This is a genomic window from Thalassospira mesophila (assembly GCF_002115755.1).
In the GTDB taxonomy this organism is placed as follows: domain Bacteria; phylum Pseudomonadota; class Alphaproteobacteria; order Rhodospirillales; family Thalassospiraceae; genus Thalassospira; species Thalassospira mesophila.
Map to the genome: position 1 here is coordinate 115,343 of NZ_JFKA01000005.1, position 230,686 is coordinate 346,028.

General features: G+C 53.0%; 212 protein-coding genes and 4 tRNA genes (2 of these 216 cut by a window edge). 60 read left to right on the forward strand and 156 right to left on the reverse strand.

Annotated elements, in window-relative coordinates:
- The 10 genes from hfq to TMES_RS12750 form a co-directional block, all read right to left on the reverse strand.
- Positions 1 to 243, reverse strand: partial view of an RNA chaperone Hfq gene (gene hfq / locus TMES_RS12705; RefSeq protein ID WP_007089557.1) — the 5' portion only. It extends 15 nt beyond the left edge of the window; 243 of the gene's 258 nt are visible here — the first part of the coding sequence; the start codon lies at positions 241 to 243; the stop codon falls past the left edge of the window.
- A gap of 123 nt (positions 244 to 366) precedes the next feature.
- Positions 367 to 1,050 (reverse strand): HAD family hydrolase, encoded by a 684-nt coding sequence (locus TMES_RS12710; RefSeq protein WP_085583086.1) that lies wholly within the window; start codon positions 1,048 to 1,050, stop codon positions 367 to 369.
- A 109-nt stretch (positions 1,051 to 1,159) separates the two neighbouring features.
- The gene (locus TMES_RS12715) at positions 1,160 to 2,035 is read right to left on the reverse strand and encodes a D-amino-acid transaminase (protein WP_085583088.1); all 876 of its coding nucleotides are present in this window, start codon (positions 2,033 to 2,035) and stop codon (positions 1,160 to 1,162) included.
- An 84-nt stretch (positions 2,036 to 2,119) separates the two neighbouring features.
- On the reverse strand, positions 2,120 to 3,499 hold the full coding sequence (gene trkA / locus TMES_RS12720) for a Trk system potassium transporter TrkA (RefSeq protein ID WP_085583090.1): 1,380 nt from the start codon (positions 3,497 to 3,499) through the stop codon (positions 2,120 to 2,122).
- 45 nt (positions 3,500 to 3,544) lie between these two features.
- Positions 3,545 to 4,930: a nitrogen assimilation response regulator NtrX gene (gene ntrX / locus TMES_RS12725; protein ID WP_085583092.1), complete on the reverse strand. Its 1,386-nt coding sequence runs from the start codon at positions 4,928 to 4,930 to the stop codon at positions 3,545 to 3,547.
- A gap of 55 nt (positions 4,931 to 4,985) precedes the next feature.
- Positions 4,986 to 7,265: a sensor histidine kinase NtrY-like gene (locus tag TMES_RS12730; RefSeq protein ID WP_085583094.1), complete on the reverse strand. Its 2,280-nt coding sequence runs from the start codon at positions 7,263 to 7,265 to the stop codon at positions 4,986 to 4,988.
- Entirely contained in the window at positions 7,262 to 8,710 is a 1,449-nt protein-coding gene (gene ntrC / locus TMES_RS12735) for a nitrogen regulation protein NR(I) (RefSeq protein ID WP_085583096.1), read from the reverse strand. The genes TMES_RS12730 and ntrC overlap by 4 nt, the downstream gene beginning before the upstream one ends.
- Positions 8,707 to 9,855 carry a two-component system sensor histidine kinase NtrB gene (locus TMES_RS12740; protein WP_085583098.1) on the reverse strand — a complete coding sequence of 383 codons (1,149 nt, stop codon included), beginning with the start codon at positions 9,853 to 9,855 and terminating at the stop codon, positions 8,707 to 8,709. The genes ntrC and TMES_RS12740 overlap by 4 nt, the downstream gene beginning before the upstream one ends.
- A gap of 50 nt (positions 9,856 to 9,905) precedes the next feature.
- Positions 9,906 to 10,913 carry a tRNA dihydrouridine synthase DusB gene (gene dusB, locus TMES_RS12745; protein WP_085583100.1) on the reverse strand — a complete coding sequence of 336 codons (1,008 nt, stop codon included), beginning with the start codon at positions 10,911 to 10,913 and terminating at the stop codon, positions 9,906 to 9,908.
- Positions 10,914 to 11,027: 114 nt separating this feature from the next.
- Positions 11,028 to 11,834, reverse strand: coding sequence for a cytochrome C assembly family protein (locus tag TMES_RS12750; RefSeq protein WP_085583573.1), 807 nt, complete (start codon positions 11,832 to 11,834; stop codon positions 11,028 to 11,030).
- Positions 11,835 to 11,948: 114 nt separating this feature from the next.
- Between TMES_RS12750 and TMES_RS12755 the strand changes: the two genes are divergently transcribed.
- Positions 11,949 to 13,190 (forward strand): bifunctional 2-C-methyl-D-erythritol 4-phosphate cytidylyltransferase/2-C-methyl-D-erythritol 2,4-cyclodiphosphate synthase, encoded by a 1,242-nt coding sequence (locus TMES_RS12755; RefSeq protein ID WP_085583102.1) that lies wholly within the window; start codon positions 11,949 to 11,951, stop codon positions 13,188 to 13,190.
- A gap of 85 nt (positions 13,191 to 13,275) precedes the next feature.
- Here TMES_RS12755 and TMES_RS12760 read toward each other — a convergent pair whose 3' ends face one another.
- Positions 13,276 to 13,836: a septation protein A gene (locus TMES_RS12760; protein WP_085583104.1), complete on the reverse strand. Its 561-nt coding sequence runs from the start codon at positions 13,834 to 13,836 to the stop codon at positions 13,276 to 13,278.
- Positions 13,837 to 13,969: 133 nt separating this feature from the next.
- Positions 13,970 to 14,308, reverse strand: a complete 339-nt coding sequence (gene cutA / locus TMES_RS12765; RefSeq protein WP_085583106.1) for a divalent-cation tolerance protein CutA — start codon at positions 14,306 to 14,308, stop codon at positions 13,970 to 13,972.
- Between the two features lie 109 nt (positions 14,309 to 14,417).
- Between cutA and TMES_RS12770 the strand changes: the two genes are divergently transcribed.
- Complete coding sequence (locus TMES_RS12770) at positions 14,418 to 14,666, forward strand: hypothetical protein (RefSeq protein WP_085583575.1); 249 nt, start codon at positions 14,418 to 14,420, stop codon at positions 14,664 to 14,666.
- A 125-nt stretch (positions 14,667 to 14,791) separates the two neighbouring features.
- On the opposite strand, the gene TMES_RS12775 is transcribed toward TMES_RS12770, so the two are convergent.
- From TMES_RS12775 to TMES_RS12805, 7 genes are all read right to left on the reverse strand, one after another.
- Positions 14,792 to 14,868, reverse strand: a tRNA-Pro gene (locus TMES_RS12775).
- Positions 14,869 to 14,933: 65 nt separating this feature from the next.
- Entirely contained in the window at positions 14,934 to 15,455 is a 522-nt protein-coding gene (locus TMES_RS12780; protein WP_085583108.1) for a MerR family transcriptional regulator, read from the reverse strand.
- A gap of 19 nt (positions 15,456 to 15,474) precedes the next feature.
- Complete coding sequence (locus tag TMES_RS12785; RefSeq protein ID WP_085583110.1) at positions 15,475 to 15,765, reverse strand: integration host factor subunit alpha; 291 nt, start codon at positions 15,763 to 15,765, stop codon at positions 15,475 to 15,477.
- 178 nt (positions 15,766 to 15,943) lie between these two features.
- Positions 15,944 to 16,915, reverse strand: coding sequence for a beta-ketoacyl-ACP synthase III (locus TMES_RS12790; RefSeq protein ID WP_085583112.1), 972 nt, complete (start codon positions 16,913 to 16,915; stop codon positions 15,944 to 15,946).
- A gap of 40 nt (positions 16,916 to 16,955) precedes the next feature.
- Positions 16,956 to 18,029, reverse strand: a complete 1,074-nt coding sequence (gene plsX, locus TMES_RS12795; protein WP_085583114.1) for a phosphate acyltransferase PlsX — start codon at positions 18,027 to 18,029, stop codon at positions 16,956 to 16,958.
- A 138-nt stretch (positions 18,030 to 18,167) separates the two neighbouring features.
- Entirely contained in the window at positions 18,168 to 18,749 is a 582-nt protein-coding gene (locus tag TMES_RS12800) for a YceD family protein (RefSeq protein WP_085583116.1), read from the reverse strand.
- A gap of 24 nt (positions 18,750 to 18,773) precedes the next feature.
- Positions 18,774 to 19,319 (reverse strand): ubiquinol-cytochrome C chaperone family protein, encoded by a 546-nt coding sequence (locus tag TMES_RS12805; protein ID WP_085583118.1) that lies wholly within the window; start codon positions 19,317 to 19,319, stop codon positions 18,774 to 18,776.
- Positions 19,320 to 19,482: 163 nt separating this feature from the next.
- Between TMES_RS12805 and TMES_RS12810 the strand changes: the two genes are divergently transcribed.
- On the forward strand, positions 19,483 to 19,935 hold the full coding sequence (locus TMES_RS12810) for an outer membrane protein assembly factor BamE (protein ID WP_085583120.1): 453 nt from the start codon (positions 19,483 to 19,485) through the stop codon (positions 19,933 to 19,935).
- Positions 19,936 to 19,974: 39 nt separating this feature from the next.
- Here TMES_RS12810 and thiL read toward each other — a convergent pair whose 3' ends face one another.
- From thiL to rpiB, 9 genes are all read right to left on the reverse strand, one after another.
- Positions 19,975 to 20,952: a thiamine-phosphate kinase gene (gene thiL, locus TMES_RS12815; RefSeq protein WP_085583122.1), complete on the reverse strand. Its 978-nt coding sequence runs from the start codon at positions 20,950 to 20,952 to the stop codon at positions 19,975 to 19,977.
- A gap of 1 nt (position 20,953) precedes the next feature.
- Positions 20,954 to 21,451, reverse strand: coding sequence for a transcription antitermination factor NusB (gene nusB, locus TMES_RS12820; RefSeq protein WP_085583124.1), 498 nt, complete (start codon positions 21,449 to 21,451; stop codon positions 20,954 to 20,956).
- A complete protein-coding gene (gene ribH / locus TMES_RS12825; protein ID WP_085583126.1) occupies positions 21,451 to 21,921 on the reverse strand; it encodes a 6,7-dimethyl-8-ribityllumazine synthase in 471 nt (156 codons plus the stop codon). The genes nusB and ribH overlap by 1 nt, the downstream gene beginning before the upstream one ends.
- Positions 21,918 to 23,078: a 3,4-dihydroxy-2-butanone-4-phosphate synthase gene (gene ribB, locus TMES_RS12830; protein ID WP_085583128.1), complete on the reverse strand. Its 1,161-nt coding sequence runs from the start codon at positions 23,076 to 23,078 to the stop codon at positions 21,918 to 21,920. Before ribB ends, ribH begins: the two co-directional genes overlap by 4 nt.
- 4 nt (positions 23,079 to 23,082) lie before the next feature.
- Positions 23,083 to 23,670 carry a riboflavin synthase gene (locus TMES_RS12835; protein ID WP_085583130.1) on the reverse strand — a complete coding sequence of 196 codons (588 nt, stop codon included), beginning with the start codon at positions 23,668 to 23,670 and terminating at the stop codon, positions 23,083 to 23,085.
- Between the two features lie 5 nt (positions 23,671 to 23,675).
- Positions 23,676 to 24,794: a bifunctional diaminohydroxyphosphoribosylaminopyrimidine deaminase/5-amino-6-(5-phosphoribosylamino)uracil reductase RibD gene (ribD, locus tag TMES_RS12840; protein WP_085583132.1), complete on the reverse strand. Its 1,119-nt coding sequence runs from the start codon at positions 24,792 to 24,794 to the stop codon at positions 23,676 to 23,678.
- A complete protein-coding gene (gene nrdR / locus TMES_RS12845) occupies positions 24,794 to 25,267 on the reverse strand; it encodes a transcriptional regulator NrdR (RefSeq protein ID WP_085583134.1) in 474 nt (157 codons plus the stop codon). The genes ribD and nrdR overlap by 1 nt, the downstream gene beginning before the upstream one ends.
- Positions 25,268 to 25,295: 28 nt before the next feature.
- On the reverse strand, positions 25,296 to 26,570 hold the full coding sequence (gene glyA / locus TMES_RS12850; RefSeq protein WP_085583136.1) for a serine hydroxymethyltransferase: 1,275 nt from the start codon (positions 26,568 to 26,570) through the stop codon (positions 25,296 to 25,298).
- Between the two features lie 71 nt (positions 26,571 to 26,641).
- Positions 26,642 to 27,085, reverse strand: a complete 444-nt coding sequence (rpiB, locus tag TMES_RS12855; protein ID WP_085583138.1) for a ribose 5-phosphate isomerase B — start codon at positions 27,083 to 27,085, stop codon at positions 26,642 to 26,644.
- A 453-nt stretch (positions 27,086 to 27,538) separates the two neighbouring features.
- Between rpiB and TMES_RS12860 the strand changes: the two genes are divergently transcribed.
- Positions 27,539 to 27,958, forward strand: coding sequence for a Ros/MucR family transcriptional regulator (locus tag TMES_RS12860; RefSeq protein ID WP_085583140.1), 420 nt, complete (start codon positions 27,539 to 27,541; stop codon positions 27,956 to 27,958).
- A gap of 275 nt (positions 27,959 to 28,233) precedes the next feature.
- On the opposite strand, the gene TMES_RS12865 is transcribed toward TMES_RS12860, so the two are convergent.
- From TMES_RS12865 to TMES_RS12910, 10 genes are all read right to left on the reverse strand, one after another.
- A complete protein-coding gene (locus tag TMES_RS12865) occupies positions 28,234 to 29,343 on the reverse strand; it encodes a branched-chain amino acid ABC transporter substrate-binding protein (protein ID WP_085583142.1) in 1,110 nt (369 codons plus the stop codon).
- A gap of 200 nt (positions 29,344 to 29,543) precedes the next feature.
- The gene (locus TMES_RS12870) at positions 29,544 to 29,894 is read right to left on the reverse strand and encodes a DUF6867 family protein (protein WP_085583144.1); all 351 of its coding nucleotides are present in this window, start codon (positions 29,892 to 29,894) and stop codon (positions 29,544 to 29,546) included.
- Positions 29,895 to 29,905: 11 nt separating this feature from the next.
- Positions 29,906 to 30,616, reverse strand: coding sequence for an ABC transporter ATP-binding protein (locus TMES_RS12875; RefSeq protein ID WP_085583577.1), 711 nt, complete (start codon positions 30,614 to 30,616; stop codon positions 29,906 to 29,908).
- A gap of 19 nt (positions 30,617 to 30,635) precedes the next feature.
- On the reverse strand, positions 30,636 to 31,490 hold the full coding sequence (locus TMES_RS12880) for an ABC transporter ATP-binding protein (protein WP_085583146.1): 855 nt from the start codon (positions 31,488 to 31,490) through the stop codon (positions 30,636 to 30,638).
- Complete coding sequence (gene livM / locus TMES_RS12885; RefSeq protein ID WP_245835391.1) at positions 31,487 to 33,010, reverse strand: high-affinity branched-chain amino acid ABC transporter permease LivM; 1,524 nt, start codon at positions 33,008 to 33,010, stop codon at positions 31,487 to 31,489. The genes TMES_RS12880 and livM overlap by 4 nt, the downstream gene beginning before the upstream one ends.
- A complete protein-coding gene (locus TMES_RS12890) occupies positions 33,010 to 33,933 on the reverse strand; it encodes an ABC transporter permease subunit (RefSeq protein ID WP_085583148.1) in 924 nt (307 codons plus the stop codon). Before TMES_RS12890 ends, livM begins: the two co-directional genes overlap by 1 nt.
- 356 nt (positions 33,934 to 34,289) lie before the next feature.
- The gene (locus TMES_RS12895; protein ID WP_085583150.1) at positions 34,290 to 34,481 is read right to left on the reverse strand and encodes a DUF6898 family protein; all 192 of its coding nucleotides are present in this window, start codon (positions 34,479 to 34,481) and stop codon (positions 34,290 to 34,292) included.
- A 181-nt stretch (positions 34,482 to 34,662) separates the two neighbouring features.
- Complete coding sequence (mmsB, locus tag TMES_RS12900; RefSeq protein ID WP_085583152.1) at positions 34,663 to 35,550, reverse strand: 3-hydroxyisobutyrate dehydrogenase; 888 nt, start codon at positions 35,548 to 35,550, stop codon at positions 34,663 to 34,665.
- Between the two features lie 83 nt (positions 35,551 to 35,633).
- Positions 35,634 to 36,713, reverse strand: coding sequence for an enoyl-CoA hydratase/isomerase family protein (locus TMES_RS12905; protein WP_085583154.1), 1,080 nt, complete (start codon positions 36,711 to 36,713; stop codon positions 35,634 to 35,636).
- Between the two features lie 39 nt (positions 36,714 to 36,752).
- A complete protein-coding gene (locus TMES_RS12910) occupies positions 36,753 to 37,892 on the reverse strand; it encodes an acyl-CoA dehydrogenase family protein (protein WP_085583156.1) in 1,140 nt (379 codons plus the stop codon).
- A 219-nt stretch (positions 37,893 to 38,111) separates the two neighbouring features.
- On the opposite strand from TMES_RS12910, the gene TMES_RS12915 reads away from it, so the two are divergent.
- The 4 genes from TMES_RS12915 to hemB all read left to right on the forward strand — a co-directional run bounded on the left by TMES_RS12915 (position 38,112) and on the right by hemB (position 42,615).
- Positions 38,112 to 39,401 carry an O-acetylhomoserine aminocarboxypropyltransferase/cysteine synthase family protein gene (locus tag TMES_RS12915; protein ID WP_245835392.1) on the forward strand — a complete coding sequence of 430 codons (1,290 nt, stop codon included), beginning with the start codon at positions 38,112 to 38,114 and terminating at the stop codon, positions 39,399 to 39,401.
- 140 nt (positions 39,402 to 39,541) lie between these two features.
- Positions 39,542 to 40,303 carry a DeoR/GlpR family DNA-binding transcription regulator gene (locus tag TMES_RS12920; RefSeq protein WP_085583160.1) on the forward strand — a complete coding sequence of 254 codons (762 nt, stop codon included), beginning with the start codon at positions 39,542 to 39,544 and terminating at the stop codon, positions 40,301 to 40,303.
- Between the two features lie 20 nt (positions 40,304 to 40,323).
- Entirely contained in the window at positions 40,324 to 41,538 is a 1,215-nt protein-coding gene (locus tag TMES_RS12925; protein ID WP_085583162.1) for an MFS transporter, read from the forward strand.
- Between the two features lie 72 nt (positions 41,539 to 41,610).
- Positions 41,611 to 42,615: a porphobilinogen synthase gene (gene hemB / locus TMES_RS12930; RefSeq protein ID WP_085583164.1), complete on the forward strand. Its 1,005-nt coding sequence runs from the start codon at positions 41,611 to 41,613 to the stop codon at positions 42,613 to 42,615.
- A 101-nt stretch (positions 42,616 to 42,716) separates the two neighbouring features.
- Here the strand turns inward: hemB and TMES_RS12935 are convergent, their stop codons facing one another.
- Positions 42,717 to 43,658, reverse strand: coding sequence for an HAD-IIA family hydrolase (locus TMES_RS12935; protein ID WP_085583166.1), 942 nt, complete (start codon positions 43,656 to 43,658; stop codon positions 42,717 to 42,719).
- Between the two features lie 574 nt (positions 43,659 to 44,232).
- Here TMES_RS12935 and TMES_RS12940 point away from each other — a divergent pair.
- Entirely contained in the window at positions 44,233 to 44,391 is a 159-nt protein-coding gene (locus tag TMES_RS12940) for a DUF1127 domain-containing protein (RefSeq protein WP_085593631.1), read from the forward strand.
- A gap of 95 nt (positions 44,392 to 44,486) precedes the next feature.
- Here the strand turns inward: TMES_RS12940 and TMES_RS12945 are convergent, their stop codons facing one another.
- Both TMES_RS12945 and TMES_RS12950 read right to left on the reverse strand, forming a co-directional pair.
- Entirely contained in the window at positions 44,487 to 45,998 is a 1,512-nt protein-coding gene (locus TMES_RS12945; RefSeq protein ID WP_245835394.1) for a malonate--CoA ligase, read from the reverse strand.
- A 154-nt stretch (positions 45,999 to 46,152) separates the two neighbouring features.
- A complete protein-coding gene (locus TMES_RS12950) occupies positions 46,153 to 47,319 on the reverse strand; it encodes a type III PLP-dependent enzyme (RefSeq protein WP_085583170.1) in 1,167 nt (388 codons plus the stop codon).
- A gap of 255 nt (positions 47,320 to 47,574) precedes the next feature.
- Between TMES_RS12950 and TMES_RS12955 the strand changes: the two genes are divergently transcribed.
- Positions 47,575 to 49,050 (forward strand): aldehyde dehydrogenase family protein, encoded by a 1,476-nt coding sequence (locus tag TMES_RS12955; protein ID WP_425444057.1) that lies wholly within the window; start codon positions 47,575 to 47,577, stop codon positions 49,048 to 49,050.
- Positions 49,051 to 49,411: 361 nt separating this feature from the next.
- Positions 49,412 to 50,632, forward strand: a complete 1,221-nt coding sequence (locus TMES_RS12965; RefSeq protein WP_085583176.1) for a threonine ammonia-lyase — start codon at positions 49,412 to 49,414, stop codon at positions 50,630 to 50,632.
- A gap of 86 nt (positions 50,633 to 50,718) precedes the next feature.
- Here the strand turns inward: TMES_RS12965 and TMES_RS12970 are convergent, their stop codons facing one another.
- Positions 50,719 to 51,204, reverse strand: a complete 486-nt coding sequence (locus tag TMES_RS12970) for a flavin reductase family protein (RefSeq protein WP_085583178.1) — start codon at positions 51,202 to 51,204, stop codon at positions 50,719 to 50,721.
- A gap of 251 nt (positions 51,205 to 51,455) precedes the next feature.
- Between TMES_RS12970 and motA the strand changes: the two genes are divergently transcribed.
- The 4 genes from motA to TMES_RS12990 all read left to right on the forward strand — a co-directional run bounded on the left by motA (position 51,456) and on the right by TMES_RS12990 (position 55,703).
- Entirely contained in the window at positions 51,456 to 52,310 is an 855-nt protein-coding gene (motA, locus tag TMES_RS12975) for a flagellar motor stator protein MotA (protein WP_085583180.1), read from the forward strand.
- A 72-nt stretch (positions 52,311 to 52,382) separates the two neighbouring features.
- A complete protein-coding gene (motB, locus tag TMES_RS12980; protein ID WP_085583182.1) occupies positions 52,383 to 53,438 on the forward strand; it encodes a flagellar motor protein MotB in 1,056 nt (351 codons plus the stop codon).
- Between the two features lie 204 nt (positions 53,439 to 53,642).
- On the forward strand, positions 53,643 to 54,371 hold the full coding sequence (locus tag TMES_RS12985) for an arginyltransferase (RefSeq protein ID WP_085583184.1): 729 nt from the start codon (positions 53,643 to 53,645) through the stop codon (positions 54,369 to 54,371).
- Between the two features lie 237 nt (positions 54,372 to 54,608).
- Positions 54,609 to 55,703: a TRAP transporter substrate-binding protein gene (locus tag TMES_RS12990; protein ID WP_085583186.1), complete on the forward strand. Its 1,095-nt coding sequence runs from the start codon at positions 54,609 to 54,611 to the stop codon at positions 55,701 to 55,703.
- 147 nt (positions 55,704 to 55,850) lie between these two features.
- Here TMES_RS12990 and TMES_RS12995 read toward each other — a convergent pair whose 3' ends face one another.
- The 15 genes from TMES_RS12995 to folK all read right to left on the reverse strand — a co-directional run bounded on the left by TMES_RS12995 (position 55,851) and on the right by folK (position 69,455).
- Complete coding sequence (locus tag TMES_RS12995) at positions 55,851 to 57,227, reverse strand: TRAP transporter large permease (protein WP_085583188.1); 1,377 nt, start codon at positions 57,225 to 57,227, stop codon at positions 55,851 to 55,853.
- On the reverse strand, positions 57,227 to 57,772 hold the full coding sequence (locus tag TMES_RS13000) for a TRAP transporter small permease subunit (protein WP_085583190.1): 546 nt from the start codon (positions 57,770 to 57,772) through the stop codon (positions 57,227 to 57,229). Before TMES_RS13000 ends, TMES_RS12995 begins: the two co-directional genes overlap by 1 nt.
- 337 nt (positions 57,773 to 58,109) lie before the next feature.
- Positions 58,110 to 60,353 carry a DNA topoisomerase IV subunit A gene (gene parC, locus TMES_RS13010; protein ID WP_085583194.1) on the reverse strand — a complete coding sequence of 748 codons (2,244 nt, stop codon included), beginning with the start codon at positions 60,351 to 60,353 and terminating at the stop codon, positions 58,110 to 58,112.
- A gap of 237 nt (positions 60,354 to 60,590) precedes the next feature.
- Positions 60,591 to 61,340: a DNA repair protein RecO gene (gene recO / locus TMES_RS13015; RefSeq protein WP_085583196.1), complete on the reverse strand. Its 750-nt coding sequence runs from the start codon at positions 61,338 to 61,340 to the stop codon at positions 60,591 to 60,593.
- Between the two features lie 15 nt (positions 61,341 to 61,355).
- Complete coding sequence (locus TMES_RS22795) at positions 61,356 to 61,526, reverse strand: hypothetical protein (protein WP_158091236.1); 171 nt, start codon at positions 61,524 to 61,526, stop codon at positions 61,356 to 61,358.
- A 1-nt stretch (position 61,527) separates the two neighbouring features.
- Positions 61,528 to 61,758, reverse strand: coding sequence for a hypothetical protein (locus TMES_RS13020; protein WP_085583198.1), 231 nt, complete (start codon positions 61,756 to 61,758; stop codon positions 61,528 to 61,530).
- A 30-nt stretch (positions 61,759 to 61,788) separates the two neighbouring features.
- Positions 61,789 to 62,724: a GTPase Era gene (era, locus tag TMES_RS13025; protein ID WP_085583200.1), complete on the reverse strand. Its 936-nt coding sequence runs from the start codon at positions 62,722 to 62,724 to the stop codon at positions 61,789 to 61,791.
- Positions 62,717 to 63,400: a ribonuclease III gene (gene rnc / locus TMES_RS13030; protein ID WP_085583202.1), complete on the reverse strand. Its 684-nt coding sequence runs from the start codon at positions 63,398 to 63,400 to the stop codon at positions 62,717 to 62,719. The genes era and rnc overlap by 8 nt, the downstream gene beginning before the upstream one ends.
- Complete coding sequence (gene lepB, locus TMES_RS13035) at positions 63,400 to 64,146, reverse strand: signal peptidase I (protein ID WP_085583204.1); 747 nt, start codon at positions 64,144 to 64,146, stop codon at positions 63,400 to 63,402. The genes rnc and lepB overlap by 1 nt, the downstream gene beginning before the upstream one ends.
- Positions 64,147 to 64,176: 30 nt before the next feature.
- Positions 64,177 to 64,572, reverse strand: coding sequence for a holo-ACP synthase (gene acpS / locus TMES_RS13040; RefSeq protein ID WP_085583206.1), 396 nt, complete (start codon positions 64,570 to 64,572; stop codon positions 64,177 to 64,179).
- The gene (locus TMES_RS13045) at positions 64,569 to 65,318 is read right to left on the reverse strand and encodes a pyridoxine 5'-phosphate synthase (protein WP_085583208.1); all 750 of its coding nucleotides are present in this window, start codon (positions 65,316 to 65,318) and stop codon (positions 64,569 to 64,571) included. The genes acpS and TMES_RS13045 overlap by 4 nt, the downstream gene beginning before the upstream one ends.
- Positions 65,315 to 66,016, reverse strand: coding sequence for a DUF2062 domain-containing protein (locus TMES_RS13050; RefSeq protein WP_085583210.1), 702 nt, complete (start codon positions 66,014 to 66,016; stop codon positions 65,315 to 65,317). The genes TMES_RS13045 and TMES_RS13050 overlap by 4 nt, the downstream gene beginning before the upstream one ends.
- A gap of 115 nt (positions 66,017 to 66,131) precedes the next feature.
- On the reverse strand, positions 66,132 to 68,267 hold the full coding sequence (locus tag TMES_RS13055; protein ID WP_085583212.1) for a RelA/SpoT family protein: 2,136 nt from the start codon (positions 68,265 to 68,267) through the stop codon (positions 66,132 to 66,134).
- Positions 68,268 to 68,409: 142 nt separating this feature from the next.
- Positions 68,410 to 68,748 (reverse strand): DNA-directed RNA polymerase subunit omega, encoded by a 339-nt coding sequence (gene rpoZ / locus TMES_RS13060; protein ID WP_085583214.1) that lies wholly within the window; start codon positions 68,746 to 68,748, stop codon positions 68,410 to 68,412.
- 158 nt (positions 68,749 to 68,906) lie between these two features.
- Positions 68,907 to 69,455, reverse strand: a complete 549-nt coding sequence (folK, locus tag TMES_RS13065; protein WP_245835396.1) for a 2-amino-4-hydroxy-6-hydroxymethyldihydropteridine diphosphokinase — start codon at positions 69,453 to 69,455, stop codon at positions 68,907 to 68,909.
- 174 nt (positions 69,456 to 69,629) lie between these two features.
- On the opposite strand from folK, the gene TMES_RS13070 reads away from it, so the two are divergent.
- The 3 genes from TMES_RS13070 to recQ all read left to right on the forward strand — a co-directional run bounded on the left by TMES_RS13070 (position 69,630) and on the right by recQ (position 72,798).
- On the forward strand, positions 69,630 to 70,247 hold the full coding sequence (locus tag TMES_RS13070) for a LabA-like NYN domain-containing protein (protein ID WP_085583216.1): 618 nt from the start codon (positions 69,630 to 69,632) through the stop codon (positions 70,245 to 70,247).
- A gap of 41 nt (positions 70,248 to 70,288) precedes the next feature.
- A complete protein-coding gene (locus TMES_RS13075; protein ID WP_085583218.1) occupies positions 70,289 to 70,930 on the forward strand; it encodes a uracil-DNA glycosylase in 642 nt (213 codons plus the stop codon).
- A gap of 62 nt (positions 70,931 to 70,992) precedes the next feature.
- Positions 70,993 to 72,798, forward strand: a complete 1,806-nt coding sequence (recQ, locus tag TMES_RS13080; RefSeq protein WP_085583585.1) for a DNA helicase RecQ — start codon at positions 70,993 to 70,995, stop codon at positions 72,796 to 72,798.
- A 49-nt stretch (positions 72,799 to 72,847) separates the two neighbouring features.
- Here the strand turns inward: recQ and TMES_RS13085 are convergent, their stop codons facing one another.
- The 4 genes from TMES_RS13085 to dapA form a co-directional block, all read right to left on the reverse strand.
- Positions 72,848 to 73,330, reverse strand: coding sequence for a glutathione peroxidase (locus tag TMES_RS13085; RefSeq protein ID WP_245835398.1), 483 nt, complete (start codon positions 73,328 to 73,330; stop codon positions 72,848 to 72,850).
- Positions 73,331 to 73,437: 107 nt separating this feature from the next.
- A complete protein-coding gene (locus tag TMES_RS13090; protein ID WP_085583222.1) occupies positions 73,438 to 74,097 on the reverse strand; it encodes a sulfite oxidase-like oxidoreductase in 660 nt (219 codons plus the stop codon).
- A 160-nt stretch (positions 74,098 to 74,257) separates the two neighbouring features.
- Positions 74,258 to 74,731, reverse strand: coding sequence for an SsrA-binding protein SmpB (smpB, locus tag TMES_RS13095; RefSeq protein WP_085583224.1), 474 nt, complete (start codon positions 74,729 to 74,731; stop codon positions 74,258 to 74,260).
- 31 nt (positions 74,732 to 74,762) lie between these two features.
- On the reverse strand, positions 74,763 to 75,641 hold the full coding sequence (dapA, locus tag TMES_RS13100; RefSeq protein ID WP_085583226.1) for a 4-hydroxy-tetrahydrodipicolinate synthase: 879 nt from the start codon (positions 75,639 to 75,641) through the stop codon (positions 74,763 to 74,765).
- A 240-nt stretch (positions 75,642 to 75,881) separates the two neighbouring features.
- Between dapA and TMES_RS13105 the strand changes: the two genes are divergently transcribed.
- Both TMES_RS13105 and TMES_RS13110 read left to right on the forward strand, forming a co-directional pair.
- The gene (locus tag TMES_RS13105; protein ID WP_245835402.1) at positions 75,882 to 77,885 is read left to right on the forward strand and encodes a lytic transglycosylase domain-containing protein; all 2,004 of its coding nucleotides are present in this window, start codon (positions 75,882 to 75,884) and stop codon (positions 77,883 to 77,885) included.
- An 85-nt stretch (positions 77,886 to 77,970) separates the two neighbouring features.
- Positions 77,971 to 78,669, forward strand: a complete 699-nt coding sequence (locus TMES_RS13110) for a haloacid dehalogenase type II (RefSeq protein WP_085583230.1) — start codon at positions 77,971 to 77,973, stop codon at positions 78,667 to 78,669.
- A 431-nt stretch (positions 78,670 to 79,100) separates the two neighbouring features.
- Here TMES_RS13110 and TMES_RS13115 read toward each other — a convergent pair whose 3' ends face one another.
- Complete coding sequence (locus TMES_RS13115; protein WP_085583232.1) at positions 79,101 to 79,553, reverse strand: bactofilin family protein; 453 nt, start codon at positions 79,551 to 79,553, stop codon at positions 79,101 to 79,103.
- The gene (locus TMES_RS13120) at positions 79,513 to 80,853 is read right to left on the reverse strand and encodes a peptidoglycan DD-metalloendopeptidase family protein (RefSeq protein WP_085583234.1); all 1,341 of its coding nucleotides are present in this window, start codon (positions 80,851 to 80,853) and stop codon (positions 79,513 to 79,515) included. Before TMES_RS13120 ends, TMES_RS13115 begins: the two co-directional genes overlap by 41 nt.
- A 229-nt stretch (positions 80,854 to 81,082) precedes the next feature.
- Here TMES_RS13120 and TMES_RS13125 point away from each other — a divergent pair, with 229 nt between their 5' ends.
- On the forward strand, positions 81,083 to 81,574 hold the full coding sequence (locus TMES_RS13125) for a phosphatidylglycerophosphatase A family protein (protein ID WP_085583236.1): 492 nt from the start codon (positions 81,083 to 81,085) through the stop codon (positions 81,572 to 81,574).
- Positions 81,571 to 82,092: a CinA family protein gene (locus TMES_RS13130; protein ID WP_143589649.1), complete on the forward strand. Its 522-nt coding sequence runs from the start codon at positions 81,571 to 81,573 to the stop codon at positions 82,090 to 82,092. Before TMES_RS13125 ends, TMES_RS13130 begins: the two co-directional genes overlap by 4 nt.
- 121 nt (positions 82,093 to 82,213) lie before the next feature.
- Here TMES_RS13130 and TMES_RS13135 read toward each other — a convergent pair whose 3' ends face one another.
- The 12 genes from TMES_RS13135 to tpiA form a co-directional block, all read right to left on the reverse strand.
- Positions 82,214 to 82,672 (reverse strand): type II toxin-antitoxin system RatA family toxin, encoded by a 459-nt coding sequence (locus TMES_RS13135; protein ID WP_085583240.1) that lies wholly within the window; start codon positions 82,670 to 82,672, stop codon positions 82,214 to 82,216.
- Positions 82,673 to 82,722: 50 nt separating this feature from the next.
- Positions 82,723 to 83,697 (reverse strand): lipoyl synthase, encoded by a 975-nt coding sequence (gene lipA / locus TMES_RS13140; RefSeq protein ID WP_085583242.1) that lies wholly within the window; start codon positions 83,695 to 83,697, stop codon positions 82,723 to 82,725.
- Positions 83,698 to 83,822: 125 nt separating this feature from the next.
- Positions 83,823 to 85,220: a dihydrolipoyl dehydrogenase gene (gene lpdA, locus TMES_RS13145; RefSeq protein WP_085583244.1), complete on the reverse strand. Its 1,398-nt coding sequence runs from the start codon at positions 85,218 to 85,220 to the stop codon at positions 83,823 to 83,825.
- A 91-nt stretch (positions 85,221 to 85,311) separates the two neighbouring features.
- Complete coding sequence (locus tag TMES_RS13150) at positions 85,312 to 86,631, reverse strand: pyruvate dehydrogenase complex dihydrolipoamide acetyltransferase (RefSeq protein WP_085583587.1); 1,320 nt, start codon at positions 86,629 to 86,631, stop codon at positions 85,312 to 85,314.
- A gap of 65 nt (positions 86,632 to 86,696) precedes the next feature.
- Positions 86,697 to 88,142 carry a pyruvate dehydrogenase complex E1 component subunit beta gene (locus TMES_RS13155; protein ID WP_085583245.1) on the reverse strand — a complete coding sequence of 482 codons (1,446 nt, stop codon included), beginning with the start codon at positions 88,140 to 88,142 and terminating at the stop codon, positions 86,697 to 86,699.
- Between the two features lie 57 nt (positions 88,143 to 88,199).
- Complete coding sequence (gene pdhA / locus TMES_RS13160; RefSeq protein ID WP_085583247.1) at positions 88,200 to 89,210, reverse strand: pyruvate dehydrogenase (acetyl-transferring) E1 component subunit alpha; 1,011 nt, start codon at positions 89,208 to 89,210, stop codon at positions 88,200 to 88,202.
- Positions 89,211 to 89,600: 390 nt separating this feature from the next.
- Positions 89,601 to 89,930: an FtsB family cell division protein gene (locus tag TMES_RS13165; RefSeq protein WP_245835403.1), complete on the reverse strand. Its 330-nt coding sequence runs from the start codon at positions 89,928 to 89,930 to the stop codon at positions 89,601 to 89,603.
- A 289-nt stretch (positions 89,931 to 90,219) separates the two neighbouring features.
- Positions 90,220 to 91,494: a phosphopyruvate hydratase gene (gene eno, locus TMES_RS13170; protein ID WP_085583249.1), complete on the reverse strand. Its 1,275-nt coding sequence runs from the start codon at positions 91,492 to 91,494 to the stop codon at positions 90,220 to 90,222.
- 104 nt (positions 91,495 to 91,598) lie between these two features.
- Positions 91,599 to 92,456: a 3-deoxy-8-phosphooctulonate synthase gene (gene kdsA / locus TMES_RS13175; protein WP_085583251.1), complete on the reverse strand. Its 858-nt coding sequence runs from the start codon at positions 92,454 to 92,456 to the stop codon at positions 91,599 to 91,601.
- Positions 92,457 to 92,485: 29 nt separating this feature from the next.
- Positions 92,486 to 94,114: a CTP synthase gene (locus tag TMES_RS13180; protein ID WP_085583253.1), complete on the reverse strand. Its 1,629-nt coding sequence runs from the start codon at positions 94,112 to 94,114 to the stop codon at positions 92,486 to 92,488.
- A gap of 116 nt (positions 94,115 to 94,230) precedes the next feature.
- A complete protein-coding gene (gene secG, locus TMES_RS13185; RefSeq protein WP_085583255.1) occupies positions 94,231 to 94,575 on the reverse strand; it encodes a preprotein translocase subunit SecG in 345 nt (114 codons plus the stop codon).
- Positions 94,576 to 95,007: 432 nt separating this feature from the next.
- A complete protein-coding gene (gene tpiA / locus TMES_RS13190) occupies positions 95,008 to 95,766 on the reverse strand; it encodes a triose-phosphate isomerase (RefSeq protein WP_085583257.1) in 759 nt (252 codons plus the stop codon).
- Between the two features lie 327 nt (positions 95,767 to 96,093).
- Here tpiA and TMES_RS13195 point away from each other — a divergent pair, with 327 nt between their 5' ends.
- Both TMES_RS13195 and trpE read left to right on the forward strand, forming a co-directional pair.
- Positions 96,094 to 97,989, forward strand: coding sequence for a SurA N-terminal domain-containing protein (locus TMES_RS13195; RefSeq protein WP_085583259.1), 1,896 nt, complete (start codon positions 96,094 to 96,096; stop codon positions 97,987 to 97,989).
- Positions 97,990 to 98,079: 90 nt separating this feature from the next.
- Positions 98,080 to 99,594: an anthranilate synthase component I gene (gene trpE, locus TMES_RS13200; RefSeq protein WP_085583261.1), complete on the forward strand. Its 1,515-nt coding sequence runs from the start codon at positions 98,080 to 98,082 to the stop codon at positions 99,592 to 99,594.
- Positions 99,595 to 99,691: 97 nt separating this feature from the next.
- Here trpE and TMES_RS13205 read toward each other — a convergent pair whose 3' ends face one another.
- The gene (locus TMES_RS13205) at positions 99,692 to 100,861 is read right to left on the reverse strand and encodes a divergent polysaccharide deacetylase family protein (RefSeq protein ID WP_085583590.1); all 1,170 of its coding nucleotides are present in this window, start codon (positions 100,859 to 100,861) and stop codon (positions 99,692 to 99,694) included.
- Between the two features lie 231 nt (positions 100,862 to 101,092).
- Here TMES_RS13205 and TMES_RS13210 point away from each other — a divergent pair, with 231 nt between their 5' ends.
- The 5 genes from TMES_RS13210 (at position 101,093) to lexA (ending at position 104,916) form a co-directional block, all read left to right on the forward strand.
- A complete protein-coding gene (locus TMES_RS13210) occupies positions 101,093 to 101,665 on the forward strand; it encodes an anthranilate synthase component II (protein WP_085583263.1) in 573 nt (190 codons plus the stop codon).
- 33 nt (positions 101,666 to 101,698) lie between these two features.
- On the forward strand, positions 101,699 to 102,733 hold the full coding sequence (trpD, locus tag TMES_RS13215) for an anthranilate phosphoribosyltransferase (RefSeq protein WP_085583265.1): 1,035 nt from the start codon (positions 101,699 to 101,701) through the stop codon (positions 102,731 to 102,733).
- A complete protein-coding gene (gene trpC, locus TMES_RS13220; protein WP_085583267.1) occupies positions 102,730 to 103,527 on the forward strand; it encodes an indole-3-glycerol phosphate synthase TrpC in 798 nt (265 codons plus the stop codon). The genes trpD and trpC overlap by 4 nt, the downstream gene beginning before the upstream one ends.
- A complete protein-coding gene (gene moaC, locus TMES_RS13225) occupies positions 103,524 to 104,003 on the forward strand; it encodes a cyclic pyranopterin monophosphate synthase MoaC (protein WP_085583269.1) in 480 nt (159 codons plus the stop codon). Before trpC ends, moaC begins: the two co-directional genes overlap by 4 nt.
- A gap of 199 nt (positions 104,004 to 104,202) precedes the next feature.
- Positions 104,203 to 104,916: a transcriptional repressor LexA gene (lexA, locus tag TMES_RS13230; RefSeq protein WP_085583271.1), complete on the forward strand. Its 714-nt coding sequence runs from the start codon at positions 104,203 to 104,205 to the stop codon at positions 104,914 to 104,916.
- A gap of 43 nt (positions 104,917 to 104,959) precedes the next feature.
- Here lexA and TMES_RS13235 read toward each other — a convergent pair whose 3' ends face one another.
- Positions 104,960 to 106,960, reverse strand: coding sequence for a ComEC/Rec2 family competence protein (locus TMES_RS13235; protein ID WP_158091237.1), 2,001 nt, complete (start codon positions 106,958 to 106,960; stop codon positions 104,960 to 104,962).
- A 247-nt stretch (positions 106,961 to 107,207) separates the two neighbouring features.
- Here TMES_RS13235 and gltX point away from each other — a divergent pair, with 247 nt between their 5' ends.
- Together gltX and TMES_RS13245 are read left to right on the forward strand one after the other, a co-directional pair.
- Positions 107,208 to 108,617, forward strand: coding sequence for a glutamate--tRNA ligase (gene gltX, locus TMES_RS13240; protein ID WP_085583275.1), 1,410 nt, complete (start codon positions 107,208 to 107,210; stop codon positions 108,615 to 108,617).
- A gap of 111 nt (positions 108,618 to 108,728) precedes the next feature.
- Positions 108,729 to 110,036: a citrate synthase gene (locus TMES_RS13245; protein WP_085583277.1), complete on the forward strand. Its 1,308-nt coding sequence runs from the start codon at positions 108,729 to 108,731 to the stop codon at positions 110,034 to 110,036.
- A 73-nt stretch (positions 110,037 to 110,109) separates the two neighbouring features.
- On the opposite strand, the gene TMES_RS13250 is transcribed toward TMES_RS13245, so the two are convergent.
- The 41 genes from TMES_RS13250 to TMES_RS13450 form a co-directional block, all read right to left on the reverse strand.
- Positions 110,110 to 110,550, reverse strand: coding sequence for a VOC family protein (locus tag TMES_RS13250; protein WP_085583279.1), 441 nt, complete (start codon positions 110,548 to 110,550; stop codon positions 110,110 to 110,112).
- A 128-nt stretch (positions 110,551 to 110,678) separates the two neighbouring features.
- Positions 110,679 to 111,911, reverse strand: a complete 1,233-nt coding sequence (gene lpxB, locus TMES_RS13255) for a lipid-A-disaccharide synthase (RefSeq protein WP_245835405.1) — start codon at positions 111,909 to 111,911, stop codon at positions 110,679 to 110,681.
- Positions 111,901 to 112,749, reverse strand: a complete 849-nt coding sequence (locus TMES_RS13260; RefSeq protein ID WP_085583282.1) for an LpxI family protein — start codon at positions 112,747 to 112,749, stop codon at positions 111,901 to 111,903. The genes lpxB and TMES_RS13260 overlap by 11 nt, the downstream gene beginning before the upstream one ends.
- Positions 112,730 to 113,533 carry an acyl-ACP--UDP-N-acetylglucosamine O-acyltransferase gene (gene lpxA, locus TMES_RS13265; RefSeq protein WP_085583592.1) on the reverse strand — a complete coding sequence of 268 codons (804 nt, stop codon included), beginning with the start codon at positions 113,531 to 113,533 and terminating at the stop codon, positions 112,730 to 112,732. The genes TMES_RS13260 and lpxA overlap by 20 nt, the downstream gene beginning before the upstream one ends.
- Before the next feature lie 2 nt (positions 113,534 to 113,535).
- Positions 113,536 to 113,985, reverse strand: coding sequence for a 3-hydroxyacyl-ACP dehydratase FabZ (gene fabZ, locus TMES_RS13270; RefSeq protein ID WP_085583284.1), 450 nt, complete (start codon positions 113,983 to 113,985; stop codon positions 113,536 to 113,538).
- An 11-nt stretch (positions 113,986 to 113,996) separates the two neighbouring features.
- On the reverse strand, positions 113,997 to 115,016 hold the full coding sequence (lpxD, locus tag TMES_RS13275; RefSeq protein ID WP_085583286.1) for a UDP-3-O-(3-hydroxymyristoyl)glucosamine N-acyltransferase: 1,020 nt from the start codon (positions 115,014 to 115,016) through the stop codon (positions 113,997 to 113,999).
- On the reverse strand, positions 115,016 to 115,594 hold the full coding sequence (locus tag TMES_RS13280) for an OmpH/Skp family outer membrane protein (protein WP_085583288.1): 579 nt from the start codon (positions 115,592 to 115,594) through the stop codon (positions 115,016 to 115,018). Before TMES_RS13280 ends, lpxD begins: the two co-directional genes overlap by 1 nt.
- Positions 115,594 to 117,888 (reverse strand): outer membrane protein assembly factor BamA, encoded by a 2,295-nt coding sequence (bamA, locus tag TMES_RS13285; RefSeq protein ID WP_245835407.1) that lies wholly within the window; start codon positions 117,886 to 117,888, stop codon positions 115,594 to 115,596. The genes TMES_RS13280 and bamA overlap by 1 nt, the downstream gene beginning before the upstream one ends.
- Before the next feature lie 23 nt (positions 117,889 to 117,911).
- Complete coding sequence (gene rseP, locus TMES_RS13290; protein WP_342746313.1) at positions 117,912 to 119,069, reverse strand: RIP metalloprotease RseP; 1,158 nt, start codon at positions 119,067 to 119,069, stop codon at positions 117,912 to 117,914.
- Positions 119,050 to 120,216, reverse strand: a complete 1,167-nt coding sequence (locus tag TMES_RS13295; protein ID WP_085583292.1) for a 1-deoxy-D-xylulose-5-phosphate reductoisomerase — start codon at positions 120,214 to 120,216, stop codon at positions 119,050 to 119,052. The genes rseP and TMES_RS13295 overlap by 20 nt, the downstream gene beginning before the upstream one ends.
- A 37-nt stretch (positions 120,217 to 120,253) precedes the next feature.
- Positions 120,254 to 121,069, reverse strand: coding sequence for a phosphatidate cytidylyltransferase (locus TMES_RS13300; RefSeq protein ID WP_245835409.1), 816 nt, complete (start codon positions 121,067 to 121,069; stop codon positions 120,254 to 120,256).
- The gene (locus TMES_RS13305; protein WP_085583294.1) at positions 121,053 to 121,793 is read right to left on the reverse strand and encodes an isoprenyl transferase; all 741 of its coding nucleotides are present in this window, start codon (positions 121,791 to 121,793) and stop codon (positions 121,053 to 121,055) included. Before TMES_RS13305 ends, TMES_RS13300 begins: the two co-directional genes overlap by 17 nt.
- Positions 121,794 to 121,795: 2 nt before the next feature.
- Entirely contained in the window at positions 121,796 to 122,359 is a 564-nt protein-coding gene (gene frr, locus TMES_RS13310; protein ID WP_085583296.1) for a ribosome recycling factor, read from the reverse strand.
- A gap of 2 nt (positions 122,360 to 122,361) precedes the next feature.
- Positions 122,362 to 123,093 carry a UMP kinase gene (gene pyrH, locus TMES_RS13315; protein ID WP_085583298.1) on the reverse strand — a complete coding sequence of 244 codons (732 nt, stop codon included), beginning with the start codon at positions 123,091 to 123,093 and terminating at the stop codon, positions 122,362 to 122,364.
- Between the two features lie 161 nt (positions 123,094 to 123,254).
- Positions 123,255 to 124,178, reverse strand: coding sequence for a translation elongation factor Ts (tsf, locus tag TMES_RS13320; RefSeq protein WP_085583300.1), 924 nt, complete (start codon positions 124,176 to 124,178; stop codon positions 123,255 to 123,257).
- 89 nt (positions 124,179 to 124,267) lie between these two features.
- The gene (rpsB, locus tag TMES_RS13325; RefSeq protein WP_085583302.1) at positions 124,268 to 125,050 is read right to left on the reverse strand and encodes a 30S ribosomal protein S2; all 783 of its coding nucleotides are present in this window, start codon (positions 125,048 to 125,050) and stop codon (positions 124,268 to 124,270) included.
- 199 nt (positions 125,051 to 125,249) lie between these two features.
- Positions 125,250 to 128,735, reverse strand: a complete 3,486-nt coding sequence (gene dnaE, locus TMES_RS13330) for a DNA polymerase III subunit alpha (protein ID WP_085583303.1) — start codon at positions 128,733 to 128,735, stop codon at positions 125,250 to 125,252.
- 97 nt (positions 128,736 to 128,832) lie between these two features.
- Positions 128,833 to 129,567, reverse strand: a complete 735-nt coding sequence (locus TMES_RS13335) for an ABC transporter ATP-binding protein (RefSeq protein ID WP_085583305.1) — start codon at positions 129,565 to 129,567, stop codon at positions 128,833 to 128,835.
- Positions 129,560 to 130,810 carry a lipoprotein-releasing ABC transporter permease subunit gene (locus TMES_RS13340; RefSeq protein ID WP_085583307.1) on the reverse strand — a complete coding sequence of 417 codons (1,251 nt, stop codon included), beginning with the start codon at positions 130,808 to 130,810 and terminating at the stop codon, positions 129,560 to 129,562. Before TMES_RS13340 ends, TMES_RS13335 begins: the two co-directional genes overlap by 8 nt.
- Positions 130,811 to 130,919: 109 nt before the next feature.
- Positions 130,920 to 132,239, reverse strand: coding sequence for a proline--tRNA ligase (gene proS / locus TMES_RS13345; protein ID WP_085583309.1), 1,320 nt, complete (start codon positions 132,237 to 132,239; stop codon positions 130,920 to 130,922).
- 185 nt (positions 132,240 to 132,424) lie between these two features.
- Entirely contained in the window at positions 132,425 to 132,868 is a 444-nt protein-coding gene (locus tag TMES_RS13350) for a hypothetical protein (protein ID WP_143589650.1), read from the reverse strand.
- A 464-nt stretch (positions 132,869 to 133,332) separates the two neighbouring features.
- On the reverse strand, positions 133,333 to 133,584 hold the full coding sequence (locus tag TMES_RS13355; RefSeq protein ID WP_085583313.1) for a DUF1467 family protein: 252 nt from the start codon (positions 133,582 to 133,584) through the stop codon (positions 133,333 to 133,335).
- A gap of 94 nt (positions 133,585 to 133,678) precedes the next feature.
- Positions 133,679 to 134,083: a methylmalonyl-CoA epimerase gene (gene mce / locus TMES_RS13360; RefSeq protein WP_085583315.1), complete on the reverse strand. Its 405-nt coding sequence runs from the start codon at positions 134,081 to 134,083 to the stop codon at positions 133,679 to 133,681.
- A 74-nt stretch (positions 134,084 to 134,157) separates the two neighbouring features.
- Positions 134,158 to 135,831, reverse strand: a complete 1,674-nt coding sequence (locus TMES_RS13365; RefSeq protein ID WP_211275919.1) for a ribonuclease J — start codon at positions 135,829 to 135,831, stop codon at positions 134,158 to 134,160.
- 74 nt (positions 135,832 to 135,905) lie between these two features.
- A complete protein-coding gene (locus tag TMES_RS13370) occupies positions 135,906 to 136,703 on the reverse strand; it encodes a type III pantothenate kinase (RefSeq protein ID WP_085583317.1) in 798 nt (265 codons plus the stop codon).
- A 74-nt stretch (positions 136,704 to 136,777) separates the two neighbouring features.
- On the reverse strand, positions 136,778 to 137,536 hold the full coding sequence (locus TMES_RS13375; protein WP_085583319.1) for a biotin--[acetyl-CoA-carboxylase] ligase: 759 nt from the start codon (positions 137,534 to 137,536) through the stop codon (positions 136,778 to 136,780).
- Between the two features lies 1 nt (position 137,537).
- Positions 137,538 to 138,977 (reverse strand): NADH-quinone oxidoreductase subunit NuoN, encoded by a 1,440-nt coding sequence (gene nuoN, locus TMES_RS13380; RefSeq protein ID WP_425444056.1) that lies wholly within the window; start codon positions 138,975 to 138,977, stop codon positions 137,538 to 137,540.
- Positions 138,978 to 138,988: 11 nt separating this feature from the next.
- Complete coding sequence (locus TMES_RS13385; RefSeq protein ID WP_085583323.1) at positions 138,989 to 140,506, reverse strand: NADH-quinone oxidoreductase subunit M; 1,518 nt, start codon at positions 140,504 to 140,506, stop codon at positions 138,989 to 138,991.
- A gap of 6 nt (positions 140,507 to 140,512) precedes the next feature.
- Positions 140,513 to 142,507, reverse strand: a complete 1,995-nt coding sequence (gene nuoL / locus TMES_RS13390; protein ID WP_085583325.1) for an NADH-quinone oxidoreductase subunit L — start codon at positions 142,505 to 142,507, stop codon at positions 140,513 to 140,515.
- A 9-nt stretch (positions 142,508 to 142,516) separates the two neighbouring features.
- Complete coding sequence (gene nuoK / locus TMES_RS13395) at positions 142,517 to 142,825, reverse strand: NADH-quinone oxidoreductase subunit NuoK (protein ID WP_022732390.1); 309 nt, start codon at positions 142,823 to 142,825, stop codon at positions 142,517 to 142,519.
- Positions 142,825 to 143,433 (reverse strand): NADH-quinone oxidoreductase subunit J, encoded by a 609-nt coding sequence (locus TMES_RS13400; RefSeq protein ID WP_085583327.1) that lies wholly within the window; start codon positions 143,431 to 143,433, stop codon positions 142,825 to 142,827. Before TMES_RS13400 ends, nuoK begins: the two co-directional genes overlap by 1 nt.
- 80 nt (positions 143,434 to 143,513) lie before the next feature.
- On the reverse strand, positions 143,514 to 144,002 hold the full coding sequence (gene nuoI, locus TMES_RS13405; protein WP_085583329.1) for an NADH-quinone oxidoreductase subunit NuoI: 489 nt from the start codon (positions 144,000 to 144,002) through the stop codon (positions 143,514 to 143,516).
- A 31-nt stretch (positions 144,003 to 144,033) separates the two neighbouring features.
- Positions 144,034 to 145,047: an NADH-quinone oxidoreductase subunit NuoH gene (nuoH, locus tag TMES_RS13410; protein WP_085583331.1), complete on the reverse strand. Its 1,014-nt coding sequence runs from the start codon at positions 145,045 to 145,047 to the stop codon at positions 144,034 to 144,036.
- Positions 145,048 to 145,137: 90 nt separating this feature from the next.
- Positions 145,138 to 147,198, reverse strand: coding sequence for an NADH-quinone oxidoreductase subunit NuoG (gene nuoG / locus TMES_RS13415; RefSeq protein WP_085583333.1), 2,061 nt, complete (start codon positions 147,196 to 147,198; stop codon positions 145,138 to 145,140).
- Between the two features lie 27 nt (positions 147,199 to 147,225).
- A complete protein-coding gene (gene nuoF, locus TMES_RS13420) occupies positions 147,226 to 148,506 on the reverse strand; it encodes an NADH-quinone oxidoreductase subunit NuoF (RefSeq protein WP_085583335.1) in 1,281 nt (426 codons plus the stop codon).
- A 1-nt stretch (position 148,507) separates the two neighbouring features.
- Positions 148,508 to 149,170 (reverse strand): NADH-quinone oxidoreductase subunit NuoE, encoded by a 663-nt coding sequence (gene nuoE, locus TMES_RS13425; protein WP_085583337.1) that lies wholly within the window; start codon positions 149,168 to 149,170, stop codon positions 148,508 to 148,510.
- On the reverse strand, positions 149,167 to 150,345 hold the full coding sequence (locus tag TMES_RS13430; RefSeq protein WP_085583339.1) for an NADH-quinone oxidoreductase subunit D: 1,179 nt from the start codon (positions 150,343 to 150,345) through the stop codon (positions 149,167 to 149,169). The genes nuoE and TMES_RS13430 overlap by 4 nt, the downstream gene beginning before the upstream one ends.
- The gene (locus TMES_RS13435; protein WP_085583341.1) at positions 150,345 to 150,974 is read right to left on the reverse strand and encodes an NADH-quinone oxidoreductase subunit C; all 630 of its coding nucleotides are present in this window, start codon (positions 150,972 to 150,974) and stop codon (positions 150,345 to 150,347) included. Before TMES_RS13435 ends, TMES_RS13430 begins: the two co-directional genes overlap by 1 nt.
- A 20-nt stretch (positions 150,975 to 150,994) precedes the next feature.
- Complete coding sequence (locus TMES_RS13440; protein WP_085583343.1) at positions 150,995 to 151,537, reverse strand: NuoB/complex I 20 kDa subunit family protein; 543 nt, start codon at positions 151,535 to 151,537, stop codon at positions 150,995 to 150,997.
- Positions 151,528 to 151,893: an NADH-quinone oxidoreductase subunit A gene (locus TMES_RS13445; protein WP_085583345.1), complete on the reverse strand. Its 366-nt coding sequence runs from the start codon at positions 151,891 to 151,893 to the stop codon at positions 151,528 to 151,530. Before TMES_RS13445 ends, TMES_RS13440 begins: the two co-directional genes overlap by 10 nt.
- Positions 151,894 to 152,169: 276 nt before the next feature.
- A tRNA-Asp gene (locus TMES_RS13450) sits at positions 152,170 to 152,246 on the reverse strand.
- A gap of 299 nt (positions 152,247 to 152,545) precedes the next feature.
- On the opposite strand from TMES_RS13450, the gene fliG reads away from it, so the two are divergent.
- Entirely contained in the window at positions 152,546 to 153,565 is a 1,020-nt protein-coding gene (gene fliG, locus TMES_RS13455) for a flagellar motor switch protein FliG (protein WP_085583347.1), read from the forward strand.
- A gap of 172 nt (positions 153,566 to 153,737) precedes the next feature.
- Here the strand turns inward: fliG and TMES_RS13460 are convergent, their stop codons facing one another.
- From TMES_RS13460 to TMES_RS13505, 10 genes are all read right to left on the reverse strand, one after another.
- Positions 153,738 to 154,409, reverse strand: coding sequence for a hypothetical protein (locus tag TMES_RS13460; protein WP_085583349.1), 672 nt, complete (start codon positions 154,407 to 154,409; stop codon positions 153,738 to 153,740).
- Positions 154,410 to 154,610: 201 nt separating this feature from the next.
- Positions 154,611 to 154,687 (reverse strand) — tRNA-Val (locus tag TMES_RS13465).
- A gap of 109 nt (positions 154,688 to 154,796) precedes the next feature.
- Positions 154,797 to 155,069 carry an HU family DNA-binding protein gene (locus TMES_RS13470; RefSeq protein WP_008891813.1) on the reverse strand — a complete coding sequence of 91 codons (273 nt, stop codon included), beginning with the start codon at positions 155,067 to 155,069 and terminating at the stop codon, positions 154,797 to 154,799.
- Positions 155,070 to 155,332: 263 nt separating this feature from the next.
- Complete coding sequence (gene lon / locus TMES_RS13475) at positions 155,333 to 157,744, reverse strand: endopeptidase La (protein WP_085583351.1); 2,412 nt, start codon at positions 157,742 to 157,744, stop codon at positions 155,333 to 155,335.
- A 129-nt stretch (positions 157,745 to 157,873) separates the two neighbouring features.
- Positions 157,874 to 159,139 (reverse strand): ATP-dependent Clp protease ATP-binding subunit ClpX, encoded by a 1,266-nt coding sequence (clpX, locus tag TMES_RS13480; RefSeq protein ID WP_085583353.1) that lies wholly within the window; start codon positions 159,137 to 159,139, stop codon positions 157,874 to 157,876.
- Between the two features lie 302 nt (positions 159,140 to 159,441).
- Positions 159,442 to 160,068 carry an ATP-dependent Clp endopeptidase proteolytic subunit ClpP gene (gene clpP, locus TMES_RS13485; protein ID WP_085583355.1) on the reverse strand — a complete coding sequence of 209 codons (627 nt, stop codon included), beginning with the start codon at positions 160,066 to 160,068 and terminating at the stop codon, positions 159,442 to 159,444.
- 44 nt (positions 160,069 to 160,112) lie between these two features.
- Positions 160,113 to 161,537: a trigger factor gene (gene tig, locus TMES_RS13490; RefSeq protein ID WP_085583357.1), complete on the reverse strand. Its 1,425-nt coding sequence runs from the start codon at positions 161,535 to 161,537 to the stop codon at positions 160,113 to 160,115.
- Between the two features lie 108 nt (positions 161,538 to 161,645).
- Positions 161,646 to 161,730 (reverse strand) — tRNA-Leu (locus TMES_RS13495).
- A 152-nt stretch (positions 161,731 to 161,882) separates the two neighbouring features.
- Positions 161,883 to 163,376 carry a malonyl-CoA decarboxylase gene (locus TMES_RS13500; protein ID WP_085583359.1) on the reverse strand — a complete coding sequence of 498 codons (1,494 nt, stop codon included), beginning with the start codon at positions 163,374 to 163,376 and terminating at the stop codon, positions 161,883 to 161,885.
- A gap of 122 nt (positions 163,377 to 163,498) precedes the next feature.
- On the reverse strand, positions 163,499 to 164,974 hold the full coding sequence (locus tag TMES_RS13505; protein ID WP_085583361.1) for an NAD(P)H-hydrate dehydratase: 1,476 nt from the start codon (positions 164,972 to 164,974) through the stop codon (positions 163,499 to 163,501).
- A 173-nt stretch (positions 164,975 to 165,147) separates the two neighbouring features.
- On the opposite strand from TMES_RS13505, the gene TMES_RS13510 reads away from it, so the two are divergent.
- Both TMES_RS13510 and TMES_RS13515 read left to right on the forward strand, forming a co-directional pair.
- Positions 165,148 to 166,401 (forward strand): D-amino acid dehydrogenase, encoded by a 1,254-nt coding sequence (locus TMES_RS13510; protein ID WP_085583363.1) that lies wholly within the window; start codon positions 165,148 to 165,150, stop codon positions 166,399 to 166,401.
- A 33-nt stretch (positions 166,402 to 166,434) separates the two neighbouring features.
- On the forward strand, positions 166,435 to 167,577 hold the full coding sequence (locus TMES_RS13515; protein WP_245835411.1) for a sensor histidine kinase: 1,143 nt from the start codon (positions 166,435 to 166,437) through the stop codon (positions 167,575 to 167,577).
- A 61-nt stretch (positions 167,578 to 167,638) separates the two neighbouring features.
- On the opposite strand, the gene TMES_RS13520 is transcribed toward TMES_RS13515, so the two are convergent.
- The 6 genes from TMES_RS13520 to TMES_RS13550 all read right to left on the reverse strand — a co-directional run bounded on the left by TMES_RS13520 (position 167,639) and on the right by TMES_RS13550 (position 173,345).
- Positions 167,639 to 168,124 (reverse strand): c-type cytochrome, encoded by a 486-nt coding sequence (locus tag TMES_RS13520; RefSeq protein ID WP_245835413.1) that lies wholly within the window; start codon positions 168,122 to 168,124, stop codon positions 167,639 to 167,641.
- Positions 168,125 to 168,194: 70 nt separating this feature from the next.
- The gene (gene cueR, locus TMES_RS13525) at positions 168,195 to 168,587 is read right to left on the reverse strand and encodes a Cu(I)-responsive transcriptional regulator (RefSeq protein ID WP_085583368.1); all 393 of its coding nucleotides are present in this window, start codon (positions 168,585 to 168,587) and stop codon (positions 168,195 to 168,197) included.
- Positions 168,584 to 171,094: a heavy metal translocating P-type ATPase gene (locus TMES_RS13530; protein WP_085583370.1), complete on the reverse strand. Its 2,511-nt coding sequence runs from the start codon at positions 171,092 to 171,094 to the stop codon at positions 168,584 to 168,586. The genes cueR and TMES_RS13530 overlap by 4 nt, the downstream gene beginning before the upstream one ends.
- A 197-nt stretch (positions 171,095 to 171,291) precedes the next feature.
- Positions 171,292 to 171,786, reverse strand: coding sequence for a bacterioferritin (gene bfr, locus TMES_RS13535; protein WP_085583372.1), 495 nt, complete (start codon positions 171,784 to 171,786; stop codon positions 171,292 to 171,294).
- Between the two features lie 21 nt (positions 171,787 to 171,807).
- Entirely contained in the window at positions 171,808 to 172,284 is a 477-nt protein-coding gene (bfr, locus tag TMES_RS13540; protein WP_085583374.1) for a bacterioferritin, read from the reverse strand.
- An 896-nt stretch (positions 172,285 to 173,180) separates the two neighbouring features.
- Positions 173,181 to 173,345 carry a DUF1127 domain-containing protein gene (locus TMES_RS13550; protein ID WP_085583378.1) on the reverse strand — a complete coding sequence of 55 codons (165 nt, stop codon included), beginning with the start codon at positions 173,343 to 173,345 and terminating at the stop codon, positions 173,181 to 173,183.
- A 512-nt stretch (positions 173,346 to 173,857) separates the two neighbouring features.
- Here TMES_RS13550 and TMES_RS13555 point away from each other — a divergent pair.
- From TMES_RS13555 to TMES_RS13580, 6 genes are all read left to right on the forward strand, one after another.
- Entirely contained in the window at positions 173,858 to 175,141 is a 1,284-nt protein-coding gene (locus TMES_RS13555; RefSeq protein ID WP_085583380.1) for an ABC transporter substrate-binding protein, read from the forward strand.
- A 370-nt stretch (positions 175,142 to 175,511) separates the two neighbouring features.
- Positions 175,512 to 176,780 carry an ABC transporter substrate-binding protein gene (locus TMES_RS13560; RefSeq protein WP_085583382.1) on the forward strand — a complete coding sequence of 423 codons (1,269 nt, stop codon included), beginning with the start codon at positions 175,512 to 175,514 and terminating at the stop codon, positions 176,778 to 176,780.
- Positions 176,781 to 176,885: 105 nt separating this feature from the next.
- Complete coding sequence (locus TMES_RS13565; RefSeq protein ID WP_085583384.1) at positions 176,886 to 177,794, forward strand: carbohydrate ABC transporter permease; 909 nt, start codon at positions 176,886 to 176,888, stop codon at positions 177,792 to 177,794.
- Complete coding sequence (locus tag TMES_RS13570) at positions 177,787 to 178,674, forward strand: carbohydrate ABC transporter permease (RefSeq protein WP_085583386.1); 888 nt, start codon at positions 177,787 to 177,789, stop codon at positions 178,672 to 178,674. The genes TMES_RS13565 and TMES_RS13570 overlap by 8 nt, the downstream gene beginning before the upstream one ends.
- Positions 178,675 to 178,678: 4 nt before the next feature.
- The gene (locus TMES_RS13575) at positions 178,679 to 179,794 is read left to right on the forward strand and encodes an ABC transporter ATP-binding protein (RefSeq protein ID WP_085583388.1); all 1,116 of its coding nucleotides are present in this window, start codon (positions 178,679 to 178,681) and stop codon (positions 179,792 to 179,794) included.
- A gap of 147 nt (positions 179,795 to 179,941) precedes the next feature.
- Complete coding sequence (locus tag TMES_RS13580; protein ID WP_085583390.1) at positions 179,942 to 182,803, forward strand: methyl-accepting chemotaxis protein; 2,862 nt, start codon at positions 179,942 to 179,944, stop codon at positions 182,801 to 182,803.
- A gap of 21 nt (positions 182,804 to 182,824) precedes the next feature.
- Here the strand turns inward: TMES_RS13580 and TMES_RS13585 are convergent, their stop codons facing one another.
- The 3 genes from TMES_RS13585 to TMES_RS13595 form a co-directional block, all read right to left on the reverse strand.
- Positions 182,825 to 184,330, reverse strand: a complete 1,506-nt coding sequence (locus tag TMES_RS13585; protein WP_245835414.1) for a sensor histidine kinase — start codon at positions 184,328 to 184,330, stop codon at positions 182,825 to 182,827.
- A gap of 24 nt (positions 184,331 to 184,354) precedes the next feature.
- Entirely contained in the window at positions 184,355 to 185,080 is a 726-nt protein-coding gene (locus TMES_RS13590; protein WP_085583392.1) for a response regulator, read from the reverse strand.
- Positions 185,081 to 185,273: 193 nt separating this feature from the next.
- On the reverse strand, positions 185,274 to 186,875 hold the full coding sequence (locus TMES_RS13595; RefSeq protein WP_245835416.1) for a choice-of-anchor I family protein: 1,602 nt from the start codon (positions 186,873 to 186,875) through the stop codon (positions 185,274 to 185,276).
- A gap of 175 nt (positions 186,876 to 187,050) precedes the next feature.
- Here TMES_RS13595 and TMES_RS13600 point away from each other — a divergent pair, with 175 nt between their 5' ends.
- Positions 187,051 to 188,136, forward strand: a complete 1,086-nt coding sequence (locus TMES_RS13600) for an NAD(P)/FAD-dependent oxidoreductase (protein ID WP_085583394.1) — start codon at positions 187,051 to 187,053, stop codon at positions 188,134 to 188,136.
- Between the two features lie 87 nt (positions 188,137 to 188,223).
- On the opposite strand, the gene pgi is transcribed toward TMES_RS13600, so the two are convergent.
- From pgi to TMES_RS13635, 7 genes are all read right to left on the reverse strand, one after another.
- Complete coding sequence (gene pgi, locus TMES_RS13605; protein ID WP_085583395.1) at positions 188,224 to 189,870, reverse strand: glucose-6-phosphate isomerase; 1,647 nt, start codon at positions 189,868 to 189,870, stop codon at positions 188,224 to 188,226.
- A gap of 131 nt (positions 189,871 to 190,001) precedes the next feature.
- Positions 190,002 to 190,961 (reverse strand): PfkB family carbohydrate kinase, encoded by a 960-nt coding sequence (locus TMES_RS13610; protein ID WP_085583397.1) that lies wholly within the window; start codon positions 190,959 to 190,961, stop codon positions 190,002 to 190,004.
- Between the two features lie 142 nt (positions 190,962 to 191,103).
- Positions 191,104 to 191,685 (reverse strand): tyrosine phosphatase family protein, encoded by a 582-nt coding sequence (locus TMES_RS13615; protein ID WP_085583398.1) that lies wholly within the window; start codon positions 191,683 to 191,685, stop codon positions 191,104 to 191,106.
- Between the two features lie 91 nt (positions 191,686 to 191,776).
- On the reverse strand, positions 191,777 to 192,742 hold the full coding sequence (gene speB / locus TMES_RS13620) for an agmatinase (protein WP_085583400.1): 966 nt from the start codon (positions 192,740 to 192,742) through the stop codon (positions 191,777 to 191,779).
- 21 nt (positions 192,743 to 192,763) lie between these two features.
- Positions 192,764 to 194,269 (reverse strand): aldehyde dehydrogenase, encoded by a 1,506-nt coding sequence (locus TMES_RS13625; RefSeq protein ID WP_085583402.1) that lies wholly within the window; start codon positions 194,267 to 194,269, stop codon positions 192,764 to 192,766.
- A 65-nt stretch (positions 194,270 to 194,334) separates the two neighbouring features.
- Positions 194,335 to 194,883, reverse strand: a complete 549-nt coding sequence (locus TMES_RS13630) for a cupin domain-containing protein (RefSeq protein WP_085583404.1) — start codon at positions 194,881 to 194,883, stop codon at positions 194,335 to 194,337.
- A 32-nt stretch (positions 194,884 to 194,915) separates the two neighbouring features.
- Positions 194,916 to 196,295 (reverse strand): glutamine synthetase family protein, encoded by a 1,380-nt coding sequence (locus TMES_RS13635; protein WP_085583406.1) that lies wholly within the window; start codon positions 196,293 to 196,295, stop codon positions 194,916 to 194,918.
- Between the two features lie 305 nt (positions 196,296 to 196,600).
- Here TMES_RS13635 and TMES_RS13640 point away from each other — a divergent pair, with 305 nt between their 5' ends.
- The 3 genes from TMES_RS13640 to TMES_RS13650 all read left to right on the forward strand — a co-directional run bounded on the left by TMES_RS13640 (position 196,601) and on the right by TMES_RS13650 (position 200,070).
- Positions 196,601 to 197,971: an aspartate aminotransferase family protein gene (locus TMES_RS13640; RefSeq protein WP_085583408.1), complete on the forward strand. Its 1,371-nt coding sequence runs from the start codon at positions 196,601 to 196,603 to the stop codon at positions 197,969 to 197,971.
- A 120-nt stretch (positions 197,972 to 198,091) separates the two neighbouring features.
- Positions 198,092 to 199,459 carry an NAD(P)/FAD-dependent oxidoreductase gene (locus tag TMES_RS13645; RefSeq protein WP_085583410.1) on the forward strand — a complete coding sequence of 456 codons (1,368 nt, stop codon included), beginning with the start codon at positions 198,092 to 198,094 and terminating at the stop codon, positions 199,457 to 199,459.
- Positions 199,460 to 199,569: 110 nt separating this feature from the next.
- Positions 199,570 to 200,070, forward strand: coding sequence for a group III truncated hemoglobin (locus tag TMES_RS13650; RefSeq protein ID WP_085583606.1), 501 nt, complete (start codon positions 199,570 to 199,572; stop codon positions 200,068 to 200,070).
- Positions 200,071 to 200,358: 288 nt separating this feature from the next.
- Here TMES_RS13650 and TMES_RS13655 read toward each other — a convergent pair whose 3' ends face one another.
- The 5 genes from TMES_RS13655 to betI form a co-directional block, all read right to left on the reverse strand.
- On the reverse strand, positions 200,359 to 201,672 hold the full coding sequence (locus TMES_RS13655; protein ID WP_211275920.1) for an NAD(P)/FAD-dependent oxidoreductase: 1,314 nt from the start codon (positions 201,670 to 201,672) through the stop codon (positions 200,359 to 200,361).
- 84 nt (positions 201,673 to 201,756) lie between these two features.
- Positions 201,757 to 203,367: an L-serine ammonia-lyase, iron-sulfur-dependent, subunit alpha gene (locus TMES_RS13660; RefSeq protein WP_085583414.1), complete on the reverse strand. Its 1,611-nt coding sequence runs from the start codon at positions 203,365 to 203,367 to the stop codon at positions 201,757 to 201,759.
- A 172-nt stretch (positions 203,368 to 203,539) separates the two neighbouring features.
- Positions 203,540 to 205,219, reverse strand: a complete 1,680-nt coding sequence (gene betA / locus TMES_RS13665; protein ID WP_085583416.1) for a choline dehydrogenase — start codon at positions 205,217 to 205,219, stop codon at positions 203,540 to 203,542.
- Positions 205,220 to 205,274: 55 nt separating this feature from the next.
- The gene (gene betB / locus TMES_RS13670; RefSeq protein WP_143589651.1) at positions 205,275 to 206,732 is read right to left on the reverse strand and encodes a betaine-aldehyde dehydrogenase; all 1,458 of its coding nucleotides are present in this window, start codon (positions 206,730 to 206,732) and stop codon (positions 205,275 to 205,277) included.
- Between the two features lie 57 nt (positions 206,733 to 206,789).
- Positions 206,790 to 207,380, reverse strand: a complete 591-nt coding sequence (gene betI, locus TMES_RS23335; RefSeq protein ID WP_139835601.1) for a choline-binding transcriptional repressor BetI — start codon at positions 207,378 to 207,380, stop codon at positions 206,790 to 206,792.
- Between the two features lie 344 nt (positions 207,381 to 207,724).
- Between betI and TMES_RS13680 the strand changes: the two genes are divergently transcribed.
- The 3 genes from TMES_RS13680 (at position 207,725) to choV (ending at position 210,865) form a co-directional block, all read left to right on the forward strand.
- Positions 207,725 to 208,687, forward strand: a complete 963-nt coding sequence (locus tag TMES_RS13680) for a choline ABC transporter substrate-binding protein (RefSeq protein ID WP_085583420.1) — start codon at positions 207,725 to 207,727, stop codon at positions 208,685 to 208,687.
- Between the two features lie 146 nt (positions 208,688 to 208,833).
- Positions 208,834 to 209,682: a choline ABC transporter permease subunit gene (gene choW / locus TMES_RS13685; RefSeq protein WP_085583422.1), complete on the forward strand. Its 849-nt coding sequence runs from the start codon at positions 208,834 to 208,836 to the stop codon at positions 209,680 to 209,682.
- 1 nt (position 209,683) lies between these two features.
- Entirely contained in the window at positions 209,684 to 210,865 is a 1,182-nt protein-coding gene (choV, locus tag TMES_RS13690) for a choline ABC transporter ATP-binding protein (protein ID WP_085583424.1), read from the forward strand.
- Between the two features lie 77 nt (positions 210,866 to 210,942).
- Here choV and moaD read toward each other — a convergent pair whose 3' ends face one another.
- Together moaD and TMES_RS13700 are read right to left on the reverse strand one after the other, a co-directional pair.
- Positions 210,943 to 211,194: a molybdopterin converting factor subunit 1 gene (moaD, locus tag TMES_RS13695; protein ID WP_085583426.1), complete on the reverse strand. Its 252-nt coding sequence runs from the start codon at positions 211,192 to 211,194 to the stop codon at positions 210,943 to 210,945.
- Positions 211,195 to 211,265: 71 nt separating this feature from the next.
- Positions 211,266 to 212,210, reverse strand: coding sequence for a LysR family transcriptional regulator (locus TMES_RS13700; RefSeq protein ID WP_085583428.1), 945 nt, complete (start codon positions 212,208 to 212,210; stop codon positions 211,266 to 211,268).
- A gap of 173 nt (positions 212,211 to 212,383) precedes the next feature.
- On the opposite strand from TMES_RS13700, the gene TMES_RS13705 reads away from it, so the two are divergent.
- The 12 genes from TMES_RS13705 (at position 212,384) to TMES_RS13760 (ending at position 225,687) form a co-directional block, all read left to right on the forward strand.
- Positions 212,384 to 213,259, forward strand: coding sequence for an ABC transporter permease (locus tag TMES_RS13705; RefSeq protein ID WP_085583430.1), 876 nt, complete (start codon positions 212,384 to 212,386; stop codon positions 213,257 to 213,259).
- A 13-nt stretch (positions 213,260 to 213,272) separates the two neighbouring features.
- Positions 213,273 to 214,079 (forward strand): ABC transporter permease, encoded by an 807-nt coding sequence (locus TMES_RS13710; RefSeq protein ID WP_085583432.1) that lies wholly within the window; start codon positions 213,273 to 213,275, stop codon positions 214,077 to 214,079.
- Between the two features lie 75 nt (positions 214,080 to 214,154).
- Complete coding sequence (locus TMES_RS13715) at positions 214,155 to 215,309, forward strand: extracellular solute-binding protein (RefSeq protein WP_085583434.1); 1,155 nt, start codon at positions 214,155 to 214,157, stop codon at positions 215,307 to 215,309.
- A gap of 96 nt (positions 215,310 to 215,405) precedes the next feature.
- Positions 215,406 to 216,503: an ABC transporter ATP-binding protein gene (locus TMES_RS13720; RefSeq protein WP_085583436.1), complete on the forward strand. Its 1,098-nt coding sequence runs from the start codon at positions 215,406 to 215,408 to the stop codon at positions 216,501 to 216,503.
- Positions 216,504 to 216,530: 27 nt separating this feature from the next.
- Complete coding sequence (locus tag TMES_RS13725) at positions 216,531 to 217,925, forward strand: aminotransferase family protein (protein ID WP_245835418.1); 1,395 nt, start codon at positions 216,531 to 216,533, stop codon at positions 217,923 to 217,925.
- The gene (gene kce, locus TMES_RS13730; RefSeq protein ID WP_085583438.1) at positions 217,915 to 218,844 is read left to right on the forward strand and encodes a 3,5-dioxohexanoate:acetyl-CoA acetone transferase; all 930 of its coding nucleotides are present in this window, start codon (positions 217,915 to 217,917) and stop codon (positions 218,842 to 218,844) included. Before TMES_RS13725 ends, kce begins: the two co-directional genes overlap by 11 nt.
- 74 nt (positions 218,845 to 218,918) lie before the next feature.
- A complete protein-coding gene (locus tag TMES_RS13735) occupies positions 218,919 to 219,953 on the forward strand; it encodes a histone deacetylase family protein (protein ID WP_143589652.1) in 1,035 nt (344 codons plus the stop codon).
- The gene (locus tag TMES_RS13740; protein ID WP_085583442.1) at positions 219,950 to 221,086 is read left to right on the forward strand and encodes an NAD(P)/FAD-dependent oxidoreductase; all 1,137 of its coding nucleotides are present in this window, start codon (positions 219,950 to 219,952) and stop codon (positions 221,084 to 221,086) included. Before TMES_RS13735 ends, TMES_RS13740 begins: the two co-directional genes overlap by 4 nt.
- Before the next feature lie 17 nt (positions 221,087 to 221,103).
- Positions 221,104 to 222,393: a M20 family metallopeptidase gene (locus tag TMES_RS13745; protein ID WP_085583444.1), complete on the forward strand. Its 1,290-nt coding sequence runs from the start codon at positions 221,104 to 221,106 to the stop codon at positions 222,391 to 222,393.
- 43 nt (positions 222,394 to 222,436) lie between these two features.
- Positions 222,437 to 222,781: a RidA family protein gene (locus TMES_RS13750; protein ID WP_085583446.1), complete on the forward strand. Its 345-nt coding sequence runs from the start codon at positions 222,437 to 222,439 to the stop codon at positions 222,779 to 222,781.
- A 339-nt stretch (positions 222,782 to 223,120) separates the two neighbouring features.
- Positions 223,121 to 223,609 (forward strand): MarR family winged helix-turn-helix transcriptional regulator, encoded by a 489-nt coding sequence (locus TMES_RS13755; protein WP_085583448.1) that lies wholly within the window; start codon positions 223,121 to 223,123, stop codon positions 223,607 to 223,609.
- Between the two features lie 2 nt (positions 223,610 to 223,611).
- Complete coding sequence (locus TMES_RS13760; protein WP_085583450.1) at positions 223,612 to 225,687, forward strand: FUSC family protein; 2,076 nt, start codon at positions 223,612 to 223,614, stop codon at positions 225,685 to 225,687.
- A 47-nt stretch (positions 225,688 to 225,734) separates the two neighbouring features.
- On the opposite strand, the gene TMES_RS13765 is transcribed toward TMES_RS13760, so the two are convergent.
- Positions 225,735 to 226,988 carry a bifunctional alpha/beta hydrolase/OsmC family protein gene (locus tag TMES_RS13765; protein ID WP_085583452.1) on the reverse strand — a complete coding sequence of 418 codons (1,254 nt, stop codon included), beginning with the start codon at positions 226,986 to 226,988 and terminating at the stop codon, positions 225,735 to 225,737.
- Positions 226,989 to 227,098: 110 nt separating this feature from the next.
- Here TMES_RS13765 and TMES_RS13770 point away from each other — a divergent pair, with 110 nt between their 5' ends.
- A complete protein-coding gene (locus TMES_RS13770; protein WP_158091238.1) occupies positions 227,099 to 227,626 on the forward strand; it encodes a GNAT family N-acetyltransferase in 528 nt (175 codons plus the stop codon).
- Positions 227,627 to 227,641: 15 nt separating this feature from the next.
- Here the strand turns inward: TMES_RS13770 and TMES_RS13775 are convergent, their stop codons facing one another.
- The 4 genes from TMES_RS13775 to TMES_RS13790 form a co-directional block, all read right to left on the reverse strand.
- Complete coding sequence (locus TMES_RS13775) at positions 227,642 to 228,139, reverse strand: thioesterase family protein (protein WP_085583456.1); 498 nt, start codon at positions 228,137 to 228,139, stop codon at positions 227,642 to 227,644.
- On the reverse strand, positions 228,136 to 229,077 hold the full coding sequence (gene lhpI, locus TMES_RS13780) for a bifunctional Delta(1)-pyrroline-2-carboxylate/Delta(1)-piperideine-2-carboxylate reductase (RefSeq protein ID WP_085583458.1): 942 nt from the start codon (positions 229,075 to 229,077) through the stop codon (positions 228,136 to 228,138). Before lhpI ends, TMES_RS13775 begins: the two co-directional genes overlap by 4 nt.
- A gap of 137 nt (positions 229,078 to 229,214) precedes the next feature.
- Positions 229,215 to 230,105: an alpha/beta hydrolase gene (locus TMES_RS13785; protein WP_245835419.1), complete on the reverse strand. Its 891-nt coding sequence runs from the start codon at positions 230,103 to 230,105 to the stop codon at positions 229,215 to 229,217.
- Positions 230,095 to 230,686: the 3' portion of an ABC transporter ATP-binding protein gene (locus tag TMES_RS13790; RefSeq protein WP_085583462.1), read on the reverse strand. The gene runs 95 nt beyond the window's last position; only the last 592 of its 687 coding nucleotides appear in the window; its start codon lies beyond the right edge, outside the window — the gene reads right to left on this strand; the stop codon is at positions 230,095 to 230,097. The genes TMES_RS13785 and TMES_RS13790 overlap by 11 nt, the downstream gene beginning before the upstream one ends.

Sequence of the window (230,686 nt, forward strand, 5' to 3'; positions counted from 1 at the left end):
GTCCGTTGCAGGCTGGCTTGGATCAAACAATTTAATTGGCGTCGTCGGCATTACCGTCGAAATCGCGTGTTTGTAAACAAGCTGTGTGTGGGCATCGCGCCGCAGCAAAACAGAAAAATTGTCAAACCAGGTGATAATACCCTGTAATTTGACTCCGTTGACCAGAAATACGGTAACCGGCGTTTTGTTTTTACGGCAATAATTCAGGAATACGTCCTGAACATTTTGTGATTTTTCCGCCATTGGTTAGACCTAGCCTTCTTTTATGAGCGTTTTTTTGGTTTTGGGCAGTCAAGGAAAATACCGAACCGCTAGTCCTTTATGAAATTTACGGTTCGCGTCCCACCTTCTTATGACCTGATGAAACTATAAGGCTTTCCTTAAGTGTTTTACAACCCCTGCAAGCTCTTCGCAATCAGTGAAATGCCAATCCGGGCAAAAAGCGCTGGTTTCTGCGGCGTCCGCACCTCCGGTTACTTCACTGCCGACAATGATTGCCACGGCCCCGGCATTGCGCGCACACTGAATGTCAACCACGCTATCACCGACAAACCACAGAGTCCCACCTTGCATTGCAGCATTTTCGCCCAGCGCCATATGAACCGGGTCAAGTGCCGGTTTGTCATTGGGGGCATCGGTCGCCCCGACCTGCTGGCCAAAAAAGTGCCCCCATTCGAGATGAGCCACCTCGGCACGTAAAAAATCACCATGCTTGTTGCTGACAATTGCCGTGTAAATCCCGGCATCTTTTAACGCCAGCAACAAATTATGCGCCCCGTTTAGCGGGCTTAATTTCTCAAGATGGATCTGGTGGAAATGCTCGTAAAAACGATCTTTGGCTTTTCCCCAGTCATCGCCAAACAAAGCGGGGAAGCTGTCGCGCAAGGACCGGGCAACGCGCACATGGGCTTCTTCCATGGTCCAGCGTTCCAGACCGTAATCATCGAATGTCAAATTAAGAGCCACCAGAATAGGGCCCCAACTATCGACAAGGGTGTTGTCCCAGTCAAACAGGACGGCGTCGGGAAGCGGCAATATGATTTCTGACATAGTAGCATTTTCAGTTCGTTATAATAAAAAGGTAACTGTTTACATAAATATGGCGCATGATCACGTCGCGATATTTCGCACGGCGTAGCGTAGCATGCCCTATCGGAAATCAGCTTTTCGATTTGCTTTTGGCATCATTTGCCAACTGGTCCATTGCGTCAAAATAGGCATCGCGCAAGGTTTTTGCGACCGGTCCCATTTCGCCATTGCTAATTGCAACGTTATCAATTTTCCAGATGGGCATCACAAAGGTGCTGGCACTGGAAACAAAGGCTTCGCGGGCATTTTGGGCTTCTTCAACGCTAAAAGCTCGTTCTTCGTATTTGAAGCCGTTTTCCCGGGCAAAATCCAAAATCGCCATCCGGGTAATTCCCCGCAAAATATTATGGTCGGCCGCGCGGGTAACAATGACGTTTTCTTTGGTTACAATCCACGCATTCGAAGATGCCCCTTCGGTCACAAAGCCATCTCCATCAACCTGCCAGGCTTCAAAGGCACCAGCTTCGCGGGCTTTTTGTTTGGCCAAGGCCGCCGGTAACAGCGCCACCGATTTAATATCCCGCCGCGCCCAACGCTGATCTGGCGTGGTAATGACGGTGGCCGCCTTTACCTCGCGTCCCGGAAACGCCTTGTTGCGTGCTGTAACAACAATTGTTGGCATGGCCGCATAGGGAAACGGAAAATCACGCGGCGACACACCGCGTGTCACCTGCATATAAACCAGCCCTTCGCGCACCAGATTAAGCCGGACCATCCGGCGTAAAATCTGGGCAAGGGCCGTGCGGGCCAACGGCATGGCAATGCGCAGTTCTGCCAGGGATCGTTCAAGGCGGTCAAGATGGCCTTTCTCGTCAATCAACTGGTCTTTATATACCGCAATAACTTCATAAACGCCGTCGGCAAACTGAAACCCGCGATCCTCGACATGAACCGATGCATCCGCATGGGGAAGGTACCGACCGTTGACATAAGCAATACGCGACATTGTCCAACCTTTGAATTGTCGAAGATGAAAAATCAGATCACGCTGGCGACACGCAACCTGATCTGCTTGTTGGTGCGCGAAAGATTAAAAATACTCCAACCGCACGGCAAACATCTTTTCAACTTTCTTGATCTGTTCCGAACCGGAAAAAACAACAATGCGGTCATTGGCTTCGATCACGGTATTGGCACGCGGCATGACAACCTTGTCATTGCGCAAAATTGCGCCAAACACCACACCGGGCGGCATTGCAATATCCTTGATCGCCTTGCCAACAATCGGGGCGGTTTCGAGTGCTTCTGCTTCCAGAACCTCGCCAAAACCTTCCGACAGGCTGTGAACAGCGCGGATGCGGCCCCGACGTACATGTTGCAAAATAGTCGAAACCGTTGTCATGCGCGGGCTGATCACCACATCAACACCCAGTTCGGAAACCAGGGACGTATAGGTGCTTTTGTTCACCAGTGTCAGGGCGCGCGGGCAGCCATAGCGTTTGGCCAGCAAGGACGACAAAATATTGGTTTCGTCATCATTGGTCAGGGCCACCACGGCTTCGGCATTGGCAACGTTGGCTTCTTCAAGCAATTCCGGGTCCAGAACGTCACCACACAGAACGACACTTTTCTTGGGCAGTTTCTGGGCGACAAACCGTGCGCGTTCGGGGTCTGATTCGATCAGGCGCGTGGTCACACCGGGAAAGTTATTGTTGATTTCCTCGGCCAGAAACAGCGCGATATTGCCGCCGCCAAAAATAACGATCCGGCGGGCTTCAGGGTCTTCATGGCCAAAGGCCGACATGGCCCGATCAACCTGATCGCTTGATACTGCCAGATAAACCAGATCGCCTGCCAGCATCTGGTCTTCCCCCTTGGGGTAAACCGGCTTGTCGTTACGGATCATGCCCATGATCGAAATATTCAGGTCGGGGAACAGCTGATGCAATTGACGCAATGGCGTGTTGATCACCGGGCAATCTTCGTTGCAGCGCAAACCAAGGATTTTAACCTTGTCATCGGCAAACGGGATCATGTCGAAGGCGCCCGGTGCGCGCAAACGCCGGGCAATCGCGCGGGCCACTTCCATTTCTGGTGAAATCACCACATCGATTGGCAATTTGTCGCGGCCAAACAACCCGGCCCATTCCGGCTGCAAATAGGTTTGGCTGCGGATACGGGCAATTTTCGTTGGCACATTAAACAAAGAATGCGCCACCTGACACGCGGTCATATTCACTTCATCAGCAAATGTGACCGCAATCAGCATATCGGCTTCTTCTGCGCCGGCCTGCTGCAATACATCGGGGTGCGAGCCAAAACCGATGATGCCCTTAACCTCCAGCGTATCGGAGATTTTGCGGATCAGTTCTTCAGACTGGTCGATAACCGTTACATCGTTTTGTTCGGCAGCAAGATATTTGGCAATGTGGAAACCCACCTGCCCCGCGCCACAAATGATGACTTTCATTTAGATTTTTCTCCTGATCAAAAACCTGCTGGCAGCGTTCGCGTATCAATCGGTAACGCGATCACCATAAATACCAAGGCTTTTGAGCTTTCTGTGCAGGGCGGAACGTTCCATCCCGATAAAATTAGCCGTTTTGGAAATGTTTCCGCCAAACCGGTCGACCTGGGTTTGAAGATATTCTTTTTCAAATAGTTCCCGTGCCTCGCGCAGAGGTAACGCCATGATCTCGCTGGTTTTATCAAATACCAGCGATTCCGGCATATCGGAAAAAAGCTCGCTGGGCAGCATTTTACCACTGATCATCTGGCCATTTTCACCCGGCGACATAATCATCAACCGTTCGATCACGTTTTTAAGCTGACGCACATTTCCCGGCCAGTCATAGGCATGCAGGGCGGCAATTGCTTCGGGCGACAGCTTGCGCCGTGGCAGGCCGGTTGCATCGGCATAGCGTGACAGGAAATAGTCTGCCAGTTCAGGTATGTCGTCGCGGCGCGCAAACAAGGGCGGCACTTCCAGCGGCACAACATTTAACCGGTAATAAAGGTCCTGGCGGAATTTCTGTTCTTCGATTTTTTCTTCAAGATCGCGCGATGTAGTGGCAATCACCCGCACATCAACACTCACCGGGGTTGATCCACCGACACGCACAAAGGTCTGGTCCTGCAAAACCCGAACAATTTTGCCCTGGGTTTCGAGCGGCATATCGGCCACTTCATCAAGCAGCAAGGTGCCTCCATGGGCAATTTCCATCATGCCGGTGCGGGCATCACGCGCGGCGTTGCCCACGGCACCAAACAAGGATTCTTCCATTGTTTCTGGCGAAATATTCGCACAGTTCAACACCACAAACGGGCCATTGGCCCGGGCCGAACTGCGGTGAACCAGCCGGGCAACCACTTCCTTGCCCGTGCCTGCCGGGCCGGAAATCAGAATACGGCTTCCGGTACGTGCCACCCGTTCAATCGACTGGCGCAAATTGGAAATAACCGGTGTTGTCCCCACCAGTTCAACATCGCCACCGGCGCGCATGATAAGTTCGCGGTTTTCGCGCCGCAACCTTGCATCTTCGATGGCGCGCTCAACAACAAGCAACAAGCGCTCGGTATTAAACGGTTTTTCGATAAAGTCGTAGGCCCCGTTACGCGATGCTTCAAGGGCGGTTTCAATGTTGCCATGCCCCGAAATCATCACAACCGGCACTTCTGGATGTTCGCGCTGGATCAGCTTTAAGGTTTCAATACCATCATGCTGGCTGGCTTCCATCCAGATATCAAGAATGACAAGGGTTGGCCTGCGTGCGGCCACCTCCGACAATGCCTGCTGGCTGGAGCCCGCAGCACGCGTCGTATAGCCTTCATCTTCCAGAATGCCCGCAATGAGCGACCGGATGTCTTCTTCATCGTCGACGATTAATATATCGTGCGCCATGTTTCGACAGTAACCTTGGTGTTTCTAGTTTGTTGTCGTACGGGATTGGATTGATTTATGCCGTGGGCGGCACAGTATCATTTCCCAAAGAATTTTCCGTTAACTGTGCCGAGCTTTGGGGAAAGGACAACGTTATCCTGGCCCCGACCTCGGCTCCATCGGCGAGTATAAGCTCTCCACCGTGGTCTTCCATGATTTTCTTAACAATTGCCAAGCCAAGCCCGGTTCCCTTGCTTCTGGTCGTCACATAGGGTTCGGTCAAACGTTCGCGATGTTCGGTTGGCAACCCACGGCCATTGTCTTCAATCACAATGTCTATACGCTGCCCCGGATCATCGCGCTGCGAGATCTGCACACGAATATGGCCCGGCGCAAGATCGTCTTCTGTGGAATTTCGCCCGGCAATTGCCTCGGCAGCATTTTTTAACGTATTGATCAAACACTGATTTACCTGTCGTGCGTCGCACTGGATTCTGGTTTTGATGTTTTCATCAATCGCAAAATCATAGGTAATCGAGGCATGCGCCTGTTGCTGTAAAAACAGCGCATTTCTAGTCAATTCGGCCAAATCTTCTTCGCGCATTTTCGGGCTGGGCATCCGGGCAAAGGACGAAAATTCGTCAACCATCCGTCCAATATCGCCAACCTGACGAATAATAGTTTCAATGCAGGTTTTAAATACCTCGGTATCGCTTTTAATTTCCTTCAGGTATTTCCGGCGTAGCCGCTCTGCCGAAAGCTGGATCGGGGTTAGCGGATTTTTAATTTCGTGGGCAATCCGCCGCGCCACATCGGCCCAGGCGGCCATACGTTGCGCATTTTGCAATTCGGTCACGTCATCAAACGTCACGACATAGCCAAAAATAGACCGGTCACCGGCCCGTTCCACCGTCACCCGTGCCAGCAGCATCAAATTAAGCCCATCCCGGCGAATTTCAATTTGCCGGGGTTTGGACCGGTCACCTTCCTTGATCGCTTCGTCAAACAGAACCGTAAATTCCGGGATCACTTCACAAATGGCATGGCCAACCTTTTCGTCAAGGTCCAGCCCCAGCAATTCCGAGGCGCTTCGATTTGGCAAATTGATCCGGCAATCGGCATCCAGGCCCATCACACCGGCGGTAACCCCGCCCAGAATAGCCTCGGTAAAGCGCCGACGCTCGTCATTCAGGCGGTTTGCCGCAATTAATTCGGCGCGCTGGGTATCAAGCTGTGCGGTCATACGGTTAAAGGCGCGACTTAACGCTTCAAGTTCGTCGCCCTGCCCGGCCAATGGCACGCGAAAGGACAAATCACCATCGCGAACTTTTTCGGCACCGTGGATAAGTTGCGAAATAGGTTCGACAATACCGGTTGCCACCGTCAGACCCAGCATCACTGCGGCTAACAACAGCACCACGGCGATAATCACGAAAATCATCACGAATGTAATGACAATGCCCGATCGTTCGCCTTCAAGGTTTTCATAGGCCTTGACCGCGCGTCGCGCCTGCTCGATACGATCAAGCACATTACTGTCAACAAAGCGACCGACCAGCAAAAAACCGTCAATAAAATTATCCAGCCGAACAACGGCACGAATACGGTCTTCGGTATCGCCCAGCATCAAAACAACATCATTGACCCGTGCGCGATCAAACACTTCGGGCGGGACTGGCGCACCATCGGGATCATAGGAAAAACTGTAATCAGACTGGGCAATAATCTTGCCACTGCCATCAATGATCAGGGCCTCGGGCAAGCCGCGTGCGTCGGCCTGTGCGGTTAAAATGCGTGCCAAACGGCTGGGATCGGTGGCAAAGGACACGCCAAGGCGCTGCAAATCGCTGGCGGTTGCCAGAGCGTCGGCCCGGATCAGTTCCTGGTGTTCTTGCAAATAGGCCTGGGCAATGACCATGCTTTCTTCGACAGCGGTGCGAATGCGGTCGCTAAACCAGCCCTGAATACCAAAATGCAGAAAAAGGGCCGAAAACACCGCCACGACAATTGCCGGCGTCACCGCCACCAGACTGAACATCAACACCATGCGGGTGTGCAGTTTGGCCCCGGCGGTGCCCTTGCGTCGCTCAACCCAGATTTGCACCAGCTTGCGCGCCACCAGCGTTGCCAGTGCCAGCAGCAAAACCAGATCGACATTAAGCAAAATGATAATCGTGCGCGGATCGGGCCGAAGCGGCGCTGTGCCGGTCATTGCCAGATAGGTAACAATGGCCGAAAGCAATGCCGAAATAACCAGCCCAATGGCCAGTTTGCGTGACTGCCCAATGCGGCCCAGAGCTTTAATAAAAGCCGATTGCTGCCAGGCCTTGCGACGTTGGCGCGCCGGGACGCTCATTTTGCGCCCCGCACAACTTCCAGCCCCAGATCACGAATTTTCTTGCGCAGGGTATTACGGTTCAGCCCCAAAACCTCGGCTGCTTTCACCTGATTGCCCCGTGTGGCTTCCAGCGTAACCGTCAATAACGGGCGCTCCATTTCGCGCAAGATGCGATCATAAAGCCCGCTAGACGGTAAATCATCGTCATGGGCATCGTAATATTCGCGAACATGGCGCTCGATTGACTCGGCCAATGATTGCGGTTCGCCCATTGGGGCGGCGTCGGCAACGCTGTTTTCCGCAAATTCGGTCTCGATCACGTCAACGCCAATCACGTCCTGTGAATACAGGGCGGTTAAGCGGCGGACCATATTTTCAAGTTCGCGGATATTGCCAGGCCAGCGATGCGCCTTTAGCCGTGCCATCGCATCGGATGACAGGTTTTTGCGCGGCAAGCCCTGCTCGCTCGCCTGTGTCAGAAAATGGTTCACCAGTTCGGGAATGTCTTCTAACCGTTCGCGCAGGCTCGGCAACCGAATTGGCACGACGTTCAACCGATAGAACAAATCTTCGCGGAAGCTGCCCTCGCGAATAAGTTTGCGTAAATCCCGGTGGGTAGCGGCAACAATGCGCACATTGACGCGAATGGGGGTTCGCCCACCGACACGGGTATATTCGCCTTCCTGCAACACACGCAAAAGCCGGGTTTGGGCTTCGAGCGGCATATCGCCAATTTCATCTAAAAATAACGTTCCGCCCTCGGCCTGTTCAAACCGGCCAACCTTGCGTTCATTGGCCCCGGTAAAGGCCCCCTTTTCATGACCAAACAGCTCGCTTTCGATCAATTCACGCGGTATAGCAGCCATGTTGATGGCAACAAACGGGCCATGGCGCCGCGATCCGTATTCGTGCAAGGCCCGGGCAACCAGTTCTTTGCCGGTTCCGCTTTCGCCCGTCACCATCACGGTCAGGTCGGTATTCATCAGGCGGGCCAGCGAGCGATAAATTTCCTGCATCGCCGACGAACGGCCAATCAAAGGCAGGCGATCATCGCCTTCATCATTGGGCGATTTGGTATTTTCCAAATGAATCGGCGTCTCAAGCGCACGATCAACAATGCTTATCAACTCGTTTAAATCAAACGGTTTTGGCAAATATTCAAACGCCCCGCGCTGGGCGGCCTTTACCGCCGTTAACAGGGTGTTTTGCGCACTCATTACAATCACGCGCAGATCGGGGCGCAATTTGCGAATGCGCGGCACCATGTCGAGGCCGTTTTCATCGGGCATCATCACATCGGTAATCACAAGATCGCCTTCGCCATCGGCGATCCAGTCCCACAGGGTTTTACCATGGCCGGTACTACGCACTTCGTGGCCCTGGCGCGACAGGGCCTGGGTCAAAACAGTGCGAATGGCGCGATCATCATCGGCGACAAGAATACGGGCTGGTTGCGCGCTCATAATGTGTGTTCCTTGATCCAGCTATCTTTTTGATTATCCTGCACATTCTCGGCCAAGGTGCGATGATAGATCGGCAACATAATTTGAAATTCAGCCCCGCCGGTGGGCACATCTTTTACCTCGATCACACCGCCATGGTCGCTGATGATTTTTGCGACCAAAGCCAGCCCCAACCCGGTGCCGGTTGGTTTGGTGGTGACAAACGGGTCAAACAGGCTTTCGCGCATGTCGGGCGGTATGCCCGACCCGTTATCACGGACAGAAACCACCAGCGGCAAATGCACACGGGTATCACCCCCCGCAACAGCAAGGCGTATTCCGTGCTGATAGCGGGTTGAAATAGTGATCAGGCCATCGTCGGAATTTACGGCTTCGGCGGCATTCTTGATCAGGTTTAAAAACACCTGAATAAGCTGGTCGCGGTTACCATAAACCGGTGGCAAGGAGGGATCGTAAATTTCTTCAAAATGCAGGTTTTGGCCAAAGCCGTTTTCCGCCAGACGGCGCACATGCTCCAGCACGGTATGGATATTAACCGCACCGCGTTCCAGCGGTTTATCGGAAAAAATCTCCATCCGGTCGACCAGGTTCACAATACGGTCGGCTTCATCGCAAATCAGGCGGGTTAAAACCCGGTCATCTTCATTCGCCGTTTGCTCAAGCAACTGGGCCGCGCCACGAATGCCAGATAGCGGATTTTTAATTTCGTGGGCCAAAATGGCCGCCATCGCACTGACAGAACGGGCCGAATTACGACTAAGCAACTGATTGTCAATTTTTTGCGCAATCGAGCGCGGCTCGAAGGTTAAAACGGCAGACCCGTTTTCATCAGGCATCGAGCCAACGGTCAGGTTAACGGCATGACGGCCGATTTTGGGGCTTTCAATCAGCAAATCATGATCGGCAACCAGCGTTGCTTCGTCAATCGCTTGGGCGATTAACGAAAAAACGGGGCTGTCACCGGGAATGAAATCCTTAAGGTTGCTGCGGCACAATACGCCCGCACTTGCATTAAACAGCTGTTCGGTCGCCTGGTTTACAAACCGGATTTTCCCATCACGGTCGGCGACCACCACTGCGCTGGCAATTGCGTTCAAAACGCCGGCGGGATCCACATTGTGTCCCTTGCCAAAGCCAAGCCTCATCTTCCGTCCCCCGATGGTCAATTTGTGTTCAGGTGAATGCGTGTCGCGGCTCACGCCGCGAATTCCCGTAATTCGGTTTCAATTTTTGGGTCGTAAAAGGCGCGAATGGCATCTTTTACCAGTGCTGGATCATCCAACACATTAACAGTGCGCCGAAACTCGGTCGCATCACGCAAGCCATTGCAATACCACCCCAAATGCTTGCGTGCGATCCGGTATCCCGGCACATGCCCGTGATGATCTATAATCGCATCATAATGGGTCAAAATGGTTTCAAGCTGTTGCTCTAGCGACGGTGCCGCCAGCTTGTTTCCGGTTTTTAAATAATGCGATACCTGCTTTAAAAACCATGGCCGCCCCTGTGCGCCTCGGCCAATCATAACCCCATTTGCCCCGGACCGATGCAGCAGCTCGGCGGCGTCTTCCTCGCTGTGAATATCGCCATTACCAATAACCGGAATGCTTACCGCGGCTTTGACATCCGCAATAGCATCCCAGTCGGCATCGCCCTTATAGAACTGGCACCGCGTGCGCCCATGCACGGTTAGCATACGAATGCCCAAATCCTCGGCAATGCGGCCAAGGCGCGGGGCGTTACGGTCATTATCATCCCAGCCCAGGCGCATTTTAAGCGTCACGGGCACCTTTACGGCATTCACCGTGGCTTCCATAATCTCGGCAGCCAGTTTTTCCTGGCGCATCAAGGCTGAGCCGGCATAGCCCTTGGTCACCTTTTTGGCCGGACACCCCATATTGATGTCAATGATCATGGCACCGCGGGCTTCGTTCATCCGGGCGGCCTCGGCCATTTCATCGGGGTCGGTTCCGGCAAGCTGCACGGAAAGCGGGCTTTCGGCTGCACAATCGCCGTGCATTTTTCGGACTTCTTTTTGATGGTGCTGAATGCGGGTCATGGCGTCAGACGCAATCATTTCCGACACAACAAGATGGTCGCCAAACCGGCGGACCTGTTGACGAAATGGAAGGTCGGTAACACCCGACATCGGTGCCAGAATAACATTTTCCGACACACTGACAGACCCGATCTGCAACGACATGAAAATATTCCGATTGCCTAAAACTTGGGCAGATTAATGAAACTGAACGCAGAGTGCAACAACTCTAAGCGACACAGCCTGAGGAATGCGGGTTAACACCGACACAGATGGGGATTATCCCAGCAGATAAACCGTGACAAAGCGCACGCCGGGGAAGGCAAGCGTCAAGAGAAGCCACGCGCCAAGCACAAAACGAACCGCCATCCGACCGCGCAAGCTGGATCGTTCATGAATCCAGATCAAGGTGCAAATAACGGCAAAGCCCAGCAGGGTTAGCAACATTTTGTGGTCGACCGTCCATAACGACGTGCCTTCCACCTGGCGCAAGGCAAACCCGGTGACAATACCGACCACCAAAACCCATGCCGACCATTTAAGATAACTGACCAGCATTTGCTCGCTATCGCGAAGCGGGGGCAAACGACGGCTCCAGCGGGTTGGCCGCCGGGTTTTGAGGGCATTTTCCTGCACGACATAGGCCATTGCCGCAATCGCCGCAATTGTCACCAGTGCGTAGGTGACCAGCGACGTTCCGATATGCACCCAAAGCCACGCCGAATATAAAACCTGTTCTTCCACCTGCCCCGGTGCGGCCCCATTAACGGATTCAAACACCCCGGCCACACCACCAAACAGCAGCAAATACGCCCCGACATACCCCGCCAGTCGCCAAACCTGCTGGCGGGTATCGCAACCTGCCATACCGCCAAAGGCAAACAGCACCGTCAGTTCAGACCAGTGCAATGCTGATGAAAATCCGCGCGATTGTACGGCTTCACCGGTCAGGCTTAAAACCGCGATGGTCCCGACAATACCCAGTGCGATAGACCCATACAGCCAAAGATCACGCTGCGGTTCGCGGCGTAATATTTGTGCTGTTAACGGCAGCAGCGAAAGGATGTGGATGGCAGTGGCGATCATACACAGACGTCCAGAATGGTTGCGGGCAACAAAACAGCCAATTTGCCGACTTGGCAAACCCGGCCCGGAAAGATAGCTTGTGGCCCACATTATTCATATGAGCGCATATCGTTTATGAACAAAAAAATCTCGGTTGTCATCGTTGCTGCCGGTAGCGGTAGCAGATTTGGCGACCCGCTTCCAAAACAATATCATCAAATAGGTGACAAAACCCTTTTACGCCATTGCGTTAAAGCGTTTATGCACTTTTGCCCGCCCGCGCATATTCAGGTTGTCTATAATGAAGATCATCAAGCATGGCTTGATGCTGCGATTGGCGATCTGGTCGGTTCTGGCGGCTTGCGCCCTGCTGTTGCCGGGGGGCTAACGCGTCAGCAATCGGTTCTTAACGGCCTGCGCGCGCTTAAAGACGCCGCGCCGGATCATGTCCTGATCCACGACGCCGCCCGACCCGGCATTGATCCCGATGTGATTAAGCGCGTGCTGGCGGCCCTTGCTGATTGCGACGGCGCAATTCCGGGCATTACGGTGAACGACACGATCAAGCAGTGCGACGGGCACAGCATGATCACCCGAACCATCCCGCGCGAAACCCTGATGCGGGCGCAAACGCCGCAAGGCTTTCATTTCAAAACCATTCTGGGTGCCCACGAAAAATTCGCTGGTCAGGAAATGACTGACGATGCCAGCTTGCTAGAACAGCTTGGCATCGCGATTAAATGTGTTGCTGGCAGCGAGGGGAACGACAAAATCACTCGCCGGGACGATTTATCGCGCATTGGCGAGCATTTCCCGAATAAACAGGCTGCAACAGTTCGCCCCCGCCCCGATCAGGAGACCCCGACCATGCCCGGCATGACGACCGAAGAATTTCGCAGTGGTACCGGCTTTGACGTTCACCGCTTTGCGCCCGGCGATGCCTGCATGTTATGTGGCGTCTCCGTGCCTCATCACGCCCGCCTGGAGGGACACTCGGATGCCGATGTGGGGTTACACGCGCTGACAGATGCCATTCTGGGTGCCATTGCAGCAGGCGATATCGGCCAGCATTTCCCGCCCAGCGACCCGCAATGGAAAGGCGCTGCGTCCGATCAGTTTTTAAAACATGCTGCCGGGCTGGTCGCCAAACGCGGCGGCAGAATTGTGAATGTTGATGTGACACTGATTTGCGAACGCCCGAAAATCGGCCCGCATACCGCGGCCATGCGCCAGGCCGTTGCCGATATTCTGGCAATTGACATCGATCGGGTTAACGTCAAAGCAACCACGTCGGAACGGCTGGGTTTTACCGGCCGCGAAGAAGGCATTGCCGCACAGGCCAGCGCCAGCATTGCCGTGCCCGTCACGTTATCCTGATCGCCGTTTCACCAAAACAAGAACCAAAACAAAAGGCGGGCCCGAAGGTCCGCCTTTGTCGGATGCACTTAAAATATCAATAGTATCAGGCTTCTGCACCGTCTTCTTCAGGTAACTGGTATTTCAGGATCACAGGCACCTGGGCAAAACCGAACAGCAGCGTAATCGGTGTAACGCCCCACACCTTGAAGGCCACCCAGAAATCGGTGCTAAAATTACGCCATACAATTTCGTTGGCAATGGCCAGAACAATAAAAAACAGCCCCCAGCGCCACGTCAAAATCCGCCATCCTTCATCCGCCGCGCGAAACGCACTTTCCAGCACCAGTTTCAAAAACAGCCTTCCGGTTGCCAGCCCGCCAAACAAAATGGCAGCGAACATCAGGTTCACAATTGTCGGCTTGATCTTGATAAACAGGTCGTCCTGCAAATACAGGGTTAACCCGCCAAACACGATCACAAAGACCCCGCCGATCAGCGGCATAACCGGAACGGTACGATTAATCAAAAAGGACACCGATAAAGCAACGATCGTGGCGACAACAAAGACCAGTGTCGCGCTCATCAGATCGTGGGTGATTGCGTTTACCGCAAAAAACAGGACCAGCGGGCCCATTTCCAGGACCAGTTTGGTTAAATGGTTCATCGTGTCACTTCTTTTGTCAAATGGGCCCCCATCCTAGGGGGACACCCGGTTTAGCGCAACATCAGTGTTCATGTTTCCCCGGTTCACAGGTGCTTAAAGCTGCTCACAACCGTTCACGTCATTGTCAGCACGCTCATTGTAGCTGCGCCGTCAACCATGTTGCGTACCCGCCATTTATGCGCCCCAAAGGCAGTTCCATAATGCAGGGCGTATCATAGGGGTGCTGGTTGACCACATGTTCCATCAAGGCCACCACCAGCGTTTGACGGGTCTTTAACAGCAACACGGCCTCGTTGCCTTCTTCAAGCACGCCTTGCCATTGGTAAATCGCGGTCATGACCGGTAAAATATTGGCACAGGCGGCCAGCTTGTGGCTTACCGCAGAACGGGCAATAGCCTTGCCACAGGCCATATCGGGGACCGTCACGTATAACATGACAAGTTTGGCCTCATCATCTGGTGAATGCGTCATGCCGGTTGCTCCTGTTTTAAATATCGGCGAAACTTTGCATCGCTTTGCCTTAACCATGCCTGCACCAGATCGTATTCGTTACCATCATGCGGAACAGGGAAAGTTTACCATGCCCTCCTCCAAGGCTGCAAAACCAACCGCCATCCAATATAACTGGCTCCGGCGCGGCTTAACCCAGCCCGGCGGCAAATTGCCACTATTTGATACAAACGGTCGTCAGGTTCCGGCAAAAACCGTGCAGGCATGTATCAAACATGGCTGGGCGGAGCCGTGGTTCGCCAATCCGTTAAAACCGGACTGGCTGGTCTGCAAGCTGACCGCGCGCGGGCGCAAGATGGCCAAGGATGGCGCTGAATAATGTAACCTGACCGGTCAAGTGCGCCGTTTGGTTTTGCACGCCTGTGTGGCGGATTTAAACAACAAAAAACCCGCACCAAAATTTTGGGCAGGTCATTGAAGGCATTTTAAATTTCAGGAAGATATTGGTCGGAGCGAGAGGATTCGAACCTCCGACCCCCTGCACCCCATGCAGGTGCGCTACCAGGCTGCGCCACGCTCCGACCGATGTGCGCCTTGCGGCGCGGACAGATACATAGCCCCGCCACGCCCAAGACGCAAATAGTTTTTACGGATTTTTTTGCACTTTCTCAAGGGCAGTCCGCAAAAGCGATTGAAGCCCTTCCAATTCACCCAGAAGGTTTGCCAACGCATGCCGATCAACACCGGAATTGCCAGAATCCAAAGTAACATCAACGCCATCGGCCAAGGGCGATGGTTCCGCACCGGGCAGCCCCTGAAAACTGGCGGCGCCATCGGTTTGGCGATCGACACCCTGCGGCGACGACGCCATACCATCGGGCAAGCTGCCACCGTTCTGCGCGATCAGTTTTTGCACACCTTTGATGGTGTAGCCCTGATCATGCAAAAGCGCGCGAATACCTTGCAGAAACTCGATATCGTCGGGCCGGTAATAGCGACGGCCCCCCGCCCGCTTCATAGGCTTGATTTGCGGAAACTTCTGCTCCCAAAAACGCAAAACATGTTGCTGCAACCCAAGCTCGGTTGCGGCCTCACTGATTGTGCGAAAAGCAGAGTCAGATTTAACGGTACGGCGATTTTTCGCCGTCTCCCCCGGTTCATTTTTCATTGATCGCGTTTATTCGTAATTATGCGTTGATGCGCGATTTGAGCACCTGTGACGGCCTGAAAACCAGCACTTTTCGCGGTAAAATCGGAACTTCTTCGCCCGTCTTGGGGTTGCGTCCGATACGCTCACCCTTGCTGCGGACAGAAAAACTGCCGAACGATGATATTTTAACAACTTCATCCCGAATCAACGCCCCGGAAATTTCATCCAGAACCGTTTCAAGCAACTGCGCAGATTCGTTACGCGAAAGGCCGACTTCCTGATAAACCGCTTCGGCTAGATCGGCGCGGGTAACCGTTGTTTCCGACATGCAGACCGCCTCCTCATAACTGGGCAATGAACACAAGGTTATAATTGGTGGTTAAACCAGTCAATATCAATAGGATACACTTGATTGTGGCGGAAAGTTGTACTTTTTACGCCAAAGCATTGATTTTTAATATATTTTTCAAAAATCGTAGCTTTAACCGCCAAAATTCAACTATACGTTACCACCGAACCAGCGATGCACCCCAGGTAAAACCGCCCCCCATCGCTTCCAGAATGACAATATCACCGCGTTTGATGCGTCCATCATGGACAGCTTCGCTTAATGCCAACGGAATGGATGCCGCCGAGGTATTGGCATGGCGATCAACGGTCATGACAACGCGCTCCGCCGAGATGCCAAACTTGCGCGCAGTTCCGTCCAGAATGCGCTGATTGGCCTGATGGGGGACTAACCAGTCAATCTGATCGGCAGTAATGCCGGTATCGTCGAGAACTTCCCGAATAACAGCGGCCAGATTGGTCACAGCGTGGCGGAAGACCTCGCGCCCTTCCATTCGTAAATGCCCAACCGTTTGGGTTGAAGACGGGCCACCATCCACATGGAGCAATTCGTATTTGCTGCCATCGGAATGAAGCCTTGATGCCAAAATACCCTGATCGTTAATTGTGCCGACGCCTTCATGCGCCTGAACAATAACCGCCCCGGCCCCATCGCCAAACAAAACACAGGTGCTGCGGTCTTCCCAATCGAGAATACGCGAAAATGTTTCCGCACCGATCACCAGCACCGTTTTGGCCTGGCCGTTGCGGATATACATATCCGCTGTGGTCAGGGCATAAATAAAGCCCGAACATACCGCCTGAATATCAAAGGCAAAGCCAACCACACCTAATCTGTTCTGGACCTTGGTGGCCGTTGCCGGAAAGGTGTTATCGGGTGTAGCTGTTGCAACAATGATCATGTCAACATCGGCGGCGGTCACATTTGCATGTTCCATCGCCTTGATTGCGGCATTATAGGCCAGATCACTGGTCATTTCGCCTTCGGCAGCAATGTGGCGCTGACGGATCCCCGTCCGTGCCACGATCCATTCATCAGTTGTATCTACGCGCCGCGATAGCTCTTCATTGGTCAGGATTGTCGAGGGAAGATAGGAACCGCAACCGATGATGCGTGAACGAACTGTCATGATAGGGAACTGCCAATATACGAAAATTTAAACGAAGGGATTATTGTGCGGTATCCTGGAGGGCAACCGCCGCCTTGGCTGCTTCGGCTTTTGACATTTCTGCCTCAAACGATGCAATTTCGGCCTTGATCGTGTCATTCAGGCGATTGGCAATAAGATCATGGCAGACGCCGATGGCATTTGAAAAACCAAGGGCATCCGTCCCGCCATGACTTTTAACGGCAATACCGTTCAGGCCAAGCAACATTGCACCATTATAGCGACGCGGGTCCATCCGCTCGCGAAAACGCTGCAACGACCGGCGGGCCAGAAGATAGCCAACTTTCGCCCAGAACGAGCTGCGAAATGTCTCGCGCAGGAAATGCACCAGCAATCTTGCGGTACCCTCGGCAGTTTTCAGGGCAACATTGCCGGTAAAACCGTCGGTCACGATGACATCAACAGTCCCCTTTGCAAGGTCGTCGCCTTCAACAAAACCGGCAAACTGGATCGGCAGGTTGATTTCGCGTAAAATAGACGCCGCCTTTTTTACCGATTCATTGCCTTTAAGTTCCTCGATACCGACATTGAGCAACCCGACAGACGGCTTTTCAATACCAAACAAAACCCGGGCAAAGACTTCGCCAAGCAGGGCAAATTGCACCAGGTTATTTTCATTGCATTCAATATTGGCACCGAGATCAAGCATGATGGTCTCACCACGCTGGGTCGGCATATAGGTTGCAATGGCCGGGCGATCAATTCCTGGCAATGTTTTTAAAACAAACTTGGCCATTGCCATCAACGCCCCGGTATTTCCGGCAGACACAACACCTTGCGCCTCGCCTTCCTTAACCGCATTGATGGCCAGCCGCATGCTGGAGTCCCGACGCTGGCGCAAAGCCACGGACGGTTTATCGTCCATTGTGACTTCCTGCGATGCATGGCGAATTTCGGTTACAGCCGCCAGTTCCGGACAAGTGTCCAGAAGCGGCTTGATCCGCGCTTCATCGCCATACATTAAAAATTTAAGATGCGGCATACGTTTAAGCGCGATTTCTGCCCCCGCGACGACCATGTCGGGCGCGTGGTCTCCCCCCATCGCGTCAAGTGAAATGCGAACCTGTTCAGGCAATGTATTCTCTTGTCGTTGTTTTAAACATTAATGCAGGAAAACGTAACCGCCGCAAAACCGGTCTGCGCGACGGTTTAGCGAGATACGCCCGGAACGCCCGTAATTACCGGAAATTCCAGTGCGGCACAAGGTAAAGCGTCAGAACCCCTCGTTCTTGTTCTCAAGTTTATCCTTGAGGCCAGCCAGCTTTGCAAACGGATTCGGTTTTTCTTCGGCTTCTTCATTCTCGACAAATTCCTCGATATCAACCCCTTCCTTGCGCGGATACGGGTCCATCGAAATGGCCAGGAATTGTGCGGCAACTTCACCAAGATCAATAATACCGTCGGTCAGCGGTTCAGGCTGGTCTAACAACGCCATCAATTCGTCTTCGGTCAGCCCCTCAAGATCATCTGCCGTGGACGGCATATTTTCTTCACTGACATGCGGAGAATAAAGAACTTCAATTTCATCATCGACAATTTCAGGCACCGGCTCGAGCGTCACAACACAGCGCTGTGTGATTTCGGCATGAAGTGTGCCCCGCACGGTAACTTCGCCATTACCGGCAAGTTGCAGTGTCAGTTTGGCAGCCATTTTTTCAATGCCGGCCAGATCAAACCGGTCTGCAAGGGCGGCCCGTTCTGCGGCACTGGCTTCAATTTCAAAGGTGGTTTTTTTTGCAACCAGTTCCGCGACTTTAACAATGTGCGAAAATTCGGGTGTCAGTTTATCAGACATGCGTAAGCTCTTTTGTTTTCGGTTTTAAAATCCGGACGGCTCGTATGGCGGCGCCGGAAATGATACTTCACCGCGCATCAACGCACTGTCTTCCTGTGTCGAAAGATGGTCGATGGCGGCATATACATATTTGGACATCATCGTAATTTGTGCCTCGGAAACAGAGGTATCTGCAAACAAATTGCGATTAAGGGCTGCGCCCAGTGTTTCCTCGCCAGCAGCAACGCCCTCTTCGTAGGCAACGATGCGGCCATGATAGGATTCCGACATTTTGCGAATACGCTTGAGGATTCCAACGTCCCCAATACCCATTTCCCGCATATTCTGGTCCATATCCGCAAACATCACGTCAAAGACCTGCTGAGCAAGTTCTTTTTGTGCAGGGCTGGTCTTCAATCGCCGGAAGACAATAAACGCATGCACCAAAATCAGGTCGAAACGGCCCTCTTTGGTATCGGCAACGCCGCCCTGCTGGTAAAATTCAGGCTGGCGCGCCTGGGTTACCAAAGCCGTATATAACCCAAAGGCAGCATCGTGAATTTTGCCTTTTTTTGTCAGCCAGCCAAACAACTTACCACTCCTTCGTTGACATTCCCGCCATGGCACGCAGAATGCCTTGAAATTCCGGGGACGCAATGTCCCATCCTGTTGCCCGGCAATATCATGCGCCTCGCGCTGAAACTCAAGGCAATTCATTTACGACGTCAACAAGCGGATCGTTCCGGTGGGTTCAATGCATTCAAGATTAAAGCGCTTCACCTTTATCGTCATTGCCGGTTTTACCGCCGCATACCTTGCTGCCTGCAGCCCGCAAATTGCCAATCGCGGCAACTTGCCAGAGCCAGAAGACCTTAGTCAAATCACAGTTGGCCAGTCTACCAAAGGCGATGTGACCGATATTCTCGGCACACCCTCAACCATTGCGACATTTGATCCCAATGTCTGGCTTTATATCTCGCGGCAGGTTGAAACGCTGGCTTTTTTTAAACCTGAAGTCATCAAACAGGAAGTTGTTGTCATCAGCTTTGACACAGCCAACCGGGTCGATCTGGTTAAACAGTATCATCTTGAAGATGGCAAGCCGGTGGAACCCACCGACCGCGTCACCCCGACAGCCGGGCGCGAACTTACAATTTTGCAACAGCTGTTTGGCAATCTGGGACGTTTTTCCGACACGGACAAGTAACCGCTTATTCGTGATAAACACAATTAAGAATATCTGATATCACATTGAAAAATGGTCGAAACCACCTTTGGTGAGTTCGGCCATTTTTCCGTTATGGTCCACAATCAGCACCTCGCTAGGTTTATCTGTAACGGTACCGATCACGGTGACATCCGGCCCCAAACGGGCAATATCGGCAGCGTGCCCGCACAGCAATAATTCATAATCATCCCCGCCGGCCAAAATGCTTTGCCAGTGAACGGGATCAAGATTAATGGCGGCCTGCGCACTGTCCGAAAGCGGGATCAGGTTTTGTTGTAAAACAAAACCCACATTTGATGCCGTTGCAATCTTGCGAATGTCGCCTGCCAAACCGTCGGAAATATCCATTGCCGCCACCCGACGCGCAAGAGATGCGGCCGTCATTCCGGTATCCAGTCGGGGTTGGGGCAACCAGTAACGATTACACAGATAATCGTGATGCTGTGCATCGTGCAGGTCAAGACGGCCTTGCAACACAGCCAGGCCCAAGGTCGCGTCGCCCAGGGTCCCGGTGACGGCCACAACATCGCCGGGTCGGGCAGCATTGCGGCGCAAGGCGCGCCCACAGGGAATTTCGCCAAAGGCCGTCAGGCTGAAAAAGCTGGGGCCAGGTGTGCTAACCGTATCGCCGCCAAACAGACCGACATCAAAATCGGCACAGTCTTCGCCAAATGCTTTGGCAAAGGCAACAATCCAGTCTTCGGGCAGGTCGCGGTTATAACCGGCAGCCAACACCACCCCGACCGGTTTTGCCCCCATAGCGGCAATATCGGAAAGGTTCACGCGTAACACCTTGCGCGCAATCATTTCCGGGCTGTCTTCGGCCCGAAAATGCACATCGGCAACCAGCGCATCGCAGGTCACAACGGTTTCATGATTTTGGCGTTGGGAAAAAATGGCGGCATCATCACTTAAGGCCAGTGACGCCGCCGAACGCCGGGAAATGGGCGCAAAATAGCGCGCGATCAGTTCAAATTCACCAGACCGCGCCACCATTTTAATCCTTGTTTGCTTCCAGCGGACGCAACGATTTGCCAATACGGTCCAGCACGGCATTGACCAGACGCGGTTCATTTTCATCAAAAAACGAATGAGCCGCATCAACATATTCGGTAATGACAACCCGCATCGGTACGTCTTCGCGCATCATCAATTCATATGTGCCCGCGCGCATAATACTGCGCAAAACAGATTCCAGGCGTTTCACCGTCCAGCCTTTTTCAAGGGCACCGTTAATCAGGTCATCAATGTCGTCAAGGCGGTTTTCAACGCCCTGCACCAGATCGGCGAAAAATCCGCGATCCGGATCAATCAGGTTTTCATTGGGTTCGTCAGCATCGCGCTGACCAAGACCATCAAGCCGAAATTCGGAATATTCCTGGACAACACGCCCAGCTGCAACCTGCGACACATCAGCCTGATACAGCGCCTGAATGGCAGCAAAACGGGCGGCACTACGCCGTTGGGCGATTGAGGGTTTGGATTTGTCGGTCATTACTTGTGATGGATTCCAAAATGGTTTTGTACTTCAATCATGCGTAAAACAGCAGTAGCAGCTTCGCCACCCTTGTTTTTCTCATCGGCACGGCAGCGTGCCAGCGCCTGGGCTTCGTTTTCAACAGTCAAAATGCCATTGCCAATCGCCATGCAATTGTCGAGGCAAAGCTGCATCAGCGCACGATTGGCTTCGTTGCAGATATGTTCATAATGGGTCGTTTCACCCCGAATAACACATCCCAGCGCCAAATAACCATCATAGCGTGGCCCGGTCGCCAGTTCGCTCATGGATTGAACAGCATAACGAATGGCAATCGGCACTTCAAAAGCACCGCTGACCGATAAACGATCCCAGGTTGCCCCGCTCGCTTCAAGCGTAGCCGCGGCACCTTTCACAAGATCTTCAACGATATGAGTATAATATGGCGCATCAACAATCAGGATGTGCGGAGAACTGCTGCTTTTCATTTTACCTCCGGGACGCAAAGCGGACGCTGATCAACCAGATTCAGACCAAATCCGTCAAGCCCTACTATGTGACGTTTGGTGTTTGACAGCAAAATCATGTCGCGCACCCCCAATTCATGCAGAATTTGCGCACCGACACCATAGTCGCGCAAGTCCGGCTCGATCATTTCCGACCCGTTCATCTCGCCGCGCAAATGCGCCCCGTCACCGCCATGATGATCAATCAGACCAGCAACGGCATTGGAAAGGCTGTTCGCACGTGCTTCGCGAATAAGAACAATAACACCCCTGCCCTCGGCGGCAATGGCATTCATCGCGGTTTGCAATTCGCCACCTCGCCCGGTTTGCCGGTCACCTAGAACATCATCAAGCACATTCAAGGCATGAACACGGGTCAATACCGGTTCACCACTGGTAATATCGCCTTTGGTCAGGGCGATATGCTCGGCATAGTTCAACGTGTTTACAAACAGGTGCAGGTCAAATGCGCCGCCGTGAATGCTGTCGATTTTAGTGACCGCCTTGCGCTGAACCACCTTTTCGTGCTTGCGGCGATACCGAATCAAATCGGCGATTTGCGCAATTTTGAGGCCATGTTTTTGGGCAAATTCAACCAGTTCAGGCAGCCGGGCCATTTCGCCCTGATCGTTCATAATTTCACAAATAACGCCAGACGGGTTCAACCCGGCCAACCGCGCGATATCCACCGATGCTTCGGTATGCCCGGCCCGCACCAAAACTCCGCCATCGCGCGCGCGCAACGGAAACACATGCCCTGGCGTAACAATGTCGTGGCGATCTGTGGTCGGGTCGGTGGCAACCGCAATGGTCCGGGCCCGGTCCGGTGCGGAAATGCCCGTCGTCACGCCGGTTTTGGCCTCGATAGACACGGTGAAAGCAGTTTCATGGCGGGTGCCATTGCTGGCCGTCATTAAAGACAGGCCCAAATGGTCACAGCGTGCAGAATCCAGCGCCAGACAAATCAGGCCGCGCCCATGTGTGGCCATAAAATTAATGGCATCGGGCGTTGCCATTTGCGCCGGAATAACCAGATCGCCCTCGTTTTCACGGTCTTCGTCATCAACCAGAATGAACATCCGGCCATTACGCGCCTCTTCGATCACATCTTCGATCGGCGACAAATAACGGTGCGGCATAAAATCAGTCCTTTCCAACCATGCGCGCAACATAGCGGGCCAGCATGTCTATTTCGAAATTGAACCGGTCGCCAATTTTGCGGCCACCCAGCGTGGTATTGTTCTGCGTATGCGAAATGACATTAATGCCGAACCGGTTATCGTCAACTTCGTTCACCGTTAACGACACCCCGTCAAGCGTTATGGACCCTTTACGTGCCACATAGCGGGTAAAGGCCTCTGGCAATTCAAACGTCATACGCATGGAATCGCCTTCGGGATGCATGCTTGCCAGTGTTGCAACACCATCAACATGGCCCGAAACAATATGCCCGCCAAGCTCGTCGCCCATCCGCAGGGACTGTTCAAGATTAAGCTTCGATCCAACCTCAAAATCACCCAGCGTTGTCAGCGACAGGCTTTCGGCCGATGCCTCGATTGCGAACCAGTTAGCACCTTTTCCAACAACGGTCATGCACGCACCGCTGCAGGCAATTGAGGCCCCCAGATCGATTTTAGACGTGTCAAAAGCGGTATTGAATTCGAACCGGGTATCACCACGTTTTTCAATTTTTCGAACCGTGCCGATATCGGTAATGATCCCTGTGAACATTGCATTCAATCCGTTATTTTTTCGTAGGTTACCATCATGTCCTGACCTGCGCTGGCAAATCCGGACCGTTTGAAACGGTACATGCCAGCCAGATCGGCCAAATTCAGATTATCAATAATTGCCCGTCCGTCGGCGCCAATAATGCCTGGTGCCTGAAAATGGACAAGCCGCTCAACCATCCCGGTTTTCAGCAAACTGGCTGCCAACCGGCCACCACTTTCAACCAGAACACGGGTAAGCCCTTTGTGGCCCAGCACATGCAACACATCATGTAAGTTCAAATGGCCGTCGGCGCATCGGGCAGGAAGCAATTTTATTGCTGTTTTTTCAAAAACTTGCTGTGCAGTTTGCAAATATTCCTCGCCAACCACCAGCCATGTCGGCGTTTGCCCCGCCGTTGCCACCAAAGCACATTGTGGAGAAATTTTTGCTGTGCGGTCCAGCACCACCCGAACCGGCGAATTTTTCTCGCGCCCGGCAATGCGACAGCGCAAATCGGGGTTGTCGGCGATAACGGTATCCGCCCCCACCACAATGGCATCGTGGTTTGCGCGCAAGGTATGCCCCCATGCGCGGGCTGTTGCACCGGTAATCCATTGGCTTTTCCCGTTGGCAAGGCTGGATCGGCCATCAAGGCTGCCCGCCAGCTTCAGGGTGACAAGCGGTGTATTATGCATAACACGGGATAAAAAACCGGCATTTAACTGCTGCGCCATATCGGCCATTAACCCGGTATCAACAATAATACCCGCATCGCGCAACATAGTATGGCCCCGGCCACACACCCGTGGGTCGGGGTCTTCCAGTGCGCTAACTACACGGGTTACACCCGAAGCAATCAACCCGCTGGCACAGGGCGGTGATTTTCCAAAATGGCTGCAAGGCTCAAGGGTGACATAGGCGGTAGCCCCAAGGGCATGGGCCCCGGCCTGATCAAGGGCAATACGTTCGGCATGCGGTCGCCCGCCGGGTTTTGTCCAGCCGCGACCAACAATGTCGCCGTTTCGCACCAGCACACAACCAACCGCAGGATTGGGCCAGACATTGCCAAGCCCCCGTTTGGACAGGCTTAACGCGACCCGCATAAAATGGCGGTCACTGTCATCAAACCTGAAATCAGGCATTACGGTTTGCCTGTCTCGTCATCGCTGTCCTGCATATTTTCTACAAATTCTTCAAAATCGCGCGCCTCGCGAAAGTCCTTGTAGACAGATGCGTAGCGGACATAAGCGACCTGATCGAGGGCATGAAGGGCTTCCATGACAATTTCACCGACCGTATCGGTGCTGATGTCGCTTTCGCCACTGCTTTCCAGCCGCCGCTGAATACCATTAAGAGCTTTTTCAACCCGTTCGTCTTCGATCGGGCGTTTGCGGCACGCCAGAAAAATCGACCGCGCCAGTTTATCGCGGTCAAATAATTCGCGCTGCCCGTCCTTTTTTACCACCATTAATTCACGCAATTGAACACGTTCAAAGGTCGTAAATCGCGATCCACAGGCCGGGCAAAACCGACGCCGGCGAATGGCGTGGTTTTCCTCGGTCGGACGGGAGTCCTTTACCTGGGTATCGTCGTGGCTACAAAACGGGCAGCGCATTGTCAGTTCTCGCTATATTTTAACGAAATCAGCTATAGATCGGGAATTTGTTGCACAGATCAAGAACCTGTGCCCGAACTGCCGCTTCAATTTCGTCATTGCCTTCGGGCTGATCGACCAGGGCGTCAAGCACATCGGCAATCAGTTTGCCAATCAGCTTGAATTCTTCGACGCCAAAGCCACGGGTCGTTCCTGCCGGCGTTCCCAGGCGAATACCCGACGTCACGGTCGGTTTTTCGGTATCGAACGGAATGCCATTTTTATTGCAGGTAATGCCCGCGCGTTCCAATGCCACGTCGGCCACATTGCCTTTCAGGCCTTTGGGGCGCAAATCAACCAGCATCAGGTGGGTGTCGGTACCATTGGTCACGATATCAAAACCGCGTGACTGCAAAACATCGGCCAAAGCCCGGGCATTATCAACAACCTGCCGGGCATAAACCTTAAACTCGGGACGCAATGCTTCGCCAAAGGCAACGGCCTTGGCTGCAATAACGTGCATCAACGGGCCACCCTGCAAACCAGGGAAAACCGCCGAATTGATTTTTTTGCCGATTTCAAGATTGTTCGACAAGATCATGCCGCCCCGCGGACCGCGCAGGGTTTTGTGCGTTGTTGTGGTAACAACATCGGCATAAGGCAGCGGGCTCGGATGCACACCACCGGCAACCAGACCGGCAAAATGCGCCATATCAACCATCAGATAGGCACCGACCTTGTCGGCGATTTCGCGAAAACGCTTGAAATCGATCTGGCGCGGAATGGCCGAACCACCGGCAATGATCAGCTTGGGATTATGTTCGACAGCAAGGGCTTCGACCACGTCATAATCGATCAGGAAATCCTGTTCGCGCACACCATATTGAATGGCATTGAACCATTTGCCCGACAATGCCGGGCGTGCGCCGTGCGTTAAATGCCCACCGGCATCCAGCGACATGCCCAAAACGGTATCGCCCGGCTGCAACAGTGCCAGCATAACGGCCCCATTTGCCTGCGCACCTGAATGGGGCTGAACATTGACAAATTCACAGCCAAAAAGTTCCTTGGCGCGACTGATGGCAAGGTCTTCAGCAACGTCAACAAATTCGCACCCGCCATAATAACGGCGTGAAGGATAACCTTCGGCATATTTGTTGGTTAAAACGGAACCCTGCGCTTCCATGACTGCTTTGGAAACGATATTTTCCGATGCAATCAGCTCGATCTGGGTTTTCTGACGGTGAAGTTCGTCGGAAATGGACTTGAACAGATCGGGGTCAGCATCCGCCAGACCGGTTGTAAAAAAGCCGTTAAAAGACATTCGAAAGCCTTTCGATAAGACGGGAAATAAAAGAGCCCGAAAGCCCGGTTCGTGCCATGCGGCAAATAGGATTATTCAGGCGCCGAGAGCTTGTCGATGCGGCCCTGATGGCGGCCACCTTCAAATTTTGTCGAAACGAACGCTTCCACACAATCTTGTGCCGTCGCAACGCCGAGCAGGCGTGCGCCAAGGCAAAGAACATTGGCATTATTGTGCTGGCGGCTAAGTTCTGTCGACAGGCGATCATGGACCAAAGCCGCGCGAATTTCGGGATAACGGTTGGCCGCAATGCTCATGCCAATACCGGACCCGCAAACCAGAATGCCACTTTGGGCTTTGCCCTCAATAATCGTCTTGCATACCGCATAGGCGAAATCGGGATAATCGACAGAAGAAGAGCCATCCGTCCCAAGGTCGAGAACATCAAATCCCTGTTTGGCAAGCTGATCAACAATTGTTGACTTAAGCTCAACCCCGCCATGATCGGCAGCAATTGCGATGGTTTTGGCCGACATTTTTTGCGCCCTTTTCAAACTGCAAGGAAATTTGAGCGCCTTTTAGCACATCACTATCGCTGTGCCAACGCGCAGTCGCATTAATCAAGGTGTGAGCTGGCATGCAAGATGCGATGGCATCGGATTTTCTTGCGCAAAACAAATTGACGCCTTGATACCTAAAATAGTTAACCCTCATGCCCGCCAGACGCGTAATGAACTTTCTGTAATATGAGTAAAGCCTCAACCGCTATCCTCAAGATTACTATTTGCGATTCCATGACAAACGATAGGCTTTGCTTCACAACTATACTACTGACTATTTGTTTGATATCATGTTGTTTGTTAAACATAAAAAACAGCGTTTGAATCAAATTAAAATTAGATTGTTGAACAAGCGCGAATGTTGATTATATTCCTTGCTGGCTACATTTGTTGTGGCTGTTGGGAACAGGTTCAAGGACACAAGAAAAAATGAACGACGTTAGTGATGACGCCTTTGATCGTGACGAATTGCTGCAGATGACGGTTGATATCGTTTCTGCTTATGTCAGCAATAATGCGCTTGCGGCAACTCAGCTTCCAGAATTGATCACCTCGACATTCAAATCGCTTGATGAATTACGTGGTGTGGAAGAAGTGGAAGAAGAAGAACCACTTAAGCCAGCCGTTCCGATCAAAAAATCGATTGGTGATGATTATATTATTTGTCTTGAAGATGGCAAAAAGCTGAAAATGCTCAAACGTCATCTTCGTACCACTTATGGTATGACGCCGGAAGAATACCGCGCCAAATGGGGTCTTGCTGCTGACTATCCCATGGTCGCGCCGAACTATGCCAAACAACGTTCGCAATTTGCCAAAAAAATTGGCCTCGGCCGCAAAGCCGAGTAAACGACGCGCCCCGCGCTGCGTCAGTTCCAAATAAAAAAGGTGCCCCTATAATTGGAGGCACCTTTTTATTTTGATTATCATCAACATGCTCATCAATTTTCCACCACGTTTGCGAGCATAGGGATGCTTACTTTATTTCACATCCCGGTATTACTTCAACACATGACAAAGATGCCTTCGTAACGTTGCCTCGCGTGCTGTGATGGTTTACCAGAGTGCGACAAAAAAAGGCCCGGCACATTGCTGCACCGGGCCACTCGATAAAAAGTCAGGACTTATTTGTCAGCGTAATCGTAGCTGCCATTTTCCCATTTGTAGAAAACGTAACCAGGTGCGGCAACATCGCCCTTGGAGTCGAACGAGATCGAGCCCAGAACGGTGTCAAAGCTGTCGCCACTTTTGAGTTCTTTGGTGACGGCATCAAAGTCGGTTGAACCGGCTTTGGTAACAGCCTGCGCCCAAGCCTGGATCGCGCCATAGGTGTAAAGGGTGTAACCTTCCGGCTTGTAACCTTTACCTTCAAAGTATTTAACCAGGTCTGCGTTGCGCGGATCTTTTTCAAGGGCCGGACCGGCGGTGAACAAGGTGCCTGCACCGGCATCGCCCGTGATCGACCAATATTCAAGCGAGTTCAGCGCATCGCCGGAAATTGCCTGGGTTTCGAGGCCCTGGCCGCGCATCTGACGCACGATCAGGCCGAGTTCGGTGTGATACCCACCGTAATACAGCACATCGATGTTTTCAGACTTCATCTTGGTAACCAGGGCGGAATAATCTTTTTCGCCCGGGGTGATGGCTTCATACATCACTTCCTTAACGCCGGCAGCGTTGAGGTTTTTCTTGGTTTCGTCAGCGAGGCCTTTTGAATAGGCCTGTTTGTCGTGAACGATGGCAATACGCTTGTCGCCATAATGTTCAGCAAGATATTTACCGGCAACTTCACCCTGCTGGTCATCACGGCCGCAAACGCGGAACACGTTGTCCAGGCCACGGTCGGTCAATTGCGGGTTGGTCGAAGCCGGGGAAATCTGAATGATGCCTTCTTCGTTGTACACTTCAGAAGCCGGGATCGAAGAACCCGAACAGAAGTGACCGGCAACAAGAGCAACATCCTTGCTGACCAACTGGTTGGCAACCGCAACGGCCTGCTTGGGATCACAAGCATCATCGCCAATTTCCAGAACCAGCTTTTCACCGTTCACACCACCAGCAGCGTTGAGGTCTTCAACCGCTTTGGAGGCACCCTGACGCATCTGCTCACCAAAAGCAGCATAAGGACCGGTCATCGGACCAACAGTCGCAATGGTAATGTCAGCCTTTGCTGCCCCCATCGACAGGACAAGCGCCGATACAGTTGCCAGAAGGCCAAGCTTGGTTTTCGACATAAGAGAAGTCTCCCTGTTCCAAAGGTTGGTTCCGACACCATGCCAGAACCATCTTTTAGGACCCGAAACCGGCCTGGTTTTTTCCCCATTTACCGGTTTCCGCTCCTCGTACTCTAGCATCCCGTTTCGGGTGTGCAATAGTACAAATCCGTGCTTCGCCAACAAATTAGCTGCAACGCAGCATTGGCAAAGCAATACCGTTATTCCACCCCTTCGCGCGAACGATAGGCAAACGGGCCCACACGCTCATACAACCACGGATACTGTGACAGCATCTTGTTCACCCGGACAATCCGGAATGAAACCATGGCGATTGCGAACAAAATAACCGTATCAAAAATGAATCCCGACAAAGAAAGAAGCTCGCCGTTAAACAGGGCAAACCCCAAGAACCGGTCCGTTAACCCTAGCAAAATGGCATAGGGTAACATCTGGCTCATCGGGCGCCAGGTATTGGCGACCGCCTGCCCGGTCATCATTGCGCAAAACCCCATCAAAATGATGGTAATGCCAATGGTCACACTGATGCTGGTGCCTGTAATTGCTTCCATAACGCGATCTCCTAATGTCCGCCTTCAAGATACGCAGCGCGCACTTCAGGGTTTGCCAGCAATTCAGCCCCGCCGCCCGACATGGTAATGTTACCATTGACCATAACGTAACCACGGTGTGCCAGCTTCAACGCATGGAATGCATTTTGCTCAACCAGGAACACAGTAACCTTGTTTTCCTTGTTGATTTTCTTGATGGTTTCAAAAATCTGCTTCACCACCAACGGTGCCAGCCCAAGGGATGGTTCATCAAGCAGCAACAGGCGCGGACGGCCCATAAGGGCACGGCCAATCGCCAGCATTTGTTGTTCCCCGCCTGACATGGTACCGGCCCGCTGGGTGATGCGTTCTTTCAGGCGCGGAAACAAATCGAAAACCATTTCCAGGTCTGAATCGAAATGTTTGGGATCCTGGGTACAGGCCCCCATCTGCAGATTTTCAAAAACTGACATCCGCGGAAAAATACGCCGCCCTTCCGGGGATTGCTGAATGCCCAACCGGCAAATATCGTGGGTTGGCATTCGGCTGATGTCCGTGCCTTCAAACAAAATACGGCCTTTGGATACCTGCGGTGCCCCGCAACACGTCATCAAAAGGGTCGTTTTACCGGCACCGTTGGCGCCGATCAGGGTAACAATTTCCCCTTCATTAACTTCCATATCAATGCCCTTGAGGGCTTCGATATTACCGTAGAAGGTATGAACACCTTCAATCTTCAACATGGCCATATCGACGTCTCCCTCACTGTGCCTTTGGGTCAAGATGAAGATCCTGGGCAACTTCCGGCGGAAGTTCATCGTCTTCTTCTTCACCCAGATAGGCACGGATCACCGCGGGGTCGTTTTTGACCGCCTCGGGGTTGCCATCGGCAATTTTCTTGCCGTAATCAAGCACAATGACATGATCGGAAATTTGCATTACCACGCTCATATCATGCTCGATCAGCAACAGACCAATGCCCTGCTCGTCCCGAATACTTTGCAACAACAAGTTCAATTCCGCAGATTCACGCGGGTTCAAACCAGCTGCCGGTTCATCAAGGCACAAAAGCGAAGGTTCGACGCACATGGCCCGGGCAATTTCCAAACGCCGCTGGTTGCCATAGGCAAGATTGCCCGCGTCCCAGTCGGCAAATTCGTAAAGCCCGGTCTTGTTCAGCCAGAATTTCGCCCGTTCCAGTGCTTCTTTTTCCGCATTGGCGTAACGTTTCAGGTTGAAAAGACCTGCCAGTGAAAACAGCGATGCGTCCATCAGGCGGTTATGCTGGGCCACCACAAGGTTTTCCAGAACCGTCATGCCGGTAAACAGTCGAATATTCTGGAAAGTCCGGGCGACACCATTGTTTCGCGAAATGCGAAAACCTTCGGTGCGTTCAAGCAAACGCGGACCATCATTGGCATTTAACGTTAACCGGCCCTCTGTCGGGACGTAAAACCCGGTCAGGCAGTTAAACACCGTGGTTTTACCAGCCCCGTTCGGGCCGATAATTGCCGTGATTTCGCGCTTTCTGGCCGTAAAGGACAAATCGTCAATTGCGACCAGCCCGCCAAAACGCATTGTCAGATGTTCGACTTCAAGCAATTTGTTGTCGGTCATGGTTTTTCTCCGGCAACTTTTTCTTTCTTGCTCATCCCCAGCAAGATTGTCGGATCACGGAAAGACAAAAGACCACGCGGACGCCACAACATGATGGCAACCATCCCTGCCCCGAAAATCAGCATGCGATATTCAGCCAGTTCGCGGAACATTTCCGGGAAACCGATCATGACAATCGCCGCCAGAACCACACCGATCTGGCTCCCCATACCGCCCATAACGACGATGGCCAGAATTACAGCCGATTCAAGAAAGGTAAAGCTTTCCGGGCTGATAAAACCCTGACGGGTGGCAAAAAATGCCCCGGCAAACCCGCCAAACATTGCGCCGATGGCAAACGCCGACAGCTTGGTGTTGGTCGGGTTGATCCCCAGCGAGCGGCAGGCGATTTCGTCTTCGCGCAAGGCTTCCCATGCCCGCCCGATCGGCAGTTTCCGCAAACGCATGGTGACAAAGTTGGTGACCAGCGCCAGAATCAGGATCAGGTAATACAGGAAGATCAAACGGTGCATTGACGAATATTCAATGCCAAACAAATCGGAAAACCGCGTAACGCCTTCCGGTACCCGGCGCGAAAAATCGGCCAGTCCAAAAAACGAAGGCCGTTCGATCGAGGCAATACCGTCAGGACCACCGGTAAGATTGTACCAGTTGATCAGAATTACCCGAACGATTTCGCCAAAGCCCAGCGTCACGATGGCAAGATAATCGCCGCGCAAGCGCAAAACCGGAAAACCAAGCATGATGCCAAAACTGGCCGAGAACAAACCGGCCATCGGCAGGCACAGCCAGAAGCTGAGACCGAAATGCTGGGACAATAACGCATAGGAATAGGCACCAACCGCATAGAAGGCGACATATCCAAGGTCGAGCAAGCCTGCAAGACCCACCACGATATTAAGGCCCCAGCCCAGCATGATGTAAATCATCACCAAAGTTGCAAGGTCGATCGCAGAGCGGTTTTCACCAAAAATCAGCGGGAAAATAATGAAGAACGCAATCCCGAACATACCGATTTTTTTGGTGTTGGTCCGGTAAACAACCTGCAATTTGGCCGAGATTTTTTTGGTGTCGTCTTCTTCACCGGTCGGGCGGCCTTTGGATGCCGAAAAATAGGCAATGGCAAAGACAACCGCGATCAGACAGATGAAAAAGATCGCCCGGCCAACGCTTTGTGTTGCCATATCAAAGGTAACAGGCGACACCCAGCGATCATCAAGATCACGGAAGCGAACGAACATTTCGAACACCATCAGGGCCGAAATGACGATCAAAATGGCTTGCAGCAACCGGGACAAATGTTCACGGCGCACAATCAGGGCAAGGCGACCCACAACCGTGGCGCAAATCGCAATCAGGACCAGATCCCAGCGCAGCGCCAGTTCAAGGCCGGTCGGGCGGTCAACGGTTTCGACACCCAGGATCATGACAGACATCATGACGGCCAGCACCGCAAAGAACGCCAGTTCCTTAACGATTTCGCCCGGTGTCAGGCGTGAAGATGTAAGTAAAGACGACATCAGACTTTCTCCACCTCCGGCTTGCCCAGAAGGCCCCACGGGCGGAAGATAAGCACCAGAACCAGAATGCCGAATGTTGCGACATCCTTGTATTCAATGGTGAGGTATCCCGACCAGAAGGATTCAATCAGGCCAATAAGCAACCCGCCAAGCATGGCACCTGGCAGCGACCCGATACCGCCAAGAACAGCAGCGGTGAAGGCTTTCACCCCGGCCAGAAAGCCGATATAAAAGTCAATAACGCCGTAATACAATGTCACCATCATCCCGGCGACAGAGGCAAGGGCAGCACCCATGACAAAGGTCGTCGAAATGGTGCGGTCCACATTAATGCCGAGCAAGCCGGCCATCGTGCGGTCCTGTTCGCAGGCGCGCTGGGCGCGACCAAGGGATGTTTTGGCGATCAATGTCGAAAACACCACCATCAGAACAAATGTCAGAACAATGATAACGATCTGCATATAGCTAAGCTGAACGTCAAAGTTCGCACTTTCCATCAGCGTGATGCCACCCTTGATCAGCGGTTGCATCGGTTTGACGCGCGCACCCTGTGCAATTTGCACAAAATTTTGCAAAAACACTGACATGCCAATGGCCGAAATCAGCGCCGCCAAACGAAACGACCCGCGCAAGGGACGATAGGCAATGCGTTCAACGCCCCAGCCATAAACCGACGTCATGACCATTGAGACGACCAGCATCAAAAGAAGTGTTAACGGCAGAATGCCGCTAATTCCCGCCGCCTGACAAATCAGGAACGTAATCAGGGAATGAAAGGCGCCCAGCATGTAAATTTCGCCGTGCGCGAAGTTGATCATGCCAATGATGCCATAGACCATTGTGTAACCGATCGCGATGAGGCCATAAATGGCGCCAAGCGTCAGTCCATTGATCAATTGTTGTAAAAAATAAGCCCAATCCATTGCTCAACCTTAGATTTGGCACAGACAAACGCCGTCCTCGACAGCAAGGCTGAAGGCAAAGAACAAGGATATACAAATGTTGTTGGGTATAAACCCATCTCCCCATTGCCCCCTCGCAAACCTCCGCAGCCTCCGTCTTTTTGTTATCGGGGTATCCCCGCTTTTAAGTTTCCGAACGCGATCATTCTTATGTGATTCTATGTTCGAAAACGCGATTTACGGTTGGAACCTTAGACACATGTGGTCAAAGGCTGCAAGCGTGTTTGAAAAATTGGTTGAATCTCCCGTTTTCCCACCCTTGGATAGAATTTTTTACCATAATGGGCAAACAACCAACCGCTTCAATATTGTATATTTTATCCCTTATTCAGAACGTATTCAAGTTTTTGTACCGCAACGCGCTTTAACTGCTCTGGATTGCGCGAAACAGGCCCGGCAACGGTAACCTCCTGCCCGGTAGCAGAATCGATGGCCGTGCAGCGCAGATATTGCCCTACCTGCTTGAATTCTATATAAATTTCACGTCCCTTGGATGAAGCAGGTGCCATGTTTGATCCCGGATCTTATTTTAGACTGCAGCACAAAGCATAAGTATAACTTGGTATAAGGACAAGAATACTACCAAATGGTCCGAATCTGGACATAAAAAATGCGGAGGATCGAAATCCCCCGCATTGTCCCAGTGAATTATGCTGTCAAACAGCAAAACCGGCCTGAGTGCCGATCATTTCACTCGCCATCCAGCATTTTCACAATGGCCGAAAAATCGCGTCCGCCATTGCCGCCTGCGCTATACATCGCATACAGGCTTTCGGCCAGCGCGCCCATCGGCGTGGTGGCATTGGCCCCGGCGGCGGCCTGCTGGGCCAGCTTCAAATCCTTCAACATCATATCAACCGCAAAGCCTGCCTGATAATCACGATTGGCCGGGGATGCCGGCACCGGGCCAGGAACCGGGCAATAACTGGTCAGCGACCAGCACTGGCCAGATGCTTTCGACGAAATATCGAACAGTTTCTGGGCATCCACCCCCAGGCGCTTTGCCAGCATAAAGGCCTCGGAAACCGCAATCATGCTGACACCCAGGATCATGTTGTTGCAAATCTTGGCCGCCTGCCCGGCACCGTTATCCCCGGCATGAATAATATTGCTGCCCATTGCTTGCAAAATCGGTTCGGCCGATGCAAAGGCATCTTCGCTGCCGCCCACCATAAAGGTCAGGGTTCCCGCGGTTGCCCCGCCAACACCGCCCGAAATCGGCGCATCCACCGGGCGCATGCCCCGTGCCTTTGCCAGTTCGGCGGCCTTGCGCGCGGCATCAACATCAATGGTGGAACTGTCAATCACCAGGGTATTGGGCGCAGCATGGGCCAAAATGCCGTCTGGCCCGTCATACACGGCCAAAACATGTTTGCCTGCGGGCAACACCGTCACAATCGCATCGACACCAGTCGCGGCCTCGGCCAGCGAACCTGCCGCTATCCCGCCGATTTCCACCGCCGCTTTTACTGCCTCGGCGGAAAGGTCGAATACCGTAACTTCATGTCCTGCACGAATAAGGTTGGCCGCCATGGGTCCCCCCATATTGCCCAGTCCGACAAAACCGATCTTTGCCATTTTTAACGTCTCCTCTGATGGTCCGGTCACTACCGGTTTTCATTGTGTGATAATTGGCTGTTATTATTGCGGTTGTACCCCCGCTAGATGGTCAGTTCCCTGTCATCTGGCAATGGTGCAAAAAAGGCATCGACATCGCGCGGGTCCACCTGCCCGACATCCCCCTGCGTCCAGCGCGGGTTTTGGTCCTTATCGACGATCACGGCGCGCACACCTTCGAACAGGTCCGGTTTTTCAACCATGCGCTGGCTCAGCCGAAATTCCATAACCAGATCAGCCGCCAGGTCCAGCATCGCCCCTTCACGTATCTGTTTAAAGGTAACGGCGAGTGCCAGTGGCGATTTTGTTTTGATCATTTTCAATGTCTTAACCGAAAAATCCGAAAGTGATTTCTCAAGTGCAATCATTACCTCGCCAATATTGTCTGCCCCGAAAATGGCATCAATTTCGTTGCGGTGCCCCGCAACGGGGGCTGGCCCGTGATCGTGCGCATAAGACTTCAGGATATTTTCAACCTGATCACACACCGATCGCCGATCATTCCCTGCCGCGCCGAAACCGGTATTGGCCAAGACCTGCTTGATATTTACGATATCACTGCTTTGCGCGCCATGCGTTGCGATACCGGCATAAAGACAATCAGCCGCGCCCAACCGTGCGCCGGTCAAACCCAGATACATGCCAATTTCACCGGGGCAGCGTGGCAAAAAATAGCCCCCGCCAACATCGGGAAAAAAGCCAATACCTGTTTCAGGCATGGCAAACATGGTTTTTTCCGTCACCACCCGATAGCGGCCATGAACAGAAACACCAACGCCACCGCCCATCGTGATGCCATCTAGCAACGCAATGCAGGGCTTGGGGTATTGCGACATATAGTGGTTAAGCAAATATTCGCGGCGGTAAAACGCATCCAGCAATTCGGGTTCGTTATTATTATGCGCGTCATAAAGCCCGCGAATATCCCCCCCGGCGCAAAATGCCTTGCCGCCCGTTCCCTCAATGGTCAGAACAGAAATGGCGTCGTCTTGCTCCCACAGGCGCATCTGATGATGAATGGCATCGACCATTGGCAATGTCAGGGCGTTCAGGGCTTTGGGCCGATCCAGATAAATTTCGCCCACCGCACCGTTCACAGCAAATTTAACACCGACATCACTCATATTATTGTTCCTGACTTTCGCATCGTGGTTATCACCGGCCTAATCGCGCAACGCGGCGCGGGCGATAATAACCCGCATGATTTCGTTGGTACCTTCAAGGATTTGATGCACACGCAGATCGCGCAGCAACCGTTCGACCGGATATTCACGAATATAACCATAACCCCCATGCAATTGCAGGGCATCATTGCAAACATCAAATGCCGTATCGGTGGCAAAGCGTTTTGCCATCGCGCAAAATTGTGTGGCATCGGGGGCGGTTTCGTCAAGTTTGCAGGCTGCCTTGTGCAGCAACAACCGGGCGGCTTCAAGTTCGGTTACCATATCGGCATATTTGAATTGCAGCGCCTGAAAGGCTTCCAGCGGTTTGCCAAACTGTTTGCGCACTTTCATATGCTCACGCGCAAGCGCCATGGCCGCCCGCGCCCCGCCAATGGAACAGGCCGCAATGTTTAAACGCCCCCCATCAAGGCCCTTCATGGCAAATTTAAAGCCATCGCCTTCGGCCCCCAGCAAATTATCAGCCGGAATAATACAGTCACTGAAAATGACGGCCGATGTCGGCTGGCTGTTCCAGCCCATTTTTTCTTCCAGTTTGCCAAACGACAGCCCCGGCGCATCCTTTGGTACCAGAAAGGTTGAAATTCCGCCGGTGGTTTCATCGCCGGTGCGCGCCATCACCACATAAATGTCGCTGCGCGATCCGCCCGATATAAAAGCTTTCTCGCCGTTCAACACATATGTGTCCCCGGTGCGCACAGCGCGCGTGCGCAACGACCCGGCATCCGATCCCGCCCCTGGCTCGGTCAGGCAATAGCTGGCGAAATGCTCCATAGAGGTCAGCTTGGGCAAAAAAGCCTGGCGCTGGGCTTCATTGCCAAAACGGTCAATCATCCAGCACGCCATATTATGAATAGACAAATACGCCGCGGTCGAGGGGCACGCCGTTGCCAGTTCTTCAAATATCACGGCAGCATCCAGTCGACCCAACCCGGAGCCGCCAACATCATCGCGGGTATAAATGGCGGCAAAGCCCATTTCGGCTGCTTTGCGCAAGGTTTCCACCGGAAAGATGTGCTCTGCATCCCACTTGGCGGCATAGGGCACCATGTCACCAGCAGCAAAATCGCGCGCGGCCTGCTGAAACGCCAGCTGGTCTTCTGAAAGGGCGAACTCCATCGGATATTTCCTCATCGGGGCTGTTATTTCCCTTTACGTAAACGTGAAAAAGCCGCGCTGTCAAATAATTCGGCATAATCTTACCGAAATACCTTAATAAGCCCGGCCGCAAAAACATCCCCCAACCGGAACGTGCGCCCGCGCACGTCTTGCCCGTGGGGAATTAATGTGGCTTACTGCGTGCAAATTTCGTTAAAAAACACCAACAGGGAAATGGAAATGACCGATAGCAAACACCCGGAAACCATTGTTCTTCATGCCGGTTATCGTGCTGACCCGACAACAGGTTCTGTCGCGGTCCCGATCTATCAGACCACCAGTTACCAGTTTCGCGATACCGAGCACGCGGCCAACCTTTTTGCCCTTAAAGAACTGGGCAATATCTATACCCGGCTGACAAACCCGACCAACGATGTGCTTGAACAACGCATTACCGCCCTTGAAGGCGGTGCGGCGGCGGTGGCCGTGGCATCGGGCCAGGCGGCAACAACCTTTTCGCTGCTTAATATTGCCCAGGCAGGCGATAATATTGTCAGCTCGACCGACCTTTATGGCGGCACATGGAATCTGTTTGCCAATACCTTCCGGCAAATGGGAATCGAGGTACGCTTTGCCGACCCGTCCGACCCGGAAAATTTTCGTAAACTGGCCGACGACAAAACCCGCGCCTTTTATGCCGAAACCCTGCCCAATCCCAAATTGCAGGTTTTCCCGCTGCGCGAAGTTGCCGATATTGGCGATGCACTGGGCATTCCGCTGGTTGTCGACAACACCGCCGCCCCGGTCCTGTGCCGCCCGATTGAACATGGTGCCAGCGTGGTAATGTATTCCACCACCAAATTCATTGCCGGTCATGGCACATCGGTTGGCGGTATTGTGGTTGATTCAGGCAAGTTTGATTGGGAAAAACACGCCAAACGTTTCCCGCTGCTGACCCAGCCCGACCCCAGCTATCACGGCGCGATCTGGACCGAGGCGGTGAAACCGATTGGTCCCGTCGCCTATGCGATCAAACTGCGTTGCACCTTGCTGCGCGATGTGGGTGCCGCCGCCTCGCCGCTAAGTTCGTTTCAGATCATTCAGGGGATGGAAACATTGCCCCTGCGCATGGAACGCCATTGTGAAAATGCCAACAAGGTTGCCGCCTTTTTGCAAAAGCACCCCAAAGTCGCCAAGGTTATTCATCCCAGCTTGCAAGAAGGCGAAACCCGCCGTCGGGCTGATCAGTATCTGAAGGGTGGATATGGCTCGCTGATGGGGTTTGAGCTAAAAGACGGTCGGGCTGCGGGCGAAAAGTTTATCAATAGCCTGCAACTGTTTTACCACGTCGCCAATATTGGAGATACGCGATCATTGGCCATTCACCCTGCCACCACCACACATTCACAAATGTCAGAATCCGAACTGACAGCCGCCGGGGTTAGCGAAAGCTATGTGCGCCTGTCGATTGGTATCGAACATATTGACGATATCCTTGCCGATCTGGAACAGGCGTTAAATCTCGCCTGAAACCCGCATCTGCCTGATATGAACCCGCGATATTCCCGGCCACGGTTTTCCGTGGCCGGTTTTTATTGACGTTCCTGTTGCCGCCGCTTAAAACAAAAACAGGCAAAATGTGCAATATAGTCAAAACAGGCAACACACCCATGTCCAGCGTCGAAAACCGGCAGCGCGAGATTTCGGTTCTTCTAAAACGGTTTGGCACCGTTCATATCCATGATCTGGCGGAACGGCTGCAAACATCGCTTGATACCATTCGTCGCGATTTGCGACAGATGGAAGGCTCTGGTCATTTACGGCGTATTCACGGCGGCGCTGTACTTCCCGCCACCAATGATGGAACCTATCAGGAACGCAGCCTGGAAGTACGCCCCGAACGTGCCGCCATTGCCCGCCATGTTGCCCACCACATGATCCCCGACGATGCCGTGGTGTTTTTTGACAGTGGCACCACAGTGCTAGACGTTGCCCGCCACCTTAAACCAGCCTTTTATGGCACCGCGATTGTGGTTAACCCGGCGGTGGCGGTGGTGCTGGCCGATCATGCAAATGCCAATGTCATCATGATTGGCGGCAAAATCATCAAGGGCGATATGGTGGTATCGGGGGCGGCAACAATTGCCGAAATCTGCCATTATCACGCCGATATTTGCATTTTGGGCACCTGCGCCATTCACCCTGATTTAGGGGTCAGCACACGCCACATTGAAGAACGTGCCAGCAAGGCCGCCATGATCGCGCAATCTGGCGACGTTATTGCCATTGCCACAGCCGATAAACTGGAAACCCGGATGCCTTTCAAGGTTTGTGACGTCGATGCGGTCAGCACGCTGGTAACAGGGCGCAAACTTTCAGAAAGTTATCTGGCCAATTACCAAACCCACGGCATTGACGTTGTGCTGGTATGAGCAACCCAAAGGTATCCTCGATGAATTCCCACCCCGCCCGCACCCTTGCCCATAACCGCTGTCGCGGTATATTTTTTCTGCATGGTGCCGGGTTTGCCAGTTGGGTGCCGCATATTCCGCTGGTTCAGGAACAGCTTGGGCTTAATCACGAAGATTTAGGATTGGCATTATTAGCAGCGGCAATTGGCGTTGTTGCCGCCATGCCGCTGGCAGCACGGTGTTCAGACCTTTTCGGGTCCAACATTGTTGTCAAATTTTCGGGTTTGCTATTTTTCCCGGCCCTTGTTGTGCCGTTATTCATGGCTTCACTGCCAACATTGGCAATTGCCCTTTTTGTCATGGGCTTTTGTGCCGCGATGATGGATATCGCCATGAATGCAAATGGCGTCAGCCTTGAACGCGTTCGCGGCAAAAGCATTTTATCAGGGCTGCACGGGTTCTGGAGCCTGGGCGGTTTTTGCGGTGCCGGCTTTGCAACATTGTGGTTCGCCCTGCCCCTGTCAAAATCCGTGCATCTTCCAATTAGTGCGATCATCTTGCTGGCCGCCCACTGGTATTTGCAACGCGGGCTTCTTGCCGATCACGTCAAACCAGCCCCCAAAAACAGCAATATCACCAACAAAACGAACCCGCCGGGTGACAGTGCCGCCCCTGATGGCGAAGTCCCGCTTTTCTGGCTGTTGCTGCCATTTGGCATTTGTGCCTTTATCGGGCAATTTGGCGAAGGCGTTATTACCGACTGGGTTACCGTTTTGATGATCAAAACGCTGGATAGCACCGCCAGCATTGCCGCCGCCGGATTTGCACTTTATTCGGCGGCAATGGCGATGACACGGCTGAGTGGCGATTGGCTGGTGTTGCGTCTGGGAAGGGCACCGGTGCTGATCGCCAGTTGCGGGTTGGCCACTACCGGATATGTGATGATTGCCCTGTCGCCGCATTATAGTGTGTCGTGGATCGGGTGTTTCATTGCGGGAACCGGTTTGGCCGTTATCCTGCCGCTATTGATATCAGCCGCAGCGGCCAGCACGGGCAAAAGTGGTGGCACCGTGGTTGCCACCATTGCCGCCACTGGCTACTCCGCCCTTATGGCCGGCCCGCCTTTCATTGGCGCAGTGGCGGAACAGTATGGCCTGGTCAACGCGTTTTTATTAACCTCGGGATTTTTAAGCCTGATCATTCCGGTATATCTGACCAGCATGCGCCAGCGGTTAAAAACTGTCCGCAATAGTTGATCAATGACGCGATCTGCCGCATAAAACTATTTCCAACGCCACCACCTTCCATCCGCGCGAAAGAGATTGATCATGGCCCATCCTGTCAGTTATGGCACTTTCCCCCGCACACGCCTGCGTCGCCCCCGCATGACCGATTGGTCCCGGCGGATGGTGGCAGAAACCCGCCTGAGTGTTGATGACCTGATTTTGCCGGTCTTCGTGATCGCAGGGCGCAATCAGCGCGTCGCCATTTCATCCATGCCCGGCGTTGAACGCCAAAGCATCGATATTTTGGTTGAAACCGCCCGCCACGCCGAAAAACTTGGTATTCCGGCACTAGCCCTGTTTCCCTATATCGACCCGGCGCTTAAAACCGAAGATGCGCGCGAAGCCTACAACCCCGACAATGTTGTGTGCGAAGCCACCAAAGCCATCAAGGATGCCTGCCCCAACCTTGGTATCATCACCGATGTCGCCCTTGACCCGTTTAATTCCAACGGTCAGGACGGGGTCGTGATTGATGGTGAAATCCTGAATGACGAAACAACCGAGGCCCTGGTGCGCCAGGCGCTGGTTCAGGCGCAAGCCGGGTGCGATATTGTTGCCCCATCTGACATGATGGATGGGCGCATTGCCGCCATTCGCGATGTTTTGGAAACTGAAAATCTGAAAAAAGTGCAGATCATGGCCTATGCCGCCAAATATGCATCTTCTTTTTATGGCCCGTTCCGCGATGCCATTGGTTCGGCCAGTGCGCTGGGCAAGGCCGACAAAAAAACCTATCAACTTAACCCCGCCAACAGCGACGAAGCCCTGCGTGAAGTGGCCTATGACCTTGATGAAGGGGCCGATTCCGTCATCGTCAAACCCGGCCTGCCCTATCTTGATATTGTGCGCCGCGTGCGGGACAGCTTTGGCGTACCGGTATTTGCTTATCAGGTATCGGGCGAATACGCGATGTTGCGCGCCGCCGGTGACAATGGCTGGCTGGATTATACCGCCTGTGCCGTGGAAACACTGGCTTGCTTTAAACGTGCGGGCGCATCGGGCATTTTAACCTATAGCGCCATCGACGTTGCCGAATATCTTGACTGACCAGCCAAGGCGGACCATCGAACATAAATAATGCCAATATAAATAAAGGGTGCCGGATATGACGTTCCGGCCCCCTTTATTTTGCAGTTCAGGCGTGAATTTTATTCCAGTCCGTGGCCAATTGCCGGGGCAATAAAATGCGGATGAATGCCTGAACGCTGATACAGCCCTGTCAGGTCTTCATATCCGTCCAAAAACCCGCCCCGGGTTACCAGCAATGTTTTAATACCGGCGGCAAGCCCGCCCAGCACATCCGTATGCAGGGTATCGCCCACCATCAGAATGCGGCTGCGATCTACGGTTGGATGGCGGTTCAAAATATCGTCGAACACTTCGCGGTACGGTTTGCCAACACATTGCGGCATAACACCGCACGCATCGGCCGCCAGATGGGCAAAATAGCCCGATTCAACCGATAAAAAATCGCCCATTGGCGCACAAATATCGGGGTTTCCCACCAATATTGGGCGCGGTTTTTTGGCAAGGCTGGCTTCAAGCAGTTGCTGCCGCGCGCCGTGCCATTCATCGGAATCAATCAAAACAAATCCCTCGGCCGCATCATAAATGCCCGGATCATCGGCCAGAAACCGGGCCTGTCCCGGTAATCCGTCAATCGGCCAGTGCTGTGGCGCCATGATGCCCCATTGCGTCACATCAAAATGACGGTCCATCATCGGGACAATATATTTGGCACTGCTGACCAGTGACTCGACAGTAAAATCAAAACCACGATTTCTGTGCCGCGTAATGATGGCTTCAGCTGTGTTCGAGGCATCGTTGGTCACAACCGCCAGATCCACACCGCGTTTCCGTAAGGCCGATACCGCCGACAACGCGCCGGGGATCGCATGAACACCGGAATTAAGCACACCGAATGCGTCAAAGATAATGACATCAAACTGATCGGCGATTTCCAGAATATTGTGAACAACCTGCGTTTGCGCGGGCAAATCGCCATCGGCAAGCTGCGGCATCCTGTCTGCATATTTCAAATAAGCCGCGATAGCACTTTCCCGGTCAAGGGCAGGTCTGGCACCTGTCATTATATATAGGCCTTTCACGATTAGAATTTGGTCTGGCCGCACCGTTTGGCCGCGCGAGTCTTTTGCTACTTTTCGCAAATATGCGCGCCGACACGATCAACCTGTCCATTGCGGCTGTCATCTGTGCCTGTAAAACCACATAAAATCAATACAGCGAAAAAGTCGCAGCCCGCACAATTTGCACGCATGAGTGGGAACCACCAATACACTAAAAAATTGGGTAATTTTATTAGCCATGCACTCAGCGCATGGGCGAAAAAGGATCATTATTTCAATACCGTCTCTTTTGGTGGTTATTTTTTATGCATTTGATTAAAATCTGCGCTTTATCCGGCCCTGCTCTGCAAAAAACGCAATGGTTAAATGGCCCGGCCAAGCCTATCTTCTGCCTCAAGAGATAACGCGATCATGACTGGCACGGTTACACACAAAGATGACTTTGCCGCTGTGGTTGCACATAGCAGACCGACACGTCGAGCCATTCAGCATGCCATTCGGGCATGACACGGATCACTTGCCGGTTCCCTGAATGTCCTTACCGGCGCTGTCCGGACGGTTTGAAATAGGTGATAAAATGATCCTTACCAAAATTTTCGCTTACCTGCGTGCCCTGCGGATCCAATACCAGACCCAGAATGCACTGGCCCGCCTTGATCATCGCGAACTAGCTGACATCGGCCTGAACCGCGACCAGATTGACGATGTTGCACATCGTGTTGCCTTTGGTCACTAAGATCAGGTTACCGATCGTCCAGATCCAAACGAAAAAGCCCCGTGCGATCAATGCGCCGGGGCTTTTTTGCTGTTCATATCAAACAGCGCACCGCTTTAAAAAACACCCCCAAATTGATCCCGCAAGGCGTTTTTCTGGACTTTTCCCATCGCATTGCGGGGCAATTCATCCACAAAGAATACCTGTTTCGGTACTTTGAAGTTCGCCATTAACGATTTGATATGGCTGATAATTTCTGGTCCAGTTAATGTTAATCCATCTTGCAGCACAACAATTGCAAGCACCGCCTCACCAAAATCGGGGTGCGGCACGCCGATAACGGCACTTTCCAAAACTCCGGCCATTTTGTCGATCTCGGTTTCAATTTCCTTGGGATAAATATTAAACCCGCCCGAAATCACCAGATCCTTGGCCCGGCCCACAATATGCACATAGCCCTTGTCATCAATAAGGGCGATATCACCGGTGATGAAAAAACCATCCTCGCGAAATTCTTCGCGGGTTTTTTCGGGCATTTTCCAGTATCCGGCAAAGACATTTGGCCCCCGCGCCTCAAGAACACCAACCTCGCCTTGCGGTAAAACCTGCCCCTTGTCATCACAAACCCGCACTTCGACATCGGGCAATGCCGGGCCGACAGTGTGAATAACACGGTCACCATCCAGCGGGTTTGAGGTTGCCATGCCCATTTCGGTCATGCCGTAACGTTCCAGCAAATAATGCCCGGTGCGGGCATGAAAGGCCGAAAAAGTTTCGGGCAATAACGGTGCCGACCCTGAAATAAACAGCCGCATGTTCGATACCAGGGCGGCATTAAAATCCTCGCCCGCCAGCAAGCGAACATAAAAGGTGGGAACCCCCATCATCACCGTAGCACCCGGCAAAGCCGCAATGACCTGTGCGCGGTCAAACTTGGGCAGGAAAAGCATGCTCGCCCCTGACATCATGACGCAATGGCAGGCAATGAACAGGCCGTGGGTATGGAATATCGGCAAGGCATGCAGCAAGGTGTCGGCCGCAGTAAAGCCCCATAAATCAACCAGCGTACGCCCGTTTGACCACAAATTCATTTGGGTCATCATCGCACCTTTGGGCTTACCGGTGGTGCCCGATGTATAAAGAATTGCGGCCAGATCATCATCAGCACACGGGATGGCGGCAAAATCGGTTATTTGCGCGCTGGCGGCATCCTGTATGGTGCCCTGCCCGTCATCACCCAGCGTAAATACTACCGAGCCAGATTTTTCACGGGCGATTTCCTCCATCTCGGACTTGCGGTCCGGCTGGCACACAATCACAACCGGCGCTGCGTCTTGCATGAAATAGGCAAGTTCTTGCGCCTGATAGGCCGTGTTCAATGGCAAATAAACCAGCCCGGCCCGAATGCAGCCCAGATATAAAAACAATGCCGCAGGCGATTTGTCGACCTGAACGGCAACCCGGTCGCCCTTGCGCGCGCCAGACGCGTGCAGCACGGCAGCATAACGTGACGACCATTCATCGGCATCGCGATAACTAAACCACGCCCCGTCAGGTGTTTCTAGCAATGTCTTGTTCATATCGGCGGGAAAACAATCCCGAAGGCGCATGAAAAGGCTGGTGGTCACTTTGTTTTACCCTGCACAATAGTGTTACGGACCACACCAGAGGTGCAGCCCGTTTTCACCAACCTAATACAGGAAAATTTTATTTGCAATTCGGTACCGCTTTACCGTGTTGGCAAAAATACCCTAAATTTAGCGGCCTGACCCCACAACCAGGCTAACCAACCTGCGGAAATTCGCCGTCAATAAACGGGAATGTTTCGCCCACCGTCACCAGTAATTCGGGGAAGAACCCGTTAAAATGGGTTGCTAACGCATTGCTATAAGCCCCGATATGGCCAAATTCGATCCAGTCGCCTTCGCGAATATCGGCTGGCAGGTTAACCGTTGCCGGTAGCACATCCATGTTATCGCAGGTTGGCCCGTAAATGGTGAATTCGAGGGTTTCTTCTGGGTCAAAATCACCATCAATGCGCATGGGACGCACCGGGAACCGCAAATTGCCAGTTACGGCTTCGGAAAGGCTGCCATAAATACCGTCATTGATAAAAAGCTGGTCTTCCTTGCGCAACTGAATTTGCGTTACCAGCGACACACCGCTTGAAACCAGTGCACGGCCCGGTTCACACATAAAGGTAATGTCAGGCATATCAAGCCAGCGAATGCAGTCCTTGATTTCATCCATAAACACATCAAGGTTTGGTCCGCGCTGGTTCATATACTGGCCAGGGAAGCCGCCACCAACATCGATGGAATGCAGTTTGACACCCGAAAAATCAATCACCTGACGGATCAGTTCTATCGCAATCCGATATCCGTTCGGGCTGGTACATTGCGAGCCAACATGGAAACACAAACCGGCTTTGTAGCCATAACTGTCAACTTTTTTAAGCAGTTCCGCTGCGGTCATCGGGCGAGCGCCAAACTTGGCCGACAAATTATAGGCCGCCCCTGCCGGGGGGGTCGCCAGACGCACATGGATGATGATGTCCGGGTCTTCATCGGTTTCGGCCCGAATTTTATGCAGCTCATCCTCGGTATCGATCACGAAATGGCGAATGCCAAACACCCGATGCGCACTGCGAATGGCATCGCGGCTTTTGACCGGATGCATAAAATAGGCGTCCATGCCGGGAAACTGCCGCCGCACCAGCGCGATTTCTTCGGGTGATGCTGTGTCAAAATGGCGCACGCCACCTTCATGTAAATACCGCATAATTTCGGGATGCGGGTTACATTTCACCGCATATAGGACTTTGCCAGGAAAAATGTCGACAAACCGCCGCGCTGCATCGCGCAAAATGTCAGGGCGCAAACAATAAACCGGATAAGACGGCTTAAGTTCCTTAACGACATCATAGGTCGTATCAAAATGGCGTGGCATGGCTGGCTCCGAACATTCCAGAAAGTGAATAACATAAACGCCCGCGCGGGCGGGCTGTTCCGGGGAAAGTTCCGGCGCGGCCCACCCTAACAAGCATCGTTCTAAAAGTCATGAACGATCACGCGCAAAGGGCTTGCATTAGAACGACCGCCTCGCTAATTTGGTAAAACAATACCGAATAACCACTTAACCCGCTGCGCGACAAATGCGCGCACAAGACGGGTAAAAATCAGGGAGGCTTTCGTGCCTGTTGAAATGGAACTCGATCCGTTCGTTTTGGCCAAATCATTGTCTGGCGTTCACTTGATTGACGGCGAATTTGTCGCCCCGATTAATGGTAAAACATTTGACGTTTTAAACCCGGCAACCAACAAATCGATTGGTCACGCCGCCGAAGGCGATGCCGATGATGTTGAACGCGCTGTTGCGGTCGCCAAGGCGGCGCAAAAAGACTGGGCCCAGCGCCCGGCGCGCGAACGCGGCAAACTTGTTGCCGAATGTGGTCGCATTCTGAACCAGCATGTCGATGAACTAGGCAAGCTGATTGCCCTTGAATCGGGCAAGGCGCTCCGCACCGAAAGCCGGGTTGAAGCATCGGTTCTGGCCGACATGTTTGTGTTTTTCGGCGGGCTTGCATCGGAACTTAAGGGCGAGACCATCCCCTTTAACCCCAACATGATGACCCTGACTACCCGTGAGCCTGTTGGCGTGGTCGGTGCTATCATTCCGTGGAATGTGCCGTTGCTGCTTATGGCGATCAAGGTGGCACCCGCCCTTGTGGCGGGTAACAGTGTTGTCGTCAAATCGGCCGAAGACACCCCGTTTACCGTTTTGCGTGTTTGCCAGATCATGCAACAGATTTTGCCCAAGGGTGTTTTAAACATTCTTTCGGGCTTTGGCCCGGGTTGCGGCGGGCCGCTGGTGGCGCATAAGGATGTTAAAAAGGTATCGTTTACCGGGTCTGTTGAAACCGGGCGTATTGTTTACCGTGCGGCGGCGGAAAAACTGATCCCGGTCACACTGGAACTGGGCGGCAAATCGCCAATGATCGTGATGGGCGATGCCGACATTGAAAAGGCCGTTGCCGGTGCCATTGGTGGCATGCGCTTTACCCGTCAGGGGCAAAGCTGCACCGCATCGTCGCGCATCCTTGTTCATGAAGACCTGCATGACGATTTCGTCGCCCGCCTGAAGGACAAGGTCAACAGCCTTAAAATGGGCAACCCACTGGATGAAGCAACCGACATTGGCACCATTATCAATGCCAAACAACGCGCCAAAGTGTGCAATTACATTGAAATTGGCAGCAGCGAAGGGGCGCAAAAACACGAATTAAGTGCCCTGCCCGACGACCCGGAACTGGCCGACGGACAGTTTGTCCGCCCGGTTATTTTTACCGATGTCAAACACGATGCCCGCATTGCCCGCGAAGAAATTTTTGGCCCGGTCGCCTGCGTGTTCAAGTTTAAAACATTCGATGAAGCCATTGAACTTGCAAACGATAGCGACTTTGGCCTTGCTGCCACAGTCTGGACGACCGACCTTAAAACAGCGCTTGTTGCGACCAAACGGCTTGAAGCCGGTTTTGTGCAGGTAAACCAGAATTTGGTGGTTCAACCGAACCTGTCTTATGGCGGGGTTAAACTTTCGGGGCTGGGGCGTGAAGCATCGCTTGAAAGCATGCTGGAGCATTTTACCCACAAGAAAACCATCATCCTCAACATGGAATAAGGGAATAACCGCCAGTTATTTTCCCGCCGGGTTGCATTGCAAAATGTGCAACCCGGTTTTTTTGTTGTTTGCTTGACCTTGACGGCGTGATCCGTAAAAGTGCCTGTGTATCGCTGAAAGTATCTGAAAGTATCTGGCACATGTCTAACGACGCCGACACCCTTTTGCCGCCCTGTTCCCAACCTTGTTTTACAGGTGCGGCTGCCATGATGCTTATTATGATTACACGCACCATTTGTGCGCTGCGAATGTGAACCCTGTCATCTGCGGATGACAGGTCTGGTTTATCCCCGATTAACTCCCCACATTCACACATGCTGTTTTTGCCTTGTTTGAAGGCAGAGCGCACAGGAGTCTGCAAATGGCTGTTTCCTATCACGATATCGTTCGCGCATCCCGCCTGCTTGAGGGCATTGTTAATAAAACACCATTGGTAAAATCCCTGACCCTGTCAAAGATTTGCCAAGCCGATGTTTATTTGAAACTTGAAAACCTGCAATATACCGCATCGTTCAAGGAACGTGGCGCCTATGTCAAACTGGCCAGCCTGACACCAGAAGAACGTGCCTGCGGGGTTATCGCGGTATCGGCAGGCAACCATGCCCAGGGCGTTGCCTATAATGCCAAACGGCTGGGTATTCCCGCCACCATCGTCATGCCTGAAAACACGCCCTATACCAAGGTTCGCCACACCCGGTCACACGGGGCAGAAGTGGTGTTAAAAGGCACGGTATTGGCTGAATCGATGCAGGCCGCCCACGCATTACAGCAAGAACGCGGACTGACATTCGTTCATCCGTTTGATGACGACCATATCATTGCCGGTCAGGGCACCGTCGGGCTGGAAATATTAAATGAAGGTGCCGATTTTGATACCGTGATTGTGCCGATTGGCGGCGGAGGCCTGGCATCGGGTATTGCGACCGCCATCAAGGCGCGGCGCCCCGATATTGATGTGATCGGTGTTGAAACCAAACTATATCCGTCGATGTATGAAGGTATTCACCAAAAAGAATTTACTGGCGGTGGTGTCACGATTGCAGAAGGCATTGCTGTTAAGCAGCCCGGCGGCAAAACGCTCGAAATCTGCAAGGAACTTCTCGACGACATTGTTCTGGTTGAAGAATCCGCCATTGAACGCGCGATCCAGATGCTGATTGAAATTGAAAAGACAGTCGTCGAGGGTGCGGGCGCAGCGCCGTTAGCTGCCCTGCTCGATCATCCCGAACGATTTACAGGCAAAAAAGTTTGCCTGATCATTAGTGGCGGCAACATCGATAGCCGGTTATTGGCCCAGGTTTTAATGCGCGGCATGGCCCGTGAAGGGCGCCTGGTCCGTATCCGTATTGAAATTCCCGATGTGCCCGGCGCACTGGCCCGGATCAGCACCCTGATCGGCAATGCCGATGCCAACATTATTGAAGTTTACCATCAGCGCTATTTTTACGACATTCCGGCCAAACAGACCGATGTCGATATGGTTTTAGAAGTGCGTGACACGGCACATGCCCAGCAGGTAACCGATTATCTCAAGGAAAACGGTTATGGCGGGCGATTGCTCGGCAACACGTCGCTGGATTAACTTCTGATCCAAAACGCTGTTTGCAAATATCAAAGCAATTTTCAGACAGCGTTCCTGATCATCTATGCGCTCAAACGGTTATCAGGTTAAAACCGAACCAGTTGGGCATAGGCACCGCCGTAATATAACAAGGGATCGCCCGTTTCGCCCATTTCAACGGCGTTCACCTGCCCGACAATAATACTGTGATCGCCGCCATCATGGACGGCATGGCGAACACAGGAAAAAGTCGAAATATTACCAATCAGTGCCGGCATGCCGTGGCCATTATCGACAAAACCGGTTTCTTCCCAGCGATCTTCGATCGGGGAGGAAAACCTTTCGGCCAGATCTTTTTGCGAACTGCGCAGAACGTTAATACAAAAATGCTGAACATCGCCGGTAAAGACATCATGTGTCGCGGCATTGCGGGCAACAGAAAAAAGCACCAGTGGCGGTTCCAGTGATACGGACGAAAATGAATTAATTGTAATCCCGACCTTCTGTCCAACCGTATTACGTGTGGTAACAACGGCAACACCAGTTGCAAACTGGCCTAGGCAATCCCGGAAATGTCGTGACGAGAAGGACATGTTCAAATTACAGCTTTCATTGTTGTTTAAGATCGGCGAAACCCGGAATAAAGCCACAGGAACATGGCGACAAATTCAAAAACTGTCAAATACTGACATAAATTGATTTGTAAACATGATGTTAACAACAATTTGAACTAATTGTATCATAGCGAGTGGGACTTTTGTTAAAAGGCACCACATAAACAATTGGGCGGAGCATTCCACCCAAACGGACAGGGCGGCCAGATCGTCGGCACAAGGGGTAGTAGATGTTTCTGATCATTGGTTATGTGATTGTGATCGGTGCGGTTCTCGGGGGCTATTTGCCACATGGCAAATTTAGCGTCCTGATTCAGCCCTTTGAAATATTGATCATTTTCGGTGCTGCCTTTGGCACGTTCCTGATCGCAAACCCGATGAGCGTTCTGAAACGCAGCATTTCATACACCATACGTGCCATGAAAGGTGCGAAGAAAAAACCAGCCTATCTGGAATTACTGGTTTGTCTGTATGCTGTGTTTCGTCTGGCGAAATCAAAGGGTGACCTTGCCCTTGAAAGTCATGTTGAAAACCCCGAAAGCTCGTCCCTGTTCAACAACTTTCCCGGCGTCACGGCCGACCACCATGTCCTTGAATTCCTGTGCGATTATTTGCGCCTGCTAACATTAGGCACCACCAATTCCTATGAGTTGGAAGCCGTGATTGATCAGGAACTTGAAGCCCATCACGAAGAAGATAATGTCGTCCCCGATGCCATTCAGGCCGTTGGCGATGCCCTGCCCGGCCTTGGTATCGTCGCCGCTGTGCTTGGTGTGATCAACACCATGGGCTCGGTCACCGAACCGCCTGAAATTTTGGGCGAAATGATCGGTGCGGCCCTTGTCGGTACGTTTTTGGGTATTCTGGCATCGTATGGTTTTGTCGGTCCGACTTCAGCCATTATCAAGAAAACGCTGGATCAGGATGCGAAATTCTATGTTTGCATGAAAGCCGCCCTGATTGGCCATATGCAAGGCTATGCCCCGCAGGTATCCGTAGAATTTGCCCGTAAAATCTTGCCTCCTGAAGTCCGTCCAAGCTTCAAGGAACTTGACGACGCCATTCAAAATGCTCCAACGGTTTAAGAGATAAAGCGTTGGAAAAGCTCCGCCATATTTATGGCAATGCGTTTGTGTGCCGGGAAATGACAGTCTGACATGCCTGATATTGTAATCAAAAAAGTCAAAAAAGGCGGACATGGCGGCCATCATGGCGGGTCATGGAAAGTTGCATATGCCGACTTTGTAACCGCAATGATGGCGTTCTTTTTGCTGTTATGGCTGCTGAGCAGTTCGACAGATGAACAGTTGCACGGCATTTCCAATTATTTCGCACCGGAATCAATTTCACAAAGCGAATCGGGTGCGGGTGGCTTGCTTGCAGGCACCAAACTTGCCGATTCAGGCGCAATGCGATCTGAAAACGGTGCGCCGGTTATTCAAATGGATATTCCGCCAAGCCCCGATGCCACAACCGTTGCAACCGAGACCAAAACAGAAACTGCCGAAGAAAAAGCCGCTAAAAAAGCCGAAGCCCAGGAAAAGAAAGAATTTGATGAAGCGGCAGATGATTTGAAAAAGGCGATGGAAAAATCGCCCGAACTTCAGGAATTGTCAAAAAACCTGCTGGTTGAACAAACAGACGAAGGGCTGCGAATTCAAATCATCGATAAAGACGGCACATCGATGTTTCCCAGCGGCAGTGCGGATTTGCGCGACCATACAAAACTGCTGTTAAAGCAGGTTGCCCAGGCCATCACCGATATGCCGCAGGATATTTCCATTGAAGGTCATACCGATGCCGTGCCCTATTCGCTTGGCAACGGAACCTATACAAACTGGGAACTGTCGGCGGATCGCGCCCTTGCAACACGCCGCGAATTGCAAATTGACGGCCTGCCGACAAAACGTTTCGGCAAGGTTTCGGGCGTTGCCGATACGGCACCCTTCATCAAGGATAACCCGAAAGATGAACGTAACCGGCGCATTAGCATAACCTTGCTGCGCGGCACCGGCAAGCTGACCCCGCTTGATGCCCCGGCCAGCGACGACGCGGCACCTGGTACAGATGCTGATACAGGCACGGGCGGCATGAGCTATGGTTTCGAGCCCAAGGATACCGGGCGCACCGCGGGTACCAACAGCAGTTCGGGCAATATCGACCCTGATGCCCCCATTGAACGACCCACATTTTCAGTTCCGTCACGCAATTAACGCAGGAACGTCATAACGTTATTTTGTCACAAGGCCCGGTCATACCCATGATCGGGCCTTGTGACCATTTGGCGTATCGCCACAAAACACATTATAAATGACCGATTGGCGCGAATGAACGCGACAGCCACTTTAAAGTTTGCGTCGCGATGCCTACACTAGTTAAATAACAACATCACTTCAGGCACGGAAACCCAAATTCACATGACGGTCAATCAGCGGCGCCAGACACAGCATTATTTCATTACCGCCCCCATGCCCTGCCCTTATTTGCCCGGGCGGTTTGAACGCAAGCTGGTCACAGAACTGCGTGGCCCCGAAGCCAACAGCATTCATGACCTTTTGTCGCGTGCGGGTTTTCGACGCAGCCATTCGATTGCTTATTTACCCGCCTGTGGGGATTGCGATGCCTGTATCCCGGTGCGGGTCTGCGCGCAGGAATTTCAGGATCACCGGTCTTTTCGCCGGAACCGTGCCGCCAATGCCGACCTGACGCGTAAAATATTTGCCGCATCGGCCACCCAGGAACAATACCGGCTGTTTTCCGATTATCAGGATGCCCGCCACGGTGATGGTGACATGGCGCGCATGGATACCCGCGATTACCGTGCGATGATGGAAGATACCACTGTTGATACGTCTATTTTTGAATACCGCACGACAGATGGCAAACTGATTGCCGTGGCTCTGGTTGACGCCCTGTCTGACGGACTTTCGGCTGTTTACAGCTTTTTTGACCCCAAAGAAGACCGGCGAAGCCTTGGCACCTTTATCATTCTCGATCTGATCGAAGAAACAGCCCGTTTGGGCTTGCCGTTTGTTTATCTGGGTTACTGGGTTCGCGATTGTCGCAAAATGGCATATAAAACCCGGTTCAAACCAATAGAATCGTTTCGCAACGGGCAATGGACCGTTCACAGCGCCGAGGATTAAACGTTCCCGTCTTTCCATGATGGGTCATTTCCCCGCCAAAGCCCGCCTCAACCCTGAATACGCACATCATGCTGCGTAAAAACACTCAGGGCACTCAAAAAATATCCAAAAGTTTAGGTTTCAGGAACGATCGGCGGTTGCCTCCTATCCGCAACGACGATAATCTTTGAAGACGAAGTCGAAACAAGGCTTTGTAAAAAAATAAATTATCGATTGTTTGCTGGGAGGCTACAAACAATGAAACGTCGTCAATTCCTGAGCGGCGCCGCTTTGGCGGGCGCTACCGCTGCTGTTGCATCCACATTTCCAAAACCTGCCCTTGCCCAGGACGTTCGCGAATGGCGCATGGTTACGACCTGGCCCAAAAACTTCCCGGGCCTTGGCACCGGCGCAAATTTGCTGGCTGAATATATCAACAAGGCATCTGATGGCCGCATGAAAGTGTCGGTTTATGGCGCGGGTGAAATTGTTCCGGCCTTTGAAGCCATTGATGCTGTGGGCAACGGGACCGTCGAAATGGGCCACGGTGCGCCCTATTACTGGAAAGGCAAGGTTGCTGCGACCCAGTATCTTGCTGCCATGCCATTTGGTTTGACCGCACAGGAACAAAATTCGTGGTTCCAGTATGGCGGCGGTCAGGAAATTGCTGACAAGATTTATGCCAAATTAAATTGCAAATTTTTCCCGTCAGGCAATACCGGCACCCAGATGGGCGGCTGGTTTAACAAGGAAATGAACACCATTGACGACTTTAAAGGTCTGAAAATGCGCATTCCCGGCCTTGGCGGCGAAGTTATTCAGGCCGCAGGTGGCAACGTTGTTAACCTGCCGGGCGGCGAAATTCCGCCTGCCCTGCAATCGGGTGCCATTGACGCAACCGAATGGGTTGGCCCTTATAACGATCTGGCATTTGGTCTCTATAAATCGGCGAAATATTACTACTATCCGGGTTGGCACGAGCCGGCAACCACACTGGAAAACTTCATTAATCTGGAAGCATGGAACGACCTTCCCGACGACTTGAAAGCCATTGTCGAACAGGCAAACCGTGCCACCAACCAGATGGTGCTGTCTGAATTTGTGGCGCGCAACAATCAGGCGCTGAAAACCCTGCGTGAAAAACACAATGTCGATGTGCGGCCGTTCTCCGATGAAATCCTCACCAACCTTGGCACGCTGGCGGGCAAGGTTCTGCGAGAACTTGTTGCAGCCGACCCGCTGTCTCAGGAAGTTTTCGACAGTCTGGTTGCCTTTCGCGCGCAATCCATCACCTGGGCGAAATATTCCGAAAGCGCATTTATGCAAGCCCGCGTCCTACCCTTCAAATACTGATGGGCACACCGGGTTAATATCCAAAATCGCGACAAGGGCTGGCAAATTTGCCAGCCCTTTTTCATGATGAGATGATAAAACCCATGCAGCAAAAAGGGCCGGTAAAACCGACCCTTTTTGTTTCAATATTATGAACTGTAGTACCTGTTATTTCAGCAGGACCGACGGCAACCAGGTTGCCAGTTCCGGGAATGCCGCAAGCAGAATCAGCGCAAAAATCTGAATTAATACAAACGGGATAATCCCGCGATAGATATCCCATGTTTTCATCGAGGGCGGCGCAACCCCGCGCAGATAGAACAGCGCAAAACCGAATGGCGGTGTCAGGAAGCTGGTCTGAAGATTAATCGCAATCATGATGCCAAGCCAGATCGGGCTGATATCCATTTTCAGCAAGACCGGACCAACGATAGGCACCACAACAAAGACAATCTCGATGAAGTCCAAAAAGAACCCCATCACGAACATCAATGTCATAACAACCAGCATGGCCCCAAACAGGCCACCGGGCATGTTGTGCAGCAATTGTTCAACCAGATGATCGCCGCCAAGGCCACGGAACACCAGCGAGAAAATTGACGCCCCCAGCAAAATGATAAACACCATCGAGCTGATCTGAACGGTCTGGCGGGTCACATGGCGCAAAACAGCCAGATCCAGCCGCCCGTAACAGGCTGCCAGAATGGTTGCACCGACACTGCCAAACGCCGCAGATTCCGTCGGGGTGGCAATACCAGTCAGAATCGAGCCCAAAACCGCAACGATCAGCAAGGCTGGCGGTACAAGGGCACGCAGCACTTCGCCAAACAAACCTTCCGGTCGTTTTCCTTCAACCAATGCCGGTGCCGATTTGGGATCGATAAAGGATTGAATGACCACCCAGCTGATATAAAGGGCAACCAATAACATGCCGGGAATGAACGCCCCGACAAACAGGTCAATCACCGATACCGGCTCGGGTGCCCAGTTGCCCAGCGAGCGTTGTGCCTCGGCATAAGCACCCTGAAGGATATCGCCCAACAAAACCAGAACGATTGAGGGCGGAATAATTTGCCCCAATGTCCCCGATGCGCAAATAACCCCGGCAGAAAGACGCGGGCTATACCCGGCCTTTTGCATTGCAGGCAGGCTTAGCAGGCCCATGGTAACCACTGTTGCGCCGACAATACCGGTTGAGGCCGCTAGCAACATGCCAACGATTACCACCGAAATGCCAAGGCCCGCGCGATGCTTGCCAAACAGCATACCCATTGTCAGCAGCAATTTTTCGGCAATGCGTGCCCGTTCCAGCATCACGCCCATAAAGACAAACAAGGGAATGGCCACATAAAGTTCGTTGGTCATCACACCGAAATAGCGCGACGGCAGCGAGCCCAGCAATGGCATGTCGAACACGCCCATGGCATGGCCCAGCAAGGCAAAGGCCAAGCCGGTACCGCCCAGCGAAAAAGCGACCGGAAAACCAAAAAGCAGCACCACACAGGCAACTGCAAACATAAGCAGACTTAATACTTCCCCCGACATCAGACGCCCTCGTGCTCTTCTTCGTTGATTTCGAATTCACGATGGCCTGCCAGTACCAGAATACTGCGTGCCGCCAGCGAAAGCCCCTGTAACCCCATCAGAATACAAAATACCAGGATCACTGATTTAAGCAGAAAAAGCCCCGGCAAACCGCCGGTTTCCTGCGATCCTTCAAGGCGTTTCCAACTGGTTATGACATAGGGATAGCTGTAAATGAATACCAGCGTCAGAACCGGTAGCAGCAAAAACAGGGTGCCAATCAGGTCAACCCATGCCTTATAGCGCGCCGATGCGGGACGATAAAAAACGTCAACCCGGACATGGCCGCCGTGAAGCAGCGTATAGCCCGCGCCAACCATGAAAATGATGCCATAAAGCCACATATAGCTTTCCTGCATCGATACCCAGCCAACCGAAAAACCGTATCGCAGTGTGGCAACCAGAAAGGTTACCAACACCAACGGAATGGTCAGCCACGCCACGCCACGGCCGACTGCGTCATTAAGACTGTCAATCAGCCGCACAAAACGTGCCAAAAAAAGCATTTTTCCTCCCACACCCGGAACTCTTTTAGCAGGCTTGCGGTCTCCCCCGCTCGCCTGCGGAGCAAAGTTACAAATATATGATCCAAAACACCAGTTTTTTGCGCCCTGGCGCGGTGCTATCTTTTGCAAATCAGGCTTTAAAAGCCCCGCAAAAAAAGATCAGCCATCGCACACAAAATATCCCCGCGATTTCTTGCCAGGTCCGCTTGATGTTTCTCGATCAGATATGCATCCAGGCTATTGTTATTAAAATAAAAATTTGAACTGCATCTAGCAAAAAACCTGAAGCCCCCTCTTCGGCGCTTCAGGTTTAAAATTTCAGGCGGTATCGATTACATTATTCGAAACGGTTCGAGCGTGGAAAACCGTTTGGCGGCAAGCGCCCGGAACCGGCCCGTTTGCCAATCCATTCGTCAAGTTCGGTGACGGTGCGTTTGCGTCCTTCGCTTCCGCCCATGGTCCAGGTCAGGCCATCTTCAATGTTAAACAGGGTCACATCGGCAAGCCCGCCCTGTTTGTATTTTTGCAAGATCACACCCCGACCGCGCGTCATTTCCGGCACTTCTTCCACCGGAAAAATCAGCAGCTTGCGGTTTTCACCCAAAACAGCAACATGGTTTTTATCAACCTGTTCAAAAATCAGCGCCGTTTCGCCCTTGCCCAAATTCAGAATTTGCTTGCCGTTTTTGGTTTGTGCAACCACGTCGCTTTCAGCCACCTGGAATCCGCGCCCGGCCGACGATGCCACCAGCAACCGGCCATTCGGGCGGTGAATGGTCATCGAAACAATTTCATGTTCCTGCGGCAGATCAATCGACAAACGAATGGGCTCGCCGTGACCCCGCCCACCGGGCAGCTTGTCACAGCCCATTGTGTAGCACCGGCCAGCCGAACTCATGATCAGCAATTTATCGGTGGTAAAAGCCTTGATGGCAAAGCGGCTTTCATCACCATCCTTGAATTTAAGGTCGGCGATTTCGGTGGTATGGCCCTTAAGCGCACGGATCCAGCCCATACGCGAACAAATCACCATAATCGGTTCACGTTCAATCAGGGCTTCAAGCGGCACGTCAATTTCCTGCGGCGCATCGCCAATTTCCGTGCGACGTTTGCCCAGTTCAGTCTTTTTACCAAACTTCTCGCGTGTCTGTTCGATCTCTTCGCGAATACGGGTCCAGCGCATTTCATCGCTGGCCAGCAAGGCTTCAAGCCCGGCTTTTTCTTCGCTGAGTTTTGAATGCTCGTTCTTGATTTCCATTTCTTCGAGTTTGCGCAAAGACCGCAAACGCATATTCAAAATGGCGTCAGCCTGCACTTCCGAAAGTTCGAAAACGCGCATCATTTCTTTGCGCGGTTCGTCTTCAAACCGGATAATGCGGATGACTTCGTCAAGGTTAAGATAGGCAATCAGGTACCCGGCCAGCACTTCAAGGCGATGGTTGATTTTTTCCAGCCGGTGCTGCGTGCGTCGAACCAGAACCACCTGCCGGTGGGCCAAAAATGCGCGCAGAACCTCGCGCAAATTCATCACCCGCGGCGTATTGTCGCCATCAAGAACGTTCATATTCAAACCAAACCGTGTCTCAAGTTCGGTATTTTTGAACAACATTTCCATCAAATGTTCGGGTTCGACAGCGCGCGAACGCGGCTCGAACACCAAACGGATCAAATCGGTTGATTCATCTCGCACATCAGCAAGAAGCGGTAACTTCTTGGCAAACATCAAATCTGCGATGCGTTCAACCAGTTTGGCTTTTTGGACCTGATAGGGAATTTCAGTGATCACGATCTGATACAGACCGTGGGTCATCTTTTCGACTTCCCACTTTGCCCGCAGGCGGAACGACCCGCGACCCGTCGCGTAAGATTCGAGAATATTTTCGCGCGGTTCTACCAAAACCCCGCCGGTCGGAAAATCCGGCCCCGGCACACATCGCACCAGTTCGGCAATCGAGGTATCGGGATTGTCAATCAGCTTGATCAACCCGTCGCACAGTTCGTCGGCATTATGCGGGGGAATGTTGGTTGCCATGCCCACGGCAATACCGGCCGCACCATTTGCCAGCAAATTTGGAAATGCGGCAGGCATAACAATCGGTTCGTGATCTTCACCGTCATAGGTCGGGCGAAAATCAATCGCGTCTTCGTCCAGCCCTTCCATCAGGGCGGCGCCGACCGCTGTCATCCGCGCTTCGGTATACCGCATGGCAGCGGCATTATCGCCGTCGATATTGCCAAAGTTCCCCTGCCCGTCCACCAGCGGATAGCGAACAGCAAAATCCTGTGCCAGTCGCACCAGCGCATCGTAAACGGACTGATCACCATGCGGGTGATATTTACCAATCACGTCACCAACAACACGGGCGCATTTTTTAAAACCCTGTTCAGGATTCAGTTTTAATTGCCGCATCGCATAAAGCAACCGGCGATGAACCGGTTTAAGGCCGTCACGCACGTCAGGCAGAGAACGCGACATAATGGTCGACATTGCATAAGCCAGATAACGTTCGCTCAGCGCGTCAGCGAGGCGGGTTTCCCTGATCTGCCCGGCTGTGCCCGGGTCGGAGGATTTCGTGCTCATGAACTGTTTTTCTTAATCCGGAACAGGTTGAATTAATAAAGTCGGCGGCAGTTGCCAGTAACCCCGGCATCGCACCGTGCCGCACCATACTACTTTCAGGGCGGGTGTGGTCAACAGATGACAACACCAAATTTGCGCATTTAATTTTTTATCTTTCCCAGGCCCCCCGGCAATCGTGCCAAAGACGCCTCGATGAACCAGGCTATTAGGGGCCTGATAGCACCATATCACACCACGTCAATCAACCCGGCCATCCTGCCATATCATGGATGCCAGCCGGTCACGGGCAGCCACCGGGCGAATGCCCTTGGCCACGAACAGGTCGCGGTGAATAAAAAAGCCAGCCAGTTTGACCGCTTGGTTATATTGATCGTCCATCGGGGTTTCGCGCGCCGCCAACGATGCCGCCGCCCCGCTTAAAAATGCAGGCAATGGCAATAACCGTTCGCGGTACGGTATTCCTTCCGCCAGGGAAACGGCCCGCCCGCTTTTGGGCGAGACAAAATGCAAATCCTGCGATTTTCCGGTCACCGCACAACAAGATAAATCCAGCCCATAACCCAGTTCTTGCAACAACCCGATTTCCCAGCGCAGATAGGCTGGCTTCCAATATTCGGATTTCAGGGCGTCTATCAGGCCAAGGGTGCCGGTATAAAGCGTTTTTTGGGGAACCCGTTCGGGCAGGGATACCTCAAGGAGTGCGCAGGCGGAACTTAGCGCTAATAGCGGCCCGGGCAGCAACAAAAGGTCCACCACATGCGAGCGCAGCAGCTCGCATTTAAATTGCCCCAGATGTTCCGATAACCGCGCCGACCAGCTAGTGCGGATTAAATTGCCACTTTCAAGCGTTCCGCGCAGTGCCTTGCCCGATGCCCCCCGAACCATGCCCGCATAGCGACCATAATCACGCGTTAAAACTGTCAAGCGGGCGGAATTTTCGCCCAGTTTGCGGGTGGACAATACAATCGCATCATCACGCCAATCCATGGCTGCCCCTGATTTTCAGTAGCCAGAAGCCGAAACAAGGCGGATGACATGAACAATCAAACCAAAAGCCGCTGATCCCAAAACAATAACAGCGACACTCAGCAGCAAATAACGCCGCCAGCCCGTCAGTTCCGACAGGCTTTTCATGGGTTCATCTTTGTCGGTATCGTGATTAAACTGTGTCATATCAAAAGGGCCGGTTTGCGGGATTGCGCCACAGCAACCCCAGAATAAAGATCACAACGGCAATCACCAGCATCAGCATGTTAAGCGGTTTACCTAAAAACCGCTCTTCACGTTTAAGATCACTGCCGTCATGGCGATAACGAAATGGACGGCGTGAAATCATGGCGACGACCAGTGCCGTGGCGGCACCAACGACGATCAGGACCATGCCCCAGAATTGTCTGGTTTCCATTTCGCATTCCTATCAGGCCAAATTCACAAATCAGGCGTTGTGGTCCAGTCCCCAGATTGCCAGGCGATTGGGGTCATCGCCCCAGTTTTCACGCACTTTGACAAACAGATACAAATGAACCCGGCGTTCAAAAATGGCTTCAAGGTCACGGCGTGCATCGGTGCCCAGCATTTTGATGCGCTTGCCGCTTTTACCCAGAATGATTGCCTTCTGCCCTTCGCGCTCGACAAAAATTGTTTGCTCCAGCTTGACCGAGCCATCCTTGCGTTCTTCCCACAATTCGGTCTCGACAGTGGCGGAATAGGGCAATTCCTGTTGCAACTGATAATACAGCTTTTCGCGGGTGATTTCAGCGGCCAGCAAACGTAACGGCATATCCGATACATCATCTTCCGGGAACATCCACGGCCCGGCAGGCATTTTGTCGGCAAGGAAATCTACAAAATCCTGGGTGCCTGCCCCTTTGCGTGCCGAAATCATGAAGACATCGGTAAAAATGCCCTCGTCAAACAATTCACCAGAAAGATGCAGCAATTTTTCCTTGTCCTGCACCTTGTCGACTTTGTTGAGCAGCAAGATCGCCTTGCGTTCCTGTTTTTTCAAATTGGCGATGATCAGTTTTACATCAGCGTTGATGCCCTGAAGCGCATCAACCACCACAACAATCAAATCAGCATCGTTGGCACCACCCCATGCAGCCTTGACCATGGCGCGGTCTAAACGGCGCTTGGGCTCAAAAATACCGGGCGTATCAATAAAAACGATTTGTGCGTCGTCCGCCATCACAATACCACGGACGCGCGCCCGTGTTGTTTGCACCTTAGGCGAAACAATCGACACTTTGGTCCCGACCAACTTGTTTAGCAAGGTGGATTTACCCGCATTCGGGGCGCCAACAAGGGCGACAAATCCACAACGATGCTGATCATTAGTTTGCTCGGGGCTCGAGGCAGGAACCTCATTCATGGTTCAACTCATCCAACATTCGTTTTGCGGCTATCTGTTCGGCTTCACGTTTCGATTTGCCTTCGGCGCGAACACAATGACCGTCGCTGGTTGTCAGCTCAATTGTAAAAACAGGTGCATGGGCTGGGCCTTCGCGGCCAGCCATCTGATAAACAGGTAATGGCTTACCCTGCCCTTGCAAGGATTCCTGTAACTGTGTTTTGGCATCCTGGGGCGGTTTGGGTGCTTCATCAAGCAACGGGCGCCATAATCTTTCGATAAAAATGCGCGCCGGTTCCAAACCACCATCAAGATAGAGTGCGGCAATCACCGCCTCCACGCAATCTGATAAAATTGCCGGGTTGGTATCGGCCCCGGCAGCCCGTTCGCCTTTTGCCATCGCAATATGATTGCCAAGGTCAATATCCACAGCAATACGGGCAAGGGTTTCGCGGCGAACCAGAGCCACAAACCGCTTTGCCATCGCCCCTTCGCGCTCGCGACCGAACCGGGTATAAAGCATTTCTGCAATGACCAGGCCGAGGACCCGGTCACCGAGAAATTCCAGCCGTTCATTCCCGCCGCTAAGCGCGTCTTTGCCCTTGGCCGCACTGCGATGCGTCAACGCAATCCGCAGCAAGTCCGGTTTGGCAAATTCATGATCGATATGTCGCAACAATGGCGCCATGTCGGTCATCAGTTAACTCCCTTAAACAGTCTGTCAAAACGAATGCTGCCCAAGTCATAAATCGGATGGCTGCTGTCTTTTGAATAAAACAGGAACTCGGCCCGACCGACCAGGTTTTCAAACGGGACAAAACGGAAGCGTGCCGGAAATGCACGGCTGTCAGCCGAATTATCGCGGTTATCACCCATCATAAAATAATGGCCTTCTGGCACGGTAAACGGGTCGGTATTATCCGCCGGTCCCTGATCACCAAAGATTTCCAGAATACGATGAACCTTGCCGCCCGGCAATGTTTCAAGATATTGCGGTACGGCAATGGCCTGGCCGGTGCCATCGGTCAGGATGTAATCCTCGATCCGTTCGCGTTGCACCATCTCGTTATTGATATAAAGACGGCCCTGTTTGACCTGAACCGTATCGCCGGGCAAGCCAATCACGCGCTTGATGTAATCCTGTGTGGTGTCTGCGGGCAGTTTGAAAACGATCACATCACCGCGCTTGGGTTCGCTTGACAGAATGCGCCCCGGAATGAGCGGCAGGCTGAAAGGCAAACTGTGTTTGGAATATCCGTAAGAATATTTGGAAACAAACAGGTAATCGCCAACCAGCAAGGTCGGAATCATGGACCCGGACGGAATATTGAAAGGCTCATACGCAAAGGTTCGCACCAAAAGAGCAATGACAATCGCCCAGAAAACGGTCTTGAGGGTATCAAAAAGGCCACCCGGTTTCTTCTTTTGCACTAACTTTTCCATCCAGGGTTCAACCCTTTTTCAAATCAAAATTTAATCGGCAGAAATAACAACAACAGCATTTGCCATTGGATATTCATCTGTCAGGGTGACATGCACAGAGGCAATTTTCCCCGCGGGCGTCAATTCATCAAGGCGGCGTTGGGCCCCCTCAATCAGTATCATGTCTGGCTTGCCACTTGGCTGATGGGCAACTCCCATCGTCCTGTGATGCACACCACGCCGAAACCCCGTTCCCAATGCCTTGGAACAGGCCTCTTTCGCGGCAAACGCCATTGCCAGTGAGGATGCCATGCGTTCTGGCCGCCGAACCGCCCGTGCAATCTCAACATCGGTGAAAACACGACGCAAAAACCGGTCCCCGAAACGGCTCAGGGTTTTCTCAATACGCCGGATATCGCATAAATCCGTGCCAATGCCAATAATCATTGACCAGACCCTGAAATTCCTCGCGCGATATTCATCAATTTCCGCATTTCACGAATGCTGGCATCAAGCCCGATGAAAATAGCCTCGCCAATCAGGAAATGGCCGATATTAAGTTCGCGAATTTCGGGCAATTGCGCAATCGGCGACACGGTATCAAACGCCAGCCCATGCCCGGCATGAATTTCAAGGCCCAGCCCTGCGCCGTATTTAACCGCCTCGGCAATACGGGCCAGCTCAAATTCGCGCTGTTCGCCAACCGCATCGCAATAGGCACCGGTATGAATTTCAACCACTGGCGCGCCTAACGACGCTGCGGCATCAAGCTGGGTTTTGGATGCTTCGATAAACAGCGACACCCGCACCCCGGCATTGCCCAGTTCAGACACAAACCGTTTTAAATGATTGTGCCCGCCTGCGGCATCCAGCCCGCCTTCGGTGGTCCGTTCTTCGCGTTTTTCGGGTACAATGCACGCGGCGTGCGGTTTGGCTTTTACGGCAATGGCCAGCATTTCGTCGGTCGCGGCCATTTCAAAATTCAACGGCAAGTCAATTTCGGCACGCAGGCGTGCAATATCGCGGTCCGATATATGCCGTCGGTCTTCGCGTAAATGGGCGGTAATGCCATCGGCCCCGGCAGCAGCCGCAATTTGTGCTGCGCGCAGCGGATCAGGATGCGCGCAGCCCCGTGCATTACGGATGGTCGCAACATGGTCGATATTCACACCCAGACGTAAATCAACGCTCATTTCAATTTGTCCTGCTGCTGTGCATTGTCGCGCAGTAAAGTGCGTTTTGCCGTTTCCAAAACGGGCTTTAAAGCCCGTTTTTCATGAACTTTCATACGACGCAGAATACGTTTATGACGATACATAACAACCGCACGATACACAGGAAAGTAAAACAGCAACCAGATTGTAATGATTGTGGGCACACAGCCGACAATCATGGGCCAAATGATATCGACAATACTGGCCCAAAGACGCGACAGATCGGCTTGCTTGGCCCCGTTCCAGATACCAAAGATCAAACCCCGACCGACATAGCTAATGCCTTCGACGGTAAAATCCCACAGCACGGCCATGTTGAAATGAACACCCTGTGCCGACGGATCACTTCCCAAAATCCACAGGCCACTGTGATACAGCCACAGCCATATAAACGGAAATGTCCAGGGATTGCCGACAATGGTGCCCAGCAACGACGCCACAAGATTGGCGCGCAAGACAAAGCTGAGCAATGCCGAAAGAACAAAATGAAACCCGATAAACGGGGTGAACGATACCGCAGCCCCGATGGCAAAACCGGACGCGATGCTATAGGGCGTGCCGGGCAACCGGGCGACTCGATGGGCAAAATAGCGCGATGCGCGCCGCCAACCGGCCCGTGGCCACAAAAAGCCGCGAATTCGTTCAAAGGAGCTTGGTTTTATGCGACGCTGGAACATACGGTGTCAGACAAACGACATGATAGGAGGGAACGGGAGAAATCCCGCGCCGCTATGGGTAAGTGCTGAAAGCTGCCTTGGCAAGAAAATAGCGTATGCCCCCCTGAATTTCCCATTATCCGCGTGCCCGCTCAACGGTATTAACCACCGGATTTGCCCGCAAGGCGGCAATGATATTAGTCAGATGTTTGACATCAACCACATCAATATCAATCAGCATTTCAAAAAAGTCCTGGGTCCGGCTGACAAACCGCAAATTGGTGATGTTGCCGTGATTCTTGGCAATAACACTGGTAATGGCCGAAAGTGCGCCCGATTCATGGGCCACCGTCAGCCCCAGACGGCCAACGAAATGTTCCGGCTCGCCGTCATTGTCCCAGCCGACATCCAGCCAGCGTTCAGGCTGATCGGCGAAGGTTTCAAGGGTGTCGCAATCAATTGTGTGAATGGTCACGCCCTTGCCCGTGGTGACAATGCCGACAATACGGTCGCCGGGCAACGGGTGACAACAACCGGCATAATGCACCGCCATCCCGGGGATAAGCCCCTTGAGCGGAATAGCATGGTCGCGTTTGCGGTTTTTTCCATCTTGCGGAACGAATTTGCGGGCTGTCTGGGCGTCCTTGGTGCCGGGGAAAACCGCGTTAATTACTTCGCGACCGGTAATGTGCCCTGCCCCGACAGCGGTTACCAAAGCAACCACATTTGGCTGCTTGAAGATTTTTAAAACACCCTCAAGACCCTTTTCCGAATAGTCATAACCCGCCTGACGGAAGGCCTTTTGCACAATGGCTTTGCCCAGATCGCGATACTGGTCTTCCTGCTGCTGGCGGATAAACCGCCGAATACGCGCCCGCGCCTTGCCGGTAACAACGAACCGTTCCCAGGTCGGGTTTGGCGTTTGCGCCTTCGAGGTCACAATCTCGACCTGATCGCCATTATTAAGCTGGGTGCGTAACGGCACCATCGCCCCGTTAACCTTGGCACCGACACAGGTATCGCCAATATGGGTATGAATCATATAGGCGAAATCAACCGGTGTGCCGCCAGCTGGCAGTGCAATCACATCGCCCTTGGGCGAGAAACAAAACACCTGGTCCTGAAACATTGCCAGTTTGGTATGTTCCAGAAATTCCTCGGGCTCGGTCGCGTGTTCCATAATATCAAGAAGATCACGCAGCCAGCGATACTGCGTGCCTTCTTTATCACGCCCGCCGCCCTGTTTATAGGCCCAGTGCGCGGCAACACCGTTTTCATTCACTTCGTGCATTTCGTGGGTTCGAATTTGCACTTCAATACGATGATTTTCCGGGCCGATGACGGTGGTATGGATCGACCGGTATCCGTTGGGCTTGGGCGTTGAAATATAGTCCTTGAACCGGCCGGGAACGACTTTGTAGGCCGCATGCAGATAGCCCAGCACCTCGTAGCATTGCGGCATGGTATCGACCATGGCCCGAAACGCCATAATATCGGACAGTTCGCCAAAGGTGATGTTTTTGCGCTGCATTTTCTGCCAGATCGAATAGGGCCGCTTTTCGCGCCCGTAAATTTCGACCTTCGGGCCATCGGTGCTGATGACCCTTTCAAGTTCCTTGACGATCCGCTCGACGATATTATCGTCTTTTTTACGCAAGAATTCGAGCCGAGCGGTAATTGAATTGCGCGCATCGGCATTCAAATGCTGAAACGCCAGATCTTCCAATTCTTCCTTGATATCATGCATACCGATGCGCTCGGCCAAAGGTGCATATATTTCAAGGGTTTCGGCCGCTATTCTCACGCGCTTTTCGGGTTTCGAGATATAATGCAGGGTGCGCATATTGTGCAGGCGGTCGGCCAACTTGACCAACAAAACCCGAATATCTTCCGACATTGCCAACAGCAATTTGCGGAAGTTTTCGGCCTGCTTTGAATCGGCCGATTTAAGTTCGATCTGGGTCAGCTTGGTAACGCCATCGACCAGCTTTAAAATCTTTGGCCCGAACAGCTTGTTGATTTCTTCAGGCGTGGCGTCGGTATCTTCGATCGTGTCATGCAACAGGGCGGTAATGATGGTGTCGCAATCAAGCTTGTAGTTGGTCAGAATGCCAGCCACTTCGATAGGATGCGAAAAATACGGGTCACCATTGGCCCGTTTTTGTGAACCATGTTTCTGGGTCGCATACACATAGGCCTTGTTGAGCAATGCCTCGCGGGCATCTGCATCATAGGCCTTAACCCGTTCCACAAGTTCATATTGACGCATCATTCAGGAGCGGCTCCCATTCCAGTTTGCGATTTTAAAAAAGCACATACATAGAAGATAGTACAAATGGCACAAAAAAAAGCCACGGAATAAAAATCCGCAGCCCTTTTTTATTAATTTATTTCTATCAACACACTAGCGAAGATTATTCGTCTTCTTCCACCGGTGCTGCTGCCACAATCGGGGCAAATTCTTCGATCGCTTCTGCCATCAGCTTGGGACCGAATTCGTCTTCGATATCTTCGGGCTCTTCGGTTTCAACGTGGCGTTGCAGCCCCTGAATCATACCGTTCCGAAGATCATCGAAATTAACGCTGACTTCGGCAATCTCGCGCAGGGCAACGACAGGATTTTTGTCATTGTCGCGGTCAATGGTCAGTTCTGCCCCTGCCGAAATGTTGCGTGCACGCTGAGCTGCCAGCATCACGAGCTCAAAGCGATTGGGAATCTTGTCAACGCAATCTTCGACGGTAACGCGCGCCATAAATTTCTCCAGCAAAAGAAGTAAGTATCCAGACCGCTCTTTATAAAGCCGTCATCGTTGCGTTGCAACACTAAACCGCGAAAATATGCAGCAAATGGCGGCATAGCGTGCCAGGCAGCGGGCAACAAACAGGGAAGCGCCCCTATAGCCGGATCAAATCAAACCGACATTTGCCGAATTTCCTGATCTGCTGGCAACGCATCAATCATGTCAGAAACCGGTTGATGCAAAACAGGATGCACCCACCTCGCTGCCACATCGCGCAATGGTAACAATACAAAGGCACGTTCATGCAAGCGCGGATGAGGGACAATCAACCCGCCGTCATCCCGAATGGTTTGCCGCCCATAGGCAATCAAATCCAGATCAAGAACCCGGGCTTCGTTACGCGCCACCCGAACCCGGCCGAAATCGGCCTCGATTTCGTGAAGGCGCGCCAGTAATTCCTGTGGCGACATCGATGTCTTTATTTGGACAATCGCATTTACATACCATGGCTGATCCGAAACCGGCACCGGTGCGGTTTCATAAAATGCCGAGGTTTTTTCAATACTGACCCCGTCCAAAGTCGCCAGTGCTGCAATAGCAGCACGAACGGCATCTGCGGGTGCCCCAAACCGCACAGTTGGCAAATTAGCCCCAAGGGCAATCAGGATTGCCTCATCAGATGCGCAACAATCATTTTCCGGCAAAAACTGGTCAGCCACAGGGAAAGAACCTTATATGCAATATGGATCAATAAAGAGCGCAATATTTAGGGAAGGCAGTTCTGCCTGTCCATGACAATTTGGCTCTTTCTTTGCCGCCATTGGCGATGTAAAACAGGGCATTGCTTTTTTGCAACGTACTAATTTTTAAACGCTATTTAAGGATATTTAAGAATGATTTTTTACCCGCAAGAACGGATCGGGTTGTTTATTGATGGGTCCAATCTTTATGCTGCGGCACGTGCCCTTGGTTTTGACATAGATTACAAACGCTTGCTGGATCTTTTTGCTCAAAAAGGTCAGCTTATTCGCGCGTTTTATTATACCGCCCTGATTGAAGATCAGGAATACTCCCCCATACGCCCGCTTGTGGACTGGCTTGATTATAACGGTTATACCATGGTCACCAAACCGACCAAGGAATTTACCGATGCTGCCGGTCGCCGCAAGATCAAGGGCAACATGGATATCGAACTGGCCATTGACGTTATGGAAATGGCGCAGCACCTTGATCATGTTGTGATTTTTTCCGGTGATGGCGATTTCCGTCGTCTGGTGGATGCGGTTCAGCGCAAAGGTGTCCGTGTCACCGTTGTCTCGACGGTAAAATCAAACCCGCCGATGGTCGCCGACGAATTGCGCCGCCAGGCCGACAATTTCATCGAGCTGACCGACCTTGAAGGCACCATTGCCCGGCGCGTTGCGCAACGCCGCGACGATGATCATCCTGATCTTGGCGATATCGACGATCATCCGGTTCATCCCAATCTTGACGACATCGATTTCGTCTAAGCCCCGCTCCGGCACAATCTTGATCCAATGTCAGGTCCGTTATGACTGAACTGATTGAACCGGCAAAAGATTGCCCGTTATGCCCGCGCCTTGTGGAATTTCGCCATGCAAACCAGGCGAAATTCCCCGAATTTTATAATGGCCCGGTGCGTCCTTTTGGCCCGCTGTCGGCCCGGCTGCTTATTGTCGGGCTGGCACCGGGGCTTAAAGGAGCGAACGCCACAGGCCGCCCCTTTACCGGCGACTATGCCGGTGATTTGCTCTATGCGACGCTGCAAAAATTTGATTTCGCCATCGGCACCTATGATAAACGGCCCGATGACGGGCTGGAACTTGTTGATTGCCGCATTACCAATGCGGTCAAATGTGTGCCGCCTGAAAACAAACCGACCGGCCCCGAAGCCAACACCTGCCGTCCGTTTCTGATCAATGAAATTGCGGCGATGAAAAATCTCAAGGGTATTTTGTGCCTGGGGCAAATCGCCCATCAGGCGATGCTGAAAACCTTTGGTCTCAAGCTGTCGGCATACAAATTTGCACACCGGGCCCAGCATCCTCTCGAAAATGGTCTGACATTGTTTGATAGCTATCACTGTTCGCGTTACAACACCCAAACCTACCGCCTGACGACAGAGATGTTTGAAAACGTCTTTGCCGATATCTGCACATATCTGGAACGTTAAAATTGTCTGACCCCTCATTCTTTGCCGATAGCGATTTTAAAACATCCTCAACCCCGCCTGCCATGCGCCCGCCGCTGGAGGTTTTGAAGGATGTGTTTGGCTATGACAGCTTCCGGGAGCCACAGGCAGAAATTATCGACCATGTTATTGCCGGTAACGACGCCATGGTCCTTATGCCAACAGGTGGCGGCAAGTCACTATGCTATCAAATTCCGGCATTATGTCGCCCGGGGACGGCCATTGTCGTATCGCCGCTGATTGCCCTGATGAAAGACCAGGTTGATGCCCTGACCCAACTTGGCATCAAGGCAGCCTTTATCAATTCCACCCTTGCACCCGATCATGCCCGAGAAATTGAAATGCGCGTGATTGAGGGGGATATTGATCTGCTCTATGTTGCGCCGGAGCGCTTTGCCTCCGACCGGTTTTTAAACCTGCTTGATCGTATTCGCATTTCGCTTTTTGCCATCGACGAAGCTCATTGTGTGTCACAATGGGGCCATGATTTTCGCCCGGAATATCGCCGGCTGGACCTGCTGCCAACGCGTTTCCCCCATGTTCCGCGCATAGCGCTTACGGCCACGGCCGACGCGCCAACGCGCAAAGACATTGCCGAAAACCTGCACCTGACCAATGCCCGCTGCTTTTTAACCGGGTTTGATCGCCCCAACATCACCTATCGCATCGAAACCAAAGGCAACAGCAAACAACGCCTGCTATCGTTTTTAAACCGCGAACATGCCGAAGATGCCGGGATTGTCTATTGCCTGTCGCGGCGCAAAACCGAAGAAATTGCCCAGTGGCTGACCGAAAACGGGCGTCCGGCCCTGCCCTATCATGCCAGATTATCCCAGGAAACACGGCAACTGCATCAAGACCGGTTCTTGCGCGAAGACGGCCTGATCATTTGTGCAACCGTGGCCTTTGGCATGGGTATCGACAAACCAAATGTGCGTTTTGTCGCCCATTTGAACCTGCCCAAAAGCATGGAAGCCTACTATCAGGAAACCGGTCGTGCGGGCCGTGACGGCCTGCCCGCCAATGCATGGATGAATTATGATTTATCCGATATCGTTTCCATTCGGGGCATGCTGGCATCGTCTGATGCACCAGATGCGCAAAAACGGATTGAACAACGCAAACTTGATGCGCTGATCGGCCTTGCCGAAACCACCAAATGCCGCCGGCAGGTTATTTTATCGTATTTTGGCGAAGCCGATACCAAACCCTGCGGCAATTGCGACACCTGCCTGGAACCGGTGGATACGTGGGATGCGACCGATGCCTCGCGCAAGGCGCTATCTGCGGTTTTTCGCACCGGGCAGCGTTTTGGCCCCGCCCATGTGATTGAAGTTTTGATGGGCCGCAATACCGAAAAAATCCGCCAGACCGGGCACGACAAAACAACCGTTTATGCGCTAGGCAAAGACATTGCCCAGCCGCAATGGCGATCTGTATTTCGGCAATTGCTGGCAATGGGGTATTTGCAGGTCGACGAGGAAGGGCATGGCGGCGTTTACCTGACCGAGGCCTCGCGCCCGGTGCTGCGCGGGGAAAAGGTCGTTGAGATGCGCCTTGATACCAGCGAACGCAAACGTGCCACTACCCAGCGATTGCGCGATTTTGATACGTTTTTTGAAGATGAAGACGACCGCAAAATGTGGGAAGCCCTGCGTGCCCTGCGTCGCGAGCTTGCCACCAGCCAGAATGTCCCGCCCTATGTCATTTTTAATGACCGGACATTGTCGGAAATGGTCCGTTTCAAACCACGCAATTTAAACGATATGGCTGCTATTAACGGCGTTGGTGCCAAAAAACTCGACCAGTACGGGTTGGCATTTCTCGATATTACCGACGGGCGCAGTTAAAAGACGCAGTTAAAAACAGGCGTGTCCCTGCCCGGCCTTGCGCGAATATTTAGCGCGCAAGCGCCTCTGTAATGGCCTTTTGCAGCTTTTCATCATCGGGTTTAACCGCACTGGCGAAGCTGGCCAAAAGATGACCATCCGGACCGATCAGATATTTGTGGAAATTCCATTTCGGTGCCTGATCCGGGCCAAGTTCGTCGCGTGCCCATTTATAAAACGGATGGGCGTTTTCGCCCCGTACCGATTGCCGGGCTGTCAGTGGAAAATCAATATTGAAACTGGTGGTGCAAAAATCGCGGATGTCGTTATTTTCGGCATATTCCTGATCGCCGAAATCTCCCGACGGCACGCCTAGCACAACCAGACCTTCGTCCTGGCGTTGCTGCCATAAGGCCTCCAACCCGTCATATTGCGGGGTAAAACCGCAAAATGATGCGGTATTAACAATTAAAACGGCCTTGCCTGCAAACGATTGTAACGGCAAAGCCTTGCCATCGATTGTTTCAAATTCAAAATCATATGCGCTTGTCATTTCGCCTCCAGCGGCGGTAAAAAAGCCCAGAACAGTAAAACCTGCTGCAACGATCATTGTTTTTGCCAATGAGAACATCTTCGTTACTCCTGATGGCGCCGACAGCATTAATCGTATCGCTGCTCTGTCCATGGATCGGCGTTATTGTGATAGCCACGCACTTCCCAAAACCCCGGTTTATCGGTTTTTGAAAAGGTAATTTCACGCACCCATTTTGCACTTTTCCATAAATACAGTTTGGGGATAACCACACGAACAGGACCACCATGTTCGTCACTGATCGGCTGATCCTGCCAGTGGTGGGCTAACAAAACATCGTCATCAAGAAACTGTTCGATCGTCACGTTGGTCGTGTAGCCATCATGTGCGGTAAACAGCACATGGCGCGCCGCATCCGTTGGCCGCACCAGTCGCGCAAGCTCACGTGCCGACACACCTTGCCAGTGATTTTCATATCGCGACCAGGAGGTGACGCAATGCATATCACTGCAATCATAAAAGGCCGGTAATTCAAGCAACTGGTTCATGGAGAGCGCAACCGGGTTTTCAACCTCGCCCTTAATGCTCAATTGCCATTCGGCTTGGCTGACATGCGGTGTAATACCCAGGTCCAGAACCGGCCAATCCTTTACTTCACGCTGGCCCGGCGGCAGGCGGTTTTCGTGACTTTCATCATGAGCACCGGTTAACAGACGTCCTTTTTGCGCCCATTGCTGCTTGGCTGCAATCAGCTTGTCGCGAATACTACCGGTAAATGCACTGGTCACGTCTGCCTCCCTGGTCACGCCCTTTGTACGAAAAATGGCACAGACATGTTCACCATGTCTGCACCATTTTTACATTTTTCAACTGCGCGCCAGTATGCCACATCAACATGTGCCCAAAAGGCGTATGCCAATTTCACAACAACAAAACCCGGACCGGCGATTAATGCTCGCGCAAAATGCGGGCCTTGTCGCGCTGCCAGTCGCGTTCCTTGATGGCATCGCGTTTGTCGGATTTACGCTTGCCCTCGCCAATCGCCAGTTCAAGTTTGGCTATGCCGCGGTCGTTAAAATAGACCTTAACCGGCACCAGCGTGGTGCCTTTTCGGTTCACGGCATCCGACATTTTGGAAATTTCACGCTTGTGCAGCAGCAGTTTACGTGGTCGGCGCTCTTCATGCCCAAAAGGCATCTTGCTTTGATATTCGGGGATATAGGCGTTGATCAGCCAAATTTCCCCGTTCTTCGGCTCGGCATAGGATTCCTGGATGTTCCCCTTGCCTTCTCGAAGTGATTTCACCTCGGTGCCGCGCAAAGCCAGCCCCGCCTCGAATGTTTCCGTCAGGAAAAAGTCAAAACGGGCCCGGCGGTTTTGCGCCACCAACTTGCTATTGCTGTGTTCTTTTTTTGCAGCCATCTCAAAAACTTGTTGGCCGGTTCCTGGATGATCAGGAAAGAAGACCGGCGGATTTCAGCGCTGCTTCAACACGCTGTTTGGAGTCGTCGGCAATTTCGACCATCGGCAGGCGCATTTGCGCCGTGCACAGGCCAAGAAGCGATGCCGCATATTTAACGGGGCCAGGATTTGCTTCGCAGAACATGGCCTTGTGAATGGGCATCAAACGATAATTCAACTCCTGAACCTTCGTAATGTTCCCGTCTCGCCATGCCGTTTGCAAATCCGCACACAGGCGCGGGGCGATATTTGCGGTTACAGAAATGCACCCGTGACCACCCTGTGCCAGGAACGGAACGATGGTACCATCTTCGCCAGAAAGCTGGCAAAAATCGGGCCCTGCGGCGATACGCATCAATGCCGGGCGCTCAAGATCACTGGTGGCATCCTTGACCCCCACAATACGTGGCAATTTCGCCAGTTCGGCCATTGTGGCCACCGTCATGTCAATCACGGAACGACCGGGAATATTATAAATAATAATCGGAATATCGGTCGAATCGTGAATGGCCTTGTAATGCGCCAGCAAACCAGCCTGGGTTGGTTTATTGTAATAAGGTGTCACCACCAAGGCGGCATCAGCACCGGCATTTTGTGCATGGCGCGTCAGTGAAACAGCCTCGACCGTTGAATTGGACCCTGTCCCGGCAATAACAGGCACACGTCCCTTGGCCACTTCAAGGGCCAGTTCGACCACGCGATGATGTTCCGCGTGGCTAAGGGTCGGTGATTCACCTGTCGTTCCGACCGGCACCACACCGGTCGAGCCCTGTTTTATCTGCCAATCCACAAAAGACTGGAACGCTTTTTCGTCGATCACCCCGTCCGTGGTGAACGGCGTAATCAAAGCGGGAATCGAACCCTTAAACATGGTTATCTCCAAATCATAATGCGGATTAAAAAGCGTCGCGAAAATAGCCGCAGTTTACGCCTACCGCAAGCACCAGAACGAATTGTTTCGGGACTGTTTGGCTTTTGTTCGTTTCACTGCCATAATAGGACCTGTCTTTAGTGCAATTTTCGCCCTGAGGCATAAGGGGTTTTTTCGATGGCGAACGTTAATTTCCGCCGGTTTTCTGCGTATGCAGCGACAATGGGCACAGCATGTTTTATGGCTGCAGCCAGTTATTCCACCTCGGCCAGCGCTGCGATGCCTGATCCGTCGCCGCTGGTTATCGCACCGCCCTCGCCCGCATTTTCCAGCATCAGCCGGGCGCGGTTGAACGTTTTTCTCGACGCCCTTGAAAAAGGCGACAGCAAAAGCGTGGCACAACTTCTGCCAACCTTTGACGACCCGCTGTTGCAAAAGGCCGTCGAATGGATGTGGCTGATCGGCCCGAATTCCAATCGATCCTTCGCTGAAATTACCCGGTTTATTGACGCCAACCCAAATTGGCCCAGTCAGGCTTTGTTACGCCAGCGTGCCGAAGAAGCCATGACCGATGCCGTGCCGGATTTTGAAATTCTGGCATGGTTCAAACGCTCGGCCCCGGTCACGGCCGACGGCGCAACCCGACAAATTTCAGCCCTGCTGTCAGTGGGTGAAAACGATGCCGCCATCACCCTTATTCGCAACAGCTGGATCAATGCGAATTTTGGCACCGGCCAGGCCAAGCGGTTTATTGACCGCTATGGAAAATATATCGACGAAACAACCCATGAAGCCCGGCTGGACCGGCTGTTATGGGAAGGCCGCACCCACCCCGCCACCCGCATGATGGCGCATGTCAGCGCCGATTACCGCAAGCTGGCCGAAGCGCGGCTGACATTGCGGGAACGCAAGGGCAATGTGGACGCGGCAATCAACAATGTTCCGGCAAAATATCAGAAAAACCCGGGCCTGTTATACGAGCGTGTGCGCTGGCTGCGTATTAATGACCAGGACAAGAAAGCCCGCGACCTTTTGCTGCATCAGGCAAATGACCTGGCTTATATTTCGATTCGCCCCGAATACTGGTGGACCGAAAAAGCCATTCTCGCACGCCGCGCCTTGCAAGAAGGTTATATCACCGACGCCTACCGGCTGGTTGCCAACCATGGGCAGACCGAACCCGCCGACATTGCCGGGGCCGAATGGCTGGCAGGCTGGATCGCGCTGGAGTTTCTGGGCGATTCGCAAATTGCCCTGCAGCATTTCCAGAACCTGTATGATGTTGTGCAATATCCGGTCAGCCAGTCGCGCGGAGCCTATTGGGCCGGACGCGCCTGCAAAGCCATGGGCGACAAGGTTCGGGCCAAAAAATGGTTCCTGCTGGCCGCCGACCACGCCCATACATTTTATGGCCAACTGGCAAATGACGAGCTTGGCGGCACCGTTCATTATCAGGTTGAACAAGCTCACCCCAGTGCGGCACAGCGCAAACAGTTTGAAAACAACGAACTGACAAAAGTTTCTCGTGAACTGGGCGACATGGGGCTTGGCAATATCATCCGGCCCTTTGTCATGGCGCTAGTCGATCAGTCTGACAGCCCCGAAATGCTGGCAATGGCAACGGGACTGGCGTCTGAATACGGGCGCACCGACCTTGCCGTGATTGCGGCGAAACGGGGGATCCGCTCTGGCGGGGGGTATCTTGATGCCGCCTACCCAGTTTACGACCTGGTTCCCAGCGGGCAAAACCCCGATCCGGGGCTGGTTCACGCGATCATGCGTCAGGAAAGCCTGTTTAACCCGGCCGCCGTTTCCTATGCTGGGGCGCGCGGCCTGATGCAATTAATGCCTGCAACGGCAGAACGCATGGCCCATCATCTGGATTTACCTTTTAGCGTGGCCCGGCTTACCGAAGACCCCGGTTTTAACATCCTGCTGGGTCGACAATATCTGGCGAAGTTGCTTAATCGCTGGAACGGTGCCGAAATTTTGACGATTGCGTCCTATAATGCAGGCCCGTCGCGGGTAAATGAGTGGATATCGGAATATGGCGATCCCCGCGATCCCGATGTTGACCCGATCGACTGGATCGAGATGATTCCGTACAAAGAGACGCGCAATTATGTCCAGCGGGTTATGGAAGGCACCTATGTCTATCGGCGGCGTTTCGCCCGTGATGAAATCGCAATGAGCCAGGATAGCCAGGAAAGCGCCCAACCCGCCCCTGGCGTTGCGCATAAATAGCTGTAACCTTTAGCCCTGTTTCGCAGGGATTTGTAAAACGGCACCAGAACCGGGTTTCCGGTGACAGAAAACGAGGCCACACCCAATGACTGAAACTGCAATTTCTTCCTGTCGCGCATTTGTTTTTGACGCCTATGGAACGTTGTTTGACGTCGGATCGGCGATCAAACGCTGTCAGGAAAGCCTGGGGGATGAAGCTGAAAAACTGTCAGAGCTGTGGCGCAGAAAACAGCTTGAATATAGCTGGCTGCGCAGCCTTATGGGCGACTTTACCGATTTCTGGACAGTGACAGGCGATGCGCTGGACTATTCGATGGCGGCAATTGGTAAAAATGACCCTGTTTTACGCTCGCGCCTGATGGAAACCTATCTCTCGCTCGACACCTTCCCCGAAGTTGTCGAAACGCTGCAAACCTTAAAAAACAACGGCCATAAGCTGGCTATCCTGTCAAATGGTGCGCGCCATATGCTAATTTCGGCGGCCAAGTCGTCGGGCATCCTGTCGCTTTTTGACGAGATCCTGTGCGTTGATGAATTACGTACCTATAAACCGCATCCCAGTGTTTATAAAATGGCCGCCGACAAGCTTGAACTTGACGCCAGTGAAATTTCATTTCAGTCATCGAATGGTTGGGACATTGCGGGTGCCGGGCATTTTGGTTTTAAAACAGCCTGGATAAACCGCGCGGCCCAGCCGGTGGAACGCCTGTCGCACCGCGCCGATGTTATTTTGGCGCGCCTTGACGAAATTCTGCCCCTCACCATCAAACCACAGACTGCCTAAAATCTTGTATCGGGCCTGTTTGTCTCGGCATTCAGGCAATGATATCAGGCCGAATTCATGCCACAAAACCAAACAGCCAGCCCACAAAGTGGCCTGGCTGTTTTACTGCGCTTTGTCTTTAACAAGACCCGCCTTTTAAACTTTACCGCGCCCTTGTTTTTGGCAGGAAGCTTGCCTCCCGCACAAAAATAGACGACACCACCCTGAAAACATTGCAAAATTCGTCATTCCCGTGCAAATCGTATGACCTGCCCGCTGCTTGGGGAACGCCGAAATTCGCACCATCACGCTTTGGCGTATTTTTCCTGCCCGAAAACCTTTCGGTCACAGGAAAACGGATCTTGTAAAAGGCAAAGCGCGCCAGATACGCATCTTGACCATGTAACTTCCGTATAGAGGTGCCCAATACCGGAATTGCATGAAAGCAGGTTTTACTGCTCTTTCTTGACGTTGGAAGCCACGATTTTTCCAGCCTGAATGACTGTCAAACCACCTTCTTCGACACTTTCAATGCGCCGACAATGGCCTTCCAGATGGGCTCCGGGCTCGATCGCCAGGGTTTCGTGCAAAATATCACCAATCATTTTTGCACTGTCGGCCAAAGAAACATCCTTGGCGCGAATTTGGCCGGTGACTTTGCCGCAAACCCGAACCCGGTCTGCAATAATTTCACCGCGAACTTCCCCTCCCTGACCGATGGTCAGGTTGCGCGTACGGATATCCCCGTCGACGAAACCGTCAACCTGAACGTCTGATTCAGAAACCAGATCTCCGCAAATGCGCAGATCGGAATTAATAACAGACAGCCCGCCTGCTTTGGAATGTGCAACGTTAGAATGGGCGTTATTTGTGCTCGTCTGTGTTTTGTTTGACTTTGAAAACATAATGTCCCGCCTTTATGAACTTGATGGGATCGATTTGCTTGCCGTTCAGCAATACTTCGTAATGAACGTGACTTCCGGTACTGCGGCCCGTGCTTCCCATCAGTGCAACCATGTCTCGATATTTCACCTTTTGGCCCTTCTTGACGAGGACCTTCATCAGATGTCCATAGCGGGTTTTCAGTCCGTTTCCATGGTCAATTTCGACCATTTTTCCGTATCCGCCGGTCCATCCTGCATGCGACACCACACCAGGTGCAGTGGCATAGATTGGCGTTTTCATCGGGGCCGCCAGATCGGCGCCAGAATGAAAAGACCATTTTCCGTTAAACGGGTCCTTACGTTTGCCAAACTTGCTGGAAACGTAATAATTCTCTGTTGGTTCGCCCAAAGGAAGCCGGTTGATGACCTTTTGCAAATTTGCCAGCTGGTCCATCCGGTTTCCGACCGCCAGGGCGGCATTCATAAACAATTCGTCTTCAGGCGTTTCGGGCTCAAACTGCACAAACGGCCCGCCAACACCGGCATCAAGAACGCGTTTGACGTCACTTCCCGCACCGTCATCGGTCAATTCCTTGATCGGAACGCCAGTCATTTTCAAAACCGATTTCAGATCGTCAATCGATGATCCGGCATGTTCGGCAACCCGTTCAAGCGCCTGTTTTTGAATGGTATGCAAATCAGAAATACGCTGATTTGCCACAGCGAGTTCGCCCTGCAACGATTTTGACCGCGAATTAGCCTGGTCGCGTTCACGCATCACCCGTGTCATCACGGTCTCAACGGTTTCAAGCTCGTCTCGCAGGGCAAGATTGCGATTGGTAATCCCGTCTATCTGCTGCCCTAACGCGTTCATCTGGCTATCCATCGATGAACGTAGCGCTGATATCCGTGATTTTTCTTTTTCGCTGTCTGCCAGCTTCAGGCTGAAATCCTGCACCCTGGCCTGAAGCTTCAGATTTTTTTCCGCCATATTTAGCAAGTTATGGTGGGTATCTTCCATTTGCGAGGTGATCTCGCTGAACTTTTGCTGGCTTTCGGTGACCCGGTTGATCAGTTCACTATAGGCCATCTCGCTGCGAAAAAGCTGTTCTTCGCGTAACTCAAGACGATGGCTGAAATAGTACCCGACCCCGGTCGAACCGACAGTCCAGACAATCAGAAAAACAGAGACTGCACCGAATATCAATTGCCGTCGACGACCAAGACGAACTTGTGTGACGGAATCATTAGAACGAACAAGAACTTCCCGATCCGGAAACCACTTTTCTATTATATGGTTAATGCGTCCCACCAACGACATCTGTCCGGCTATGCCCTTTTTTACCCGTGTTCAATTTTCAGCATCGAAGCCGGAACCCCCCGATTGATGCCACGTTCTATCCCAAGACCAGTTTCAATTTCACGCTACCTGCAAGATCGCAGCGTGGCAAGCGCGTTAACACTCCCTTAACCCCAAAAAACCTCGCGCCACAGCCTTTTGGCTATGTTAAGTCAGGTACCTCTACCCATCAGCCATATGCGAAAGTGTTATGCGCCTTAACCAAATTATTATAACAGCCTCTGCCACCTGGTTTTACAGTGGCAAGTTTCCCAAGGCCCCTGGCACCGCAGGATCATTTGCGGCCTTGCCTTTGGGATGGCTTCTTGTGATCACCGGTGGCAATACCACCTTGCTGATTGCAACCGCAATTGTATTTCTATACGGGATTTTTGCATCCGACCTGTATAGCAAAATGATCGGCATCCACGACCCGGGCGAAATTGTGATCGATGAGGTAGCAGGTCAATGGCTTTGCCTGCTTCCCCTGCCCCTGACCATGTCATGGATGGATATTGTCTGGCTTATGCTGGCCTTTATTATGTTCCGGTTTTTTGACATTCTGAAACCATGGCCCATCAGCTGGATTGATCGTCGTGTTGGTGGCGGCTTCGGAATTATGCTTGACGATATTTTTGCCGGTGCCTTTGGCATGGCAGTCCTCATGCTGATCCTTTACCTGACAGAAGGATGGTTAATATGATTCCCGATCCCGAAGTTCTGGCTGCTGCTGGCGATATTATTGATCTTTGCCGCCGCAATGGCGACCGCCTTGCAACAGCAGAAAGTTGTACCGGTGGCTTGATCGCAGGCTGCCTGACCGCGATTGACGGCAGCTCAATGGTGGTTGATGGCGGCTTCATTACCTATTCGAACGAAGCCAAGATGGCCATGCTGGGTGTATCAGGCGATTTGCTGGCCTTGCATGGGGCTGTTTCAAAGCCCGTGGCCTGTGCCATGGCCGAAGGCGCCTTGCGCCACAGCCCCCTTGCCACCCTTAGCGTGGCCGTAACCGGCATTGCCGGGCCCGGTGGTGGCAGTGCAGAAAAACCGGTAGGGCTGGTTCATTTTGCCTGCGCTGGCGGGAATCGCCCGACCCTGCATCAATCACATATTTTCAAGGGCGATCGCCATCAGGTGCGCCGCCAAACCGTATTGGCCGCTTTTGATCTGATCCGGGAAATGATTGAACAATACCCGGCCCCGCAACCCGCACCATAAAACCGCAGCAGCGCACAACGTCAAATGCCGGAAGGTTACAGCGCTAACCACCCGGCATCTCGTATCAGCACAAAAAATCGAATGATAAACAGGCAGAAAGGCGCGCGCTCACGCTATGCGTTTACAAACGCGAGGATGCAATTCCGTTATCGCCATACACCTGACGGGCGCGATTTTCGAATGAGCCGACCATCAGTTTAACAGCCTCGTTAAAAACCATGCCGATCATCTTCTGCAAAATTGCGGACTTGAATTCGAAATCGACATAAAAATCCAGAAAGGTGCCGCCATCGTCGGCAGGTTGAAATTCCCAGTGGTTATTCAAATATTTGAACGGCCCTTGCAAATATTCAACATCAACCCGGTTCGGGCGATCCAGCGTAACTTTGGATGTGTATTTTTCACGAAACATCTTAAACCCGATCACCAGATCGGCGTGAAGTTCGTTCCCGTCGCGCTTACGCACCCGCGATGCTGCACACCACGGCAAAAATTCCGAATAGGAATCGATATCTGCAACGAGATCGAATAACTGTTCCGGCGTATAGGGTAGCTTTCTGCGCTCCGCATGCGTCGGCAAAGGGATCTCCTACTGGTCTTTTCAAAAATGCCGGGTCAAATGAGTACGGTTTATTCTGCAGCACTTGCCTTTGCAGTCGCAGCCAGCTTTTTCTCACGGGCTTCGCGCATTTCGGCAAAGTCGCGATCCGCATGATAGCTTGAACGCGTCAGCGGCGTTGATGCAACCATCAAAAATCCCTTGGCACGCGCCATCGACGCATATTCCTTGAACTCGTCAGGTGTTACAAAACGCTCCACCGGGGCATGTTTAAGGGTTGGCTGCAAATACTGGCCGATTGTCAAAAAATCAACATCGGCAACGCGCAGATCATCCATCACCTGGCTAAGTTCATGGCGCTCTTCGCCAAACCCTACCATCAGGCCCGATTTGGTGAAAATCGTTGGATCGATCTGTTTAACGCGGTCCAGAATACGCAACGACTGATAAAACCGTGCGCCCGGCCGAATGGACGGATACAGGCGCGGAACGGTTTCCAGATTGTGGTTAAACACATCCGGGCGCGCCTTGGCCACGATTTCAACAGCACCTGGCTTGTCGCGAAAATCGGGCGTCAGAATTTCAATGGTGGTTTCGGGCGATTTGTGGCGAATGGCCTCGATCACGCGGGCAAAGTGCATGGCACCGCCATCGGCAAGGTCATCACGGTCAACCGAGGTGATCACAACATGCTTCAGGCCCATCTCGGCAACGGCCATTGCCAGATTTTCCGGCTCGAACGGATCAAGCGCGTTTGGCATCCCGGTTTTGACATTACAAAACGCACAGGCACGGGTGCAGGTATCACCCATGATCATGAAGGATGCGTGCTTTTTCTGCCAGCATTCACCAATATTGGGACATGCGGCTTCTTCGCACACCGTATGCAGTTTCAGGCCGCGCGCCAGATCCCGCGTTTCCTGATAGCCTTTGGAAGTCGGTGCCTTAACGCGAATCCATTCTGGCTTACGACCAGAAGGACGGTCCGGGTTCTTTTGCTTTTCCGGGTGACGAAGAGCTCGTACCTCGTTGCGCGTCGTGGACATTTAAACCTCCGAAGGATGGAACGGGCGGCAATGTGCCGTCTTGCTGCCAAATTGTCAAACTGACATTCGACATAGCCGATACGACAGATCCACAAGGGAACCTGTCATATCAACCATGTAATGATTTAGAAGTGGATCGCACGCCCATAGGCGTCAAGAACCGATTCATGCATCATTTCAGACAAGGTCGGATGCGGGAAGACCGTATGCATCAGGTCTTCCTCGGTGGTTTCCAGCCCCATCGCAATCACAAAGCCCTGGATCAGCTCGGTTACTTCGGTACCCACCATATGTGCGCCCAGCAATTCGCCGGTTTTGGCATCAAATACGGTTTTAACCAAACCTTCCGCCTCGCCCAGGGCCACAGCCTTGCCATTGCCAATAAACGGGAATTTGCCAACCTTGACATCATAACCCGCATCCTTGGCCTTGGCTTCGGTCAGGCCAACGCTGGCGACCTGGGGATGGCAATAGGTGCACCCCGGAATTTTGCGCGGATCAAGCGGGTGAACGTTTTTTTCACCTGCAATTTTCTCGACACAAATCACACCTTCATGCTCGGCCTTGTGAGCCAGCATCGGCGGCCCGGCAACGTCGCCGATGGCATAAATGCCCGGCTCGGCGGTCCGTGAAAATTCATCGGTGCCAATCACATTGCGATCAACTTTAACCTTGGTGCTTTCAAGGCCGAGATTTTCGGTATTGCCAATAACGCCAACAGCCGAAATCACCCGGTCAACCGTCAATTCCTGCTTCTTGCCGTCTTTGGTTTCAATGGTAACAACAACATTATCTGCATTGCGCTTCAGATTGGCAACCTTGGCTTCGGTCAGGATTTTCATCCCGTCCTTGGTCATCATCTTTTGCGCCAGGGTCGCAACTTCCTTGTCTTCAACCGGCATGATTTGCGTCATGATCTCGACCACGGTCACGTCGGTGCCCATGGTGTGATAGAAGCTGGCAAATTCAATGCCGATGGCACCAGAACCAACAACAACAAGGCTTTTGGGCATTTTATCAGGCGTCATCGCCTTTTTGTAATCCCACACAACCTTGCCATCTGCCTCAAGCCCCGGCAGCGAACGCGCGCGCGCGCCAGTGGCAATGATGTAATGCCTGGCGGTATAGGTGCCTTTGTCCTTGCCTTCGACATTGATCTTTTTCGGACCGTCGAATTTGGCCTCACCGTTAATCACGGTAACCTTGTTCTTTTTAAGCAAATGACCAACGCCGCCGGTAAGCTGTTTTGAAACACCGCGCGACCGCTGAATAACGGCTTCAAAATCAAAGGACGGGTTATCGCACGACAAGCCATAATTTTTGGCATGTTTCATGTTGCGATAAACTTCGGCTGAACGCAGCAATGCCTTGGTCGGGATACAGCCCCAGTTAAGGCAGATGCCGCCCAGATGTTCACGTTCAACAACAGCCGTCTTCAAGCCCAGCTGGGCCGCACGAATGGCGGTAACATAACCACCAGGACCGGCACCAATAATGATAACGTCGAAATTGTTTTCCGCCATTTTGCATCTCCTTTACCTGTCCGGCTTTTGCCAGAAGGTATATCATTCAAAAGCTTGCGGGGACTTGTTAAAGCCCCCGCTTAACCAGATCTTAAAGCAGCATGCTTATCGGATCTTCAATCAGCTTCTTGAATTCAGCCATGAACTGGGCACCAATCGCCCCGTCAACCACACGGTGGTCAACAGAGAGGGTGCAGCTCATGACGGTTGCAATTGCCAATGCACCATCCTTGACCACCGGGCGCTGTTCACCAGCCCCCACAGCCAGGATACAACCCTGCGGCGGATTGATAATGGCGGCAAAGTCCTTGATGCCAAACATGCCAAGGTTGGAAACCGAGAAAGTCCCGCCCTGGAATTCCTGCGGCTGCAATTTGCCATCCCGTGCCTTGGCAGCCAATGCTTTCATCTCGGTCGAGATTTCGGCAAGCCCCTTGCCACCCGCATTGCGAATGACCGGCGTGATCAGGCCACCATCAATGGCGACCGCAACAGAAATATCCTGCTGCTTACATTGCAAAATGGCTGCATCGGTCCAGATGGCATTGGCAGCCGGAACGCGTTTAAGCGCAATCGAGGACGCCCGGATAACCATATCGTTAACCGAAACCTTCACACCCTCAGCTGCTTTTTCGTTCAGCTGTTTGCGAACCGACAACAGGTTGTCGATCTGGCAATCAATGGTCAGGTAGAAATGCGGAACCTGCTGTTTGGATTCCGTCAGGCGGCGCGCAATAATTTTGCGCATCGAAGTATTTGGAATTTCTTCGTATTCGGGCAGACCGGTAAGATCCGGGTTCCAGCCCGATGCGGCAGGTGCTTTGGCCGCCGGGGCAATGGTCGCATCGGCTTTGGTTGCTGCCGGAGCATCGGCCTTGGCTGCCGGTTTGTTGGTCAGTGCGGCTTCGATATCGCGCTTGACGATACGGCCACGCGGGCCTGACCCGTCAACACCGGACAATTCAACCCCTTCCTGCGACGCAATACGGCGTGCAAGCGGGCTTGCCTTGACGCGGTCGCCATCTTTGCTGGTGGCAGGTGCGCTGGACGTAGCCGGGGCAACATCCTTGCTTTCGGTTTTTTCGTCTTCTTTGGGGGTCGATGATTTTGCATCACCGCCCACATTCGGACCCGACGTATCCGCCCCTTCAAGAGCAGACGCATCTTCGTCTTCTTCCAAAAGCAGGGCAATTACCGCATTAACGGCAACACCTTCGGTGCCTGCTTCAACAAGAATTTTACCGATTTTACCTTCTTCGACAGCTTCGACTTCCATCGTCGCCTTGTCGGTTTCGATTTCGGCCAGGACATCGCCAGATTCGACGGTGTCCCCTTCCTTGACAAGCCATTTGGCCAAGGTGCCTTCTGTCATGGTCGGCGAAAGCGCCGGCATCAGAATTTTAACTGGCATGGATGCAATCTCCCGGTAACGGGGTGGCAGCACCATTGGTGCGCCAACCCCCTGTCCGTTTTTGTTTAACGATAGCAAACGGCCTTGGCCGCATCGACGATGTGCTGCTCTTGCGGCAACGCCAGAACTTCCAGATTGGCCGCGTAAGGCATCGGAACATCTTCGCCGGAAACACGGGCAACCGGTGCATCAAGATAGTCAAACGCATGTTCCATGATCACCGACGCAATTTCTGCGCCGATACCGGCAAAATGCCAGCCTTCTTCACATGTCACCAGACGATTGGTTTTCATCACCGAACGCACAATGGTGTTCACATCGAGCGGACGAATGGTGCGAAGGTTGATGACCTCGGCTGAAATGCCTTCTTCTGCCAGCTTTTCCGCCGCCTTCAAAGCCTTGCCAACCATGATCGAGAACGCAACGATGGTAACATCGGTGCCTTCACGTTCAATTTTGGCCTGGCCAATCGGCAGAACAAAATCGTCATCGTCAGGGACTTCAAAGCTTTGGCCGTACAGAATTTCGTTTTCCAGAAACACAACCGGGTTCGGATCACGAATAGCGGCTTTTAGCAAACCTTTGGCATCCGCTGCCGAGTAAGGTGCAACCACCTTAAGCCCCGGGCAGTGTGCATACCACGACGCGTAACACTGTGAGTGCTGGGCACCCACACGGGCTGCTGCACCGTTGGGACCACGAAACACAATCGGGCAACCAAGCTGGCCACCAGACATATAAAGCGTTTTCGAGGCCGAGTTGATGATGTGGTCAATGGCCTGCATGGCGAAGTTGAATGTCATAAATTCAACAATCGGACGCAGCCCCATGAACGCGGCACCCGTACCAAGACCGGTAAAGCCGTATTCCGTAATCGGGGTATCGACAACGCGACGATCACCAAATTCGTCAAGCAGGCCCTGGGTGACTTTATAAGCCCCCTGATACTGCGCAACTTCTTCACCCATGACGAAAACATTTTCATCGGACCGCATTTCTTCAGCCATGGCATCGCGCAAGGCTTCACGAACGGTCAGGGTTTTGAATTTGGTATAGGATTTTTCGTCGCGGGTTTTGTTCATTTCGCTCATCGCGCGCGGCTCTTTATCGGTGCGCTCAATTGCGCCCGAAGCCTTCACCGGTGCCGCAGATGCGGCCGGTGCTGATGATGCGTTGTCCGAAGACGAGGATTTATCTTCGCTGGCCGCCGCTGCCGGTGCAGATTTCGCTTCACCGGGATTAACGTTATCGAGCGCAGATGCGTCTTCGTCTTCTTCAAGGATATAGGCAATAACGGCATTGACGGCGACATTTTCAGTCCCGGCATCAACAACGATCTTGCCAATTTTACCTTCATCAACGGCTTCGACTTCCATCGTCGCCTTGTCGGTTTCAATTTCAGCAAGGACATCACCGGACTGAACCGTGTCGCCTTCTTTCACGTTCCATTTGGCAAGGGTGCCTTCAGTCATTGTCGGTGACAATGCAGGCATCAAAACTTCAATCGGCATGGTTCCCCCTTTTTGCGGGAAAATTTCTGGTCAAAAGCGGATTTTGCAAAATCTGGATCAGACTTCGATCAAAATGTCGGTAAACAGTTCCGACGGATCTGGCTCGGGGCTGTTCTGTGCAAATTCCGCAGATTTGGCGACCTCTGCCTTCACTTCCTTGTCGATCTCTTTGAGACCGTCTTCATCAAGGATGCTTGCATCGATCAACAGTTTTTTGACCATGTCGATCGGGTCATGTTCCTTGCGCATCTTGTCCAGCTCGTCTTTGGTCCGGTATTTCGCCGGATCCGACATCGAGTGGCCACGATAACGGTAGGTTTTAAGTTCGAGAATATAGGGCCCATTGCCTTCACGGCAATGCTTGACCGCACGTTCACCGGCTTCTTTCACCGCCAGAACGTCCATGCCATCAACCTGTTCGCCGGGGATGCCATAGGCTTCGCCGCGCAAATACAGATCCGGGCTGGCCGAGTGACGCTGGGTCGATGTGCCCATGGCGTACTGATTGTTTTCGATACAGTAAACAACCGGCAACTTCCAAAGGGCAGCCATGTTGAAAGATTCGTAAACCTGCCCCTGGTTGACAGCACCGTCACCAAGGTAGGTCAGACAAACCTTGTCTTCGCCACGATATTTGTAATTAAAGGCAATACCGGTACCGAGCGGAACCTGTCCGCCGACAATGCCGTGACCGCCGTAAAAGTTCTTTTCCTTCGAGAACATATGCATCGAACCGCCCTTGCCATGAGAGTATCCACCCTCACGGCCGGTCAGTTCAGCCATGACGCCTGCGGAATCCATCCCGCATGCCAACATATGCCCATGATCACGATAGCTGGTGACCACACCGTCACCGCCGGTTGTAGCAGCCTGCATACCAACAACGACAGCTTCCTGGCCGATATAAAGGTGGCAAAAACCACCGATCAGACCCATGCCATAAAGCTGGCCGGCCTTTTCTTCGAAACGGCGGATCAGAAGCATATCGCGGTAATATTTGAGGAGATCGTCACTGCTCGCCTGATTATCGGCGCGCGTCGTGGCGCGTTTGCGTTTTGGGGTCGCCATGGTTCCTCCCGGTGGATGGCTCGCTTAAGCTTCTTTGAAAAGCAGCTTAATTCGGTATTGGACCACCGAAATAACTACCCAAAACAACACACATAAGCAAGCTATCTTGGGGGCGTTAAAGCATTGTTTTGCAATGCACAATCACAAATAAACTCAATATTGGTTAATTGAAGTTTTAACGGTTAAAATGATATTTTGTGAATTATCAGACGTTTGAACGGGTCTCTTCCGGCTCGTTCATTCCTTAACGTCACAAATGCTATGATTTTATGACCGCAATTTTGATCAATGAAAATTCATCTTCGCATCTGCCAGATAAACCGCAGAAAACCGGGCTTAATCTAGTGTGCACCGCACCCTGCACCATTATGCGACCGACCAGGCCATATGTTACGGGTGATCATATCCGTTGTGATGAAAGATAATAACGTCGTCGCGATTGGCCATATCAAGCATGGTGCGGGCCCGTTCATCTAGCAAATCGGGGTCGAGGCTGCCGGGGCGCAGCGCCTTCACACGCTGCTCGAGCAATTCGCGCCGGGACTTGATGTCATCGCGCAGTTTGACAATTTCGCCGACCCGATCCTGCATCGACCAGTAAGCCAGAAGCCCCCGATCCCCTTCGATACTGTGGAAGATAAAATAGACCATTACAGTAAAGGCAAAAACAGGGGCAATGGCCTGCCGAAATCGACGGATTACCGGTGCAGATGACGACATTTGATCGAAGGCCCCAAAGCGTTAGACGCGTTTTAAAGCGAAATATTAAGCAACCGCAACGATAAAACAACCAATGTTATTTTACCGCCAGATCAAGATGTTATTCCTTTTGGCGAGCCCAAGGCCCTATCCTGAATGGTAAGTTGACCACAACAAGGTAAAAAGAGTTTTAAAAACAGGCATCTTTTTTGGACCGCCTTACGATCAATTAACAAATCGTAAACGAAAAAAGCCGCCCTGTTTAAAGGCGGCTTTTTATCATCTCGTTGCAGCAACGAAAATGAATATTCTACTTTTTCATGATCGACCGGCCCGGGAAACGGGCACTCACCCCAAGCTGTTCTTCAATACGGATCAACTGGTTGTATTTTGCCAGACGATCTGAACGTGACAGCGAACCGGTTTTGATCTGACCACAATTGGTGGCAACGGCCAAATCGGCAATGGTCGAATCTTCTGTTTCGCCCGAGCGATGCGACATCACAGCGGTGTACCCGGCACGATGCGCCATCTCGACAGCTTCAAGCGTTTCGCTCAGCGTGCCGATCTGGTTGACTTTGACCAGGATAGAGTTTGCGACACCCTGGGCAATACCGTCTGCCAAACGCAGCGGATTGGTCACAAACACATCATCGCCAACCAGCTGGATCTTGTCGCCAAGTTCGCGGGTCATCGCAGCCCAGCCGTCCCAGTCATCTTCCGACATGCCATCTTCGATCGAGAAGATCGGGTATTTGGCAGCAAGATCGGCCCAGTATTTAACCATTTCGTCGGAATCAAAGGTCTTGCCTTCGCCCGACAGCACGTATTTGCCATCTTTATAAAATTCGGTCGATGCCGCATCAAGGGCCAGCATAACGTCTTCGCCCGGGCGATACCCGGCAGCTTCGATCGACTTCATCACATAGCTGATAGCAGCTTCGGTAGAGGCGATATTAGGCGCAAAACCGCCCTCATCCCCAACCGAGGTGCTAAGGCCATCGGCCGCGAGTGACTTTTTGAGATTATGAAAAACCTCGGCACCCATGCGGATCGCGTCGGTCGCGCTATCGGCCGAAACAGGAACAATCATGAATTCCTGAACATCGATGGCGTTATCGGCATGTTCGCCGCCATTGATGATGTTCATCATCGGCACCGGCAATGTGCGTGCATAGGAACCGCCGATATAGCGATAAAGCGGCAAACCGGATTCCTGGGCAGCGGCCTTGGCAACAGCCAGCGACACACCCAAAATGGAATTGGCACCCAACCGGCTTTTATTCGCAGTCCCGTCCAGATCGATCATCGTGGTATCGATGTCGATCTGTTCTTCTGCGTCCATACCGGCAAGGGCTTCAAAGATTTCGCCATTCACGGCAGAAACAGCTTTGGTAACGCCCTTACCCAGATAACGTTCTTCCTTGTCACGCAGTTCGACGGCTTCGTGTGCGCCTGTTGACGCACCTGAGGGAACGGCAGCCCGACCAAAGGCGCCACTTTCCAGGGTAACATCAACCTCGACCGTCGGGTTGCCCCGGCTGTCCAGAATTTCGCGCCCGCGGATATCAATGATAGCGGTCATGACGAAACAACTCTCCTTACTGACATATGGAACGGCCAACATGTTTGACCGCGTCGGTTACGGCATAAAAGAAATGCCGCCACAAAATGTGGCGACACCTTATATCAAGCGTTGAACATATCCAGACGAACCGGATTTGCCTTCGCTACAGCGTCAAGCTCCTTAAGCACCGAAAGCACTTCAGGAAGCTTGCCAAGGGGAATTTGATTGGGGCCGTCGCTGATAGCTGCATCAGGGTTGTCGTGGGTTTCGATAAACAAAGCCGCAACACCCACCGCAACAGCCGCACGGGCCAGAACAGGCGCAAATTCGCGCTGCCCGCCCGATGTGCCACCCTGCCCGCCCGGTTGCTGGACGGAATGGGTGGCATCAAACACAATCGGATAGCCCTGACGGGCCATGATGGGAAGACCGCGAAAATCGGTGACCAGCGTATTATAGCCAAAGCTGGTGCCACGATCACAAACCATGATGTTTTCATTGCCGGCTTCGGCAATTTTATCAACAACGTTGGCCATGTCCCAAGGGGCCAGAAACTGGCCCTTCTTAACATTGATCGCCTTGCCGGTTGCCGCTGCCGCCATCAGCAAATCTGTTTGCCGGCACAAAAACGCCGGGATTTGCAAAATATCGGCAACCTTGGCAACGGCCGCACATTGATCGGGCAAGTGAACATCGGTGACAATCGGCAAACCGGTGACATCCTTGACTTCGCCCAGAATATCAATTCCTTCGTGTAAACCAACGCCCCGATTAGATTTGTTACTGGTGCGATTAGCTTTATCGAACGAACTTTTATAAACCAGACCAATGCCCATCGCACTGGCCAGTTCCTTAAGGGCGGTCGCCATTTCCAATGCGTGCTGACGACTTTCGATGGCACAAGGGCCAGCCAGCAACGCAAAGGGTTTGTCATTGGCAAATTCAATATTGCCGACTTTAACGGTTTTAATGACGGTCATTTCAACATCCTTGCACGTTCCAGGCAGTATTAAACCAAACGGCTACGTTCTTTGGCAGCCTTGATATAAGACACAAACAACGGATGCGGGTCCAGCGGGCGTGAGCGCAATTCCGGATGGAACTGCACGCCAATGAACCACGGATGATCCGGATATTCGACAATTTCCGGCAAACGGCCATCGGGCGAAAGACCAGAAAATTTCAGACCTTTTTGCTCAAGCTGCTCAAGGAAGTTGATGTTGACTTCATAACGGTGACGATGACGTTCAAGAACGGTTTCGCTACCATAAATTTCACGGGCATGCGTACCAGGTACCAGTTTGCATTCGTAATTACCCAAACGCATGGTGCCACCAAGGTCATCTTCGCCGCTGCGGCGCTCAACACGCCCGCCATCCTTCGACCATTCCGTCATCAGGCCGACCAGCGGCACCTCGGTCGGGCCAAATTCGGACGAGGACGCATTGGTAATGCCGGCAAGGTTACGGGCCGCTTCAAGAACCGCCATTTGCATGCCAAAACAAATCCCGAAATACGGCACCTTGTTTTCGCGGGCATAACGGGCAGCGGCAATTTTGCCTTCGGCACCGCGTTCCCCAAAGCCGCCAGGAACCATGATCGCATCAAGCTTGCTCAGGCGTTCGCTGACATTCTCGGTTTTTTCAAGATCGTCAGACGCGATCCATTCAATTTTAACCCGCACCTTGTTGGCAATACCGCCATGAACCAGGGCTTCGGTCAGTGATTTATAAGCATCGGGCAACTGAATGTATTTTCCAACAATGCCGATGGTCACTTCACCTTCCGGATTACGGATGATATCGCAAATATCTTCCCATGGGCCCATATCCGGGTCCTGGGCCTGCAAGCCGAAATGATGCAAAACTTCATTATCAAGGCCGTATTTATGATAGCTGATCGGCACCTGATAAATATTGTCGACATCATAAGCCGGAATAACCGATGCTTCGCGCACGTTACAGAAACGTGCAATCTTGCGGCGTTCATTAACCGGGATTTCGCGATCGCAACGGCACAGCAAAATATCTGGCTGAATACCAAGCGACTGCAATTCCTTGACGGAATGCTGGGTCGGTTTGGTTTTCAACTCGCCCGCCGACGAAATATAGGGAACCAGGGTAAGATGCAGGAACATTGTCCTTCCGTCACCCAGTTCGTTGCCCATCTGGCGAATGGATTCAAGAAATGGCAGGCTTTCGATATCGCCAACCGTACCGCCGATTTCAACAAGGATAAAATCCTCGGTCGCATCGCTTTGGACAAATTCCTTGATGGCATCGGTGATGTGCGGAATGACCTGCACGGTCCCGCCCAGATAATCGCCACGGCGTTCGCGCGCAATCACCGATGAATAGATACGTCCGGTGGTAACGTTATCGGACCGGCGCGAGGATACCCCGGTAAAACGTTCATAGTGACCAAGGTCAAGGTCGGTTTCGGCACCGTCTTCGGTAACGTAAACTTCACCATGCTGATACGGGCTCATCGTGCCCGGGTCGACATTGATATAGGGATCCAGCTTGCGCAAACGAACGGTAAAACCACGCGCCTGAAGCGAGGCACCCAATGCAGCAGACGCCAAGCCTTTGCCTAGCGAAGAAACCACGCCACCAGTAATGAAAATATAACGGGTCATGTCTATGCCTCATCTCAAAGCACAAAGCCACGGTTACGCAGATTGCGAACCGGGGGAGCAAACAATTCAAAAAATTGAGGCGGCAATTTTGCCGCCTCTGATAATCGGTATATGTGTTAGCGGGTCGGCGCCGCCGGACCACTATCCTGTGCCGGGGCCGTTTTTTCCATATCGGACGTCGCGGCCGGAGCAGGCACCTGATCAAGGATCGATGTCGGTGCGGTACGGGTATTGGTCAACAGGGCCAGACCGAGGCTTGTGATCATGAAGGCCGCAGCAAGAATTGCAGTTGTCCGGGTCAGAAGGTTTGCGGCACTGCGCGAACTCATGACACCAAAATTTCCGCCGCCGCTATTGCCGCCGCCAATACCAAGCCCGCCGCCTTCACTGCGCTGAACCAGAATAACGGCAATCAAGCCGATCGCAAGAAGCAGGTGGATAACCAGAATGACAGTCTGCATGGCCTCAAAACTCTTGTCTTGTAAATCCGTCGGCAACGATTTTGCTGCCTTACCGGGCAAAATTTGATGCGTGTTTAACGCGTTTTGAAACGGTTGGCTAGTCCGTATTTCGCACGTTTATATCCATAAACAGCCAGCCGGTCACAATAACGGCACCCCTGCAACCTGCAGGTAAACATCATTGTTAATTTGTACGGGAAAAATCCCGGCTTCAGGCAAAATCCAACATCTTGCGCCGGGAAGGCATTTTCGCCGATAGAAGACAAAATTGCAACATCGCTGCCCCGGTATTTACCGATTTAACGAAAATAAAATCGCCAGCGTCTCTCGTCTTATATAATGACAGCGCCCGCGGACACATTAAACACCTGCAATCGCGCTGCCATCCCTATCCCGTTCAGCCCGGAACAAACCGCCCAAACGCAGCTGCGTTTAATCGCAACTATCAATAATGCCCCAGAAATCTTCGACCTTCAGGCTGGCACCGCCCACCAGCGCGCCATCAACATTATCAACGCCCAAAAGCTCAACCGCATTGGCGGGCTTCACCGACCCCCCGTAAAGAATACGAAACCCATCGGCATCGCCAAACCGTTCTTTAAGCTTGCGACGGATAGCCGCATGCATTTCGGCAACATCCTCGACCGCGGCGGTGCGCCCGGTGCCAATCGCCCATACCGGCTCATAGGCAATAACGGTGTTTTCGGCGGTAGCACCTTCGGGCAAGGAAACATCCATTTGCCCACACACCACCGAAATTGCAGCACCCAGATCGCGTTCCTGTTCGGTTTCCCCGACACAAACAACCGCGATCAACCCGGCATCATGCGCGGCGATGGCTTTTTGCCGGATAACCGTTGAACTTTCACCATGATCGGCGCGGCGTTCCGAATGACCAACAATAACGTGGCTGGCACCAATATCGGCCAGCATCGAGGCCGCAATATCGCCGGTATGTGCCCCGTTTTGATCAAAATGGCAATCCTGCCCGCCAGCATGAATATCGCAATGGCCTAAAACGCCCACCACATCGGCCAGCAAGGTTGCGGGCGGACACAACAATATATCGCATGCCGGTTTATCTGGCGCGGCGGACAATTTTGCCGCAAGGCCACTGGCCAACGCCAAACCATCTGCCCGCAGGCAGTTCATTTTCCAGTTACCGGCAATTAACGGGCGACGACCTGACATTGAATATTTCCTTTTTTTTAACGGGTGATGCCACAAAGCCCGACAGGCTGGTATGGGGCCATTATTTACAGCATCGGGACCAACGAATTATAAACCGTTTCCTGCCCGCGTTTTAGCATGTGAGACCGATTGGGCCAAGTCCAGTTGGTGGCCCTTGCCACAGCAATTGAAACGGCTTATGCAATCGGGTGTTGCCGCCCTATCCTCTCCCCATTAAGATGCGCGACCGATCCGCACGGTTTTTCCGGTTTCCGGGACCGTTTTGGCATGAAAAGTTGCCGGCCACCTGGCGCCGGTCCGACGCAACGAATTGTTAGGCTACTGAATATGCTATCTGGCATTCGCACATTTTCAAAATCCATCTTTGCCAAAATTCTGTTTGGCATCATCGCGATCAGCTTTGTCGCATGGGGGCTTAAGGCCTCGATGTTAAGCCTTGGCAATTCCCGCGAAGTCGCCGAAGTCGGCAGCCAGTCTATCAGTCCTGCCGAACTGGACCGCGCCTTCAAACGCAACATTGATAAAATGCGCCGGGTCTTTGGTCCCAGCTTTGATCAACAGCAAGCCATCCAGATGGGTCTTCTGAACAACACCGTTCAGGGTCTGATCTCGCAAAAGCTGCTGGAAGAAAATGCAAGTGACATGGGCATCGGCATTAGCGATGAAAAAGTCCGTGACAACATTTTCAACAATAAAAGCTTTAAGGACGAAACGACCGGGCAGTTTGACCGTCAGAAATTCCTGCAGATCCTGTATCAAAACGGATATAGCGAACCGGAATTTATTGAAGGCATGCGCAGCGATCTGATGAGCCAGCAGGTTGTCGGTAGCCTGGGCGCCGCAAGCACCCCGCCCTCGCCGCTGGTCAAAGCCATTGCAGCCTATCGCAATGAAGATCGCAGTGGCCGTTTCATCACCCTGGGTGATGATGATATTGCCCCGATCGAAACGCCGTCTGACGACGTTTTAAAGAAATTCCACGATGATCACGGGGCGCAATTTACCGCACCCGAAACCCGCAACGCGACGTTGGCGTTGCTGACGGTTGATCATTTGGCACAGACAATGGACGTCACAGACGACGAAGTGCTGGATGCCTATAACCAGCGCATTGGCGAGTTTCAGACTCCTGAAAAACGGGCGGTCGAACAAATTTTGTTCGCACCGAATGCCAAGGAAAGTGCCGCAGAAGCCTATAAGGCCCTGCAGGGCGGCGAAGATTTCATGAAAGTGGCAACAGAACAGGCCAACATGAAAGAATCGGTTGTCAAACTGGGCGAGTTCACCAAAGACACCATGCTGCCTGATCTGCGCGACACCGTGTTTAACCTGCCTGAGGGTGGTTATTCCGAACCGGTTGAAACCGCCCTTGGCTGGCACATCATGCGCGTTACTGCGGTCACCCCGGCCCACGAACAAAGCCTGGATGAAGTCCGCGAACAGGTTGAAAACGGTGTTAAACGTCAAAAAGCAGAAGACCAGATTTTTGACGTTGCCGCCCAGCTTGATGATGAACTGGGTGCTGGCACATCCCTTAAAGACGCCGCTGCAAAAGTGAATGCACAGCTTTTCACCCTGACCGACATTAAAAAGGGCCAGGACCTGGAACAGGGCATTGCCGATAGCAAGGAAATCAATTCGAAGATTTACGAGTTGAACGAAGGTGACGAAAGCTTTCTGGAAGAAACCCAGAGCGGCAATCGTTATGTTGTCAGCGTAACCAAGGTTACCCCGTCTGCCGTGCAGCCGTTTGAAGACGTGCGTGATGCCGTTGAAACCGCCTGGAAGGCAGATGAAAAACAGCGCCTTCTGGGTGAAAAAGCCGATGCTCTTGCCACCCGGATCAATGATCAGGGCGCAAAAATTGACGCCATCGCTGCTGAACTTGATAACAGCATTGATGATACCGGCATGACCAAACGTGATGGTCGCGGTCTGTCGGCCGATGCCAACCCCGCCATTGCCGGTGCCCTGTTTGACCTTGCCAAAGGTAAAGCCAAATCGGTCATTGGTGAAAACGGGGTATCGGTTGTCGTGCTTGACGATATCAAAGCTGCAAGCGACACAACGGGCAAAGACGACCCGATTGTTTCCGAGCTGCAAGACAGCCTCGATCAGGATATCGTTTCGCAATATCTTGACTATTTACGCGACGATATTTCGATCAGCCTGAACAATGATGTGGTGAACGGGCTTTATGCCCAGAACGCCCCTGCCAACTAGGCAGGCACAGCCATGCAGGGCGATCCGGATGCCGGATCGCCCTTTTTTAATTCCTGTTACCTTTATGTTTGGTTTTGATCGGATTGCGCCATGGACATCGAACCGGATTTCGCAAGCTTTGCCCGCAACCATGAAAATGGCATTGCGCAGGTTGTTTACACATCCCTTACCGCCGATCTTGATACGCCGGTATCCGCGTTCCTAAAGCTGGCCGAGGGCCTTCCCATGGCCGAGGGCCTTCCCAATACCTATTTGCTGGAATCGGTTGAAGGCGGAGCCAGCCGGGGGCGCTATTCGTTTATCGGGTTCAAACCCGATCTGATCTGGCGATGCTTTGGCGACAAAGCCGAAATCAACCGCCGTGTCATGGCCGATGCCGATGCGTTTGTTGATCAGGATGAAAAACCGCTTGATGCCCTTAAATCGCTGATCGCCGAAAGCCATATTGACCTGCCCGACCATTTACCCCCCATGAGTGCGGGTCTGGTCGGTTATATGGGCTATGATACCGTTCGGTTGATGGAAAAACTGCCCGACAACAACCCTGATCAACTTGATGTTCCTGACGGAATTTTCATTCGCCCAACGGTGACTGCCGGTTTTGACACCATCGCCGATACCGTGACAGTGGTAACACCTGTGCGCCCCGAGCCCGGCATTGATGCAGCAGCGGCCTATGATCTTGCATGCGCGCGCCTGAACGATGTGGTGCAGCACTTTCAGCGCAACCTGTTTATCGATCGCCGGTCCCGTACCGTGCCCGACGACCTGCCAGAACCGCAAGTTAGTGTCGACGAAGCGGGGTATTATGACATGGTCGAAAAAGCCAAGGAATATATCCGGGCGGGTGATATTTTTCAGGTGGTTTTGTCACAACGTTATTCCCTGCCCTATCAGTTGCCGCCATTTGCCTTTTACCGCGCACTGCGCCGCATTAACCCGTCGCCTTTCATGTTCTATCTTGATATCGGCGGTTTCCAGGTGGTCGGTGCCAGCCCGGAAATTCTGGTGCGGCTGCGCGATGGCGAAGTCACCATTCGCCCCATCGCCGGAACCCGCAAACGCGGTAAAAATTCCGAAGAAGACAAAGCCTTGGCCAAGGACCTGATGGATGACCCGAAAGAACGGTCAGAACATTTGATGTTGCTCGATCTGGGGCGCAACGATGTTGGTCGTGTGTCGCAGCCCGGCACCGTGCGCGTGACCGACCGCGAAACCATCGAATATTATTCGCACGTCATGCATATTGTGTCGAACGTGGTCGGGCAGATCGACCCGCAATATGATGCGATGGATGCCTTGAAAGCAGGCTTCCCGGCGGGCACAGTTTCGGGCGCACCCAAAGTTCGGGCGATGGAAATTATCGATGAACTTGAACCGGTACGGCGCGGCATTTATGCGGGATGTATCGGCTATATCTCGGCCGATGGCTCGATGGATACCTGCATTGCCCTGCGCACCGCTGTGATCAAAGACGAAATGATCCATATTCAGGCTGGTGCGGGCATTGTGGTTGATAGCAAACCCGACATGGAACATCAGGAATGCCGGAACAAAGCCGGTGCCTTGATGGCGGCTTGCCGTGAAGCCCATCGTTTTACCTGACCGCCCTGAAAACAACAGTTAATAACCAAAACGGGAGCCACTTCACGGGCTCCCGTTTTTTGTTCGATACTGTTTTAACCACCAACCGGTCTTGTTGTTATCCGGTCACTTTAATACCATTGCGATGCACGATATCGGTTGCGGGCACAAATATAAAACCGGCGGCCTGCATTTTGGGGATCCATTTATTCAATGCTTCCAGCGTCAAATCACGCGGATGGCCAATGGCAACGGCATAACCGCGCTTGGTTGCCACATGCTCAACCCGGTCAAGCATATTGGCAATTTTGGTTGCGTCGTCGGCATCATCGATAAACACGTCACGTTCAATCGCCGGAACGCTGTATTTTTCAGCTTCCTGATACCCGACCGACTTTGCGCTGGTGCGCGAGTCTAAAAACATCAAACCGCGCGATTTCATCACCTGCATCACAACGGCCATGCGTTCCGGGTCCGATGTGAATTTACTGCCCATATGATTATTAACCCCGACATAGCCGGAAAAACGATCCAGCATCCAGGTCATTTCATTTAAAATGGCCACCTTGTCATAGCTGGTTAACAGCGCGTGGGGCCCCGGATCAACTGTTCTTGATGTTGGTTCCATTGGCATGTGAAGCATAATTTCATGGCCGCGTTTGCGCGCACTCGCCACCTGTTCAGGCAAATGTGTCGCATAAGGCAAATATGAAATCGTGATCGGGCCTGGCAATTCTGCCGCGCGTTCGGTTCTGGGTTTATCAATTCCGGCATCGTCAATGATAATCGCGATCACCGGGGCTGTTCCGGTATCGGGCACACGGGTGGCGAATTTTTGCCATGCCAGTTGCATATTCGCCGGTGCCTGGGCCTCGGGCAAAGGGGCCGGGTTAACATTTGGTACCGGGCTGATACGGGGTTCTGGCAAGGAATCGGGTTCAGACTTGTCGATGTCTTCCGGGGTTCGTTCCACCATATATCCCGGCCTGTTTGGCGCGTCATAACCCTTGGAAAAATCCATTTTCGGCGGCTTTGATGTGTTGCGCGGGGCCGGGGCACGGGGTGCCGGTGAACTTGCCGATAAATCGCTGACGGCCTTATGTGCGGCCCGGTCCAGCTCCAGCATACTGCCGGCGGCAATAATGGCCGAAACGGCCCCTGCCACCATCGCAGCCCCTAACATTAACCGCCGGAAACCACCGGGCTTTTTACCCGGTTTTTTACGCGCAGTTGTTTTGCCACGTGTCGCTGGCTTTTTCTTTTTTGCCGGTGTTGAGCGCCGTGCCACGCCGTATCTCCAATCCATGAAATTTCGGGTCTTGATGCCCATAAAAACGCAAAACCAGCCTGCCCTGTGAGGGGGCAAACAAGCTACCAGATCGATCCTGGCGGAGTATTCTTAGCCGATCTGTGGTTAGCAGCCTGTTAAAGCCCAAAAATCACAACCGCTATCGCTTGACGTAGCGGCAAGGCCGTTTATTCTCGCCCCGTCTGAAACACAGGAAGTCCCGGGATCGCGATGTATCTGCTCATCGATAATTATGACAGCTTCACATTTAATTTGTGGCATTTTTTACGTGAACTTGGGCCCGAGGTCAAAGTTGTCCGCAATGACGAGATCACCGTTGCCGATGCACTGGCGATGCAGCCTGAAGGAATTGTGATTTCGCCGGGCCCCTGTGATCCACAACAGGCTGGTATTTGTGTCGACCTGATCAAACAGGCTGCCGGGACCATAAAACTGTTGGGTGTCTGCCTTGGTCATCAGGCCATTGGGGCTGCATTTGGCGGCGACGTTATCCGTGCGCCCCAATGCATGCATGGCAAAACCGATGGCATGATCCATACCGGAACCAGTGTTTTCAAAGGCTTGCCATCACCTGTTATCGCAACACGCTATCATTCACTGGTGGTTGACCGGGCAACATTACCTGATTGCCTGGAAATCACAGCGGAAAGTGCTGACGGGCTGATTATGGGCATGCGCCATCGAGAATATGAAATTCACGGTGTGCAGTTTCATCCCGAAAGCATCGCGTCCGAACATGGTCACGAACTTTTAAAAAACTTTATCGATTTCTCCGCCGCCTGAAGTGTCCGGAGCCAACAAAAAAGGGAACATTCCATGTCCACGGAACATGATCTCAAACCGACACTGGCCAAAGTTGCCACTGGCGCGACGTTAAGCGAGCGTGAAGCAGAACAAGCCTTTGACGTTTTAATGTCCGGTCAGGCAACCCAGTCGCAGATGGGCGCGTTTTTAATGGCATTGCGGCTACGCGGTGAAACCATTGATGAAATCACCGGTGCCGCCCGGGTGATGCGCGCCAAGGCAACCGGGTTAACTGCTGCGCCTGACGCGGTTGATACCTGTGGTACCGGCGGGGATGGCAGCGGCACTTATAATATCTCAACCGCAGCGGCGATTGTCGCGGCAGCCTGTGGGGCAAAAGTCGCCAAGCATGGCAACCGGGCGGCTTCATCCAAATCCGGCTCGGCCGATGTGCTGGCCGCATTGGGCGTTAATCTTGATGCCGATATGAGCCTTCTGGAAAAATCGCTTCAGCAGATTAATCTGTGTTTCATGATGGCACCGCGTCATCATTCGGCTGTGCGCCATGTGATGCCCACCCGGGTTGAAATGGGCACACGCACCATTTTTAACCTGCTGGGCCCGCTGGCCAACCCGGCCAAAACCAAACATCAGGTGATTGGCGTTTTCGCGCGCGACTGGGTAGAGCCGATTGCCCATGTGCTGAACCGTCTGGGGTCGGAACATGCATGGGTGGTGCATGGTCATAGCGGACTTGACGAAATTTCCGTCACCGGACCAACCTTTGTTGCCGAGGTCAAAGACGGCAAAGTCACAACCTTTGACATTGATCCGGCTGATTATGGCATTGCCCTTGCCTCGCTGGACGACCTTAAAGGCGGGGATGCCGAAACCAATGCGACCGCCATTCGCAATTTGCTGGCCGGGCAAAAAAATGCCTATCGCGACATTGTCCTGTTAAACGCGGCGGCGGCCCTTGTTGTGACCAACAACGCCAAAGACCTTGCCGATGGCATTTCACAGGCCCGCGCAGCAATTGATAACGGCAAGGCTGCACAAACGCTGGACCAGCTTGTGAAAATATCGAACGAAGGAAACGCAGCATGAGCGACGTTCTCGACCGGATCTGTAGCGACAAACGCGATCATGTTGCCGCCTGCAAAGCCAAAACGCCGCTTTCCGAGCTTCAAGCCGCCGCCGCTGCGCAATCAGCGCCGCGCGGCTTTATTGCCTCGCTTGAGGCTTCAATTGCCGCAGGTCGTTATGGCTTGATTGCCGAGATTAAAAAAGCCTCCCCGTCAAAGGGCCTGATCCGCGAAGACTTTAATCCCCCGGCACTGGCGCAGGCCTATCAGGCTGGCGGGGCCAGTTGCCTGTCTGTCCTGACCGATATTCCCTATTTCCAAGGCAGTGATGCCTATCTGGTGGCAGCACGCGCTGCAGTTACCCTGCCGGTTCTGCGCAAGGATTTCATGATTGATCCCTATCAGGTAACAGAAGCCCGGGCGCTGGGTGCTGATTGCATTTTATTGATCATGGCGGCCCTTGATGATGCGCAAGCAGCCGAGCTTGAAGCGCAGGCTCATCAGTTGGGCATGGATGTTTTGATCGAGGTTCATAACGCGCCGGAACTGGCGCGCGCGCTTAAACTCAAATCAAAGCTTATCGGTATAAACAACCGTAATTTAAAGACATTGGAAGTATCTCTAACCACGACCGAGCAATTGGCCGCGATGGTCGATGATGACCGGTTACTGGTTGCAGAAAGTGGCATTTTCACCCCAGATGATCTGGCACGGATGGGAAAAGTCGGCGCGAAATGCTTCCTGATTGGGGAAAGCCTGATGAGACAGAAAGATGTCAAACTGGCGACCCAAACCCTGTTGGCAAAACCGGCATGAATAACAAACTGACGCATTTTGACGAAGGCGGTAACGCCGTGATGGTCGATGTTTCGGCAAAAGCCGTCACAACACGCACGGCGACCGCCAAGGGCCGCGTGACCATGCACCCGGCCACAGCGGCCCTGATTGCAAATCACGGCCACAAAAAAGGCGATGTGCTGGCCATTTCGCAACTTGCCGGGATTATGGGAGCCAAACGCACGGCCGATCTGATTCCGCTGTGCCACCCCCTGCCCCTGGACTCGGTTTCTGTGACCCTGCAACTGGTCGAGGGCGAAAGTGCTGTCGATATTACCGCGACCTGCAAAACATCCGGGCGCACCGGCGTTGAAATGGAAGCGCTGACCGCTGTTTCCATCACCGCGCTGACCGTTTTTGACATGTGCAAAGCGGTTGATAAAACCATGCAACTAACCAACATTCGCGTGGTTTACAAAGAAGGTGGCAAATCGGGCACCTTTGTTGCCGATTAAACAGTTCGGGACCACCCGCGTTGCATTTGCCCCTCAATAAAAGAACAGAATGCGACCCGCCATTGGGGCTGTTAAGCCCCATAACCAACAAAACGCCCGGAAAACGCGAAGTTTGACGTTACAGGCTTGACCACAAACCGGAACCAAAGTAGAACATTAGCGTATTCGATTTGTTCTTATTTGGGTTTGGGAAAATGCCATGCTGACGCGCAAGCAATATGAATTGCTGGTCTATATCGACAGTCATCTTCGCGATCATGGTATTTCGCCATCTTTTGACGAAATGAAAGAAGCGCTGAGCCTTAAATCAAAATCCGGTATTCACCGTTTGATCACCGGCCTTGAAGAACGCGGCTTCATCCGTCGCCTTGCCCACCGGGCGCGGGCGCTCGAAGTATTGCGGTTGCCCGACAATAATGAAGACGACACCCCGGCATCGTCGGGTACGGCACGGGTAACGCCGATCAGTGCGGCCCGCAAAACAACCCATCGCCCTGCTACCGTTCCTTCTGCTTTTTCCGAAATACGCGAAAGCGTATCGCTGCCCTTATATGGGCGGATTGCCGCTGGCACGCCGATTGAAGCCCTGCGTGACCAAAGCACGCATGTGCAGGTTCCCGCCGCACTTTTGGGCACCGGCGAGCATTACGCACTGGAAGTCTCTGGCGATTCGATGGTTGATGCCGGCATTCTTGATGGCGATACCGTGTTGATCCAGCGCTGTGAACAGGCCAATGACGGCACCATCGTTGTCGCCCTGGTAGATGATAACGAAGCCACGCTAAAGCGGTTAAAACGCGGTTTGGGCCAGGTATTGCTTGAAGCAGCCAACCCGCGCTATGAAACACGCACGCTATCGCCTGACCGCGTTCAAATTCAGGGGCGGCTGGTCGGCCTTTTGCGGCAATATTAAACAATCGCGAACAATGGTTTTAAACCCATAACACCGGCGGCACCTATCTGCCGCCAAGGGTGATCCACGGCCAGTTACCGCTGCTGTTTCGAACGGTCTCATACCATGCCCGATCATTGTTTTTGGGCACATATAACGCCGTCCCACCCTGCCACCATAAAACATCGTCATCAATGATGACGGATGACTTTTTGCAGGCATTGGCAGGAACATCGCGTTGCAAATCAATCACAATATCGGCATGGCGGCAGATATAAAACGGGTCATCAAGCTTTCGCGCCAGAACAATATGGCGTCCATTTATAACAAACCAGCACACATCTGCCGCGCATTGCCCGGTCTGCACATCTGACCTTTCCGGGCTGATGCCATAACGCGACATCCAGATGGCGCGGTGAAATTTGCTGACTTTATGATTGAAAAACAGCTTTTGCAGACTCGGGTCATAAACAGCCCAGTCCTTCCGTCCCCCGCCAACAAGAACATCAGGCCGCTGAAAGGTGACACCGGCAAAAATTGCACAACAAACCGGCACAATAACAAACATTCTGATCGACCATTGTCGCCAGATCACCATCCATAACAGCGCCATCATGGCCGGTATAATGACCAATGCGGCAGGTTGGGCCAAATACCAAAGGCCCCAATCTTGCTGTGCCACCCCTCGGGCCAGCCAGATCAAAATTTTTAGCCCCGGCGACAAAACCGTTAGCGGCAAAAATTCAAGCCCGAATGGTGCCATAGCCAGTACTGCAACAATGCAAGGCATGATCCAGAACGCCATCAGAGGAATTGCCAGTAAATTGGCGACAACACCCAGCAACGACACCCGGCCAAAATGAAACCCGATGATCGGTGCCGTTAAAGCAGTTACCATAATGCCTGTAATCAGCAACAACCCCAGATAGCGTGCGCTTTTTTGCCATATGCCAATGTCCCGTGCCGGGCCAAGCCATTGGCCGCCCGCCCCCTGATAAAACGCAACAAGGCCGGTGACAGCAGCGAATGACAGTTGAAAACTGGCCCCCATCACAGCATCGGGCTGTAACACCATAATAATCAGCGCGGCGATGGCCACCAGACGCAATGAAATCGCCTGACGGTCGACCAAAACCGCAAACAGGACAATCGCCGTCATGACAAAGGCGCGCTGGGTTGGCACGGTTGCCCCCGACAACAGCAAATATAACAAGCCCACAATCATTGCCGCGATTGCCGCCCATTTTTTCACCGGGTAGCGCAACGCCAAGGCCGGAATCAGGGCCAGCCCCAGCCGAACCGCAAAAAAAACCGCCCCGCATAAAAGCCCCATATGCAGCCCGGAAATAGCCAGCAAATGTGCTAGCCCCGATTTGCGCAAATCTTCTGCCAGCCCTGCGGGCACACCGCCGCGCTCTCCAACCAGTATGGCATTGGCAAGCCCGGCCTCAACGGGGGCTAAAACACGGTTGATCCGCGCCATCATTGCCAACCGAACCTGCCCGTTCAGAGCAAAAACATCGCCTTCAAAACTGTCCGATGGTGTAATTTTGTATTTGCGCCCCATTACAAAGCCGGTCGCGCCGATACCGTCAAAATACAGACTGCGGGAAAAATCAGGGTCACCCGGCGCTTCGGGAGCACCCAAAGGAAAAAGTTTTGCTGGCCCGTCAAACATATCACCGGGGGCCACACCTAAGGCACCCGTCATTGAAATGCGTATGTTGGGCGGCATTTGCGCGCGCTTCAGGCCGTCTATATGTGTGGGGGCGATAACCAGGCGGGTCCGACCGCCTCTGGGTTCCACCGACAGGATTTTCCCTGAAATCGCAGGGCTATACACCGTCTTTTTAAGGGTTGGTGTTTGTAAAAAATACAGATGCCCAACAACCAGAACCGCCCCGATTAACGACGCCAGTGCCATTAACAGAACGAAAAAAGCAATAATCCGGTGCCGACTCACCCATAAACCGATGGTCACAAAAGCCAGCGCCGTTGCCAAAACAATGCCCGGTGGTGGCGACAAAAGCGAAAAAGAGGCCGCCTGACCCAACCCAAGGAACATGGCAAATGACAAAATCCATTTTTCACGGTCATTTGCCAACGCAGTTGCAACATGGTCACAAACGGCGTTAAAGCCTTGAAAAAAGGTGATTTGTCGCCATCTTATTCGACGAATGTTTAATAGTATAACGGGCCTCGGGCTTTTATCTATCATCCGCTGTGGTGCAACAGCATTCCGAATATGATATAGCGTGCACGCCAAAAGTCTTAACGACAAGCGACAACATCCAGAAAAACGGATAAAGCGAATGACGGTTGTTACCCGTTTTGCCCCGTCTCCGACCGGGTTCCTTCATATTGGCGGCGCACGTACCGCCCTTTATAACTGGCTTTATGCCAAGCATACCGGCGGCAAATTTTTGCTGCGGATCGAAGATACCGACCGCGAACGCTCGACGCCAGAAGCCGTCGAAGCGATTTTTGCCGGTCTTGACTGGCTTGGGCTGAACGCTGACGAAGAACCTGTCATGCAGTTTGCCCGCCGTGATCGTCATGCCGAAGTGGCACACAGTCTGGTTGCGGCTGGCAAAGCCTATTTTTGCTATAGCTCGCCGGCTGAACTGACCGAAATGCGAGAAAAGGCCCGCGCCGAAGGCCGACCGATGAAATATGACGGCCGCTGGCGTGATCGCGATGCGAGCGAAGCCCCCGAGGGCATTAAACCTGTCGTACGCCTTAAATCACCGCTGGAAGGTGATTCTATCATCACCGATCAGGTTCAGGGTGAAGTAAGGGTGGCGAACGACCAACTCGACGACTATATCATCCTGCGTGCCGATGGCACCCCCACCTATATGCTGTCTGTTGTGGTCGATGACTATGACATGGGCATTACCCACGTTATTCGCGGTGATGATCACTTGACCAATGCCTTTCGCCAAAAAGCGCTGTATGACGCTATGGGCTGGAATGTGCCGACATTCGCCCATATTCCGCTGATTCACGGCCCTGACGGTGCCAAACTGTCCAAACGGCATGGTGCCCTCGGGATCGAGGCATACCGCGATGAAATGGGATTCCTGCCCGAAGCCATCAACAATTATCTGCTGCGTCTGGGCTGGGGGCATGGCGATGACGAAGTCATTTCCACTGACCAGGCCATTGAATGGTTTGACATTACCGACGTTGGCAAAGGTGCATCGCGCTTTGACTTCGCAAAACTGACCAATCTGAACGGTATTTATATACGTCAGGCTGATAATGCTCGCCTTGCAGATCTGATCGAACCTGCCATTGCAGCTAATCTGGATGTTCGCAATTTAGATGCAGTGCAGAAAGAAACCTTGATCAAGGGCATGTCAGGCCTTAAAGAAAGAGCCAAGATCCTTACCGACTTGGCTCAATCAGCCACTTTCTATGTCACCAAAGGCGTATTGTCCTTCAATGATAAGGCACAATCATTGATCGACGAGGCTCCCGCCGGACTGTTTGCCGCACTGGCAAATGAACTGGCCGGGCTCGATACATGGCACGAAGAAGCCATCGAGACTGTTGTCAAACAGATCGCAGAAAGCAAGGAATTGAAACTGGGCAAGGTTGCTCAGCCCTTGCGCGCTGTTTTAACGGGCTCCAATTCTTCACCGGGCATTTTTGAAGTAATGCAGGTGCTCGGAAAACCCGAAACGCTGGACCGCATCAAACAATTTGAGGCGGCATAACAGCACTAAAAAAAGCACCGGGAAACTTTAGTCTGTTTGCGCTTTGTGCGCTGCGGCATTATGCTGCACCCAATCGAAAACCATGTTCGTTAACAGGGAAGGAAAAAAGTCATGGCTCAAAATTCCAAGACTTCCCATACCGTGACGCTAACCGACAATTCCAACGGCAAGTCGTATGAGCTTCCGGTTCTTGAGGGAAATATTGGACCGTCGGTTATTGATATCCGCAAACTGTATGCTGATACCGGTTACTTCACCTATGATCCCGGCTTCACGTCCACAGGCAGCTGTGAATCGACCATCACCTATATTGACGGTGACAAGGGCATTCTGCGCCATCGTGGTTACGCCATTGATGATCTGGCTGAAAAGGCAGACTTCCTGGAAGTTTGCTATTTGCTGATCTACGGCGAACTGCCCAACAAGGCAGAACGTGACAAATTCAGTGCCGACATCACCATGCACACCATGGTGCATGAGCAAATGCGCAATTTCTATAACGGTTTCCGCCGCGATGCCCATCCGATGGCCATCATGTGTGGTTCTGTTGGCGCAATGTCAGCTTTTTATCATGACAGCACCGACATCAGCGACCCGAACCAGCGTTTGATTTCGGCTTATCGCCTGATTGCCAAAATGCCGACCATTGCGGCAATGGCCTATAAATACTCGATCGGTCAGCCGTTCCAGTATCCGAACAACGCGCTGTCATATTCAGAAAACTTTCTGGCAATGATGTTTGGCGTCCCGTGCGAAAAGTACAACGTCAATCCGGTTCTGGCCAAAGCAATGGATCGTATCTTGATCCTGCACGCTGACCACGAACAAAACGCGTCAACCTCGACCGTGCGCCTCGCAGGCTCTTCGGGTGCGAACCCGTTTGCTTGTATTGCTGCCGGTATTGCGTCGTTGTGGGGCCCTGCCCATGGTGGTGCAAACGAAGCCGTTCTTAAAATGCTAAAGCAGATCGGTGATGTGAAAAACATCCCTGATTTTGTCAATAAAGCCAAAGACAAGAACGATCCGTTCCGTCTGATGGGCTTTGGTCACCGGGTTTATAAAAACTATGACCCGCGCGCCAAAGTCATGCAACAGACCTGCCACGAAGTTCTTAAAGAACTTAACGTTCAGGATCCACTTCTTGACGTTGCACAGGAACTTGAGCGTATTGCACGCGAAGACGAATATTTCGTCGAAAAGAAACTGTACCCGAATGTGGATTTCTATTCGGGCATCATTTTCAAAGCGATGGGTATTCCCGAAAGCATGTTCACTGTTTTGTTCGCAGTCGCCCGTACGGTTGGCTGGATCGCACAGTGGAAGGAAATGATCGAAGATCCTTCGCAGAAAATCGGTCGCCCGCGTCAGCTGTTTACCGGCGATGTCGAACGCGAATTCAAAGAAGTTCAAAACCGCTAATAACGGCGTTTCGAACACAAAAAGGCCCGGAGAAATCCGGGCCTTTTTTCGTTATCGGGTTTGCGTAATATGTTTACCAGCTTCCGGTATTTTCCATGCTGGCCCAGGGTTCTGCCGCTGCAAGAGCATCGCCTTGTTGCAGCAACTCAATTGAAATGCCATCGGGGGACAGAACAAAGGCCATACGCCCGTCACGCGGCGGACGATTAATGACAACGCCCGCATCCATCAGTTTTTGGCACAGCGCGTAAATGTCTTCGACCTCATAGGCGAGATGGCCAAAATTGCGGCCACCGGTATATTCTTCCGGGTCCCAGTTATAGGTCAGCTCCAGTTCCGGCATTTTGGTGGCTTTGGCACTGGGAACATCATGGGGCGGAGCCAGATAGATCAGGGTAAAACGCCCCTTCTCACTTTCGGACCGGCGTGTTTCTTCCATGCCCAGCAAGTTGCAATAGAAATTCATCGATGCATCCACGTCTGTGACACGCACCATTGTATGCAAATAACGCATTAAATTCGTCTCCGGGTTTGAACCTGTGAATGACCGAAAGCTAAAACAATTGCGCAGTCTTGAGAACCGCGAAATTGTAAAACTTTTTCAGCCATCACAGCAAACACCCGAGAACCCCGGCTTAAAGATCAGCCGCGCCCGGCCAGTGCCAGTTCCAAAACGACAGATGCCGCTTTATCACTGGGCGGGGTTTGCCCAAATCCAAGCAACGTTGTTGCTTCGTCAAAACCGGCTTTTTGGGCATCGCGTTGTGCGCCATCCGCAATAATTGCTGTCATTGCCTGATAAAGCCTGTCCGGGCGACATTCTTCTTGCAGATATTCCGGCACCAGCTTGCGGCCCAGCACAAGGTTTATAATCGTTACTGTGTCGACTTTTAACAATCGCCGTGCGATCCAGGCGCTGGCTGCACTCAGTCGATAGCCAATGATATGAGGCACCCCGACAATTCCCAATTCCAGCGACACCGTACCAGAGGCCGCCAATGCGGCGTGGGACGCGCTAAAGGCATCGTGCCTGTCCTGGTCGCTCGTCACGACAATTGCTTTTGCCGGCCATGTGGCAACGGCCTGCTGCACGGCCTGTTCGACCTTGCTAACTGTGGGAACAACAAAAACGTAATCTGGATGATTCTGGTGCAGCCGGGATACGACATCAGCAAATACCGGTAATAATCTTGTCACCTCGGAGTGGCGGCTGCCTGGCAAAATTGAAATTACTTTTTGCGTCGCCTGCAATCCATGCCGGGCGCGAAAGCGCACCGCGTCGCCGCCATGGCGTTCTTCAACAGCCGAATGGCCGATAAAGGTCGTCGATAGCCCTTCTTTTTCAAAATAAGGCGGCTCGAACGGCAACAAAGCCAAAAGGTGGTCTAGGAATTTTGCAATTTTGCGGGCCCGGCCCGGTCGCCATGCCCAGACCGACGGGGCGACATAATGCACCAGAGGAATCCCATGACCGGCCAGTTTTTTACCCACCCGAAAACTGAAATCAGGCGCATCAATTGTTACAACCACGTCCGGCCTTTCGCGCAAGGCCAAGGCGGCGGTTTCACCAATACGGCGTAACAAACGCGGGATATGGGGCACAATCTCGGCCAGGCCCATCACCGACATTTCATTCATGGAAAAAAGGCTGGTCATGCCCTCGCCCGTCATGCGCGGGCCGCCAACGCCGATAAAGCGAACATTATCCGCCTTGCGCTTGATGGCTGCCATTAAACGCCCGCCCAACTGATCGCCCGAGGCCTCCCCCGCGACCAGCATAATGGTAAGCGGCCGTTGTACCGGCAGTACCGGCGATAAAGAACCGTCTAACGGCTTATCGGCGGGGGGCACGGATGAGGACATATCATTTCTCATGATCGTCCCCGCCTGTCGGTTTAAGCCCAACAACAAACATGCCAAGTTCCTCGGCACGGGCAAGAACAGCTTCGCGGTCAATAATCATGGTGCCGCCTGCCAAAAGAGCAATTCCGCGCAAACCTGCTTTGTGGGCTTCTTCAACGGTGGTCACACCAATGGCGGGCAAATCCAGCCGTTTATCTTGCTGGGGTTTGCTGGCCTTCACCAGCACCCCGCCAACACCCGGCCGCGCATAAAGGGCCGAGCGCCGTATCATTTCATCGGTCCCCTCGATGGCTTCAAGTCCCAGAACCAGCCCCTGTTGCACAATACAGCCCTGCCCGACATCGGCCTGGCCCAAAATGCGGGCAACGGCCAACCCGTGACGGGCATCGGCCCACGCCTGATCATCGGGCGATATTTTGCCCAGCACACCTTCGCTCGCCACTAGGTCTGTCATAATTTCGTGCGCCCCTGTCAGCTTGAAACCATCCTGTTCAAATTCGCGCGCGAGCAACCGCAACAGGCCATCATCGCCCAGCGACCTGATGCCGATTTTCAGCAGGATTTTTGCCCCGCGCCAATCAGGGCGGATCGATCCGAAGGAAGGACGTTGTACCTTTCCCGCCAGAACAACATCGGTGCATCCCTGCACCTTGAGGTGATGCAGAATTTTTGCAACCGCCCCTAATCGAATGGTTTGATAAGGTACCCCGAATGTTTCCGGTGCGGTGCAGTAACCCTGCAGGGCAATAACGAACACCGCCCGCCCCGACGCTTTGGCAGCGTCGACAAGGCGGGCGGGTAAATCACCACCACCAGCAATAAGGCCAATTTTACCCTGCTGAACTGTCATATTTCGGCGTACAGACCGAGCGCGTGCTCTCGGCTTTCAAAAAGCTGATAATTTCCATGACCGGGCCGACATCGGCAAAATCCTTTGCCACTTCTTCTACCCGCTCGGCCAGTGTGCCTTCATGCGCGAACACCAGTCGATAGGCCTTGCGCAAGGAATGAATGGTTTCACGATCAAACCCGCGACGTTTCAAACCGACAATATTCAAGCCCGAAAGATACGCCCGGTTCCCGATAACGGAACCATAAGGGATAACGTCGCTTTCAACACCGGTCATCCCGCCAATCATGGCATGGCGACCAATGCGCACAAACTGGTGAACCGCCGACAAACCACCGACAATGGCAAACTCGTCAACATTGACATGCCCGGCAAGGGTCGCATTGTTGACCAGAATACAATGATTGCCAATTTCGCAATCATGCCCGACATGGGCCCCGGCCATAAACAGGCAGTCCTCGCCGACAGAAGTCAGCATACCGCCCCCTTCCGTGCCGGGGTTCATGGTGACCCCTTCACGAATTTTGGTCCGGGCGCCCACCACCAGGCGCGAGGCCTCGCCCTTGAATTTCAAATCTTGCGGTGCATGACCGATCGAGGCAAACGGGAAGATAGCGCAATCCGCCCCGACCGTCGTATTTCCAGCGACGACAACATGCGAATGCAGCTTAACCCTGTCGCCCAGAACAACCGACGCACCGACCATACAATAAGGGCCGATTTCGACGTCCAGACCGATCTGCGCACCGTCTTCGACAATCGCTGTCGGATGCACGTTTGCCATCATCAATTATCCCGGATCATCGCAGAAATCGTTGCTTGGGCAACAACCACGCCGTCAACACGCACTTCGCTTTCAAACTTCCAGACCGGGCCGCGGCTTTGTTTTTTGCGCACATGAATATGCATCACATCGCCCGGTACAACCGGTTTGCGAAAACGTGCGCTATCAATGCTCATGAAATAAACCAGCTTGCCTTCGGCGTCCGCACCCAGCGTATGAACAACCAGAATTGCGGCCGTCTGCGCCATGCTTTCAATAATCAGCACACCTGGCATAATCGGCTGTTGCGGAAAATGACCGGTAAATTGCGGTTCATTCATCGTAACATTTTTAATGCCAACAGCGGATTCATCGGCTGCAATATCGATGACCTTATCGATCAGCAAGAATGGATAGCGATGCGGAATCATTTCCAGAATGCGCTGGATATCAACATTTACCAATTCGGTCATGAAAAGTGCCCTTATTTCTTTTTTCGTATCAGCCGCGACAAGGCGATGGTCTGCTTGTGGTAATCCATCATCGCGACGGCAGGACTGCCGCCTACCACATCACCCGGTTTCATATCTTTCATAACACCGGACTGCGCCGCTATTTTGGCCCCGTCCCCCAGTGTCAGATGGCCGGTAATTCCGGCCTGCCCACCGGCAACAACAAAATGCCCCAGTTTGGTCGATCCGGAAATACCCACCTGGGCCACAATGACGCACCCCATGCCCATTTCGACGTTATGGCCGATCTGAACCAGATTGTCGATACGGCAACCGTTTCCAATGACGGTATCGGGGCCAGCCCCGCGATCAATGGTGGAATTCGCACCAATTTCGACATCATTGCCAATCACAACGCGCCCTAACTGCGGCACCTTTAAATGGCCCTGAGGGCCCATGGCAAAACCAAACCCGTCCTGGCCAATGCGCGCGCCGGAATGAATAATGCACTGATGCCCGACAAGCGTATGGGTTAGTGCAGCACCTGGTCCAATATAACAGCCATTGCCAACCACCACGCCGCGACCAATAACCGCATTGGCGGAAATGCGGGTGCCATCGCCAATTTCGGCATTTTCCTCGATCACGGCACCCGGGTCAATCTGAACACCGGTGCCAATACGGGCAGAAGGATGGACAAAGGCACCATCCGAAATTTCGCCCGTGGCAGGTTCCGCCGGATAAAACGCCGTGGCTGCCTTGGCATAGGCACGATAGGGATCGTCGCTGACAAAAACCAGCATGCCTTCGGGCGCACGATCGGCAAATTCGGGGCGCGCAAAACACGCCCCGGCCGAACTGGCGGCAAAAGCATCGATATATTTACGATTATCGAAAAAGCTCAGGCAGCTTTGATCGGCAACCTGCAAGGGAGCCACATCGACAAAAGACCGGCTTGCGCCGGTCGTCTGTAAAAGCGTTGCGCCGGAAATATTAGCAATTTCCGTAGCATCAAATGGCCCTTTGCGTTTGAAAAAACGCGGATCTGCCATCAGGAACCTTCCTTGAACTCGACCGTCAATGAGGGGATTGCCGCATTGACTTTTTCGAATATCTCTTTGGTTGCGTCCATGGCGTTGGCGTGCAAAATCACCTGGCTTTTATGAAGGACCAGGGTTGCCTTACGTTCTTCTGCAACATCGGCAATAATTTCGATCAGCTTCTTTTGAAACTTGATCCGTCCTTCATTCACAGCCTCGTCGAGAACCTTGTTGCGGCCCTGGGCGAATTTCTGGAATTCAGCAACTTTTTTCTGAAATTCAGCACGTTTTTGCTGCAAAACATCGGCACTTAACAACGTGCGCTGCTGGGCAAGCTTCTGGTCTTCATCGCGCAGCGCCTGCTGGCGCTTTTCGATTTCAGTCTGATAGGAATTACGGCGTTTTTCGACCTGCTTGCGCATATCTTGCATCGCAGATGCTTCGCGCATGATCCCTTCGAAATCGACGATCATGACAATAGCAGTGGTTTCCTGTTTGGCCTCGGCGGCCCGGGCCTGCGTATGCAGCCCCAGACCGGTAACCATCAGGACAATCAGGAAAAATCGTTGGGCAGTTTTCATCATATACATCAGAATCTGGTTCCGAAGTTCAACCGGAACACTTCCTCTTTGTCATAATCTTCTTTGAGAACGGCTTGCGAAAGGTCAACACCAATCGGGCCAAACGGCGACTCCCAACCTACCCCAATACCAACGGACCCACGAAGTGATCCCAAGTCATAAATTTCACCCGGGTTATCACCGTCAACCCCCGACGATGACCCGAAGTCCGAGAAGACACGCCCTTTAAGGGCAAATTCCGATGGCAAGCCCAAAGGAAAATCAAGCTGCACTGTACCGGAATAGTAGAATTTACCCCCAACCGCATCGCCGGTTGCCTTGTCGCGCGGGCCGACACCACCAGCTGCAAAACCGCGCAAGCTTGACCCACCGAGCAAGAAACGCTGCGAAATGCGGGTATCTTCACCAATCCCGAAGATATACCCCGAGGATCCCTTGGTGCTGACAACCCATTCTTTCTGGCGATCAAGCGGGAAATAATACCCGGCCGAAACCCGCGATTTCAAATAACGTTCCGAACCGCCAAACCCGGCCAGATCGTTGGAAACCTGCGCAAAATAGCCGTCTTTTGGTGAAACCGAACTATCGCGCTGGTCATAGGTCAAGGTCTGACCGATGGTTGACTCGCTAAAATCCGGGTCTTCTTCACGCAACAGACGCGACGCATCGGAATCAACATCTGAATATTTGTCGAGTTCAAATCCGTAACGGGCCTGCTGGCTTAGATGTTCGGTGAAATTATATCCTGCACGCAAACCAAAGCCGGTCTGTTCTTCATCATACGAGCTTTCATCCTGGTTGTCGTCTTCGCGGCGGAAAACGTCAAACCCGGCACTGACATCGCGATCAAGGAAGTACGGTTCGGTAAAGGAAAGATCGATCTGGCGGCTGCTTCCGCCAACGGTAAAGCCAAGACGCAAATCCTGGCCCCGACCCAACAGGTTACGTTCGCGAATACCAGCCTGACCAAACGGCCCCTGGTCCGTGCCGTAACCGGCCCCGATCGAGAATTCACCGGTAGATTTTTCGTCAACATCAACTTCAACAACCGACTTGTCAGGCTCGCTGCCTGGCAGGGTTTTGATATCGACCGTTTTAAAGAAGTTAAGGTTTTCAATACGCTGGCGCGACCGGTTCAATTTCGACGTGCTAAACGCATCGCCTTCAACAAAGCGGAATTCGCGGCGGACAACCTTGTCAAGGGTTCGCACATTGCCAACAATATCAATACGTTCAACGTAAACCTTGGGGCCTTTTGTGATATTGAAAGTCACGTTGATCGTGTTGGTTTCACGATCCCGTTTGATTTCCGGCTTGATATCAACAAAGGCATAGCCCCGGTCCCCGACATAATCGGTCAGGGATTTGATCATGTCGTCGACGACTTCCGAATTATACCAGTCGCCCTTGTCCACTTTAATCAGCGGGGTCAGTTCATTGACATCAAGTTTATCAATTTCGGAATTGATTTTAATGTCCCCAAACTTGTAACGCTCGCCTTCGTTGACAGTATAGGTGATAAAAAAGTCGGAACGATCCGGCGTCAGTTCGGCGACAGAGGACAGAACCTGAAAATCGGCATAGCCCGCAGCCAGATAAAAACGACGCAGCAATTCGCGGTCGAATGTCACCCGGTCCGGGTCGTAATTATCGTCTGACGTCAGAATTTTCCACCATGCACTTTCGGTGGTCCGAATAACGCCGGAAAGCTCGCTGTCGTCAAAGGCCGAATTGCCAACAAAGTTGATACGACGAACCCCGGTGGCTTCGCCTTCCTTGATTTCAAAAACAAGGTCAACCCGGTTCTGGTCACGCTGAATGACCTTGGGGTTTACAGTGGCGGCAAACCGGCCCGACCGCCGATACAGATCGAGAATACGCTGAACATCGGCCTGAACCTTGGTTCGGGTATAAACCACACGCGGCTTAAGCTGCACCTCTGTGGTCAGGGCATCGTCTTTGAGGTGGTTATTACCTTCAAAGGCGATCCGGTTGATGATCGGATTTTCAACGACCTTCACCACCATGGTTCCATCATTATACGAGATGGAAACATCGGCGAACAAATCTGTCGCAAACAACGCCTTTAGCGAGTCGTTGATTTTTTGCGGATCATAGGCATCGCCTGCACGAACCTTGAGATAGGCATCAACCGTACCCGTTTCGATACGATTGTTCCCGTCCACGCGGATCTGCGAGATGGTGGGATAGTTCTGAGCCTGGGCATCGACAGGCAAGAATGCTGGAACTGTGGCGCCCGCAAGGGCCACCATCATTGCAGCAGTTCGCATTTTACGCAGCAAAACCAACCCCCTGATATGTGCAGTCATCCGCCGGCAAGGCCTTTTAAAAAATTCCATACGCCAAGATGCGACAGATCATTCCATGTTGCAAAAATGATTAAGCTCAATACCAAACCCGCGCCCAGACGGAAACCATATTCTTGCGCTTTCGCATTCATTGGTTTGCCGCGCAGGGCTTCAAGCAGGTAAAATACCAGATGCCCGCCATCAAGAAGCGGCACAGGCATCAGGTTTATGAGCCCAAGACTAACAGACAAATAACCCATAAAAGATAAAAGCGGCGCAAGCCCCCCCTCGGCAACCTGCCCCGACATTTGCGCAATGCGGATCGGCCCGCCAAGTTCGGAACTGTCGCGTTTGCCTGCAATCATTTCACCGATCGCATCAAACGTTTGCGTCACAATGCCATAGGTGGTCGAAAATCCGTGCCCGACCGCTTCAAAAACACCATCACGATGCGCAACAAACTCGCCCGCCGAAACGCCAAGCCGTCCAAACGTCATCGCATCCGGGCCGTTTCCTTCAGAAACCGCCTGCGGGGTCGCCGTAACATCCAACGTCTCGGTGCCACGTTTAATCGTCAAATCAACCGGTTGATCGGGCTTTTGCCGGATTTTCACCGACAGATCTTCAAACCATTCAATGTTTTGACCATCAACGGCAACAATGCGATCATTTGGCAACAAGCCCGCAGCGGCTGCCGCGCTGTTTTCCGTGACCGTGCCAACCACAGGCAACGCCCGTTGCTGCCCGACGGCGGCAAACAGCACGGTAAAAATAACGATGGCAAAAATAAAATTGGCCAGCGGCCCGGCAAAAACAATGGCCGCACGCGCCAAAAGGCCTTTGTGATGAAAGGCATGTTGCTGTTCTTCGTCGGACAAATCATCGCGTTGCCCGGCGCTGGCGGGGTTCATATCCCCGAACATTTTGACATAGCCGCCCAAAGGCAAGGCGCTAATCTTCCAGCGTGTTCCACTTTTATCGTTCCAACCGACGATTTCCGGGCCAAAACCGATGGAAAAGGACTCAACCTTTACCCCGGCCTTGATCGCGACCCAGTAATGTCCAAATTCATGGACAAACACCAGGACGGACAACACAAAAAGAAACGCTAGAATAGTGACCATCAGATAGGCTTCCTCGACTTGTTCGGTGCCGTTAATGGCATAAACCGGCAATCATGTCTTCGGTCCAGCGACGCGCCAGAATATCGGTCGCAAACACATGATCTATATCCGTCAATATCTCGCTTGGATGTGCTGCCATGACGGCTTCGACCAGTTCAGTAATTTGGAGAAACCCGATACGCCTGTCCAAAAATGCCGCCACGGCAAGCTCATTCGCAGCGTTAAGAACAATAGGCAGGGTCCCGCCGGTCCGCAAGGCTTCGCGTGCTAATCTCAGGGCGGGAAAACGAACCTCGTCGGGGGACTCGAAACTGAACTGCCCGATGGCTGTAAAATCAAGCCGTGGCAGCGATAACGACAGCCGTTCAGGCCACCCCAGCGCATAGGCGATCGGCGTGCGCATATCAGGGGTTCCAAGCTGTGCCAGCACAGACCCATCAGCATATTCGACCATGCTGTGAATGACAGATTGCGGATGAACCAGAATTTCGATCCTGTTTTGCTCGACCGGGAACAGGCGGCACGCTTCAATAAGCTCCAGCCCCTTATTCATCATTGTCGCTGAATCAATCGAAATTTTAGCACCCATACTCCAGTTCGGGTGGGCAAGGGCCTGCTCTCGGGTCACCCCGGCCATATCGTCGCGCGACCATGTGCGAAACGGCCCGCCAGACGCAGTCAGCAATATGCGGTCGATGCGATCAAGCGCGTTATCTTCCAGCACCTGAAAAATCGCACTATGTTCGGAATCGACGGGGATAAGGGTTGCATTATATCGTTTGACATCATCCATCATCAGTTCGCCAGCACAGACAAGGGTTTCCTTGTTGGCCAGACCAATGATGGCCCCGCGACGAATCGCTGCCAGGGTCGCGCGCAATCCTGCGGAACCGACAATACCGGCGATCACGATGTCAGAAGGGCGTTCGGCAGCTTCGATCAGGGCATTTTCGCCTGCGGCGGCAACAATGCCGGTACCCGCAAGGGCCCGCTTCAGATCTTCATACAGGGTTTCATCGGCGATAACGGCAAAACTGGCCCCGAGCGACACCGCCATCGACGCAAGCTCAGGCACATTGCGATAGGCTGTTACCGCATCAACCCGAAAACGGTCGGGATGCGCCAGAATCACCTCGGCAGTGCTTTTGCCGATCGAGCCTGTCACGCCCATAATACACACAGATTTCGTAACCGACATCCGGCACCAATATAACAAAGTCGATCCGGGTAAAACGTTACCGCAAAGCCAGATCGAAAAAATAAATAATCACAAAAGCCACAGGGAAGACCGAAAGCATGCCGTCCGCCCTGTCGAGAAACCCGCCATGACCGGGAATCAGATTGCTGCTGTCTTTTACACCAAACCGGCGTTTAAGTCCGGATTCTGCCAAATCGCCAATCTGCGCAATAATTGCCAGGGCCGCACTGGCCAGCGAAATGGCCCAAATAGCCTTTCCGCCACTGAAATTGACAATCAGCGCGCCAATAAGGGCTGCACATAGCATGCCACCAATCAATCCCGCCCAGGTTTTTTTAGGGCTGAACTGTGGTGCCAGTTTTGGCCCCCCAATCGCACGGCCAAAGGCATAGGCACCGGTATCGGTCGCCCAAACCACAAAAAACAGCCACATGATCAACAACAAGCCGTCAGGATGCCACGCCCGCAACCATTGGGCAGCCAATGCTGCCACCGGGATATAAAGCGCACCAGCCATCACAAGCGGGCGTTGCTTGCCACTGGCAACAACAACCACAAGGGCGGCGACAAGCACGGGAACGAAAACAGTCAATTGCGGCGAAACCGACAGAAGATACATGGCAACGGCCAAACCAGCACTGGCAACGCCAGCCAAGACCATTGCCCGGTCGGGCACGCACATGCGCAACCATTCCCAAAGCATTGCAGCACTAAAGACAAAAAGCAGAATGCCAAACCATGGCGACCCGGCCCACACGGCCCCGACAGCCACCGGCGTCATCACCAGGGCCGATGCGATACGCAAACCCAGACCCGATTTCACGCTTGCGGGGGTTTCAAAGGACTGCGCCAAACCGCCGCTCCCGTCCGGCAAAACTTTCAATTGCCCGTTCCAGATGTTCGCGATCAAAATCGGGCCATAACACGTCGTCAAACACAAATTCTGTATAGGCCGACTGCCATAACAAAAAGTTGCTGATCCGTTGTTCGCCGCTGGTCCGGATCAACAGATCAGGATCGGGCATACCCGCCGTCGAAAGATTTTGTTCAATCAAGTCTTCGGTAATGTCATTTTCGGTCAACTTGCCGCTGGCAACCTGGTGTGCGATCTGGCGCACGGCATCGACCAGTTCGGCACGCGCGCCGTAACTCAGGGCGATGGTTAGTTTCAGCCGGGAATTGGTCGCGGTGCGTTTTTCGGCGTTATCGAGCAGTTCGCGAATATCCGCCGCGAACCGGTGTCGGTCGCCGATAATTTTGATCTGCACGCCGTTTTTATCAAGGGTCGCAAGTTCGCGTTTGATAAAAAGCCGCAACAGCCCCATCAAATCGCTGACTTCACCTTCCGGACGCTTCCAGTTTTCGGTCGAAAATCCGTAAAGCGTAAGATATTCGATTCCGATATCAGCGGCAGTCTGAACCGTCCGGCGCACGGCTTCAACGCCGGCACGGTGGCCCATTGTTCGCGGCTTGCCGCGTGCGCGTGCCCAGCGCCCGTTGCCATCCATAATGATGGCAACATGGCGCGGCACAATACGGTCGCCGGAAATTTTGAGGTGCGATGCCAGAACAGTCATGGTCAGACTTGCATGATTTCCTGTTCTTTATGGGCCAGTGCTTCGTCGATATCGGAAATTACCTTATCGGTCAGCTTCTGGATTTCCTTTTCCTCAACACGCAAGATGTCTTCGGAAATGGCGCTGTCTTTTTCCCATTTTTTCAATGTGTCCATGCCATCGCGGCGCACATTGCGCACCGAAATACGGGCCTGTTCGGAATATTTGCCCGCAACCTTGCTCAGATCGGCACGGCGTTCTTCGTTCAGGGCCGGGATCGGCACGCGAACAAGCGTTCCGTCAGCAGCAGGGTTCAAACCCAGACCGGCATTGCGGATCGCCTTTTCCACCGATTTGACCATCGTTTTGTCCCAAACCTGAACCGACAGCATTCGCGATTCCGGAACACTGACAGAAGCAACCTGGTTAAGCGGCGTCATCGTACCATAGGCTTCAACCATAACCGGATCGAGAAGGCTTACACTGGCGCGCCCGGTACGCAGCCCGGTAAATTCCTTATGCAAAACTTCAAGAGCCCCTTCCATACGGCGGGACAGGTCTTTTTTTAGGCCAGCAACGTCAGACACCTTCAGTCTCCATTCGAAATAATCGTAAACGTACCCTTTGCGCAGACAACATCGGCAAAGGCACCGGGGTTCTGCAAAGAAAATACGATTACGGGAATATCATTTTCGCGTGCCAAAGAAATAGCGGAAGCATCCATAACACGCAAATCTTTCGCAAGTACATCCATATATGTCAGTGAGTCATAACGAACGGCATCAGGATGGGTCTTGGGGTCGGCTGTGTAAACGCCGTCAACCTGCGTTCCCTTTAACAGGGCATCGCATCCCATTTCAACCGCGCGCAAGGCAGCAGCGGTATCGGTGGTGAAAAACGGGTTGCCAGTGCCCGCTGCAAAAATAACCACCCGGCCCTTTTCCATATGCCGCACGGCACGGCGGCGAATATAGGGTTCACAGACCGATGACATCGGAATAGCAGACTGCACACGGGTTTGCACCCCGTGGCGCTCCAGCGCGTTCTGAACGGCAAGCGCGTTCATGATGGTGGCAAGCATTCCCATATAATCGGCTGTGGCACGTTCCATACCCTGTGACGCACCTTTCACACCGCGAAAGATATTACCGCCACCAATCACCATGCAGACTTCAGCCCCCATGTCATGAACGATCTTGATCTCGCTGGCGATACGATCAACGGTATCGGGATCAAGACCATATTGTTGTTTGCCCAGCAAGCCTTCGCCAGACAATTTCAACAGCACACGACGAAACTTTAACGAGCCGTTTTCTGCCATATCCAGATGCCTCTCAACGCTGATTTGTGCCACCATTAAAGCAGGCAGCAAACTTCAGATATAAAAAGACCGGCGAGCAACAGGGTGTTAGCACTCTGAAGACCCCGCCGGTCTGGATCATACACGAAATGGTGCTTTGCGCACCACTTCGAAAAGATATCTTATTTCTTCAACTGCTCTGCAACTTCAGCAGCGAAGTCTTTTTCTTCTTTTTCGATACCATCACCAAGTTCAAAGCGCAGGAAGCCTTTGAGGGTGATCGCGGTGCCAGCGTCTTTTGCGGCTTTCTCGATCACGGCTTTGACCTGGCTTTCACCATCGATAACGAAGGTCTGCTCAAGCAGAACAACCTGTTCGTAATATTTACGAATACGGCCTTCGATCATTTTGGCGATGATTTCGTCCGGACGGCCAGATTCTTTGGCCTGTTCGGTCAGAACAGCTTTTTCGCGTTCTACCAGTTCCGGGTCAAGATCAGCAACAGTTGCCGATGCCGGGTTGGTGGCCGCAATATGCATCGCGATCTGCTTGCCAAGACCTTCAAGAACGGCGGCGTCAGCTTCGGATTCCAAAGCAACAAGAACGCCAATCCGGCCAAGATCAGAAGCGATCGAGGAATGAACGTATGAGGCGACAAAACCTTTTTCGACCGAAATCGAAGCAACGCGACGCAGGTTCATGTTTTCGCCAATTTTGGCGATCATGTGGGTGACCTGCTCTTCGACATTGCGCGACGTACCCGGGAACGGGGTTGTCTTCAGGGTTTCGATGTCGCCATTGGCAACAACACCCAGCTTTGCAATTTCGGAAACAAAGGTCTGGAAGTCTTCATTGCGCGATACAAAGTCGGTTTCGGCATTCAGCTCGACAACGGCACCGGAAGTACCGTTAACAGCAACACCAACCAGACCTTCGGCAGCAACGCGGCCTGCTTTCTTGGCAGCAGCAGCAAGACCCTTGGTGCGCAGCCAATCGACAGCAGCATCAATATTGCCATCGGTTTCGGACAGCGCTTTTTTGCAGTCCATCATGCCGGCGCCGGTAGTTTCGCGAAGCTCTTTCACGAGAGCAGCGGTAATAGCCATTTTTAAAGCCCCTATTACGCGATCAAGTGGATAACACCTAAAGAAACGGCGGCATGATAGCCGCCGGATCCTTGGGTATAAAATGAAATTTAAGCGGAAGCAGCCTGATCGGCGGCTTCGGTAGCAGCAGCTTCCTGCGCCGGGAGTTCTTCGGCTTCGCCGAGATCTGCACCCGAAGCAGTCATTTCGGCCTGGATACCATCAAGAACGGCACCAACAAACAGGTCGGAATAAAGCTGAATTGCGCGGATCGCGTCGTCATTACCCGGGATCGGGTACTGAACGTCTTGCGGGTCCGAGTTGGAGTCCAGAATGGCAACAACCGGGATGTGCAGGTTGCGTGCTTCATGGATCGCCAGGGATTCTTTATTGGTGTCAACCACGACAATAATGTCCGGCAGACCGCCCATATCCTTAATCCCGCCAAGTGCGCGTTCAAGCTTGTCGCGCGAACGGGTCAGGTTCAGGATTTCTTTTTTGGTCAGGCCTTCAGCGCCGGAAGTCAGGATTTCGTCCTGTTCTTTCAAACGTTTGATCGAACCCGATACGGTGTTCCAGTTGGTCAGCATGCCGCCGAGCCAACGATGGTTCACATAATACTGGCCGCAACGCTTTGCAGCTTCAGCAATAACCGGGGATGCCTGGCGCTTGGTACCAACGAACAGAACGCGGCCACCAGCAGCAGTTACGTCGCGAACAGCCTGCATCGCACGATGCAGCATCGGAACGGTTTCCTGAAGGTTCAGGATGTGAATGTCGTTACGTGCACCAAAGATGTAAGGCTTCATCTTCGGGTTCCAGCGACGGGTGTGGTGACCAAAGTGAACGCCGGCTTCCATCAGCTGACGCATGGTAAATGTTGGCAAAGCCATGATAAATTTCCTACCGTTTTCCGGTTAATACCTCCGTGGGAAGGAATTCTGCCAAATGGCAGAACACCGGATGGACGAATACATAACTATTCGCCACGCTCCCACGTGCGATGTTCGAGGCGGGTTTTAGCGCCGCGCCCCCGATATTGCAAGCCTTAAGTAGGTAACCACACCCACAAAAACCCGCAAAACACAACAATCAGATTTCTTCGGCAAATTCCACACCGGGAATTGCCCCGACAGCCCCGATCAGGGACGGCCCAACCTTGAAGTTGTCAGCCAATTCAATTTCCGCAATGCGTCCGTCCGGACACACCGACGATATATTAACAAGCCCCCGTCCCCGCCCGGCTTTTTCAAGCAGTTCGCGAATTTCCAAAATCGGCTCGGTTCGGGTCAGGCGAATGCGAATGCCTTCGGCAGCCCCGGCCACAGCCTGTTCCAGATCTTCGACACGCTGCCCCTGAATACGCAATTGACCTTCGCGGAACTCCGCCGACACAATCAACAATAGCGGCTTGCCAGAATTGATCACTTCTTTATACGCAACCCAGGCCTCGGCCCAGAACGCCACCTCGAAACTGCCTGTCGCATCAGACAACATCACAAAGGCAAATTTCGAGCCGTTTTTCTTCGAAATCATCTCGCGCGCATTAATAAGCGTACCGGCCAGCTTGATCGCCCCTTTATTCTGGGCACGCATGCGGGCTTCCAGCTCGGAATAAGGGGCAACCCCGATACGCTGCAAGCTTTTGCCAAAGGTATCCAGCGGATGGGCAGACAGGTAAAAGCCGATGGCGGAAAATTCTTCGGTCAGTTTTTCCATCGGCACCCAGTCGCGGCCATCGGGCATGCGAATGGTGTCTTTGCCAAAACCGCTATCATCACCAAACATGCTGATCTGGTCGTTATTGCGCGCCTGCATTTCACGCTGTGAAACGGCCAGAATTTTGTCGACATTTTCATACATAACCCGGCGATTATGATGCAGGCAATCCAGCGCCCCGGCCCGCACCAGATTTTCCAGCAAGCGCTTGTTCAACGCCTTGCTGTCAATCCGGGAGGCAAAATCGGTCAGATCCTTAAACTCGCCATTGGCTTCACGCGAGGCAACAAGGCTTTCCATCGCCGCATCGCCAACATTGCGCACAGCGGCCAGCGCGTAACGAATTTTGCTGACGCCCCCCTGATTTTCAACCGTGAAAGCAACACCTGATTTATTGATACAAGGCGGTAATATTTCGATCCCCAGCCGTTCAACTTCCTGTTTGAAAATTGCCAGCTTGTCGGTGTTATGCATATCAAGCGTCATTAACGCGGCCATAAACTCGACCGGGTAATTCGCCTTTAAATATGCCGTTTGATAGGCCACCAGCGCATAGGCTGCCGCGTGCGATTTGTTAAAGCCGTAGGAGGCAAATTTGGCAACCTGATCAAAAATGTCGGAGGCCTGCTGGCGATCAACATTATTTTTTTCGGCCCCGTCAACAAACAGCGAACGCTGCTTTTCCATTTCCTCGGCAATTTTTTTACCCATCGCCCGACGCAGCAAATCTGCACCGCCCAGTGAGTACCCCGACATCAGCTGGGCCAACTGCATGACCTGTTCCTGATAGATCATGATGCCGTAGGTTTCTTCGAGGATCGGCTTTAGCATCGGATGCATATAGTCGGGTTCTTCGCGTCCGTGCTTGCGGGCAATATAATAGGGAATATTATCCATTGGGCCTGGTCGATACAACGCCACCACAGCGATAATATCTTCCAGCGTATCGGGCTTTAGCCCACGCAAAACATCCTGCATGCCTTGAGATTCAAGCTGGAACACGCCAACCGTTTCGGCCGCCGATAACAGCTTGAACGACGGGCGGTCGTCAAGCGGAATAGCACTGATATCAAAGTCTTGCGGCACGTCCTTGCGCTGGCGCATCAAATTGACGGCTTCGATAATCACGGTCAGGGTCTTAAGACCCAGAAAGTCGAATTTGACCAGCCCGGCATTTTCAACAAATTTCATGTTGAACTGGGTTACCGGCATGTCCGAGCGCGGATCGCGATAAAGTGGCACCAGTTCATCAAGGTCGCGGTCACCAATCACCACACCCGCCGCGTGGGTTGATGAGTTGCGATATAACCCCTCGATCTGCATGGCGATGGTCAGAAGGCGGTCAATATCGGGATCTTCGCGGGCAATACGGCGCAGGTCCGGTTCCATATCGATCGCTTCTTTAAGCGGGATAGGTTTGGCCGGATCACCGGGGATCATTTTACAAATTTTATCGACATAGCCATACGGAATGCTCAGCACACGCCCCACGTCACGTACCGCCGCCTTGGCCTGCAATTTACCAAAGGTGATAATCTGGGCAACACGGTCATAGCCATATTTGTGCTGCACATATTCAATCACTTCACCCCGGCGATCCTGGCAAAAGTCGACGTCAAAGTCAGGCATCGACACACGTTCCGGGTTCAGGAAACGTTCAAACAGCAAGGAAAACCGCAGCGGGTCCAGATCGGTAATTAACAGGGCATAAGCCACCAGCGACCCCGCCCCCGACCCACGGCCCGGCCCCACCGGAATTTCGTGTTCCTTGGCCCACTGGATAAAATCGGCAACGATCAGGAAGTAACCGGGGAAACCCATCTGGTTAATAATGTCGAGTTCATATTCAAGACGGGCATTATAGGGTTCGGTTACTTTCTGTTTTTCGGCCTCGGTCATATCCGCGTTGTAAACATATTTTTCCAGCCGTGCCTGCAAGCCATCAAAGGATTTATGGCGCAGCTCATCAACCTCGGTTCGGCCTTCACCGCAGTCAAATGGTGGCAAAATCGGGTCAATTTTTTCGACATGCCAGGCACAACGATGGGCGATAACCAGTGTATTGTCGCAGGCCTCGGGAAGGTCGGCGAACAGTTCGCGCATTTCCCCGGCGGTTTTAAAACGGTGGTTTGGCGTTAAACGCCACCGGTCATCCTGGCCAACAACAGCCCCCTGCCCGATGCAGATAAACACATCGTGGGCTTCATACATGTCGGCGCGGGGGAAATAACAATCATTGGTCGCAACCAATGGCACGTCATAATCATAGGCCAGCGCGATAAGGCCCGGCTCGATCAGTTCTTCGGATGCCAGACCGTGACGCTGAATTTCAATATAAAGCCGGTCGTCATAAATCGCCTTAAGACGTTCCAGGCATTCAACCGCCTTGCTTTGCTGCTCTTCGCCCAGCAACCGCGCCAACGGCCCGGAGGGTCCGCCAGTCAGGCAGATAACACCGTCGCAATGCTCGGCCAAATGATCAAGCAGCACCTTTGGTGTACTCCCCGCTTCGGTCGTCATATGGGCGCGCGAGACAATTTTCAGCAGGTTGAAATAACCGGTTTTGTTTTGCGCCAGCAAAACAAGCTCGTCAGGGTCCGGTTCGCGCCCGGCCTTGCCCAGAACAATTTCGGTGCCGAAACGCTCAATGCCAATCTGCACGCCCAAAATCGGCTGGATGCCAGCCCCGCTGGCGGCACCGGCAAAATCAAGCGCACCAAACATATTATTAGTGTCGGTCATGGCAACGGCAGGCTGGTTATCTGCCGCGCACAATTTTGCCAGCTCCTTTGTCGTGATCGCCCCCTCGGCCAACGAATAGTTGGTGTGAACGTGCAGATGGATAAAACCGTTTTCCATTGCTGGGTACCTCGACAAAACAAAAGCAAAAACCACAAAGACCACGGGCGCCACAAGGGCGCCCGCCGATCATATATTTATAGAAACCGGAACCCGATTATGAAAGTGTTTCCGGATCAATTTCGACCAAATGACCATCGCGTAACGTTATAATCCGGTCCATCTGGCGGGCCAGTTCCGGGTTATGCGTTGCAATCAGCGATGCCAACCCTGTTTGGCGCACCAGCGACACCAGCATACCAAAAACATTCGCAGCTGTTTGCGGATCAAGGTTACCAGTAGGTTCATCGGCAAACAACACATCGGGAACATTGGCCAGCGCGCGGGCAACCGCAACACGTTGCTGCTCCCCGCCCGACAAGCGGGCCGGGCGATGCTGGGCGCGGGCGTCGATGCCCAGGCATTGCAGCAATTCCATCGCGCGGATTTCGGCATCCTTGCGCTTTAAACCGGCAATCATTTGCGGAATGATTACGTTTTCTACGGCTGAAAATTCCGGCAATAAATGATGGTACTGATAAACAAACCCGATGTGATCCCGGCGCATCTGGGTTCGCGCCAAGTCGGACAGATCGGTGCTGCGCTTGCCGCCAATTGAAACGGTGCCGCTATCGGGGCGTTCCAGCAAACCGGCGATCTGAAGCAGGGTTGATTTGCCCGCACCGGACGGCCCGACCAGCGCAACGATCTCACCCTCGTTAATCGTTAAATCAACAGCCTTGAGGACTTCCAGTTTTTCGGCACCCTGCGAAAAAGACCGTACGACTTTTTCAAGTTTCAGCATCGGCTTCGCCTGGCGCTGAGCGCCGGATGTTTTCTGCACATCACTCATAGCGCAATGCCTCCACCGGATCGAGGCGCGAGGCGCGCCATGCCGGATAGATCGTTGCCAGGAACGACAGCCCCAGTGACATCACACACACCAGAACCACTTCGTTGACATCAAGGTCGGCGGGCAATTGCGACAGGAAATATATTTCGGCGTTAAACAGATCAGCCCCGGTCAGGCTTTGGATAAACTGGCGAATGCTTTCGATGTTTTCGCAAAACAAAACGCCCAGCAATAATCCGCTAAGCGTGCCCAGCACACCAATCGACGCCCCAGTCAAAAAGAATATCTTCAAAACCGAACTGCGTGTTGCCCCCATGGTGCGCAAAATCGCAATGTCGCGCCCCTTATCCTTCACCAGCATCACCATGCCCGAAATAATATTAAAGGCTGCAACCAGAATGATCAGCGTCAGGATCAGGAACATCACATTGCGTTCGACCTGCAAGGCATTGAAGAAATTGGAATTGGACTGTTGCCAGTTCACAAGGCGCAAATTTTCACCGCGCAGGTTTTGCAACAAATCATCCATCGTTCCGGAAAGCCGGGAGGGATCGTTTAGCACAATTTCAAAGTTTGAAATCTTGCCCGGCATCTGGAAATAGGTCTGGGCGGCCTGCATCGGCATAAAGATGAAACCGGAATCATATTCATACATGCCGATATCGAACAGGGCGACCACATGATAGGACCGCATGCGTGGTACCGAGCCAAACGCTGTGACCTTGCCTTTGGGCGAAATCAGGTTAACCGTATCGCCCACGCCAAGGCCCAGCTTCATGGCAAGGCGCGCCCCCATAATGATCGCATCATCGCCCTTGAAGTCTTTCAGGCTGCCAAAAACGATGTTATCGGCCAGCGTATCACGCTTGACGATATCGTCTGGCAACATGCCGCGCACAATTGCCCCGGTCGCCCGACCACTTTTGGAAGCCATAACCTGGCCTTCGACAATCGGGTTGACCAGCATGACATTGCCGGTTTCGACAATTTTCTTTTCGATTTCGTCGTAATTTGGCAACCCGTCAGGGTCTTGCGCGTAAACCGATATATGCCCGTTCAGTCCTAGTATGCGTGAAAGCAGTTCGGCACGAAAACCGTTCATCACGGACATCACGATAATCAGCGTCGCCACACCCAGCATAATGCCAAGCAGCGAAAAGATCGCAATTACCGAGACAAAGCCTTCCTGCCGACGGGGACGCAGATAGCGAAACGCCACCATGCGTTCGAACGGACTGAACATAGGCACATAATCCTTGTGGAGAAGGGTTTCAGACGAAACCCGCATGGGGTCATTTCACAGATCAGATCAAACGTTACGCGGGGCGGTATAACCGCCCCGCATACGGCATTCAGGCACCGATCCGGTTTAAGGCAGCCTCAAGGGTGACTTCGGAACGTTCACCGGATTTACGGTTTTTAAGCTCCACCACACCATTGGCCAAACCTTTGGGTCCAATCACGATCTGCCAGGGCAAACCGATCAGGTCCATATCGGCAAACTTGCCGCCCGCACGAATGTCGCGGTCATCATACAGCACATCAATTTTGGCATTTTTGAGTTTGCCATAAATATCTTCACAAGCTGCATCACAGGCATCATCACCGGTACGTAAATTGATCAGGCCAACGCGGAAAGGTGCGACTTCTTCCGGCCAGATAATGCCGTTTTCATCATGTGATGCCTCGATCAAGGCCCCGACAAGCCGGGAAACACCAATACCGTAAGATCCCATCATGACCGGCACTTCCTTGCCATCCGGGCCCAAAACGGTAGCGCCCATCGGTTCGGAATATTTGGTGCCGAAATGGAAGATATGCCCCACTTCAATTCCGCGCGTCGCAATCAGGTCATCGCCCGCAACAGGGCAATTTTCGGGAACGTGCTTTTCCTCGGTCGCGGCATAATCTTGCAGGGTTTTCTGAACCCATCCTTCAAGATTGGTGCGATCATTCAGGTCCACGCCCTGCCCGGTCAGATCTTTTTCCAGCCATTTTTTATCGCAGAACACTTCACTTTCGCCGGTATCGGCAAGAATGATGAATTCATGGCTAAGATCGCCCCCGATCGGGCCGGTATCGGCCACCATCGGAATGGCCTTCACGCCCAAACGCGAAAATGTCCGGCAATAGGCCAGGAACATTTTATTATAGGCATGACGCGAGCTTTCGTAATCGATATCGAACGAATAGGCATCTTTCATCAGGAATTCGCGCCCCCGCATCACGCCAAAGCGCGGGCGGATCTCGTCGCGGAATTTCCACTGAATATGATACATCAGCTGCGGCACTTGCTTGTAGGACCGAACGTCTTTGCGGAAGATATCGGTGATGACTTCCTCGTTGGTCGGGCCAAACAGCATGTTGCGGTCGTGACGGTCGGTAATGCGCAGCATTTCCAGACCGTAATCTTCATAACGACCGCTTTCCTGCCACAGCTCGGCGGGCTGAATGGTCGGCATCAGCAGTTCGTTACAGCCAATCGCATCCTGTTCTTCACGAACAATCTGTTCGATCTTTTTCAGAACGCGATACCCCAACGGCAACCAGGAATAAATGCCGGCCGAAAGCTGCCGCACCATCCCGGCACGCAGCATCAACCGATGAGAAACGATCTGGGCTTCTGACGGGGTTTCTTTAAGGGTAGGCAGAAAGAACTGGGAAAGACGCATCAATGCCTCGTGATCAAGCAGTCTGGAAAGGTAACAATTACCAAAAATCTTGCCCGGAACATGCGACAGCCACAGCGGAAAGGCAAGACGGAACTTGTAGATTGGCGGAATGCGCCAGCAATGAAAACCCTGAAATCTGCAACCTCGGGTGAGGCGCCATTTTCTACATGCGTTTCGACAGAACCTTAACGATACCCCGCAGCCCGGCATGCTGCAATCAAATCGGCATTTTGCGCAGCATTTCCGATGGGCTTGTCATTAAAAAACACCTGGCCATTACGATAGGTAATTCGGCCAAGGCTCCCCTCCCCGCCAATTCCCGTGGGGGATGCAATGCCGGCAAATTCGAAAAAATCGACGGTCACCGGAAATTCAATCACATCTGGTAATGTAATCGGGTTTGTTTCGGCCTCCGGGCCCTCGGCCGGGGTTACGGCCTGCCCGTCCACATCAACACCGGGTTGATATTCCACACCCGGTTCCGGCTGATAGGCGACGACGGCTTCGCAGGCGTTTTTGCTAACCGTGACGGTTGGCGGCGAAGATGCCGTCGATTCTTTTTGCACAGAATCCGCAGCAAAACCGGGGCCTGAAAAAGCTGTAAGTGCAGCAAAAACAGCTACAAGCACCTGTAAACACGCCTTTTTAGTCGGAAAAAGAACAAACAGCCGCATGGCAAAAACACCTTCTAACTATTTGACGTAACAAGATTTTGTTACACAACGTTACATCCATTTGTGAAGTTTGGTCAAAACATCTTGCATAAACGTGAATTATATGGCTTTTTAACCGTCCTGAAACGACGCAAGATCGTGATGGATAGACGAACCGCAGCCGCTCAAAAAATGCGGGAGGCTTTTTTGCCAATAAGCACAAAAGAAGCAGGCGCGACGTCGAAAAAAAACCTGTGCCAATGAGCCCAGGTCTAGGAGGAAGTAATAAAGATAACGGGAAAACAGCTATAAAATAGCGCTAAAGCAAGATCTTAGGGTCTTGCTTTTTTTTTGTTCCCGCACCCCGAATTTCGCAAAAAGCAAAAGGGGAAATCCCGGAAGATTTCCCCTGCCATCTGTTTGACCAACGCATATGGGCCCTATTTAAAGGCGTCTGCAGCCGGGCGAATATCGATCAGGCCACTGGTAATGACAAAATAGGCAATCGCCCACAGGATGGCCGAAATCAAAGATGTTGCGAGGATTTTCTTCCACATATGGGGCTGTTGTGGCGCACCGCTGTCATGGCCTTTTTCAACCACTTCCTGGCGACGCACCCCAACGGGCAATACCGTAAACAATACCAGCCACCAAATAATCAGATAGGTGACACACCCTGAAAACCAGCCCATAGGACATCCTTGCAAAAACAGTTCAGCATTACCGTGACTCTAATCGCCACGCCCTGCCTGCAGTAATCATTCCCACAGGACCGGCACGCTCAGATCAGATTTGTTCAAGTTCAACCAGCGTGCCATTAAAATCCTTGGGATGCAAAAAAAGAACCGGCTTGCCATGCGCCCCGTTTTTCGGCTCGCCCGTGCCCAGAATACGCGCCCCCTGCGCAATCAGACGGTCCCGCGCGGCCAGTATGTCTTCCACCTCGTAACAAACGTGGTGAATGCCCCCGGCCGTATTTTTTTCCAGAAACGACCGGATCGGCGAATTTTCGCCCAACGGATATAAAAGTTCGATCTTGGTATTGGGCAGTTCAACAAAAACCACCCGCACACCATGATCAGGTTCGTCCTGCGGTTCGGAAACATGTGCGCCCAAAACATCGCGATAAAGGCGTATGCCTTCGTCAAGATCGGGAACGGCAATGGCAACATGATTTAGTCGGCCAATCATGGCGGGCTCCTGCTTGCATCCTGTTTCAAAACGAATATTGCCCCGCATCTGCGATCAGCGCGGGGCAACAGGCATTATTCTTCGGTGACACGCATCAGGTGAACTTCGATCAGCGGACGTTTGCCCTGCTTTTGACGAATGGGTCGGCGCACGGCCTGGCGAATGGCCAGGATAACTGCCGAATCATTAAGCACTTCGTCGTCATCAAGCTGATCGACCCGATTGCCGATTTCGGCAGCAAAACGGTTCAGTTGCACATCGTCGTCTGCTTCGTCAAAAAGACTGGGCGCCGTAATCATGGGTTCGCCCACCATTTCGCCAAACTGGTTGAGCACCACGGTCACAAACATCACACCATTCCACATGATGCGATTACGATTGCGAATGGTGTTGGAATCCCGTTTGATCAGCCGTCCGCCATCCAGGCACAAAATACCGGTATCGACTTCCTCGATCACGCTGGCAAAGCCCGGCGACAAGCGAATAACCGTGCCATCATGCGGGATGACTGTTTCGGGTATCTGGCATTCGCGGCCCAGATTGGCCTGTTCACGCAAATGGCGCGGTTCACCATGCACCGGCACCAGAATTTTGGGTCGGGTTAGTTGATACATACGGGCAAGATCGGCCCGCCCCGGATGACCGGACACATGGATCGGCTCGTCGCGGGCGGTGATTACGTTGATGCCACGTTTGATCAGGGAATTTTGAATATAACCAATCGATTTTTCGTTGCCCGGAATTTCCCGTGCCGAAAAAATCACGGTATCCCCGGCATCAAGCTGAATGGTCGGGTGTTCGCCGCGCGCAATGCGGGCCATAGCCGCGCGGGGTTCGCCCTGCGACCCGGTGCAAACCAACAACACCTGATCCTTGGGAACTTCCATCGCGTCTTCGTCGGATAACAAATTAGGGTATCCGGTAAGATAGCCCACCTTTTTTGCGACCTCTGTAACCCTGCGCATCGACCGTCCGGCAAGGGCAACACAGCGCCCGCTTTCGTGAGCAGCCTCTATAATCGACTGAATACGCGCAACATTGGTGGCAAAACAGGCAATAGCAATGCGTCCGGTGGGTATTTTGGCAAACAGTTCCACCAGATTACGGGCAACCTGCCCTTCCGAGCCGGTCTCCCCTTGGGAAAACACATTGGTCGAGTCACAAATAAGGGCATTTACGCCTTCATCGCCCAAGGCTTCCAGCTTGGCCAGGTCAGCAGCACTGCCCACTTGTGGATCAGGGTCAAATTTCCAGTCGCCGGTATGGACCACAAGCCCCTTGGGCGTGCGAATGGCAAGGGCATTTGGTTCCAGAATCGAATGGGTCATCGTGACCATTTCGATGTCAAAGTCGCCAAGTTTAAAACGCCCGCCCAGTTCAATTTCGTGAATGGGAACCTGATCGGCAAAATCGGTTTCGGCCAATTTGGCACGCAAAAATTCGGCGGCAAACGGGGTTGCATAAATCGGGCAACGCAGACGCGGCCACATATAGGGCACCGCCCCAAGGTGATCTTCGTGGGCGTGGGTTAAAACCAGCCCCAGAAGTTTGTCTTTGCGGGCTTCGATAAAGGACGGGTCCGGCATGACAACATCAACGCCAGGCAAGCCTTCCTCACCAAAGGAAACCCCCATATCAACCATCAACCACTGGTCATTATAGCCATAGAGATTAAGGTTCATCCCGATCTCGCCGGAACCACCCAGCGGGACAAACAGCAACTCATCCTTTGGCAAAAACAAATCCACGAAACCTCACTTTTCCGATCAAACCGATTGCGAAACGTATGAAAAACCATACGCAGCCAATAACATAAATTCTTTTACGCCAATTGTCCGGCTTTGTCGTTTTCCAAATTTTGACGATATATCATCAAAAGCCCCAGCATCGTCAAATCGCCGTGCGAATGACCAATTTCGTCAATCGCCTTTGCAAATAACGGTGCAAGGCCACCTGTGGCAACAACCTTCATTGCCGGTTCGTTCTGCTGGCTGCGAATACGCGCCAAAAGTCCTTCGATCATTGAAATATAGCCCCAATACACGCCCGACTGCATTGCTTCGACGGTATTTTTGCCAACCACGTTGCCCGGTGCCTCGACGGCAACCATGGGCAATTGCGCCGCCGCCATATGCAGGGCCTTGATCGATAAATTAACCCCAGGCGCAATAATACCGCCCAGATAATTCCCCTGCCCGTCAATAACATCAAATGTGGTGGCTGTGCCAAAATCCAGCACCACCAGCGGGCCGCCAAACAAACGATGGGCCGCCACAGCATTCACCAGCCGGTCCGCGCCCACTTCGCTGGGCCGATCCATGATGACTTTCATTTTCAAGTCAACATTCGGGCTGCCAACGATCATGGGGTCGACACTAAAATACTGGCGACACAGGGTCTTCAAACTGAACTCGGCGGCAGGCACAACCGTTGCAATGATCGCACCGCTAATAGCATCGCGGGGAACGCCCGATAGTTCGAAAAGATGATGAAGCCAGACACCCAGTTCGTCTGCGGTGCGCTCAACCGTTGTTGAACAGCGCCACTGCCCTTTTATGGCATCGCCGTCAAATACGGCAAAAACGATATTGGTATTTCCAGCATCTATTGCCAGCAACATGGTCGCTCATGGTTTCCCTGGTTAAGATGCCTGATATGGCATCTTCATTGTCCCAAAGCGAAAGGCGCGTCCGGTCAGCTTTTGAAAAACACTTCGCCCGCGCCGATAACATGCTCCGTGCCATTCTCGTCTTTTAAAATCAGGGACCCGCCATGATCAAGCCCGACGAAAGTCCCGTTAAGGGTGCGCTCGCTTAACCGCGCCACAATCGGCTCGCCAAAACCATAGGCGCGCGCCAGCCAGCTTTCGCGCACAGCGTCAAACCCGCGGGCGTGCCATTGCGCCAACAAATCATCAATACGGGCACTGTAGGCCGAAATAAGGTCTTCGATGCGAATCATGGCGCCAAGATCGGCCAGAGAGGTAGAGGGGCGGTCAACGTCATCAGGATGAAATGCAATATTCACCCCGGTGCCAATCACCAGATAATCGGTATCGCGGCCAGAAAGCGACGCACTTTCGAGCAAAATGCCGCACAATTTTCGCCCGTTAACCATCAGGTCATTGGGCCACTTGCATTTGGGGGTTACCTGCCCTGCCGTAACAATATCGATGGCTTCGGCCATTGCCAAAGAGACCAGAAATGTCAGGCGGGCTGATTCTTGTAACGGGCAATCGGGGCGCAACAAAAGTGACAGGAACAGATTGCCAACCGGCGATCTCCATTCCCGCCCCCGGCGCCCGCGACCAGCAAGCTGGAGCCGGGCCCAAATAAGGGCGCCACTTGGGGCGCCCTTATCTCCGAGGCGCTTGGCCTCTTCATTGGTACTGTCGATGACGTCGTGGAAATGCAGAACATATCCGTTAGGAAGACGTACGACAGGATCGCGCATATTAATGTCCGAACAGTGAGGAAGCAGCGGCCGCAGCACTATCGGTTAACGGGTTCGGGAAGAACACGAAAACCATAATAATGATGGTGGCCACAGCCATGATCACATTAAGTTCGGTGCCGTTGCGATCAAAGCCTTCGACCGGTTCATCGAAATACATAACCTTGATCACGCGCAAATAGTAATACGCGCTGACAACCGAGGTCACCAAACCGATCACCGCCAGGGTAATCAGGCCGGAATCAACGGCGGCCTTGAACACATAGAACTTACCGAAGAACCCGGCGAGCGGCGGAATACCAGCCATCGAGAACATCAGAAGTGCCGTTGCCGCAGCCATCAGCGGTTTGGTCCGGGACAGGCCCGACAAATCGGCAATTTCTTCGACCATACGATCATGACGACGCATCGACAGGATAACGGCGAAGGTACCGATATTCATCACCAGATAAATACCCAGATAAACCAGCACGGCCTGAACACCAGCCTCTGTTCCTGCGGCCAGCCCGACAAGAGCAAAACCAACATGACCGATTGATGAATAAGCCATCAGACGTTTGATATTGTTCTGGCGCAGGGCCGCAAACGAGCCCCAAACCATCGAGAGGATGGAAACCAGAACAATGATCTGCTGCCAGTCGGCGACGACATGGGCAAACGGCCCCAGTGCAACCCGCACGAACAGGGCCAAACCGGCAACTTTCGGGGCAACCGCAAAGAATGCGGTTACCGGGGTCGGTGCGCCTTCGTAAACGTCCGGCGTCCACATATGGAACGGTGCGGCCGAAACCTTGAAGCACAGACCGGCGAAAATAAACGCCAGCCCCACCAGCGTTCCAACCGACAGACCGCCGTTGCTAACAGCGTCGCTGATCACATTAAAGTTGGTTGAACCGGTAAAGCCATAAACCATCGACATGCCGTAAAGCAGCATTCCCGAGGCAATCGAACCCAGAACAAAGTATTTCAGGCCCGATTCTGTGGCACGCACGGTGTCACGACGAATGGCCGCAACAACGTAAAGTGCCAGACTTTGCAGTTCCAGACCGACATAAAGCGACAGCATGTCAGATGCCGAAACCATGGCCATCATGCCAACGGTTGCCAGCATCAGCAGGATCGGAAATTCAAAGCGTGCCATCCGTTCGCGTTCAGCGAACTTCATCGACATGATCACACCAAGAGCCGAACCGGTCAGGATCAGAACCTTGCAGAACCGCGCAAACGGATCCGCCAGGAACTGGCCTGAAAATGCCGACCCGTTATCGCCCGTGATCACAAGGATCACGGCGATAACCATCGCGCCAACAGCAGCCCAGGAAACGGTGCGGAACGAACGGTCCTTGCCGGTGAAAACGCCCAGCATCAATAACGCAAGCGATGCAACGGCCATAAAGATTTCGGGCAATGCCACCCCGAGGTTGAGCATAGAATCTCCCATGTTCATTCCCCTTAATTCGCCGCAAGCTGCGCGGCACTTGCCGCAGCGGCCTGCGCCGTTTCAACTTGGTTGACCAAATGCAGAACCGATGCATGCATGATATCGAGGAACGAGCTGGGATAGATCCCCATCCACAGAACCACAATAATCAGCGGCGCAAACAGCAGCCATTCCCGCGGGCTCAGATCAAGAATGTTCTTAAGGTTTTCCTTGGTCAGTGCCCCGAAAATGATCCGGCGATACAGATAAAGCGCATAGGCCGCACCGAGGATCAGACCGGTTGAGGCAAAGAAAGCAACCCAGGTATTGGCTTCAAAAGCCCCCAACAGGGTCAGGATTTCGCCAACAAAGCCACCAGTACCGGGCAAGCCAACCGACGCCATGGTAAAGAACATGAACGTGAAGGCATAGCCTGGCATGCGGTGAACAAGGCCGCCATAGGCATCAATTTCGCGGGTGTGCATGCGATCGTAAATCACGCCAACACACAGGAACAATGCACCGGACACCACACCGTGGCTCAGCATCTGAAAGATCGAACCTTCAAGACCATGCTGATTAAAGGTGAAGGCACCAACAGTGACAATACCCATATGCGCGACAGAGGAATAAGCGATCAGCTTTTTCATGTCTTCCTGTGCCAGTGCCACCAGAGAGGTATAGATAATGGCAATGATCGACAGGGTGAAAATCAGCGGGGCAAAGGTTTCAGATGCCAGCGGCAACATCGGCAACGAGAACCGCAGGAAACCGTACCCACCCATTTTCAAAAGCACACCGGCCAGAATAACGGAACCTGCCGTCGGTGCTTCCACGTGGGCATCGGGCAACCAGGTGTGGACCGGCCACATCGGCACCTTGACCGCAAAGGAGGCAAAGAAAGCAAGCCACATCCATAGCTGGGCCTGATAGCTGAAGGTATGCGTCATCAGGGTCGGAATGTCGCTGGTGCCGGCATCGAAATACATGGCCATCAGCGCGACCAGCATCAGAACCGAGCCCAGCAGCGTATAAAGGAACAGCTTGAAAGCTGCATATACGCGGCGCGGCCCGCCCCAGACGCCGATGATGATAAACATCGGGATCAGCACACCTTCAAAGAAGATGTAGAACAGCATGGCATCAAGCGAACTGAACATGCCGACCATCATGGTTTCAAGAACCAGGAACGCGATCATGTATTCCTTGACCCGTTTCTGAATGGCTTCCCATGCGGAAAGAATACAGATCGGGGTCAGGAACGTTGCCAGAATGACAAACAGAACCGAAATACCGTCAACACCCATGTGATAGGACACATTAAGGCCCGGCATCCATTCCGCCTTTTCGACGAACTGGAAGTTTGCGGTTGTTGTATCAAAGTTGATCCACAGCATCAGCGATGCCAGGAAAGTAAATCCAGACGTCCACAGCGCGACCCAGCGCGAGTTGCGGGCGACATTCGCTTCTTCACCGCGGATCAGGAGGATAAAAAATGCCCCCAATAGCGGTAAAAAAGTGATGATCGAAAGAATTGGCCAATCACTCATCGCCCGTTAACCCATCTTCCAGATTGTGTAAGACACCAAGGTCGCAATACCGATCAGCATGGCAAACGCATAGTGGTAGACGAAGCCGCTTTGCAGGGCGCTAAAGCGCCGCGCAATATTGCGACATGCTGCAGCAACACCGTCCGGACCAACACCGTCGATCAGGGCGCCATCGCCTGCCTTCCAAAAGCCACGACCCAAAGCAAAGGCCGGCTTGACGAAGATCGCGTTATACAGCTCGTCGAAATACCATTTGTTCAGCAAGAAGCGGTAAACACCATTAAAGGTATTCGCCAAAGTCCGCGGCAGCGACGGCACCAGACGATACATCAACACCGCCAAAGCCAGGCCAAGCATCATGGCAACAAACGGTGCCATTTTGACCCACTCGGGAACGTGGTGTGAATTTTCCAGTGCCTGATGGTTTTCAGAAACAAAGATCGCACCGTTCCAGAAGGACAGCATCTCTTCGTAATTGCCACCAAACCAGTTTACGGCAAACCAGCCCGCAAACACCGCACCAACAGCCAGGATCAGCAACGGAACCGTCATTACAGCCGGGCTTTCATGAACATGTGCCATGGTGCGTTCATCCGCACGCGGGGCACCAAAGAAGGTCATGAAAATCAGACGCCAGCTATAGAACGACGTCATGAAGGCCGCAATGATCCCCATCCAGAAAGCATAGGTACCAACACCGGTATGAGCGGCAAAGGCGCTTTCAATGATCATGTCCTTGGAATAGTAACCCGCCAGGCCCGGAACACCGGTAATCGCCAAGGTCCCGATCAGCATTACGCCAAAGGTAAGCGGAACCATTTTCCAGATACCGCCCATCTTGCGCATGTCCTGTTCATCGGACATGGCATGAATGACCGAACCGGCACTGAGGAACAGCAAAGCCTTGAAAAAGCCATGTGTCATCAGGTGGAACACGCCCGCGCTATAGGCAGAAACGCCGCACGCAAAGAACATATAGCCAAGCTGTGAACAGGTCGAATAGGCAATCACACGTTTGATATCGTTCTGAACGCAACCGATGGTCGCGGCAAAGAACGCCGTGGTCGCACCGACAACCGTCACAATGGCAAGGGTGGTTTCGGCATATTCAAAAATCGGCGACAAACGCGCGACCATGAACACACCGGCCGTCACCATCGTTGCCGCGTGAATAAGGGCCGAAACCGGCGTCGGGCCTTCCATTGCGTCAGGCAGCCAGGTATGCAGGCCCAACTGGGCCGATTTCCCCATCGCGCCAACGAACAGCAGGAAGGTTGCAATGTTCAGGGCCGAAAAGTCATGACCAAGGAACACCAACGTTGCACCGGAAACTTCTTCGGCATTGGCGAAGATGGTATCGAACTGCACCGTGCCAAACAGCACATAGACAGCAAAGATACCCAGCGCAAAGCCAAAGTCACCCACGCGGTTAACCAGGAATGCCTTGATAGCCGCCGAAGATGCCGACGGTTTGGAATACCAGAAACCAATCAGCAAATAGGATGCAAGGCCCACACCTTCCCAACCGAAAAACAGCTGGATCAGGTTGTCTGCCGTTATCAGCATCAGCATGGCAAAGGTAAACAGGCTGAGATAAGCCATGAAACGAGGCTTGTCAGGGTCGTGCGACATATAACCGATGGAATAGATATGAACCATCGACGATACGCCGGTAACCACAATCAGCATCACGCAGGTCAGCGTATCAAACCGCAGCGACCAGTTTGCCGTGAAGTCACCCGAACTGATCCAGGTGAACAGATCGAGCGTTACCGGATTGCCGTTGAGGGCAACATCGATAAAGGCCGCAACGGACAACGCCGCCGCCGTCACCACACCCGCCACAGTTATAAGCTGTGACAGACGATCCGAGGTCGAGACACCGTGATGATGATCATCATGGGCAGCAGGTGCATTGGCTGTTTTCATCGCCCCGACAAGGGTGATCAAACCGGCAATGATGGCCGCGATAAGGGGCAGGAAAACGATCAGAGCGTACATATCTGTGCCTTACCCCTTCATCATGTTGATGTCTTCAACCGCGATCGTGCCGCGATTACGGAAATAGACCACCAGGATCGCCAGGCCAATGGCAGCTTCCGCCGCCGCAACCGTCAAGACAAAGATGGTGAAAACCTGGCCAACCAGATCGCCCAGAAAGGACGAAAAAGCGACGAAGTTAATATTGACTGCCAGCAGCATCAGTTCGATCGACATCATGATGATGATGACGTTCTTCCGGTTCATGAAGATACCGAAAATCCCGAGGGTGAACAGGATGGCAGCGACAGTCAGGTAATGAGCAAGTCCGATTTCCATCAGATCCCCCTACCGACCGGTACTTTTTTGATTTCAAGGGTCTCGGCGCGCTGGCGCTGGACCTGCTGGGAAATATTCTGGCGACGGACACCTTCACGATGACGCAGGGTCAGAACGATTGCGCCGATCATTGCCGTTAACAACACCAGACCGGCAGCCTGGAAGATATAGGCATAGTCGGTGTAAAGCAGCATCCCGATTGCATTAACATTGTTGACCCCGACTGGAACAGGCTGGGCGATGGCCGCCATTTTGGCATCGGTCATAACCCAACCGCCACCCACAAAGGCCAGCTCGACAAACAATACAGCAGCAACCAGAACACCAATCGGCAGGTAGCTCAGAAATCCTTCGCGCATTTCGACAAAGTTAATGTCGAGCATCATGACGACGAACATGAACAGAACTGCGATGGCGCCGACATAGACGACAACCAGAAGCATGGCGAGAAATTCAGCGCCCAACAGGACAAAAAGCCCGGCAGCGTTGAAAAACGTCAGAATTAGAAACAACACCGAATGAACCGGGTTGCGTACAGTTACCACCATGGCGGCAGAGATAACTGCAATAATGGCAAACAGATAAAAAGCCAAAGCCTGTACGACCATAAGGTACCCCCTTGGCGAAACGCCTCCGCAAGCGGCGGAAGGCGCTCCATGAACTTTTTCTAAACGATCAGACGCGACACTTACCGGTAAGGTGCGTCTGCCTCCAATCGTGCAGCAAGCTCGGATTCCCAACGCTCGCCATTTTCAAGGAGCTTGTCTTTATCGTAAAGAAGCTCCTCGCGGTTTTCGGTTGCGAACTCAAAGTTCGGACCTTCAACGATTGCATCCACCGGACAGGCTTCTTCACAGAAACCGCAATAGATGCATTTCGTCATATCAATGTCGTAACGCGTTGTACGACGGGATCCGTCCATGCGGGGCTCCACCTCGATGGTGATTGCCTGGGCCGGACAGATGGCTTCGCACAACTTGCATGCGATGCAGCGCTCTTCTCCATTCGGATAACGGCGCAAGGCATGTTCGCCACGGAAACGCGGGCTTAGCGGACCTTTTTCATACGGATAATTCAGCGTCACCTTTGGCTTGAACATATATTTGAAGGTGAGCGCCATACCGGAAAGTAGTTCCACCAGCAGGAAACTCCGGGCCGTCCGATCTATAAATGACATCGTTTACCTCTCTCTTGCCGATGCGCGGCGATCAGGCCGGGATTTTGTCGAAAACGACCAGGAACGTGGCAACCAGCATGACCCAGGCAAATGACAGCGGCAGGAAAATCTTCCAGCCCAGGCGCATCAGCTGGTCATAACGGTAACGCGGGAAAGTGGCACGTACCCAGAGGAAAATGAACAGAACCATGCAGATCTTGATGATAAGCCACAACGGACCGGGAATGAAATCCAGGAATGGCAACGGCGCTTGCCAACCACCGAGGAACAGGGTGGCGCAAAGGGCGCTCATCAAAATCATGTTGGCGTATTCGCCAAGGAAAAACAGCGCAAAGGTCATCGCTGAATAATCAACGTTATAACCCGACACCAGTTCGGCTTCCGCTTCGGGAAGGTCAAACGGGGCACGGTTTGTTTCCGCAAGGATCGAAACAATGAAAACCACAAACATCGGCAGATGATAGATGAAGTTCCAGTTCCAGAACCCGCCCGACTGCGCGTGAACAATGTCGGAAAGGTTTAGAGACCCGGTGGTCAGCAAAACCGAAATAATGATCAGGCCGATCGAAATTTCGTACGACACCATCTGCGCTGCTGAACGCAACGCGCCCAGAAAAGCGTATTTGGAGTTGGAAGCCCACCCGGCCATCACGATGCCATAGACACCCAGTGACGAAATAGCGAACAGGTAGAGAATACCAACATTAAGGTTGGAAACCACCAGGCCTTCGCCAAACGGGATCACCGCCCAGGCAACAAGTGCGAGAATGAAGGTCAACATCGGTGCAATAAGAAACACCGCCTTGTTGGCACTGGTCGGAATGACCGTTTCCTTCAAAAACAGCTTCAAGCCGTCTGCCAGTGGCTGCAACAGGCCGAAAGGCCCAACCACATTCGGGCCTTTGCGCATTTGCATCGCGCCAATCACCTTGCGTTCGGCATAGGTGAGATAGGCCACAGCAATCAGCAAGGGAAGCACGATCACCAGGATTTTAGCGACGATCCAAATTCCTGGCTGAATATATCCGTCCCAAAGAAGTTCCATCGGTCAAACCGTATCTTTTGCGTTTGGTCCCGTCATCGGGACACCCCCTAGCGAGAGAAGGCGACGGTTACCCGCCGCCCGTTCCCGAACTCAGGCAACCTTTCCGGCAGCCGCATCCTTGACGAAGGCTTCAGTACATTTTGCCATCGTCACCGATGCCCGGCTGATCGGGTCGGTCATGTAAAAATTGCGAACCGGCGAAGCAAAGCCTTCCGACTTCATCACACCAGCCTTGCCGAAATCACCCCATGCCGCTTTACGCGGAACATTAACAGAGCCGAACACATCGTTGATTTCAACCATGCGGGTCCGAACAGCTTCAATGTTGTCATATGGCAAGGTCAGGCCAAGGCTGGCTGACAGCGCACGAACGATCTTCCAGTCTTCGCGGGCATCCCCAACCGGGAATACAGCGCGCCAACCATACTGAACACGACCTTCGGTATTAACGTAGGTCCCGTTCTTTTCGGTATAGGCGGCACCCGGCAGAACAACATCCGCCACCTGGGCACCGGCATCACCAAGGCAGCCCTGGTAAACCACGAAAGCCTTGGAAAGCTTGGACGTGTCAAGCTCATCTGCACCAAGCAGATAAACAACTTCGACATCGCCCTTGGCCGCACCATCGAGAATTTCGGTGGTCGACAAGCCGCCCTCGCCCGGCACAAAGCCAAGATCAAGGCCGCCAACACGGGCCGCGGCGGTATGCAGAACGTTAAAACCGTTCCACTCGCCGGTAACCATGCCGTATTTATCGGCAATGGCACGCGCGGTTGCCAAAACAGCTTCGCCGTCTTCACGGTTCAGCGCCCCCATCCCCAGAATGATCATGGGGTTTGACGCGGCTTCCAGAACCTTGGCAAAGTCGTTTTTGCCCTCAAGGATTTCGGTCAGCGTTTCCGGACCGGCCCCAAGATAGTCATGCTTGAAGGTCGGGTCCCAGTTCTCGCCGATCAGGGCAAGACGGAAATCACCGGCCGTCATGCGCCAGCGTTTACGCAAGCGCGAATTGATAATCGGCGCTTCGGCGCGAACATTGGCACCCACGATCAGGCAGGCATCGGCTTCTTCGATACCGGCAATGGTGGAGTTGAAGATATAGGACGAACGGGGTCCGCCAATCTTCGAGCCATCCTGACGGCAATCAAGGTTTGACGAGCCAAGTTTGCCCATCAGATCTTTCAAAGCCGTCATGGATTCGCAATCAACGGTATCGCCGGCAAGGGCCGCGATCTTTTTACCATCGAGCCCGGCAACCTTGGCTTTAATCGCGGCAAAGGCTTCGTCCCAGCTAGCGGGGACAAGTTTACCGTTCACCCGAACATAAGGACGGTCAAGGCGCTGACGTTTCAGACCATCAATGGCGTAACGGGTTTTGTCCGAAATCCATTCTTCGTTCACGTCTTCATTCAGGCGCGGTAACACGCGCAGAACTTCAGACCCGCGGGTGTCGATACGAATGTTTGACCCAACGGCATCCATCACATCGACGCTATCGGTTTTCTTCAATTCCCACGGACGCGCGGTAAACGCATAGGGTTTTGATGTCAAAGCACCGACCGGGCACAAATCAATCAAATTGCCTGAAAGTTCCGAATTGATCGACGCTTCGATGTACGGTCCAACCTCGGTGTCTTCACCGCGGTAAACCGCACCCATCGTGCCAACACCGGCAACTTCTTCGGAGAAACGAACGCAACGGGTGCAATGGATACAACGGGTCATGATCGTTTTCACGATCGGGCCCAGTTCCTTGTCCTTAACGGCACGTTTCTTTTCGGTGTAACGCGATGAATCAAAACCATAGGCCATGGCCTGGTCCTGAAGGTCACATTCGCCACCCTGGTCGCAAATCGGGCAATCTAGCGGATGGTTGATCAGCAGAAATTCCATAACGCCATTGCGTGCCTTTTTCACAAGGTCGGAATCCGTTTTAATCACCATTCCGTCGGCCGCAGGCATGGCACAGGACGCAACCGGTTTTGGCGCGCGCTCCATTTCCACCAGGCACATACGGCAGTTACCGGCGATCGACAGGCGCTCGTGATAACAGAAACGGGGAATTTCCTTTCCCGCTTCTTCACAAGCCTGCAGAACTGTCGCTCCGGCTTCCACTTCGACTTCGATACCGTCAACTGTCAGTTTCGGCATGTCTCAATCCCTCTCAACAGGCCTCTCTCAGGCCGCGATCCGTGCGCGATATTCCTTGATCCGCCGTTCCATTTCGGGACGGAAATTACGGATCAAACCCTGGATCGGCCATGCGGCGGCATCCCCAAGCGCACAAATGGTGTGGCCTTCGACCTGTTTGGTCACGTCCCACAAAAGGTCGATTTCATCGAGTGTGGCCTCGCCGCGAACCATGCGCTGCATCATGCGCATCATCCAGCCCGTACCTTCACGGCACGGGGTACACTGACCACAGCTTTCATGTTTGTAAAATTCGGATAGGCGCGCAATCGCGTAAACAATGTCGGTCGACTTGTCCATCACGATAACCGCAGCCGTCCCAAGCCCCGAGCCAACTTCACGCAGTGAGTCGAAATCCATCAGGACATCGTCACATACATCCTTGGTCAGAACCGGAACCGATGAGCCGCCAGGAATAACCGCCAGCAAATTGTCCCATCCACCACGAACACCGCCACAATGACGCTCAATCAGCTCACGCAGCGGAATGCTCATGGCTTCTTCAACGGTGCAGGGCTTTTCAACGTGACCGGAAATGGCAAACAGTTTGGTTCCGTGGTTCTTTTCACGGCCAAAGCTGGAAAACCAGGCCCCGCCCCGACGCAGAATTTCGGGAACAGCAGCAATCGATTCGACGTTGTTGACCGTGGTCGGGCAACCATACAAACCGGCGTTGGCCGGAAAGGGCGGTTTCAAACGGGGCTGACCTTTTTTGCCTTCAAGGCTTTCGATCAGGGCCGTTTCTTCACCGCAAATATACGCACCCGCACCAAGATGCAGGTAAATATCAAAATCCCAACCCGAACCGCAGGCATTTTTGCCCACCAGCCCTGCGTCATAGGCCTCGTCGATGGCACGCTGCAGGTTCGATGCTTCGTGATAAAACTCACCACGAATATAAATATAAGCCGCATGCGCGCGCATCGCGAAACTGGCCAGCAAGCACCCTTCGATCAGGGTGTGCGGGTCGTTACGCATAATTTCGCGGTCTTTGCAGGTGCCCGGTTCGCCTTCATCGGCATTCACAACCAGGTAATGCGGGCGACCATCGGATTCCTTGGGCATAAACGACCATTTCAGGCCCGTCGGAAAACCTGCGCCGCCACGGCCACGCATCCCCGATGCCTTCATTTCGTCGATAATCCAGTCCTGACCTTTTTCGATCAGTCCCTTCGTGCCATCCCAATTCCCGCGACCTTGCGCCGCTTTCAGGCCAAAATCCTGAAAACCGTAAAGGTTGGTAAAAATGCGATCCTTGTCTTGCAGCATATCAGGCCTCCCCGTCTTTGGGTTCAGCAGGCTGATCTGCGGCACCACAGCCACAGAATGCTTTCAGAACCTTGGGACCGTCAATCGGCTCGCACCCGCGACGACCGCTTTGCGGGCCCGCCTTGGGTTTATCACCGCGTTTAAGCGTATCAAGAATGTTCCTGGTGCTTTCGCCGGTCAGATCTTCGTAATAATCGTCGTTAATCTGCATCATCGGCGCATTGACGCAAGCGCCAAGGCATTCGACTTCGATCAGGGTAAACTTGCCATCTGCAGTGGTTTCACCAATGCCAATGCCAAGTTCATCCTTGCACATTTTGACGATGTCCGACGATCCACGCAGCCAGCACGGCGTTGTGGTACACACCTGAATAAAATTCTGCCCGACGGGCGCCAGATTATACATGGTGTAGAAAGTAGCGACTTCATAAACCCGAATTGCCGGCATATCGAGCATGTCAGCAATATAGTCCATGGCAACAGTCGGCACCCAGTTGCCTTCGGTCTGGCGCTGGGCCAGATCGAGAAGCGGCATGGTTGCACTTTGCTGGCGACCTTGCGGGTACTTGGCGATGATCTTTTTCGCCCTGTCCATGTTTTCGGGTGTGAACGCGAAACTGGTCGGCTGAAGCTCGCGGGGAGCTGGTCTTCTTAAATGGCTCATCGGTCAATCTCACCGAAAACAATGTCAAGCGAACCGATATTGGCAACAACGTCAGCCAACATATGACCCTTCGACATGAAATCCATGCCTTGCAGATGGGCAAATCCCGGTGCGCGAATTTTACAGCGATACGGACGGTTGGACCCGTCCGACACCAGGAATACGCCAAACTCACCTTTGGGCGCTTCAACCGCGGCATAGCATTCGCCAGCCGGAACGTGGAAGCCTTCGGTAAACAGCTTGAAGTGATGAATAAGGGCTTCCATCGACCGCTTCATATCGGCACGCGCCGGCGGAGCAACCTTGTTATTTTGAACAATTACCGGGCCGTCAGGCATTTTATCAATAACCTGGCGCATGATCCGCAGCGACTGGTTCATTTCTTCGAAACGGACCAGATAGCGGTCATAAACGTCGCCGTGTTTGCCAATCGGAATGTCAAAATCAAAATCTTCATACGAATCGTAAGGCTGGGATTTACGCAAATCCCAGGCAATGCCCGATGCGCGAATATTTGGCCCCGTAAAGCCCCAGTCAAAGGCTTCTTCAGCGGTAACCGTTCCGATACCAACAGCACGCTGTTTGAAGATACGATTGCCGGTTAAGACACGGTCAAAGTCTTTGACGAATTTCGGAAACTGGTCAACCCAGTCCGAAATATCTTCCAGAAGACCTGCCGGTAAATCGGCAGCAACACCACCCGGACGGAAATAGTTGGCGTGAAGCCGCGCACCGCAAACCCGCTCATAAAATTCCATGAGCTTTTCACGTTCTTCAAAACCCCACAGCAACGGGGTCATGGCACCAACGTCAAGTGCGAACGTCGTCAGGTTCAGGATGTGGTTCAAAATACGACCGATTTCCGCGTAAAGAACACGAATATACTGCCCGCGCTTGGGAACCTCGACGCCCATCAGCTTTTCAATCGCCAGACAGAAGGCATGCTCCTGGTTCATCGGCGCGACATAGTCGAGGCGGTCAAAATACGGCGTGGCCTGCATGTAGGTCTTGTATTCGATCAGCTTTTCGGTGCCGCGATGCAGCAACCCGATATGCGGATCGGCACGTTCGATAACTTCGCCGTCCATTTCGAGAACAAGCCGCAAAACCCCGTGCGCCGCAGGGTGCTGCGGGCCGAAGTTAAGGGTCATGTTTTTAATTTTTTGCTCGGACATCAGGCCTTGCCCTCCGCCTTTTCGTCGCCCGGCAGAATGCTTTGCATTCCTTCCCACGGGCTTTCGAAATCAAAGTTACGGAAATCCTGCACCAGTTTCACCGGCTCATAAACGACCCGTTTCTGCTCGTCATCATAACGAACCTCAACATAGCCCGTCAGCGGGAAGTCCTTGCGCAGCGGATGGCCTTCGAAACCGTAATCGGTCAGAATACGGCGCGGATCCGGGTGATCGGCGAAAAACACGCCATACATGTCCCAGGTTTCACGCTCGAACCAGTTGGCTGCATTAAAAACGCCAACAGCGGTTGGAACCGGTGTTTCTTCGTCGGTGGTAACCTTCACGCGGATGCGCAGGTTATGCTTGAGCGACAGCAGGTGGTAAACAACCTCGAAACGCTCGGCGCGCTCCGGGTAATCAACCCCGCAGATATCGATAAGCTGCTTGAAAAGACACCCGGCATCATCGCGCAGGAATGTCAGAACATTCGTAATTGATTCGCGTTTAACGACGACGGTTAACTCGCCATAGCGGTACGCAGTATCAATAACATCGGCGCCAAAATGCGACTTTAAAAGATCCTTCAGATCTTTCAGCGCGACGCTGTTATCGCTGAGCAATTCGCTCATGCTAGCCCCCTACTCTCGGATCAGCGTGACAGGACACCGGTACGGCGGATTTTCTTTTGCAATTGCAAAATACCGTAAATCAGCGCCTCGGCTGTCGGCGGGCAACCGGGGACATAAATGTCAACCGGAACAACACGGTCACAACCGCGCACCACCGAATAGGAATAGTGATAATACCCGCCGCCATTGGCACACGAGCCCATCGAAATAACCCAGCGCGGCTCGGCCATCTGGTCGTAAACCTTGCGCAGAGCCGGTGCCATCTTGTTGGTCAGCGTACCGGCAACAATCATAACGTCGGACTGGCGCGGGCTGGGGCGAAACACAACACCGTAACGGTCCATGTCATAACGCGCCGCAGCCGCGTGCATCATTTCAACAGCACAACAAGCCAGACCAAAGGTCATCGGCCACATCGACCCTGTGCTGGCCCAGGTTGCGAGCTTGTCGAGACTGGAAAGGACAAAGCCCTTGTCATTCATCTCGTCAAACACGCCCTTAAGCAGCACATCCTGATCGTGACCAGGGGCCAAAGGGGCGCCTGTATTGGTGCTCACTCCCATTCCAGAGCTCCCTTCTTCCATTCATAGACAAAGCCGATTGTCAGCACTGCCAGGAAAACAACCATCGACAGGAAACCAAATGTTCCGATTTTACCGAGCGTCACCGCCCACGGGAACAGGAAGGCAACTTCCAGATCGAAAATGATGAACAAGATTGCGACCAGGTAGAAGCGAACATCAAATTTGATGCGTGCATCTTCGAATGGCGAAAAGCCGCACTCATATGCAGACAGCTTTTCAGCATCCGGGGCCTGCTTGGCCAGAACCAGCGAAGCGATGATGATAACCGCCGAAAGACCGACGGCAATCCCGATGAAAATCAGGATCGGAAGATATTCCGAAAGAAGCTCTTGCATCTCTCTGACCTCTCAAGAACAGGTCTAACCAGAACCCGACCAGGTCCCCACCTAGCCCGTAAGGCGCACCATAACGTATGCACCACACAAGTACCAGCCCCGGAGATGTGTTTCCACCTCGCCAAGCCTGACACTTTTCTAAACTTTTTTGCCATCCATGGTCAATTTCAGGTCAGCAGAACGTCGCCAACGCAGTCCAGATTGTTGCAAGGCAGCAAAAGGATTACGGGCAGGAAAGACGCAGCGCCCAATAAAGAACACAGACGATGACCGGATTGGCGGGAGCGACGGGACTTGAACCCGCGACCTCCGGCGTGACAGGCCGGCGCTCTAACCAACTGAGCTACGCCCCCAAAACGGCCATCTATCGGCGTGCTCTTGTTAGACCAGCCCCCATGCTAAGTCAAGCTGATAGCAACGCTTTCAACCGCGTCGTCATTTCATCTCGAAATGATCACCTTAAAAGAAAAACTTCAGCGTTTTTTTGCGTCAAACGTCTCAATATGTCAATTTGTCTGGCGGTGCGGCATGCTAGAGGTCTTTTCATACACGCACTTAGGCCTTATAGATTTATTGACTGGTCGTAACGTATCCTTCACGAGGATACCTTATCTCGAACCGGATCTGGAATTGCTGACGGAGTGGGCTTTACGTGGGGCGCGTTAAAGAAGAATACCGGTCGCTTTCTGGACAGGAAAAAGCGGCCATCCTGATGCTGGCACTGGGGGAAGAACACGCCTCCAAGATGTTTGCGCTGATGGATGACGAAGAAATCAAGGAAATCTCGCAAACGATGTCCAGTCTTGGAACGATCAGTTCCAACATCGTAGAGCGCCTTTTTGTCGAATTTGCAGATCAGCTTTCTTCGACCGGCTCGCTGGTCGGCTCGTTTGATACGACCGAACGCCTGTTAACCAAGGTTCTGCCCGAAGACCGCGTTAACAATATCATGGAAGAAATCCGTGGTCCGGCCGGTCGCACCATGTGGGACAAGCTGAACAATGTTAACGAAGCGGTGCTGGCGAACTATCTGAAAAACGAATACCCGCAAACAGTTGGCGTGGTTCTTTCCAAACTGAAATCAACGCACTCGGCTGCGGTGCTCTCGCTGTTGCCGGAAAATTTCTCGATGGAAGTGATCATGCGGATGTTGCGCATGGAGGCTGTTCAGAAGGAAGTCCTTGATAATATCGAAAAAACCCTGCGGACCGAGTTCATGTCCAACCTGGCGCGCGGCTCGCGCGGGGACAACCACGAACTGATGGCCGATATTTTCAACAGCCTTGATCGCCAAAGCCAGGATCGCTTCCTGACAGCCCTTGAAGAGCGTAACCGCGACTCTGCGGAAAAGATCAAGGCTTTGATGTTCACCTTCGAAGATCTCGCCCGCCTTGATAATAACGGCGTTCAGTCTTTGCTGCGCCAGGTCGAAAAAGACAAACTGGCCCTGGCCCTCAAAGGGTCGACCGATGCCATGCGCGAATTGTTCTTCAAAAATATGTCAGAACGGGCTGGCAAGATGATGCGCGAAGACATGGATGCTCTGGGCCCCGTCCGCCTCGCCGATGTCGAGGAATGCCAGATGATGATTGTGCAACTGGCCAAGGAACTCGCATCGCAAGGCCAGATCGTTATTTCCGAAGGTGGCGGCGAAGACGAAATGGTCTATTAACGCCGCAACGTTGCAAACCCGTTGAAAAACCCGCCAACCATCTGGTTTGGCGGGTTTTTTATAGCCCATAATCGGTCGCTAACAGGGGTACTGCGTGATTTACTGGCGGGAACAGTCCCTGGCAGATGCGCAACAGCATGCTGACAGCACAACGGGCACACTGTGGAAGCGTTTAACCCAGAATCAGAATTAGAGCAGGCTCACCGAGCTTCTGGATGGTCCAGTTTAGAGTCGTTTCATCTTCAACCGTTTTCCGACTGCTCGCATTCTCGCGCCGGACATGTACATTGGTATGAACGGTAATTGTCCCGTTGGGTACATAGCCCATCGCCGTTAACGTATCGAGATATTGTGCAGGCACCGAACTGCCACGGACTTCAACCGTCTGGCTTCTCTCGTGATACATCATTTGCAGGATTCGCGAATTTCGCCGCACAAAGTTGAACGACTTTTCCTGCATGATATTGCCCGTGCGATCATAGCTGACATTAAACACCCCGCGCCCGGCATAGGTTGATGGGCCAAAGGCCACATCGCGTTCCAGGTCGTTCAGAATGGTTGCCGCCCGCTGTTTTTCGTCTGCCGGGGTCACCTTGCCATCCATCAGGTCTTTGGCCAGCGCTGCGTGGCGCAGCTGCCCCTTATAGCTAAAATGATAATCCCCGTTGCGTGACAGCTGCAAATCCGCTGTGAACTGCTCTGGCAGGTAACAGCTCTGTAGTGCCGCAACACATGCCAAAAGCAATGCTGCCGTAAAATAACGCCGCCAAACAGCAAACACACGATGCATCACGGTGCAAAGGCCGTTTGCGGCAGGCACGAACATCGACAGAAACAGCACCATTAATAAACCCGACCTGACAGCATGAACAAAGATGACCAGAACAATGATTGCAGACTGCCCATGGATGCACCAGCCCCAATCCTTTCGTGCAATGGCAAGACCGGCAAAAAGGCCATTTAGAAATTTGTGGCCGGAACAAGGTGGGTGGTAATTGGTTGATTGCGCAAAAGAAAAAGGCGCCCTGTGCGGACGCCTTTTTCATGGTGGGTGATGAGAGATTCGAACTCCCGACCCTCTCGGTGTAAACGAGATGCTCTAACCAGCTGAGCTAATCACCCTTTGTTATGTGCCCCGTTTTGCGGAAGCGAGCGGAACATAACATGGTTTTTTTAAAATGCAATGCCGGTGACGCTGTCACCGGCATTTTTTTTTCAAAGACAGTCAAACTTAATTGACGGCGTCTTTAAGGCCTTTACCAGCCTTGAATTTCGGCTGCTTAGAAGCCGGAATATCGATTTCTTCGCCGGTACGCGGATTGCGACCTTTAGAAGCTGCACGCGCAGCGACGGCGAATGTACCGAAACCAACCAGACGAACTTCATCGCCTGATTTCAAAGAATCGGTAATGGAATCGAAAACAGCATCAACGGCTTTGGCAGCGTCTGCTTTAGACAGATCAGCTTTCGCAGCGACACTTCCAACGAGATCGTTTTTATTCACTTCCTGGCCCCCTTATTGGACGTTCGGAGTTATAAGGAAATTTGGTTTGCCCCAAACCTGTTACAGGCGCAATGTAAGCAGGTCGGGAACATGGCGTCAATTGGAGAGACGCAGTTTTCAGCCGTTTTAACGGTTTTTTTGCAGTTTTTTCGCCTTTACAGGCCCTGCCCTTTTGACCTTGATCGATTCCGGGCAAAGTTATCCACAAAAAAACAGGGACAGCCAAGCTGTCCCTGTCAAAAAGCCCGCTATTTTGCGACTGATCAGTGGGTCGTAATCCCGCCAATCTCCGATTCCTCGCCTTCTTTCGGCTTTATCGTCACATTGTCGGATTCTTCATCCCACTCAATCGGCACAAGCGGATTGACCAAAGCATACTTTAAAACCTCATCAACATGAGATACCGGAATGATTCGCATATTGCGCTTCACATTATCTGGAATCTCTTCAAGGTCCTTTTCGTTGTCTTTCGGAATAAGAACCGTTTTGACACCGCCGCGCATGGCCGCCAGCAATTTTTCCTTCAAGCCACCAATGGGCAGCACACGCCCGCGCAAGGTGATTTCGCCGGTCATAGCAACATCTTTGCGCACCGGATTACTGGTCAGAATTGACACCACAGATGTCACCATACCAACACCGGCCGACGGACCATCCTTTGGCGTCGCCCCTTCGGGCACATGCACGTGGATATCGCGCTTCTGGAACAAACTGGGTTTGATCCCGAATTGCGTCGCACGCGAGCGCACAAATGACGTAGCCGCCTGGATCGATTCTGTCATGACATCACCCAGCTTGCCTGTTGTCTTCATATTGCCTTTACCTGGCACGGTCACGGCTTCGATCTGCAACAGATCCCCACCAAATTCCGTATAGGCAAGGCCGGTAACAACACCAACCTGGTCTTCGCCTTCGGTTTCCCCGTGCTGGAACTTCCTGATCCCGGCATATTTCGGCAGGGTACGCGGTGTTACACGGACGGTTTTCAAACCTTCGATCAAAATACGTTTGGTTGCCTTACGGGCCAAACGGGCCAGTTCACGCTCAAGACTACGCACACCGGCTTCGCGGGTGTAATACCGGATCAGATCGCGCAGGGCATCGTCCGAGATGCTCCATTCGGTTTTTTTCAAACCGTTGGCTTCAACCTGCTTGGGAATCAGGTGGCGTTTGGCAATTTCCACCTTTTCGTCTTCAGTGTAACCCGAAATCCGAATGATTTCCATACGGTCCAGCAACGGCTGCTGCATACGCAGGCTGTTGGCCGTGGTCACAAACATCACGTCCGACAGATCATAATCGACTTCAAGATAATGATCGTTGAAGGTCGAGTTCTGTTCAGGATCCAGCACTTCAAGCAATGCCGATGCCGGGTCGCCACGGAAGTCCGAGCCCATCTTTTCGATTTCATCAAGCAGGAACAAAGGATTGGAAGACTTTGCCTTCTTCATCCCCTGAATGATCTTGCCCGGCATCGAGCCGATATAGGTCCGACGGTGACCGCGAATTTCCGATTCATCGCGCACACCACCCAACGACATGCGGATAAAGTTACGACCGGTCGCATTAGCCATCGATTTCCCGAGCGAGGTTTTACCAACGCCGGGAGGGCCAACCAGGCACAAAATCGGACCTTTGACTTTTTTAATCCGCGCCTGCACAGCAAGATATTCAAGGATATGTTCCTTGACCTTCTCAAGGCCGTAATGTTCCAGATCGAGAACTTTTTTGGCCTTTTTCAGGTCATGCGAAATCTTGGTGCGCTTGTTCCACGGAATCGACACCATCCAGTCAAGATAGTTGCGCACCACCGTTGCCTCGGCAGACATCGGGCTCATATTGCGCAGCTTCTTAAGCTCGGCCTGGGCTTTTTCCTTGGCTTCTTTCGGCATTTTGGCCTTGTTAAGCTTGTCTTCAAGCTCGGAAGCCTCGTCCTTGCCGTCTTCGCCTTCACCCAGTTCCTTCTGAATGGCCTTAAGCTGCTCGTTCAGATAATATTCGCGCTGGGTTTTTTCCATCTGACGTTTAACGCGATTGCGGATTTTCTTTTCAACCTGCAACACGCCAATTTCAGATTCCATAAAGCCGAAAATCCGCTCCAGCCGCGCCGCAATCGACCCGGTTTCCAGCAATTCCTGCTTTTCTGAAATCTTCAGCGCTAAATGTGACGCAACGGTATCTGCCAGCTTGGCCGGTTCTTCGATCTGATTGACCGAAACCAGAACCTCGGGCGGAATCTTTTTGTTCAGCTTGATATATTGTTCAAACTGGGTAACGACCGACCGCGAAAGGGCTTCAAGCTCGCTTTCGTCTTCGTCATCTTCGTCACGTACGCTGCCATAGGCCTGGAAAAATTCAGGATTATCAACAAATCCCGAAATCTGGGCGCGTTTGCCACCTTCAACCAGAACCTTCACCGTGCCATCGGGCAGCTTCAACAGCTGCAGAACCGATGCAACAGTCCCGACACGATAAAGATCCTCGACTGAGGGATCATCCAGACCGGCGTCTTTTTGGGTAACAAGAAGAATTTGCTTGTCTTCGCGCATCACATCTTCGAGTGCGCGGACCGATTTTTCACGGCCGACAAACAACGGAACGATCATATGCGGAAACACGACGATGTCGCGCAACGGCAAGACCGGGTAGATATCAGCATGTGCCAGTTCGACCATGTGTTCTATTCCCTATTTTGAGCCAAAACGTTACCTCGGTCCTGCAATAGGCCCCGACAGCAACGCGAACATACTCAATAGATAAGACATTATTGCCGCGCTGCAATCCTGCCCGCGCGGCAATAACAATCAGGCACTGTTTTCAACGTCCGCCCGGCGATCCGCATGGATCAACAGCGGCTTGGCCTTGCCTTCAACCACGTCGCGGCTGATGACAATTTCCTCGACACTGTCCATCGACGGCAGTTCGAACATGGTATCAAGCAAAATACCTTCCATGATCGAGCGCAGCCCACGGGCACCGGTTTTGCGTTCAATTGCCTTGCCGGCAATGGCCACCAGCGCATCGTCCTGGAAGGTCAGCTTGACGTCTTCCATATCGAACAGACGCTGATACTGCTTGCTGAGCGCATTTTTCGGCTCGGTCAGGATCTTGACCAGGGCGTCTTCGTCCAGGTCTTCAAGGGTTGCGAGAACCGGCAGACGACCGATAAATTCGGGAATAAGGCCGAATTTCAAAAGGTCTTCTGGTTCAACAGCCCGCAACACATCACCCGTGCGACGTTCATCCGGGCTTCGCACATCGGCGCCAAAGCCGATACCGGCCCCTTTGCCACGCTGCGAAATCACTTTGTCCAGTCCGGCAAAAGCACCGCCGACGATGAACAGGATGTTGGTGGTGTCGACCTGCAGGAATTCCTGCTGCGGATGTTTACGGCCGCCCTGGGGCGGCACAGACGCAACCGTGCCTTCCATAATTTTCAGCAAGGCCTGCTGCACACCCTCGCCCGACACGTCACGCGTGATCGACGGATTATCGGATTTACGCGAAATCTTGTCGACTTCGTCAATGTAAACGATGCCGCGCTGGGCCCGTTCAACATTATAATCTGCTGACTGAAGAAGCTTCAGGATGATGTTTTCAACATCTTCCCCGACATAACCGGCTTCGGTCAGCGTTGTGGCATCTGCCATGGTGAAGGGAACATCAAGAATCCGCGCAAGCGTCTGGGCGAGCAAAGTCTTGCCACAACCGGTCGGTCCGACCAGCATGATGTTTGACTTTGCCAGTTCGATGTCTTCGTTCTTGCTGGCATGGTTCAGGCGCTTGTAGTGGTTGTGAACAGCCACTGAAAGCACCTTCTTTGCATGGCCCTGACCGATGACGTAATCATCGAGAACCTTGCAAATCTCCTGCGGAGAAGGCACCCCATCGGCGGATTTTACAAGATGGGTTTTGTGCTCTTCGCGGATGATGTCCATGCACAGTTCGACGCATTCATCGCAGATGAAGACAGTCGGCCCGGCGATGAGCTTGCGCACCTCGTGCTGGCTCTTTCCGCAGAAAGAGCAATACAAGGTGTTCTTGGAGTCTCCGCTATTCGATTTGCTCATACAAACCCCAATGATGTTTGACGTTATCTGTTATCGCCATGTTAGCCGGGAAAGCATACCGATCTCAACGATTAATCGGCGCCTTCCTGCTTGCGGCCATGTCTTTGATATAGGATGGACCGGCAAAAAGTGAAGCCCGCCCTGTTCACAAAACGTTCATTCGGCCTCAGATGTTCCATCTTGCCGGGTTTCATCGTCTTGTAACCTACATGTCTAGGACTTTCGGGCGAAACCACGCAAGCCATAAAAAACGCCCCGGTCGTAAAACCGGGGCGCTTTCAAAATACACCGATAAAACGAAATCAGTCTTTTTTATCGCTTTCCGGCTTGGGCCGCGATGTCACCACCTCGTCAATCAGACCAAATTCCTTGGCTTGATCCGGGGTTAAAAAGTTGTCGCGTTCCATCGAATCTTCGATCGTTTTAATATCTCGACCCGTGTGCTCGACATATATTTCGTTCAGGCGATGGCGCAGAGCCAGAATTTCGCGGGCATGGATTTCGATGTCCGACGCCTGCCCCTGGAAACCACCTGACGGCTGATGGATCATGATCCGTGCATTGGGCAGGCTGTAGCGCTTGCCCTTCGCACCGGCCATCAACAAAAGCGATCCCATCGAGGCAGCCTGCCCCATACATACGGTCGATACGTCGCAACGGATATATTGCATGGTATCATAAATCGCGAGACCGGATGTCACCACCCCGCCCGGCGAATTGATGTATAGCGAAATATCCTTGTCCGGATTTTCCGATTCGAGATGCAGTAGCTGGGCGCAGATCAATGACGACATGCCGTCATGAACCTGGCCATTGATGAACACGATCCGCTCTTTGAGCAGGCGGGAAAAGATGTCATATGCCCGTTCCCCGCGGCTGGTCTGTTCAACCACCATCGGTACAAGCGAGTTCATCTGCTCTTCAATCATCAACCGCAATCTCCTTGCTGCAACTTGGTCTGCTTATCGGCAGATTACTCTTGGCCTTCGTCAGCAGCCTTTTTCTTGGCAGCCGGCTTTTTCGCCGCAGCCTTCTTGGCCGGAGCCTTTTTCTTGGCGTCAGCTTTCGGCGTTTCGTCTTCTTCTTCAGGTTTCAGAAGTTCTTCAACCGTAACGGTCTTTTCTTCAACCTTGGCAAGTTCGACGATGTAATCTACCACCTTGTCTTCATATACAGGGCCCTGAAGCGCCTGCAAGGCCTGCGGGTTATTTTTGTAGAATTCAATAACCTGCTGTTCCTGGCCCGGATATTTCTGGGCTTCGGCAACCAGCACCTTGTTGATGTCGTCCTGGGTGATCTGAATGTTGTTGTTACGGCCAACTTCAGCCAGCAACAGGCCCAGCAAAACGCGACGTTCTGCAATTTCACGGAACTCTTCGGTCAGCTCTTCTTCAGACTTGCCTTTGGTTTCGTCATCTTCCTGGCCGGCTTCACGCGCCTGTTTGATCTGGCCGATGATACCGGTCAGTTCATTTTTAACCAGGCTGGACGGCAGATCAAAGCTGTGATTTTCAGCAAGCTGATCAAGCAGGTCGCGCTTCATTTTCTGACGGGCAACCGACTCGTATTCACGGCCAAAATCCTTGCGGATGGCTTCTTTCAGGGACTCAAGGGTATCCTGACCCAGCTTCTTGGCGAGTTCATCGTCAATTTCAGCCGGTTTCTTTTCCTTGATTTCCTTCACAGTCACATCGAACTCGGCATCTTTACCGGCCAGTTCGTCAGAACCGTAATTTTCAGGGAAGGTCACTTTGACAACGGTTTCGTCGCCAGCATTGGCACCGGTCAATTGATCTTCAAAACCTTCAATGAAGGTACCCGAACCAAGTTCCAGTTCGTAATCTTCAGCTTTACCGCCTTCAAAAGGCTCGCCGCCAACCTTGCCAAGGAAATCAATGACAAGAACGTCACCGGTCTTGGATTTGCGCTTGCGCTTCAGGACTTCGGTTGTGCCCTGTGCTGCAGCGATACGGTCCAGGGTTTCGGTGACCTTGGCATCGTCAAGTTCGACGACTTCACGGGTCAGGTTCAGCTTGGCAAAATCCATCGGCTCGATCGCCGGAATGATTTCAACCGAAATATCATATTCCAGGTCTTTGCCTTCATCGAAGGAAGTAACTTCGATTTTCGGCTGAACGGCCGGGCGCAATTCGTTGTCGGCCAGAACCTTGCTGGTGCTTTCGTTTACGGCAGCTTCCAGGACTTCACCCATAACGGATTTGCCATAGCGCTGACGCAAAAGTTTAGCCGGAATTTTACCAGGGCGGAAACCCGGAAGCCGAACCTGGCTTTTGATTTCTTCCAGCTTGGCATTAACCTGTTCTTCGATTGTAGCGGCCGGCACAACGACCTTGAATTCGCGCGCCAGGCCTTCATTTTTGGTTTCTGTAACCTGCATGGATAACTCTTTTGCTTAGGTTCGAATAATGTCCGTTACGCGACGCCGTCCGGACGTCAGAAGTCAATATGACTTAACGAATAGCTTTTTCATTTTCTGGTCTGCCAATGGTACGGGCGAAGGGACTCGAACCCCCACGTCTCTCGACAATAGGACCTAAACCTATCGCGTCTACCAATTCCGCCACGCCCGCACAAAAGCATACCTCCCGCACCGGCAAAACCGGTGTGGGTGCGCCTTAATACAAACTTCGCCCCCCTCATGCAAGCGTCGCCTGACGTCTTGCACACAAAGCGGACAAATAACCTGCGGCTTTTGTCATAAACCGGTGGCAAAAGGCAAAAATCACCCGGCAAGGCGGCGGACAGTGCCCGACGCCGCAATTTTTCCTGCCCCGACATAATTTTCATGATTTTTTTCAATATCACCTGCCTGGTAAAGATAATTGACCATCATCCCGAAAGACTGCGCCTGTCCTGCGGCAGAACTGTTTGCATCAAGATTAAGCCGTTCGACCCGTGCGCCGTTGCTCAGATGAAAATGTGCAACCGGGTCTAACGCCGTTAACCGCGCCGGGCGGCGTTCATTCAATAAATAATGCGCGCCAAGCTGTAACAATGCCGCCCGTGCCGCCGGGGGAATTTCGCGCTGGCCTGCATTGTCATCGCCTTCCCCTACGCCGTCATCGGCAGAAACCAGTGGCCCGCAATCGCGCAAGGCCGCCATTATCCCCTCAGGAATGGCATCTGGTTCCGGTGCAAGAGATTGCTCGTCCACAGGGGCAGACACAGGCTCAATATTTTCCCGGTTCTTGCGCGCCAGCGGTTTGGGTTTGCGCGACGGGGCCACATGTGCGTCGCGCATTTTAACCAGCCAGCGGCGAAATCCGGGCATCGGTGACAATGTGGCAAATTGCCGCAAATTAGGCAAATCACGCTGTAGTTCAGCCACCACCCGCTTGATCAGAAAATCACCAAAACTGATGCCCGCCAGACCAGACTGGGCATTGGAAATCGAATAAAAAATTGCTGTATCGGCCCCTTTCGGGTCTGAAACATCACTGTCGGGGTCGCGGTCAATCAGCACATCAACATTGTCTGAAATGCCCGAAACCAGCGCTACTTCAACAAAAATCAGCGGCTCATTAGGCATGCCTGGGTGGAAAAAGGCAAAACAGCGCCGATCACGTGCCAGTCTGCTTTTCAAATCATCCCAGCTGCGAATCTGATGCACGGCTTCATAAGCAATCAGTTTTTCCAGTAGCGATGCCGGAGAATTCCAGGTAATGCGATGAAGCTCCAGAAATCCAATATCAAACCAGCTTGCCAGCAGCGTTTTTAAATCCTGCTCAAGAAGGATTAATCCAGGCGCATCCTGCCGCCAACGCAGTAAATCCGCCCGCAGATCAACAAGGAACTTAACGCCTTGTGGCAGCGCATTGAATTCCTGCAATAACTTTCGATAGGGCGGCACCAGCTCGTTGCGCAGCCGGGCTTCCAGCATGGTGCGTTCGGCGGCGTCATCTGCCTGATCCCAGTCTTTGATGATGGCGGCAACGCCCGTCCTATCGACATCAAATTCATTTAACAGCACATGCAAAAACTGTTTTTTACCGTCTTCGCCCAGTCGCAAAAAATCATGCCCCAGCTCTGCTGCGCGCCCGCGGGCCGAAACTGCCCCGCCGCGATGCGCCAGACAATCGGCGATCTGGCGGCGCCAATGGTCCTTGCGCGATGCATCATCATCAAACCCCAGGCTGCGAACCACCGGGTTGCCGCGAATTTCGCGCCACATCTGGCGAATATTGTCAAAGGTGCGATCAATAAATGTCTGGTTCATTCACTTTCCGGTCCTGCGTTGCGGTGTGTCGTCTGGCACCAACATCATTGTAAAAATTGAAATCACAAAGGCACCAGCAGGCAATATCAAGGCCGTTGGTATTTTCACCGATTATGCTGCGATTAATGTGGCGAACTGTCCGGGGCGACGCCAGCCCGCCAAAGGTCTGATAACAGGGCGGGCAAGGCCTCGGGGATGTCTTCGGCAATCAGACCCGGGCCAAATTTATGCCCGGCCTGCCCATGCAGCCAAACCGCCATTGATGTGGCCTCAAAGGCAGGCATTCCCTGCACCAGCAAACCAATAATAATGCCCGCCAAAACGTCACCACTTCCTGCTGTCGCCAGCCAGGGGGCGAAAATGTCGTTTATTGCAACACGCCCGTCGGGGGCCGCCACAACGGTATCGGCCCCTTTTAAAACAATGATGGCACCACTGCGCCGGGCGGCGGCACGGGCACGCGTCACCTTGTCGCCATCCATATCGGCAAACAAACGGGAAAACTCGCCTTCATGCGGCGTCATAACGGTTGGCCCCTGAACGGCAAAAAACAGGGTGCTGGGGTCTTCGGCAAAGCTGGTCAGGGCGTCGGCATCAAGCACGCAGGCCCGCGCGCAATGCAAGGCATGAACAACCCGGCGGCGGGTATCGTCGCCAATGCCCGCACCGGGGCCGATAATTACGCCGTTATGGCGGCAATCCTGCATCATATCCTCGAACCGGGCGATGGGGGCCACCATCACACCGGGCATGTCCTGGGCATAAAGTGGCAAGGCCGCCGGGTCGGCCAACACAGTGAGCAAACCGGCCCCTGCCCGCCGCGCGGCACGGGCCGCCAGCCGCATGGCACCGGTTGTTTGCGCCCCGCCAAGGGCCAACACATGACCGCGATGATATTTATGCCCTGCAAGGCCTGGCCACACAATATGATCGGCCCATAAACGTGGTGTATTAAGGTATATATCGGGTTTTAACGCCGCCACGATTGCATCGGGAATGCCAATATCGGCAACAACGCGTTCGCCGCATAACGCGCGGCCTGGCAACAAATAATGCCCCGGCTTGGCACGGCAAAATGTTACGGTGACATCCGCATCAATGGCCACACCGCGCACCTGGCCCGACATACCATCAACGCCGCTGGGCATATCAACCGCCACAACCTTTGCGCTGCTGTCATTTACAGCATGCACAATATCGGCAATATCTCCCTCGATATCGCGGGCCAAACCGGCCCCAAAGATACAATCCACCACCAGTTCCGCCCCGACAATCAACGCAGCGGACAGCCGTTCAGTAGCACCAGTCCATTTTCGCGCATTTAACGCCGCATCACCGCCAAGCCCGGCAACCTCCCCCATTAACCCCAACCGGACATTCCAGCCACGCGCCCGCAACAACCGGGCGACCACAAATCCGTCGCCACCATTATTGCCCGGCCCGCACAGCACCGAAACGCTACAAGGTTGAAACCGGGCCAAAATGGCATCCACAACCGCATGTCCGGCATTTTCCATCAACACCTCGCCCGGCAGGCCGTTGGCGATGGTTTGTTTGTCGGCTTCGTACATTTGCGCAATTGTCAGAATTTCGCTCATGGAGGCCCCGATCTTTTGAATTTTACAACCTGCATCAAAGGCAACAATTTATGATCGCCTTAAACAACGCAGGTTCGCATTGCCACTGGTAGCTATTTGTTTTCTCAATGCGTATATTGCCTTCGCGCATATGATTCTGCCAATTAAATCCACGCGAGCAAGGCAATTCCGGCATGCATGTTGTTGTTTTGGGGGCGGGCGTCGTCGGGACGGCCGCTGCCTACTATCTGTTGCAAAATGGCCATCAGGTAACCGTCATTGATCGCCAACCCATGGCCGCCGAAGAAACCAGTTTTGCCAATGGCGGTCAAATTTCGGCCTGTCATGCCATGCCATGGGCGCATCCCAAAACCCCGTGGCAAAGCCTTAAATGGCTGGGCCGCGAAGACGCACCGTTATTGTTCAGAATGCGGTTTGATCGACAGTTATTTGCCTGGGGCCTGCGTTTTTTACGCAATTGCAGCCCCGAGCGCACCCGCGACAACATCGAAAAATCCTTGCGTATGGCCATTTACAGCCGGGATTGCGTTAAACAATTACGGCGCGACCTTGGCCTTGAATATGATCAGCTTGAAAAAGGGATTTTGCATATTTGCCATAGCGACAGGGAACTCGAAGAACTGGCGCACAGCAGCAAAATCATGCGCGAATTTGGCCTCGATCGCCGCCTTGTAACCGCGCGCGAATGCCTGGAAATAGAACCTGCCCTGCGCAACACCGCCCAGCCCATAAAGGGCGGCACCTTCTCGCCTGGCGATGAAAGCGGGGATGCCCGAAAATTTACCCTTGAACTGGCAAAAATATGTGCCGCACAAGGGGCAAATTTTCGCTATAATACAACCATCCAGTCGATTGAAAACAATGGAAATTCCATTCGCTGCATTCACAGCGACGCGGGTGAAATTTACGGTGATTGTTATCTGGTGTGTATGGGCAGTTACAGCCCGCTTTTGACCAGGCCCTTGGGCATTAAGTTGCCGATTTATCCTTGCAAGGGCTATTCGGTTACAATCGATACTACCGGGCACGGCACCAACGCCCCCACCGTCAGCCTGATCGATGACAGCGTCAAAATGGTTTATTCGCGTTTTGGCACCCGTTTGCGCGCCGCAGGCACCGCCGAACTGGAGGGTTATTCGCTACGCATGGCGCCCCGTCGGCAACAATTGATCGCCGACAAGGCCTTCGCCCTGTTCCCCGATTGCGGAAACCGGGCAACCATAAGCTATTGGAGCGGCCTGCGCCCCGTCACACCCGATTCTGCACCTGTGCTTGGCGGCACAAAATATGATAATCTGTTTCTCAATACCGGGCATGGCACATTAGGTTGGACCATGAGTTGCGGTTCGGGCAAGGCGATTGCCGATCTGATATCTAAAAAGACTCCGGAAATTTCATTAGACGGCCTTGGCGTGGATCGTTTCTGATCCATTTCACACACGATCAGCAGGGGTTATAGCGTGAGTGCCAACCAGTCAGGCGACTGTTCCCAGCCAATTGAACCGATTGGCCCTGCGATTGGTGCTAGCGCCCTGCTAGCCGCCCTGCCCTATGGCGCGGCCATTTGCCAGCGCGATGGCAAAATTCTGCATTGCAATGATGCCCTGGCGCAAATTCTCGGCGTGGGCGTGGACGATATTTCACACAAAAAAGCATCTTTTCTGTCGCAAGGCCTGGCCGAGGATCTCGACACCATATTTTCATCAGGCCGAACATGGCGCGGTGATATTTCGGTTTTGGGCCTCGAAAACAAAGCCATACCTTGTAGCCTGACCGTTTCGGCGCTGGAATGGCCCGGAGCCTCCCAAACCCTGCCTTGCGTGCTGCTGACCCTGTTGGAAAACACCAACAATCGCCTTGCCGAACGCGATTTGCTGACCCACAATCAGGAAAGAAACGACGTTAACGCCACCAAAACCGATTTTCTGGCCAATATGGGCCACGAATTACGAACCCCTTTAAACGCCATTATCGGCAATGCCGAATTGATTGCACAAGGGGTCCTTGGCGATATTTCGCAAACCTACCGCGAATGTGGCCACGATATTCATGATGCCGGGCAACATTTGCTGTCGCTGGTGAACGATGTTCTCGAATCATCAAAACTTGCCGAAGGCGCAATGACAATTACGCCAACCCTGCACGATGTCGTGCCCATTGCCCGTGAAGCGGTAAAAATGCTGCGTGACGACTACCACCGTCGCCATCATCAATTGACCGTTAATTTGCCGGACCACAGCGTCATTATTCCCTGCGACCGTCTGAAACTCAAACAGATTTTAATCAATATCCTGACCAATGCCGGCAAATTCACCGCCGATGGCGGCGAAATATCGCTTAGCCTGTACAGCCACGATGATGAAGCCGTTTTTCAGATATCGGATAACGGCGTGGGCATCGCGCCACAGGATATTCCCCGCGCCCTGGCACGCTTTTCGCAATTGCATCCCAAAGGCATAAAGGAAAGTGCGGGCACCGGGCTGGGTCTGCCGTTGGCAAAAATGCTGACCGAATTACACGGCGGACGGCTCAGCATTGAAAGCGAGCCCAGGCACGGCACCACAATCAAAATTCATTTGCCCACCATCCATCCTGAAAAATAAACCCCGCCCACCGTTTATGCCAACAGCGAGACAGGGTTTAAATATCTGGTCTGGGTACTGGTTACTGGTTTTCAGACCGGGCCGCCAGATTGATCTGGTCATTGCGTTTGCGCACCGCGTCGGGCCACCGGCTTTTGATATAGGAAATTGTTGCGACGATTTCGTCGTCCGACAGCGTTCCTTCAAAGGCGGGCATGGCACTTTTATACCCGTTGCCAACCAGTTTTTCGGGGCCATATTTGGTCAAGGCAAACAGCATGTCATCGGGATGATGCCAGGTATGGCCGTTGGCATCATGGGGTGGTGCGGGTAACAACCCATCCGCACCACGTTTTTGCCAATTGGCTTCGCCTTGCAATTTATTGCCGTGGCACGACGCACAATTGGCATCATAAATCGTCTTGCCCTCGGCCACCAAATGCAAATCGGCTGCATTAATTGCCAGTGCAGGTGACGGCGGCTGTGGCGGATTAAAATACCGATACCCCGTCACAGCAATCACACCTAACCCTACGGCGATGACGCCGTATCCAAGTTTTCTGTTCACCGGTTAAATCTCTCTCTTTTTGTTTTGTAAAACCGTTTTAAGGGTGCTGCACCGTGGCAGGCCCGGTCGTTTAATGGTCTTGCCGGGCCAAATCCTCGATAATCGGGCAGTCGGGCCGGTCATCGCCGTGGCATTGATGAACCAGATGGCGCAACGTTGTTTGCAGGCTTTTTAATTCCGCTATTTTGCGGTCAATATCATCAAGATGGGCTTTGGCGATCTGGCGCACATCGGCCGATGCGCGGTTATGATCTTCGTAAAGCGACAGCAAAGTGCGGCAGTCTTCAACGGAAAAACCCAACCCGCGCGAGCGTTGCAAAAACCGCAATTTATGCAAATCCTGCTCGTTATAATCGCGGTATCCATTGGCACGGCGCCCCGGCCGCACCAGTCCTATTTCTTCGTAATAGCGAATGGTTTTTGCCGGGAGACCGCAATCTTGCGCCGCATCGGAAATATTCATTTTTTGGATCCTTCCTTGCGCACATGCCAGCGCCGCAACATCAGCGAATTGGTCACCACCGACACCGAACTTAACGCCATGGCAGCCCCGGCAATGGCCGGGCTTAAAATACCAAATGCTGCTAACGGCACCCCGATCACGTTATAGCCAAAGGCCCAAAACAGGTTTTGCGTAATCTTGCGCCGGGTGGCGATGGAAATATCAATCGCCCCCGCCACCAATGCCGGGTCCGACCGCATCAGGGTAATGCCAGCCGTTTCCATGGCAACATCGGTGCCCCCACCCATGGCAATGCCAACGTCGGCCGCGGCCAGCGCCGGGGCATCATTAATGCCATCGCCCACCATTGCCACATGGCGGCCTTCCTTACGCAGTTTTTCAACTTCACGGGCCTTGTCCTGCGGGCGAATGCGCCCGCGCCAGCTATCCATGCCAATCTTTTGCGCTACATGGGCTGCCACATCTTCGGCGTCGCCCGACAGCATGATGCTGGCAATCCCGCGCTGTTTCAGGTCTTTTACCGCCGCAATGGCACTCTCGCGGATTTTGTCCTCAAGGGTCAGATACCCGGCAAATTTGCCATCCACAGCCACCAGCACAACGGTGCTGCCCTGTTTTTCTGCCTCAACAATCACCTTGGCCGTGCCCTCATCAGGCAAGGTTGCCCCATTGTCACGCAACAAGGTTTCCGTCCCGATCAAAACCGAGCGGCCTTCAACCGTACCGCCAACACCCGCGCCGGTCGTTCCCTTGAAATCGTCCACATTGGCCAGTTTCAGGTCATCGTCCCGGGCGGCTTGCACCACAGCATGGGCTAACGGATGTTCGCTGGCCGCCTGAAGCGATGCCGCCAGGCGCAACAATTCAACTTTGTCGCCAAAATCAGCCGCCACGACCACATCTTGAACCGTGGGCACACCTTCGGTCAGGGTGCCGGTTTTATCAAAAATAACCGCATCAACATTGTGGGCCTGTTCCAGCGCCTCAAAATTCTTGATCAAAATACCGGCTTTTGCCGCGGCCCCGGTTCCGGCAACCAGTGCGGTTGGCGTTGCCAGCCCCAACGCACAGGGACAGGCAATAACCAAAACCGATACAGCGGCAACAATTGCGGCTTCAATGCCAAACCCGGTGATCAGCCAGCCGGCAAAGGTGATGATGGCGATCAAAATAATCACCGGCACAAAAATGGCGGCAACCTTGTCCACCATTTGCTGCACCGGTGCCTTACCCGTCTGGGCCTGCTCCACCAGCCGAATAATGCGCGACAATGTGGTGTCTTCCCCAACCGCACTCACCCGGACATCCAGCCGACCGGTCCCGTTAACCGCACCACCAACAACGGCGTCCCCCGTGCTGCGCAAAACCGGTCGCGTTTCGCCCGTGATCAGCGATTCGTCAATTTCGCTTTCACCCGCAACCACTTCGCCATCAATTGGCAATTTTTCGCCCGGGCGCACACGCACCACATCGTCGACATTCAAATCATCGACCGAAATTTCGGTTTCTTCTCCGGTCTTTGCGTCAAGTCGGCGGGCTGTGCGCGGGCGCAATGCCATTAATTCACGAATGGCGGCTGACGCACCCCGTTTGGCGCGCTCTTCCATAATCTTGCCGCCAAGGATCAGGGTAATGATCGTGGCCGATGCTTCAAAATAAAGGTGCCCCTCGCCGCTCGACCCGGGCTGCACCATATTATAAAGGCTTAGGAAATAGGCTGCAGACGTGCCCAGCGCCACCAGCACATCCATATTGGCCGCCTTATTGCGCAATGCCGACCAGGCACCCCGGTAAAACCGCCAACCAATAATGAACTGCACCGGTGTTGCCAGCGCCAACTGAGCCCACGCCGGTATGCGAAGCTCGACGCCCAGATACATCCAGATCATTTGCCCAATAAGCGGCGCCGACAATATGATCGAAGCAGCCAGCCACCACAGCGCATAGTCGCGCTTTTTGGCGGGCTGATTATCGGATGATGTTTTCTGATTGCGCGAAACCGCGTGATACCCGGCTTTCTCAACCGCCTCAATAACCTGCCGGTCAGTCACGGCACCGGGAACAACCGAAATATCCGCCCGCTCCAGCGCCAGATTAACCGTCGCTTCAGTCACACCGACCAGTTTACCCAGCGCCTTTTCAACCCGGCCCGAACAACTGGCACAGGTCATGCCATCAATGTCATAGGACAGTTTTTGTTTTTCAACGCCGTATCCGGCCTTTTGAATGGCGTTTGTCAAATCAACCGGACTGATTTTTTGGCCGTCATATCGAACATGGGCCGTATTCATGGACAGGTTGACGTCGGCTTGCTCCAGCCCGTCCAGTTTTGCCAAGGCCTTTTCAACCCGCCCGGCACATGAAGCACAGGTCATGCCGGTAACTGGCAACGTCAAATCGATACTCGTGGCGGAACGGCGATCAGAAGGCCCCGACGGCGCATTTTGCGACGTCCGGCCCGATCCAGCCTGGTCTTTTGCATCCTGCAAAACGGTTTGGGATGTCATGTTTGCCTCGATGTCAGGGGTTCCATTTCCCTTACCATAAAGGTTCCCGCAACCGGAAGGTCAACCCCTATATCAGCAATAATTAAATAACGGCCCCGGTAAAGCACGCCACGCGCCAAAAACGACAAAACCCGCCACGATGGGCGGGTTTTGCGAAATGGTCAGCGTGCCGCATTTAACGGCAAAGATAATGTGCGTTACACGGCGTGCGGGTTCGGCTCACCGGCAGCACGGAACTGCACATAGTTTTTCAAGCCCATCATCTCAATCAGACGCAACTGCTGTTCCAGCCAGTATGCATGATCTTCTTCGCTGTCTTCCAACAGTTTCAGCAAGATCTTGCGGGTCTGATAATCCATCTCTTTTTCGCAAAGTTTGATGGCGTTTTTCAAATTGTTGATGATGACATATTCATATTCCAGATCGCTTTTGATCGCGTCTGGCAAGGTCGCAGCAACATTGATCTTTTCGCGCGACGCGGTATCAGGCACACCTTCAAGAAACAAAATGCGCTCGATCAGCATTTTAGCATGCTCAAGCTCTTCTTCCATTTCGTGATGCATACGCTCGTAAAGGTTATGCAACCCCCAGTCACGATACATCTCGGCATGTGCGTTATACTGGTCAGCGGCCGACAATTCGCCGGTTAACAACGCGTTCAGGGTATCAATAACAACTTTTTTGCCCTTCATGACGGACATCCTTCCCAGTGATTAGTCGCCGTCGCCAGAACGGCTTTGGACATAATTTTCAAGACCGGCATTGTCGATGAGCCACAGCTCACTTTCCATCCAGTCGACATGCTCTTCCTGATCATCGAGAAATTTGACCAGCAGATCACGGGTGACATAATCCCTCGTGCCTTCGCACGCCGTAATGGCGTCGCGCAGCAAGGGCAATGCCGCCATTTCAAACTTCATGTCGCAATCAAGGATTTCTTCAATCGTTTCCCCGATCAGCAACTTGTTCAGATTTTGCAGATTGGGCAAACCTTCAAGAAACAAAATGCGTTCGATCAAATCGTCCGCCCGCTTCATTTCCTTGATCGACAATTTAAACTCGTATTCGCCCATCTCTTCAACACCCCAATGCCGAAGCATCCGGGCATGCAAGAAATACTGGTTGATCGCGGTCAGCTGATTGGTCAGCACGCGATTAAGATGGCCGATGATCTTGGGATCACCCTTCATTCCTGCGCTCCTTCGAATTGCGTAACAGTATTGTGGGCATTACGAAGCAGATTTTCAAGTTTATTGTGTGAATTTGATTTTCACTATCAACAACTTAGCGGAAAAACTGTAAAACACCCAAGAAAAATTTGACGTAAAAATCACTCGCAGACAAATTAGCGCGAATGGTTATTAATCCCTTACTTATTCTTTATTACGCCGCTTCTCGAGCTGAACTGTACGACCGAATCGCATTTCGCCCCGATCGGCTGGTCGTCCGGCCTCAACATCAAGGCATGTCTTGGCACAAAAAAACGACCACAACCAAAAACCCGGCCAAGGACGCCGCACAACAATATAATCGCCGCTTGCATCGTGCATAGCGGCGGGGACATAACAAAACCAACGATGTTAGAGCATATTTCCTTTAATAAGACCCATTCTGCCCGCGCATTTTGCTGCTCGGCAAGGAGAAGTCCGCAGGGCGTAACGGGGTTACGGACAAGGATTTCGACGTAGCCGAGCAGCAAAATGCGCGGGCCCGGAGGGTTCAATTTTGACGGCGTTTGACGGCGTTACACCGCTTGCCCGATGCGCCGCATCGCGCGGCGCGCTGTGCCTTGCCAAACGGCACGTCAAAATTAAACAAAATGGGTCTTATTAAAGGAAACATGCTCTAAATGAAAAAACGCCTTGGCAGGAAGGGATACAAAAGCAGCGCGCACACACCGCCAACGCCTTTGAACCAGATTGCATCGGAAATCGGCGCGTGGGCAGCAGCATCGGCTCGGCATTCCCCAACGGCAAATCCGGGCACATATTTCAGGGCCTGGACATACAAAAAGCCGGGTCAAAATGGCCCGGCTTCTGCATACAGCAGCCTACTAGTTAGACGCTGTCGATATTTTTCCGCTACCTTAAGCGATCGCGTCACGTGCCGCTTTGCGTGCAACGTCTTTGATCTGCCAGCGGGAAATCCCGACATCATCCAAATCACGGGTGTCGAGATCGTAAAGTTCGTTCGCGACTGACCGTGCATAGGCCCAACGACGAACAGCAACGATGATACTGGACAAGAACATGTTGAACCTCCTGTGTTTCAAACTGATGAGCGCTCAAATCTCGGCTTCATAATGTTGCCGGATGCGCTCTGCTCCGTTCTTCTGCGTTGCAATATGACGAAATTGATCGAATATCTCAATCCACCAAGATTGCATATCATCTGTTCCAATTTGTCACAGTTGAATGGGTTCAAACCGATCAAAATTCACATTTATGCCTATAAACAATGGAAAAATAAGCGTTTTTAGAGTGTTATCGATTTTGCTGCATCACACCAATTCCGTCACATTCAACGCCCGAAATGAAGCAGCCCGCGCCAAAATGCACTTTTTATCCGCGCGGCCCTTCTCTATCGCGGCACCTTGATTGCAGATCAGAACGGCAAAGACGCGCGCCCTCAAATGTTAGCGCTAACATTTTTTGTAACAAGTTATTTCAAAACGTGTCCTGGAAATATTTTGTTACACATGAGGGATGCAAAACACCCTTTCTCGTCGCATGGTCGTGCCTTAAAAAAATACGGGAGGAACAAATGCGCTCTATCCAATCGCTGTTTAACAGCAAAACACTTGCAACCGTCATTTGCACGTCAACATTCATCGCGCTGGCATCCGTCGCGGCACAGGCCCAGCCGACGGTGGAAGTCTTGCATTACTGGACATCCGGCGGCGAAGCGAAGGCCGCCGCAGCCCTTAAAAAAGATTTTGAAGCCCACGGCGGCAAATGGATCGACAGCCCGGTTGCCGGTGGCGGCGGGTCAGCCGCAATGACCGTGCTGCGTTCACGGGTCCTGTCCGGGGATGCCCCGACCGCAGTGCAATTAAAAAGCCCCGCCATCATGGAATGGGCCGATCAGGGTGCCCTCGCCAATCTTGACGATGTTGCCCAAAAAGAAAAGTGGGATGACATCCTGCCCAAACGCCTCAGCACACTTATGAAATATGATGGTCATTATGTTGCTGTGCCGGTAAATATTCACCGCACCGATATGATTTGGGCTAATCCCGATGTCCTGGCAAAAGCCGGTACGTCCGAAGTGCCTTCAAACTGGGACGATTTCAACAAACTGGCCAAAACGCTGCAGGCACAAGGGGTCATACCGCTGGCCCTTGGCGGGCAGCCCTGGCAAGAAGCCATCCTGTTCGAAAATGTGGTTTTGGGCATTGGCGGCACCGAATTTTATCAAAAGGCACTGATTGACCTTGATGAAGACGCCTTGAAATCGGACACCATGAAAAAGGTGTTTGATCAGATGCGGGTTTTACGCGGGTTTGTCGATGCCGATTTTTCCGGTCGCGACTGGAACCTGGCAACCGCCATGGTTATGAACGGCAAGGCCGCCATGCAGGTTATGGGCGACTGGGCCAAGGGCGAATTCATGGCCGCAGGCAAAGTGCCGGGCAAGGATTTTCTGTGCAGTGCCTCGCCGTCAAATCATGGTTATCTGTTTAATACAGACAGCTTCGCCATGTTTCACGTCGATGGTGCAGACAAGGTCGAAGGTCAAAACCTGCTTGCCAGCCTGATTTTGGGTCAAAAATTTCAGGAAACCTTCAACCTGCTTAAAGGTTCCATTCCGGCCCGTCTTGGCGTCCCGATGGACAAATTTGACACCTGCGCCCTGCAGTCGGAAAAAGACATGCAGGCATCACAGGAATCTGACGGTTTTTTGCCCTCGGTCGGTGTTGACATGGCCCTGCCCGGCAACCTGACCGGCGCCATTGTCGATACGGTTACCGCTCATTTCAATTCTGAAATGTCGTCGCAACAGGCGATCGATATGCTTATCCAATCGCTTGATCTGGCCAAAGAATAAAGCCCGATACCGGTTCGTCGCCGGGAAACAAACACAATCTGCTATCTGAAACACCTCGCGCGGCGAACCCTCTGCTTTTATAAAAGCCACCATACAGCCTTGACCTTGCACCACATTTTGGCACGATTACAAAATAAAGGGTGTGGTGCCCCGCATTTATTCCCCAACGTGCAAACTACCATTCTGTAAAATGCCCTAATCAAAGCACCTGCATTTGAATTATAATCAGGCTCGTAATGCCTGTTTTTTGTAACAATACATTTCAAATCCAGATCCAGAAACGACCTGTTACAGTTTTGTGGATGCAATAAGGGCCCTCTCGCAGCATGGTGTCGCTGCAATTGGTTTAAAACCAGGGAGGAAACCCTAAATGAAACTTAGCAAATCCATTCTTGCTGCCGGTGTCGGTATTGCCGCACTTGCTTCTGCATCGCTGGCCCACGCCGAACCCACTGCCGAAGTTCTGCATTGGTGGACATCGGGCGGCGAAGCAAAAGCTGTTGCAGCCCTGAAAAAGGATTTCGAGGAACACGGCGGCAAATGGCAGGACAGCCCGGTAGCGGGTGGTGCTGGTGATGCCGCCATGACCGTTCTGCGCTCGCGCGTTCTTTCGGGCGATGCACCCAGTGCTGTTCAGTTGAAAGGCCCGGCCATTCAGGAATGGGCAGAACAGGGCGCACTGGCAAACCTGAATGATGTTGCCAAAAAAGAAAAATGGGATGAAGTGATTCCCCAGCGCATTCAGGAAATCATGAAATATAAAGGCGACTATGTCGCCGTTCCGGTCAACATTCACCGTGTTAACTGGATCTGGTCAAACCCGGAACTGCTGGCAAAAGTCGGCGCGACCGAAGGCCCGAAAACCTGGGCTGAATTCAACACCCTTGCTGACAAACTGAAAGCTGCCGGTATTACGCCGCTGGCACATGGTGGTCAGCCGTGGCAGGACGCAACGATTTTCGAAACCGTTGTTCTGGGTATGGGTGGCCCCGAATTCTTCCAGAAAGCACTGATCGACCTTGACGAAGACGCCCTGAAATCTGACACCATGAAAAACGTGTTCGACGAAATGCGTAAAATTCGCGGTTACGTCGACCCGGATTTCCCCGGGCGTGACTGGAACCTGGCAACCGCAATGGTCATGAATGGCAAAGCCGCCATGCAGATCATGGGCGACTGGGCAAAAGGCGAGTTCCTTGCCGCTGGTAAAGTTCCGGGCAAAGACTTCCTTTGCTCGGCCACCCCGGCTGACAATGGCAATGGCTTCCTGTTTAACACCGACAGCTTTGCCATGTTCAAGGTCGACGGCGAAGACAAAATCGAAGGTCAGAAACTTCTGGCCGAGTTGATCGTTGGCAAAAAATTCCAGAAAACCTTCAACCTTCTGAAGGGCTCGATCCCGGCCCGTACCGGCGTATCGCTGGATGATTTTGACGATTGCGCCAAAAAATCGGCTGCCGATATGGCTGCTGATGAAAAAACCGGTGGCTTCCTGCCGTCAATGGCCCATGGCATGGCATTACCGGGCCATCTGTCAGGCGCCATTGTTGACGTCGTGACCGCTCACTTCAACTCCGACATGACGTCGGACGAAGCGATGAACCGTCTCGTCGAAGCCATTGAATTGGCCAAAGACTAATCTTTCGATCCAATCCGAATTGCCGATCTGGCAATAATCACTGGCCCCGGGACATTGTTTCGGGGCCAGCTTCCCTTATCTTTTAACTATTTTGAGGCAAAGGGCATGGGGGCTTCTTCAAGCACCGAAAGCAACCTGATGGCCAGCCTGCAACGCAATCTTTCCAAGATCGTTGTGGCACCATCCTTTGCTGCGTCCCTGTTTTTCGTCTACGGTTTCATCATTTGGACCGCCTGGATGGCGTTTTCCAAATCCCGTATGATGCCGGTCTATGACTGGGCCGGGCTGCGGCAGTATGAACGCCTGTGGCAAATGGAACGCTGGCATGTTGCCATCGAAAATCTGCTGATATTCGGCGGTCTTTTTATTGTTATCTGTCTTTTCCTGGGATGTTTGCTGGCCGTCTTGCTCGACCAGCGTATCCGGGCGGAAGGCGTTCTGCGTACTGTTTTCCTTTATCCGATGGCGCTGTCATTCATCGTTACGGGGACGGTATGGAAATGGATTCTCAATCCCGGTCTTGGTCTTGAAAAAATGATGCATGACCTGGGATGGGCGACCTTCAAATTTGACTGGCTGGTCAATTCCGATTTTGCGATTTACACCGTGGTCATTGCCGCCGTCTGGCAGGCATCGGGCTTTATCATGGCCATGTTCCTTGCTGCCTTGCGCGGTGTGGACCAGGACATTATCCGTGCCGCCTATATGGATGGTGCCAGCCTGCCGCGTATTTATTTCGGCATCATTATTCCGTCGATCCGCCCGGTTTTCCTAAGCGCAATTGTCGTTCTTGCCCATCTCGCGGTTAAAAGCTTTGACCTTGTCATCGCTCTTACCGGCGGCGGCCCCGGCTATTCCTCCGACCTTCCGGCAACCTTCATGTACACGATGGCCTTCCAGCGTAACCAGCTTGGGATCAGTGCAGCCAGTGCCATGATGATGCTGGCAACCGTGATGGCGATCATTGTGCCGTATCTGTATTCCGAATTGCGCGGAGGCAAGAAAAATGGCTGATCTCCAAACTTATGGCCAGGATTCAGGGTTGAAACACACCCTCTTGCGCGGTCTGCTCTATCTGGTTCTGATCCTGTTTTCGATCTATTACCTGTTTCCGCTGTTTGTGATGGTGACAACGTCGCTAAAATCGCTGACGGAAATTCGCGAAGGAACGCTGATTTCATTGCCGCGCGTCGTCACCTTCGATGCCTGGAATTATGCCTGGAACGAAGCCTGCGTTGGTGTGGAATGCTCCGGCATCAAAACCTTCTTCTGGAACTCGGTCCAAATGGCCGTTCCGGCGGTTCTGATCTCGACCATCCTTGGTGCGCTTAATGGCTATGCCCTGACCAAATTCCGGTTCAAGGGTGCCAATATCGTTTTTGCCATGCTGTTATTCGGGTGCTTTGTACCGTTTCAGGTCGTGCTTTTGCCAATGTCAGTGACCTTGGGCAAACTTGGTATTGCCAACTCAACCACCGGCCTGGTTCTGGTGCATGTGGTCTATGGCCTGTGCTTTACCACCCTGTTTTTCCGCAATTATTACGTCTCGATCCCCGATGAACTGGTCAAAGCCGCCACCATTGATGGTGCCGGGTTCTTTACCATTTTCTGGCGGATCATTCTGCCGATTTCCGGCCCGATCATTGTTGTTTCCATCATCTGGCAGTTCACCCAGATCTGGAATGACTTCCTGTTCGGCGCATCGTTCAGTTCCGGTGGCAGTGCTCCAATGACTGTCGCCCTCAATAATATCGTCAACACCACGACCGGCGTTAAACAATACAACGTCGATATGGCCGCAGCATTGCTGACCGGGCTTCCGACACTGCTTGTTTATGTGCTGGCAGGTAAATATTTCGTCCGTGGCCTGACCGCCGGTTCGGTGAAGGGATAAAGAAATGGCATCACTCACCCTTGATAAAGTCCGCAAGACTTTCGGATCCGTCGAGGTTCTCAAAGAAATCAATCTGACGATTGAAGACGGCGAGTTTCTCGTTCTTGTCGGTCCGTCTGGCTGTGGCAAATCGACCCTGCTTAACCTGATTGCAGGTCTGGAAACATCGTCTGACGGTGAAATCCGCATTGGCGACCGCGTTATCAATAATGTGCATCCCAAGGATCGTAACATCGCCATGGTGTTCCAGTCCTATGCGCTTTATCCCAATATGACAGTGCGCAAAAACATCACCTTTGGCCTTGAAATTCGCGGTGTTTCGGCATCCGAACGTGACAAGGCCGTCGATGATGTCGCCCATCTGTTACAAATTGAAAACCTGCTCGACCGCAAACCGTCCCAACTTTCCGGCGGGCAACGCCAGCGGGTTGCCATGGGCCGTGCCCTGGTGCGTAACCCCGACATCTTCCTGTTTGACGAACCTTTGTCAAACCTGGATGCCAAGCTGCGCGTTGATATGCGCACCGAGATTAAAAAGCTTCATCACCGCCTTGGTTCCACGATTGTTTACGTGACCCACGACCAGATCGAAGCGATGACCCTGGCATCACGCATCGCGGTGATGAAAGGGGGCATCTTGCAACAGTTCGATACGCCGCAGCATATCTATGAAAAACCCAACAACATGTTTGTTGCCGGTTTTATCGGCTCGCCGTCCATGAATTTCATCGAAGCCAAACTGGTGGATGACAATGGCCGGATCGCGGTGACATTCGACAATAACGGTCAAAAGGTGGTTCTGCCGCTCGTGGCCGATAGCCCGGAAAGCTACAAATCCTGGGTCGGCAAGGATGTCGTCTTTGGCATCCGCCCGGAAGGACTGACCCACAAACGCACCGGCTCTGATCAACCCGGTAGCCAGTATGTCAATTTCGACGCCAAAGTCGAAGTGATTGAACCAACCGGGGCCGACACCATGACGGTGATCAATCTTGGCGGTAAAGAAATTGTTGCCCGCGTCAGACCAGACCGCGCGACAAACCCCGGAGAAATGATGACATTCTCTGCGGATATGAATCAGATCAGTCTGTTTGATCCAACAACGGAACTTCGGATTTGATCTGAATGGCGGGTGGTTCTGGGGGCCACCCGCCATTATTTTTGCTATTGTTAATCCGCTGATAGAAAAGCCGGTCAAACAGAACCGGCATTTATCGCGCGTGTGAATAACACATAAAAAATACGTTCTTTTAGGGAGGAACGACATATGACCACCCGGACACGCACCAAAGGTGCCGGAATCCGTTTTAAATTGGGGGCTTCTTTTGGCGCTATGGCGGCATTAACCGCAATTGCAGCCATTGTTGGCATCATCTCGATCGAACGGATTGCATCGTCGCTTAACGAAGTTACCCAAACATCATCCTTGTCATCGGCCCTGCAAGCCGCCGATGAAAGCAGTGCGATTGCCGTTCTGGCATCTGAAATGGCCACCAATCCGCAGGCCGATATTCAAAGCCTGTCTGCGCGTGCCATCAACCGGATGGAAACGCTGGAAACCGCCACCACCGGAACCGATCTTGCCAAAGATGCCAAACAGTTACGCCCGCATTTATCATCCCTGATCGCGGCGGCACAAACCCGCCAGCAAAACGAAAATCAGGTCGAGCAAAATATTGCCACCCTGCGTAATCAGCACGACCAGTTTCGTAAACAGGTCAGTCAACATATTGATGACGCAAATGCCAGTCTGGTCGATAACAGCAACGGCGTTATTGCCACTGCCAGCAAGAACCTCGACCGGTTGATTTCCAATGAAGTCGGCACGCTGCGCAGCACCCTGACCTTACAGGCCGAAGGTAACCGGGTCGTCGGATTATTGATCGAGGCGGCAAATGCCACCACCCCTGCCCTGCTAAGCGACCTGCAAGCCAAATTTGAGGCCGCAAGCCAGCAGTTAAAACAACTGGGCGATGAATCCGGCTCGCCAGAGTTGCAAAAAATCACCGAAACGCTGATCGGGTTTGGCCAAGGCAACAACAACATTTTCACCATTCGCCAAAACGAAATAACCGCCACCACACAATCAAGCGCGGTATTTCGGGGGGCCCGCGAAGGACTGGAAACAAAACTGCACGAAACATTCGGCATTCTTGGTCAGTCCATCAACGACCTTGCCCTGCCCGATGCTGACAAATTTCATTTAAAAGCAATGGTGGCCGAGGCCTATGCCCTGATGGTGGCGGGAACGGCATCACAAACAGCCGATCAGGCCAAAGAATTTAAAAAACAGTTCCTGAATTTTTACCGCGACAACCGTAAAATCCCCGAAACAATTGCCCCATCGTTTAAAAAACCCATTGGCGATTTTTTCAAACTGGGCAGCACACGCGGCGGCCTGTTTGATTTACGCAAACAGGAGCTCGACGCCATTGAACGGGCAAAAACCACCTGGTCGCGCCTTGCCGATGACCGCAAAACCGAATTATTCGCCACCCAGGCTGCCTTTCGCGATGCCATTTTACCCGTGGTCGATGCCGCCGATGAAAGCTTGCGGGCCAAAACGACAAGCATTCAGCAACAAACCCAATCCGATCTGGGCGGGTTGCTCAATCGCGACCTGGCATCACTAATCACGATGGCCCGGCTAGAAGCCACCGGCAACCTCGCCATCGGATATCAAAATCAGGCGGCAGCCACCACCGACATAACGGTGCTATCCGACCTTTCAAATCGCCTGCGCGAGATTGGTAAAACAACCGACCAGCTATCAGGCAACCTGAAAAATCAGGCTGATTTATTATCGGCAGCCCAAAAACTTGGCACCCCGGCCACCATCATTGACCCGCAGCATAATGCGATTGCCGCACGCGATACCGCAGGCGACGAACTGGAAAATGTTCGTAAAACAGTTGAAACCATGGGTGTTCAAGGCGTTGCTAGCGCGGCGGGCAAACAGGCAAAGGCCGTTGGCGAACAATCCACCGACGTTATTATTCAGGGTCGTTGGGCCTTGATCGCTATTGGCGTTATATCGTTAATTTTCGCAGGCTTGCTGGCATGGCTATATGTCGGGCGCGGCCTGATTGCCCGGCTGGAACGCATGGGCAATGCCATGAATGAAATCGCCCATGGCAATACAGACATCACCATCGAGGACAAAGGCGCCGACGAAATATCGACCATGAACCGCACGCTAGAGGTATTTCGCACCAATGCCGCCGACATTCGCGCTGCCCGCGACCGCGAAGAAAACCAGCGCGCACAGGCAACACAAGAACGGAAAAACGCCCTCAACGCCATGGCCGATAATTTTGAAACCCGGATCAAGTCGCTTGCCAGCGAGATTGGCGTTGCGGCCCAAACCATGCATCAGTCCGCCGAAAGCCTTGGCACGCACAGTACGTTAAGTGCTAAACGATCTGATAGTGCGGCACGGGCCACCCGCGAAACCGCATCATCGGTGCAAACGGTTGCCGCCGCGGCCGAACAGCTTATGGCTTCTATCGGTGAAATTCGCCGGCAAACGACCGAATCTACTGCCATCGCCAAATCAACCTCGGCGCAGGCGGAACAATCCGCCCAAAGTGTGGATCAGTTAAATCAGCTTGCCATTGAAATTGGCGATGTCATCACCCTGATTTCCGACATTGCCGAACAAACCAACATGCTGGCCTTGAATGCCACCATCGAAGCCGCCCGTGCGGGCGACGCTGGCAAAGGTTTTGCTGTGGTGGCCAACGAGGTCAAACATCTGGCCAACCAGACCGCCAAGGCCACGGCCGATATCGAAAACCGGGTCAAGGCCGTTCAAAACGCCACCCAGGCAACCCGCGACGAAATAAAATCGATCAGCGACACCATCGGCGCGCTGGATGCGATTACAGCCAGCTTATCGGGGGCCATTGACCAACAGGCATCCGCAACCAGCGAAATTTCGCAAAATGCCCAAGCCGCCAATTCAACAACCCGGCGCGCCGCCGACGATGTGGGCGAGGCCAACCGGGTGGTTCTTGAAACCGGTGAAATATCGAAAGATGTTTTAGGCTCGGCCCGTGATCTTAGCGAACGTGCGGCCCACATTCAGCGCGAAGTCGATGCTTTCCTGCGCGATGTTCGCAACAGCTAAAAACGCCATGTCGCACCGTCTTTATCTGGCGGTTAGTGCCTGCATTTGCACTTTGCGGGGTAGCCTTATAATCACCTGCAAACCACGACGGGGCATATTGTTTAACGCAATATGCCCCTCATGCGCATCAATCACTGTTTTCACAATCGATAATCCCAGCCCGCTGCCGCCCGTGCTGCGCGCACGCGAGCCTTCGACCCGGTAAAACGGCAGAAAGACCTTGTCCTGCTCGTCCTCGGGAATACCCGGTCCTTCGTCATGAATAACCACAATAACGTCGTCTGCGGTGGCATCCAGGCTGACATAGGCGCGATGACCATATTTTAGCGCATTGTTGATCAAGTTGGTAAAAGCCCGTTTTAAGGTCCCTGCCCGGCAGGTCAGGCGAATGCTGCGTTTATCACCAAAAGAATGGGCTGCATCGGTTTTACTACCAAAAACCGTGTTAACCTGATTAAAAGTTAGCGGCTTTGGCCCTTCAAACATCACCGGACGGCCCAAATCGGCGTAGTCATCGCAAATCGCTTCAAGAACGGATGTGAAATCAACCGTGCGTTCTTCTTCCTTGTGGATCCAGTCACCCAGAAAATCCAGCGCGTCGCTTAAAAGCTCGTCCATTTCATCAAGATCGCGCAGCACGGTTTCACGCAATTCATCATTATCGATAAATTCAGCCCGCAATCGCAACCTTGTGCTGGGTGTCCGCAAATCGTGCGAAATGGCGGCCAGCATCCGTGTGCGATCTTCGAGCATCCGGGCAATGCGCTGGCGTAGCGCATTATAGGCTTCCGCCATCGAACGGGCTTCGGTCGGGCCGCGTTCTTCAACCGGTGCCCCTTCCACCTCGTCGCCATTTTTTCGAATGGCACTTGCCAGTGTTTTAAACGGCCCCGCCAGCAAATCTGCCAATGCAGCAAACACCGCCAAAACGGCTATAACGCCCACCACGAACATAATAAACACGACCGAGGGCGAGGCATAATCGCTCCATAACCGGGCATGGGATAACATCATGCGACGGCCTGATGGCAAGGTGAGTTCAATTTGCGCTTTTAGCCCCAAACGGGCAATTTCGCGGGATAACTGGGCAAAAAACAGGCTGGGGCTTTTGGCCTGTTCAATCACATCACGCTGTTCAACACTAAGCCGCCCGTGGCGAAAATGGACTTTCACCGCCGTTGGCCACCCGGCATCGCCCAAACGCACCGGCATGGCAATATGCTGGGCCGGGCGAGAATATAACAGCAGGCTTTCGACTTCCTGTGCCGGTAGCAACTCCACATGCAGGCCATCTTGTGCGCCCACATTACGCGCATTGCCGCGCAATTCGGGGTTTTCCGCAATTAGCACCAGTTCGCGAATGGTAAAACCCAGCGTATAGGCCCGGCTGATGCGTTCGGACCGGTCAATCACGTAGATTGATGCCATGCTGGCAAGCCCGGCGATAATCAGCCCGCCAATCATCATGATCAGAAAAATACGCCCGCCCAATGTGCGCGGTTTAAACCTGCGGGATTTTTCCAACACCCCTTGCACCGCCTGCCCTCCGGCCTAAACCGTGGCGACGTCAGCGCAAAACTGATAGCCGATACCGCGCACGGTTTTAATCAGTTTCGGGTTTTTGGCATCTTTTTCAATTTTGCGCCGCAAGCGGCTGATTTGAATATCGATGCTGCGATCAAACGGGATCGAACTTTGCCCGCGCACAATATCAACCAGCTGGTCGCGCGATAACGGGCGTTTGTTGTGTTTTACCAATGCGCGCAACAGCGAAAATTCACCGGTTGATAAATGAACCACCACGTCGTCGTCATCGCGCAATTCGCGCGAACCCAAATTCAGCACCCAGTTGCCAAACCGGACTTTCTCGGAACTGTTTTCAACAATTTCACTGGTGCCGGTTTCGGCACGGCGGAAAATGGCGCGGATACGTGCCAGCAATTCACGCGGGTTAAACGGCTTGGTCAAATAATCATCGGCACCCAGTTCCAGGCCCAAAATCCGGTCGGTATCCTCGCCAACAGCGGTCAGCATAATAATCGGGATTTTTGATGTTCTGCGCACATCGCGGCACAGGGCAAAGCCATCTTCACCGGGCAGCATAATATCAAGGATCAACAGGTCAATTTTCCAGTCGCGCAAGGCCTTGCGCATTTCCGTCCCGTCGGAAACCGTGGTCATGCGGTATCCGTGCTGCATCAGAAACTTTTTCAACAGTTTCTGGATCTCCTGGTCGTCATCGACGACAAGAATATGGGGTTCACGACGGGAATTCAGGCTCTGTCTCCTGCAAAATCAATGGCTTTGGCCGATTGCGGCGGAGTGTAGTCGGTTTTTGTAACAATTTGAAGCATTCTGCGTGCCTCACCCTGCCAATTTCACATGACAGGCAAAAATGGCGGCCCGAAATAAAATTCAGCCCGCCATTATCACATCAAGTTCGTATAGACCTTATTGGCCAGGCAGAGTTCTATTTCAGATCATAAACCCTGGTGCTGCCCGAGACCTCGGACGCAATCACCAGCATCGCACGGCCTGTCGGGCTGTTGGCCGCATCAATAAACAGCATGCCTTCCGGGGCCAGTTCGCCCGCCGTGTCTTTTTTCGGATCACCATCAAAGTTACGATCCGTATGGTAGGTCACAAATTGCGGGTTCTGCGGGTTACTGAGGTCATAAACCATAAAACCGCCCTGACGTTCCAAACCAATAAAGGCATAAGGCGTGCCATTAACATAGCCACTGGTAACCCCTTCCGGTTCCGGGCCTTTATCATCGGAACGGTCGTCAAAGCTGCCATTTTCGCTGCTATCAGCGTTAAAATCCTTTGGTAGATGCACCGAAAGATACTGCTCAAACTGATCGCCGCTATCAAAGATCATTGCCGCCTGATCATTCAAGATCGAAAATGACCGGCCACCAAAGGTGTAAAGCTGGTCAAAATCACCGTCACCATCAACATCACCCTGCGCAGTCGTTACTTTTAACCGGCCCAGATTTTTCTTTTCCTGCAATGTTTTCGCATCGGGAAATGCGGTTGGGTCCAGTTTCAAATCACCGATACGGGCTTCTTCGCTATACCCGGCGTAATCGCGTGAATCACCTTCATTGGCGATGATGAAATAGTTTTTGCCATCAATTTCAATGCCATCAATGGTATCGGGCATATACATGCCAAAAACCGGCCACGGTTTGATGTTTATCGCATCATCCTTGTTGCTAACATCAAGGGCGTTTACCGAATGGTTTTTAAAACCAAGGCCGACAACGTCGGTCACGCGGGCCGTGGCAATATCAACAATCGCAATGGCGTTGTTTTCCTGCAATGTCACATAGGCTTTGCTGCCATCGGAACTAACCGCGATATATTCCGGCTCCACATCCTGCGCGACGCTGGATGTTCCCGGGTTTGCCGTGCGCATACCGGCGGGCAGAGCAACATTGTTCAGCCCGTCAAAGGTGGCAAATTTAACATTTTCATCGGTAATTTTGCTAATGTCTGACGGCACGGAAATAACGGCAACACTTCCTTCCGGGTCGTTATCAAACGCGTCATTCGGCTCGCCTTCATTGGCAACCAGCACATATTTGCCGTCATGGGTAAATTTGATCATATCGGGCAAGGCACCCACGGTGACAGCGCCTTTGAAATTGCCATCAATGTCAAAAAACACAGCTTTGCCCGGTGCCTGTTTGTCGGTGTTTTCAACCGCGGCCACAACCAGACCATTATGAACCGACACGCTATTGGCAGCTTTGCCCCATTTCGCCAATTCTATCGTGGAAATTTTGCGCACATTCATCGGGTCTGACAAATCAAGAATATCAATTCCCTTGTCGCCACCATTGACAACAAATGCCCGTTTGCTGGTCACGTCAAACGTAACAATTTCAGCGCCACCTTCATCAAACAGATGGGTCCGGTATTCGCCCAGCGGCGTAATCGCCAGTGAATGGGCTGCAACATTGGCGCTGCGCAATGAAATATCATTGTTCATTTGCGCGGCATAACCTGTGCTGGCCAATAAAAGACCCGAAATGGCGACACCTGCCAGCAATACGGAACGACGCATGATTTAACCCTTTTTATAAACGAAATTTGTCAAAGCCCAGACAATGGGTCAAACGGGTAACGATTTCATGACGGTGATATGATGCTTTGATAAATATCTTTGCAACAGATGTGCACCATCGGCCAGGCAAAAGCGTATTAGAAAGAAAGCAATTTCAACAGGAAACGCATTTGTCATGCCGTTAAAGAAAATAGCCGTTGTTGGCGCTGGCATTGCCGGGTTAAACGCAGCCCGTATTCTTTATCAAGCGGACTTTGAAGTTCAGGTTTTTGAAAAAAGCCGTGGACTTGGCGGACGTTTGGCAGCACGACGCACCGATTTCGGCGTGTTCAATCACGGGGCACAATTTGCCACAGCGCGGCACCCCGATTTTATAAAATACCTTGATGATGCAATCCGCCACGGATCGGCCGAATTATGGTCCCCTGCCTGCTACAACCCGAATATGGCACCAATTTCAGGGTCACTAGATCGTAGCAGTGCTACAAGCAGCGCCACAGGCACCAACACTACCGTCAACACCAACTGGTTTCGCGGTTTCCCGGCGATGAACAAACTGGTCGCGCCCCTGCTCGCCGGTTTTGCCATTCATCACAATATCCGCATTGCCCGCATTGCCCCGCTTGGCAACAACCGGTTCGAATTATTTAGCCCGCCGGTCCCCCCGCAACAAACGTCTGCGGTTTCGCACGGGGTGTTTGACGGCGTTGTTGTTGCCATTCCCGCACCGCAAAGTGCCGAAATTTTAATGCCGCTGTCGGCCCGGTTTGATGTGATTGATGATGTTAAAATGGCACCGTGCTGGGCCGCAATTATGGCGTTTGAAAACAGGATCAACACCGATTTTGACGTTTTAACCGATACCCATCCTGCAATTTCATGGATGAGCCGCAATGCCGCGCCAACGGCCCCGGACCCGACCCCTCAAGCCAAATCCGGCGTCTATGACCGATGGACAATTCACACATCGCCGCAATGGTCGCAAGACCATGTTGACGAAACTGCCGACAATGTTGGACTGCAAATTGAAAACCATGTGCGGTCAGTTTTTGCCGGCATGAACATTGCCCTGCCGGCCATCGCAATGCGCGTCGCACACCGCTGGCGCTTTGCCCGCACCATCCAGCCGCTTGGCCAAAGCCATATTTCCGCATTTGACGGGCGGATCGCAGCAGCAGGGGACTGGTGCATGGGTGCCAGAATTGAAGCGGCCTATGAAAGCGGGGAGTCCGCTGCCAACGCAATCATGACCGCTTTTTAACGCCGGACAGCTTTACAGTACGATCAAACAAAAAGGCAGCACCAAACAGCGCTGCCTTTTTAACATTCGATCCCATGCCCTGAAAAATCAGGATTGTAACGCGCGTAACTCGGCAATCAGACCCGCTGTTGATGCATCACGCCGACTGGCACTTTCAGCACCCTGCACCATCGGCAAAAGCTCCTTTGCCAATTGTTTGCCAAGCTCGACGCCCCATTGATCATAGGAATTCACATTCCAGATCACGCCCTGCACAAAAATCTTGTGTTCATACATGGCAATAAGGCGGCCCAGCGTAAACGGGTCAAGGGTGCGATACAGGATCATGGTGCTGGGTTTATTCCCGGCAAACACCTTGTGCGGTGCCAAAACGTCAATTTCGTCGGACGCAACACCTTGCAAGTCCAGCTCATGACGCACTTCGGCCTCGGTTTTACCCACCATCAGGGCTTCGGCCTGGGCAAAACAATTGGCAATCAGTTTGTCGTGGTGGTTTTGCAAATTATGCAGCGGTTTGGCGGCCGCCAGAAAATCAACCGGGATCAGTTCTGTTCCCTGATGGATCAACTGATAAAAGGCATGCTGGCCGTTAGTGCCCGGTTCGCCCCAAATAACAGGGCCGGTTGCCATTGCCACCGGTTTGCCATCCCGGGTAACAGATTTGCCGTTACTTTCCATATCTGCCTGTTGCAAATAGGCCGGAAGACGCGACAAATGCTGATCATAGGGTAAAATCGCCTGGCTGGAAGCCCCCAGAATATTGCGATACCAAACCCCGATCAGCCCCAGAATAACCGGGATATTTTCGGCCAAGGGGGCTGATTTGAAATGTTCATCCATCGCGGCACCGCCACGCAGCATTTCTTCAAACCGGTCATAGCCGACAGCCAAAATGATGGGCAAGCCAATGGCCGACCACAGGCTGTAACGCCCGCCAACCCAGTCCCAGAAACCAAAGGCATTGTCGGTATCAATGCCAAATTCGGCAACCTTGTCGAGTGCCGTTGAGACGGCGACAAAATGCTTGGCAACCGCACTGTCATCACGCAGCGCATTCACCAGCCACGACCGCGCCGAATAGGCATTGGTCAGGGTTTCGTCGGTGGTGAAGGTTTTTGAAGCAATGATAAACAGGGTCGTTTCCGCATTCAGCCCCTTTAACGTATCGACAATATGGGCACCATCGACATTGGACACAAAATGGCAGGTGATCCCGTCAATATGATAGGGTCGCAGGGCTTCATTCACCATCACCGGGCCCAAGTCAGAACCGCCAATGCCAATATTCACCACATCGGTAATTTTTTGGCCGGTATACCCAACCCATTGGCCGCTATGAACGCGGGCGGCAAAACTTTTCAGGCGGGCCAAAACATCTGCGATGCCCGGCATAATATCTTCGCCGTCCACCTCGATGGCATCACCATCAGGGTTGCGAAGGGCCGTGTGCAAAACCGCACGGTGTTCGGTAATGTTAATCCGCTCGCCCGCAAACATCCGGTCGCGCCAATCGGTCACGCCAGCTTCTTTTGCCAGCTCCAGAAGACCGTTTAACACACTGTCTGTGATCAGGTTTTTGGAATAATCGACAAACAAGTCGTCCAGCGTCGAATGGTAGCGCGAGAAACGGGCCGGATCTTCGGCAAAGGCTTCGCGCAAATTCAAATTGGCGGAAACATCTTCGCCAATCTTTTTCAGGTTTTCCCAGCATTCGCTTAAATGGTCTGTCGACATGCTATCCTCGATTTACAGGTCGTTGGGCCTTGCATGGCCGGTGCAATACTGTGTGGGACAGTCTGTAGGCAATATAGGGCGATCCTGTGAACAATCGCCCGATATTAAATATTTTTCGCAAAATAACGAAATCAGGCCGCGGCCATAAATGCCAGAACTTCGCTTTCGGTCGGCAAGGCATTAATTGCCCCGCGTTTGGTTGCGGTTAAAGCCCCAACCGCATTTGCAAAACGACAGGCGGCCCCCACCTGTTCCGCCGAAGACAACAAATCGCTGTTTTTTAACAGGCGCGATAAAAATCCGGCGGTAAAACCATCACCTGCCCCGGTCGCATCAACCGACGTCACGGCAAACGGTTCGGCAAAACCATTCCACTGCGTCGTATAAAACCGGCTGCCTTTCGACCCCATGGTCACAATGACCAGCTTCCAGTGATCACACCACAGATGTTTGACACCGACTTCAAAATCTTCTTCGCCGGTCAAAAATGTCACTTCGTCATCTGAAATTTTAACAATATCGGCTTTGGAAATCGCCAGACGTAAAATCTCGCGCGCCTTGTCCTCGCTGGGCCACAAAGGCAATCTCAAATTGGGATCGCACGAAATAATCGCCCCGCCTTCACGGGCAATTTCAATGGCACGCAAGGTTGCTGAGCGCGGGTCATCATCGATCATGCAAAGGGTGCCGTAATGAAACAGCTCGCACCCGGTCAGCATCTCGGTATCGAGATCAGCCGGGGACAACAGCATATCGGCCGAAGGCGAACGATAGAACGAAAATTCCCGTTCCCCATCGGCACGGAGCGACACAAATGCCAAGCCCGTCAGCGCTTCCTTGGTCAGAACGATGCCAGATGTATCAACGTTATCGGCTTTGAGGGTATCGACCAGAAAATGCCCAAAGGCATCATCGCCCAACTTGCCAATAAAGCCGGTTTCAATACCCAGCCGTTGCAAACCCACGGCCACATTGCCCGGCGCCCCACCGGCAGCCTTGGCAAAGGCTGGCGCGTCGGCAAGACCTGTGCCGGTCACTGTTGGCACAAAATCAATCAACAACTCGCCAAGGCAAACTGCTTTTGCCGTCATCTATATTCTCCGCTTGTTTTGCCGGAATAAAACCGACCTGTAACGTTACCGGTGTGGGACAGCCTTCTTTTAATCGATTCAATCCGTCGCGCAAAGAAAAAGCCGCTGCGCCAGACAGCGGCTTGATCCATCAGTATAATTTCTAATCAGCCGCCATATCAACTTCGCGTTTGCGGCCAATTTCGGTCATCCAGGTTACAAAATGCGGATCACGTTTGATTTGCCGTCCATAATGGCGGCGCAGGGCAGCACTAAACCGGCCCTCGCGGCCTAATAATTCGTCGGCATAGTCAATCATAACGGAATTGGGCCACGCCTGCGGGCGAATGGCAACGATCTGCTCGAACAGGTCATCTTCGGCGATTTCGGGCTGGGCCTGTGCCATCAACATCGCCATCGATGCGGTTGAGCGCGAAACACCCATGTGGCAATGCACCAGCAAATGCCCGTCTTCACGCAAATCACAGGATTTGGCCAGCTCATCGCCAAAGGCCAGCACTTTTTCCACATGATCGCGCCGGGGCATTTCCATGCCCGGCCGGTCCGCAATAATGTCGTGGAACCGCAAAATCGTGCGTTCATGCGGGGCAAAGTTCTGCAATGCTTCCGGGTCCGGGGTTTCCGGGTCCAGCACCGATAAAATATGGGTTACTTTGCGTTCCGCATGGCTGGGAAGTTCTTCAATACCGCAGATCGTCAGCAGTGAAATCGAAACCGATTGCATGGCATCATCCTGTTGTGGCGTAAAAAAGAAACGACCGACATCCTACGCGGACACCGGTCGTTTTTAAACGCATCAGCAGAAGATTTAGCGATTATTTCTTATTTGCCGCGTGCAAATTCAGCATTTCCCACGCCATGGTTGCCCCGGCAAGCGAGGTAATATCCGAGACATCAAACGGCGGTGACACTTCAACCACATCGCTGCCAATCAGGTTAATGCCTTCAAGTCCGCGCAAAATCGAAACCGCCTGATGGGTGGTTAACCCACCCAGAACCGGGGTTCCGGTGCCTGGTGCATAGCACGGATCCAGCCCGTCGATATCAAAGGTGATATAGGCCGGGCGATCCCCGACCGTTTCCTTGATGCGGGTTACAATTTCCGCAATTGACATTGCCTGCACATCGGGGCCGTACAAAATATTGTAGCCGTGTGCCGATTCATTATGGGTGCGAATACCCACCTGGATCGACTTTGACGGGTCGACAATACCCTTCTGGGCGGCATGCCAGAACATGGTGCCGTGATCGATCCGGTCGCCATCATCTTCCCATGTGTCAGAATGGGCATCAAACTGAATAAGCGAAATGCCATCACCATACTTTTCAGCATGGGCTTTCAGGATCGGATAGCTGATAAAGTGATCACCACCAATCGTTAGCATTTTCACACCCGATTGCACGATATCGCGCGCATGATCCTCGATCATTTCCGGCAGTTTTTCCGGGTGGCCCGGATCAATCACCATGTCGCCGTAATCAATCACGGCCAGCTCGGCAAAAATATCGCGGCCCGAGGGAAAATGCGGTGCCCATGCCAGATTGGCCGATGCCCGACGCACGCCTTGCGGACCAAGGCGCGTTCCCGGGCGCGAGGACGTTGCCAGATCATATGGCACACCGGTAACCGCAACATCGATACCGTTCAAATCACGGCTGTAACGACGGCGCATAAAAGACAGCGCGCCGGAATACATCGGCTCGCTGGTGTTTTGATGCACCGATTTTGCGGTAAAGGCGTTATCGCCGCCTTTGGTGTCAATGACGCCGGTACTGCTCATTTTTATCCCGCCTTTTCAATCTCAGGCGTCGCCCAGGGCAATCCAGGTCGACTTGATTTCACAATATTTATCGAGGGCATGCAACGACCGGTCACGACCGGTGCCCGACTGTTTATAACCGCCAAACGGCATGGTCATCGACCCGCCATCCCAGCAATTGATCCATACCAGCCCGGCGCGCAACTTACGCGCCGCCAGATGCGCCTTGTTGATGTCGCTGGTCCAAACGGCTGCGGCAAGCCCGTATGGCGTATCGTTGGCGGTTTTAACCGCTTCTTTCCAATCGGCAACAGAAATCACGGATAAGACCGGGCCAAAAATTTCTTCCTGCGCAATGGTCATGTCATTGTTAACGCCGTCAAACACGGTCGGCTCAACATAATAACCGCCACTATCGGTTCGCACCTGCTTGCCGCCCATCGACAGGCGCGCCCCTTCGGACTGGCCTTTCTCGATATAGCCCAAAACCCGGTTCATCTGACTTTCGTCAACAATGGCGCCCATTTCGCTGGCCGGGTCCAACGGGTCGCCCGGCTGCATGGCTTTGCCCGCCGCAATCACTTTTTCAATCAGTTCGTCCTTGATCGCTTCTTCAACAATCAAGCGCGATCCTGCGGTGCAGACCTCACCCTGATTATAAAAAATGCCGCTGGCTGCGGCTTCGGCCGCGGCATCAAGGTCCGGGCAATCGGCCAGAACAATGTTAGGGCTTTTGCCACCGCATTCCAGCCACACCCGCTTCATGTTGGACTGGCCGGAATATTGCAAAAACAGCTTGCCGACTTCGCCAGACCCGGTAAAGGCAATGCAATCAACATCGTCATGCAGGCCAAGGGCTTTGCCTGCCGTCGGACCAAATCCCGGCACCACGTTCAAAACGCCTTCAGGCAAACCGGCCTCAACGGCCAGTTCGGCCACACGCAGTGCCGTCAATGACGATTGTTCTGCCGGTTTAAGGATAATCGAATTGCCCATCGCCAATGCCGGGCCCAGTTTCCAGACTGCCATCATCAACGGAAAATTCCACGGCACCACAGCGGCAACAACGCCCAGCGGTTCGCGCGTGATCATGCCAATCGAATGCGGATCAGAGGGCGAAATTTCGTCGTAAATCTTGTCGATCGCTTCGGCGTACCAGCGAATGCATTTATAAGACAACGGAATATCATCGCGCACAGCCAGCGTAATCGGCTTGCCCATATCAAGGCTTTCGAGCAAGGCCAGTTCGCTCGCGTGTTGTTCCATCAGGTCGGCAAATTTCATCATCACTGCCTTGCGCGTGCCAGGCGATGCTTCTGACCAACTGCCTTTTTCAAACACGGCCCGTGCCGCCACAACTGCACGATCAACATCGGCAAGGTCGCATTCGGCAATTTTGGTCAAAACCGAGCCATCCCGCGGGCTGATGCAATCAAATGTCTTGCCCGACAGCGCATCAACATAATCACCGTTGATAAACGCCTTGTTGCGAAAGCTCAGGCTGCTGGCCTGCGATTTAAGGGCTTCAAAACTCAGGGGGGTTGTCATGGGATAACTCCTTTCGCAGGGCTGGCCTTTAGTGTGCCGCACCTTGCTTGCGCATAATTGTGAATTCAGTATGACGGCGGTGTTGCAGCACTGACCACTTCGCATTCAACGTCGCCGGAATTGCGAAAGCGATGCGGGATTTCAGCATTAAAATAATAGGCATCCCCGGCACTTAATACCTGCATCCTGTCGCCGACGATAACTTCCAGTTTGCCCCGCACCACAACACCGGCTTCTTCGCCCTTTTGCACAATCAGTTTACTGCCGGTGTCTCCACCGACCGGGTAAATTTCGTGCAAAACGCGAAGCTGCCGGTCCTTGCGGGTGGCCCCCACCAGACGCATCGACATGGTGCCATCTGACAGTTCAACCAGATCGTCACGTTTAAAGAAAATTTCTTCACCATTTTCAACATCAATGGTGAAGAAATCTATCATCGTCATCGGAATGCCCTGCAACACCTTGGCCAGCGAGTCGACCGACGGGCTGACCCGGTTTTGCTCGATGGTGGAAATGGTACTGTTTGTCACCCCGGCACGCCGTGCCAGTTCACGTTGTGACAAACCATACATGTTACGAATTGCCTTCAGACGATCTCCGACCTTTTGGCTCATCTTTTTATCCTTGGCACCGGCCACTTTGGCACTCAAACCGCGTCAAGATACCAGCGGTGTTCAAGCGGCGTTACCTCGGCAAAAAACTCGTCATATTCGGCACGACGGCAGATATCGAAAACCTCGACAAACTGTTCGCCCAGATATTCACGCATAATTTTACCGTTGATGAAATGGTCCAGTGCCGAAATCATGCTGCGCGGCACAACCAGGCCTTTGTTCTGCTCATAGCCATTACCTTCAACCGGCTCGCCGGGATCGAGCTTGTTTTTCAGGCCATAGTGAACGCCAGCCAACACACATGCCAATACCAGATAGGGGTTTGCATCCGCCCCGGAAACCCGGTGCTCCACCCGTGCGGCCTTGGCATTGCCCGCCGGAACGCGCAACGCCACAGTCCGGTTGTTCAAACCCCAGTTCGGCGACATCGGCGCATAGGCCTTGTTTTGAAACCGGCGATAGGAATTCGGGTTGGGGGCAAAAATGGCCATGCTTTCAAACATCGATGCCTGCAAGCCGCCAATGGCGTTTTTCAGAAGGTCGGAAACTTCTTCATCGCCAACCGGGCTGAAAACGTTGTTTCCTTCGGCATCACGCAAGCTGACATGAATATGCAGCCCGTTGCCCGCCTGATCGGAATAGGGCTTGGCCATAAAGGTTGCTGTCACCTTGTTGTCCCAGGCAATGCCTTTGACAACACGTTTAAGCTGCATGGCATGGTCAGCGGCTTCCATCGGGTCACTGACATGGCCCAGATTAATCTCGAACTGGCCCGGGCCCGCTTCGGCGACAATCGTATCGGCCGGAATACCCTGCCGGTTCAACTCGCTTACGGCGTCGTGCAAAACCCGGTCAAAGTTTTCAATTTCCTGAAGACCATAAACCTGAATACCGTCGGCGGCATAACTGCCATCAAGCGGTGCTGGCGGAATAGGCCGCCCGGTTTCGTTCTGGTCTGCCAGATAAAATTCCAGTTCCAGCGCCACGGTCGGATAAAACCCGTCCGCTGCCAGCCGGTTTACAACAGATTGCAGCACATTACGCGGATCGGCAAAAAACGGTGCCCCATCCAGATCGTAAAGCGACACCATCACCTGTGCCAGCGCCTGTTCCCCGTAAGGAACGCGATGAAGCGTTCCTGAAATCGGTTTGGCAACGCTGTCACGGTCCCCGCTGGACCACAAAAGACCGGTTCCTTCCGGGTTATCCCCGGTAATATCGACCAGACAGATCGACCCCGGCATGTTAATGCCTTCGGCGTAGCTTTTGAGGAACTTGTTCTTTGTGACGCGTTTGCCACGAAAAACGCCATTGATATCCGGGAGCAACAACTCAACCAGTTCGATATCGGGGTTTGCCTCAAAAAAACGCTGGGCTTCCGCCCTGCTGTCTTCGACGAACGACGTGTTCATCGTCTATTACTCCCTGCACGGCTGTTCATTTGTATCATACCATTGTCATCGTGCCGCGCCGCATCAAAACGGTCAAGCCTTCGTTCGATATATCGTTCAAGTTCGCCAATTACTGACAGAACACACAACACCAGATCATACCTTAAACTCATCGCACATCAAACCACATTGGCAAAAACCCGCCAATAATTCTTCTGATGCGCAATCAAATTTATCACTTGCAAAGGTGTTCAAAAAAACGAACACTTACTCCAAACGTTCGACATTTCGGACAATACCGACCTGTTACGCCGTCAGGAGAAGTCATGAACCAGCCCGAAAAAACCGCCTATTGGCAAAATCTTGACCAACAACACCATATCCATCCATTCACCGACAGTGCTGACCTTAATAAAAAAGGTACCCGCATCATTACATCGGCATCGGGCGTCTTTATTAAAGACAGCGAAGGTAATAAATACCTTGATGGCATGGCGGGTCTGTGGTGCGTCAATATTGGCTATGGCCGCAAGGAACTGGCAGAAGCAGCTTATAAACAGATGCTCGAACTGCCCTATTACAACAACTTTTTCCAGTGCGCACACGAGCCGGTCATCGAGCTTTCAAAAGTTCTGGCCGACATCACGCCTGCGCATATGAACCATGTTTTTTATGCCAATTCAGGGTCGGAAGCGAATGACACGGTTGTTCGCATGGTCCGCCAATACTGGAACCTGAAGGGCAAGCCCGAGAAAAACTATATCGTCAGCCGCAAAAACGCCTATCACGGCTCGACCATCGCCGGGGCAACCCTTGGCGGTATGGCCGGGATGCACGCACAGGGCGGCCCGATGCTGCCCAATGTGGTGCATATCGACCAGCCCTACTGGTACGGTGAAGGGGGCGATTACACCCCCGAAGAGTTTGGCCTGATTGCCGCGCGCAAGCTCGAAGCAAAGATCGAGGAACTGGGCGCAGACAAGGTTGGTGCCTTTATCGGCGAGCCGGTCCAAGGTGCGGGCGGCGTTATCATTCCGCCATCAACCTATTGGCCGGAAATTCAGCGTATCTGCCAAAAATACGACATCTTGCTGATTGCTGATGAAGTTATTTGCGGCTTTGGCCGTACCGGCAACTGGTTTGGCTCTGACACGTTTAATATCAAACCCGACCTGATGGCGATGGCCAAAGGCATGTCGTCGGGCTATCTCCCGATTTCAGCGGTTATGGTTGGCGACCGGGTTGCCAATGTCCTGATCAATGAAGGTGGTGAATTTACCCATGGCTTCACCTATTCCGGCCATCCGGCATCGGCGGCAGTGGCACTCGAAAATATTCGCATCATTCGCGACGAAAAAATGATCGAACGGGTGCGTGATGATATCGGCCCGTATTTCCGCAAACAACTGGCAACACTGGAAGACCACCCCTTGGTTGGTGCCGTTGAAAGTGTCGGTCTGATCGCTGGCATGCCGTTGGTCGCGGACAAGAAAACCCGCAAGGGTTTTGACAAACCGGGGGCTGTTGGCACCATCTGCCGTGATTTCTGCGTTGAAAACGGGGTTATCATGCGCGCCTGTGGCGACCGTATGGTGCTGTCACCGCCATTGATCATCAGCCATGATGAAGTTGACGAACTTGTCAAACGCGCCCGTGCCGCCTTTGACGCCACCGCCAAAAAAATTGGCGTGATGTAAACTTTATTGATTGGCTTTACGTTCAACACCCGGCACGATCCCGATTGTGCCGGGTGTTTTATTTGAACGCCAAACATCGCGTCACGCCCTGTTCGCCCCAGATAGGGATCAAAAACCAATATGTCCCGTTTTGCATCGCCACTTCACCGCCTGTATGAACCCGGCGCCTATCAAACCACCGAATTGCCAAGCAGTTTCTGGGCCGACAGTGTCGGCACGCTGCCCGCCTGTCAGGCCCTGTCGGCATCGGGCACGCTTAAAACCGATATCGCCATTATCGGGGGTGGTTATACCGGGCTGTCGGCGGCATTGCACCTGGCACAATCAGGACGGTCCGTCTCGGTTTTTGAAGCAAGCCGCCCCGGCTGGGGTGCATCAGGGCGCAATGGCGGGTTTTGTTGTCTTGGCGGGTCGATGCAGTCGTGGGCTGGGCTGGCAAAACAGTTTGGCAACAATGCCAGCCGCCAGTTTGCCCAACACCAGCTTGCCGCCATTAACCTGGTTGACCACCGCGTTTCAGACTGGCAAGCCGATGTTGATCGCCATTCGGACGGTGAAATGGTTCTGGCCCACAAGGCCGGACGCGTCCGTGATTTGCACGCAGAAGCCCATGAACTGGCCCATTTTGCTGATATAAAAAGCACGTTTCACACTGCTGAATCCTTGCAAGAGCAGGGTATGAACGCCCATGGCATTGCCGGTGGTTTGCACGTAAAAGCAGGGTTTGGTCTGCACCCGTTCAAATATCTTGCCGCATTGCACAAGGCTTGCCTTGCGGCAGGTGTTCAGATTTTCGAACAGGCAGAAATTCAGCGCATCGATGACAACGGCGATACCGTCACGTTAACAAGCGACGATTGCCGCATTATTGCCGAAAACGCCATCATCGCCACCAACGGATATAGTGCAGAAAACCTGCCCGGCTGGCTGGCCGGTCGGTTATTGCCGGTGATATCTGGCATTCTGGTCACCCGCCCCCTAAACGACAGCGAATGGCGCGAACAGGGCTGGACCAGCGACATGATGGCCTATGACACAAGGGTATTACTGCATTATTTTCGCAAGCTGCCCGATGGACGTTTTATGTTTGGCGGTCGCGGGGGCCTGAACGCGACACAAGAAGGTCAACAAAAGGCCCGGGCAACGTTAATCGATGAATTTCACACCATGTTCCCGGCATGGCGCGATATTAACATTACCCATCACTGGAACGGGCTGGCCTGCCTGTCGCAATCCTTGCGGCCTTTTGTCGGCCAAATCCCCGGGCACCCACGGCTATGGACATCCCTTGCCTATCACGGCAATGGGGTGGCCATGGCAAGTTATGCCGGTGATTTGCTGGCGCGTCGCATAACCGGCGATGCCACGGCGGCCGATGTTGGCCCGGTTATGGCTGTGCCACCCAAAAGGTTTCCCCTTGCCGGGTTGCGCCGCCAATATCGTTGGTTGGCCTATGCGGCTTATGGGTTTCGCGACCGATTTCTGTAAGGGCAACGTCACGGCCCTGCCGGGGGCTGTTTCGTGACATATGTCATGTTACAATGATAAAACCTGCCTTATAAACAGCGCCACCTTCACCCATGAATGAAAAGGCCGTTATGTCTGATCAGATCCATTCCATTGATGAAAACGACAGCCTTAGCCATCAGGAACGCCGCGAACGGGCCACGCGCAAAATCATGGATGAAACCGGCATTGATCAGCAAATGATTCACGACGTGGTGCATGGTTTTTACGCCAAAGTGCGTGCTGATAATTTTTTAGGCCCCATATTTGATGCCCGCATCAAGGATTGGGACGGGCATTTAAACAATATGTGCCAGTTCTGGTCATCTGTCGCACTGGCCAGCGGTGCCTATTACGGGCGCCCGATGCAAAAACACATGCCCCTGCCCATTGACCGTCATCATTTTGACCAATGGCTGGAGCTGTTTGCGCAAACGCTGGCCGAAATTTGTCCGCCCGCAGCAGCGCGCCATTTTATGGAAAAAGCCTTACGAATTGCGCAAAGTTTTGAAGTGGGCATTGCCGCGCATAATGGCGTTATTCTGTCCAAGGGCGAACGGTACGACCCGGTTTCGAAATGGCAGCCGGAATAACATCTTCGCGGCAAGCGGACAAAAATAACGCACCATTTGCACCTGATCCACAGGCACTCTTCACCATTTTCGAGCCTTTAACATCGCTTCATAGCCAAAACGAGCTCTCCGTTGCCGCACGCGGCAAACGAGATATAGGCCGGCTCTACAAGATCGAGATACTTGACATCCCATAGGTCAGCTTCAAAAAGACGCCATTTACCGATCAGGAGACTGGCTCCATTAGCTGACATAATAAGCCTTTTATCGCCTGGCTGGCGATCATATCTACAGGTCGCCAACAACCTGTTAAAGCCGGTCGCGCAATGAAAACCACGTCATTGCCAGAACAAGCAATGGATACCGCAGGCTTTTGCCACCGGGAAACTGCGGCACAGGGATATTGGCCATCACATCAAAGCGTTCCATCGTACCTGAAACAGCTTCCGCCATAATTTGCCCGGCCAGTGTCGCCATCGCAACCCCGTGCCCGGAATATCCACTGGCCGAAAACACCCGGTTTTCCACCCGGCGGAAATACGGCATCCGGTTCATGGTAATCGCCAGCGTCCCCCCCCAGCCATAATCAATGCGGGCATCGCGCAATTGCGGGTAAACTTCCAGCATATAAGGCTGAACAAAACTTTTGATGTCTTTGGGGAAATGATAGCTATAGGTTTCCCCGCCGCCAAACAGCATACGGTTATCGGCACTTAACCGGTAATAGTTGATGACAAATTTTGAATCCGCCACGGCAACGTCGTCACGGATCAATTCGCGGGCCATGTCATCGCCCAGCGGTTCGGTGGCGATGATAAAATTGTTAATCGGCATTACGCGCCGCGCCACCCGGTCTTCCAACCCGTCAAGATACCCGTTACAGCCTAAAATCAGCATTTGGCCGGTTACAGTCTGCCCCCCGCGCACCTTTACGGTAACATTTTCACCCGTGGTATATTCGCTCACCATGGCGTTTTCATAAATGCGGACCCCGGCCTTTCGTGCCGCCACGGCCAGACCAAGGGCAAAGTTTAACGGATGCAGGTGCCCTGCCCCCATATCAAGCGACCCGCCATGGTAAAATTCAGACCCCACCATTTTGTGCATTTCATCGCGATCAATCTTGCGAATCTGGTCATAACCATATTCATCACGCAATTTGTCGGCATATTCGTGGGTGCCTTTTACAAACCGTTCCCGGTGATCGGCATGTAAAATGCCCGGTTTCCAGTCGCAGTTAATACCGTGTTTTTCAATCAGGCTTTTAACAATGTCCTTGGATTGTTCGGCGATGTCCCACAATTTGCGGGCATCATCGACGCCCAGCATTTTTTCAAGCTCGTCCTGTTCGCGCCGCTGGCCGGAGCCAACCTGCCCGCCATTGCGCCCCGATGCGCCCCAGCCCACCTTGTGGGCTTCAAGCAACACCACATCATAACCCAGTTCTGCCAGATGCAATGCCGACGACAACCCGGTAAACCCGCCCCCAATCACCACAACATCGCAGGTGACATCGCCATCAAACGTATCAAATCCATAAACGGGATGGGCCGACGCCGCGTAATAGGATGCCGGATAGGCCCCTGTCTTGTCGTTCGCCGTTAAAAAACTGGGGGTAAACACAATATGCCTCGGTGTTGTGGACCTTGCCCAAGTGTGCGCCATTCACATCCAAACGCCAAGGGGGCAGATCAATTATTTGTGCATTCACTGCAGGTTAGCGGTTACTTCCTCAACCATTTTTTGCGCTGTTTTTGTGGCGGCACAGCCACCGCGTGCCGTGCAGCGTAAATCAGGATGCATCATGCTGCCAATTTTCACAGTTTGATCGACCAGTTCGTCATATCCCAAAACCGCATCAAACCCGGCAATCACCGCCATCGCAGATGAATAGGCATGCGATACCCCCGCAACATTGCGGGCATGACACGGAATTTCAACATCCCCGCCCACCGGGTCACAGACCAGCCCCAATGTGTTCATCAGGCACATGCTGGCGGCATCAAAACATTGTTCTGCGCTGCCACCATAAGCCTGCACAACCCCGGCCGCCGCCATCGCCGCCGACGCCCCGGTTTCCACCGAACACCCGCCGCATTCGGCGGCAAATGTACCGCGTGCGGCAAATACAGCGCCAATTAACGCCATCACCTGCAGGGCATCCGTCGCCCCTTCAATGTCAATCCCGTGGCGCACCAACCCGTATAACGTACCTGGCACAACCCCGGCACTGCCTGCGGTCGGCGCGGCCACCACCAACCCCCGGTTTGAATCACGCTCCATCGCCGCCAGGGCCCCGGCGATGGCGTCTTGCAATACAGAACCGCCCAACCCGGCGGGCAAATTGGCATCACGCACCCGCCGTGCGCGCAAGGTTAAAAACCGCATCACATTGTCGGCTTCGCGGGCGGCAAAACCTTCGTCAACAACACGCAGCATCAATTGCGCGCGCTCGACAAACAATTGCCGGGTTTCATCGCGCCCAAGGCCCAAACGCAGGGCTTCGAGTGCCAATGCCGTGTCGGACAACGATCCGTTATGGTCCTTCACAACATCAAGCACGCCATCGGTTGTTGAAAACAGATCATCGGTGGCACAAACCGGATATTGCGCTGCGTCTGCCACCAGAACCTGATCGACACCGGCAGTTGCACGCAATTTTGCAAGAACGTTACGATCTGGTACGCGCTGTAGTGATACCTCCAACCGTTCCGTCGCCGTGCCACCCGCGGTTACGATGGTTGTAATATCGCTGCCCAAAAGCTGGTTATTCTCTCCTGCCAACGAAACAAGGTTTTGTGTCTGCGCGCCAATGTCTGGCCCATACACAAATACAACGGCTGTTTTTCCCGTCAGGTAAACATTCTGCCCGTTCATCTGATCGATATAGAACATGCCCCCACCAACAGACGCGCCCTGATACGCATCCGTTCGCACTGTGCCATCGGCTTGCTTTACCAGTAGTTCAAGATCAACCCGGTTCGCGTGATTGTTCCGGCTCAGGTCTGTAATCGACACGGCAAAGGTAAAGCCTTCACCCTTGCTGACCTTTCCCAGAACATCGCGAAAACCCGGATCAGTCAGGGCCACATTGGCAAGACCGGCGGCAAAGTTTTCGTCTGAACTTTGCGCCTGATAGACCGGCGCAAACGACCCGCGCGGATCAAACCGAATTTCGGCTTTCTCCAGCACTTCACCATTTGATGTTGAAAGCTGGCGCACCAGCCGCGCCATCATATAGGGTGCCGCACAATGCGAGCTTGACGGCCCGCGCATTACCGGCCCGATGACAGAATTTAACAGGCTGATTTCCTGCATGGTCCCTCGCCTATAATCGATTGCATAAAATATCCGCAATCATCGCTGCAATGGCCCTGAAAAGCAATGCGAGCGGCAACGACAACACCCCTGAAACAGCGCCCCGAACGAAACAGGCCGGATATCCACTGCGGGGACATCCGGCCTGCATAACAAGGCAGCACAGCACATGTTATCGCTGGCGGGTTTCCCATTCCGGGTTTACCCAAAACGGCGCGTCTGACGGCGGCAACGATTGCCCGCGAATAATATCGGCGGCTTTTTCACCAATCATGATGGTCGGCGCATTCAAATTGCCCGATGCGATGGTCGGCATGATCGAGCTATCGACCACCCGCAGCCCTTCAATGCCATGAACTTTGGTGTCGCCATCCACCACCGACATATCATCGCTGCCCATTTTGCACGAGCAAGACGGATGATAGGCACTTTCGGTATGTTGGGCGACCCAGGCATCAATTTCGGCATCGGTTTGCACATCCTTGCCCGGTGATATTTCGCCACCGCGCAAATCGTCAAACGCGCTTTGGCCAAAAATTTCGCGGGTTAACCGCACCGATGCCCGCATTTCTTCCCAGTCTTCGGGGTGGCTCATGTAATTGGGGTCAACAATGGGGCGTTCCGCCGGGTTGGCCGATGCCAAACGAATCGTCCCGCGCGATTGGGACCGCATTGGCCCAACATGGGCCTGAAAACCATCATTTTCCGCCGCCCCCGAACCATTGTAATTCATCGCCGCTGGCAGGAAATGATATTGAATATCGGGGTGTTGCACCCCGGCACGCGAACGAATAAACCCGCCCGCCTCAAAATGGTTGGATGCCCCCAGCCCGGTTTTAAACAGATACCATTCCAGCCCAACCTTCAGCTTGCCCCACGGGTTCAATACCCGGTGCAAACTAATCGGCTGGCTACATTCCTGCTGTACATACAGTTCCAGATGGTCCTGCAGGTTTTCGCCCACACCGGGTAAATCCTGCACCACCGCAATATCATGTTCTTTAAGATGTGCCGCCGGGCCAATGCCCGAAAGCATCAACAGTTTGGGCGAATTGATCGACCCGCCCGATACAATAACTTCGCGGTCCACCGTGGCGCGTTTAACCCCGCCTTGATGCTGGTAATCCACCCCAACTGCACGCTTGCCATCAAAAACAATGCGCAATGCCAGCGCCTTGTGATGCACGGTCAGGTTTGCCCGTTTCATCGCCGGGCGCAAATAGGCCCGGCTGGTGGACCAGCGACGGCCTTTATAAACCGTCATATCCATGGTGCCGACACCTTCCTGACGATAACCGTTCTGGTCTGTCGTCACCGGGTAACCGGCCTGTTCGCCCGCCTTGATCCATGCCTTGTAAAGCGGGTTTTTACAGGCCCCCGTCGTTACATGCTGCGGGCCATCGCCACCGTGATAATCATCACCCTGGCTATCTTGATTGCGGGTATTGGCCTTGCGAAAATAGGGCAGGCAGTTGGCATAATCCCACTGGGCCAATCCCGGGTCCGTTGCCCAGCGATTATAATCCAGTGCATGCCCGCGCACATAGGCCATACCGTTAATCGAGCTGGACCCGCCATAAACCCGGCCACGCGGTGTTTCCATGCGGCGATTATTCAGGTTTTTTTGCGCCGTGGTCCAATAGGCCCAGTTATAACGTTCGGACTGCATCGGATATGACAGCGCGGTGGGCATATGAATGCGCCAGTCCCACGTATGGTCCACCGGCCCGGCTTCAATCACCAGCACGTTTACGTTGCGGTCTTCGGTTAACCGGTTGGCCAAAACAGCCCCGGCCGATCCAGAGCCAACAATGACGTAATCGTAATTGCTTATGGGGGGAGAATTATTCATTTTCAATCCTTGTGTCTGGCAATACGGGGGAGCGGTGGCGCGTCACGCTGAACGCTTAATAGGGCGCTTCCACATCCCCGGTTTCGACATAAACGGATTTAACACGGGTATAATGATCAATTGCCGCGCGGCTGTTTTCCCGGCCTACACCCGATTTTTTAACCCCGCCAAACGGCATTTCAATCGGGGTGATGTTATAGGTATTGATCCAGCAGGTTCCTGCTTCAAGCTGTGCGACCACCCGATGCCCGCGCGACAAATCACGAGTAAACACACCTGCTGCCAGCCCGTATTCGGTATCATTGGCACGGCGAATGGCTTCTTCCTCGGTTTTGAAGGTTAAAACCGACATGACCGGCCCAAAAATTTCTTCGCGCACAATGGTCATATCGTCGGTGCAGTCGGCAAATACGGTGGGTGCCACATAATAACCGCCCCTGGGCATGTTTTCTGTCACGGCATCCCCGCCCAGCACAACTTTTGCGCCTTCTTTTTTTCCGATCTCAATATAGGACATGATTTTGTCAAACTGCGCTTTGCTGACAATCGGGCCAACCTGGGTTTCAGGTTTTTCCGGGTCACCCAGCACAAGGTTCTTGCTGCGCGCCACCAGCTTTTCAAGAAAAGCCTCCTTGACGCTTTCATGAACAAAAACTCGCGTCCCGTTTGAACAAATCTGCCCGGATGAATAAAAATTTGCCATCTGCGCACCCGAAACCGCATTATCCAGATCAGCATCTTCAAATACAATCATCGGCGATTTACCGCCCAGTTCCATGGTCACGGCTTTCATGCCGCCCGCTGCAACCGATGCTACCTTTGCACCGGTCTGCGCTGAACCGGTCAATGAAACCTTGTCCACACCGGGATGTTCGACCAACGCAGCCCCGCATTCGCGCGCGCCCTGAACCACGTTATAAACCCCGTCGGGCAACCCGGCTTCCTGCAAGGCCTGGGCCACAGCGATGGCGGATAACGGCGTTACCTCGGATGGTTTGTAAACAACGGCATTACCACATGCCAATGCCGGAGCGGCTTTCCAACATGCAATCTGAATCGGGTAATTCCACGCGCCAATGGCGGCACATACGCCAACCGGTTCACGCCGCGTATAGGCAAAATTGCCGGCAAGGTCGATATGCTCGCCCGTGATACTACCCGCCACGCCGGCAAAATATTCCAGGCATTCAACACCCGAAACCACATCCACAATTTCGGTTTCCTGAATGGCACGGCCAGTGTCGCGGGTTTCGACCAATGCCAGTTCGTCGTTACGGTCACGCAAAATTTGTGCGGCCTTAAACAGCACCCGTGCGCGCTGTGCGCTCGGGGTGGCCCTCCAAATCGCCAAACCTTTGCGCGCGGCTTTTACGGCAGCATCGACATCACCCGCCGTGCTTTCAAAACCCGATGCAAGAACCGCGTTATTGGCCGGGTTCAGGGTCGTCATGGCAACGCCGTTGCCTGGCTGTAATTTGCCGTCGATAAAATTTCTAATCTGATAAAGGGTCATATTCATAAACTCCTGCAAGCATCGCGAAAGGCGCAACGCGCTTTGGGGTAATTTCTGTTAAGGGGCCGCGGCCGCGTTCAATCGCAGGTGCAGCGTATCAAGCACCATCTTGCGCGCAGCCGTCACATCCGCCTGCCCTGGCGACAAACCGGACCGCACCCAGATGCCGTCAATCATTGCGGCCATCACGTCGGCAATTTCATTGGCCTTTTCATCGCTGGTCAGAATGCGCAATTCATGGCGCAGGTTCGAGGCCAACCGGCGAAAATACACGGTGTTCAACCGCCGCAACCCTTCGGAAAAAGGCACCTGCGCCCAAAAGGACAACCAGGCAACTGTCACCGGCGGCGTGCATTGTTCTTCATTAAAATTGGTGTTCACAATGGCTTCAAGACGCTGCATGGGCGTTGCGCATTGTGCCACCCGCTTTAAAAAGTCGGCACGCAATTCCTGCAATAAAAACAGCATGGTTGCTTCAAGCAGGGCATTTTTGCCGCCGAAATAATGCGAAATAATTCCCGATGACATTCCGGCTGCACCGGCGATGCGACTGATTGTCGCATCGGCAAAACCATACTGATGAATGGTCGTAATCGTCGCGTCTATCAATTGCCTGCGACGGACAGGCTGCATTCCAACCTTGGGCATTCTGGTATCCAAAAACGTGCGATCCGAAGAACCAAAAACCTCGATATCAGGTTTTTTGTCCTTCGCAATTGACCTTCCGTAAATATGCTGTACTTTAATTGAACATTCAATCAATAAAAACAGGCAGGGCTGTCATCCGCATCACAGCGCGCATTTGCGCCCTTTTCAGTATGTGTCTCTGTTTGTTTATATTTATTCCGGCCCGCAACACCGTGTTGTGTTGTGGTTCTGGACGGATATTGGCGAGTAAGACCGTTGATGTTCGTCTGGCCTCCGGAACCGAGAGTCTGTTGCCATGTTTGGCAACAGTAACCGTCAGGTCCACATAAGGGAGAACCAGAAGCATGATCCGTCACAAAACCATCAACCGCCTTCTTTGCAGCACCATGATTACCGGTGCCGTATTGTTTGGCGCATCCACGGCCCAGGCCGAAGTCACTACCGCCTGCAAAACCGTTACTTTTTCCGATGTCGGCTGGACCGATATTACCGCAACCACGGCGACCGCATCGGTGATGCTTGATGCGCTGGGTTACACCACCAAAACCGAATTGCTGTCCGTCCCTGTGACCTATGCCAGCCTTAAAAACGGCGATGTCGATGTGTTTTTGGGCAACTGGATGCCGACCATGTCTGCCGATATCAAACCTTATCTTGACGATGGATCGGTCGAAAAGCTGAAAGCCAATCTTGAAGGGGCAAAATACACCCTGGCAGTCAGCAAGGCGGCCTATGACGCCGGTTTGAAAAGTTTTCAGGACATTGCCAAATTTAAAGACCAGCTTGATGGCGAAATTTACGGGATCGAACCTGGCAATGACGGCAACCGCCTGATCCAGGACATGATCGACAATAACCAGTTTGATCTCGGCAATTTCAAACTGGTTGAATCATCCGAGCAAGGCATGCTGGCCCAGGTAAAACGCAAAACATCGCGCGATAAATTCATCGTCTTCCTTGGCTGGGAACCGCACCCGATGAATGCCAAATACGATATGAATTATCTTGATGGCGGCGACGATGTTTTCGGCCCCAACTATGGCGGGGCCACGGTTTACACCAATGTCCGCAAGGGTTTCCTTGCTGATTGCCCGAATGCCGGCAAATTCGTCGATAACCTGAAATTCAGCCTGCCGATGGAAAACCAGATCATGGATTCCATCCTTAACGACAATCAGGACCCGGCAAAAGCCGCCACGGCATGGCTCAAAAATAATGCCGATACTGCTTATGGGTGGCTTGATGGTGTGACCACCGTTGATGGCGGCGATGCCAAAGCTGCCTTGAAAAAAGAACTCGGCCTTTAATCTGGCCCCAAAAACCTGCACGGCGACCCCTGCCCCGGTTTTACCGTGGGCAGGGGTCGTGCCTGACGCATATGAAACGGCATAAACAAACACCGATCTGCGTTTGAATTTGTAAATACCCAATCATAATTGATGGAATTAATTCTATGGAATGGCTCACGGAAACCAAAATTCCGCTGGGAAGCTGGATTGCATCCTTGATGGATGGCCTTAATGAGCATGCCGACTTTGTATTTTATGCCATCTCGGATGCGCTGGGCTTTGTTATTGACCACACTGTTGATGCACTTGTCTGGCTGCACCCGCTGGTAATTATCGCGTTTTTTGCCGGTCTGGCGATCTGGCTGCATAAATCATGGAAGCTCACGGCCTTTACCGTGTTGTCCCTGTTGCTAATTGTTAATCTTGGCTATTGGGAAGCCACCATGGAAACATTGGCGATGGTGTTTTACGCCACGCTGATTTGTATGGTCATTGGTATTCCGCTCGGTGTGGCAGCGGCCCACCGGCCATGGTTGTCTCATGCGCTGCGCCCGGTGCTGGATCTGATGCAAACCATCCCGACATTTGTTTATCTTATTCCAACCCTGATCCTGTTTGGTCTGGGCGTGGTTCCCGGGCTGATTTCGACAATCATTTTCTCTATCGCCGCTCCGGTTCGCTTAACCCAGCTTGGCATTGCGTCCACCCCAAAAGCCTTAATCGAGGCCGGGCAAAGTTTTGGCTGCACCCCGCGCCAGCTTTTATTCAAGGTCGAACTGCCTTCCGCCATGCCATCGATCATGGCCGGGCTGACCCAGTGCATCATGCTATCGCTGTCAATGGTGGTGATTTCCGCCCTTGTTGGTGCCGATGGTCTGGGCAAGCCGGTTGTTCGCGCGCTTAACACCGTTAACATCGCACAAGGTTTCGAGGCCGGTTTGGCGATTGTCATTCTTGCCATCGTGCTGGACCGCATATGCCGCCGCGACAACAGTGAAAATACGGGGCAATAACATGACCAATGCCGTTGAATTCGATAATATCGACGTAATTTTTGGCGACCGTCAGGCCGATGCCCTCGCCCTGCTGGATCAGGGTAAAAACCGCTCGGAAATTCAGGAAGCCACCAACAATATCCTTGGCGTTGCCGATGTCAGCTTTAACGTGCCGCAAGGTGAAATTTGCGTGCTGATGGGGTTGTCTGGCTCGGGAAAATCATCATTGTTGCGCTGTGTAAATGGCCTGAACAAGGTCTCGCGCGGGTCATTGCGCGTGCGCCATGGCGATGAAAACGACGTTACCGATGTCACCACATGCAATGCACAAACCCTGCGCACACTGCGCCGCGAACATGTCGCGATGGTGTTTCAGCAATTTGCGCTGCTGCCGTGGCGCACCGTTGCCGAAAATGTCGGTTTCGGGCTGGAACTGCGCGGCATGAATGCCAAACAACGCGACGAAGTCGTGCGTGAAAAACTTGCTTTGGTGGGCTTGGATGAATGGGCTTCAAAATACGCCCATGAACTTTCAGGCGGTATGCAGCAACGTGTCGGCCTTGCTCGCGCCTTTGCCACCGACGCGCCAATCCTGCTGATGGACGAACCCTTTTCCGCCCTTGATCCGCTTATCCGCAATCGCTTGCAGGATGAATTGCTCGATTTGCAGGACAAGCTGAACAAAACCATTTTATTTGTCAGCCATGATCTTGATGAAGCCATGAAACTGGGCAATTCGATTGCCATCATGGAAGGTGGTTATGTGGTGCAGCATGGCACGCCCGAGGACATCGCCCTTCGCCCGGCCAATGACTATGTCGCCGATTTTGTCGCCCATATGAACCCGGTTAACATTTTGCGGGGCCGCGCCATCATGCAACGCGCCACCAAGGAACAGCGTAACGGTTCTGGCAATTTTGCCATCGAGGACGAAGATATCCAGATCACCGTGGAAAATGGTGTGATCAAATCGGCCCAAAGCGGCGAAAATGGCGCGTTAAAGCTGATCAATTATGACGGCACCTTGCCCGCCCATCTGGATGCAACGGACAACTCGATCATTTTTGTCGCCGATGATACGGTACTCTTGAAAAATCTGGTCGAAATGCGGGAAATCACCCAAAACCCGGTGATTTTAACCCGCGAAGGCCGCCTGTCTGGCACGCTGGGCCGCCGCGAATTTTTTGCCAGCCTGACCTAGTTAAAACAAACGTACCCACGACACAAAAACGAAGGGCGGCCTGTATATATCCGGGCCGCCTTTTTCATGTTTGGCTGTTAGCCACCTGTAACCGGCGGAAATAATGCGATTTCGCGTGTTTCGCCAATCACCGCATCGGGCTGGGCAAATTCCTGATCCAGTGCCACACGCACCAAAGCCGGGTCTTTCATGGCATCGGCATAATTGGCCCCGCGTGTTGGCATCCATGCCAGCAAATCGGCAACGGTTTTAATATCCGTTGGTAAATCCAGTGTTTCTTCGGCAATGCCGATGCGGTCTTTGACCCAGGCAAAATAAACAATTTTCATGACGTTCCCGGTGTTTGATAATGTTTGGCGCATGCTGGCCCAAAGCCTTGGCTGGCACAAGCCTGCAATCCTTACGAATAGATAAAAAACCCGTCAGGGGCGGCGTCCAGCCGCGATGTCAGATTATCGATAAAAAAGCGCTCCGCCCGGCCCAGCGACATGCGCGGGTTGGTGACCAGATAAATATCAATCGCGGGTGGCGCATCATAGGGTGGCAATTGCCACAAAATGCCCCGGTCGCGCGCATTTTTAACCACATGGATCGGCAAGGGGCCAATCCCCAGCCCGGCATTAATCAAACGGCGCACTTCTTCCAGATGCGGGCTGGTGGCAATCACCTTGCCTTTCATGCCTTCGCGCGCCCGCAAGACAGCGACCGGTGCCAAGGCATCCGATAGCTGATCGGTGGAAAACGACACGAACGCCTCGTGGCGCAAATCGGCCAGCGTCAGGTCCGTGCGGCCAAACAAATGATGCGTTGGCCCGCAAAAAAAGCCGAAATGCTCACGATAAAGCCGACGATATTCCAGTTTAGGGTGCTGTTCATTAACCAGGCAAATGCCAAAACTGGCCTGTTGCGACAAGACCTGGCTGACAACATGTGCCGATGTCGCAACATTGATTTCGTATGTCACGCGCGGATGGCCCCGGTTAAATTCAAACAGGGCGTCGTCCAGTGGGGGAAACACCACATGGCTTGCCATCCATAAATGCAAATGACCGGTTAATTGCCCGCCGCTATCTTGCATTACATCGGACAAACGGCCAATCGCCCCGCAAATTTCGCGGCATTCGTGATAAAGTGCCAGTCCTTGTTCGGTCACTTCAAACCGGCCCCGCTCCCGGTCAATCAGGCGCGCGCCAATCTGGTCTTCCAGCCGTTTTAAGGCATTGCTGACACTAGGCTGGCGCAATAACAGGCGGTTGGCCGCCCCGGTGATTGATCGTTCTTCGACAATCACGGTAAACGTGTGCAGCAAATTCCAGTCAAACCGGCGTTTTAAAATGTCGTCCATACTGCCCCCATAGCAAACGGCTATGAGATACATTCTACTTATCTATTTGCGCTATAGGCAAGCATAAGGTGGAATGGGTGAAACAGCCATAATCGGCAGCGCAGGCTGCCCGGTTGAAACGGATATCAGGGTAAAATAATGATCCGTTCCAGCCGCAAAAACGGGAGGCCCATATGGCCGCAGATATCGCAAGTGCGCAAAAACGCGCGCCATGGATACTGCTATCGCCGTCATTGACGACGATCGGATTACTGCTTGTGATCCCCATGATGTTTATCGTGGTGTATTCATTCTGGCTGCGCACCGCCACCGGTGCCGACCAGGTCGGGTTTTATCTCGATAACTGGCAGGAAGTTCTTAGCGACGTTTTTTATCGCGACATCCTGTTTCAAACCCTGAAAATCGCCCTTTACACCACCATAATTTGCGCCTTTGTCGGCTATATCCCGGCCTATTTCGTTGCCAACACCAAGATGCGGTCCAAAACCTTGCTGTTGCTGATGTTAATGCTGCCCTTCTGGATCAGCTATATCATCCGCACCATGTCGTGGATCAATATCCTTGGCACATCAGGCGCGTTAAATGGCCTGCTTTTATGGGCTGGTATCATCGATAGCCCGCTCAACATGCTTTATAACCAGACCACGGTTGTTCTGGGCCTTGTGCATTATTTGCTGCCTTTTATGATTTTAAATGTCTATGTCAGCCTTGAGGGCATCGACAAAAACCTGACCGAAGCCGCCGAAAGCCTTGGCTGCAACGGGTTTCAGGCCTTTCGAGAGGTCACCCTGCCGTTGTCTTTTCCCGGCCTCGCTGCGGGCTCGCTTTTGTGTTTTGTGCTGGCGGCGGGCACCTATATCACCCCGCTAATTTTGGGCGGGCCGCGCGATGCGATGTTCGCCAATCTGGTCTATGAAGCCATCATTACGCAGTTAAACTGGCCGCTGGGTTCAGCACTATCGCTGGTGCTGCTGGCATTTCTGGGCGGGCTGGTTGTGATTTACACCCGTTATCTTGGCGTTGATCAAATCGCCAAAAGTTTCCGGTAAGGGGGATATGGTCATGACAAACGGCTGGTCCTGGATCCGCATTGCCACCATTCTGGTCTATCTGTTTTTATTCGCGCCCGTCGCGGTGGTCATTTTGCTGGCTTTTAACGCCAACCAGTTTGGCAGTTTCCCGATCGAAGGGTTTTCGCTGCGCTGGTTTAATTCGCTGCTGCATAACGATGCCATCGTGCGCGCCTTTAAAACATCGCTGTTACTGGGTGCCTTAACCAGCGCCATTTCCACAACAATTGGCACCATGGCCGCCGTTGCCATGGTCCGTTATGACTTTCCCGGCAAAAAGGCGATTTCCAGCCTGTTGATCGCCCCGATCCTGATCCCCGAAGTGGTTCTGGCGGTGGCATTGCTGCTGTTTTTACAGTTTCTGGAACTGCCGAAAAGTTTCGGCCTGCTGTTAATGGGCCATGTGGTGTTTACCTTGCCGTTCGTATTGCTGGTGGTGCAGGCACGCCTGGTATCGATACGCCGCGACGTTGAAGAAGCCGCCATGAGCCTGGGCGCAACGCCGATCCAGACATTTTTTGAAATCACCCTGCCCTTAATGTTACCGGCAGTGATGGCGGGAATGCTGTTTTCCTTCACCATTTCGTTTGACGATATTACCGGCACCCTGTTTTGGAAACCGGGCGGTGTTGAAACCGTCCCCACCCAGATTTTTGCCATGCTGCGCAATTCCATCAGCCCGGAAATCAATGCGCTGGGGGCCGTTATGGTGATTTTCACCGTCGCCCTGCCCCTTATTGCCACCGCCATTGCCCGGCACATGTCGGCGCAACGCATGAAAGCCAAAACACAAAATTAACGAAACGGGAAAACCCGTCGCCAATTGCCCAAACAAAATACAAAAACATCAAAACCTTTATCAGGAGGCTACCCGATGGATGACACAAAACGTTATGAACGCCTGTTAACCCGTTTTAAAAACGGCGAAATCAGCCGCCGCACCTTTTTAACTGTACTGGGTGCCGCCGGGGCCACCGCCGGCATTATGGGCGGGCCAATGGGCATGTTGGTTAATTCCGCCAAGGCCGCAACACCCGAACAGGTCCGTTTCGACGGCTGGGGCGGTGTGGTTTCCGAAGCCTTTGAAAAATACGCCTTTGCGCCTTACACCCAAAAAACCGGCATCAAGGTTGTATCGGGTACATTTGGCGGCGCCGATGAATATCTGGCACGGGTTAAGTCCAGCCAGCCCGGCGAATTTAACCTCGCCCATCTTTCGGGTGTGTTTGATTATGCCCGTTATCACAATATGGAGCTTAGCTCCGAGCTGAACGAAGATAACATTCCGAATTTGAAAACCGTGATCCCCAATCTGATCACACCGCTTCGCAAAATTTCAAACGGCAAACTTTCCGCTGTTCCCTATGACTATGGCACCACCGGCATTGCCTATAATCGCAAACATATCAGCGATGACGAAGCCAAAGCCAAGGGCGCGAAGCTGATGGTTGATGACGCCTATAAAGGCAAAATCGGTGGCTGGGCCGAATGGAAAACCCGTATCTGGTACGGTGCCCTGCAATCGGACCAGAACCCCAACGACATTCAGGACATCGAAGCCGTTTGGGACATGATCCGCAAGCACCGCGACCTGGCCCTGAAATACTGGACATCGGGTGCCGAACTGATGAGCCTTCTGGCCGAAGAAGAAATCTATGTCACCGAAGGCTGGTCGGGCCGTATTCGCGCCTTACAAGATCAGGGCCACGACATTGGCTATTACGACCCCAAAGGCGGCCTTGGCTGGCAGGAATGCATCTTTGTTCTTAAAGGAAGCCCGATGGCGGCCTGTGAAGAACTGTTGAATTTCATGCTGGAGCCAGACGTCGCCATAGCCGTTGCCGAAGGCCAATCCTATCCGCCCGCACTCGACCCGAAAAAGGTTGAACTGGGCAAAGTCATTCCGACCCTGCCCGCCTTTGACCCCAGCGGCACCCTTGACGGGCTTAGCTTCTTTGATCCGGCATACTGGAACAAAAACGAAGCGGACTGGTCCAAGAAATTTTCGCGGGTCCAGCGCGGCTATTAACACCGCTTCAAACCTGTGACGACACCCCGGCCCCGGTGGCCTCTCCCTGTTGCGGGGCCGGGTTGTTTTTACTGCCACGAACGAAGGTATGGAAGAATGGGCGAACGCCAGAATGCTGTTGAAATGCGCAATGTCGTTAAACGATATGGCGACTTCACCGCCGTAAAACGGATGGACCTGACCGTCCCCGACAACAGCTTTGTTACGTTTTTGGGGCCGTCGGGCTGTGGCAAAACCACCACGCTGCGTATGATCGCGGGGCTAACCGACATCACCGAAGGCGATCTTGTAATCCGCGATAAACGGGTCAATGAATTGCCCATTCACAAACGCAATCTGGGGTTGGTGTTTCAAAATTACGCCCTGTTTCCCCATAAAACCATTTTCGATAACATCGCCTTTGGCCTGAAATACCGCAAGGTCAGCAAAGCCGACATTGCCCAAAAGGTCAAAAATGCGCTCGACCTTGTGCAATTGCCCAATGTTGGTGACCGCTATCCCAACCAGCTTTCCGGTGGGCAGCAACAGCGCATTGCGCTGGCCCGCGCCATTGTGATCCAGCCCGATGTTTTGTTGCTTGACGAACCTTTATCCGCCCTTGATGCCAATCTGCGCGAAGAAATGAGGGTGGAGCTAAAACGCATTCAGCGCGAACTGGGTGTTGCCACCGTTTTTGTCACCCATGACCAGTCCGAGGCCCTGGCCATGTCGGACAAACTGGTGGTGATGAACAATGGTGTGGTCGAGCAGGAAGGGGCGCCCGAAGAGGTTTACAACAACCCGGTTTCCGCCTTTGTTGCCGATTTTCTGGGGCACTCCAACATTATCGCCGGTGCCTTGGCCGGTGACGGTGGCGAGGTGACGCCGGTTGAATTGCACGGCGGACAAACCTTGCTGACCACCGCCCATCAGGTCAGCCGGGTGAACAACCAACAGCAGGTTCGTGCCGTTATCCGCGCCGAAAAAATTGCTCTCTCGGATCAAGATAACAGCAGTGCCGATACTGTTGCCATTCCCGGCAAGGTTAAAACCGTTGATTATCTGGGACAAATGGCCCGCTATTTTGTCACCGCCGCCGGGCGCGACTGGCAGGTTATCAACCCCATTGATTACCGCCCCTTTGGCGAAGGTGCCGATATTTTTATGCATATCGCCGCGCGTAATTGTGTGTTGTTACCCGGTCACGCAGACTGATCGACCGGTTCAGGAAAGCCCCCCGAAATGACGTCCAAAATGACACCTGAAAAGACAAAACCCGGACATAACCGGGAATCCCGCCTGTTTTATCAAAGCCGATCCCGCCGCCCCCTGATTGACCATGCCAAGGGCGTTTACATGTGGGATGTGGATAGCAAACGCTATATTGATGCGTCAAGCGGGGCCATGGTCAGCAATATTGGCCATAGCGACCCGCGCGTGATTGCCGCCATGCAAGACCAGATGCAAAAGGCGACTTTTGCCTATCGCCTGCATTTTGAAAACGAGGCCGCCGAAAATCTGGCGTGGCGTTTGGCCGAACGCGCACCGGGCGATCTCGAACGGGTGTTTTTTGTATCAGGCGGGTCCGAAGCCGTTGAAAGCTGCCTGAAACTGGCGCGCCAATACGCCCTTGCCATTGGCGAAGCACAGCGTTTCAAAGTCATTTCGCGCTTTCCCAGCTATCATGGCTCAACACTCGGCGCGCTGGCCATCACCGGCTATACCCCCATGCACGCGCCCTTTGCCCCGATGATGGTCGATCAACCCAAAATCCCTGCGCCCACCTGCTACCTTGACCGCGATGATCTTAGCGATCATGACCGGGGGCTGAAATACGCCAACATGCTGGAAGCCGAAATTTTACGCCAAGGCCCGGAAACCGTGCTGGCATTTATCATGGAACCGGTTGGCGGGGCGGCCACCGGCGCACTTGTCGCACCCGATAGTTATTACGCCCGCATTCGCGAAATTTGCGACCAATACGGCATTTTGCTGATTTACGATGAAGTCATGACCGGTGCCGGGCGCACCGGTACCTATTTTGCCGCCGAACACTGGAACATCGTGCCCGATATTCTGGCCGTCTCCAAGGGGCTGGCAGCGGGCTATGTGCCGCTGGGTGCCATGATCGCACCTGACCGCATTGTCGGCCCGGTGCTGGACCATGGCGGGTTTATTCACGGCTATACCTATGCGGGCAACCCGATTGCCTGTGCTGCGGGCAATGCGGTGCTTGATGTCATTGAACAAGACGACCTTCTGGCCAATGCCGCCCAATCAGGCGCGGCGCTAAAGGCCGAACTCACCAAGCTGATGGCCCAACATGCCATGATTGGCGATGTGCGCGGCCTTGGCCTGATGCTGGCGATTGAACTGGTGGCCAATCGCGACAGCATGGAACCGATTGCGCCAAAACACATGGCTGCGGCCCGCTTGGTTGATATCGCCTATGACAAGGGATTAATCATTTACTGGCGGCGCACGCGGGGCGGTTATCGGGGCGACCACGTTATGATCTGCCCGCCCTTAACCATCACACCTGACCAGTTCGACGATATCCTGATCCCGCTCAACGAAGCCTTGGCCGAACTTGCGACCGAATTAAAACAGGCCGGAGGTTTTGATCATGGCGGATAAGGTTATCATCACCTGTGCGGTTACCGGGTCGGTTCATACCCCGTCCATGAGCCGCTATTTGCCAATAACCCCCGATGAAATTGCCGAACAGGCGATTGCAGCGGCCAATGCCGGTGCGGCAATTTTACATTTGCACGCCCGGGACCCCAAAACAGGTTTTCCGGCACCCGACCCGGCTTTGTTCATGCAGTTCCTGCCGCGCATCAAAGATGCCACCGACGCCGTTATCAACATTTCAACGGGCGGCGGCATGACCATGACGGTCGAGCAACGCATACAAGCTGCACAACAAGCCGCCCCCGAAATGGCGTCGCTAAACCTGGGCACCATGAATTTCGGCCTGTTTCCAGCCCTTAATCGCAAAACAGAATGGCAATATGACTGGGAACCGGAATTTTTGGAAAACAGCCGGGATTTCGTATTTAAAAATACTTTTTCAGATATAGAAATAATGCTGGCGAAATTGGGCGAAGCCAACGGCACCCGGTTTGAATTTGAATGCTACGATGTCGGCCATCTTTATACCCTGGCCCATTATGTCGATCGCGGTCTGGTCAAAGGGCCGATCTTTTTGCAATTCGTGCTGGGTATTCTCGGCGGCATTGGTGCCGACCCTGAAAACCTGATCCATATGAAAGCCACTGCCGACCGGCTTTTTGGCGATCAATACCGGTTTTCAGTCCTGGGGGCCGGACGCCATCAAATCCCGTTTGCCACCATGTCAGCCAGCATGGGCGGGCATGTGCGTGTCGGGCTTGAGGATAATCTTTATATCCGCAAGGGCGAACTGGCGCAAAACAACGCCGAACAGGTATTTAAAATTCGCGAGATATTGGCCGGATTGAACCTTGAAATTGCCACCCCCGACGAAGCCCGTGCAATGCTGGGCCTAAAGGGTGCGGATAACGTTTCGTTTTAACTGATCCGGTTCTGATAAATCCATCGCGCCAGCACCATGACCACCACCACCATCAGCAATGAAAGGGCGGCCCGATGATGCATGCCTATTTTTCACCCGATCAAATGTTGCACCACGGCCAGACTTTTATGGTGGGTGGCGAACGAAAACCCATTCCCGAGGTGCCCGAGCGCGCTGAAATCCTTAATTCGGCGCTTGGAAAACTCGGCATCATCCCGCAAAACCCGGCTGATTTCGGGCTGGCGCCAATCGCACAGGTACATTCGCCAGAATATTTGCGTTTTTTGGAAAACATCCATCATAACTGGCGCGCTGCGGGCGGGGCCGAAATTGTCGTGCCCCATATTCACCCGTTTGACCGTACCGGCCCCTACCCGCAAACACCCGCCGCACAGGCCGGTTTTCATTTGGGCGATACATCCTGCCCGGTTTCGGCCACCACATGGCAATCGGCGCGCAGCAGTGCCAATTGTGCTGTCGCTGCAGCCCGCCATGTGCGCGATGACAATAATGCCGATTGCGCCTATGCGCTGTGCCGCCCGCCCGGCCACCATGCCAGCCGCGATATTGCCGGGGGGTTTTGTTACCTGAACAATTCCGCCATTGCCGCCCGGCAACTGCGCGAACAATTTGGCCGCGTCGCCATCCTTGATATCGACCTGCATCATGGCAACGGCACCCAGCATATATTTTATGATTGCGACGATGTTTTAACCGTGTCGATTCATGCCGACCCGGCGCAATTTTACCCCTTTTACTGGGGCCATGCCCAGGAACGCGGAACAGGCCGGGGATTGGGATATAACCACAACATTCCCCTGCCCCTTGGCAGCGGCGATGATGTGTTTTTATCGGCCCTGGATCGCGCAACCGACATCATCCATCATTATGCGCCCGGCGCTTTGGTTCTCGCCTGCGGGCTGGATGCCTCACGCGATGATCCGTTTGGCGGCTTAACCGTCAGCACCGGCGGGTTTGGTAAAATCGCCCGTAAAATCAGCTTGATCGGCCTGCCCACCGTGATAGTTCAGGAAGGGGGCTATGTCAGCCCAACGCTGGCCGATAATCTGGTGCAGTTTTTAGGAAGTTTTGCGGAGGCACGATCATGATCACAGCTGACATTATCATTATTGGCGGCGGTATCGCCGGGATGTCTGCAGCATATTTTTTGGCCAAGAAAGGCAAAAAAGTGATTGTGCTCGAACGCGAAGATCAGCCTGGCTATCACAGCACGGGCCGGTCCGCAGCGCTATATAGTGAAACATACGGTCCCAAAATCATTCGCAAAATGTCGACCGCAAGCAAGGCATTTTTTCTGTCACCGCCCGACGGTTTCACATCCCACCCGATTCTGACCCCGCGCGGTGTTATTGTTACCGCCATGCCCGGTGAAGAAGCCAAGTTTGACGAGCTTTTAACCGAAGGCCGTGCCAACGGGGCAAATGTGATCGCCCTTAGCCCCGAACAAATTGCCGAACTGGTGCCGATTGTTAAGCCCGAACTTTTGATCGGCGGGGCGCTAGAAACCGATGCCATGGATATTGATGTCCATGCGTTGCATTGGGGGTTTATTGCCCAGTTTAAAAAGATGGGCGGCACGATTGTGACCCGGGCCGATGTAACCGGCATTGAAAAAACAGGCGTTGAATGGCAGGTAACAATTGGCAATGGCGACGTTTTTAAGGGCACCGTTGTTGTAAATGCCGCCGGGGCATGGGCCGATGAAATTGCGAAACAGGCACAGATCAAACCCCTTGGCCTAACCCCCAAACGCCGCACGGCCGTGATGATTGACCTGCCCGCCGGAATGAATGCCGATCATTGGCATATGGTTTCCAGCATTGATGAAGGCCTGTATTTCAAACCCGATGCCGGGCGTTTGCTGGTATCTCCCGCCGATGCCACCCCCACCATCCCGCAAGATGCCCAGCCCGAAGAACTTGACATTGCCATTACGATTGACCGGCTGGTAACCGCCACCACCCTGACGGTAAACCGCCCCGGCGAAAGCTGGGCCGGGCTGCGCAGTTTCTTTGCCGATGGCGACCCGGTTTCGGGTTTTGACCCCGACCATGGCGGTTTTTACTGGCTGGCGGGACAAGGCGGATACGGCATTCAAACCGCACCGGCAATGGGCGAATATGCCGCCTGCATGATTTGCGGCGAAGATGTTCCCGCCGCAATGCAAAAACTGGGTGTAACCCAGGCCGCATTATCGCCCACCCGGCTGTCCCTGTCTTAACGCAAAGGTTTCCAACCATGTCACATCCCAAAGCCGACCGGTCAACCTTGCGCAAGGCTGTGCGTGCCCGGCAGGACCAAATCATTGCCGATGTGTCCGAGCTAGTGACATTGCCCAGCCTGTTAGGGCAGGAACAATCGGCCCAAAACTGGATGGCGGACAAATACCGCGCGATGGGGCTGGATGTGGAAACTGTTGCGATCGATATTGCCACCCTGCGCGACAAACCGGGTTTTTCACCCCCGGTAATCGATGATTACGACGGACGTGAAAATGTTGTTGGCATTCATACCCCCACAACAATAACAGGCCGCAGCCTGATCCTGAACGGGCATATCGATGTGGTGCCCACCGGCCCGGCAGAGCTGTGGCAACAACCGCCGTTCAGCCCGCACGTTATTGGCGATTGGCTGTATGGCCGTGGGGCGGGCGATATGAAAGCCGGCCTCATTGCCAGTTGCCATGCACTTTCGGCCTTGCGCGATATTGGGCTAGAACCCGCCGCGCCGGTTATTTTGCAATCCGTGGTCGAGGAAGAATGCACCGGCAATGGCGCGCTGGCCTGCCTGCATGCCGGGTATCGCGCCGATTGCGCCATCATCCCCGAACCTTTCAACCAAACCCTGATGACAGCGCAACTTGGCGTGATGTGGTTTCAGCTTCATGTTACCGGCAGCCCCGCCCATGTGCTTGATACATCGGCGGGCAGCAACGCGATTGAGGCGGCCTATGGCTTTTTTGACACGCTAAAGGAAGTCGAAGACCTGTGGAACCATCCCGGCCACCGGCACGAAGCCTATGGTGCGCATAATCATCCGGTTAATTTTAATCTGGGTAAAATTTCGGGCGGGGAGTGGGCATCTACCGTGCCGCCAACCTGTGACGCCGATATTCGCATCGGGTTCTATCCCGGCATGGATATGGCCGAAATTCGTTCCATGATCAACGACGTTGCAAAATCGGCGACAGATAATCACCCCGCCTGCAAGGGTGCCACATTCACCCTCGGCTATCGCGGCTTTCAGGCCGAAGGATGTGTGATGGATGAAACCCACCCGATGATGACAATGATTGGCGATTTGCACCGCGAAGTCACGGGAAACACAATAAAAAATTATGCATCAACCGCAACAACGGATGCACGTTTTTTCCAGATTTATGGCAATATCCCGGCCACATGTTACGGGCCAAAGGCAGAACGCATTCACGGCATTGATGAACGGGTTTCAATTTCGTCGGTGATGGAAGTCACCGAAGTTCTGGCCCTGTTTATTGCCGATTGGTGTGGTACCAACCCGCAGGCCTGAATTTTACACCGATACTTTAAACCAAAGAAAAACGGAGCATAAAATGAGCATCGAACGTTTCCATACCGGCCCGCGTATGAGCCAGGCAGTTGTCCATGGTGACACCGTATATCTGGCCGGTCAGGTTGGCGAACCGGGCGCATCTGTTAGCGCGCAGACCACCAAATGCCTGGAACAGGTTGATGCCCTGCTGGCCGAATGCGGCTCAAAAAAGGAAAACATCCTGCAAGCCGTGATCTGGCTGGCTGACATGAGCGATTTTGCCGAGATGAATGCCGTTTGGGATGCCTGGGTGCCACAGGGCCATACCCCGGCCCGCGCGTGCGGCGAAGCCAAACTGGCAACCCCGGACTACAAGGTCGAATTCATTATTACCGCTGCCAAATAACCAACAATCCATCCGGGCGGCATTTTTTGTCGCCCGGTTCCACCCCAAAGCTGTCTCAGTCATTTCTTCGTTTGCCTTAGCGATCCGACCCCGGAAGCAAAAACCCTTTTGGCGACGCAATATAATCACGGCTTGTGGCGTCAGCTTTGCGGAAATCCACCTGATAAATGACCCTTACGACACCTGCGCCAAACAATGGTTTGATCGCACACCCTAAAACCTTCTCCCTCGGCGAAAACCACCATTTTGATACCTCTCGCGTTAAGACACCGCCCCCAATAGGTTCTCCTTATTCCAATTCATATTGTAAGCATATAATTTGTATGCTAACTATATTTTATGGAAAACATCGACCTTTTACGCCAAACCGTAACCACAAACCTGTTGCAAACCGGGCGTCACTGGCGCCGGGCAGCAACACAGGTTTTGGGTCATCACGGTATATCCGAAGCCTGTGCATCGCCGCTTATCTGGATCAGCCGTATGGGCGGTGGTACCCGGCAGGTGGTATTGGCGCATTGCATCGGTATCGAAAGTGCATCTCTTGTGCGCTTGCTAGACCAGTTGGAAGCCAACAACCTGATTGAACGCAAGGCAGACCCCAGCGACCGGCGGGCAAAATGTATCTGGTTAACGCAGGAAGGCCAGGAACTGGCGACCAAGATGGAAGCATTATTGATACAGCTTCGCAGTCGTATTCTGGCAAATGTCACCCGCGAAGACCTTGAAGCAACCCTTCGGGTTTTTCAGGCGTTTGACGACGACACCAGCGAGAGCGTGGCGGCACCTGCAGCCGCATCACAAACTGCAAAGACGGCCGGAGCCTGAATGTGAGCTTTCCCACCTGGCGCGACTGGATTTTTTCCAGCAAAGCCTTTGTTGCTTCCATGCTTGCGCTTTATATCGCGCTGTTTTTTGACCTGCCCCGTCCCTATTGGGCGATGGCGGCGGTTTATGTTGTGTCAAATCCGCTGGCAGGTGCGACCGGGTCCAAGGCAATGTATCGTGCACTGGGTACCGTGATCGGTGCCTGTGCTGCCGTGTTTTTTGTTCCCGTTTTTGTCAATTCCCCCGAATTGCTGAGCCTTGTGGTCGCACTTTGGACCGGGGTTTTGCTTTATATTTCGATGCTGGACCGTACCCCGCGCAGTTATGTCTTCATGCTGGCGGGATATACGTTACCACTTATCGCCCTCCCCGATGTTGGTACACCGGAACTGATTTTTGACACCGCCCTGGCGCGTAGCGAGGAAATCATTCTGGGCATATTGTGTGCCAGCATCGTCAATGCTGTTGTTTTTCCTGTGAGTGTCAACAGCCTGCTCGATGGCAATATTTCAAAATGGCTGAACGATGCCGCAAGCTGGGCCGATGAAATTTTGCGCGGTGAAGGGGCCATCCCGGAAACACCGGTAAAGCGCCAAAAACTTGCCGCCGACATTACCGGGCTAAATATGTTGCTGAGCCAGTTGCGCTATGATGTGAAAACACGCGAAGTCGTCAGGCCAACACGCGAATTGCGTGGCCGCCTTTTAATGTTGCTGCCGCTGTTTTCATCCCTGGCGGACCGGCTTCACGCGTTAAAACAAAACAATCAGGGTTTGCCCGCCGATATCAGCCCTGTTTTATGTGCGGTCGCCGACTGGTTTGACACCCCGCAAAACATCAATGATGAAACGACCCACGCGTTAATCGCGCGGATAGATGCCGCCGACATATCCGACCCGACAAAAACCCATGTTTGGGATAATATGGTCCGCGCCAGCGCAATGGCGCGGTTGCGCGAAATTGTTTATCTGTGGCGCGATTGTAATTCCCTGCGTGATATCATCGCCGATGGCAAACACAAACGCCACTGGCGCGCCCTGTTTCGTCATCGCAAGGTTATTGGGCAAACCCGGTATTATGATTACGGCATGATGCTGTTTTCATGCGGATCAACCGTTTTGGCAACCTTGATTGCAAGTTTGGCGTGGATCCAGTCTGGCTGGCAATATGGGGCCGGGGCAGTATTAATGACGGCGGTGAGCGGATCATTTTTCGCCGCGATGGACAGACCGGCCCCGTTCATTATGATTTTGCTCAAATGGTTTTCCGCCAGTCTGGCGTTATCATTTGTCTATCTGTTTCTGATTTTGCCCCGCATCGATGGCTTTCCGTTGCTGGTTCTGGCTTTTGCCCCACCTTTCCTGATTTTGGGCACCCTGATGCCACGCCCGCAATATGCAATTATTGCCATGTTACTCACAGTATCAACGGCGTCGTTCATCGCCCTTCAAAACCGTTTCAGCGTTAATTTTGATTCGTTCCTGAACGGCGGGATCGCCTCGCTGATCGGGATCGCATTCTCGCTGGTCTGGACCCTGCTGGTGCGCCCGTTTGGCAGCGAACTGGCCGCACGCCGCCTGATGCGTGCGGGGTGGGCCGATTTGGCCAATACTGCCGCCGGGCAACATGGCGGCGACCACGCGGCGTTGTCGGGCCGCATGCTTGACCGATTGGGCCAGCTTGTTCCAAGGCTGGCCAGCCTTGAAGACCGCGAACTGGCAAAGGTTGATGGTTTTGCCGAAGTACGTCTGGGCTTTAACATTCTGGTTTTGCAACGCGAACGCCGCCGCCTTGGCCCGGCCAGCCGCGATGCCATCGATGCCGTCCTTTCTGCCATTGCCGGTTTTTTCACCCAACGCTTAAAACAAGGCAAAGCCCTGGAACCTGACGATGCGTTGCTGTTTGATATCGAACACTGTCTTGAACAGGTCGCAAACGAACCTGCCGGTAAACGGGCCGAAGCACTGGATGCGCTGGTCGGGGTCAAACGGGTGTTGTTTCCCAACGCGACAAGCGCCAGCAGGTTACTTCCCCACATCAACGCCAATGACAGCGCAGATTTCAAGGCGGCGCAATAATCTGAATATCAATACGGATCGCGCCGGTTAAGCTGCCGCAAACCGCGTCATTGATCGCGGCTGTCACGGGTAAAAATAACCGCATTGCTTTCAAGTGTGCGGTGAACCGGGCATTTATTGGCGATTTCAATCAACTTTTTGCGCACGTCATCGCTTAAATCACCCTGCAAGGTAATAACCCTTTCAAACCGGTCAATCCTGGCGGTGTCCTGATGCGGCCCGTCGCCGCAATCCGCGCAGTCTCGTGCATGGATTTTCTGATGCGTGACCTGCACCGAAATACCATCAAGGGCGATCTGTTTGAAATCGGCATACATGCGGATCGTCATTGAGGTGCAGGCCCCCAATGCCGCTGCCAGATATTCATAGGGCGAAGGACCGCTTGCAAGGCCGCCTGCCCCCTCGGGTTCATCGGCCAGCATCCGGTGCGGGCCCGCCACCAGCATGGTTTGAAATTTTCCAAGGCCGGTTTCACGCGCCAGAATACCTTCATCTGCCCCCGCCGGGGTGGTGCCGGATGATGCGGCGGCATCCTTTGCCACCACATAGGGGCGGGCCCAGGTCGCAATAACATTGGCGGCATAGGTCGCGTCGTCAGGGTCGCGCAGCAAATGATCAGCTTTGTTTAGCGACACATAACTTTTGGGGTGCCACGCCGCGGTGAAAATGCGGCTGGCATTATCAATGCCAACGGTTTGATCCATTGGCGCATGTAACACCAGCAACGCCTTATGCAAAGACGCGACCGATTTTTCAATATCATGCACTGCCAGATCATCAAGGAACTGTTTTTTAATCACAAAGGGACGACCGCTTAGCGACACATCGGCCTGCCCTGCTGCACGAATTTCGGCCAGTTTGTCGGCAAAATTTTCGGTTACATGGTCAATATCTGCTGGTGCGGCGATGGTGGCAACGGCCATTGCTTCGGGAATATCCCCGGCAACGGCCAATATGGCCGCGCCCCCCAGTGAATGACCAATCAGCAATTTGGGGGCTTCATACTCGACCCGCATATAATCCGCCGCTCGGCGCAAGTCTTCAAGGTTGGAGGTAAAGTTGGTCGAGGCAAAATCACCGCCGGAGCCGCCCAGCCCGGTAAAATCAAACCGCAAGACAGCAATTCCCTGCTCGTTCAAGGCTTGGGCAATTTTACGCGCTGCCGTCAAATCCTTGGTGCAGGTAAAACAATGGGCAAACAGGGCATAGGCCAAAACAGGCCCTGCAGGCAAATCCAGCCGTGCTGAAAGCGATGCGCCCATTGCCCCTTCAAAGCCAAGCCTGATCGGACGAACTGCCATGTTTTTCTCCGTCGCCAAAGGTGAAATATGCCTTGATAAGATGTTGTTACTGTAGCATTTTAACGGGTAACATTTGCATGTTTTTTACGCTGAAAGACAGGCGATTTCAGATGCTGCGAATTAAAACACCCCGACTGACCTTGCGCCCGGCAACGCCGCATGATGCCAATTTTATACACAGATTGTTAAACCAGCCGGACTGGATTGAATATATTGGCGACCGCAATATTGGCGATCTGGCAACAGCGGCGGTTTATATCAACGAACGCCTGATCGCGGCGTATCACCGCGATGGTTTTGGCCTGTATCTTGTCGATTTACAAGCAAGCGGGGAAACAATTGGCCTTTGCGGGCTGGTCAAACGGCAAACCCTGCCCGATCCCGATATCGGCTTTGCCTTTCTTGATCAATGGCAAGGCCAGGGTTTTGCCCGCGAGGCCGCACAAGCCACCTTGAAATATGCCTATCAGGATTTGGGCCTTAAACGGGTTGTCGGCTTTACCTTGCCCGGCAACAACCGTTCAATCCGGTTGCTTGAAAGCATCGGCATGGTGTTTGACAGCACCGTTTATGTCGATGGCGACCGCAAGGCCTGTAACCTGTATGTGCCCGCCAACCAGAACAATCCGGTGCCCTGAAAAATCACGGCAGGATTACGTGCGCCGGATACCAATGGTGCGACCCACGCCAGATGGCATCGGTAAATCGCGCTGTGCGCCCCGAATACCATCAAGTGTTTTGAAAATATCGTCAGGAAACGGGGCTGATCGCCGTGTTTCCATATTGATATGCATGGTAATTATTTCGTTGGTCGCCGCCAGCCAGCCTTCATTTGCGTGGCGCATTTCATGATACATGTGAATGCGTTTTGCATCGCAATCAAGCACCCGGGTGTGTAATTCAAATGGTTCATTCACATGAATTTCCCGGTCATAGGTGGCGTGCATTTCCAGCGCAAAGGTCGACCCGCCGCGCCGTGCGGGATAGGTCCGCCCCAGCCCGACGGCATCGAGAAACGCCAGCGACCCCAGATTAAAGGCAACGATATAATAGCCAACATTGACATGGCCGTTAAAATCGATCCATTCCGGCACGACATTGCCGCGATAGCTGATCAGCATATCGGGGCCAAACAAATCGGTGCTGATCATTTATCCATCGCCTCGACAACGCTAACAGCGGCCGCAAAATCTTCCAGCGCATGACCGACCGATTTAAACACCGTACATTCATCATCGGACTGACGACCTTTAACCGTACCGCGTGTCAGATCGAACAGGTCGCCAATGATATCGTTTTTGCTGATGGCACCAGACTGAATGGCCTGCACCACATCGCCGCCTTCGGCCGATGCGCCATCAAAACTGTCGACATAGACGCGGCATTTTTTCATCACATCATCATCGGTTTCGCGCATGGTGGGTTTGAACGCCCCAACAAGGTCAACATGAACACCCCCGGGCAGCCATGCCCCGCGCACCAGCGGTTCGGTGCTGAGCGTAGCGCACGAAATGATATCGGCGGTTTTGCACGCCGCTTCCAGATCATCAGTGCCAGATGCTTCAAACCCCAAAAGTTCAACTTCACGCGCCAGCGTTACTGCCTTTTCCGGGCGGCGGTTCCAGATGGTTACTTTTTTAATCGGGCGGACCGATGCATGGGCTGCAATCAGGTTGGGGGCCATCGCCCCGGTGCCGACCATAACCAGATGGCTGGCATCCTTGCGCGCCAGATAATCCGCCGCCAGGGCCGAGGCCGCCGCCGTGCGCCGCGTGGTCAGCCGGGTGCCATCCAGCACCGCCGCAGGCTGGCCGGTGACACCATCCAATAATATGTAAATACCCGAAACAGCGGGCAGGTTACGTGCGGAATTACCCGGCACGACGGCTGCCACCTTGACCCCGGCAGCACCATCCTTTTCCCACGAAGGCATGATCAACAAGGTTGCGTCGTCTTCGCCGGTTCGTTCCATGTTAAAATGGCTGCGAAGCGGCGTTTCACAGCCCTTGGCAAACCAGCGGCGCAGGGCTTCAACCATATCGCGCGGGGGAACAGAACGATCAATATCTTCGGCAGTAACGAAACGCATGGGGCCTACCTGTAAAGTTTGTGATTATTCAATTGGTAACGCAAGTTTACCTTAGCATATCGGGCCCCCAACGTCACCGCATGTTGCCCCGAATATCACATGTAAAACAGGTGTTTTCGTGCCGTTTCCCGGCGGTATCAGCCGATAATTCGCTTAAGGTTGCCATATAGCGCCCCATCGCGAAGATAGAGTTCTTCCAGCACGGTAAAATGATTGGCACCCCATGCCTGATGTACCGGCACAATCAACCCGGACTTGGCACAATAGGCGGCATAAACCTGGCTTTGACGGACAAATTCCGGGGTTTCGACCGCACCAACCACCAGCATCATTTTAACCCCGACCGGCACCGCGTCCAGCATGGGGGAATTATCGGCCGCACTGTCTTCGGTCAGGCGGATATCGCCATTCATGCTGGTGAAACGCAGTGGTTCCAGGTCAAACACACCCGAAACCGGTACCGCGGCATTAAACGGCGTGGCATCGCCAATTTCGCTTTCCCAGTCATGGGCGGCCAAACGGGCCACAATTTGCCCACCTGCCGAATGGCCGGAAATGCTTAACCGGTCGCGGTCACCATTAAAATCGTCGATATGTTCGTAAACATATTTAATGCAGCGAACGGCCTGATCTGTAATTTCGTCAACGGTAACATCCGGGCACAAATCGTAATTGGCGCAAATCACCGTGTAACCGTCGGCCACCAGATCGCGGACAATAAAGGTATAATCTTTTTTGTCCTGGCTGCGCCAATAACCGCCGTGGAAAAACACATGGATCGGTGCATTGGGGCTTGTGGCTGGAAAAACATCAAAGGTTTCCTTCGGGCCCGGTCCAAACCGCACATCGGACTGGTGATCAAGCTTTGCCCGCACATCATTTGATGCCGCAACGAAGCGGGCGAAATGATCGGCGAAATCCGGTACTGTTTCGCGCGGATTATACTGCCACTCAACTTCTGCTTCTGTAAAACCGCCCCAGCCCATCGATATTTTCCCTGCTTTAAAATGCCCGTTGTTAAATTCCAAGATGATTTTTCTTTATTTCCGGGGCATTTGCAAATTGTTCAGAAGAACCATTCCAGACAATCTTGCCTTTTTCCAGCACATAATGACGATCACACACCGCCATTAACGCATCAAGATTGCCATCAATGATCAAAACGGTTTGGGCCAGGTCACGCAATTTGCGAATACAGGCCCAGATATCGGTCCTGATCACCGGGGCAAGACCTTCACTGGCTTCATCGAAAATCAGCAAATCGGGATTGGTTAAAAGCGCGCGGCCAATCGCCAGCATTTGCTGCTCGCCCCCCGATAGCTGATTGCCCATATTATTCTGCCGTTCGGCAAGCCGTGGGAAAAGGCCATATATTTTTGCCAGATCCCACCCCTGCCCGCGTGAAGTTGCAATCAGGTTTTCGCGCACCGACAAATTCGGGAAAATCTGCCGCCCTTCGGGCACCAGACCAATGCCCGCACGGGCAATGCGAAAAGATTTTTGGCGCGAAATATCCTGCCCCTTGAACCGAATGGTGCCAGCCCTGGCCGGGGTTAACCCCATTATGGATCGAACGGCGGTGGTTTTACCCATGCCATTGCGACCCAAA

Bases quoted from the DNA above. Each gene is read 5' to 3' on its own strand.
- TMES_RS13770 (WP_158091238.1), top strand. From the start codon at position 227,099: ATGCTGCGAATTAAAACACCCCGACTGACCTTGCGCCCGGCAACGCCG.
- TMES_RS12935 (WP_085583166.1), bottom strand. From the start codon at position 43,658: ATGACAGGTGCCAGACCTGCCCTTGACCGGGAAAGTGCTATCGCGGCT.
- ribB (WP_085583128.1), bottom strand. From the start codon at position 23,078: ATGCCGCACCGTTATTTGTCGCCGATCGAAGATGTGATCGAAGAGGCG.
- bfr (WP_085583372.1), bottom strand. From the start codon at position 171,786: ATGAAGGGCAAAAAAGTTGTTATTGATACCCTGAACGCGTTGTTAACC.
- TMES_RS12755 (WP_085583102.1), top strand. From the start codon at position 11,949: ATGAACAAAAAAATCTCGGTTGTCATCGTTGCTGCCGGTAGCGGTAGC.
- TMES_RS12920 (WP_085583160.1), top strand. From the start codon at position 39,542: ATGTCCAGCGTCGAAAACCGGCAGCGCGAGATTTCGGTTCTTCTAAAA.
- TMES_RS13295 (WP_085583292.1), bottom strand. From the start codon at position 120,216: ATGTCGGTTACGAAATCTGTGTGTATTATGGGCGTGACAGGCTCGATC.
- smpB (WP_085583224.1), bottom strand. From the start codon at position 74,731: ATGGCTGCAAAAAAAGAACACAGCAATAGCAAGTTGGTGGCGCAAAAC.
- TMES_RS13720 (WP_085583436.1), top strand. From the start codon at position 215,406: ATGGGCGAACGCCAGAATGCTGTTGAAATGCGCAATGTCGTTAAACGA.
- TMES_RS12810 (WP_085583120.1), top strand. From the start codon at position 19,483: ATGCATTCAAGATTAAAGCGCTTCACCTTTATCGTCATTGCCGGTTTT.
- TMES_RS13180 (WP_085583253.1), bottom strand. From the start codon at position 94,114: ATGACCCGTTATATTTTCATTACTGGTGGCGTGGTTTCTTCGCTAGGC.
- TMES_RS13505 (WP_085583361.1), bottom strand. From the start codon at position 164,974: ATGAGCGAAATTCTGACAATTGCGCAAATGTACGAAGCCGACAAACAA.
- TMES_RS13755 (WP_085583448.1), top strand. From the start codon at position 223,121: ATGGAAAACATCGACCTTTTACGCCAAACCGTAACCACAAACCTGTTG.
- TMES_RS12800 (WP_085583116.1), bottom strand. From the start codon at position 18,749: ATGTCTGATAAACTGACACCCGAATTTTCGCACATTGTTAAAGTCGCG.
- TMES_RS13400 (WP_085583327.1), bottom strand. From the start codon at position 143,433: ATGGTCGTACAGGCTTTGGCTTTTTATCTGTTTGCCATTATTGCAGTT.
- TMES_RS13130 (WP_143589649.1), top strand. From the start codon at position 81,571: ATGATTCCCGATCCCGAAGTTCTGGCTGCTGCTGGCGATATTATTGAT.
- dapA (WP_085583226.1), bottom strand. From the start codon at position 75,641: ATGTTTAAGGGTTCGATTCCCGCTTTGATTACGCCGTTCACCACGGAC.
- proS (WP_085583309.1), bottom strand. From the start codon at position 132,239: ATGCGTCTTTCCCAGTTCTTTCTGCCTACCCTTAAAGAAACCCCGTCA.
- recO (WP_085583196.1), bottom strand. From the start codon at position 61,340: ATGGATTGGCGTGATGATGCGATTGTATTGTCCACCCGCAAACTGGGC.
- ntrC (WP_085583096.1), bottom strand. From the start codon at position 8,710: ATGAGCGCGCAACCAGCCCGTATTCTTGTCGCCGATGATGATCGCGCC.
- TMES_RS12965 (WP_085583176.1), top strand. From the start codon at position 49,412: ATGGCTGTTTCCTATCACGATATCGTTCGCGCATCCCGCCTGCTTGAG.
- tig (WP_085583357.1), bottom strand. From the start codon at position 161,537: ATGCAGGTTACAGAAACCAAAAATGAAGGCCTGGCGCGCGAATTCAAG.
- TMES_RS13430 (WP_085583339.1), bottom strand. From the start codon at position 150,345: ATGTCCGAGCAAAAAATTAAAAACATGACCCTTAACTTCGGCCCGCAG.
- secG (WP_085583255.1), bottom strand. From the start codon at position 94,575: ATGCAGACTGTCATTCTGGTTATCCACCTGCTTCTTGCGATCGGCTTG.
- TMES_RS13440 (WP_085583343.1), bottom strand. From the start codon at position 151,537: ATGGGAGTGAGCACCAATACAGGCGCCCCTTTGGCCCCTGGTCACGAT.
- TMES_RS12950 (WP_085583170.1), bottom strand. From the start codon at position 47,319: ATGCCACGCCATTTTGATACGACCTATGATGTCGTTAAGGAACTTAAG.
- hemB (WP_085583164.1), top strand. From the start codon at position 41,611: ATGGCCCATCCTGTCAGTTATGGCACTTTCCCCCGCACACGCCTGCGT.
- nuoL (WP_085583325.1), bottom strand. From the start codon at position 142,507: ATGTACGCTCTGATCGTTTTCCTGCCCCTTATCGCGGCCATCATTGCC.
- nuoF (WP_085583335.1), bottom strand. From the start codon at position 148,506: ATGCTGCAAGACAAGGATCGCATTTTTACCAACCTTTACGGTTTTCAG.
- trpD (WP_085583265.1), top strand. From the start codon at position 101,699: ATGTCCACGGAACATGATCTCAAACCGACACTGGCCAAAGTTGCCACT.
- TMES_RS12955 (WP_425444057.1), top strand. From the start codon at position 47,575: ATGGAACTCGATCCGTTCGTTTTGGCCAAATCATTGTCTGGCGTTCAC.
- TMES_RS13045 (WP_085583208.1), bottom strand. From the start codon at position 65,318: ATGAGCGTTGATTTACGTCTGGGTGTGAATATCGACCATGTTGCGACC.
- TMES_RS13765 (WP_085583452.1), bottom strand. From the start codon at position 226,988: ATGGCAGTTCGTCCGATCAGGCTTGGCTTTGAAGGGGCAATGGGCGCA.
- kdsA (WP_085583251.1), bottom strand. From the start codon at position 92,456: ATGACCGTCATTAAAACCGTTAAAGTCGGCAATATTGAATTTGCCAAT.
- fabZ (WP_085583284.1), bottom strand. From the start codon at position 113,985: ATGACCGAATTGGTAAATGTTGATATCCAGCGCATTCTGGAAATGATT.
- TMES_RS13155 (WP_085583245.1), bottom strand. From the start codon at position 88,142: ATGCCGATTGAAGTTTTGATGCCTGCATTGTCACCGACAATGACTGAA.
- TMES_RS13570 (WP_085583386.1), top strand. From the start codon at position 177,787: ATGGCTGATCTCCAAACTTATGGCCAGGATTCAGGGTTGAAACACACC.
- pyrH (WP_085583298.1), bottom strand. From the start codon at position 123,093: ATGGCAGAAAACGGCTCGTTAAAGTTTCGTCGTGTGCTGTTGAAATTG.
- TMES_RS12760 (WP_085583104.1), bottom strand. From the start codon at position 13,836: ATGAACCATTTAACCAAACTGGTCCTGGAAATGGGCCCGCTGGTCCTG.
- rpsB (WP_085583302.1), bottom strand. From the start codon at position 125,050: ATGGCTTTGCCAACATTTACCATGCGTCAGCTGATGGAAGCCGGCGTT.
- era (WP_085583200.1), bottom strand. From the start codon at position 62,724: ATGAATGAGGTTCCTGCCTCGAGCCCCGAGCAAACTAATGATCAGCAT.
- TMES_RS13595 (WP_245835416.1), bottom strand. From the start codon at position 186,875: ATGCGTCGTTCCGTATTGCTGGCAGGTGTCGCCATTTCGGGTCTTTTA.
- betA (WP_085583416.1), bottom strand. From the start codon at position 205,219: ATGAATAATTCTCCCCCCATAAGCAATTACGATTACGTCATTGTTGGC.
- TMES_RS13630 (WP_085583404.1), bottom strand. From the start codon at position 194,883: ATGAGCCAAAAGGTCGGAGATCGTCTGAAGGCAATTCGTAACATGTAT.
- nuoN (WP_425444056.1), bottom strand. From the start codon at position 138,977: ATGGGAGATTCTATGCTCAACCTCGGGGTGGCATTGCCCGAAATCTTT.
- pdhA (WP_085583247.1), bottom strand. From the start codon at position 89,210: ATGGCGACCCCAAAACGCAAACGCGCCACGACGCGCGCCGATAATCAG.
- motA (WP_085583180.1), top strand. From the start codon at position 51,456: ATGTTTCTGATCATTGGTTATGTGATTGTGATCGGTGCGGTTCTCGGG.
- nuoE (WP_085583337.1), bottom strand. From the start codon at position 149,170: ATGAGCCATTTAAGAAGACCAGCTCCCCGCGAGCTTCAGCCGACCAGT.
- TMES_RS13125 (WP_085583236.1), top strand. From the start codon at position 81,083: ATGCGCCTTAACCAAATTATTATAACAGCCTCTGCCACCTGGTTTTAC.
- TMES_RS13435 (WP_085583341.1), bottom strand. From the start codon at position 150,974: ATGAGCGAATTGCTCAGCGATAACAGCGTCGCGCTGAAAGATCTGAAG.
- TMES_RS12880 (WP_085583146.1), bottom strand. From the start codon at position 31,490: ATGACCGACAACAAATTGCTTGAAGTCGAACATCTGACAATGCGTTTT.
- acpS (WP_085583206.1), bottom strand. From the start codon at position 64,572: ATGATTATTGGCATTGGCACGGATTTATGCGATATCCGGCGTATTGAG.
- TMES_RS13745 (WP_085583444.1), top strand. From the start codon at position 221,104: ATGTCACATCCCAAAGCCGACCGGTCAACCTTGCGCAAGGCTGTGCGT.
- TMES_RS13250 (WP_085583279.1), bottom strand. From the start codon at position 110,550: ATGCGTTATTTGCATACAATGGTGCGTGTCACAGACGTGGATGCATCG.
- TMES_RS12750 (WP_085583573.1), bottom strand. From the start codon at position 11,834: ATGATCGCCACTGCCATCCACATCCTTTCGCTGCTGCCGTTAACAGCA.
- bfr (WP_085583374.1), bottom strand. From the start codon at position 172,284: ATGAAGGGTGATCCCAAGATCATCGGCCATCTTAATCGCGTGCTGACC.
- TMES_RS13210 (WP_085583263.1), top strand. From the start codon at position 101,093: ATGTATCTGCTCATCGATAATTATGACAGCTTCACATTTAATTTGTGG.
- TMES_RS13635 (WP_085583406.1), bottom strand. From the start codon at position 196,295: ATGAACACGTCGTTCGTCGAAGACAGCAGGGCGGAAGCCCAGCGTTTT.
- choW (WP_085583422.1), top strand. From the start codon at position 208,834: ATGGAATGGCTCACGGAAACCAAAATTCCGCTGGGAAGCTGGATTGCA.
- TMES_RS12995 (WP_085583188.1), bottom strand. From the start codon at position 57,227: ATGTCGGGGGAAGTATTAAGTCTGCTTATGTTTGCAGTTGCCTGTGTG.
- TMES_RS13660 (WP_085583414.1), bottom strand. From the start codon at position 203,367: ATGCAGGAAATCAGCCTGTTAAATTCTGTCATCGGGCCGGTAATGCGC.
- TMES_RS13000 (WP_085583190.1), bottom strand. From the start codon at position 57,772: ATGCTTTTTTTGGCACGTTTTGTGCGGCTGATTGACAGTCTTAATGAC.
- lpxB (WP_245835405.1), bottom strand. From the start codon at position 111,911: ATGAGAAATGATATGTCCTCATCCGTGCCCCCCGCCGATAAGCCGTTA.
- TMES_RS12835 (WP_085583130.1), bottom strand. From the start codon at position 23,670: ATGTTCACAGGGATCATTACCGATATCGGCACGGTTCGAAAAATTGAA.
- TMES_RS12780 (WP_085583108.1), bottom strand. From the start codon at position 15,455: ATGAAAAATGAACCGGGGGAGACGGCGAAAAATCGCCGTACCGTTAAA.
- TMES_RS12985 (WP_085583184.1), top strand. From the start codon at position 53,643: ATGACGGTCAATCAGCGGCGCCAGACACAGCATTATTTCATTACCGCC.
- TMES_RS13705 (WP_085583430.1), top strand. From the start codon at position 212,384: ATGGCCGCAGATATCGCAAGTGCGCAAAAACGCGCGCCATGGATACTG.
- lepB (WP_085583204.1), bottom strand. From the start codon at position 64,146: ATGGAAAAGTTAGTGCAAAAGAAGAAACCGGGTGGCCTTTTTGATACC.
- TMES_RS13560 (WP_085583382.1), top strand. From the start codon at position 175,512: ATGAAACTTAGCAAATCCATTCTTGCTGCCGGTGTCGGTATTGCCGCA.
- TMES_RS13680 (WP_085583420.1), top strand. From the start codon at position 207,725: ATGATCCGTCACAAAACCATCAACCGCCTTCTTTGCAGCACCATGATT.
- TMES_RS12715 (WP_085583088.1), bottom strand. From the start codon at position 2,035: ATGTCGCGTATTGCTTATGTCAACGGTCGGTACCTTCCCCATGCGGAT.
- TMES_RS13575 (WP_085583388.1), top strand. From the start codon at position 178,679: ATGGCATCACTCACCCTTGATAAAGTCCGCAAGACTTTCGGATCCGTC.
- TMES_RS13700 (WP_085583428.1), bottom strand. From the start codon at position 212,210: ATGGACGACATTTTAAAACGCCGGTTTGACTGGAATTTGCTGCACACG.
- TMES_RS12770 (WP_085583575.1), top strand. From the start codon at position 14,418: ATGCCCTCCTCCAAGGCTGCAAAACCAACCGCCATCCAATATAACTGG.
- TMES_RS13195 (WP_085583259.1), top strand. From the start codon at position 96,094: ATGCTATCTGGCATTCGCACATTTTCAAAATCCATCTTTGCCAAAATT.
- TMES_RS12875 (WP_085583577.1), bottom strand. From the start codon at position 30,616: ATGTTGAAGATTGAAGGTGTTCATACCTTCTACGGTAATATCGAAGCC.
- TMES_RS13150 (WP_085583587.1), bottom strand. From the start codon at position 86,631: ATGCCAGTTAAAATTCTGATGCCGGCGCTTTCGCCGACCATGACAGAA.
- TMES_RS12710 (WP_085583086.1), bottom strand. From the start codon at position 1,050: ATGTCAGAAATCATATTGCCGCTTCCCGACGCCGTCCTGTTTGACTGG.
- TMES_RS13020 (WP_085583198.1), bottom strand. From the start codon at position 61,758: ATGGAAACCAGACAATTCTGGGGCATGGTCCTGATCGTCGTTGGTGCC.
- nuoG (WP_085583333.1), bottom strand. From the start codon at position 147,198: ATGCCGAAACTGACAGTTGACGGTATCGAAGTCGAAGTGGAAGCCGGA.
- thiL (WP_085583122.1), bottom strand. From the start codon at position 20,952: ATGGTGGCGCGGTCTGGTGAATTTGAACTGATCGCGCGCTATTTTGCG.
- TMES_RS12895 (WP_085583150.1), bottom strand. From the start codon at position 34,481: ATGGCACCTGCTTCATCCAAGGGACGTGAAATTTATATAGAATTCAAG.
- TMES_RS12890 (WP_085583148.1), bottom strand. From the start codon at position 33,933: ATGGATTGGGCTTATTTTTTACAACAATTGATCAATGGACTGACGCTT.
- lhpI (WP_085583458.1), bottom strand. From the start codon at position 229,077: ATGCGTTTCGTTACTGCCGAAGATATTGATCGTTCTGTTCCCCCGCGC.
- TMES_RS13645 (WP_085583410.1), top strand. From the start codon at position 198,092: ATGTCCCGTTTTGCATCGCCACTTCACCGCCTGTATGAACCCGGCGCC.
- TMES_RS13165 (WP_245835403.1), bottom strand. From the start codon at position 89,930: ATGTCGTCATCTGCACCGGTAATCCGTCGATTTCGGCAGGCCATTGCC.
- TMES_RS22795 (WP_158091236.1), bottom strand. From the start codon at position 61,526: ATGACACAGTTTAATCACGATACCGACAAAGATGAACCCATGAAAAGC.
- TMES_RS13750 (WP_085583446.1), top strand. From the start codon at position 222,437: ATGAGCATCGAACGTTTCCATACCGGCCCGCGTATGAGCCAGGCAGTT.
- TMES_RS12940 (WP_085593631.1), top strand. From the start codon at position 44,233: ATGATCCTTACCAAAATTTTCGCTTACCTGCGTGCCCTGCGGATCCAA.
- TMES_RS12730 (WP_085583094.1), bottom strand. From the start codon at position 7,265: ATGAGCGTCCCGGCGCGCCAACGTCGCAAGGCCTGGCAGCAATCGGCT.
- lpxA (WP_085583592.1), bottom strand. From the start codon at position 113,533: ATGGCAAACGTGCATCCGACAGCGATTGTCGAAGACGGTGCGCAGATC.
- TMES_RS13335 (WP_085583305.1), bottom strand. From the start codon at position 129,567: ATGAGTGATGTGCAGAAAACATCCGGCGCTCAGCGCCAGGCGAAGCCG.
- TMES_RS13565 (WP_085583384.1), top strand. From the start codon at position 176,886: ATGGGGGCTTCTTCAAGCACCGAAAGCAACCTGATGGCCAGCCTGCAA.
- TMES_RS13355 (WP_085583313.1), bottom strand. From the start codon at position 133,584: ATGGGCTGGTTTTCAGGGTGTGTCACCTATCTGATTATTTGGTGGCTG.
- TMES_RS13640 (WP_085583408.1), top strand. From the start codon at position 196,601: ATGAACCAGCCCGAAAAAACCGCCTATTGGCAAAATCTTGACCAACAA.
- moaC (WP_085583269.1), top strand. From the start codon at position 103,524: ATGAATAACAAACTGACGCATTTTGACGAAGGCGGTAACGCCGTGATG.
- mmsB (WP_085583152.1), bottom strand. From the start codon at position 35,550: ATGGCAAAGATCGGTTTTGTCGGACTGGGCAATATGGGGGGACCCATG.
- TMES_RS13105 (WP_245835402.1), top strand. From the start codon at position 75,882: ATGGCTGCAGCCAGTTATTCCACCTCGGCCAGCGCTGCGATGCCTGAT.
- TMES_RS13070 (WP_085583216.1), top strand. From the start codon at position 69,630: ATGATTTTTTACCCGCAAGAACGGATCGGGTTGTTTATTGATGGGTCC.
- TMES_RS12905 (WP_085583154.1), bottom strand. From the start codon at position 36,713: ATGAGTGATGTCGGTGTTAAATTTGCTGTGAACGGTGCGGTGGGCGAA.
- lpdA (WP_085583244.1), bottom strand. From the start codon at position 85,220: ATGGCGGAAAACAATTTCGACGTTATCATTATTGGTGCCGGTCCTGGT.
- rpoZ (WP_085583214.1), bottom strand. From the start codon at position 68,748: ATGGCGCGCGTTACCGTCGAAGATTGCGTTGACAAGATTCCCAATCGC.
- trkA (WP_085583090.1), bottom strand. From the start codon at position 3,499: ATGAAAGTCATCATTTGTGGCGCGGGGCAGGTGGGTTTCCACATTGCC.
- TMES_RS13305 (WP_085583294.1), bottom strand. From the start codon at position 121,793: ATGACTGTTCTGGCATCGCACCTCAAAATTTCCGGCGACCGTATTGTG.
- clpP (WP_085583355.1), bottom strand. From the start codon at position 160,068: ATGATTGAAGAGCAGATGAACTCGCTTGTACCGATGGTGGTTGAACAG.
- TMES_RS12860 (WP_085583140.1), top strand. From the start codon at position 27,539: ATGAACGACGTTAGTGATGACGCCTTTGATCGTGACGAATTGCTGCAG.
- speB (WP_085583400.1), bottom strand. From the start codon at position 192,742: ATGAGCAGTACCGGCGTCATTGACACCAAAGGCGGCGATAACGCCTTT.
- TMES_RS13715 (WP_085583434.1), top strand. From the start codon at position 214,155: ATGGATGACACAAAACGTTATGAACGCCTGTTAACCCGTTTTAAAAAC.
- rpiB (WP_085583138.1), bottom strand. From the start codon at position 27,085: ATGTCGGCCAAAACCATCGCAATTGCTGCCGATCATGGCGGGGTTGAG.
- livM (WP_245835391.1), bottom strand. From the start codon at position 33,010: ATGTCGTCTTTACTTACATCTTCACGCCTGACACCGGGCGAAATCGTT.
- TMES_RS12910 (WP_085583156.1), bottom strand. From the start codon at position 37,892: ATGGAGTTCGCCCTTTCAGAAGACCAGCTGGCGTTTCAGCAGGCCGCG.
- TMES_RS12870 (WP_085583144.1), bottom strand. From the start codon at position 29,894: ATGGAAGCAATTACAGGCACCAGCATCAGTGTGACCATTGGCATTACC.
- ntrX (WP_085583092.1), bottom strand. From the start codon at position 4,930: ATGGCGCACGATATATTAATCGTCGACGATGAAGAAGACATCCGGTCG.
- TMES_RS13510 (WP_085583363.1), top strand. From the start codon at position 165,148: ATGCATGTTGTTGTTTTGGGGGCGGGCGTCGTCGGGACGGCCGCTGCC.
- TMES_RS12790 (WP_085583112.1), bottom strand. From the start codon at position 16,915: ATGACAGTTCGTTCACGCATCATCGGTTGCGGTTCCTATCTTCCCTCG.
- TMES_RS12865 (WP_085583142.1), bottom strand. From the start codon at position 29,343: ATGTCGAAAACCAAGCTTGGCCTTCTGGCAACTGTATCGGCGCTTGTC.
- betI (WP_139835601.1), bottom strand. From the start codon at position 207,380: ATGCCCAAGGTTGGAATGCAGCCTGTCCGTCGCAGGCAATTGATAGAC.
- TMES_RS12915 (WP_245835392.1), top strand. From the start codon at position 38,112: ATGACCGATAGCAAACACCCGGAAACCATTGTTCTTCATGCCGGTTAT.
- TMES_RS13375 (WP_085583319.1), bottom strand. From the start codon at position 137,536: ATGCGCGATCCTGTCGTACGTCTTCCTAACGGATATGTTCTGCATTTC.
- TMES_RS13385 (WP_085583323.1), bottom strand. From the start codon at position 140,506: ATGAGTGATTGGCCAATTCTTTCGATCATCACTTTTTTACCGCTATTG.
- TMES_RS13500 (WP_085583359.1), bottom strand. From the start codon at position 163,376: ATGAACCAGACATTTATTGATCGCACCTTTGACAATATTCGCCAGATG.
- tsf (WP_085583300.1), bottom strand. From the start codon at position 124,178: ATGGCTATTACCGCTGCTCTCGTGAAAGAGCTTCGCGAAACTACCGGC.
- TMES_RS13055 (WP_085583212.1), bottom strand. From the start codon at position 68,267: ATGATGCGTCAATATGAACTTGTGGAACGGGTTAAGGCCTATGATGCA.
- betB (WP_143589651.1), bottom strand. From the start codon at position 206,732: ATGACCCTTTATCAGATTAGAAATTTTATCGACGGCAAATTACAGCCA.
- TMES_RS13085 (WP_245835398.1), bottom strand. From the start codon at position 73,330: ATGACAAGCGCATATGATTTTGAATTTGAAACAATCGATGGCAAGGCT.
- TMES_RS13340 (WP_085583307.1), bottom strand. From the start codon at position 130,810: ATGTTCAGTCCGTTCGAACGCATGGTGGCGTTTCGCTATCTGCGTCCC.
- TMES_RS12740 (WP_085583098.1), bottom strand. From the start codon at position 9,855: ATGAGGCTTGGCTTTGGCAAGGGACACAATGTGGATCCCGCCGGCGTT.
- TMES_RS13555 (WP_085583380.1), top strand. From the start codon at position 173,858: ATGCGCTCTATCCAATCGCTGTTTAACAGCAAAACACTTGCAACCGTC.
- TMES_RS13740 (WP_085583442.1), top strand. From the start codon at position 219,950: ATGATCACAGCTGACATTATCATTATTGGCGGCGGTATCGCCGGGATG.
- parC (WP_085583194.1), bottom strand. From the start codon at position 60,353: ATGAGCACGAAATCCTCCGACCCGGGCACAGCCGGGCAGATCAGGGAA.
- TMES_RS13050 (WP_085583210.1), bottom strand. From the start codon at position 66,016: ATGTTCCAGCGTCGCATAAAACCAAGCTCCTTTGAACGAATTCGCGGC.
- nuoI (WP_085583329.1), bottom strand. From the start codon at position 144,002: ATGTCATTTATAGATCGGACGGCCCGGAGTTTCCTGCTGGTGGAACTA.
- kce (WP_085583438.1), top strand. From the start codon at position 217,915: ATGGCGGATAAGGTTATCATCACCTGTGCGGTTACCGGGTCGGTTCAT.
- TMES_RS12785 (WP_085583110.1), bottom strand. From the start codon at position 15,765: ATGTCGGAAACAACGGTTACCCGCGCCGATCTAGCCGAAGCGGTTTAT.
- lpxD (WP_085583286.1), bottom strand. From the start codon at position 115,016: ATGGCAGATCCGCGTTTTTTCAAACGCAAAGGGCCATTTGATGCTACG.
- nrdR (WP_085583134.1), bottom strand. From the start codon at position 25,267: ATGCGCTGCCCGTTTTGTAGCCACGACGATACCCAGGTAAAGGACTCC.
- moaD (WP_085583426.1), bottom strand. From the start codon at position 211,194: ATGAAAATTGTTTATTTTGCCTGGGTCAAAGACCGCATCGGCATTGCC.
- nusB (WP_085583124.1), bottom strand. From the start codon at position 21,451: ATGACCGACAAATCCAAACCCTCAATCGCCCAACGGCGTAGTGCCGCC.
- TMES_RS13775 (WP_085583456.1), bottom strand. From the start codon at position 228,139: ATGATCAGCACCGATTTGTTTGGCCCCGATATGCTGATCAGCTATCGC.
- TMES_RS13600 (WP_085583394.1), top strand. From the start codon at position 187,051: ATGCCGTTAAAGAAAATAGCCGTTGTTGGCGCTGGCATTGCCGGGTTA.
- clpX (WP_085583353.1), bottom strand. From the start codon at position 159,139: ATGAGCAAATCGAATAGCGGAGACTCCAAGAACACCTTGTATTGCTCT.
- TMES_RS13735 (WP_143589652.1), top strand. From the start codon at position 218,919: ATGATGCATGCCTATTTTTCACCCGATCAAATGTTGCACCACGGCCAG.
- eno (WP_085583249.1), bottom strand. From the start codon at position 91,494: ATGACCGCTATCATTGATATCCGCGGGCGCGAAATTCTGGACAGCCGG.
- TMES_RS13110 (WP_085583230.1), top strand. From the start codon at position 77,971: ATGACTGAAACTGCAATTTCTTCCTGTCGCGCATTTGTTTTTGACGCC.
- choV (WP_085583424.1), top strand. From the start codon at position 209,684: ATGACCAATGCCGTTGAATTCGATAATATCGACGTAATTTTTGGCGAC.
- TMES_RS12970 (WP_085583178.1), bottom strand. From the start codon at position 51,204: ATGTCCTTCTCGTCACGACATTTCCGGGATTGCCTAGGCCAGTTTGCA.
- mce (WP_085583315.1), bottom strand. From the start codon at position 134,083: ATGATTGGCCGACTAAATCATGTTGCCATTGCCGTTCCCGATCTTGAC.
- recQ (WP_085583585.1), top strand. From the start codon at position 70,993: ATGCGCCCGCCGCTGGAGGTTTTGAAGGATGTGTTTGGCTATGACAGC.
- TMES_RS13460 (WP_085583349.1), bottom strand. From the start codon at position 154,409: ATGGTGCTGTTTCTGTCGATGTTCGTGCCTGCCGCAAACGGCCTTTGC.
- glyA (WP_085583136.1), bottom strand. From the start codon at position 26,570: ATGTCTTTTAACGGCTTTTTTACAACCGGTCTGGCGGATGCTGACCCC.
- TMES_RS13280 (WP_085583288.1), bottom strand. From the start codon at position 115,594: ATGTATATGATGAAAACTGCCCAACGATTTTTCCTGATTGTCCTGATG.
- TMES_RS12925 (WP_085583162.1), top strand. From the start codon at position 40,324: ATGAATTCCCACCCCGCCCGCACCCTTGCCCATAACCGCTGTCGCGGT.
- TMES_RS13725 (WP_245835418.1), top strand. From the start codon at position 216,531: ATGACGTCCAAAATGACACCTGAAAAGACAAAACCCGGACATAACCGG.
- tpiA (WP_085583257.1), bottom strand. From the start codon at position 95,766: ATGTCAGGTCGTCGCCCGTTAATTGCCGGTAACTGGAAAATGAACTGC.
- TMES_RS13710 (WP_085583432.1), top strand. From the start codon at position 213,273: ATGACAAACGGCTGGTCCTGGATCCGCATTGCCACCATTCTGGTCTAT.
- gltX (WP_085583275.1), top strand. From the start codon at position 107,208: ATGACGGTTGTTACCCGTTTTGCCCCGTCTCCGACCGGGTTCCTTCAT.
- TMES_RS13610 (WP_085583397.1), bottom strand. From the start codon at position 190,961: ATGACGGCAAAAGCAGTTTGCCTTGGCGAGTTGTTGATTGATTTTGTG.
- dnaE (WP_085583303.1), bottom strand. From the start codon at position 128,735: ATGGAAAACGGTTTTATCCATCTGCACGTTCACACCAACTATTCGTTG.
- motB (WP_085583182.1), top strand. From the start codon at position 52,383: ATGCCTGATATTGTAATCAAAAAAGTCAAAAAAGGCGGACATGGCGGC.
- cueR (WP_085583368.1), bottom strand. From the start codon at position 168,587: ATGAATATTTCCGATGCGGCGCAAGATTGCGGTCTCCCGGCAAAAACC.
- trpC (WP_085583267.1), top strand. From the start codon at position 102,730: ATGAGCGACGTTCTCGACCGGATCTGTAGCGACAAACGCGATCATGTT.
- nuoK (WP_022732390.1), bottom strand. From the start codon at position 142,825: ATGGAAATCGGACTTGCTCATTACCTGACTGTCGCTGCCATCCTGTTC.
- lexA (WP_085583271.1), top strand. From the start codon at position 104,203: ATGCTGACGCGCAAGCAATATGAATTGCTGGTCTATATCGACAGTCAT.
- TMES_RS13120 (WP_085583234.1), bottom strand. From the start codon at position 80,853: ATGTCGTTGGTGGGACGCATTAACCATATAATAGAAAAGTGGTTTCCG.
- TMES_RS13445 (WP_085583345.1), bottom strand. From the start codon at position 151,893: ATGCAAGAGCTTCTTTCGGAATATCTTCCGATCCTGATTTTCATCGGG.
- trpE (WP_085583261.1), top strand. From the start codon at position 98,080: ATGGACATCGAACCGGATTTCGCAAGCTTTGCCCGCAACCATGAAAAT.
- TMES_RS13075 (WP_085583218.1), top strand. From the start codon at position 70,289: ATGACTGAACTGATTGAACCGGCAAAAGATTGCCCGTTATGCCCGCGC.
- TMES_RS13260 (WP_085583282.1), bottom strand. From the start codon at position 112,749: ATGACAGTTCAGCAGGGTAAAATTGGCCTTATTGCTGGTGGTGGTGAT.
- ribD (WP_085583132.1), bottom strand. From the start codon at position 24,794: ATGCCTGATTTCAGGTTTGATGACAGTGACCGCCATTTTATGCGGGTC.
- TMES_RS13370 (WP_085583317.1), bottom strand. From the start codon at position 136,703: ATGTTGCTGGCAATAGATGCTGGAAATACCAATATCGTTTTTGCCGTA.
- TMES_RS13245 (WP_085583277.1), top strand. From the start codon at position 108,729: ATGGCTCAAAATTCCAAGACTTCCCATACCGTGACGCTAACCGACAAT.
- TMES_RS13235 (WP_158091237.1), bottom strand. From the start codon at position 106,960: ATGTTCCTTGGGTTGGGTCAGGCGGCCTCTTTTTCGCTTTTGTCGCCA.
- TMES_RS13530 (WP_085583370.1), bottom strand. From the start codon at position 171,094: ATGACATCCCAAACCGTTTTGCAGGATGCAAAAGACCAGGCTGGATCG.
- rnc (WP_085583202.1), bottom strand. From the start codon at position 63,400: ATGACCGACATGGCGCCATTGTTGCGACATATCGATCATGAATTTGCC.
- cutA (WP_085583106.1), bottom strand. From the start codon at position 14,308: ATGACGCATTCACCAGATGATGAGGCCAAACTTGTCATGTTATACGTG.
- pgi (WP_085583395.1), bottom strand. From the start codon at position 189,870: ATGTCGACAGACCATTTAAGCGAATGCTGGGAAAACCTGAAAAAGATT.
- TMES_RS13650 (WP_085583606.1), top strand. From the start codon at position 199,570: ATGTCTGATCAGATCCATTCCATTGATGAAAACGACAGCCTTAGCCAT.
- TMES_RS13615 (WP_085583398.1), bottom strand. From the start codon at position 191,685: ATGCAATCGGTTTCGATTTCACTGCTGACGATCTGCGGTATTGAAGAA.
- TMES_RS13625 (WP_085583402.1), bottom strand. From the start codon at position 194,269: ATGACAACCCCCCTGAGTTTTGAAGCCCTTAAATCGCAGGCCAGCAGC.
- nuoH (WP_085583331.1), bottom strand. From the start codon at position 145,047: ATGGAACTTCTTTGGGACGGATATATTCAGCCAGGAATTTGGATCGTC.
- lipA (WP_085583242.1), bottom strand. From the start codon at position 83,697: ATGTCCACGACGCGCAACGAGGTACGAGCTCTTCGTCACCCGGAAAAG.
- TMES_RS13550 (WP_085583378.1), bottom strand. From the start codon at position 173,345: ATGTTCTTGTCCAGTATCATCGTTGCTGTTCGTCGTTGGGCCTATGCA.
- dusB (WP_085583100.1), bottom strand. From the start codon at position 10,913: ATGTCGTTGCAGATCGGGTCTGTCAGTGTGTCGGAAAATGTTATTCTG.
- ribH (WP_085583126.1), bottom strand. From the start codon at position 21,921: ATGAAAAGCAGCAGTTCTCCGCACATCCTGATTGTTGATGCGCCATAT.
- TMES_RS13115 (WP_085583232.1), bottom strand. From the start codon at position 79,553: ATGTTTTCAAAGTCAAACAAAACACAGACGAGCACAAATAACGCCCAT.
- TMES_RS13580 (WP_085583390.1), top strand. From the start codon at position 179,942: ATGACCACCCGGACACGCACCAAAGGTGCCGGAATCCGTTTTAAATTG.
- lon (WP_085583351.1), bottom strand. From the start codon at position 157,744: ATGGTCGAACTGGCACATGCTGATATCTACCCGGTCTTGCCGTTGCGC.
- TMES_RS12990 (WP_085583186.1), top strand. From the start codon at position 54,609: ATGAAACGTCGTCAATTCCTGAGCGGCGCCGCTTTGGCGGGCGCTACC.